At 68.9% G+C, this 174,747-nt stretch carries 160 protein-coding genes and 1 pseudogene (1 of these 161 cut by a window edge); 81 read left to right on the top strand and 80 right to left on the bottom strand.

The genetic code is table 11. The annotated features are described in order from the left end of the window. Positions 1-687 carry the 3' portion of a GDSL-type esterase/lipase family protein gene (locus ACIRG5_RS05275; RefSeq protein ID WP_402900411.1) on the top strand. 318 nt of this gene lie to the left of the window's left edge, so 687 of the gene's 1,005 nt are visible here — the last part of the coding sequence; its start codon lies beyond the left edge, outside the window; it ends in the stop codon at positions 685-687. A 341-nt stretch (positions 688-1,028) separates the two neighbouring features. Here ACIRG5_RS05275 and ACIRG5_RS05280 read toward each other — a convergent pair whose 3' ends face one another. From ACIRG5_RS05280 to ACIRG5_RS05295, 4 genes are all read right to left on the bottom strand, one after another. Beyond that, positions 1,029-1,817, bottom strand: a complete 789-nt coding sequence (locus ACIRG5_RS05280; protein ID WP_402900414.1) for a carboxylesterase family protein — start codon at positions 1,815-1,817, stop codon at positions 1,029-1,031. A gap of 56 nt (positions 1,818-1,873) precedes the next feature. Next, complete coding sequence (locus ACIRG5_RS05285) at positions 1,874-4,156, bottom strand: hypothetical protein (protein ID WP_402900416.1); 2,283 nt, start codon at positions 4,154-4,156, stop codon at positions 1,874-1,876. A gap of 221 nt (positions 4,157-4,377) precedes the next feature. Next, on the bottom strand, positions 4,378-5,055 hold the full coding sequence (locus ACIRG5_RS05290; RefSeq protein ID WP_402900419.1) for a hypothetical protein: 678 nt from the start codon (positions 5,053-5,055) through the stop codon (positions 4,378-4,380). Continuing rightward, positions 5,052-5,420, bottom strand: coding sequence for a YchJ family protein (locus ACIRG5_RS05295; protein ID WP_093606073.1), 369 nt, complete (start codon positions 5,418-5,420; stop codon positions 5,052-5,054). The genes ACIRG5_RS05290 and ACIRG5_RS05295 overlap by 4 nt, the downstream gene beginning before the upstream one ends. Before the next feature lie 96 nt (positions 5,421-5,516). Here ACIRG5_RS05295 and ACIRG5_RS05300 point away from each other — a divergent pair, with 96 nt between their 5' ends. Further along, on the top strand, positions 5,517-6,068 hold the full coding sequence (locus ACIRG5_RS05300) for a DivIVA domain-containing protein (protein ID WP_402900423.1): 552 nt from the start codon (positions 5,517-5,519) through the stop codon (positions 6,066-6,068). Positions 6,069-6,285: 217 nt separating this feature from the next. Then, the gene (locus tag ACIRG5_RS05305) at positions 6,286-7,035 is read left to right on the top strand and encodes an SDR family NAD(P)-dependent oxidoreductase (protein WP_402900425.1); all 750 of its coding nucleotides are present in this window, start codon (positions 6,286-6,288) and stop codon (positions 7,033-7,035) included. A gap of 7 nt (positions 7,036-7,042) precedes the next feature. On the opposite strand, the gene ACIRG5_RS05310 is transcribed toward ACIRG5_RS05305, so the two are convergent. The 4 genes from ACIRG5_RS05310 to ACIRG5_RS05325 are packed head-to-tail and all read right to left on the bottom strand — an operon-like array spanning position 7,043 to position 12,213. Next, entirely contained in the window at positions 7,043-8,032 is a 990-nt protein-coding gene (locus tag ACIRG5_RS05310) for a hypothetical protein (RefSeq protein WP_402900427.1), read from the bottom strand. A gap of 25 nt (positions 8,033-8,057) precedes the next feature. Beyond that, positions 8,058-8,948: a decaprenyl-phosphate phosphoribosyltransferase gene (locus tag ACIRG5_RS05315; protein ID WP_402900430.1), complete on the bottom strand. Its 891-nt coding sequence runs from the start codon at positions 8,946-8,948 to the stop codon at positions 8,058-8,060. Continuing rightward, positions 8,945-9,448 (bottom strand): phosphatase PAP2 family protein, encoded by a 504-nt coding sequence (locus ACIRG5_RS05320; protein ID WP_402900433.1) that lies wholly within the window; start codon positions 9,446-9,448, stop codon positions 8,945-8,947. The genes ACIRG5_RS05315 and ACIRG5_RS05320 overlap by 4 nt, the downstream gene beginning before the upstream one ends. Continuing rightward, on the bottom strand, positions 9,445-12,213 hold the full coding sequence (locus tag ACIRG5_RS05325; protein ID WP_402900436.1) for an arabinosyltransferase domain-containing protein: 2,769 nt from the start codon (positions 12,211-12,213) through the stop codon (positions 9,445-9,447). The genes ACIRG5_RS05320 and ACIRG5_RS05325 overlap by 4 nt, the downstream gene beginning before the upstream one ends. A gap of 169 nt (positions 12,214-12,382) precedes the next feature. Here ACIRG5_RS05325 and ACIRG5_RS05330 point away from each other — a divergent pair, with 169 nt between their 5' ends. The 3 genes from ACIRG5_RS05330 (at position 12,383) to ACIRG5_RS05340 (ending at position 15,019) form a co-directional block, all read left to right on the top strand. Beyond that, positions 12,383-13,540 (top strand): lipopolysaccharide biosynthesis protein, encoded by a 1,158-nt coding sequence (locus ACIRG5_RS05330; RefSeq protein WP_402900438.1) that lies wholly within the window; start codon positions 12,383-12,385, stop codon positions 13,538-13,540. After that, positions 13,513-14,613 (top strand): glycosyltransferase family 4 protein, encoded by a 1,101-nt coding sequence (locus tag ACIRG5_RS05335; RefSeq protein WP_402900441.1) that lies wholly within the window; start codon positions 13,513-13,515, stop codon positions 14,611-14,613. Before ACIRG5_RS05330 ends, ACIRG5_RS05335 begins: the two co-directional genes overlap by 28 nt. A 76-nt stretch (positions 14,614-14,689) precedes the next feature. After that, positions 14,690-15,019 (top strand): hypothetical protein, encoded by a 330-nt coding sequence (locus ACIRG5_RS05340; protein WP_402900444.1) that lies wholly within the window; start codon positions 14,690-14,692, stop codon positions 15,017-15,019. 44 nt (positions 15,020-15,063) lie between these two features. On the opposite strand, the gene ACIRG5_RS05345 is transcribed toward ACIRG5_RS05340, so the two are convergent. Both ACIRG5_RS05345 and ACIRG5_RS05350 read right to left on the bottom strand, forming a co-directional pair. After that, a complete protein-coding gene (locus ACIRG5_RS05345) occupies positions 15,064-18,831 on the bottom strand; it encodes a DNA gyrase subunit A (RefSeq protein WP_402900447.1) in 3,768 nt (1,255 codons plus the stop codon). A gap of 30 nt (positions 18,832-18,861) precedes the next feature. Then, entirely contained in the window at positions 18,862-22,368 is a 3,507-nt protein-coding gene (locus ACIRG5_RS05350) for an ATP-binding protein (RefSeq protein WP_402900450.1), read from the bottom strand. Between the two features lie 455 nt (positions 22,369-22,823). Between ACIRG5_RS05350 and ACIRG5_RS05355 the strand changes: the two genes are divergently transcribed. The 4 genes from ACIRG5_RS05355 to ACIRG5_RS05370 are packed head-to-tail and all read left to right on the top strand — an operon-like array spanning position 22,824 to position 28,339. Next, positions 22,824-23,996 carry a pyridoxal phosphate-dependent aminotransferase gene (locus tag ACIRG5_RS05355; protein ID WP_402900453.1) on the top strand — a complete coding sequence of 391 codons (1,173 nt, stop codon included), beginning with the start codon at positions 22,824-22,826 and terminating at the stop codon, positions 23,994-23,996. A gap of 46 nt (positions 23,997-24,042) precedes the next feature. Next, positions 24,043-25,641 (top strand): DUF4331 domain-containing protein, encoded by a 1,599-nt coding sequence (locus tag ACIRG5_RS05360; RefSeq protein ID WP_402900456.1) that lies wholly within the window; start codon positions 24,043-24,045, stop codon positions 25,639-25,641. Next, positions 25,638-26,939: a tetratricopeptide repeat protein gene (locus ACIRG5_RS05365; protein WP_402900459.1), complete on the top strand. Its 1,302-nt coding sequence runs from the start codon at positions 25,638-25,640 to the stop codon at positions 26,937-26,939. Before ACIRG5_RS05360 ends, ACIRG5_RS05365 begins: the two co-directional genes overlap by 4 nt. Beyond that, positions 26,936-28,339 (top strand): nickel/cobalt transporter, encoded by a 1,404-nt coding sequence (locus ACIRG5_RS05370; RefSeq protein ID WP_402900462.1) that lies wholly within the window; start codon positions 26,936-26,938, stop codon positions 28,337-28,339. The genes ACIRG5_RS05365 and ACIRG5_RS05370 overlap by 4 nt, the downstream gene beginning before the upstream one ends. 66 nt (positions 28,340-28,405) lie before the next feature. On the opposite strand, the gene ACIRG5_RS05375 is transcribed toward ACIRG5_RS05370, so the two are convergent. Both ACIRG5_RS05375 and ACIRG5_RS05380 read right to left on the bottom strand, forming a co-directional pair. Further along, a complete protein-coding gene (locus ACIRG5_RS05375; RefSeq protein ID WP_402900465.1) occupies positions 28,406-29,167 on the bottom strand; it encodes an anti-sigma factor family protein in 762 nt (253 codons plus the stop codon). Between the two features lie 205 nt (positions 29,168-29,372). After that, complete coding sequence (locus ACIRG5_RS05380; RefSeq protein WP_402900467.1) at positions 29,373-30,122, bottom strand: TetR/AcrR family transcriptional regulator; 750 nt, start codon at positions 30,120-30,122, stop codon at positions 29,373-29,375. Positions 30,123-30,251: 129 nt separating this feature from the next. Here ACIRG5_RS05380 and ACIRG5_RS05385 point away from each other — a divergent pair, with 129 nt between their 5' ends. Together ACIRG5_RS05385 and ACIRG5_RS05390 are read left to right on the top strand one after the other, a co-directional pair. Next, positions 30,252-31,160 carry an ATP-binding cassette domain-containing protein gene (locus ACIRG5_RS05385; protein WP_402900909.1) on the top strand — a complete coding sequence of 303 codons (909 nt, stop codon included), beginning with the start codon at positions 30,252-30,254 and terminating at the stop codon, positions 31,158-31,160. Continuing rightward, positions 31,157-31,936, top strand: coding sequence for an ABC transporter permease (locus ACIRG5_RS05390; RefSeq protein WP_402900470.1), 780 nt, complete (start codon positions 31,157-31,159; stop codon positions 31,934-31,936). Before ACIRG5_RS05385 ends, ACIRG5_RS05390 begins: the two co-directional genes overlap by 4 nt. Here ACIRG5_RS05390 and ACIRG5_RS05395 read toward each other — a convergent pair. Further along, positions 31,853-32,593, bottom strand: a complete 741-nt coding sequence (locus ACIRG5_RS05395; RefSeq protein ID WP_402900473.1) for a lipopolysaccharide kinase InaA family protein — start codon at positions 32,591-32,593, stop codon at positions 31,853-31,855. The genes ACIRG5_RS05390 and ACIRG5_RS05395 overlap by 84 nt on opposite strands. A gap of 101 nt (positions 32,594-32,694) precedes the next feature. On the opposite strand from ACIRG5_RS05395, the gene ACIRG5_RS05400 reads away from it, so the two are divergent. Beyond that, complete coding sequence (locus tag ACIRG5_RS05400) at positions 32,695-34,209, top strand: M20/M25/M40 family metallo-hydrolase (RefSeq protein WP_402900475.1); 1,515 nt, start codon at positions 32,695-32,697, stop codon at positions 34,207-34,209. On the opposite strand, the gene ACIRG5_RS05405 is transcribed toward ACIRG5_RS05400, so the two are convergent. Then, positions 34,202-35,608, bottom strand: a complete 1,407-nt coding sequence (locus tag ACIRG5_RS05405; RefSeq protein ID WP_402900478.1) for a carboxylesterase/lipase family protein — start codon at positions 35,606-35,608, stop codon at positions 34,202-34,204. The two genes, ACIRG5_RS05400 and ACIRG5_RS05405, sit on opposite strands and share 8 nt — an antisense overlap. A gap of 33 nt (positions 35,609-35,641) precedes the next feature. After that, entirely contained in the window at positions 35,642-36,496 is an 855-nt protein-coding gene (locus ACIRG5_RS05410) for a bile acid:sodium symporter family protein (protein ID WP_402900481.1), read from the bottom strand. 143 nt (positions 36,497-36,639) lie between these two features. Between ACIRG5_RS05410 and ACIRG5_RS05415 the strand changes: the two genes are divergently transcribed. Genes ACIRG5_RS05415 through ACIRG5_RS05430 form a run of 4 tightly spaced genes read left to right on the top strand, consistent with a single transcriptional unit; the run spans position 36,640 to position 40,116 of the window. After that, a complete protein-coding gene (locus tag ACIRG5_RS05415; protein WP_402900484.1) occupies positions 36,640-37,413 on the top strand; it encodes an NmrA family NAD(P)-binding protein in 774 nt (257 codons plus the stop codon). Between the two features lie 14 nt (positions 37,414-37,427). Beyond that, the gene (locus ACIRG5_RS05420) at positions 37,428-38,528 is read left to right on the top strand and encodes an MFS transporter (protein ID WP_402900486.1); all 1,101 of its coding nucleotides are present in this window, start codon (positions 37,428-37,430) and stop codon (positions 38,526-38,528) included. Positions 38,529-38,533: 5 nt separating this feature from the next. Then, positions 38,534-39,232 (top strand): LLM class flavin-dependent oxidoreductase, encoded by a 699-nt coding sequence (locus ACIRG5_RS05425; protein ID WP_402900489.1) that lies wholly within the window; start codon positions 38,534-38,536, stop codon positions 39,230-39,232. After that, the gene (locus tag ACIRG5_RS05430) at positions 39,172-40,116 is read left to right on the top strand and encodes a DUF1152 domain-containing protein (RefSeq protein ID WP_402900491.1); all 945 of its coding nucleotides are present in this window, start codon (positions 39,172-39,174) and stop codon (positions 40,114-40,116) included. The genes ACIRG5_RS05425 and ACIRG5_RS05430 overlap by 61 nt, the downstream gene beginning before the upstream one ends. Before the next feature lie 3 nt (positions 40,117-40,119). Here the strand turns inward: ACIRG5_RS05430 and ACIRG5_RS05435 are convergent, their stop codons facing one another. The 10 genes from ACIRG5_RS05435 to ACIRG5_RS05480 form a co-directional block, all read right to left on the bottom strand. After that, on the bottom strand, positions 40,120-41,136 hold the full coding sequence (locus ACIRG5_RS05435) for an MFS transporter (RefSeq protein WP_402900494.1): 1,017 nt from the start codon (positions 41,134-41,136) through the stop codon (positions 40,120-40,122). Positions 41,137-41,290: 154 nt separating this feature from the next. Beyond that, positions 41,291-42,625 carry a cellulose binding domain-containing protein gene (locus ACIRG5_RS05440; RefSeq protein WP_402900497.1) on the bottom strand — a complete coding sequence of 445 codons (1,335 nt, stop codon included), beginning with the start codon at positions 42,623-42,625 and terminating at the stop codon, positions 41,291-41,293. A gap of 209 nt (positions 42,626-42,834) precedes the next feature. Further along, complete coding sequence (locus tag ACIRG5_RS05445) at positions 42,835-43,023, bottom strand: hypothetical protein (protein ID WP_402900499.1); 189 nt, start codon at positions 43,021-43,023, stop codon at positions 42,835-42,837. 42 nt (positions 43,024-43,065) lie between these two features. Beyond that, positions 43,066-43,374, bottom strand: a complete 309-nt coding sequence (locus ACIRG5_RS05450) for a hypothetical protein (RefSeq protein ID WP_402900502.1) — start codon at positions 43,372-43,374, stop codon at positions 43,066-43,068. After that, positions 43,371-44,624, bottom strand: a complete 1,254-nt coding sequence (locus tag ACIRG5_RS05455) for a choice-of-anchor P family protein (protein ID WP_402900504.1) — start codon at positions 44,622-44,624, stop codon at positions 43,371-43,373. The genes ACIRG5_RS05450 and ACIRG5_RS05455 overlap by 4 nt, the downstream gene beginning before the upstream one ends. Continuing rightward, entirely contained in the window at positions 44,621-45,274 is a 654-nt protein-coding gene (locus tag ACIRG5_RS05460; protein WP_402900506.1) for an ABC transporter ATP-binding protein, read from the bottom strand. The genes ACIRG5_RS05455 and ACIRG5_RS05460 overlap by 4 nt, the downstream gene beginning before the upstream one ends. Next, positions 45,271-45,963, bottom strand: a complete 693-nt coding sequence (locus ACIRG5_RS05465; RefSeq protein WP_402900509.1) for an ABC transporter ATP-binding protein — start codon at positions 45,961-45,963, stop codon at positions 45,271-45,273. Before ACIRG5_RS05465 ends, ACIRG5_RS05460 begins: the two co-directional genes overlap by 4 nt. After that, a complete protein-coding gene (locus ACIRG5_RS05470; RefSeq protein ID WP_402900512.1) occupies positions 45,960-47,777 on the bottom strand; it encodes an ABC transporter permease in 1,818 nt (605 codons plus the stop codon). The genes ACIRG5_RS05465 and ACIRG5_RS05470 overlap by 4 nt, the downstream gene beginning before the upstream one ends. 49 nt (positions 47,778-47,826) lie before the next feature. Then, the gene (locus ACIRG5_RS05475; RefSeq protein WP_402900515.1) at positions 47,827-49,221 is read right to left on the bottom strand and encodes an ABC transporter substrate-binding protein; all 1,395 of its coding nucleotides are present in this window, start codon (positions 49,219-49,221) and stop codon (positions 47,827-47,829) included. A gap of 142 nt (positions 49,222-49,363) precedes the next feature. After that, positions 49,364-50,122: an SGNH/GDSL hydrolase family protein gene (locus ACIRG5_RS05480; protein WP_402900517.1), complete on the bottom strand. Its 759-nt coding sequence runs from the start codon at positions 50,120-50,122 to the stop codon at positions 49,364-49,366. Between the two features lie 137 nt (positions 50,123-50,259). On the opposite strand from ACIRG5_RS05480, the gene ACIRG5_RS05485 reads away from it, so the two are divergent. The 4 genes from ACIRG5_RS05485 to ilvD all read left to right on the top strand — a co-directional run bounded on the left by ACIRG5_RS05485 (position 50,260) and on the right by ilvD (position 55,760). Next, on the top strand, positions 50,260-51,162 hold the full coding sequence (locus tag ACIRG5_RS05485; RefSeq protein ID WP_402900520.1) for a DUF4142 domain-containing protein: 903 nt from the start codon (positions 50,260-50,262) through the stop codon (positions 51,160-51,162). A gap of 95 nt (positions 51,163-51,257) precedes the next feature. Next, a complete protein-coding gene (locus ACIRG5_RS05490) occupies positions 51,258-52,727 on the top strand; it encodes a DUF1996 domain-containing protein (RefSeq protein ID WP_402900523.1) in 1,470 nt (489 codons plus the stop codon). Between the two features lie 152 nt (positions 52,728-52,879). After that, positions 52,880-54,052 carry an alginate lyase family protein gene (locus ACIRG5_RS05495; RefSeq protein WP_402900525.1) on the top strand — a complete coding sequence of 391 codons (1,173 nt, stop codon included), beginning with the start codon at positions 52,880-52,882 and terminating at the stop codon, positions 54,050-54,052. A 19-nt stretch (positions 54,053-54,071) separates the two neighbouring features. Next, a complete protein-coding gene (gene ilvD / locus ACIRG5_RS05500; protein ID WP_402900528.1) occupies positions 54,072-55,760 on the top strand; it encodes a dihydroxy-acid dehydratase in 1,689 nt (562 codons plus the stop codon). A gap of 159 nt (positions 55,761-55,919) precedes the next feature. On the opposite strand, the gene ACIRG5_RS05505 is transcribed toward ilvD, so the two are convergent. After that, complete coding sequence (locus tag ACIRG5_RS05505; RefSeq protein ID WP_402900531.1) at positions 55,920-56,750, bottom strand: LysR family transcriptional regulator; 831 nt, start codon at positions 56,748-56,750, stop codon at positions 55,920-55,922. Positions 56,751-56,834: 84 nt separating this feature from the next. Here ACIRG5_RS05505 and ACIRG5_RS05510 point away from each other — a divergent pair, with 84 nt between their 5' ends. The 3 genes from ACIRG5_RS05510 (at position 56,835) to ACIRG5_RS05520 (ending at position 58,733) form a co-directional block, all read left to right on the top strand. Continuing rightward, on the top strand, positions 56,835-57,536 hold the full coding sequence (locus ACIRG5_RS05510) for an SDR family oxidoreductase (RefSeq protein WP_402900534.1): 702 nt from the start codon (positions 56,835-56,837) through the stop codon (positions 57,534-57,536). 127 nt (positions 57,537-57,663) lie between these two features. Beyond that, positions 57,664-58,446 carry a DUF2382 domain-containing protein gene (locus ACIRG5_RS05515; protein ID WP_402900536.1) on the top strand — a complete coding sequence of 261 codons (783 nt, stop codon included), beginning with the start codon at positions 57,664-57,666 and terminating at the stop codon, positions 58,444-58,446. Between the two features lie 74 nt (positions 58,447-58,520). Further along, positions 58,521-58,733, top strand: coding sequence for a hypothetical protein (locus ACIRG5_RS05520; protein WP_402900538.1), 213 nt, complete (start codon positions 58,521-58,523; stop codon positions 58,731-58,733). Between the two features lies 1 nt (position 58,734). Here ACIRG5_RS05520 and ACIRG5_RS05525 read toward each other — a convergent pair whose 3' ends face one another. Next, a complete protein-coding gene (locus ACIRG5_RS05525; protein WP_402900539.1) occupies positions 58,735-60,333 on the bottom strand; it encodes an AMP-dependent synthetase/ligase in 1,599 nt (532 codons plus the stop codon). A 49-nt stretch (positions 60,334-60,382) separates the two neighbouring features. On the opposite strand from ACIRG5_RS05525, the gene ACIRG5_RS05530 reads away from it, so the two are divergent. Then, the gene (locus tag ACIRG5_RS05530) at positions 60,383-60,922 is read left to right on the top strand and encodes a TetR/AcrR family transcriptional regulator (protein WP_402900541.1); all 540 of its coding nucleotides are present in this window, start codon (positions 60,383-60,385) and stop codon (positions 60,920-60,922) included. On the opposite strand, the gene ACIRG5_RS05535 is transcribed toward ACIRG5_RS05530, so the two are convergent. Then, on the bottom strand, positions 60,919-61,062 hold the full coding sequence (locus ACIRG5_RS05535; RefSeq protein ID WP_319981196.1) for a hypothetical protein: 144 nt from the start codon (positions 61,060-61,062) through the stop codon (positions 60,919-60,921). The two genes, ACIRG5_RS05530 and ACIRG5_RS05535, sit on opposite strands and share 4 nt — an antisense overlap. Before the next feature lie 67 nt (positions 61,063-61,129). Between ACIRG5_RS05535 and ACIRG5_RS05540 the strand changes: the two genes are divergently transcribed. Next, positions 61,130-61,738 carry an alpha-ketoglutarate-dependent dioxygenase AlkB gene (locus ACIRG5_RS05540; protein ID WP_402900544.1) on the top strand — a complete coding sequence of 203 codons (609 nt, stop codon included), beginning with the start codon at positions 61,130-61,132 and terminating at the stop codon, positions 61,736-61,738. On the opposite strand, the gene ACIRG5_RS05545 is transcribed toward ACIRG5_RS05540, so the two are convergent. Next, positions 61,704-62,648, bottom strand: coding sequence for an SDR family oxidoreductase (locus ACIRG5_RS05545; protein ID WP_402900547.1), 945 nt, complete (start codon positions 62,646-62,648; stop codon positions 61,704-61,706). The genes ACIRG5_RS05540 and ACIRG5_RS05545 overlap by 35 nt on opposite strands. 139 nt (positions 62,649-62,787) lie before the next feature. Between ACIRG5_RS05545 and ACIRG5_RS05550 the strand changes: the two genes are divergently transcribed. After that, on the top strand, positions 62,788-63,627 hold the full coding sequence (locus tag ACIRG5_RS05550; protein ID WP_402900912.1) for a helix-turn-helix transcriptional regulator: 840 nt from the start codon (positions 62,788-62,790) through the stop codon (positions 63,625-63,627). Here the strand turns inward: ACIRG5_RS05550 and ACIRG5_RS05555 are convergent. Then, positions 63,573-64,901: an RNA-guided endonuclease InsQ/TnpB family protein gene (locus ACIRG5_RS05555; protein WP_402900550.1), complete on the bottom strand. Its 1,329-nt coding sequence runs from the start codon at positions 64,899-64,901 to the stop codon at positions 63,573-63,575. The two genes, ACIRG5_RS05550 and ACIRG5_RS05555, sit on opposite strands and share 55 nt — an antisense overlap. A 50-nt stretch (positions 64,902-64,951) precedes the next feature. Here ACIRG5_RS05555 and tnpA point away from each other — a divergent pair. After that, a pseudogene (tnpA, locus tag ACIRG5_RS05560) lies at positions 64,952-65,341 on the top strand (IS200/IS605 family transposase); the annotation flags it as partial. A 41-nt stretch (positions 65,342-65,382) separates the two neighbouring features. Here the strand turns inward: tnpA and ACIRG5_RS05565 are convergent. The 3 genes from ACIRG5_RS05565 to ACIRG5_RS05575 all read right to left on the bottom strand — a co-directional run bounded on the left by ACIRG5_RS05565 (position 65,383) and on the right by ACIRG5_RS05575 (position 68,624). Beyond that, positions 65,383-65,505 (bottom strand): hypothetical protein, encoded by a 123-nt coding sequence (locus ACIRG5_RS05565; RefSeq protein WP_402900553.1) that lies wholly within the window; start codon positions 65,503-65,505, stop codon positions 65,383-65,385. A 33-nt stretch (positions 65,506-65,538) separates the two neighbouring features. After that, a complete protein-coding gene (locus tag ACIRG5_RS05570) occupies positions 65,539-67,167 on the bottom strand; it encodes a PHP domain-containing protein (protein WP_402900556.1) in 1,629 nt (542 codons plus the stop codon). 71 nt (positions 67,168-67,238) lie between these two features. Beyond that, positions 67,239-68,624 carry a PP2C family protein-serine/threonine phosphatase gene (locus ACIRG5_RS05575; RefSeq protein WP_402900559.1) on the bottom strand — a complete coding sequence of 462 codons (1,386 nt, stop codon included), beginning with the start codon at positions 68,622-68,624 and terminating at the stop codon, positions 67,239-67,241. Between the two features lie 137 nt (positions 68,625-68,761). Between ACIRG5_RS05575 and ACIRG5_RS05580 the strand changes: the two genes are divergently transcribed. Then, positions 68,762-72,907 carry a HAMP domain-containing protein gene (locus ACIRG5_RS05580; RefSeq protein ID WP_402900562.1) on the top strand — a complete coding sequence of 1,382 codons (4,146 nt, stop codon included), beginning with the start codon at positions 68,762-68,764 and terminating at the stop codon, positions 72,905-72,907. 219 nt (positions 72,908-73,126) lie between these two features. Here ACIRG5_RS05580 and ACIRG5_RS05585 read toward each other — a convergent pair whose 3' ends face one another. After that, complete coding sequence (locus ACIRG5_RS05585; protein ID WP_319981202.1) at positions 73,127-73,495, bottom strand: STAS domain-containing protein; 369 nt, start codon at positions 73,493-73,495, stop codon at positions 73,127-73,129. A gap of 95 nt (positions 73,496-73,590) precedes the next feature. Here ACIRG5_RS05585 and ACIRG5_RS05590 point away from each other — a divergent pair, with 95 nt between their 5' ends. Continuing rightward, positions 73,591-73,986, top strand: coding sequence for an ATP-binding protein (locus tag ACIRG5_RS05590; RefSeq protein WP_402900565.1), 396 nt, complete (start codon positions 73,591-73,593; stop codon positions 73,984-73,986). Positions 73,987-74,182: 196 nt separating this feature from the next. After that, complete coding sequence (locus ACIRG5_RS05595) at positions 74,183-74,533, top strand: STAS domain-containing protein (RefSeq protein WP_319981204.1); 351 nt, start codon at positions 74,183-74,185, stop codon at positions 74,531-74,533. Here the strand turns inward: ACIRG5_RS05595 and ACIRG5_RS05600 are convergent. Further along, positions 74,530-75,414, bottom strand: coding sequence for a Ppx/GppA phosphatase family protein (locus ACIRG5_RS05600; protein WP_402900568.1), 885 nt, complete (start codon positions 75,412-75,414; stop codon positions 74,530-74,532). The two genes, ACIRG5_RS05595 and ACIRG5_RS05600, sit on opposite strands and share 4 nt — an antisense overlap. Positions 75,415-75,523: 109 nt before the next feature. Between ACIRG5_RS05600 and ACIRG5_RS05605 the strand changes: the two genes are divergently transcribed. The 3 genes from ACIRG5_RS05605 (at position 75,524) to ACIRG5_RS05615 (ending at position 78,917) form a co-directional block, all read left to right on the top strand. Beyond that, the gene (locus tag ACIRG5_RS05605) at positions 75,524-76,507 is read left to right on the top strand and encodes a hypothetical protein (protein ID WP_402900570.1); all 984 of its coding nucleotides are present in this window, start codon (positions 75,524-75,526) and stop codon (positions 76,505-76,507) included. Positions 76,508-76,511: 4 nt separating this feature from the next. Continuing rightward, positions 76,512-77,498, top strand: coding sequence for a GNAT family N-acetyltransferase (locus tag ACIRG5_RS05610; RefSeq protein WP_402900572.1), 987 nt, complete (start codon positions 76,512-76,514; stop codon positions 77,496-77,498). Between the two features lie 213 nt (positions 77,499-77,711). Continuing rightward, positions 77,712-78,917, top strand: a complete 1,206-nt coding sequence (locus ACIRG5_RS05615; protein ID WP_402900575.1) for a glycoside hydrolase family 88 protein — start codon at positions 77,712-77,714, stop codon at positions 78,915-78,917. A gap of 3 nt (positions 78,918-78,920) precedes the next feature. Here the strand turns inward: ACIRG5_RS05615 and ACIRG5_RS05620 are convergent, their stop codons facing one another. Then, complete coding sequence (locus tag ACIRG5_RS05620; RefSeq protein WP_402900578.1) at positions 78,921-79,475, bottom strand: hypothetical protein; 555 nt, start codon at positions 79,473-79,475, stop codon at positions 78,921-78,923. A gap of 25 nt (positions 79,476-79,500) precedes the next feature. Between ACIRG5_RS05620 and ACIRG5_RS05625 the strand changes: the two genes are divergently transcribed. The 5 genes from ACIRG5_RS05625 (at position 79,501) to ACIRG5_RS05645 (ending at position 84,100) form a co-directional block, all read left to right on the top strand. After that, a complete protein-coding gene (locus ACIRG5_RS05625) occupies positions 79,501-80,166 on the top strand; it encodes a response regulator transcription factor (RefSeq protein WP_319981210.1) in 666 nt (221 codons plus the stop codon). Beyond that, positions 80,163-81,443, top strand: coding sequence for an ATP-binding protein (locus tag ACIRG5_RS05630; protein WP_402900581.1), 1,281 nt, complete (start codon positions 80,163-80,165; stop codon positions 81,441-81,443). The genes ACIRG5_RS05625 and ACIRG5_RS05630 overlap by 4 nt, the downstream gene beginning before the upstream one ends. Positions 81,444-81,864: 421 nt before the next feature. Continuing rightward, complete coding sequence (locus ACIRG5_RS05635; RefSeq protein WP_402900584.1) at positions 81,865-82,482, top strand: DUF4360 domain-containing protein; 618 nt, start codon at positions 81,865-81,867, stop codon at positions 82,480-82,482. A gap of 201 nt (positions 82,483-82,683) precedes the next feature. Next, positions 82,684-83,196, top strand: coding sequence for an ATP-binding protein (locus ACIRG5_RS05640; RefSeq protein ID WP_319981213.1), 513 nt, complete (start codon positions 82,684-82,686; stop codon positions 83,194-83,196). A 277-nt stretch (positions 83,197-83,473) separates the two neighbouring features. Then, positions 83,474-84,100 carry a DUF4360 domain-containing protein gene (locus tag ACIRG5_RS05645; RefSeq protein ID WP_402900587.1) on the top strand — a complete coding sequence of 209 codons (627 nt, stop codon included), beginning with the start codon at positions 83,474-83,476 and terminating at the stop codon, positions 84,098-84,100. Between the two features lie 77 nt (positions 84,101-84,177). Here the strand turns inward: ACIRG5_RS05645 and ACIRG5_RS05650 are convergent, their stop codons facing one another. Together ACIRG5_RS05650 and ACIRG5_RS05655 are read right to left on the bottom strand one after the other, a co-directional pair. Then, the gene (locus ACIRG5_RS05650; RefSeq protein WP_402900589.1) at positions 84,178-84,615 is read right to left on the bottom strand and encodes a hypothetical protein; all 438 of its coding nucleotides are present in this window, start codon (positions 84,613-84,615) and stop codon (positions 84,178-84,180) included. 149 nt (positions 84,616-84,764) lie between these two features. Continuing rightward, entirely contained in the window at positions 84,765-85,592 is an 828-nt protein-coding gene (locus ACIRG5_RS05655) for an extensin family protein (protein WP_402900592.1), read from the bottom strand. Between the two features lie 184 nt (positions 85,593-85,776). On the opposite strand from ACIRG5_RS05655, the gene ACIRG5_RS05660 reads away from it, so the two are divergent. Together ACIRG5_RS05660 and ACIRG5_RS05665 are read left to right on the top strand one after the other, a co-directional pair. Then, entirely contained in the window at positions 85,777-86,433 is a 657-nt protein-coding gene (locus ACIRG5_RS05660; protein WP_402900594.1) for a hypothetical protein, read from the top strand. A 3-nt stretch (positions 86,434-86,436) separates the two neighbouring features. Further along, positions 86,437-87,288: a hypothetical protein gene (locus tag ACIRG5_RS05665; RefSeq protein ID WP_402900595.1), complete on the top strand. Its 852-nt coding sequence runs from the start codon at positions 86,437-86,439 to the stop codon at positions 87,286-87,288. Position 87,289: 1 nt separating this feature from the next. On the opposite strand, the gene ACIRG5_RS05670 is transcribed toward ACIRG5_RS05665, so the two are convergent. The 3 genes from ACIRG5_RS05670 to ACIRG5_RS05680 all read right to left on the bottom strand — a co-directional run bounded on the left by ACIRG5_RS05670 (position 87,290) and on the right by ACIRG5_RS05680 (position 90,065). Then, on the bottom strand, positions 87,290-88,192 hold the full coding sequence (locus ACIRG5_RS05670) for an SRPBCC family protein (RefSeq protein ID WP_402900597.1): 903 nt from the start codon (positions 88,190-88,192) through the stop codon (positions 87,290-87,292). 28 nt (positions 88,193-88,220) lie between these two features. After that, entirely contained in the window at positions 88,221-88,727 is a 507-nt protein-coding gene (locus ACIRG5_RS05675) for a helix-turn-helix domain-containing protein (RefSeq protein WP_093604052.1), read from the bottom strand. A 75-nt stretch (positions 88,728-88,802) separates the two neighbouring features. Further along, entirely contained in the window at positions 88,803-90,065 is a 1,263-nt protein-coding gene (locus tag ACIRG5_RS05680; RefSeq protein ID WP_402900599.1) for an NAD(P)/FAD-dependent oxidoreductase, read from the bottom strand. A 78-nt stretch (positions 90,066-90,143) separates the two neighbouring features. On the opposite strand from ACIRG5_RS05680, the gene ACIRG5_RS05685 reads away from it, so the two are divergent. Further along, on the top strand, positions 90,144-91,616 hold the full coding sequence (locus ACIRG5_RS05685) for an FAD-dependent oxidoreductase (RefSeq protein WP_402900602.1): 1,473 nt from the start codon (positions 90,144-90,146) through the stop codon (positions 91,614-91,616). Here ACIRG5_RS05685 and paaZ read toward each other — a convergent pair. Together paaZ and ACIRG5_RS05695 are read right to left on the bottom strand one after the other, a co-directional pair. Then, positions 91,613-93,634, bottom strand: a complete 2,022-nt coding sequence (gene paaZ, locus ACIRG5_RS05690) for a phenylacetic acid degradation bifunctional protein PaaZ (RefSeq protein ID WP_319981220.1) — start codon at positions 93,632-93,634, stop codon at positions 91,613-91,615. The two genes, ACIRG5_RS05685 and paaZ, sit on opposite strands and share 4 nt — an antisense overlap. Positions 93,635-93,731: 97 nt before the next feature. Continuing rightward, entirely contained in the window at positions 93,732-93,947 is a 216-nt protein-coding gene (locus tag ACIRG5_RS05695) for a hypothetical protein (RefSeq protein WP_402900605.1), read from the bottom strand. 162 nt (positions 93,948-94,109) lie between these two features. Here ACIRG5_RS05695 and ACIRG5_RS05700 point away from each other — a divergent pair, with 162 nt between their 5' ends. After that, positions 94,110-95,087, top strand: a complete 978-nt coding sequence (locus ACIRG5_RS05700) for a hypothetical protein (RefSeq protein ID WP_402900608.1) — start codon at positions 94,110-94,112, stop codon at positions 95,085-95,087. Position 95,088: 1 nt separating this feature from the next. On the opposite strand, the gene ACIRG5_RS05705 is transcribed toward ACIRG5_RS05700, so the two are convergent. After that, positions 95,089-95,988, bottom strand: a complete 900-nt coding sequence (locus ACIRG5_RS05705; RefSeq protein WP_402900610.1) for a LysR family transcriptional regulator — start codon at positions 95,986-95,988, stop codon at positions 95,089-95,091. Between the two features lie 71 nt (positions 95,989-96,059). Here ACIRG5_RS05705 and ACIRG5_RS05710 point away from each other — a divergent pair, with 71 nt between their 5' ends. Together ACIRG5_RS05710 and ACIRG5_RS05715 are read left to right on the top strand one after the other, a co-directional pair. Beyond that, on the top strand, positions 96,060-96,728 hold the full coding sequence (locus ACIRG5_RS05710; RefSeq protein ID WP_402900613.1) for a nitroreductase family protein: 669 nt from the start codon (positions 96,060-96,062) through the stop codon (positions 96,726-96,728). Positions 96,729-96,757: 29 nt separating this feature from the next. Further along, a complete protein-coding gene (locus ACIRG5_RS05715) occupies positions 96,758-97,621 on the top strand; it encodes an AraC family transcriptional regulator (RefSeq protein ID WP_319981244.1) in 864 nt (287 codons plus the stop codon). On the opposite strand, the gene ACIRG5_RS05720 is transcribed toward ACIRG5_RS05715, so the two are convergent. From ACIRG5_RS05720 to ACIRG5_RS05730, 3 genes are read right to left on the bottom strand one after another with little or no spacing between them, the layout of a single operon-like run. Then, on the bottom strand, positions 97,599-98,777 hold the full coding sequence (locus ACIRG5_RS05720; RefSeq protein ID WP_402900617.1) for a hypothetical protein: 1,179 nt from the start codon (positions 98,775-98,777) through the stop codon (positions 97,599-97,601). The genes ACIRG5_RS05715 and ACIRG5_RS05720 overlap by 23 nt on opposite strands. 3 nt (positions 98,778-98,780) lie before the next feature. Beyond that, positions 98,781-99,596, bottom strand: a complete 816-nt coding sequence (locus tag ACIRG5_RS05725; RefSeq protein WP_402900620.1) for an SDR family NAD(P)-dependent oxidoreductase — start codon at positions 99,594-99,596, stop codon at positions 98,781-98,783. A gap of 39 nt (positions 99,597-99,635) precedes the next feature. After that, positions 99,636-101,285 carry an AMP-binding protein gene (locus ACIRG5_RS05730; protein ID WP_402900623.1) on the bottom strand — a complete coding sequence of 550 codons (1,650 nt, stop codon included), beginning with the start codon at positions 101,283-101,285 and terminating at the stop codon, positions 99,636-99,638. A gap of 95 nt (positions 101,286-101,380) precedes the next feature. Here ACIRG5_RS05730 and ACIRG5_RS05735 point away from each other — a divergent pair, with 95 nt between their 5' ends. Both ACIRG5_RS05735 and ACIRG5_RS05740 read left to right on the top strand, forming a co-directional pair. Continuing rightward, on the top strand, positions 101,381-102,157 hold the full coding sequence (locus tag ACIRG5_RS05735) for a LuxR C-terminal-related transcriptional regulator (protein ID WP_402900626.1): 777 nt from the start codon (positions 101,381-101,383) through the stop codon (positions 102,155-102,157). Beyond that, positions 102,158-102,580, top strand: coding sequence for a nitroreductase family deazaflavin-dependent oxidoreductase (locus ACIRG5_RS05740; RefSeq protein ID WP_402900629.1), 423 nt, complete (start codon positions 102,158-102,160; stop codon positions 102,578-102,580). Here ACIRG5_RS05740 and ACIRG5_RS05745 read toward each other — a convergent pair. Together ACIRG5_RS05745 and ACIRG5_RS05750 are read right to left on the bottom strand one after the other, a co-directional pair. Continuing rightward, complete coding sequence (locus ACIRG5_RS05745) at positions 102,536-103,099, bottom strand: hypothetical protein (RefSeq protein ID WP_319981250.1); 564 nt, start codon at positions 103,097-103,099, stop codon at positions 102,536-102,538. The two genes, ACIRG5_RS05740 and ACIRG5_RS05745, sit on opposite strands and share 45 nt — an antisense overlap. Beyond that, the gene (locus ACIRG5_RS05750; protein ID WP_402900633.1) at positions 103,096-103,659 is read right to left on the bottom strand and encodes a TetR/AcrR family transcriptional regulator; all 564 of its coding nucleotides are present in this window, start codon (positions 103,657-103,659) and stop codon (positions 103,096-103,098) included. The genes ACIRG5_RS05745 and ACIRG5_RS05750 overlap by 4 nt, the downstream gene beginning before the upstream one ends. A 130-nt stretch (positions 103,660-103,789) precedes the next feature. Between ACIRG5_RS05750 and ACIRG5_RS05755 the strand changes: the two genes are divergently transcribed. Both ACIRG5_RS05755 and ACIRG5_RS05760 read left to right on the top strand, forming a co-directional pair. Continuing rightward, positions 103,790-105,223 carry a trypsin-like serine protease gene (locus tag ACIRG5_RS05755; RefSeq protein ID WP_402900636.1) on the top strand — a complete coding sequence of 478 codons (1,434 nt, stop codon included), beginning with the start codon at positions 103,790-103,792 and terminating at the stop codon, positions 105,221-105,223. A 211-nt stretch (positions 105,224-105,434) separates the two neighbouring features. Next, positions 105,435-106,658 (top strand): family 16 glycosylhydrolase, encoded by a 1,224-nt coding sequence (locus ACIRG5_RS05760; RefSeq protein ID WP_402900639.1) that lies wholly within the window; start codon positions 105,435-105,437, stop codon positions 106,656-106,658. Between the two features lie 102 nt (positions 106,659-106,760). Here ACIRG5_RS05760 and ACIRG5_RS05765 read toward each other — a convergent pair whose 3' ends face one another. From ACIRG5_RS05765 to ACIRG5_RS05775, 3 genes are read right to left on the bottom strand one after another with little or no spacing between them, the layout of a single operon-like run. Then, positions 106,761-107,618 (bottom strand): ornithine cyclodeaminase family protein, encoded by an 858-nt coding sequence (locus tag ACIRG5_RS05765; RefSeq protein WP_402900642.1) that lies wholly within the window; start codon positions 107,616-107,618, stop codon positions 106,761-106,763. Positions 107,619-107,643: 25 nt separating this feature from the next. Next, positions 107,644-107,805, bottom strand: a complete 162-nt coding sequence (locus ACIRG5_RS05770; protein WP_402900645.1) for a DUF397 domain-containing protein — start codon at positions 107,803-107,805, stop codon at positions 107,644-107,646. Between the two features lie 10 nt (positions 107,806-107,815). Beyond that, a complete protein-coding gene (locus tag ACIRG5_RS05775) occupies positions 107,816-108,646 on the bottom strand; it encodes a DUF5753 domain-containing protein (RefSeq protein WP_402900648.1) in 831 nt (276 codons plus the stop codon). Here ACIRG5_RS05775 and ACIRG5_RS05780 point away from each other — a divergent pair. Continuing rightward, positions 108,645-108,962, top strand: coding sequence for a zinc finger protein (locus ACIRG5_RS05780; protein ID WP_402900650.1), 318 nt, complete (start codon positions 108,645-108,647; stop codon positions 108,960-108,962). The genes ACIRG5_RS05775 and ACIRG5_RS05780 overlap by 2 nt on opposite strands. Next, positions 108,944-109,192 carry a hypothetical protein gene (locus tag ACIRG5_RS05785; RefSeq protein WP_402900653.1) on the top strand — a complete coding sequence of 83 codons (249 nt, stop codon included), beginning with the start codon at positions 108,944-108,946 and terminating at the stop codon, positions 109,190-109,192. Before ACIRG5_RS05780 ends, ACIRG5_RS05785 begins: the two co-directional genes overlap by 19 nt. Before the next feature lie 143 nt (positions 109,193-109,335). Here the strand turns inward: ACIRG5_RS05785 and ACIRG5_RS05790 are convergent, their stop codons facing one another. After that, complete coding sequence (locus ACIRG5_RS05790; RefSeq protein ID WP_402900654.1) at positions 109,336-110,187, bottom strand: hypothetical protein; 852 nt, start codon at positions 110,185-110,187, stop codon at positions 109,336-109,338. Between the two features lie 226 nt (positions 110,188-110,413). Between ACIRG5_RS05790 and ACIRG5_RS05795 the strand changes: the two genes are divergently transcribed. After that, positions 110,414-110,578: a hypothetical protein gene (locus tag ACIRG5_RS05795; RefSeq protein WP_402900656.1), complete on the top strand. Its 165-nt coding sequence runs from the start codon at positions 110,414-110,416 to the stop codon at positions 110,576-110,578. Positions 110,579-110,626: 48 nt separating this feature from the next. Further along, a complete protein-coding gene (locus tag ACIRG5_RS05800; protein WP_402900659.1) occupies positions 110,627-112,312 on the top strand; it encodes a DEAD/DEAH box helicase in 1,686 nt (561 codons plus the stop codon). A gap of 51 nt (positions 112,313-112,363) precedes the next feature. Here the strand turns inward: ACIRG5_RS05800 and ACIRG5_RS05805 are convergent, their stop codons facing one another. The 5 genes from ACIRG5_RS05805 to ACIRG5_RS05825 all read right to left on the bottom strand — a co-directional run bounded on the left by ACIRG5_RS05805 (position 112,364) and on the right by ACIRG5_RS05825 (position 119,101). After that, positions 112,364-113,101 carry an SAM-dependent methyltransferase gene (locus ACIRG5_RS05805; RefSeq protein WP_402900662.1) on the bottom strand — a complete coding sequence of 246 codons (738 nt, stop codon included), beginning with the start codon at positions 113,099-113,101 and terminating at the stop codon, positions 112,364-112,366. A gap of 190 nt (positions 113,102-113,291) precedes the next feature. Further along, positions 113,292-116,693 carry a S8 family peptidase gene (locus ACIRG5_RS05810; protein WP_402900665.1) on the bottom strand — a complete coding sequence of 1,134 codons (3,402 nt, stop codon included), beginning with the start codon at positions 116,691-116,693 and terminating at the stop codon, positions 113,292-113,294. Between the two features lie 64 nt (positions 116,694-116,757). Further along, the gene (locus ACIRG5_RS05815; protein WP_402900668.1) at positions 116,758-117,156 is read right to left on the bottom strand and encodes a VOC family protein; all 399 of its coding nucleotides are present in this window, start codon (positions 117,154-117,156) and stop codon (positions 116,758-116,760) included. After that, positions 117,153-117,953, bottom strand: coding sequence for a helix-turn-helix domain-containing protein (locus ACIRG5_RS05820; RefSeq protein WP_402900670.1), 801 nt, complete (start codon positions 117,951-117,953; stop codon positions 117,153-117,155). The genes ACIRG5_RS05815 and ACIRG5_RS05820 overlap by 4 nt, the downstream gene beginning before the upstream one ends. A gap of 173 nt (positions 117,954-118,126) precedes the next feature. Beyond that, a complete protein-coding gene (locus tag ACIRG5_RS05825; RefSeq protein ID WP_402900674.1) occupies positions 118,127-119,101 on the bottom strand; it encodes an ROK family protein in 975 nt (324 codons plus the stop codon). 38 nt (positions 119,102-119,139) lie between these two features. Between ACIRG5_RS05825 and ACIRG5_RS05830 the strand changes: the two genes are divergently transcribed. The 9 genes from ACIRG5_RS05830 (at position 119,140) to ACIRG5_RS05870 (ending at position 129,732) form a co-directional block, all read left to right on the top strand. Continuing rightward, a complete protein-coding gene (locus ACIRG5_RS05830; RefSeq protein WP_402900681.1) occupies positions 119,140-120,147 on the top strand; it encodes a Gfo/Idh/MocA family oxidoreductase in 1,008 nt (335 codons plus the stop codon). Between the two features lie 5 nt (positions 120,148-120,152). Next, positions 120,153-120,614 carry a heme-degrading domain-containing protein gene (locus ACIRG5_RS05835; RefSeq protein ID WP_402900684.1) on the top strand — a complete coding sequence of 154 codons (462 nt, stop codon included), beginning with the start codon at positions 120,153-120,155 and terminating at the stop codon, positions 120,612-120,614. Between the two features lie 405 nt (positions 120,615-121,019). Further along, on the top strand, positions 121,020-122,426 hold the full coding sequence (locus ACIRG5_RS05840) for a family 2B encapsulin nanocompartment shell protein (RefSeq protein WP_402900687.1): 1,407 nt from the start codon (positions 121,020-121,022) through the stop codon (positions 122,424-122,426). Positions 122,427-122,429: 3 nt separating this feature from the next. Next, the gene (locus ACIRG5_RS05845) at positions 122,430-123,509 is read left to right on the top strand and encodes a hypothetical protein (protein ID WP_402900689.1); all 1,080 of its coding nucleotides are present in this window, start codon (positions 122,430-122,432) and stop codon (positions 123,507-123,509) included. Between the two features lie 16 nt (positions 123,510-123,525). After that, complete coding sequence (locus ACIRG5_RS05850; RefSeq protein ID WP_402900692.1) at positions 123,526-124,560, top strand: hypothetical protein; 1,035 nt, start codon at positions 123,526-123,528, stop codon at positions 124,558-124,560. 61 nt (positions 124,561-124,621) lie between these two features. Continuing rightward, complete coding sequence (locus tag ACIRG5_RS05855) at positions 124,622-126,022, top strand: family 2B encapsulin nanocompartment shell protein (RefSeq protein ID WP_402900695.1); 1,401 nt, start codon at positions 124,622-124,624, stop codon at positions 126,020-126,022. Positions 126,023-126,025: 3 nt separating this feature from the next. Continuing rightward, a complete protein-coding gene (locus ACIRG5_RS05860) occupies positions 126,026-127,072 on the top strand; it encodes a family 2 encapsulin nanocompartment cargo protein polyprenyl transferase (RefSeq protein ID WP_402900698.1) in 1,047 nt (348 codons plus the stop codon). A gap of 22 nt (positions 127,073-127,094) precedes the next feature. Continuing rightward, positions 127,095-128,036, top strand: coding sequence for a 4-hydroxy-3-methylbut-2-enyl diphosphate reductase (locus ACIRG5_RS05865; protein WP_402900700.1), 942 nt, complete (start codon positions 127,095-127,097; stop codon positions 128,034-128,036). Next, entirely contained in the window at positions 128,026-129,732 is a 1,707-nt protein-coding gene (locus ACIRG5_RS05870) for a 1-deoxy-D-xylulose-5-phosphate synthase (RefSeq protein WP_402900703.1), read from the top strand. The genes ACIRG5_RS05865 and ACIRG5_RS05870 overlap by 11 nt, the downstream gene beginning before the upstream one ends. On the opposite strand, the gene ACIRG5_RS05875 is transcribed toward ACIRG5_RS05870, so the two are convergent. Continuing rightward, complete coding sequence (locus ACIRG5_RS05875; protein ID WP_402900706.1) at positions 129,695-130,792, bottom strand: acyltransferase; 1,098 nt, start codon at positions 130,790-130,792, stop codon at positions 129,695-129,697. The two genes, ACIRG5_RS05870 and ACIRG5_RS05875, sit on opposite strands and share 38 nt — an antisense overlap. Positions 130,793-130,851: 59 nt before the next feature. Then, positions 130,852-131,451, bottom strand: a complete 600-nt coding sequence (locus ACIRG5_RS05880; RefSeq protein ID WP_402900709.1) for a TetR/AcrR family transcriptional regulator — start codon at positions 131,449-131,451, stop codon at positions 130,852-130,854. 90 nt (positions 131,452-131,541) lie between these two features. On the opposite strand from ACIRG5_RS05880, the gene ACIRG5_RS05885 reads away from it, so the two are divergent. Continuing rightward, positions 131,542-132,402, top strand: a complete 861-nt coding sequence (locus tag ACIRG5_RS05885) for an alpha/beta fold hydrolase (RefSeq protein WP_402900712.1) — start codon at positions 131,542-131,544, stop codon at positions 132,400-132,402. A 51-nt stretch (positions 132,403-132,453) separates the two neighbouring features. On the opposite strand, the gene ACIRG5_RS05890 is transcribed toward ACIRG5_RS05885, so the two are convergent. Next, positions 132,454-133,575 (bottom strand): citrate synthase, encoded by a 1,122-nt coding sequence (locus ACIRG5_RS05890; protein ID WP_402900715.1) that lies wholly within the window; start codon positions 133,573-133,575, stop codon positions 132,454-132,456. A 42-nt stretch (positions 133,576-133,617) separates the two neighbouring features. Between ACIRG5_RS05890 and ACIRG5_RS05895 the strand changes: the two genes are divergently transcribed. Then, entirely contained in the window at positions 133,618-134,727 is a 1,110-nt protein-coding gene (locus tag ACIRG5_RS05895) for a citrate/2-methylcitrate synthase (protein ID WP_402900718.1), read from the top strand. Here ACIRG5_RS05895 and ACIRG5_RS05900 read toward each other — a convergent pair. Then, the gene (locus tag ACIRG5_RS05900; RefSeq protein ID WP_177320805.1) at positions 134,720-134,869 is read right to left on the bottom strand and encodes a hypothetical protein; all 150 of its coding nucleotides are present in this window, start codon (positions 134,867-134,869) and stop codon (positions 134,720-134,722) included. The genes ACIRG5_RS05895 and ACIRG5_RS05900 overlap by 8 nt on opposite strands. 70 nt (positions 134,870-134,939) lie before the next feature. Between ACIRG5_RS05900 and ACIRG5_RS05905 the strand changes: the two genes are divergently transcribed. Further along, positions 134,940-135,884: a helix-turn-helix domain-containing protein gene (locus ACIRG5_RS05905; protein WP_402900720.1), complete on the top strand. Its 945-nt coding sequence runs from the start codon at positions 134,940-134,942 to the stop codon at positions 135,882-135,884. Here ACIRG5_RS05905 and ACIRG5_RS05910 read toward each other — a convergent pair. Beyond that, positions 135,789-136,322 (bottom strand): MarR family winged helix-turn-helix transcriptional regulator, encoded by a 534-nt coding sequence (locus tag ACIRG5_RS05910; RefSeq protein WP_402900723.1) that lies wholly within the window; start codon positions 136,320-136,322, stop codon positions 135,789-135,791. The genes ACIRG5_RS05905 and ACIRG5_RS05910 overlap by 96 nt on opposite strands. Before the next feature lie 94 nt (positions 136,323-136,416). Here ACIRG5_RS05910 and ACIRG5_RS05915 point away from each other — a divergent pair, with 94 nt between their 5' ends. Then, positions 136,417-136,974 carry a YceI family protein gene (locus tag ACIRG5_RS05915; protein WP_093604141.1) on the top strand — a complete coding sequence of 186 codons (558 nt, stop codon included), beginning with the start codon at positions 136,417-136,419 and terminating at the stop codon, positions 136,972-136,974. Here the strand turns inward: ACIRG5_RS05915 and ACIRG5_RS05920 are convergent. Further along, entirely contained in the window at positions 136,961-137,764 is an 804-nt protein-coding gene (locus ACIRG5_RS05920) for a universal stress protein (protein WP_402900725.1), read from the bottom strand. The genes ACIRG5_RS05915 and ACIRG5_RS05920 overlap by 14 nt on opposite strands. A gap of 84 nt (positions 137,765-137,848) precedes the next feature. On the opposite strand from ACIRG5_RS05920, the gene ACIRG5_RS05925 reads away from it, so the two are divergent. After that, complete coding sequence (locus ACIRG5_RS05925; protein WP_402900728.1) at positions 137,849-138,499, top strand: response regulator; 651 nt, start codon at positions 137,849-137,851, stop codon at positions 138,497-138,499. On the opposite strand, the gene ACIRG5_RS05930 is transcribed toward ACIRG5_RS05925, so the two are convergent. After that, positions 138,496-140,121, bottom strand: a complete 1,626-nt coding sequence (locus tag ACIRG5_RS05930) for a GAF domain-containing protein (RefSeq protein ID WP_402900731.1) — start codon at positions 140,119-140,121, stop codon at positions 138,496-138,498. The two genes, ACIRG5_RS05925 and ACIRG5_RS05930, sit on opposite strands and share 4 nt — an antisense overlap. A 97-nt stretch (positions 140,122-140,218) precedes the next feature. Between ACIRG5_RS05930 and ACIRG5_RS05935 the strand changes: the two genes are divergently transcribed. After that, complete coding sequence (locus tag ACIRG5_RS05935; protein ID WP_402900733.1) at positions 140,219-140,869, top strand: hypothetical protein; 651 nt, start codon at positions 140,219-140,221, stop codon at positions 140,867-140,869. A gap of 18 nt (positions 140,870-140,887) precedes the next feature. Here ACIRG5_RS05935 and ACIRG5_RS05940 read toward each other — a convergent pair whose 3' ends face one another. From ACIRG5_RS05940 to ACIRG5_RS05950, 3 genes are all read right to left on the bottom strand, one after another. Beyond that, complete coding sequence (locus tag ACIRG5_RS05940) at positions 140,888-141,577, bottom strand: family 16 glycoside hydrolase (RefSeq protein WP_402900736.1); 690 nt, start codon at positions 141,575-141,577, stop codon at positions 140,888-140,890. 108 nt (positions 141,578-141,685) lie between these two features. After that, positions 141,686-142,843 carry a hypothetical protein gene (locus ACIRG5_RS05945; protein ID WP_402900739.1) on the bottom strand — a complete coding sequence of 386 codons (1,158 nt, stop codon included), beginning with the start codon at positions 142,841-142,843 and terminating at the stop codon, positions 141,686-141,688. An 81-nt stretch (positions 142,844-142,924) separates the two neighbouring features. Then, positions 142,925-143,452: a CGNR zinc finger domain-containing protein gene (locus tag ACIRG5_RS05950; protein WP_402900742.1), complete on the bottom strand. Its 528-nt coding sequence runs from the start codon at positions 143,450-143,452 to the stop codon at positions 142,925-142,927. Positions 143,453-143,569: 117 nt separating this feature from the next. Here ACIRG5_RS05950 and ACIRG5_RS05955 point away from each other — a divergent pair, with 117 nt between their 5' ends. Both ACIRG5_RS05955 and ACIRG5_RS05960 read left to right on the top strand, forming a co-directional pair. Next, a complete protein-coding gene (locus ACIRG5_RS05955) occupies positions 143,570-144,004 on the top strand; it encodes a nuclear transport factor 2 family protein (RefSeq protein ID WP_402900745.1) in 435 nt (144 codons plus the stop codon). 5 nt (positions 144,005-144,009) lie between these two features. Beyond that, a complete protein-coding gene (locus tag ACIRG5_RS05960; RefSeq protein WP_402900748.1) occupies positions 144,010-144,690 on the top strand; it encodes an MOSC domain-containing protein in 681 nt (226 codons plus the stop codon). 9 nt (positions 144,691-144,699) lie between these two features. On the opposite strand, the gene icmF is transcribed toward ACIRG5_RS05960, so the two are convergent. Continuing rightward, positions 144,700-147,906, bottom strand: coding sequence for a fused isobutyryl-CoA mutase/GTPase IcmF (gene icmF, locus ACIRG5_RS05965; protein ID WP_402900751.1), 3,207 nt, complete (start codon positions 147,904-147,906; stop codon positions 144,700-144,702). Between the two features lie 137 nt (positions 147,907-148,043). Here icmF and ACIRG5_RS05970 point away from each other — a divergent pair, with 137 nt between their 5' ends. The 7 genes from ACIRG5_RS05970 (at position 148,044) to ACIRG5_RS06000 (ending at position 158,130) form a co-directional block, all read left to right on the top strand. Next, positions 148,044-148,385, top strand: a complete 342-nt coding sequence (locus ACIRG5_RS05970; RefSeq protein ID WP_319981291.1) for a DUF1801 domain-containing protein — start codon at positions 148,044-148,046, stop codon at positions 148,383-148,385. 1,166 nt (positions 148,386-149,551) lie between these two features. After that, entirely contained in the window at positions 149,552-151,663 is a 2,112-nt protein-coding gene (locus ACIRG5_RS05975; RefSeq protein ID WP_402900755.1) for a hypothetical protein, read from the top strand. Next, positions 151,660-153,756 carry a hypothetical protein gene (locus ACIRG5_RS05980; protein WP_402900758.1) on the top strand — a complete coding sequence of 699 codons (2,097 nt, stop codon included), beginning with the start codon at positions 151,660-151,662 and terminating at the stop codon, positions 153,754-153,756. The genes ACIRG5_RS05975 and ACIRG5_RS05980 overlap by 4 nt, the downstream gene beginning before the upstream one ends. Then, the gene (gene pelF / locus ACIRG5_RS05985) at positions 153,753-155,171 is read left to right on the top strand and encodes a GT4 family glycosyltransferase PelF (RefSeq protein WP_402900761.1); all 1,419 of its coding nucleotides are present in this window, start codon (positions 153,753-153,755) and stop codon (positions 155,169-155,171) included. The genes ACIRG5_RS05980 and pelF overlap by 4 nt, the downstream gene beginning before the upstream one ends. Continuing rightward, entirely contained in the window at positions 155,168-156,481 is a 1,314-nt protein-coding gene (locus tag ACIRG5_RS05990; protein WP_402900764.1) for a hypothetical protein, read from the top strand. Before pelF ends, ACIRG5_RS05990 begins: the two co-directional genes overlap by 4 nt. 15 nt (positions 156,482-156,496) lie before the next feature. Then, on the top strand, positions 156,497-157,234 hold the full coding sequence (locus ACIRG5_RS05995) for an NDP-sugar synthase (RefSeq protein ID WP_402900767.1): 738 nt from the start codon (positions 156,497-156,499) through the stop codon (positions 157,232-157,234). Further along, positions 157,231-158,130, top strand: coding sequence for an NAD-dependent epimerase/dehydratase family protein (locus tag ACIRG5_RS06000; RefSeq protein WP_402900770.1), 900 nt, complete (start codon positions 157,231-157,233; stop codon positions 158,128-158,130). The genes ACIRG5_RS05995 and ACIRG5_RS06000 overlap by 4 nt, the downstream gene beginning before the upstream one ends. Before the next feature lie 62 nt (positions 158,131-158,192). Here the strand turns inward: ACIRG5_RS06000 and ACIRG5_RS06005 are convergent, their stop codons facing one another. From ACIRG5_RS06005 to ACIRG5_RS06020, 4 genes are all read right to left on the bottom strand, one after another. After that, entirely contained in the window at positions 158,193-159,143 is a 951-nt protein-coding gene (locus tag ACIRG5_RS06005) for an NAD-dependent epimerase/dehydratase family protein (protein WP_402900773.1), read from the bottom strand. Then, entirely contained in the window at positions 159,140-160,453 is a 1,314-nt protein-coding gene (locus tag ACIRG5_RS06010) for a nucleotide sugar dehydrogenase (protein ID WP_402900776.1), read from the bottom strand. The genes ACIRG5_RS06005 and ACIRG5_RS06010 overlap by 4 nt, the downstream gene beginning before the upstream one ends. A 22-nt stretch (positions 160,454-160,475) precedes the next feature. Then, positions 160,476-161,270: an endo alpha-1,4 polygalactosaminidase gene (locus ACIRG5_RS06015; RefSeq protein WP_402900779.1), complete on the bottom strand. Its 795-nt coding sequence runs from the start codon at positions 161,268-161,270 to the stop codon at positions 160,476-160,478. A 314-nt stretch (positions 161,271-161,584) separates the two neighbouring features. Beyond that, the gene (locus ACIRG5_RS06020) at positions 161,585-162,595 is read right to left on the bottom strand and encodes a polyprenyl synthetase family protein (RefSeq protein WP_402900782.1); all 1,011 of its coding nucleotides are present in this window, start codon (positions 162,593-162,595) and stop codon (positions 161,585-161,587) included. A gap of 176 nt (positions 162,596-162,771) precedes the next feature. Between ACIRG5_RS06020 and ACIRG5_RS06025 the strand changes: the two genes are divergently transcribed. Together ACIRG5_RS06025 and ACIRG5_RS06030 are read left to right on the top strand one after the other, a co-directional pair. Beyond that, on the top strand, positions 162,772-163,737 hold the full coding sequence (locus ACIRG5_RS06025; RefSeq protein ID WP_402900784.1) for an aldo/keto reductase: 966 nt from the start codon (positions 162,772-162,774) through the stop codon (positions 163,735-163,737). Positions 163,738-163,767: 30 nt separating this feature from the next. Then, positions 163,768-164,166 carry a molybdopterin-binding protein gene (locus ACIRG5_RS06030; protein WP_030479020.1) on the top strand — a complete coding sequence of 133 codons (399 nt, stop codon included), beginning with the start codon at positions 163,768-163,770 and terminating at the stop codon, positions 164,164-164,166. 3 nt (positions 164,167-164,169) lie between these two features. On the opposite strand, the gene ACIRG5_RS06035 is transcribed toward ACIRG5_RS06030, so the two are convergent. The 6 genes from ACIRG5_RS06035 to ACIRG5_RS06060 form a co-directional block, all read right to left on the bottom strand. Further along, complete coding sequence (locus tag ACIRG5_RS06035) at positions 164,170-165,360, bottom strand: acyl-CoA dehydrogenase family protein (protein WP_402900788.1); 1,191 nt, start codon at positions 165,358-165,360, stop codon at positions 164,170-164,172. Then, positions 165,360-166,196 (bottom strand): 3-hydroxyacyl-CoA dehydrogenase NAD-binding domain-containing protein, encoded by an 837-nt coding sequence (locus tag ACIRG5_RS06040; protein WP_402900791.1) that lies wholly within the window; start codon positions 166,194-166,196, stop codon positions 165,360-165,362. The genes ACIRG5_RS06035 and ACIRG5_RS06040 overlap by 1 nt, the downstream gene beginning before the upstream one ends. Next, complete coding sequence (locus tag ACIRG5_RS06045) at positions 166,193-166,912, bottom strand: acetoacetate decarboxylase (protein ID WP_402900794.1); 720 nt, start codon at positions 166,910-166,912, stop codon at positions 166,193-166,195. Before ACIRG5_RS06045 ends, ACIRG5_RS06040 begins: the two co-directional genes overlap by 4 nt. A 1-nt stretch (position 166,913) precedes the next feature. After that, positions 166,914-167,657, bottom strand: coding sequence for a crotonase/enoyl-CoA hydratase family protein (locus ACIRG5_RS06050; protein ID WP_402900796.1), 744 nt, complete (start codon positions 167,655-167,657; stop codon positions 166,914-166,916). After that, positions 167,654-168,817: a CaiB/BaiF CoA transferase family protein gene (locus ACIRG5_RS06055; protein ID WP_402900799.1), complete on the bottom strand. Its 1,164-nt coding sequence runs from the start codon at positions 168,815-168,817 to the stop codon at positions 167,654-167,656. The genes ACIRG5_RS06050 and ACIRG5_RS06055 overlap by 4 nt, the downstream gene beginning before the upstream one ends. Before the next feature lie 114 nt (positions 168,818-168,931). Further along, a complete protein-coding gene (locus ACIRG5_RS06060) occupies positions 168,932-169,840 on the bottom strand; it encodes a LysR family transcriptional regulator (protein ID WP_402900801.1) in 909 nt (302 codons plus the stop codon). Between the two features lie 99 nt (positions 169,841-169,939). Here ACIRG5_RS06060 and ACIRG5_RS06065 point away from each other — a divergent pair, with 99 nt between their 5' ends. Then, positions 169,940-171,208, top strand: a complete 1,269-nt coding sequence (locus ACIRG5_RS06065; protein WP_402900804.1) for an FAD-binding oxidoreductase — start codon at positions 169,940-169,942, stop codon at positions 171,206-171,208. Here the strand turns inward: ACIRG5_RS06065 and ACIRG5_RS06070 are convergent. Further along, positions 171,205-173,748: a BTAD domain-containing putative transcriptional regulator gene (locus ACIRG5_RS06070; RefSeq protein ID WP_402900806.1), complete on the bottom strand. Its 2,544-nt coding sequence runs from the start codon at positions 173,746-173,748 to the stop codon at positions 171,205-171,207. The genes ACIRG5_RS06065 and ACIRG5_RS06070 overlap by 4 nt on opposite strands. Before the next feature lie 63 nt (positions 173,749-173,811). Between ACIRG5_RS06070 and ACIRG5_RS06075 the strand changes: the two genes are divergently transcribed. Then, a complete protein-coding gene (locus tag ACIRG5_RS06075; protein WP_402900809.1) occupies positions 173,812-174,675 on the top strand; it encodes a hypothetical protein in 864 nt (287 codons plus the stop codon). The last annotated feature ends 72 nt before the right edge of the window (positions 174,676-174,747 follow it).

The raw sequence follows: 174,747 nt of genomic DNA on the forward strand, positions 1-174,747 counted from the left end.
CGCCAGATCGCCGGGCAGAACCAGGTCGTCGCGATCGTCGTGGCCATCGGCGCGAACGACGACCCGAGGTTCTCCGAGATCCTCAACAAGTGCTTCGAGGCGTGGGGCAAGCGCAGCGACTGCACGTCGTCCGTGGCGCCGGAGTGGACCAAGCGCGTGCGGCGGATGATCCCCAAGGTCGAGAACACGCTCAACGCCATCCGCCAGACCATGCGCGACTCCGGCTACCTCGACTCCTCCTACCAGCTGGTCGTGCAGTCGTACGCGGCGCCGGTCTCACCGAAGATGCCGCAGTCGCTGCAGAACCTGTCCGGCTGCCCGCTGCGCACCGCCGATCTGGAGTGGGTCGTCGAGGAGGCCGTGCCGGAGCTGTCGAACGGCCTGCGCTCCGCCGCGGCGAAGGTCAACGCCCGTTTCCTCGACCTGGCGCGGGCCGGTGAGGGCCACGAGGCGTGCGTGGGCGGCAGCAAGCCCGAGACGGAGTGGTTCACGCGGTTGACGGTCGACTTCGACGGTTTGAAGGACCAGAAACGCGCATCGCACGCGTTGCAGGAGTCGTTCCACCCCAACGCCCGCGGTCACGAGCAGATCGGCCGGTGTCTCACCGAGTTCCTGGCTTCGGACAAGCGCGACGGGGCGTGCGTGCCGCGGCTGAACGGCACGCTCGGCCTCACGACGGAGAGCTAAGCCAGACGCTTTGTCCGAAACCTCATGTCCCCCTTTGGCGCCAAAGCGTGTGCAAGTACTACCAACTCTTGATCGAATCGCCGTCAACCACACCCAACCTGTTCGTCGTCGAACGAACCGGCGCCGTGTCCTCAGGCCCAAGAGCCTGTTGGCAGCAGGAAAGTGCTTGTTGATGTTGAGTTGGTGGTACCTGCAGGACCCCGTTGCGAGCCTGCCTCGCCCGGGAATTCGGACCGAAGACACCCGGCGCTCCCCCATCAACGTGGCGTCGCCCTTGTGCGGAACAGGGCCAGGCGCAGGTCCGCTTGAGCGAGTAACGGACACAACTTCTGGCAACCTGCTCAGACCCAGCGTTTGAGTTCCGCGGCCGGCCAACCGGGATCGCCGGTGCGGGCGAACCTCGCCCACGCCCGCGCGATGTCGCCGCGGAACATGTCCGGGACGTCCGCGCCGTGGTGTGCCGGTGTGCGGGCGTAGATCGAACGGAACGCGCCGCCGTGCTCGTCCGCCAGCCGCATGGTCGGACGCTGGAACAGTTCGGCGTCCTCGTCGGCGGTGTGGCAGACCAGCAGGTCCACGTCGTACGGGCCTTCCAGCGGACTGCGCGGCAGCGTGTCGCCGTCGACGATCGGCTGGTAAAGCACGACTTCCGGGTCGGCTTGCCGTTGTGTTCTGACCGCTGCCTCCGGCGTGAAGAACCGTCCGGCGAGGCTGTGCGCGATCGCCCGGTGGAACAGGCCCCTGGCGGAGGGCATGACCATCAGGCTCGCGACCGTCTGCGCGCCGGACGACTGGCCGGCGACGGTCACGTTGGCCGGATCTCCGCCGTAGCGGGCGATGTTGCGCTGGATCCAGCGCAGTGCGGAGACAACGTCGAGCAGGCCGCGGTTGTGCGGAAACCCTTCCAGGGCACCGTATCCGTCGACGGCGAGCCGGTAGTCGCAGCTGACGAACACGATCCCGTTCGACGCGTGGAAGTCGCCCGCGTACTCCGGTTGTGCCGAGGTGCCAACGGTGTTCGCGCCGCCGTGGATCCAGAGGAGCACCGGCGCCGGACCGTCCGTAGTGGACCAGACGTTCAGCGTGTGCCGGTCACCGAAAGCGCCCGCCGGCTCGCCGTCGCAGTCCACCGGTGGGTGGAGGCGCAGCGGGCCGACGGGCGGTTCGGCGTAACGGATTCCGAGGTTCAGGCCGTCACCTGGTGCGAGACCGGCAGCACGCGCAGGTTCGCGGCCGCCCGTTCCAGCTGGGAGAGCACGCTCGGCCGCATCCCCGCGATCTCCTGTTCCGCCGCCGGCCCGGAGATCTCCTGCAGCAGCACCTGCTGCGGGTGATCACCCTCGGCCTCGGCGACCGCGAGCACGCGGAACGGCGTGCCGGGAGCGAAGAGCACGCGTTCTTCGGTGGCCACGGCGACGCGGTCGGTCACCTCGACCACGCGGCCGGTGACCGACCAGATCAGGTACTCGGTGACGCCCTCGATGCGCTGGGACGGGTTCGCGACGGCGTCCAGCAGGCCGTGCTCCACCAGGACCTCGCCGTGGCGGTAGCGCCGCGGACCCGTGGGACCGCTCATGCCCCACACCGCCGCGATGCCGTTGTGCACGGGCAGGCGGTTCAGGCCGGAGACGATGCACGCGACGTACGGGCGCAAGCGGCCAAGACGCCCCATGCGGAGCGTTTCGACGACCATCTCCTCGTCCTGCGACACGCACGCCAGCAACGCCGTGAGGTCGGTGACCATGGCCTCGAACGCGGCCGGGTCCTCCTCCGCGTCCGGGCGCTGCGAGAGCAGGCGGACGACCGTCGCCGCGTGCACGCCGTAGCGTTCGCCGAGCGCACGGCGGACCGTGTCGCGTTCGGCGTCCGAACTGTTGTGGTCGACGGAGACCGTCTCGCGCTCGCCGTTGTCCTCCGGCGGCACCTCCCACAGGGCCAGCGGCTGCAACGGCAGCGGGCCGTCCACGCGGAACCTCACCGGGGCGGAGTCCGGGTCGTCCGAGGGGAACGCGGCCTCGTCCGGATCGTCCAGCGCGTGCGACGGCACGGTCGTCATCGCCGGACCGGCGCCGATGCTCGCGTACGCGGGCCGTTCCGGTTCGGGCTCGGCCGGCGTGACGGCGGTGAAGAAGCCGACGCCGTTGTCCGACGAGTCACGCGTCGACAACGCGTGTGCCGGTGTCGCGGAAGGCTGAGCGGGCGGAGGAGGCGGTGGCGCGGTCACCTTGGAGTCGCAGAACACCAGCCGCAGGAGCTTGCGCACCTCGGGCTCCAGGCGTTCGACGAGAGCGGCGCCGTGCACCGCGACCGCGCCAGGCGTCGTGCGCCCTGGCGTGCCCACGGTCAGACGTGCCCACTCCGGGTCCAGGGGCTGAGTGCGCACCTCGGCCGCGTTGTAGGGCTCGTCCTGCTCACGCACCCACAGGCCGGAGGGCACGACTTCGAGCACGACACCGTCGCCGAGGGTGAACACACCGGGTGAGACCTCGGTCAGGCCCTGCACCGGCGTCCGGTAGCCCGACACAACGGGCACGGACTCGTTCGGCACGCACAGCACCTCGGTGACGAACGGCCGCCACGTCTGCTGCCCGCGCGGGTCGACCGCGATGACCGCGGGCCCGCCACTGCGCAGGTTGCCCACCGGCAGGCCGGTGAACATGGCGATCGGCTCGCCGATCTGGTCCGCGACCAGGCTGCCGATGCTCGCGTCGATGCCGTACGGGACGAGCCGCACGCGCGACCGGGCCGCCTGGGGCAGCGCGGTGAGCAGGCGGCACACCTCGTCGATCGGGATCGCCGACTGGCCGGGGCCGCCGACGACGACCGTCAGCACGTTGTCGCGGCACGGCAGCGCCACGATCGGCCGCGAGTCCTGGGCTGCCGGTTCGAACGGCGGCTGCTGCGCGCGCAGCCACAGTCCGCTCGGAATCGGCTCGGAGATGCCGATCTCGCCCGTCGGCCACGGCGAGTTCGGGTCCATCGCCTCCCACTGCGGCACCGGGAAGCGGCGGCCGAACGGCATCGGGGACGCGTTCGGCTGGAACTTCACCCAACTGCCGTAGCCCTGCGTGCCGACGACGAACGCGGCACCGGGCACCGTGGTCAGCACGCCGTCCGGCGCCACGACCTCGGTCTGGAGCTGCTCGGCGAGCCACTGGGCGGGCGCGGTCGGCCGCATCGTCCCGGCGTGCGACACCGCGAGCCGGACAGGCCCACGGCCGTGCAGCGCCGTCACGACGTGCGGCCAGAAAGTGCTTTGGTCTCCGCCTGGGAAGTCGACCACGACCACGGTCCGGCCGGTGTCGGCGGGAAGGGCGCGCGCGAGTCCCGTGGCGCCCTGACTGGGGCCTTCGGGATTGGAGACGACGAGCGTCGACCCCACCAGGTTCGCCGCGAACGGCGTCCTCTGGGGTACCGGCTCCAGCGGCGGCGCTGCTGCCGGGGGCTGCTCGACGGGATACAGATCCATGTCCTGCTCGGTGCTCGTAATCGTCTGAACCCCGAAAACGCTCTGGGCAGAACTCTGGGTCTGTGGTTGCTGGTCGCCATGGGCGGCGGCACGTCGGCCCATCAAGCGCCTGATCACCTCCGTGCCATCCCGGTCACTCGCCCTTTCGGCTTAATCGGGCAACGAGCGTGCACGCTATCAAGACGCACCGCACACTTGTCACCCAGTCGGGTTATTTGGCGTCATCCGATCGAGACCCACACGGCGCGTGCTCGTCCGCACACTCCGTCAGGGCCGATGATCGCGGACGCGGAGTAGGCCTTGCGTCCGTCCCGGCCAAGTTCCCACGCCAGGAGCACGTGGTCCACGCCCAGTTTCACCGGCTGCTCGGTTCGGGCCACGAAGGTGCCGAGCACGAACGCCGGTCCCCCGTCCGGTGCGACGGGCTGCGCGGACGGACAGTCGAGCGCGGCCCAGACGATCTCCGGCAGCACGCTGACCCCGTCGTTCGGCAGCACGTCACTCGGCGTCCAGACCCCGGCCCACTCGGTGCGGCCGTCGAGCGGGCCCAGCAGCGCGGCGATGCCGTCCTGTCTGCCGGGACCGCATCCGAAGCACGTCGGGAACGGGTGCCTGTCGCGCCACGGCACCTTCGCGGAGGCCTTCAGCGCCTCGTCCAGCGTCGGCGCGGCGGGAACCTCCAGGTCGAGCGTGGCGGGCTCGGCCGAGGCGATCACCGTCTCCCCGTCGAACAGCTGCCCGTCGCGGACCTCCATCTCGCGGTCCAGCGGCACCGGTTTGCGCAACCGGACGCTCACCGTTTCCGCGTCGACGTGCGCGGCGAGCAGACCGGCGGAGTACCCGCCGTTGCCCATGCCGGGAGGCCCGTTGAACCTGCTCGCGACCGTCACCGTGCTCATTCCAGGCCCTCCGCGTACACCCACTGGCCGTTCTCCCTGATGAACTTGCTCCGCTCGTGCACCACGCCCCCGACGTAGTGCGCACGGAACTCCACCACACCCTCGCTCTGCAGCAGACCGCCGTTCTCGGTCGCCAGAATTTCGAGCTTGAGCCAGCGGTCGGTCGAGTCGATTCCGGCACTCCTGGGCCGGTTTCGCGCAGCCCAGGTGCGCAGCAGGTAGTCCTCATCGGACACCGCGAAAGCGCTGTAACGCGAACGCATCAGCTGCTCGGCCGTGGCCGCTTTGCGGGCTCCGGAGTGCAGCGCACCGCAACAGTCCACATAGGACTGACCGGTACCGCAGGGGCACAGTTTGTTGTTCACGCCGACATTGTGCCTGGTAAACCCATTAGAACCGATGCCGCACCCCGTACGTACCCCTTGTCAAGACTGACTTCGCGGGAGGCAGAGGAGACGGCAGTGAGTGTCGACAGCAGGACTGAGCTCGTACCGCTGCGAACGTGGTTCGGGCTCCGATGGCGCGGCTACGACCGCGACGAGGTGGACGACTACGTCGCCGAGCTGGAAGCAGAGCTTCGCCTGGTCACAGCCGACCGCGACGCCTCGGAGGCCCGCGCGGAGGCCCTGGCGAGCAGACTGGTCTCGGTCCAGGAGGAGAACGCCGCCCTGCAGGACGGCCTGCACCGCATCTGCCTGACCCCGATCGACCCGAAGGGCCTGCCGGAACGGCTCGCCCGCATGGTCGCCCTGGCCGAGGAAGAACGCCGTGACGTCGTCAGGGACGCGCAGCTCAAGGCGTTGATGATCGTGGGCGAGGCCGAGCAACGAGCCCGCCGCCTGGACGAGGAGGCGGCCGCGAAACGCGACGGGATCCGCGAGGACTTCCGGCTCGCGATGTCGGCCCGCCGTGCCGAGGCGATGCGCGCCCTGGCGGAACTGCGCAACGTGGCCCGTGACGAGGCCGAGCGCATCGTCACGGAGGCGAAGGTGCAGAACCTGCACATCACGTAGGTCGCGAGATCTCGCGCAAGGCCCGGCCTGGGACACCCAGGCCGGGCCTTCCTCCGTCTGAGAGCTTGCGCCGGCTGATCCGGGACCTGTCCCAGAACACCGCCCGCACCGGGAGAATCAGGCAAGAAGACGAGAGCTTCAGTCTCCTGCTCACCCCGCCTTCGCTGGTCTTATTGGTTCATCAGAAACCAGGCAGACCAGAACAGGCGGTAGGAACATGTCAGTCGCAATCGTGACCGGTGGCAGCTCGGGCATCGGCTGGAGCACGGCCGTCGAACTGGCTCGGCGGGGCGCCTCCGTGATCCTCACCTACGGCTCCAACGAGACCGGCGCCAAGCAGGCCGTCTCCGCCATCGAGCAGAACGGCGGCAACGCCGTCGCCCTCCCGCTGGACCTGGGCCGCAGCGACACCTTCCCGGCGTTCCGCGACCAGGTCGCGCAGGTGCTCGGCGGCTGGGGCCGCGACACGTTCGACGTCCTCGTCAACAACGCGGGCTTCGCCCAGACCGCCCTGTTCCCCGACACCACCGAGGAACTGTTCGACAAGTTCTACCGCGTCCTGCTCAAGGGCCCGTTCTTCCTCACCCAGATCCTGCTCCCGCTCCTCGCGGACGGCGGCGCGGTGGTCAACACGACGAGCAGTTCCACCGAGCAGGCCGAGCCCGGCTACTCCGGCTACGCCACCATGAAGGGCGCCCTGGTCGTGCTGACGCGCTACCTGGCCAAGGAACTGAGCCCGCGCCGCATCCGCGTCAACTCCGTCTCCCCCGGCGCCACCCGGACCAGGCTGGGCGACGACGCCTTCGAGAAGTTCCCGGAGTTCATCCCGGCCATGGCCGCGAAGACCGCGCTGGGCCGCGTGGGCGAGCCCGACGACGTGGCGGTGGCGATCGCGGCGCTCGCCGGAGAGGACGGCCGGTGGATCACCGCGCAGAACGTCGAGGTGTCCGGCGGATTCGGGCTCTAGACGGGTGTCACTGCATGTTCGCGACGTGCTGATGTGCGGGAACGTCGACGCACGTGTAGAGCTGCAGGTTGTAGCTCCGGCCGATCATCAGCATCGTCGGCTCGTGCGGGGCCGGGAACGGCGGCTGGTCCGCCTCGGCGTCCTCGACCGGCTGCCAGCTCGTGTTGCCGTCCCACTCGGAGCTGGCGATGGTGAGCAACGGCTGGACGTCCGCGCCGCAGTCCGGGCAGGACATGGGGTACGGGTCGGAGAAACTCCACGGCGCGTGCCCGCCGGTCTTGCAGCCGGAGGCGACGGACAGCTCGTACTGGTACTGCTGCTCTTCCCGCTTCTCCCACTCGTGCACCTGCCCGGCCAGTTCCCCGGACAGGCAGTGCGGAGCCGGGTACTCCACGACCGTCTCCGGGTGCAGCACGCACGGCTGCGGCAGGTAGTTGTCCTCGACCGCGGCCGGTAGCGGTGGGTCGGTCAGCGGTTCCGTCACCTCGGCGGCGACCCGCCACCGCAGCACGGTGCTCGGCACGTAGCCGTCGTCCTCGTGGTCGAACGGGCACCACAGCACCTGGAGCAGGTCCGCCCCGTCCGGACGGGGCAGGCCGGGGACGTCCCGCGCGTACAGCTGGGCCACCGGCACCATCGGCGCCGGCCCGTCCTGCGCGATCTCCTCGCCGTCGTCCACGCGGTCGATGACGGCCTTCTCGTCCTCGGTCAGCAGGTTCGTGCCCCGCTCCCGCGGCCTGGCCCACGCCTGCGTCAGGATCCGCCGCCGCGCCATCACGTCGGGCACGCTCGCACCTTCGAGCAACGGACCGGCGTGCTCGGCGCACGTCGGCCACGGCTCCCGGGCCGGCCACAGCAACGGGCCGCCGATCGAGCTGTCCGCCGCGGCAGGCTCGCCGGGCCGGGGGTGCAGCCGCACCGCGGTGCGGGCCAATGAGGCCATGGCGGGCAGGTGCGCCACGAGATCGACCGGGCGTGGCGGAGTGGTGCGAACCATGGCGGAATCGTAGGGGCAGCGTCGCTCAGAGGTAGATCGCCAGTGCGACGGTCACCACCCAGGCGAGTCCCAGCGACTGCAGGACCCGGTCGGAGCGGGCCAGGTCGTCCGGCGCGCCCGCCTTGCCGCTGTCCACGTCGACGGCGTAGCGGAGAACGGCGATGACGAACGGGACCATGGACAGCGCGGCCCACGGGCTGCCCGTGCGCTGACCGAGCTCGAAGGCCCACAGGCCGTAGGTCATGTTCATGACCGCGGCCGAGGTGGCCCAGACGAACCGGAGATAGGTCTCCGAGTACCTGGTCAGCGAGTGGCGGATCGCGGCGCCGGTCTCGTGGAAGAGCTTGATCTCGGCATACCGCTTGCCCGCCACGATGAACAGCGACCCGAACGCCGTGACGAGCAGGAACCACTGGCTGGGCTCGATGTTCGCGCCCATGCCGCCCGCGATGGCGCGCAGCAGGAACCCGGAGGCGACCACGCACAGTTCGAGGACGGGCTGGTGCTTCAGGCCGAAGCAGTAGCCGAGCTGGACCACCAGGTAGACGGCCATGAGCACGAGCAGTTTCCAGCCCGCCACCGCACCGATCGACAACGACGCGGCCATCAGCACACCGGCGGTGCCGAACGCGAGAGGCACGGGGACGATGCCCGCCGCGATCGGGCGGAGGCGCTTCTTCGGGTGGGCCCGGTCGGCTTCCGCGTCCTTCGCGTCGTTGACCAGGTACACCGCCGAGGCCGCGCAGCAGAACGCCGCGAACGCCAGCGCCGCCGACCGCAGCACGACGGGTTCGGTGATCCTGCTCGACGCGAAGGGTGCGGCCAGCACCAGGACGTTCTTCACCCACTGGTGCGGCCGGGCGGTCTTGATCAGTCCTCGGACGATCGATGGCCGTGTCTCGGTCGCCGCGGTCATCGACGACCCCACACCACGCGCCGCACGCCGCGTGCCACCACGGCGCCCAGCACGGCGCCGGCCAGCACGTCGGTCGGGTAGTGCACGCCCAGCACCAGCCTGCTGACCATCATGGGCGGCACCAGCAGCGGCACCAGCGGCTGGTTCGTCAGCGCGCCGTAGGCCACCGCGGCGGCCGTGGTGGAGGACGCGTGCGACGACGGGAAACTCAGCTTGCTCGGGGTCCCCGCCAGCACCTGCACCTCCGCGTGATGCGGACGCCGCCGCCGCACCACGCGTTTCACCACGATCGACACGGCGTGCGCGGCGACGACCGACGTGGCCGCGACCGTCCACTCAGGACGGCGACGGCGGTCCACCGCGGCGCCGGCGACGCCCAGGAGCAGCCATCCCGCGCTGTGCTCGCCGAACCACGACAGCAGCCGGGCCGCGTGCACCACGGGTGGTCTCGCCAGCGCCGTCTGCACGGCGACCAGCGCCTCCGCTTCACGATCGCTCATCGAACGCCTTCCCAACCCATGCGGGTCTGGGTGTCGCGGGTGGTGGTGTACCGACCGGCCTCGTAGAGCGGGGTGGCCCGGTAGACCTGGATCGGGTACGGGCGGGAGGAGTCCCGCAGCCGTGCCGGCAACGCGGTGACCTCGTGCGTGGTGAGAACGTTCCCGAACAGCGCCCCGCGCACGGGTTGCCAGGTCGCGTCGGACAGGCCGAGCGCCTGCGTGTCGCCCCACTGCACGGCGTAGGAGACCGGTTCGATCACGCCGTCCTGCACGCGCGGCTGACGCTGGCAGGGGAACAGGAACGCGATCTGCCACGCCACCGCGACCGCCGGTTCGCGGGGCAGGAACTCCCGCAAACGCACGTACTTCTGCGCGGCCGGCGGGGTGAACTCGCCCTCGCCGGAGAGCCGCACCTGCGTGGCGCCGGCGGGTGCCGGAGGCAGCACCAGGGTGCGTCGCAGCGTGCTGTCCACGTTGTCGGTGACCTTGCCGGTGCCGAGCACCTTCGCGTCCGAGTTCGCGTACTCGTAGGTGACGGGTGCCGGTCCACCGGTGACGACGGTCGCGATCGGGTCGGTCTGGATCGCGAACCACCTGTCCGGCAACGAGACCAGCGGCTGCGGTGTCGCGACCTCGACCGCGTCCGCCGCGACGCACCGTTCCGCGAGCGGATCCTGGACGTTCGCGGCCCACGGCGACCACGTGTCCAGCGTGCGCGCGGTAGCGATGGTGAAACCGCCCACCAGATAAGCGATGTTGGCGGTGAAGAACAGCACAATCACGACCGGTATCGCGATGACCGGCGCGAGAGAACCCTTGCCCCGCCGGTACAACACGACCGCCACGATCACGATCAGCACGAGCCACCAGTACGGTTTGTCGAACTTGAGGACCGACACGTGCGGCGGAACGCCCGTGGACGGCAGCCCGAGGTGCCACGAGTACGGCCACAGGTTGGCGCCGTGCCCTGCGAGACCCAGCATCGCGACGACGCTGACGATTCCGCCCAGCAGCACCGGAACCGGCATGCGGCGGTCGCTGGTCAGCTCGCGCACCAACGGCACGGAGCCCAGCAGCATCAACGCGATGAACACCGAGCCGATCCCCGCGAGGCTGCCGAAGTGGTGCGTCCACTTGCTGGGTGTCAGCCACAGCAGGAAGAACGCGAACAAGGTCGACCAGCCCGCCAGCGCGAGCCTCGGTGGCACGTCGATCCGGCGTGCCCGTGCGGCCGTGACGAGCACGACGAACCAGACCAGCGCGACGACGCACACCAGCACCGGCGCGCGTTTGGCGTAGTTCGCCATGGCGTCGCCCTGGTTCAGCAGGAACATCCAGCGCGCGAACTCCGTGTACCAGGTGTCCGAGCCGGCCATCTTCTTGAAGATCTCCTGTGCGTACAGGAAATCGCGCAGGGTTCCGTCGCTGAACGCCATGATCATCGCGATCGCACCGGGAGAGAGCACGGCGAGCGTCCTCGCCACGACCGTGCGCCAGCCCGCGTCCTTCGTGAGCAGCTTCCAGGCGAACGGCAGACCGGCCAGCAACGGCGCGAGAGTCGTGAAACCCGTGGGGTGCGCGAAGAAACCGATGCCCGCGACCCCTACGGCCGCGCCCAGCAACGCCAGCCGCCCGCGTTCGACCGCGGCCGTCACCGCCAGCAGCGTGAGCATGCCGCACATGGTCACGACACCCTCCGGCCGCACCCCCATGTCGAGCGGCAGCCACCACGCCAGGAACGCCGCGCCGAGCACGACCCCGCTGAACTTTCCCGACACGTAACGACGTGCGGCGAACCACGTCACCAGACCGAACAGCAGCGCGGGGATGCGCAGAACCACCGGGGCGAAGCCGAAGACCTGCCACTTCGCCAGGAAGTAGTAGAACCAGGAGAACGGCGTGAAGCCCTGGTTGAGGATCTGGTAGTAGTTCCCGACATAGCCCTCGAACGGCACGTTCTTGGCCATCGCGCTGTAGTAGCCGTCGTCGTCGGACATCGGCGCCAGGAACAACCAGAGGATCATGATCGCGGGCACGACCAGGTCGACGAGGCTCAGCCGCCACCGGAACCGGGCCGACTCGCGGGACACGCGCCGATCCAGCAGCACGAGGCAGGCGAACGCGGTCGCCGCACACAGCGCGAGAAGCACCATCAGCACGATCTTGAACGGCGACGGACTGGTGCTGAACTGGTCGTCGACCCTGATCCGCACGGACAGGTCTGCGGTCTCCAGCGTGGTGATCGAGGTCGCCAGCACGTGCACGTCCGGCATGATCGCGGACCGGCCGATCTCCTTGCCGTCACGCAGGATGCTCAGCCCGCCGCGGTCACCGCGGATCTCGTACGAGCAGTCACCCGCGGGCACCGGCTCGTCCAGCGTGGCGACACCGCTCACCAGCAGGCGGCCGTTCTCCGCCTGCACGACGAGACCGCGCGCCGGGGCCGACGGCGTGATGGTCGAGAACACCACGCCCCCACTGGCCTGCGCGGCACGTGCGGTCGCGCAACCGAACCGCGCGTCCATCTCAAATGGACGGTAGGCGCTCAGCGCGAGCATCGTGGACCGCGGCGCCGACGCGTTCTCCGGCCAGGTCACGGTGGGGTCGTTGATCGACACGGGCGCGAGCGGCATCAACGCCGACAGCAGCACCGTGAGCGCGCCGGACACGACGGCGACGGCCAGCAGCCGTCGTCTCCTCCCTGGACCGGGCCGAGCGGTGATGGCAGGCGTTTCAGGAGCGAGCGAAATCGTTTCAGTCGTCACGCGCCGGTGTCCTCAGGGGGTTTCGGAAGGGCGAGGCGTCAGAAGCTAGCGACCGCCCGTTACGCGAAGAGCCCGGCCGAACCGCGCATTGCTACGTCTGCGTTGCCATAACCCGGAATCGTGTTACGGACGCGAAAATCGCCACTCCGCGGCCGATATGGTCCCGCCCATGGTTCGTGCGCTCGGTTTCGTCGGGGTGTGCATCGTCCTGTCCGGACTGCTGGTGAACGCCTACCTCGCGATCGTCGCGCGCAACGTCTCGCCCGCCGAGTACAGCGACTTCGGCGCGTTCTGGTCGATCGCACTGCTGGTCGGGTTCGGTGCTTTCCTGCCAGTGGAACAGGAACTGGCCCGCCTCGGCCCTCGCGCGCTGCGTTCGGCCGCGGTCGTCGCTGCCTGCATGGCGGTCGTCGAGTGCGCGCTGGCCGTGTTCGTCGCCCCCGCCGTCGTGGTGCTGTGCTTCCTGTCCGCGGCGCAGTTCCTGGTGCGGGGCACGCTGATCGGCAGCGGGAAACTGGCGTGGCACGGCGGCCTGCTGGTCGCCGACACCACCCTGCGCGTGGTGTTCGCACTGCTCGCCGGCTGGCTCGGAGCCACGACGAGCGCGCAGTTCGAATGGACGCTCGTGGCGGCGGTCGCGGTGGCGCACCTACCCGTGCTGGCCGCCATCTGGTGGCAGGGAGACGGCGAAGTGCCCGTGCGCGAGTTCGCCCGCGCGGTCTCCCCGTTGCTCGTCGGCTCCCTGTGCGCGCAACTGCTGCTCAACGGCATCCCCGTGCTGGTGACCGCGATCGCGACGCCCGGCGAACGGGCTCAGGCCGGGGTGTTCCTCGCGGCCTTCCTGCTCGCCAGGGTCCCGCTCTTCGTCGCGGTTCCGTTGCAGACAGCGCTGTTGCCCGTGCTCGCAGGCAAGCAGAAGCGCACCGTCGTGACCCGTCTCGCGGCCGTGCTCGCGGTGGCAGCGGTCGCCGGCGTCGCCGTGGCGTTCGCGATCGGACCGTGGCTCGTGCGGCTCGTGTTCGGTCCTCTCTACGTCGTGTCCGCCACGGACCTGACTCTCATCGCGCTCGGCGTCGTCGCCCACCTCGGGTTGATCGTCACCACCCAGGCCCTGGTCGCGGACGCCCTGCACAGCCGTGTCGCGTGGAGCTGGGTCATGGGCGTGCTGACCGCGGCGGCGACCTTCACCCTCATCCCCGATCTGTTGCTGCGCGCCGAGATCGCGTTCCTCACCGGATCCCTCGCCGGACTGCTCGTCGGGCTCCGGCTGCTCACTTCCCCACGACAGGAGAGCGAACTGTGCTCGACGACCTCGTCATCGCCCTGACCTACTACTCGCCTTACGTGTCAGGGCTGACCAACTTCGCGCGGGACGTCGCGGAGGGGCTCGCCGAGCGCGGCAAACGCGTCCGCGTGGTCACCACCCGCCACGACCCCTCGCTACCGCACGAGGAAACGATCAACGGCGTGCGCGTGAGCCGCGCGCCCGTGCTCGCCCGGTTCGGCAAGGGGGTGATCAGCCCGGCGTTCGCCTCCATGGTGCGCGAGGCGTCGGCGAACGCCCGAGCGCTCAACCTCCACCTGCCGATGCTCGAAGCCGGCCCGGTGGCCGCGCTCGCGAAGTGCCCGGTCGTCGTGACCTACCACTGCGACGTCAGCCTGCCACCCGGCCTGGTGAACACGGTGCAGGGCAAGGTCATCGACGCGTCCAGCCGCCTCGCGATGCGCCGCGCCGCGGCCGTCGCGGTGACGAGCGAGGACTACGCACGCGAAAGCAGGCTGTGGCCGTCCATCCAGCCGCACATGGCCGCCGTACCCCCGCCCTGCCGCCCGGTTCCCCCTGGCACGCCGCGGTTCCGCGACGGCGACGGCCCGCACGTCGGGTTCCTCGGCCGCATCGTGGAGGAGAAGGGAGTCGAGCACCTGGTCGACGGATTCCGCGCACTGGAGGACCCTGCGGCACGACTGCTGATCGGCGGCGACTTCGGCAACGTCGCCGGCGGCAGCGTCATCTCCCGCGTGCGCGAACGCATCGCGGACGACCCGCGGATCAAGCTGCTCGGCTTCGTGCCCGACGAGGACCTCGGCGACTTCTACGCGTCTCTGGACGTGTTCGCCCTGCCGTCGGTGAACGCGTTCGAGGCCTTCGGCATCGTGCAGGTCGTCGCGATGCTCGCGGGCGTCCCGGTGCTGGCGAGCGACCTGCCCGGCGTGCGCATCCCGGTGCGGGAGACGGGTTTCGGCGTCATCGTGCCGCCCGGCGACGCGGCGGCCATCACCGCGGGACTGCGGTCCCTGCGCGACGAACCACCGGTCCCGGACGGAACGGCCGCGGCGAAGTTCAGCGTTCCGGCCGTGCTCGACGCCTTCGAAGCGCTCTTCGAGAAGCACGCCCGATAGCGGGGACCGGTACCGAACGGTTCTGGGACTGCTCAGCGGGTGCACCGGCGCCAGAACGCCGGAGCAGGATTCGTCCATGACCGTGACGCCGTCGTCCTCCCCCACCGCGAAGGCCGCACCGAACGTGATCGTGCTGGAGGTGACGGGAACGGCCACCATCTCGTCGCTGACGCTGGTCGTCGACGGCACTTCCAGCGAGGAGACGTCTGCAGCGCTCCCGTGGCACAGGACCTTCGAGTTCCCAGCGGGGAGCGGCAGCCATGAGTGGAAGCTCGTCCTGCGGCACAGCGGCGGGAGCGTGCTCGCGACTTGCACGGCGAACGGAGAGTTGCTGACGCAGACCGCCGGAACCAGCTCGCCTGGCAGCGACAGCTCCGCCCAGCTGTCCGGCAGCATCTCTCCCTGACCCGGTGAGGACGTGGCCCGTGCCCCGTCCTCACCGGCGCTGAACTAGTCCCGTTCGATCAGGTGCCCGATGACGTCCGGACCGGGATGCGCGTGACCGGAGCCGTCCCGGCGCGGGTCCACCTCCGGCAACTCCACCGGTGTGCCCTTGTCGTCCGCACCCGCCGGCCTGCTGCCGATCCACGCGAGCACCAGGTGGTCCTCGCCCTTGAGGAAGCGCTGCGACCGCACGCCGCCCGTCGCGCGCCCCTTGGCCGGGTACTCGCTGAACGGCGTGACCTTGACGCTCTGCCCGGACGAGGTGACGACCATCGGTTCGCCGTGCTCGTCGTCGTCCGTGCGGATCGCACCGAAGAACACCACGTACGCGTCGCCGCTCAGGTTGATGCCCGCCATACCGCCGCCCTTGAGGCCCTGCGGCCGCACCAGCTTCGCGTCATAACGCAGCAGTGACGAGTCGGAACTGACGAACGCGAGCGTCTCACTGCCGTCCGTGAGCCACGTGCAGCCGACGATCTCGTCGCCGTCCTTGAGCGAGATGACCTCGAACTCGTCCGAACGGACCGGCCACTCCGGCACGCACACCTTCACCGTGCCGAGCTTCGTGCCCAGCGCCATGCCGGGTGAGTCCTTCGGGTCGAGCGGCGCGATGCCGACGACCTTCTCGCCCTTCTCCAGCGGCACCAGCTCACTCGCCGCCATACCGCCCCGCAGACTGACCGTGCCGCTCTGTTCCGGCAGCACGGGCAATGGGAGCACGTCCGTCTTGAACGCACGGCCCAAGTTCGTGATCAGGATGACCTGACCTCGCGCCGTGGAGTGCGCCACGGCCAGCACGGCGTCGTGCTTCACCCGGCCCGCCCGCCGCTTGCCCTCGGACGCCTCCTCCGACTCCGCCGCGGTGCGCGCGACGAGACCGGCGGCGCTCAGGATGACCTGGCACGGGTCGTCCGCCACCTCCAGCGGCCCGGCGGGCTTCGACGCCGCCAGCACCTCCTTGAGGTCGCCGTCGATGAGGCTCGTCCTGCGCTCGCCGCCCAGCTCCTTCGCCACGGCCGCGAGCTCGGTCGACACGAGCTTGCGGAGCACGCCCTCGTCGTCCAGGATCGCGCTGAGCTCGGCGATCTCCTGACGGAGCTTGTCCTGCTCGTTCTCGAGCTCGAGCTTGTCGTACCGGGTCAGGCGGCGCAGCGGCGTGTCGAGGATGTAGGTGGCCTGGATCTCCGACAACTTGAACTGCTTCATCAGGCCGTCCTTGGCGGCAGCCGCGTTCTCGCTGCCCCGGATCAGCTTGATGACCTTGTCGATGTCCAGCAGGGCGAGGAGAAGCCCCTCGACCAGGTGCAGCCGTTCCTCCCGCTTGCGGCGGCGGAACTTCGTGCGGCGCGTGACGACCTCGTAGCGGTGCTTGAGGAAGACCTCCAGCAACTGCTTGAGCCCCAGCGTCTGCGGCTGGCCGTCCACCAGCACCAGGTTGTTGATGCCGAACGACTGCTCCATCGGCGTCAGCCGGTACAGGTCCGCGAGCAGGGCCTGAGGGTTCACGCCGACCTTGCACTCGATGACGAGCCGGATGCCGTTCTCACGGTCCGTGAGGTCCTTGACGTCCGCGATGCCGGTGAGCCGCTTCGACTTGTTGACCTCGTCGGTGATCTTCTCGACGATCCGCTCGGAGCCCACGCCGTACGGCAGCTCGGTGACCGTGATGGCCTGCCGGCCCCTGGAACCCTCCAGCGGCCCGATCTCGACCTTGGCACGCATCCTGACGACGCCGCGCCCGGTCTCGTAGGCCTTCCGGACCTCGTCGAGGCCGAGCAGGATGCCACCGGTCGGCAGGTCAGGGCCGGGAATGAACTCCATGAGCTTGTCGAGACTCGCGTCCGGGTGCGAGATCAGCCACCGCGCCGCCCCCACGACCTCGCGGAGGTTGTGCGGGATCATGTTCGTGGCCATGCCGACCGCGATGCCCGACGTGCCGTTGACCAGCAGGTTCGGGAACGCCGCCGGCAGCACCGTCGGCTCTTCCAGCGAGCCGTCGTAGTTCGGCCTGAAGTCGACCGTGTCCTCGTTCAGCTCACCGACCAGCTGCATCGCCGCGTGGGACATGCGTGCTTCGGTGTTGTGGTTCACGAACCCACCCGCGAGGAACGAGTGGTCCTCCGAGACGACCCGGACCGAGTAGACCTCGGCCGGTTCCGCCGCCTCGACGGTGGTCACCGGCTCGAATCGGTAGCCGGAGTCCATGATCGGCAGGATCGTCGCGAGGATCTCCGGATCCTTGATCCGGTCGATGATCCTCAGCCGTTCGGTCTCCCAGCGCTCGACGCGGTCGAAGTTGTGCTGGGTCAGCCACTTCCGGCCGCTTCCACGGCGGTCGAAGTCGAGCGCGCTCCGCACGTAGTCCGCGACGAACGGCACGGAGTCCTGGCTGAGCCGGTGCGATCGCAGCGGCGAATGCCTGAGCAGGTCTTTCAGCTTCGCCTGCTTGGTCTTGAGGAAGCCAACGCGCTCAGCGAATGCCGTGACGTTGCGCAGCCCAGAGACAACCAGTCGATGTTCCACCGCGCCGCTGACACGGGTGTAGCGGCGATGCGCGGCGATGACGCCGAACTCCGCAAGCAGCTCCTGCATCTCAGCGGCAAGTCGCTCGCTGTAAGACGAGTACTGAACCGTGAAGCCGTCCTTCGCGACGCGGCAGCCGCCATCGCCTTCGAACGCTGCCATCAGGAACGCACGCTTAACGCCCCAGCCACCGCGCCAGACACACTCCGGCACGAACTTGTCTCGTGCCTGATGGCCGATGAGTTCTGCCAACGGACTCGCCCGGAAGGCATCCATGCCACCCGAACTCTCCTGAACGTCGAGCTCCCAGATCTTCTTCCGGTCCCGGCACGTCTCCCGCTGATTGAGGTAGCGCTGGCCGCCGACCACCTGGTCATAGGCGTGCAAGACCTCACCGAAGAAGTGCTCGTCGGTGTTGTTGAACCCAGCCCGCGTCTCGGACGCAAAGCCCTCCGACACCCATGCCCCGGCGAGAACTCCGAGGACGTACTCCTGCGCGGTGGGGATGATCTGAGACCAGGCGTTCCGGGCCACAGCCACGACCGCGCCGGGCTTGAGCTCATCCAGGCGCCGCCACTGGAACAATGGCACGCCCATCGGCGCCTCAAGACAGAGGACCAGATGGTTTTCGCTGCCACGAACTGAGAAACCCGACTTCGTGGTCATCCGAAGCGTCGGGTGCACACCGGAGTTGAAGACCTTGTCGACCTGGACAGCCTTGCCGTCCTTGTCGAGCACCTCGAAGTCTGCATCGGCCTCGGAGTCGGCAGGAAGATCAACCAGATCGCCGATACGCGCGCTGGATCCGTCGGCGAGCCGGATTCGGGTATCAGCCACCACGCAGTATCGGCTCGCGGCTGGTCCATCGTCTGGTGACCCGAAGTTTCCATGTCCGTCGATCAACGGCTCGTTGAGGCTGAAGTCCTGGGCGAGGCGGACCAACGCGTCGTAGATCGCCGTGTCGCCGTGAGGATGGTATTTGCCCATGCAGTCGCCTACGACGCGTGACGACTTCACGTACGCGTGGTTCGGCCGGTACCCCTGCTCGTGCATCGAGTAGAGGATGCGGCGGTGCACCGGCTTGAGGCCGTCCCGCGCGTCCGGCAGTGCCCGCGAGTGGATGACCGAGTACGCGTACTCCAGGTACGAGTCCTCGATCTCCGTCTTCAGCGAGTTGTCGAGCACCTTGGCGCCGGCCCGGTCGAACGCGGCTGGGTCGACCTTGGTCGTGGGTCCCTTGCGGCGTGCCATGACTTCGTGACTCCGTCTGTCTGTTGAGGCTTAGAGGTCGATGGCCGACTGGTCGACCCGTGCGGCGGACTCGACGAGCCAGTTGCGGCGTGGCTCGACCTTCTCGCCCATCAGGAGTTCGAGGGCTTCCTCGGCGGCTTCGACGTCGTCCATCGTGATGCGCCGGACGGAGCGGGTGGACGGGTTCATCGTGGTCTCCCACAACTCGTCCGCGTCCATCTCGCCCAGACCCTTGAACCGCGGCACCGGTGTGACCACCTGCTTGCCGGCCTTCTCCAGCCGCGCGACGGTCTGTTCCATCTGGCGCTGGGTGAAGGTGAAGTGCGTTTCGGCGTTGCGGCCGCGCGTCATGACCTTGTGCAACGGGGGCATGGCCGCGTAGAGGCGGCCGTCCTCGATCACCGGGCGCATGTACTTGGCGAACAACGTGATCAGCAACGTGCGGATGTGGCTGCCGTCGACGTCCGCGTCGGCCATCAGGATCACACGGCCGTACCGCATCTGCGGGAGGTCGAACGTGCGGCCGGTGCCGGCGCCCAGGACCTGGACGATGGAGGCGATCTCGGCGTTGCGCAGCGTGTCGGCGAGCGAGGCCTTCTGGACGTTGAGGATCTTGCCGCGCAAGGGAAGCAGCGCCTGGTACTCGGAGACGCGTGCCATGCGTGCGCTGTTGTGGACGAACACGCCGGCTTCGAGCGCGAAGTTGTGGTAGCCGTCGACGGTCAGGTCGTAGACCTCTTCCCGCTCCGGCAACGCCTCGACGGACGCGACGGAGTGGTTCACCATCGACGCCGCCTCGCGCAAACGCGCGAAGTCGTCGTCGTAGTGCGCCAGCACCTTCAGGAACTTCAGTCCGGTCTTGGCGTTCTCCCGGCGGTCGAGCTCGTAGGACAACGCCAGCTCGAAGTTCGACGGCGTGTCCAGCATCGGCGCCATCCGCTTGAGTGCGGCGATCCGGCGGCCTTCGACCTGCTTGGCGACCCGCTCCGCGCGTGGCGTCGACTCCACGTACCGGCGACGACCCTTCTGGATCTTCTCCAGGTGGCCGGTGGAGGTGTCGGCCATCCGCTGCTTCATCCGGGCCGAGTGCTCGCGGCCGAACTCCGGATTGTTCTCGTGCCACGCGATGACGGCGTCGCGCTGGCGCTGACGTTCCGCCGGGTCCGAGAACTGGCCGATCGTGGCGCTGGAACGCCACGCGAGGAGTTCTTCGTCCTGCCACTGCGCCAGGGAGCGCTCGCTCCACTCTTCGCGCTTGCCGGGCTGCGCGAAGAACGCACGCACTCGCTCGGCAGCGGCCTCGCGGTGCTCGGGCTTGGCCCAGTACGCGGCCTGCAGCGCGCGCAGGCGTTCGGCGTAGGCCGCCTTCTCGTCCTCGCTCAGCGCCGAGTACCAGTCCTGGAAGCCCTGCTCGATGCGAGCACGGAATTCCGGGTCCTGGTTGCGTTCGGCGAGCCGGGCGAGGCAGGAGGCGCGGAACTCCGGGTTCTTCCACTGTTCGGACAGCATCGCGGACTTGAACTCGGTACCGCCGGCAGCCAGCCATGCGCGGTAGCCCTCGTGCACGTGCTCGCCCATCATCGCGGCGTGCAGTGCCGAGTGGTCTTCCCACGTCATGCGCTTGAGGTTGCGCGGGTCGTTGTTCCGCTTGTCGACGTCGACGTGGTGCCGGACGTTGCCGTCCTCGGTGCTGTCGAAGCCGTGGCGCAGGTTGTACGCGTCGGCCAGGTAGTGGGTGTAGACCCATTCCTGCCGGTCGTTCATCCAGACCCGCTCGTAGCCGTCGAGCTTGTGACCCTCGGCCTTCGAGGACACCGAGCGGTACAGCGGCATCAGCGAGTCGCCGGTCTGGAGAGCGTCCGCACGCCGGTAGGAGCCGTCACGCAGCCGGAACAGGTGGTCCGGCGTGCAACGCACGGACTCGCCGTTGTCCAGGGTGACGCGGACCAGCGGCGCGTCCTTCTTGGTCAGCCGCGGCTCGACCAGCGGCACGACGACGACGCGGCCTGCTTTGTTGGTGGCGTAACCGAAGTGCGTGACTCCACGGTCCCAGTCGTCCACGAGTTCGCCGAACGACAACGACTTACCAGACGCGAGCGAAACGCGAGTTTCCTTCACAAAGCAACCCAACGCGCTGTCGCCTTCCACGAGGAAAAGCTCGCTACGCGAAACGCCCGTCGTGCGGCAGTCGACCAGCTTCGCGGGCATCGCCGCGCCCTCGAGCGCGGTCTTGCGGCGTGCCGCGTCCTTCTGCTGCTTCTGCGTGAGCCGGACGCGGGAGGCGTCGACGACCTTCTGCAGGACGGTCTTGGCTTCCATCTTGGTCTTGCGGTCTTCTGTCCACGCGCGGATCTGCTGGTCGACGATGCCCTGCAGGACCTTGGTGATGCCGGCGGTGGAGAGTTCGTCCTTGGTCTGCGAGGTGAACTGCGGTTCGGGGATGCGGACGTGGATGACGGCCGTCATGCCTTCGAGCACGTCGTCGAGGGTCGGCATCTCCTCCTTGGGCTTCAGGAGCCCCCGGGTCTTGGAGATGGCGTCCTGGATCGACTTCACGACCGCGCGGTCGAAGCCGCGGCGGTGGGTGCCGCCGTGCACGTTGCGGATGGTGTTGGTGAAGCACTCGACGGTGCGTTCGTAGCCGGTGCCCCAGCGGAGTGCGACCTCGATCTCGGCTTGACGCTCCACTTTGGACCGCATCACGCCGTTCTCGTCGGCGGCGTTCTCGAAGTAGGTGCCGTTGCCGGTGATCACCAACGTGCCGGAGACCGCTCGGTCGCCTGAGGGGGCCAGGAAGTCGACCATGTCCGTCAGGCCGTGCGGGTAGTGGAAGACCTCTTCTGAGATCGTTTCCTCCAGCGCCGACCTCAACACGTAGGTCACGCCGGGGACGAGGAACGCGGTGTTGCGCAGCTTCGTGCGGACGGTGTCGACGTCCAGCGTGGCGCCGTTCTCGAAGTAACGGGCGTCGTACCAGTAACGGGTCGAGGTGCCGGTCGACTCGTTGCGCTTCATCTTGCCGACGACGCTCAACCCGTTCTGGCGGGTGAACTTGGCCTTGGGGCCGGGGCCGTCGAAGACGCCGGGAACGCCGTGGGCGAACGACATCTCGTGGACCTTGCCGCCGCGGCGCACGGTGACGTCGTAGCGGTGGGAGAGGGCGTTGACGGCGGAGGCGCCGACGCCGTGCAGGCCGCCGGAGGTCTTGTAGCCGGAGCCGCCGAACTTGCCGCCGGCGTGCAGCTTGGTGAGCACCAGTTCCACACCGGACAGACCGGACTTCGCGTGCACGTCGGTGGGGATGCCGCGGCCGTCGTCGTCGACCTGGACGCTGCCGTCCGCGTGCAGGGTGACCACGATCTTCGTCGCGTGTCCCGCGACTCCTTCGTCGGTCGAGTTGTCGACGATCTCGCTGAAGAGGTGGTTGATGCCCCGGCTGTCGGTCGACCCGATGTACATGCCTGGCCGTTTGCGGACGGCCTCCAGACCTTCCAGATGGGTGAGGTCGTCGGCCCCGTACAGGGTCTCTGCGGTCACGGGTACTGCTCCCTGATTGTGTGCGGACTGCCAGCAGGGTATCCGTCCCGACCGACAATTTTTCGCAGGACGCCCGTCACGGGAGTGGAAACCGCCCTGAATGGTGCGTCACACCCGCGCGCCGGCCACCCGCACAGCCCTGCTGACCTGCGGAAGCGCCCGCAACTGTCCCAAACGAGATCGGTCACGCCAGCGGTTGGCTCACATCACGCGCGCGAGCGGGACCCGAGGCCGGGTACCCAGGCACGTGCGCGGCCAATCCCAGAGGCCCGATCAGGTCAGTTCTCCTGTCCTAAGTGGACGCGAGGCCGCCGGAGAGGCAGGTCGGCGACGGCACGGACCGAGGTTGCGCGCGAGACCGTTCCGAGACCTTCCCGGAACCGACCCGTGAACCGGGATGAACATCGGCACGTATGCCCCGGTGTCGGAACCGGATCGAAGGACGGAGTGGTCGCGTGCGGCATGGTGTGGACTCGGGTCTCTTCCAGCAGACCGCGCACAGCCCGTCCTACTTCGAGCTGTCGCGGACCGGTGCGGGTGAGCTCGTCGACTTCTGCATCCCGTGCAATCCGTACTTCCCGACGCCGGAGATGTTCGAGGAGCTGTCGAAGAACCTGGAGTCGATCCTCAAGTTCTACCCGAGCGACTCCAGCAAGATCGCGGACCAGCTCTCCAAGGTGCTGGGGCTGAACCCGGCGACGCTCGCGATGTCGAACGGCTCGACCGAGCTGATCACGTGGATGGACCACCTGTGGATCCACGAGAGCGTCGCCATCCCGATCCCCACCTTCGGACGCTGGACCGACCAGCCGATGGAGAGCAACAAGCGCGTCGACATGTTCCTGCTCCAGGAGAGCAACAACTTCGAGCTCGACATCGACGAGTACATCAAGTTCATCCGCACGCGGGGCAGCAGGGTCGCGGTCATCTGCAACCCGAACAATCCGGACGGCGGCTACCTGCCGCGCCGGGAGATCATCCGGTTCATGGACGAGTTGTCCGACCTCGATCTGATCGTGATCGACGAGTCGTTCATCGACTTCGTCGAGGTCGAGCGCAATCCGTCGGTCGCCGCCGAGGCGTCCATCCGGCCCAACGTGGTCGTGCTGAAGAGCCTCGGCAAGAACTTCGGCCTGCACGGCGTCCGGTTCGGCTATCTGGTCGCGAACCCGGGACTGGCCGGGAAGATGCGCAAGACGCTGCCGAAGTGGAACCTCAATTCTCTCGCGGAAACCATCGTGTTCATGCTGGCCGAGCACGAGGCGGAGTACGCCGAGAGCCTGCGGCTGCTGAGCCGCGACCGGTACCGCATGGGCATGGAGCTCTCGCGCATCCCGGACCTGACCGTCTACTCGTCGCAGGCGAACTTCCTGTTCGTGAAGCTCGGCGGAGGCATGGACGGCCGCGAACTGCGCGACCACCTGCTGGCCAAGCACCAGGTCTTCATCCGTGAATGCGGCAACAAGCTCGGCATGACCAGCAAGTTCGCCCGGCTGGTCGTCCGTCCCGAACAGGACGTGGAACGGCTCGTCGAGGGCATCCGCGACTTCACCCAGGCGAGGTGGACGAGCCACGCCGTTCATTCCAGTCATTCCAGCGAACCGTCGCTGCTCATGCACAGCGCCTGAACGAACGCACAGCACCCTGTATTCATCTCCGAAAGGTTGCCCACAGATGTCATCACCGCACGCCCTCAGCGGTCGGCGCGGCCAGGTGGCTGCGGCCGCGCTGGTGGCCGCCACACTGCTGAACGCGGCCATGTTCGGCGGTACGAACGCCACGGCGTCGTCTCACCGCGAGGCTCCGCTCATCGCGGGCGACCCGGCAGTGGACAACACCGACCTGTACGCGTTCGTGAGTCCGGACCACAAGGACACCGTGACGCTGGTCGGCAACTGGTCCGGGTTCCAGGAACCCAACGGTGGCCCCAACTTCTTCCCGTGGGCCGAGGACGCGCAGTACGACTTCAACGTCGACAGCGACGGTGACGCCAAGCCTGACGTCACCCTGCGGTTCACCTTCGAGAACGACGACCGGCGCAAGAACAACACGTTCCTGTACTCCAACGGTGTCGTGGACTCGCTCGACGACGAGAACCTGCTGTTCCGGCAGCGCTACGACCTCGAGGCGATCTACCAGAACGGCCAGAAGGTCAAGCTGGCGGACAACGCCCCGGTGGCGCCGTCGCCGAACGGCCCGGCGTCGATGCCGGACTTCAAGAAGCTGCGCGACCAGGCGATCACGCAGATCGCCGGTGGCGGCAAGGTCTACGTGGGCCCGTCCGAGGACGCGTTCTTCGCCGACCTGCGGGTGTTCGACCTTCTCTACGGCGGCAACCTGAGCGAGGTCGGCCAGGACACGCTGCGCGGCTACAACGTCAACACGATCGCGATCCAGCTGCCCAAGCACGCGCTGGCGTTGCGCAACGACGTGCACCGCAACCCGAACATCGGCATCTGGAGCACCACGCAGAAGCGGAGCCTGAAGCTCTCGCCGGGCAAGGCGGAGCCGCAGGGCGACTTCGTGCAGGTCTCCCGCCTGGGCAACCCGCTGGTGAACGAGGTCGTGGCCCCCGCGGGTCTCAAGGACGCGTTCAACGGCCTGCGCCCCGACCAGGACGCCGGCGTGAAGGAGCTCGTCGACCGGGTGGTGAACCCGGAGCTGCCGAAGCTCATCGAGGCGATCTACAAGATCCCGGCACCGCAGGGTCAGCGCGACGACCTGGCCGAGATCTTCCTGACCGGCATCACGAAGAAGCTCGGCGCGCAGATCAACGCCGACCTGAACTCGCAGGTCAACAACGCGGACGTGGACGCGCGGAAGTTCCGCCCGTCCGAGATGCTGCGGCTGAACATGATGATCGACCCGAACGCCAACCCGAACCGCCTGGGCCTGCTCGCGGGTGACACGCAGGGCTTCCCGAACGGCCGGCGGCTGACCGACGACGTGGTGGACATCGCTGTTCAGGCGATGGAAGGCGCGGCGGCGTCCGGCAAGCTCGTCGACGCGCTCGCCACGGGTGACAAGGTCGACGCGAACGACCAGCCGTTCGAGGCGAACTTCCCGTACGTCGGCCTGCCCCGCAACGGCACCGCCGTCAACGCCTCGGGCACCACGGCCGAGGTCGCGGTCAACCCGGTCGGCAAGATCGGCAACATCGATCCGATGGCGATGACCACCGCGGTGGGCTCGGCGTTCGTGTTCGGCGCCGGTTTCTTCCTGTGGCGCAAGCGCCAGGCATCGATCCGCAAGTACGGGTCGCACTCGAAGTGAAGTACCAGCAACGGCAGGCCGTCGCGGTGGTTCTCCTGGTCACCGCGGCGCTTGCCTACCTCGCCGCCTCCGGTCCTGCCGACAGCAGGGCCGGGGGCGCGCCCCCTGCTCCCCCGGTTCCGGCGGTGGCGCAGCAGAACCAGATGCACCGCGTGGTGCACCAGTTGCAGCAGCGGCTGCACGAGCTTCCGCAGGACAAGGACTCCTGGGCCAGGCTCGGTTCGTCCTATGTGGAACTGGCACGGGTCACGGCCGATCCGGCGTACTACGCGAAGGCCGAAGGCGCTTTGAAGAACGCGGGTGACACGGGCCTGGCCGCGATCGGCATGGGCACGCTGGCCAACTCCCGCCACGACTTCTCCACGGCCCGTGACTGGGCTCAGAAGGCCATCACCGCACTGCCGTCCTCTTCGGAGGCGTACGGCGTGCTGGCGGACGCGTTGACGCAACTGGGCGACGACGCGGGCGCGCAGGACGCGGTGCAGAAGATGCTGGATCTCAAGCCCAACACGGCGTCGTTCGCCCGCGCTTCCTTCCACTTCGAACTCCACGGCGACGTCGACGGCGCCCGCGACGCGATGCAACGCGCGCTGAAGGCCGCCACGACGCCCGAGGAGATCGCGTTCTGCCGTTACCGGCTGGGCGAACTCGCGTTCGACCACAACCGGCTCGACGAAGCCGCTCAGCACTACGCGCAGGGACTGGCGGCGAGAGGAGACGACATGACTCTCACTCAAGGCATGGCCAAGGTCACGGCGGCACGGGGCGAGGTCCCGGTGGCGATCGAGAGCTACCGCAGGCTGGTGGCCCGCGCTCCCCTGCCCCAGTACCTGCAGGAGTACGCGGAACTGCTGGAGGCCAACGGCCGCAGCGACGAGGCCGCGCGGCAGTACGAAGTCCTTTCCGAGCAGCAACGGCTGATGGAGTCTCAGGGTGCTTCCGACGATCTGGCCGCGGCCCTCGTCGCCGCGGACCGCGGTGATGGCATGCAGGCGCTGCGCCGTGCGGAAGCCGAGTGGAGCCGCCGGCAGAGCGTTTTCGTGGCCGACGCGATGGCCTGGGCGTTGCACGTGAACGGCAGGGACGCCGAGGCGCTGGGCTACTCCGACCGCGCGGTGGCGCTGGGCTGGCAGAACGCCACGTTCTCCTACCACCGCGGCATGATCCTGGCCGCGCTCGGCCGCGTCGCCGAGGCCCAGGAGGCACTGGTGCAGGCGCTGCGGCTGAACGCGAACTTCTCCCCGTTGCAGGCGCTCAAGGCCGGCCGCAAGCTCGCGGAGCTTCGAGGCGGCCGGTGAGTCTGTCCAACTGGGTGGTGCGGCCCGTCCTGGTGGCGGCGCTGCTGCTCGCCGGGATCTTCTTCATCAACGGCGAGGCGTCCGCCCACCCGTTGGGCAACTTCAGCGTCAACCACTACCACGGGCTGCACCTGCACCCCGACCGGATCGATCTCAGATCCGTGGTCGACGTGGCGGAGATCCCGACACTGCAGGAGAACCTGAAGACCCGCGACGCGAAGCAGTGGTGCGACGAGGTCTCCAGGACAGATCGCTCCACTGTGGACGGGCGGCAGATCTCCTGGACGCTGGCGAGTTCCACCAAGGAGCACCCGGTCGGCCAGGCCGATCTCAGCACGACCCGGCTGGTCTGCGAGTTCACCGCCAGGGTGGACCTGGACCGGCCGGCCAGGCTCGAGTTCCACGACGAGTCGAACGCCGACCGGGTCGGCTGGCGTGAGATCACCGCCGCCGGCACCGGGATCAGGATCGCGGACTCGCCGGTGCCGACCGAGAGCATCAGCAACGAGCTGCAGACGTACCCGGAGGACCTGCTCAGCAGTCCGATGGACGTCCGCTCCGTCGCGTTCAGCGCCGAACCGGGCACCGGATCCGAGCCGAAGAAGGCCACCGGCTCCCCCATCCAGTCCTTCAGCGTCACGGCGGCCAAGCTCAACGACATCCTGGGCAGCGACGACCTCACGCCGTGGCTCGGGTTTTTGGCGTTGTTGCTGTCGTTGGTGCTCGGCGCGTCGCACGCGGCGTTGCCCGGTCACGGCAAGACGCTCATCGCGGCCTATCTGGCCGGTCGTCAGGGCACGCCGAAGGACGCGTTCATCGTCGGTGCGTCGGTCACGGCCACGCACACCGGTGGCGTGCTGATCCTCGGCTTGATCATCAGTGCCTCCAGCGCGCTCGCCGGTGAACAGGTGCTGCGCTGGCTCGGGCTGGTCAGCGGCCTGCTGATCGCGGTGATCGGCGTGATGCTGCTGCGTTCGGCCCTATCGACGACCCGCGAACCCGCGCTCGCCGGAGCCCTGACCGGACACGGGCACGGCCACGGACATGGGCACGGTCATGGCCACGGACACGGTCATGGGCACGGCCACGGATACAGCCGCGCGAGCCTCATCGGCATGGGCGCGGCCAACGGCCTGGTCCCCTCACCGTCCGCACTGGTGGTCCTGCTGGGCGCGATGGCCCTGGGCCGCACGTGGTTCGGCGTCCTGCTGGTCGTCGGCTACGGAATCGGCATGGCCGGCACGCTCACCGCGGTAGGCCTGCTGCTCGTGAAGGCGCGGGAGCGCGTCGAGAGAATCCTGGACGGCCGTGCCACCCGCATGGTGTCCCATTACGCACCTGTCGGCACAGCCGCGATGGTCATCGTCGTCGGCGCCTGGCTGACATTGCAGGCGGTCTAATTACACCAATGCAAGTCGAAGGCCCCGGATTCGTGAAGAATCCGGGGCCTTCGTCCGTTTCCGTCCTTACAGGTTCGCCACCACGAACTGCTTGCCCTCGGTGTTCTCGACCGCGATCGACTGCACCTGGTCCGGCGGGACGCTCACCACGCCTCGCACGGTGGCACCCTCGGCCTTCGCCTTCTCGGACGAGGTCCAGGCGACCGCCTCCGTCTTGGTGCCGTCCTTGCCGATCACGACCAGCTTGCACTTCTGCAAGGCAGGCAGGCCGTTGACCTCGGCCGTCACCATGTACCGGTCCTGAGACGAAGGCGCGATGTTCGCCTTCAGCTCGATCCCGCCGTTCGCCTTGCCCTCGCCCGTGCGAGGTCCGGCGATCGTCGACTGCGGTGGCTGGTTCTGCATGAACACCGCCGCACCCCCGAACGCGACCACCGCGGCGACAGCCGCGGCGACGAGATAGCCCGGCCAGCGCCGTGGCCTGGCGTGCTGCGGTTCGGGGAGGTCCTCCACCGGTCGTGGAGGACTCGCTCTCGGGCGTGGGTCGGACTCCCGCTGCTGCGGAATGACCGACTCCTGCCTGATCTGCCGCAGCGTGCGCTGCAGCAGCAGGTCCGATGGCATGGGCAGGTCGTCCTCGAGCTCGTGCAGAAATGCCTCACGTGGCACGTCGTCAAGTGCTGTGCGGATCCGATGGAAGTCGGCGACCTGCGCACGGCAGGACGGACAGCCCCGAAGGTGCTGCTCCACGCCAAGACTCTCGTGCGCGTCCAGAACGCCGAGCGCGTAGCAGCCAAGGGTGACCGCGTCGTGCGCGCCAGCTGTCATACGACCTCCTCGTCGTCCCGATTTGCCCCCGCGGCGAAACGGTGTCACGAAGGAAAACGGGCAGATAGGAGTGGTCGGTTCAGCTTGCGAACGAGTTCATTCTGATTGCGCATAACAATGGCATTACGTAACCGCCCAACTACGGTTCCGGCCCCGCCTGAGCTGCGCTTTTCACTCGATCGGACGACTCAAGGTGTCTCGAATGCTACAGGCACGTCTGTGGACGAACCAGCGGCCGGTCCTCCGCCTCAATGAACACCGCGAGGCCGTCCAGGACCCTGGCGAGACCGAACTCGAAGTCGTCGAGCATCCGCTCGAAGCCGCCCGAGTTCCAGATGTGGGTCATCATCGGCAGCCGGTCCGGCGTGAAGTGCTCCCAGAGCGCCTCCCTGCCGTTCCACCAGTCCTCCTCGGACACGCCGGTCTCCCGTTCGGCCTGGACGCGGTCCGCCATCGTCCGGCCGACGCCGACGACGAAGTGGGACACGGCCGTCACCACCGCCACGATCTCCTCGGACGCCAGCCCCAGCTCGGAGACGACCGCGTAGGCGGCGTCCTGGCGGGTCATGGCCTGCGGGCCGGGCATCCGCCGCGACGTCGTCAGCTGGAGCATCCACGGGTGCGCGCGGTACATCGCCCACACCTGCCGCGCGAAGAACTCCAGCCCGGCCCGCCACGGGCCCTTGGGCGTGTGCTCGGTCTCGCCCCACACCGCGTCGACCATCAGGTCCAGCAGCTCGGACTTGCCGGGCACGTGCCGGTAGAGCGACATGGTGGTGAAGCCCAGCGTCTCGGCGACCCGGCGCATGGTGAGCGCCTCGACCCCCTCGGCGTCGGCCACCTCGATGGCCGCCTCGACCACCCGTGACTGACTCAGCGCGGCCTTCGGCCCCCTGGTCGGCTCGGCCGGCGCCTCCCACAGCAGCCGCACGCTCCGGTCCCGATCGCTCTTCACCCAGCCCCCTTCACAACCTGCTTGCTGTGAATCCTAGAACCGTGTACAACGTACACTCGGTGTACAACGTAAGCAGTTAAAGGGGGCGAAGGCGTGGGACACGCGGTGCTCGCGGAAGGCCTGCGGAAGATGTTCGACAGGAAGGCGGCCCTGGACGGGTTCGACCTGGCCGTACCGGCGGGAACGGTCTGCGGGCTGCTCGGGCCGAACGGCGCCGGCAAGACCACGGCGGTGCGCATACTCGCCACGTTGCTGCGCCTGGACGGCGGCCGCGCCGAGGTCGCGGGTCACGACGTGGCGCGGGAGGCGCCGGCGGTGCGCCGCCAGGTGGCGTTGAACGGCCAGCAGTCCACGGTCGACGACGTGCTGACCGGCAGGGAGAACCTGGTCATGTGGGGGCGGCTCTACCACCTGGGCAAGCGCCAGGCCGAGGTGCGGGCGGACGAGTTGCTGGAGCAGTTCGGGCTCACCGACGCGGCCGGCAAACGGGCCAAGCTGTACTCGGGCGGTATGCGGCGGCGCCTGGACCTGGCGTCGAGCTTCATCACGCGCCCGTCGGTGCTGTTCCTGGACGAACCGACGACCGGCCTCGACCCGCGCAACCGCGGCGAGGTGTGGCGAGAGGTGAAGCGGGTCGTCGCCGAGGGGACGACGGTGCTGCTGACCACGCAGTACCTGGACGAGGCCGACCAGCTCGCCGACCAGATCGTCGTGATGGACACCGGCCGCGTGGCGGCGCAGGGCACGCCGGACCAGCTCAAGTCCAAGCTCGGCGGCGACCGGATCGAGGTCGTGGTCCGCAACGCCGACGAGCTCCCGGTCGTGCGGGACGTCCTCGGACCGGACGCCGAGGTGGACGCCGACACGTTCCGGGTCAGCGCGGCGGTGGCCGACCGGGTGGCGGCGCTGACGCGGGTGACGTCGGCGCTGGCCGCGCACGGTGTCGAGGCAGAGGACATCGCGCTGCGGCGACCGACGCTGGACGACGTCTTCCTCGCCATCACCGGCCACAAGGCGGTCGCGGAGGTGCCGGCATGAGGTACGCGGCCATCGACTCGTGGATCGTCGCCAGGCGGGACCTGATCCACTGGGTGCGCGAGCCCGTCAGGGTGTTCGCGAACCTCGCCTACCCGATCATCTCGGTGCTGATCTTCGGGCTGGTGTTCGGCAGCGCGATGAACGTCTTCGGCGGCGGCGACTACATCGAGTTCCTGCTGCCCGGCATGTTCGGCCAGACCATCGCGTTCGGCGTCGCGAGCACGATCATGATGGTGTCGATGGACGCCGACCGCGGCGTCACGGACCGGTTCCGCGCCTCGCCGATGTCGCAGACCGGCGTCGTGGCCGGGCGCAGCATCGCGGACCTGGTGAACTCGTCGCTGGAACTGCTGGTGCTCGCGCTGTGCGGGCTGGTGATCGGCTGGTCGTTCCGCGACGGACTTCTCAACGCCCTGCTGGCGTTCGCGCTGTTCCTGTGGCTGCGGTTCGCGCTGGTCTGGGTCGGCATCTACCTCGGCCTGCTGGTCAAGCCGGAGGCGGCACAGGCGTCGTGGATGTTCCTGTTCCCGCTGACGATGTTCGCGAACACGTTCGTCTCGCCGGAGCTGATGCCGGGCTGGCTGCGGGTCGTCGCGGAGTGGAACCCGCTGTCGTCGACGGTGGCGGCGGCGCGGGAGCTGTTCGGCAACCCCGGTGTCGGCGGCGACTCGTGGGCCGCGCAGAACTCGCTGCTACTCGCGGTGCTGTGGCCCGCGGTGTTCGTGGCGATCTTCTGGCCGCTGTCCGTGCTGAAGTACCGCAACCTCAGCCGCTAGAAGATCGGTCCGGAGCTGGTCGGCGAGCCACTGGGCGAGCAGTCGCCGCCAGTTCCGGACCCTGGCCAGCAACTCGGGCCGGAGCGTCCGGTCGTCCTCCCACTCCTGCCAGTCCTCGCTCGCGAGCCAGCCGATGCAACCCGCGATCCGGTGCACCCGCAGCAGGGCCGGGTCCGGCCGGGTCCCGTAACCGATCCAGAACGCCTGGGGCAGCACGGTTCCGTGCAGGTAGAGGTGCTCCTCGAACGCCGCGAGCTCGTCGAGCGGGTTGCCCTGGCCGGGGTTGTCCCAGTCGATCAGCGTGGCTTCGCCCTCTCCGACGATGATGTTGTGGAGGTTCACGTCGTTGTGCAGCAGGCCGACGTCGTGGATCTTCCGGAACGCCAGGCCGATGCTGCGCCAGACCTCTTCGGAGACCGGCAGCGCGTCCGCGAGCGTCCGGCCCTCGACGTACTCGACCAGCACGTCACCGCGGCCGTTGTGCGCGAGGACCTCCGGCGCGCCGGGCACGACGAACTTCGGCAGGTCGCGCGCCACCTTCGGTTGCCGCAGCACGGCTTTGCGCCCGTCGGCCAGCGTGACGAGGTGCAGGACGTTGGTGAGCCCCTCTCCTCGCAGCGGTTCGACGCGCAGAGCGGTCTCCAGCAAACGGAACAAACACCCACCTCCCGTAGCAACGGTGTAACACAAGACACATCGGACAGATAAGGATCGTCGGGGGACGCATTCGGCGGCGATGTACGCATGGAGGTACACCGATGGTCCAACGTCCTCGGCGCTTGGCGCTGTTGTCAGTCCTGGCACTGGTTCTACCACTGGCTTTGACCGGGCAGGCACTCGCTGATCCCAACAACAACTCCCCTGCGAAACTCACCAAAGCCGTGACGCTGAACGGTGTCCTGCGACATCTCGACGCGTTCCAGTCCATCGCGGACACCCACGGCGACCGCGCGGCCGGACGTCCTGGATACCAGGCGTCGGTGAACTACGTGGTCTCGCAACTGACCGCGGCCGGCTACTCGCCGAGCGTGCAGAGCTTCGACTTCCCGTACGTGGAGGACAACTCCCGGCTCGACCGCGTCTCGCCGGTGCCGCGGACCTTCCAGCGGGACACCGACTTCAACCGCAACGGGTTCGTCCCGACGGCCGAGGGCGACGTCACGGGCGTCATCCAGCCCGTCGACGTGGTCGTCCCGCCGACCCCGGCGCCGAACGGCAACAGCAGCGGCTGCGAGGCCGCCGACTTCGCCGGGTTCGTCCCCGGCCGCATCGCGATGCTGCAGCGCGGCACCTGCGGGTTCAACGTGAAGGCGTTGAACGCCCAGGCCGCGGGCGCGGCGGCGGTGATCCTGTTCAACGAGGGCCAGCCCGGCCGCACCGGCCTGGTCACGCCGATCGGTGACACACCGGGTCTCGCGATCCCGGTGGTGTTCGCGACCTACGCCACCGCCTCGGAGCTCATCGTGCTCACGCCCGGCGCCACGGTCAGGGTGAAGGTCGACTTCACCGAGGAGACCCGGCAGGCGTGGAACGTCTTCGCCGAGACCCGGGACGGCAACCCCGACAACGTCGTGATGTCCGGCGCGCACCTCGACAGCGTGCAGGACGGGCCCGGCATCAACGACAACGGCAGCGGCTCCGCGGCGCTGCTGGAGACGGCGATCCAGATGAGGAAGGTCAAGCCCAACGCGAAGGTCCGCTTCGCCTGGTGGGGCGCCGAGGAGGAGGGCCTGCTCGGGTCCGAGCACTACGTCGCCACGCTGCCGCAGGCCGAGCAGGACAAGATCGCGCTGTACCTGAACTTCGACATGGTCGGTTCGCCGAACCACTTCTACGGCATCTACGACGGTGACGACTCCAGCGGCACCGCACCCGTGCCGATCCCGCCGGGGTCGGCGCAGATCGAGGACGTCTTCGAGAATTTCTACGCCGACCGCGGCCTGCCGTCGGAGGACACGGACTTCTCCGGACGGTCGGACTACGGGCCGTTCATCGCGGTCAACATCCCGGCCGGCGGCCTGTTCACCGGGGCGGAGGACGTGAAGACGGCCGAGCAGGCGGCACGGTACGGCGGCACCGCGGGCGTCGCGTTCGACCCGTGCTACCACCAGCCGTGCGACACCAGGTCGAACCTGAACCTGACCGCCCTGGACGTCAACGCCGACGCGATCGCCACCGCGGTGATCACGTTCGCGTTCGACACCTCGACGGTGAACGGCGTGCGCGCGCCCGGCAAGTCGCACGGACGCGCGCCACGGGGTTCCGCTAGCTAACCCAGAGATCGCACCGGTGATCTGCCGGTGCGACCTGCTCGGTCGCGAAGAGCCGGACGTCCTGGCGTGCCCAGCCGGGATGTCCGGTCCGCGCGAACCGGGTCCACACCCGCACCATCTCCTCGGAGAGCTTCTGCTGCTTCCCAGCGAGCTCGACGCCGGCGTACCGCATCAGGAACGGCAGCTCCGAGCCGTGGTAGGCGCCGTACGGGAACTCCGGCATGCCCGGGAAGATCATCGGCGGCTCGGGTTCGGCGAACTCGTAGCCGAACGCGTGGGTCTGCGCGCGCAGTTCGGCGGTGGGGCAGGCCGAGGTCATCGCCGAGAGCGCCGCGGAGAGCGGCACTCGTTCGTCGCCACCGCGCGGCGGGTAGGCGGCCAGGATCCGGTGCGCCTTGGCCGCGCCGAAGCCGTCGACCAGCGCCTGCTCGTACCCGGCGGCGTCCAGCGGTGGGTAGAACATCGCGGCGAACACCGAGAACTCGTCGCGCGCGGTGCCCGCGAGCACCGGGATCCTGTGGAAGCGGCCTTCGCGGAGCGCCGTGATCGGGTTCTCCGGCAACGCTTTCGTGCCGTAGGCGGGCGACGAGAACTGCGGTGTCAGGGCGTTCACCTGCTCGACCGTGAGCCGGCGCAGGCACGCAACGTCGGCGCAGCCCGTTGCCCGAGCACCGGCCCGTTCGACGTCTTCGCGCTTGGCCCAGGCGTGCTGGACCTGGTTCTCCCCCGCCGGGGTGCCGAACCGGCATGGTCCACTTTGGATGATCGCCCGGTGGAACAGGCCGCGAGCCTTGGGAGAGGTCAGCTGCGCGCACGTCGACAACCCGCCCGCCGACGCCCCGAACAGCGTGACGTTGTGCGGGTCGCCACCGAACTGGCGGATGTTGCGCTGGACCCAGCCGAGCGCGGCCTGCTGGTCGCTCAGCCCGAACGCGCCGGAGCCGGCGAGTCCTGGGAAGCCGAAGTACCCGAACGCGCCGAGGCGGTAGTTGATCGTGACGACGACAGAACCGTTGCGCGCCAACTGGTCTGCGCCGTAGTCGGAGCCAGCGCCGCTGGTGAAGCCGCCGCCGTGGATCCAGACCATGACCGGGCGGTTCGTGGCCTGGACCGGGGTGGTGACGTTGAGGTAGAGGCAGTCTTCGTCGGTCTCGCAACGAGGACCAGGCCTGTCCGCCTTGAGGACGCCCTGCCAGGGCTTCGCGGGCTGCGGATCGCGCCAGCGGTTCTCCCCGGTCGGCGGTGCGGCGAACGGGATGCCCTGGAACGAGCGCAGGGCGGCGGCGGTGGTTCCTGACACAAGTCCGGTGTCAGTGCGGACGATTCCCGCGGCGTGGGCGGGAACAGCGGTTGCGGCAACGAGTACGGCCGCCATCAACGTGGTTGAGGTTGAACGCATGTCACGATCAACCTAACCACCACCGCAACAGCTTTAGACGGCAGCCTTGGTGCGGGACAACAACCGTGCCGCCACCGCCGCCGGCAGGTACATCAGCACCCCGTACACGGCGGGCGGGATCGCCATCGTCTCGTCGTTCAGCACGGTCAGCGCCAGCGTGATCGCGATCGTGGCGTTGTGGATACCGATCTCCATCGCGGACGCGATCGCCTGCTTGCGTTCGACGTTGAACAGCTTGGGCACGTAGTAGCCGATCAGCAGGCTGAAGACGCTCAGCAGCAACGCCACCGGGCCGAGCGTCCCGATGTTGTCGATCAGCTGCTGGTAGGCCTGCGCGATCGCCGCGATGATGACGAGCACCAGCACCACGACGGACGCGATGCGCACCGGGTCGTTCATCTTGAGCGCCCAGGTCTCGAACTTCCGCCGCACCAGCATGCCGATCGCCACCGGCACCAGCACGATCGCGAAGACCTGCACGAACTTCGCCGGCTGCAACCCGACCTCGGCGCTGTCCGCCATGAAGTGCGCCATGCTCAGGCCGACGACCAGCGGCAGCGTGAACACCGCGAGCACCGAGTTGATCGCGGTGAGCGTGATGTTGAGCGCCACGTCCCCACCGGCGAGGTGGCTGAAGAGGTTCGCGGACGTGCCGCCGGGCGACGCGACGAGCAGCATCATGCCGACAGCGAGCACGCCCTTGAGCCCGAACGCGAGCACCAGCCCGAGGCAGATCGCGGGCAGAACGATCACCTGGCAGACCAGCGCGATGACCGCGGCCTTGGGGTACTTGGCGACCCTGGCGAAGTCGTCGGTGGTCAGCGTGAGACCGAGTCCGAACATCACCAGGCCCAGTGCCAGCGGCAGGAAGATCTGTACGACTAGCACGGTGGCCTCCGCGGATGTCCAGCTTGTGCAGTTTGATCTGTTCGGAAGATCCTGGCGTTACGCCCGGCCCGATGGAATCGGCCAGGTGGCGGCACCACCCCCGGATCCGTGATAGTCCTGTAGAAAACCTTCTGGGGGCAGAAATGATCGCGGCGGTGCTCGGGGCGACCGGCAAGCAGGGCGGCGCCGTGGCGCGGCACCTGATCGCGGCGGGCTGGGTCGTCCGTGCGGTGAGCAGGTTCGCGCGGATCCCCGGCGGCACGGTGGCCGACCAGGACTCGCCGGAGTCGCTCGTGCGGGCCTTCGCCGGTGCCGACGCGGTGTTCAGCGTGCAGCCCGCGCCGCACGACCCGCGTTCACCGCAGGGTTACTCCCCCGCCGTGGAGACCCGATGGGGCCGCAACGTCGCCGACGCCGCACTGGCCGCCGGTGTCTCGCACCTCGTGTACGCGTCGCTGGTGGCCGCGGCCACCGAGACGGGCGTCGCGTCGTTCGACAGCAAGTGGGAGGTCGAGCGGCACATCGCGGACATCGGCCTGCCCGCGACGGTGCTGCGGCCGACGACGTTCATGGACGGGCTGTACGCGCCGGACCTGCCGAAGCTGACGCACCTGCTGCATCCGTCGGTCCGCTACCACCTGATCGCCGTGGACGACATCGGCGCGATCGCCGCGAAGGTCTTCGCCGACCCCGCCCGGTTCATCGGCTCGTCGCTGACGCTGGCAGGGGATCTGCTGACACCGGTGGAGATCGCCGGGCTGATGGGCGTCGAGTACGAACAGGTCCAGGTGGACGATCCGGAGTTGCGGAAGGTGTTCAGCGACCGCGCCGAACCGCCCGTCGACATCGAGGCGTTGCGCGCCCTCCAACCCGGTCTGCGTACGTTCGCCGACTTCTTGCCGGACGAGCGCGGCTAGCGCACCCTGGGGCGATGGCGCGTCTGCTCACCGGGCGCTTCGCCCTCCTCACCGCCGCCGACCTGAGCTACTTCACCGCGGCGGGCATCTCGATCTACGCGCTTCCTCTCTACGTCACCGGCCCACTGGGCGAGTCCAAAGCCGCGGCGGGCCTGACGTTCGGCGCGTTCGCGGTCTCGGCCCTGCTGCTGCGCCCGCTCGCGGGTCGCCTCACGGACCGGGTCGGCAGGAGACCTCTGCTCGTCGGGGGCGCTCTGGGGGCGGCGCTCTGCCTCGCGCTCACCGCACTCGCCACCGACCTGCCGGTGATCATCGGGCTGCGGCTGCTGCTCGGCGTCGCCGAGGCCGCGTTCTTCGTGGCCGGGTTCGCTGCCCTGGTCGACATCTCCCCGCCGGACCGCCTCGGCGAAGCCCTGAGCATCAACTCCCTGGGCCTCTACCTCGGGCTCGCGGCGGGTCCGCCGCTGGGCGAGGTCCTCACTCAACGGTCGTTCCCCCTGGCCTGGCTGGCGGCCGCCGGGCTGTGCGTCGTGACCGGCGTCGTCTCGGCGTTCGTCGGCGAGACGGGCACCTCCGGCGGCCAGGAGGGCACCGCGCTGATCCACCGCCCCGCGATCGGGCCGGGGATCGCGCTCTGCACGGCGATCGCGGCCAGCGGCGGTTTCCTCGCGTTCGCCGCACTGCGGGCGCAGGAAACCGGCATGGGCACGACGAGCCTGCCGCTCTTCCTCTACGGCGCCACGGTCGTGGTCGCGAGGGTGGTGTTCGCGAAGGTCCCCGACCGCCTGCCGCCGCTGAAGCTCGGCGCGAGCGCCATGGCGGTGATCGCGACGGGACTGTTCCTCACGCCGTTCAGCCTCGTCGCCGGCAGCGTCGTGCTCGCACTGGGCGTCACGTTCAGCACCCCCGCGTTCTTCGCCGCCATCTTCGCCACCGCGGGACCGCACGAACGCGGTGCGGCTTCGGGGACGGCCAGCGCGTTCCTCGACATCGGGCTCGGCGGCGGGCCGATCCTGCTCGGCCTCGTCGCGAACGTCTCCACGTCCGCCGCACTGGCCACGGCGGGAGCGATCGCGGTCGCCGGCTGTCTGTGGACCGTCCGGCTGCGACACTGACCGTCGTGCAGATCGGCGTCTTCACCGCGGGCGACCTCCAGCCGTCGGAGATCGTCACCCTGGCGATCGCGGCCGAGGACGCGGGTCTCGACGTCTTCGCCGTCGGTGAGCACCACAACCCGCCCTACAACTCGTCCTGTCCCGCCACGCTCCTCGCCCACATCGCGGCACGGACGACTCTGCGACTGTCCACCGCCACCACGCTGATCACCACGAACGACCCGGCCCGGCTCGCCGCCGAGTACGCGACGCTCGCTCTGCTCGCCGCCGGCAGGACCGATCTGGTGCTCGGCCGCGGCAACACCGCGAGGGTGTTCGGCTGGTTCGGCAAGGAGATCGAGTACAGCCTCCCGTTGACGATCGAGCACCACCTGGCGTTGAAAGCGCTGTGGCCCGACCGGCCCTACCTGTGGCACGCCTGCACGAGGTCGCCCGAGATCGCCGATCTGGCCGCGGAGCACGACGACGGCCTGTTCGTGTTCGCCGACCAGACCGAGCACGTCGCCCGGTACCGCGACCAGGCCGCGCATCCCAGAGTCGGCGTGCTGGCGACCGAACTGGACGAGGGTCTGGCGCGGGAACCCGACCGCCTGCTCGTGAAAGTCAGCAGCCCCGCGGATGTCGAAAAGCTAGGGTCGGCGGTGTGTTCAGCCTTGCCACACCGCCGCTCTTCGCTCGCCTCCACGCCGCACAGAACGTCCTGATCGCCGGGGCGGGCGGCGGCTTCGACGTGTTCGCCGGCATCCCGCTCGGCGTCGCGTTGCGCGGCCAGGGCAAGCGCGTGCACTACGCCAGCCTCAGCTTCAGCGACCTCGAACGCCTCGACCTCGACGCGTGGCTGGAGCGCGGGCTTGCCGCCGTCGCACCGGAAACCTCCGGCGAGGACGCGTACTTCCCCGAACGCGAACTCGCGCGGTTCCTCAACGACACCGTCTACGCGTTCCCACGCACGGGCGTGCGGCCGTTGCGCAGCGCCTACCGCACGATCATCAAGAAGCACGCCATCGACGCGGTCGTGCTCGTCGACGGCGGCACGGACATCCTGCTGCGCGGCGACGAGCAGCACCTCGGCACGCCCACCGAGGACATGACGAGCCTCGCCGCCGTGGCAGGCATCGACGGCGTCGTGAAGATCGTGACCAGCCTCGGGTTCGGCATCGACGCGCACCACGGCGTGTGCCACGCGCACGTGCTGGAGAACCTGGCGGCGCTGGACAAGCAGGGCGCCTACCTCGGCGCGTTGTCGATCCCGTCGGACAGCCACGAGGCCCGCGCCTACACGACCGCGGTGCAGCAGGCGCAGGACGCGACACCGTTGTCGCCGAGCATCGTGAACGGGCAGATCGCGGCCTCGTTGCGCGGCGAGTTCGGGAACGTGCAGTTCACCACCCGCACCGAGGGCAGCGAGCTGTTCGTGAACCCGTTGATGGGCGTGTACTTCAGCGTCGATCTGGATGCCCTGGCTCGCGGCGTGCACTACCTGCCGGCGCTGGAGAAGACGCGGACGGCGTTCGACGTGGCGCTCGCGATCGAGGAGTACCGCGAGGGCGTCGATGACCGACGCCCTCGCCGCGCACTCCCCCACTGAGGCTCATCTGCGTCGGATCACCACCGCCACCACCAGGACCAGCACACCGATGGCGATGGCCGAGCCCAGCACCCACAGTCCGTAGACCGCGAACGCCACGAACTCCGAGCCGATCGCGGCCACGGACGTGACCGTCGCACGGGAATCGGACTCGATCCGGTGCTGGAGCTCGGTTTCCACGTGCACCAGCACGAACCGGTACAGGCCGTAGAACAGTCCCAGCAGGACGATCGCCGGCGGCACCGCCAGCCACGCGGCCACGATCAGCAGCGCGCCGGAGGCGAACAGCACCCAGCCGCGGAACGGCAGTCGTCCGGCCAGTGAGGCGCCGGCCGCACCCATCAGCGGTATGCCGATCGTCGCCAGCGGCACCCACACCGTCGGCACGTCCCAGTCCTGGGCCAGCAGCGTGAAGTACTCCTCGAACGCGTCGAGCGCGTACACCAGAGCCACTGCCAGCACGGCACGTCTGATCGGAATGGCTTCGCGCAGACCGGTTCTCAGCGTCGCGAAGTAGCCTGGCTCGTCGTCGTCCCCGGAGTCGCGTTCAGGTTCGGGGAACCTCAAAGCGATCACCGACGACGCGAGGCACATCGCGACGGACGCCCAGCCGGCGAGTGGGTAGCCACCGAAGGAGAACAGCGCGGTGGCCACGACCGCGACCGGCACCTGGGCGATCAGCTCGATGGTGTCGACACGGGCGTTGAGCCGTCCGTACCGGTCTTCGTCGCCGTTGGCCGCCAGCCCGTCGTACAGCAGGGCTTCGAACGCGCCCGAGGTCAGCGTTCCACCGAGACCCCACAGCACGAAACCGGCCGCGAAACCCCAGAACGACGGGAACAGCACCCACGACGCGTATCCGGCAGCCTGCTGCACACCGGCGACCACCAGGGAACCGCGCCGCGAGAACCGGTCGGCGAGAGCGCCGGACGGCACCTCGAAGAACACCGCGGTCAGCGACCAGATGGCGAGCAGCACCGAGATCTGGGCGTCGGACAGCCCGCTGTCGGCGAAGAGCAACGCGTACAGCGCGTAGATGGGGATGAGGTGCGAACACCACGCCCACGCCGTCGCGGTTCGGGTCAGATCAGTTGAAGATCAATGTCGTCGTCGCATGGCACAAGACTAGGCCGCCAGCGCCACCGATTAAATGGCGCTGACGGCCCGTAGTCGCCTAGAAGCCGGCGGTGATCTTCGTGAACGCGAGCTCGGACTGCTGGATGCCCGAGCAGCTCGCGGACACCTGGCCGTCGCAGCCGCCGCGGTCGCGGTTGACCGACCAGAAGGCCAGTCGCCCGAGGCCGTTGGACTTCGACCAGTCGCGGATCGCGGTCCAGTCGTCGACCGTGGTCAGCTCGCGCTGGTCCGACAGGCCGTTCATGCCCGAGATGCCGACGTGCTTGAACGCCTCGGCGTCGCTCCAGCCGAAGGTCGACTTCAGCTTGTTCTTCAGCCCGGTGGCCGCGCCGATGGTGTCCGCGCGGACGTTGGAGCTGCCGAAGTCGAACGGCATGATCGTGAACACGTCGATGTTCGCGTTCAGCGCCTTGGCCTGGTCGATCAGCCGGGCACCGTAGAAGTTCGGGCCGGTGGTGCCGGTGCCGAACGTGACGATCGTCTGGATGCCGGGGTTGTTCTGCTTGACGATCTTCAGGGCCGTGATGATCCGGTCCTGCACCGTCGTGTTCTCGAACTCGTCGGAGTTCTCGATGTCGATGTCGATCGCCTTGAGCCCGTAGGCGTTGATGACCTGCTGGTACGCGCCGGCCAACGCCTCGGGGGTCGAGCAGTTCGGGCCCAGCTTGTTGCCGCTCCAGCCACCGAACGACGGCACGATGTCACCACCGGCCGCGCGGATGGCGTTGATCGTCTGCTGGTCGGCGCCACCGGTCAGCGGACGCTGGCCGTCCCACGCCGGGGTGCATCCGCCGCTCGACAGCACGAACGCGAGCGTGAACCACTTGACGCCGGTCTGGCTCATGACCTGCGTCGCGTTCTGCGGTTCGCCCCAGCCCAGGTACAGGTAGGGCGCGCCACGACCGTTGCCGGGCAACGGCGGGTTCGACGTCGTCGTGGTGGTGGTCGTGGTGGTCGACGTCGGCGGGTTGCCGGTGCCGTCGCACGAACCGCCGTTGACCTTGCAGTTGGACGGGTTCGCGCCGGAACCCTTCACGGTGAAGCCGAAACTGGTGCTGCCACCGACCGGAACGTTGCCGTTCCAGGTGCTGCGGACGGTGATGTTCTGGCCGTTGGCGGCATAGCTGCCGTCCCACAGCGACGCGATCGACTGCCCACTGGGCAGCGTGAACTCGACGGTCCACGACGAGAGCGCGGACCCGCCGCTGTTGGAGATCGTGTACTTGGCCTCGTAGCCGCTGCCCCAGTCCGACGTCTTGGTGAACGCCGCCGTCACGCCCGACGCGCCACTCGCGGGCGCGGCGACAACGCCTCCGACCACGGTGGCTATCGCCAGGCCGAGGGTCAGGATCTGCCAGCGAAACTTCTTCATGGTGCTCCATTCACGTGCAGGGGGTACGTGATGACAGGCACGTTAACTGGTCTAAACCACCTGTTCAAGGGGATGAACCGGACATCGTTCGCCCTCGTCAGCACGGTTCGAGGGAACGCTCTCACGCTCAGTCCACTTGACATGGTTGTCAGTTGACCACTGACGAAAGTCCCTGACGTGGGCGAAACCGGTACCGAGACCGCGACGGGTCAGGTGGCTCGTTCGAGGTGCTCGCGGGCGGTCGTCCAGACGCGTTCGAACTCACCGGCGGAGATCTCCTCGACGCCTGGCCAGGCTCGCACTTCTTCCCCGGACGCGGCGCCCTCGGCCAGGACGCCGAACCCCTTCTCGTAGGCGATCACCGCTTCAAGGCCACCGGTGTCCCGTGCGTGCAGCACCTCGGCCAACGTCGCCGCTGTCAGCGGGCGCAGGTCCGTGCGCTAGACCCGCTCCACCCGTTCCCGATCGCGCTCCTCCAGCAACTGCAGAAGCGCGTAGGTCGCCTGCCGCTGCTCCTCGACGAGCTTCGTGAGCCACGATCCGAAGTAGAGGAACCCGCCGACCCCGATCAGCCCGACCCCGAGGATCCCGCCCGACACGACGTACGGGATCTGCTCGAACGTGTACCCGGTGTGCGCGACGCCCCACCAGGCGAAGAGGATCGCCGCGATGCCCGCCGTCATCAGCATCGTGCCGGCGAGGCCGAGTCCGCTGCGCATCTTCGCGCGGCGCCGGTCCTGGATCGTCATGGGTTCACCCGCAGGTCGGGGACACCGGTGGGGTGCCCGGAGGGACAGGGGGCGCCGCCCAGCAGGAAGGTGCCGAACGACTTCATGCCGAACGCTCCCGCCGCGGCGACCCCGAGGCCGGTGAGCACCAGCAGCGCCGGCACGCCGGGGAAGTCGAGCAGTGAGCGCGGCCTGGTGCGGGCCGAGGCGACCGGGGTGACCGACTTCGACGGCGGGTTCACGCCCGCGACCGGAGGTGTGCCCAGGCCCGGAGGTGGCGGTGCGTCAGCCAAAGGCGGTGGAGGTACGACCGGTGCCGGTGCGTCGGGTGGGGTCAGGGGTGAGGAGGCGGAGGCGTTCGCGACGGCCTCGGTGTCACCGACGATCACCACCATCTTGCGCAGCGGGTTGAGCAGCGGCGCGAGTTCCTTGGGCAGCAACGGGGCCACGACGCCGTCCAGGATGCCGCCGAGGCCCAGTTTGGTGCGCAACGCCAGCACGTCGACGGTCAGGGTCAGGCCGCGGCTGGAGGACGTCGCCGACGTGGCTTCGAGTTTCGTGGCCGCCGAGGGCCAGGCCAGGGTGATTCCCAGTGGTTCCAACGCTTTCAGGAGTCCGTCCGGCGGTGCGCCCGGGGCCTTGACCGGGAACTTCTGGCCCAGCACGGTGAACTCGGCCACCGAGAACGTGCTGGTGCCGCTGCCCTTGCTGCCGTCGCTGACGGCCACGGACTCGAAGCGGATCCCCGACATCACGACCACGCCGGCCAGCAGCGAGATCGTCTGCGCGGACGTGACGGCCGTGGAACGTGCTTCGGACGCGCTGACCGTGCTGACGCTGCTCGACGACAGGCCGTCAGCGGTCAGCAGGAACGGCACCTCCTGCTTGGCGCCCGCGTAGGACTCGGCCTTGGTGGCGCCGGCGGAGGCGCGCATGCCCGGTTGGGCCTGGTCGGCCGGGCCGCCGGGGTGTGCCGCGTTGGCCTGCACCGGGTAGGCGAAGCCGAGCAGTTGCGGCAGGCCGGTGCCCACGGCCGCGCCCGGCCACAGCGAACTGGCCACCGACCGGCCGATCGGGCCCGCGCCCAGTTCGGTCTGGGTGTAGGAGAGGTGCACCTCGCCCTGCGGTTCGGCCGGCACCGGGATGAGATCGGTGTGCAGCAGCACGGAGACCGGTGCGGCGTGCGCGGACAGCGTGAAGCCGCCGATGTCGGAGGCCCGAGCGGGCGCCGGGGACAGCAGGAGGAGCAGCAGGACGAGCGCGTACCTCATGACGTCCCTCCGAAGTAGACGGTGGCGAGGTCGGAATCGGCGGAGATCTCGCCGTGCGTCATGACGACGACCTGGTCGGCGACGGCGGAGGCGGTCTCGGCGAACTGCTCGACGATCAGCATCGTGACACCGGAGCGCGCCAACTCCCCCACCACCTCGTACAGCTCTGCGACGATCACCGGTGCCAGTCCCATCGAGAGTTCGTCGATCACCAGCACGGCCGGGTCGGTGATCAGCGCGCGGGAGAACGCGAGCATCTGCTGCTCGCCGCCGGACATCGAACCCGCGAGCTGCCGATGTCGCGCCTTGAGCTTCGGGAACCGGGCGTAGACCACGTCGGCGTCCCCGCGCATCAGGCGAAGGTTCTCTGCCACCGTCAGGTTCGGGAAGATCGCACGCCCTTCCGGGATCGTGCACAGGCCCACGCGCGCCAGCTCGTCGGGCGCGGCGTCGTTGACGTGCACACCGCCCAGGTGCACGTGGCCGGAGGTGGCCCGCAGCTGTCCACTGAGGACTTTGACCAGCGTCGACTTGCCTGCGCCGTTCGGGCCGAGCAACGCGGTGACGGTCCCGCGCGGCACGTTCAGCGACACCCCGCGCAGCACCTCGATCCGGCCGTAGCCGGCGTGGACGTCCGTCAGGTCGATCATCCGAGATACGCCTCCCGGACACCCTCGTGTGCACGAACGACGTCCGGCGTTCCGGACACCAGCAACCGCCCCAGGTTCAGCACGTGCACGTGGTCGCAGTAACCCATCACGAGGTCCATGTCGTGCTCCACCAGCACGACCGAACGGCCCTCGGCGCTCAACTGTCGCAGCAACTCGCCGAACGCGTCGGTCTCCGCACGGTCGAGCCCGGACGACGGCTCGTCCAGCAGCAGCAACACCGGATCGGTGGCCAGCGCGCGAGCCAGTTCCAGCAGTCGCGCGGCACCGGTCGGGACGGTGTCGGCCTGGTTTCCGGCGAACTCCGCGATCCCGACCCGTTCCAGCAACTCCTGCGCGAGCTTCGCGGGCCGGCGCCGGCTTTCCAGCGCCACCAGGACGTTCTCCGAGACCGTCAGCGACCCGAAGACCTCCAGCCGCTGGAACGTCCGCGCGACACCGAGCCTGGACCGCTGGTGCGGGCCGAGCGACGTGATGTCCGCGTCGTCCAGCGTGACCCGGCCCGACGACGGCTTCCGCAGGCCGCTGATCACGTCGAACAACGTCGTCTTGCCCGCGCCGTTGGGCCCGATCAGGCCGGTGACCCCGGGCTCGACGACCAGCGACACGTCGTCGACCGCGGTCACCTCGCCGAAGCGGACCGTCACGCCCTCCACCCGCAACGTGCTCATGCGCGCCGCCAGGACCAGGCCCGGAAACCCCAGCTGACCAGCCCGTTCGGATCCCGCGCGAGCCCGGCCGCCGCGACGCCGAGCAGCACGACCGCCACCCCCGCGAACGCCGGAAAACCGCTCTGCAGCACGGGAAGCAGCATCAGCAGCACTCCGCCGAGCAACGCGCCGGACACCGACGTCACGCCCGCGATCACCGCGAACAGCAGCAACGGCAGGTTGTTGAACAGCTGGAAGTCGCTCGCGGCAACGGTTTCCCGCAGCTGCGCGAACAACCCGCCCGCCAGCCCCGCGATCGCCGCCGACAGCGAGAACACCCAGACCCGGATCCAGCGCACGTTCAACCCCAGCGTCGCGCACGCCGCCGAACTGTCCTTGACCGCGATCATCCGCCGCCCGAGCCGCCCCCGCCTGACCGCCAGCACACCGATCCCGACCAGCACGAACACACCGGCTGCCAGCAGCAGTTGCCCCGTCGCGGACTCGACCATGCGCGGCACCTGCAGACTCCCCCGCACCCCGAAGGCGATCGGCGACTGCAGCACGAGTTTGTCCATGAGCTGCGCGAATCCCAGTGTCGCCAGCGCCAGGTACAACCCGCTGACCCGCAACGCCGTCAACGCGATCAGCGCTCCGACCGCCGCCGCGACGCCCGCACCGATGAGCAACGAGAGCGGAGAGGCCGATCCGAGCCGCGCCACCGTCACCGCGCCCACGCCGACGAACGTGAACTGCCCCAGCGACACCACCCCGCCGTACCCGGTGAGCAGCACCATCGACAGCAGCACGATCCCGAACACCAGCGCCAGCGCGAGCTGCCCCGCCACCACCGAGTCCACCAGCAACGCGAGCGCGACGACCACACCCGCGAACAATCCAGCGCCCACACCGGTGGTCAGCGCGTTCGGCACCGCCACCCCGCGCGTCCCTCGGACGCCGCCGATGCGCAACGGCGACTGCGGCATCGCGAGCAGCACCACGAACAGCAGCAACGCCGGAATCGCCGCCCGGAACGAGATCCAGAACGGCGACGACGGCAGGTAGGCGACGGCGTAGGACTGCACCAGCCCGAGCCCCAGGGCACCGGCGAACGTCCACGGCAGACTCGTCAACCGCCCGACCAGCGCGGCCGTGTACGCCGTGATCACGAGCAACGTCATCGTCACGTAGTCCAGCTGCACGACCGGCGTCAGCAGAATCCCGCCCAGCGCGGCCAAAGCCGACCCGATCGCCCAGCTCAGCGCCGACAACCGGTGCGGCCGCGTCCCGTAGAGCGCGGCCAGTTCCGGCGCGTCCACGCACGCCCGCATCGCGAGCCCGGTCCGCGTCCGGTTCAGCAGCACGTACAACCCGCCGGCGACGAGCACCGCGCAGGCCAGCGTGACCAGGTCGTGCCCGCTGACGAACGACTGCCCGATGTGGACGCCGAGCTGGTCGAGGAACGGCCGCACCGGCCGCGCCTGCGGTGGCCAGATCACCTGCGCGACCCCGATGAGCCCGACCAGCACGCCGACCCCGGCCACCAGCGTGATCCCGATCGGCGCGCCCGCGAGCCGTCGCATGATGAACCGCTCGATCACCAGCCCGAACAGCGGCGCGCACACCCCCACCACGAGCAGCAACGCGAGCCACTGCGGCAGGCCGCGGTTCTCGGCGAGTTCCCAGTAGAGGAACGCCATGACCATGCCGATCGCGCCGTGGCCGACGTTGAACACCTTGGAGGTGCTGTAGGTCAGCACGAGGCCACCGGCCACGACGGCGTACGCGCCGCCCGTGACCAGGCCGAAGATGGTGTAGGCGAGGAGTGCGGTCATGCGCCGCTCCCCGTGACGAGGCCGAAGGCCGGGCAGGCGCGCTTCCCCGTCATCCGCCCACCCCCGTGTCGATCAACGTCCCGCACGAGTAGCCGGACGCCGGGGCCAGCCGCGACCACGCCCCGCCCTTCAGCCGCACCAGCGTCATGCAGGCCGAAGTCCGTTTGCCACCGACGTCCTGCGGCGCGACCATCCCCTCGGCCGTGAAGTCGTGCACCCCTCGCACCGCCTCCAGCATCGCCTTGCGGGTCAACTGGGGCCCGACCTTCGCCGCGGTGGTGACGAACAACCGCGCCGCCGACCAGGCGAACATCCCGAAGTACGAGGGCGCCGCGCCGGGAGCCACCCGCCCGAGCCACTGCTTGTACAGCGCCACCTGGGCGTTCGACTCCTCGAAGAGCGCGCCGTTCGTGTAGACGACGGTGCCGTCGACCGCCGCACCGCCCTGCTTGATGTACTGCGGGTCGTAGGCGGACGGGTCGGTGATGAACGCTTCCGGCGTGTACCCCTGCTGCCGCATGGCCTGCTGCAACCGCACCGCGTACTGCGCGGACCCGATCCAGTAGACGATCTTGGTGCCGGTCTCCTTCAGCTTCGCCACGTACGGCGCGTAGTTGACGTCGGTGATGTCGATGGCCTGCGAGTAGACGAACTTGATCCCGCGCGCCTCCGCCGCCTTCTGCATGCTCTTGGCGTTCTGCGCGCTCGCGTCGGCGTTGAGATAGAGGTACGCGGCCGCGTTGACGCCGCCGGGGAAGCTCGACTTGACCAGGTCCGGCCCGGCCGATGACACGAGGTTCACGACGTTCGACGCGACACCGAAGCTCACGGCCGTGCGCTGGCGTTGCGCGGTGACGGTCGAGGCCCGCAGGTCCGGGATGCCGCACCCGGCCGCCGCCGGTCCGCCGCCCTGGTCGAACGCCGACATCGAGCCCACCAGCGCGAAGGCCTGTTCACAGGCCTGGGAGGTGGCCTGCTGGTCGCCGCCGCTGTCGGTGCGCGAGTCGAACGAGACGAGCTTGAGCTTGCGGCCGCACACCGAGCCCTGGGTGGCGTTGAAGTACTCGACGAACGCCTTGGTCGCCTGCTGCGCCGACTGGAAGAGGCCGGGCACCGGGCCGCTGATGTCGGAGATGTTGGCGATCGTGATCTCGCCGGCCGTGACGCCCTTGTCCGTGGCGCCGCCGGTGCCCTGACAGCCGCCCGCGATGCTGCCGGGCGGGTTCGGCTGCTTGTTGGGCTCCTGCGGGTTCGCTGCACCCGGTTGCTCCGCGGTGCCCTCGGACACGGCGCCGTCCTCGCCGGTCACCGCGCCGTCCTGAGTGCCCGCCGTTCCTCCTTGAGGCACGACGAGTGCGGCCCGTTGCTCGTCGGTGAGCCTGCTTCCGCATCCGGCGAGCAACGCGCAGATCGTGAGTGCGATCAGTGCGGTCCTGCGACGCATGCGCACTGACGTTAGGGATCTGCATCCATCCAGACCCAAGCAACTTCTAGAACGCGTTCTATCTGCAAAGAATCGCACGGAAAGCCGTCACCAAAACGCGGTCGCCTCGTTAGAAGCGACCGCGCCAAGGAACACGTTCTACTTACGACGGCGGCAGCAGTTCCGGACGGCGCGGCCGGATCACGTCCCCGGAGGACTCCCCGCGCACCCGCCGCATCACCCACGGCACGACGTGCTCGCGCGCCCACTGCCAGTCCTCTGCCCGCCGCACGCGACGGTCGACCAGCGGAGCCACGCCGAGCAGGGTCCGTTCCAGCGCGTGCTCAACCCCCAGGCCCTCCAGAACGGAGATCGCGACCTCGGTGTGCCCGAGCGAGTTGAGGTGCAGCCGGTCCGCGGACCACATGCGGCGGTCGCGCAGCTGCCGCATGTTCCACATGTCGCCCAGCACGCAGTCATGTTCGGCGGCGATCGCGCGCACGTGCTCGTTGTAGATGGCCACGCGACCACGCATCTTGCGGAACACCGGGTCGTCACCACCGTCGACGCCCGTGAACAGGATTACGCGCGCGCCCGCGTTGACCAACCGTGCGACGGCCGCGCGATAGCGGCGCATCAACGCGTCGATGTCCACCTTCGGACGCATGAGGTCGTTTCCACCCGCGTAGAGCGAGACGAGGTCCGGCTTCATCGCGAGAGCGCGTTCGAGCTGCTCGCCCAGCACCTGCGGCAGCAGCCGGCCGCGCACGGCCAGGTTGGCGTAGGTGAACTCGGGGTCCGCCGCGCCCAGCACGTCGGCGACGCGATCGGCCCAGCCCCTCACGCCGTTCGGTCGGCTGGCGTCGTCATCGCCCACACCCTCGGTGAACGAGTCCCCCAACGCCACAAAACGCTTGCTCATGCTCACGACCCTATGCGGGGCATTCAGCGCAGACCTGGCCGGGGTTGCGGCCTCGGCGATAACGTTTCGATAACGGAGACGTCTCGAACTGAGGCGCTCTCCCATTCCTGGCCGTATCCCCGGTCGTGCGACTCTCCATGGATCTGGCTAAGCCGACGCGACTGATGGTCGCGCTGGCCGGCTGTGCGCTGGCGGTGCTCCTGAACACCGGGAGCGCGATCGGTCAGCCCAGCACGACGCCGTCCACCCCCATCTCCACGCCGCCGCCCGGCAGCAGCGGGACGGGCGACGAGGTCGTCCAGACGCAGTGGGGGCCGCTCGGACCGGCTGACCGGGACTTCATGAACCGGGTCAAGCAGGCCGGACTGTGGGAGAAGCCCGCGGGCGAGAAGGGCAAGGCCAAGCGCGCCGACCAGCCCAAGATCCAAGAGGCCTGCAAGCACCTCATCGAGGGGCACACGCTCTTGGACAACGTGGTGAACCGGGCGGGCGTTCTACTCGGCCACACGTTGCCCACCGAAGCCTCGGACGAGCAGAAAGGCTGGCTCGCCGAGATGGACGCGGCGAACGGCGACGAGTTCGACGCCGTGTTCGCCAACCGGCTCCGCGCGGCGCACGGCAAGGTCTACGCCTATGCCGCGCAGATCCGGGCGGGCACCAAGAACGAGCTCGTCCGCATCCTTTCCACGCAAGCGATGATCACCGTCTTCGACCACATGAAGGTGCTCGAGGAGACCGGTCGCGTCGACTTCGCCGGACTGGAGTCACCACAACCACTCGCGCCTCCACCGCCCGCGGACAACACCGGGGCACCGGACGCGTCAGGTGACCAGCCCGCCGACCAGTCAGCGAACCCGACCGACGGCGTGATCCCGACCGTGCCGGAGGGCACGAAGTTCACCCGCACCGCCGAGCAAGGCGTGTTCGGGGACAACAACGGCGTCTTCTTCGCCGCCATCGGGGTGCTCGCGCTCGCGCTGGTGGGGATGCGAATGATATCCCGATCGAAGAAAACACGGCGGAAATCTCGTTCGTTCTAAAAAAACAGCACACCCAGGTTCAATCCCGAAGATAGCGGCCCCATACCGCCGTCAGCTTCACCATGCCGTTTTATCGGACTACCACGAGGTGGCAAATGGCTATTCACCGGAGGAAATCCACGATCTGGCTCACCGCCGCTGCGGCGGCGATGGCCGTGGTCGCGGGCGGTGCCGCGGTGGTGGCCATCAGTTCTTCTGATGGCTCCGCGCTCGCCGACGGTGCGGACAAGAGCTTGTTCGTCGACATCACCAAGGTGAAGCCGAACGTCAAAAAACCAAAGCCGGAGAACGACGCCACCACAGGCACGTTCACCGTCAACTGCGGGCGGAACGAGAACGGGCACTTCAACCCGGACAACTTCATCGCGCAGCCTGGTGTTCGCAACGGTGCCCAGCACCTGCACGACTACGTCGGCAACCTCTCCACGAACGCGGACTCGAACAACAAGTCGCTGCAGGCGGCAGGCACGACCTGCAAGAACGGCGACAAGTCCGCGTACTTCTGGCCCGTCGTGCGCATCATCGACGAGGAAGCGGAAGAGGCCGCACCGGCCGAGGAGCAGGCCCCGCCGAAGAAGGACGACAAGGCCCAGCAGGACAAGGACAAGGCCGACAAGGCCGCGGCCCAGCTCGAGTGCCCCGACGTCGCGTCGCTGCTGCCCGAGGACGTGCCGGACGCCGCCCAGGCGGAGATCGACAAGGAACTCGAGAACATCGAGAAGGTGACCGCCGAGGCCGAGAAGAGGCTCGAGACCACCAAGGCCCAGGACCGCGACAACATCATCGTCGGCCCGACGCGCGAGAAGCGCGCCGCCATCCTGAACCGGATGATGCTGGCGTTCAGCCGCCAGGGCAAGCAGGCTCCCGACCTGAACCCGGCCGCCGCCTGCGCGATCAAGGACAAGGCCGCGGGCGAGAAGGGCCTCGACAACGGCGGCGAGAACGCCGACGCCGCCCAGGCAGAGGGCACCGAGGCCAAGAAGAACCAGAACAACCCGGAGGAGAACGCCGACAACGAGCTCGAGGGCAACGAGGGCGAGATCCAGCGCCCCGCCGTCGTCGACCTCCAGTTCCGCGGCAGCCCGACCGGCAAGGTCGTCGCGATGCCGAAGTTCCTCCGCATTCTCTACGGTGACGCGAAGGCCGGCCAGAACGGCCCGAAGAACGCCAAGGCGTCCTGGACCTGCACCGGGTTCGAGGACAAGGTCCTGATGGACAAGTACCCGATCTGCCCGCAGGGCTCGAACGTCAAGCGGATCCACGACTTCCCGAGCTGCTGGGACGGCAAGAACATCGACTCCGAGAAGCACCGCGAGCACATCGTGTTCCCGGACGCCAACGGCAAGTGCCAGAAGGGCTTCAAGGCCGTTCCCCAGCTGCGCATCTCGCTGACCTACAAGATCCCGCTGGACGTCCAGAAGGACGGTCGCTACCTGGTCGACTCCTTCCCGGAGGAGGAGCACAACCCGCTCACCGACCACGACGACTTCGCCAACGTGATGTCGCAGAAGATCATGAACCGCCTCGTCAACTGCGTCAACACCGGCAAGAAGTGCCGCGAGTGACGCTCTGACCACGTAGTTCAGATAGGCGAAATCCCCCGGTGCCCCTCCCGCGCACCGGGGGATTTCCGTTGTCCCGCTTGAGGTTGTTCACCAGCGTGAATCTTGTTCCGGAATGATTGACCGAAAAGGTATAGACCACTAACACTGACCGCATGGTCACCCGCTCCTGCACGGTGCTGATCGCACTGCTGGCATCCCTTCTGGTCCCGGTCACCGGCCCGAGCGCTTCGGCGGCGCCGGCGACGTTCGTCCACCCGGGAGTCGTGGTCTCCCGGCCACAGCTCGACTTCATGCGCACCAAGGTCCTGGCCGGCGCACAGCCGTGGAAAACGGCCTACGACCGCATGATGGCGTCGAAGTACGCCGACCTGAACCGCACGCCGAAGCCCCGCGCCGTCGTGGAATGCGGTCCCGTCAGCAATCCCAACAACGGCTGCACCGACGAACGCGAGGACGCGCTCGCCGCCTACACGCTCTCCCTGGCCTGGTACGTCACCCGTGACGCCAGGTACGCGACCAAGGCGATCCAGATCATGGACGCCTGGTCCAACACGATCCGCGACCACACCAACTCGAACGCCCCGCTGCAGACGGCGTGGAGCGCCAGCAGCTGGCCCAAGGCCGCCGAGATCATCAAGCACGTCTACGGAACCTGGCCCAACAGCGCCAGGTTCGGCACGATGCTGCGCACCGTCTACCTGCCCGAGATCCAGAACGGCCGCGCGAACACCAACGGCAACTGGGAACTCAGCATGATGGAGGCATCGATCGGCATCGCCGTGTTCCTGGAGGACAAGGCCGCCTACGACAAGGCGATCGGCATCTTCCGGACGCGCATCCAGGCGTTCATCTACCTGACCACCGACGGCGCGCTGCCGAAGACGCCGCCGGGCAGTGGCATCGACACCAGGGCCGAGATCATCTCCTACTGGCACAACCAGTCCACGTTCGTCGACGGCCTCACCCAGGAGACCTGCCGCGACTTCGCGCACACGGCGTACGGGCTGAGCGCGGCCTCGCACCTCGCCGAGACCGCGTGGATCCAGGGCCAGGACATCTGGGGCGAGATCAAGGACCGCATGCGCCACGCGTGGGGTCTGCACAGCAAGTACCAGAACGGCGAGCCGATGCCGTCCTGGCTGTGCGGCGGCACGCTCAGCCGTGAGCTCGGGCCGACGCCGGAGGTCAGCTACAACGCGCTGAACACCCGGCTGGGCATCGCGATGGCGAACACCAAGATCTACACGGAGTCGAATCGTCCACACGGGACCGACAACCTCTTCATCGCCTGGGAGACGCTGACTCACGCAGCCAACCCCTCCTAGGAGCGACTAGCGTGCGCTCATGACCGAGACACCGGACGTGAAGCCACGCAGCCGCGACGTGACCGACGGCCTGGAGCGCACCGCCGCGCGCGGCATGCTCCGGGCCGTCGGCATGGGTGACGAGGACTGGGAGAAGCCGCAGATCGGCGTCGCCTCGTCGTGGAACGAGATCACGCCCTGCAACCTGTCGCTCGACCGTCTCGCGAAGGCGTCGAAGGACGGCGTGCACGCGGCGGGCGGATACCCACTGGAGTTCGGCACGATCTCGGTGTCGGACGGCATCTCGATGGGCCACGAGGGCATGCACTTCTCGCTGGTCTCGCGCGAGGTGATCGCCGACAGCGTCGAGACCGTGATGATGGCCGAGCGGCTGGACGGGTCGGTGCTGCTCGCGGGCTGCGACAAGTCGCTGCCCGGCATGCTGATGGCGGCGGCGCGGCTCGACCTGGCCAGCGTGTTCCTCTACGCCGGGTCGATCCTGCCCGGCCGGGTCACGCTGACCGACGGCACCGAGAAAGAAGTCACGATCATCGACGCGTTCGAGGCCGTCGGGGCCTGCGCGCGCGGACTGATGAGCCGTGAGGACGTCGACCTGATCGAACGCGCGATCTGCCCCGGCGAAGGCGCGTGCGGTGGCATGTACACGGCGAACACGATGGCCAGCGCGGCCGAGGCCCTCGGCATGTCGTTGCCGGGCAGCGCCGCTCCCCCGGCCACCGACCGGCGCCGCGACGGGTTCGCGCGAAGGTCCGGGCAGGCCGTGGTCGAGATGCTGCGCAAGGGCATCACGGCGCGGCAGATCATGACGCGCGAGGCGTTCGAGAACGCCATCGCCGTCGTGATGGCGTTCGGCGGCTCCACCAACGCGGTGCTGCACCTGCTCGCGATCGCGCACGAGGCCGGCGTCGAGCTGGACCTGGACGACTTCAGCCGCATCGGCTCGCGCGTGCCGCACCTGGCCGACGTGAAGCCGTTCGGACGCCACGTGATGACGGACGTCGACCGCATCGGCGGCGTACCCGTGGTGATGAAGGCGCTGCTGGACGCCGGTCTGCTGCACGGCGACTGCCTCACCGTCACCGGTCGCACGGTCGCCGAGAACCTCGCCGACATCGACCCGCCCGACCCGGACGGCCTCGTGCTGCGCGCGCTCGACAAGCCCATCCACCACACCGGCGGCATCACGATCCTCAAGGGCTCGCTCGCCCCGGAAGGTGCCGTGGTCAAGTCGGCGGGCTTCGACTCGGACGTCTTCACCGGCACCGCGCGGGTGTTCGACCGCGAGCGCGCCGCGATGGACGCGCTGGAGGACGGCACCATCACCGCCGGCGACGTCGTGGTCATCCGCTACGAGGGTCCCAAGGGCGGGCCGGGCATGCGTGAGATGCTCGCGATCACCGCGGCGATCAAGGGCGCGGGCCTGGGCAAGGACGTCCTGCTGCTCACCGACGGCCGGTTCTCCGGTGGCACGACGGGACTCTGCGTCGGGCACGTGGCACCGGAGGCGGTCGACGGCGGGCCCATCGCGTTCGTGCGCGACGGCGACCAGATCACGCTGAACGTCGCGAAGGGCACGCTCGACGTCGACGCCGACCTGGACGGCCGCAAGGAAGGCTGGGCGCCGTTGCCCCCGCGCTACGAACGCGGCGTGCTCGCCAAGTACGCCAGGCTGGTCGGCTCGGCCTCACGCGGAGCCGTCTGCGACTAGTGGTGTGGCTCGGAACGGTGCCGGGGGAATTCGCGGTCAGACGGGTGCATCGTGGTGCCGCCCCCACGTCCTCGTACTGGTTGTACGGGGGCGTGGGGGCGGTGCCGCGAGGCGCCCTGCTGAGTGTGGATTACCTCGCCGACGTTCCGAGACGCGCCGCTAGAAGCGAAGCTCGGCCGCCGAGCGGACCAGTGACTCCACTGGCGAGCCCGGCGGCCAGGCGAGCACCGTCGTGACGTCCGGCGCGTCCACGACGGGCACCGCGACGTGTTCCGGCCACTGCCAGGCGCGGCTGGAGGCGGGGATGACGAGCAGGGTCCTGCCGAGCGCCACCAACTGGGCCAGCTGCGACTGGGTGCGCACCTCGGGTCCCGGCCCGTCCGGATAGGTCCCGTCGAGCCGCGGCCAACGGGCGATCGGCAGGTCCGGCACGGCGCTGACCTCGGCCAGCGTGAGGGTGTCGCGGGCCGCGAGCGGATGCGTCGCCGGGACGATCGCCACCTGGCTCTCGGTGTGGAGGTCGGCGGTGTCGAACCCCGCGAGGTCGTCGAACGGGCGGTGCATCAACGCGATGTCGGCCTGCCCGTCGCGCAGCCGGTGTGCCTGCTCCCCCACCTCGCACAGCATGACCTCGACCGGGTCGGCCAGAACGTCGAGCAGTGCTCGCAACAGCTCGTGGGACGCTCCGGCCTTGGTCACGAGCACCAGCGGGCGGTCCGGATCTCCCGCACGACGGGTCCGGCGGGCGGCGGCCGCGACCGCGTCGAGCGCCGTTCTGGCCTCCCGCAACAACACCTGGCCCGCGCCGGTGAGGGCCGCGCCGCGCCGGTCCCGGTCCAGGAGCCGGACGCCGAGTCGTCGTTCCAGCTGGGTGATCGCCCGCGACAGAGGCGGCTGGGCGATCCCGAGCCGGGTGGCGGCGCGTCCGAAGTGGAGCTCCTCCGCGACGGCCACGAAATAGCGAAGCTCGCGGGTCTCCAGGTCGTCCACGGACCAAGCCTATTACCCGTGAGGTATCAGAGCTTACTGAATCGATCTTGGACAGCACGCCCACAGCGAGCAGAGCATGAGGGCGTGAACAAGAAGACCGCGCTGGTCACCGGCGCGAACAAGGGAATCGGCTTCGCCATCGCCCAGGGGCTCGGGGTGCTCGGCTTCAGGGTCGCGGTGGGCGCACGGGACGACGTTCGCCGCAAGGACGCCGTCGAACGCTTGCGTGCCAACGGAATCGACGCGTTCGGCGTCGCGCTGGACGTCACCTCCGACGACAGCGTCGCGGAGGCCGCGGCGACGATCGAGCGGCTCGACGTGCTCGTCAACAACGCCGGCATCGGCGGGCGCACCGACGCGGGAGCGCAGGACCCGGCGACGCTCGACCTCGACGTCGTCCGCACCGTCCTCGACACCAACGTGTTCGGGGTCGTCCGGGTCACGAACGCGATGCTCCCGCTGCTGCGCCAGGCCGCCTCACCGCGGATCGTCAACGTGTCGAGCAACATGGGGTCGCTGGCGTTGCGGACCGGCCCGATCATGGCGGCGTACGCGCCGTCGAAGTCGATGCTCAACAGCATCACCGTCCAGTACGCGCGGGCGTTCGACGGCACGAACGTCATCGTGAACGCCTGCTGCCCCGGCTACGTCGCGACCGACTTCACCGGCTTCGCCTCACCACGAACGCCCGAGCAGGGCGCCGCGATCGCGCTCAGGCTCGCCACCCTGCCCGACGACGGACCGCGCGGTGGTTTCTTCGACGACGAGGGCGTCATCGCGTGGTGAAGGGTCGCCCAGTCGGCTGAATTCGCCACGCGGACACGGTCACCCGGTCGGTGGGCGTCCGCGATTGAGCTCACAGCGGCGGGTACTTCGCGTTCACAGGCAACAGCCAACGCGGAGGGACGACACGATGATCGATCAGACGCACGTTGAGGCTCTGTACGACTGCGACGTGATCGACAACCGGGGTGAGAAGATCGGTTCGGTCAAGCGGGTGTGGCTCGAGGACGGCACCGGCAAGCCGATGTGGGCCGAGGTCCACACCGGACTGTTCGGCATGAAGGAGAGCTTCGTCCCGATCCAGCAGGGACAGGTGGCGGGCGGCGCGATCACCGTCCCCGTCACCAAGGAGCAGGTGAAGGAGTCGCCGAGCATGCACACCTCGGGCGACCACATGTCGGACCAGGAGCAGGAGGCGCTCTACCGGCACTACGGGATGATCCCGCAGGCCAAGACCGGTGAGCACGACCGGCTCGGCGGCAAGGCCGGCAACGGCAGGAAGGCCGCGGGACAGCAGGCCGCCGGGCAGCGCGGTACCGCACGCGGTGACGCGGCCGAGGTCACGCTCTCGGAGGAGAAGCTCGACGTCGGCACCCGCAGCGTCGAGACGGGCCGGGTGCGGCTGGTCAAGCACACGGTCACCGAGCAGCGCAACATTACCGTTCCGGTCACGCACGAGGAGGTCCGGGTCGTCCGCGAGCCCGCGGAAGGCAGCACCGGCAAGGCGTTCGCCGACGAACAGGCGGAGATCACCTTGCACCGCGAGGAACCGGTGGTGCAGAAGCGCACCGAGGCCGTGGAACGGGTGCGGCTGGAGAAGGACGCGGTCACCGAGCAGAAGGACATCAAGGGCGAGGTCCGCAAGGAACGCGTCGAGGTCGAGCGCGACGACGAACCGCGCGGCCGCCGCTGACCGAACGCCGTGCGAACCGCCCACCACTTCCGCCGGTGGGCGGTTCGCGGCGATTCCAGGCGACACCGGGAAAAGTGACGCAGGCACTGCTGGATCGCCAGTGGGACAACGTCTTCGACCACCAGGTGTGGCGCTCGCTCGTCGGCGTGCTCGACACCGATGGCGACGGCCGCGTCTTCCACGGTGAGTTCGCCGCGGGCGGCTACGGCACTGCCCTGCCCTGCCCGCCGAGGAGTCGTTCCGACCCGCGGGCCGCGGGCAACCACCTCTACGGCCCGCCGGTCTGATTCAGTACAGGCTGTCGAGAACGTCGGAGTAGCGCTTCTCGATCTCCCGGCGGCGCGGCTTCAGCGACGCGGTCAGCAACCCGTCCTCGACGCTGAAATCGTGCTCCAGCACGGCGAACCGCTTGATCGTCTCGTGCCGTGCGAGCTGCGCGTTGACGGTCTTGATGGCGTTGTCCACTTCGGACTCGGCGTCCGCGAGCCCCGAGGCGGTGTCCGGGTCGAGCGTCACGAGCGCCACGCAGTACCTGCGCCGGTCGCCGTGCACGATCACGTTGCTGATGTACGGCGACGCCGCGTTGATCATGCTCTCGATCCGGGTCGGCGCCACGTACTTGCCGCCCGAGGTCTTGATCAGTTCCTTCTTGCGGTCGGTGATCTTCAACCGGCCCGCGTCGTCGAGCTCACCGATGTCGCCGGTGTGCAGCCAGCCGTCGACCAGCGACTCGGCGGTGGCGTCCGGCCGGTTGTGGTAGCCGCGCATGACGCCGGGGCCGCGCAGCAGCACCTCGCCGTCGTCGGCGATCTTGACCTCCATGCCGGGGATCGGCGGGCCGACCGTGCCGATCTGGATCATGCCCGGCCGGTTGAAGAACGTCGCCGCGGACGACTCGGTGAGCCCGTAGCCCTCCAGGATCGTGATGCCGGCGCGCTCGAAGAACTCCGCGATCTCGGGGGCGAGCGGCGCGGAACCCGACACGAAGTAGCGGATCCGGCCGCCCACGCGGTCGCGCAACTTGCGGTACACCAGGCGATCCGCGAGCCAGCGCGTCGCCGGGCCGTGCTGGCGGTCGGCCCACCGGAAGATCTTCTCGGTGACGCCGCCCTTCTCCCGCGCTCCCGCGACGATCCGGCCGTGGATCTTCTCGAAGATGCGCGGCGCGGCTGCCACGATGGACGGCCGCAGCTCGCCGAGGTTGTCCACGATCCGCTCGACGCTGCCGTCGACGGCGGTCGGCACGCCCGCGGCGATCATCGCCATCGTCAGCACCTTGCCGAACGCGTGTGACAGCGGCAGCCACAGGAAGTGCAGGTCGGTCGGCCGCAGAATGCCCAGGGACGCAACGGCTTCCGCCGTCGTCAGCCAGTTCTCGTGGGTGAGCTCGACACCCTTGGGCGTGCCGGTCGTACCAGAGGTGTAGATCAACGTCGCCAGGTCGTCCTGCCCGAGCCCGTCGATCAGCGCGTCGTAGTCGCCCGAGGACTGGGGAACCGCGCCGAACCGCAGCACCTCGACGCCGTCCGGCATCGACGCGGCGTGCTCGTCCGTCTCCACGACGACGATCCGGCTGCCGGAGTCGCCGATGATGTGCGCGACCTCCGCGGCCGTGCTGTTCGGGTAGATCGTGGTGGTGGCGCCCCCGGCGGCGAGCACGGCGAGGTCGGTGACGATCCACTCGATGCTCGTGCGGCCCATCAACGCCACGCGGTCACCCTTGCGCAGGCCCTTCTCAGCCAGCCCGAACGCCTCCGCGGCGACCCGTTCCTGCAGCTCGGACCACGTGAGCGAGACCCAGCCACCGTTGTCGCGGTACCGCATCGCCTCAGCGTCGGGCGTGCGGGCGACCCGGTCGCGCAGCAGGCCGGGAATCGACAGCGCCATTGCTCTCCCCTTCTCTGGAGCGTCGCTCCAGAGCGGTACTCTAACCCTCATGTCCGACCGACGACAGTCTCTCCTCGACGCGGCGCTCAAGCTCGTCGAGGAAGGCGGCCTGGACGCCGTCACGATCGCGGCGCTGACCGAGCGGTCCGGCATGTCGAACGGCAGCATCTACCACCACTTCGGCAGCCGCGCGGGCGTGTTCGCGCAGCTCTACGCCGACAGCTACGCCCGGTGCGTCGCCGCGATGCTGCCCGCCCTGAACGCCCCGACCGCGGTCTCGGGGGTGCGCGCACTGACCCTGAGCTACCTCGACTGGGTCATGGCGAACCCCAGCCGGGCGCGCTTCCTCTACGCCGCACCGGACCACGCCGACCCGGCGGCCAAGATGGCGGAGTTCACGCCGGTCCTGGCCTGGTTCCTCGACCGGATGGCGTCCGGCGACCTGCGCACGGTCCCGCCGTGGGCGTTGGAGCCCGTGGTGATGGGCCCGGCACACGAGTCGGTGCGCCGGTTCCTGCTCGGGGTGTTCGACCTGGCCGAGGCGCGCGAGATCGTCGCGGACGCCGTGTGGGCCGTGCTGAAGCCCTAGTCCCAGGCGGCTTTCGGCGCGGGGAAGACCAGGTCGCCGTTGACGCTCTCCAACTGCACCACGGTCCCGAACACCTTCCCGCGCACGACGTTCATGCCGTTCTCGTGAACCTGCACGAACTCTTCCTCATCCCCAGTCATGCGATCATTATCAGCTACGAACGACCTTCGTTGGCCATAGAACACCTGTTCGATTACGCTGCGGTCTATGCGCCAGGGATCACTGTTCGACCTGGACGCGGAGCCGGAACTGGCCCCGCTCGCCCCGCACCGCACCGAGCTCGGCCACGGGGCGTGGATCGACGTCCAGCCGGGCTGGCTCGCGGGCGCCGACGCGTTGTTCGACCAGCTCGTCGACGAGGTGCCGTGGCGCGCCGAACGCCGCCAGATGTACGACGCCGTGGTCGACGTGCCGCGCCTGCTCTGCTTCTACAGCGGCACTTTGCCGTTCGACGTCCTCACCACGGCCCGCGAGGCGTTGTCGAGGCACTACCTGCCCGAGCTGAACGAACCGTTCACGACCGCCGGGCTCTGCTACTACCGCGACGGCCGGGACAGCGTGGCCTGGCACGGCGACACGGTCGGCCGCGGCCAGACCGAGGACACGATGGTCGCGATTCTCTCCGTGGGCACCCCTCGTGCCCTGCTGCTGCGGCCGCGCGGAGGCGGCGAGACGCACAAGTACGCGCTGGGGCACGGCGATCTGCTCGTGATGGGCGGCTCGTGCCAGCGCACCTGGGAGCACGCCATCCCGAAGACCTCGAAGGTCGTCGGGCCGAGGATCAGCGTCCAGTTCCGCCCGCACGGAGTCCGCTAGCGACCAGCTCCTCGGACACCCGCCACACCCGCTGGGCCTCGTCCGTGCCGCGCAGACGGCCGTAGAGGGCCTGCTCGGCGGGCGGCCCGCTCAGGTGTCCGAAACGGGCCGGGCCGTAGAACACCCCGGCTTCCGGTGCCGTCGCGGCGAGCAAGGCCGGGAGCTGGGCGGACTCGACGGTGCCGAGGACGCCCACGCTCGAAAAGACCCGGACCACGCGCACGCCGAGCGTGTCCTTGGCGCGGCCGACCTCGGGACGGGCCGCGAGCAGGTTGGTGGGGGCCACGCCGGGATGGGCGAGGTTGCTCGTGATGCCCCAGCCGCCCGCCTCACTGCGCCGGGCGAGCTCCAGTCCGAAGAGCCCGAAGGCGATCTTCGACTGGCTGTAGGCCTTGCCGCCGTTGTACGAGCGCTCCCAGTTCAGGTCGTCCCAGTTGATGGCATTCTGGTTGGCGGCGATGCTGATCTGCGAGGTCACGCGCGCACGGCCGGCCTTGAGCAACGGCAGCAGCTGGGCGACGAGGGCGAAGTGGCCCAGGTGGTTCGTGCCGAACTGGAGCTCGAACCCGTCCGCGGTGGTCTGCCGCTCGGGCGGGGTCATGACGCCCGCGTTGTTGATCAGGATGTGGACGGGTTCGTCCTCCTCCAGCAACGCCGAGCCCAACGCGGTGACCGAAGCCAGCGAGGAGAGGTCGAGCGAGCGCAACGACACGTCGGCGTCCGGAGTCTGCCGCCGGATCGCGGCGATCGCCGCCTCGCCCTTGCGCTGGTTGCGGACGGGCATGACGACCTCGGCACCGGCCGCCGCGAGCCGTCTCGCGATGCCGAGCCCGACCCCGTCGCTGGCGCCGGTGACGACGGCCCGCTTTCCGGTCAGGTCCGGGACCTCGACGTCGAACTTCCTGCTCATCGCGCACTCCCCTGCTAGTTGTGGTGTCGTCCTCCACAGTGGCCTGACCGGCACGACCTCATCCAGGACCTCTCGCTCCGTGGCTACGGGAGCGCGCGCACGTTAGAAATCAGGGAGACGGAGAGGAGCCGACGTGGCGATCGACCGAGCCGGCCTGGCGGCGTTCCTGCGGCGGCGCAGGGAGGCCTTGCAGCCCGAGGACATCGGACTCCCGCGCGGGCCGCGGCGCAGGACCAGCGGTCTGCGCCGGGAGGAGGTCGCCGCCCGGTGCAACATGTCCACCGACTACTACGCGCGCCTGGAACAGGAACGCGGAACGCACCCGTCCGGGCAGATGATCGCGGCGATCGCCCAGGGCCTGCACCTGTCACTGGACGAGCGCGACCACCTGTTCCGGCTCGCCGGGCACAGCCCACCGCACCGCGGTTCGCTCAGCGAGCACGTCAGTCCCGGCCTCGCGCGGATCTTCGACCGCCTGCAGGACACTCCGGCCGAGATCGTCACCGAGCTCGGCGAGACGCTGCGCCAGACCCCGCTCGGCATCGCGCTCACCGGTGACGCGAGCCGGTACACCGGTCCGGCCAGGAGCCTCGGCTACCGGTGGTTCACCGACCCGGCGGCCCGCGCGTTGTACGACCCCGCCGACCACGAGTTCCTCGGCCGGATGTTCACCTCCGGCCTGCGCGAAGCCCTCACCCGGCACGGCCCCGGCTCCCGCGCCGCGCACTACACCGACCTCCTGCTCGCCCGCAGCGAGGAGTTCCGGACCGTCTGGGATGCCCAGGAGATCGGCCTGCGCCCCAAGGAGTTCAAGCGCTACGTCCACCCGAGCGTCGGCGCGCTGGAACTGCAGTGCCAGACGTTGCTCGACCCCGACCAGAACCACTTCCTGCTGGTCTACACCGCCACGCCCGGCACCGAGAGCTACGAGAAGCTGCAGCTGCTGGCCGTCATCGGATCCGCTGCGCCAGCGGGCTGACCAGCAACAGCAGCAGGCCCCATTGACATCCTCTCCGCCCTAAGGACGGAGATTCCCTCCACGCTGCGCGTGGATCGCGCGGCGTGCGGGTGGGTTACCGTTTCACGGCGCGGTGCCGGCACGGATGCTGGTCTTACCTGCGCTCCGCGGTCGTTTAGGCTCTCCGCCTGTCCGGCGGCGAGCACGTTCTTGGCGGCGTTGATGTCCCGGTCGTGGACGGCACCGCACGGGCATGTCCATATCCGCACAGACAGCGGTTTCGGCCCGTCGATCCGCCCGCACTCCGAGCAGGTCTGCGAGGTCGGCAGCCACCGGTCGATCCGGGCGAACCCACGCCCGTACCGGGCCGCCTTGTACTCCAGCATGCCGGAGAAAGCCGCCCATCCGGCGTCGTGCACGGACTTGGCGAGCCTGGTGCGGCACAGACCGGTCACGCACAGGTCCTCGACGTAGACCGCTTGGTTGTCGCGGATGATCGCCGTGGACAGCTTGTGCTGCCAGTCCCGCCGCGTGTCGGCCACCTTCGCGTGCGCGCGAGCGACCTTCACGACGGCCTTCTTACGGTTGTTCGAGCCCTTGACCTTGCGGCTCAGCGACTTCTGCAACCGCGCCAGCCTGCGCGCCGCCTGGCGCAGGAACCTCGGCGCCGTCACCTTCGTCCCGTCCGAGAGCACCGCGAAATGCGTCAGACCCAGATCGATGCCGACCCCGGACCCGGTCGCCGGCACCGTCTCGTCCAGGTCGGTCGTCACGACGAACGAGGCGAAGTAGCGGCCTGCCGCGTCCTTCACGATCGTCACCGACGACGGTTCGGCGGGCAGCTCACGCGACCAGCGCACGTCAAGGTCACCGATCTTCGGCAGTCGCAGCCGCCCGTTGTCCAGGACCTTGAACCGGGAGTTGCGCGTGAACCGGATCGTCTGCCGGTTGTCCTTGCGGGACCGGAACCGGGGCGCCGCTATCTTGCGGCCCTTGCGTGTGCCCGTGACCGAGGCAAAGAAGTTGCGATACGCGACGTTGAGATCAGCCAGCGCCTGCTGCAACACCACCGCCGACACCTCACCCAGCCACGCCCGCTCCGGCGTCGCCTTGGCCAGGGTGATGACCCGCTTGGACAACTCCCCGTCAGAGGGGTACCGCTCGCCGTTCTCACGGGCGGCCTGGCGTGCGCGCAGTCCGTCGTTGAACACCACCCGCGCACACCCGAACGCCCGCGCCAGCGCGTCCCGCTGACCTGGCGCCGGATAGACACGGAAGTTGTACCGTAACTGCACAGCGTCATTATATTCTTTTGGTTCCATGCAGAATCTGACCGGTTGATCCTGGCCGGCACGGTTTCTTCGCGTCTCACACGCACTTGGTCTTCGTGACGAAGTACCGGCACACGACGTTCGGCCATCGGCACCTGACCCGGCTGGAAGAGATCATGCGGGCGGTCTGCGCCGACTTCGAGACCGAACTGGCCGAGTCCAACGGCGAGACCAGCCACGTCCACCTGCTGGTGAACTTTCCGCCCAAGGTCGCGATCTCCAAGCTGGTCAACTCCCTCAGGGGTGTCTCCTCCCACCGGATGCGGCAGGAATTCCCCGAACTAGCCCACTACTACTGGCAAGCACAACGCCTCTGGCCGGGCTCCTACTTCGCCCGCTCAGTCGGAGATGCGCCGATCAGCGTGCTGCGCCAGTACATCGAGCAGCAGAACCGGCCGGTCTAATTAGGGCACGCTCGGCCGCGACCGGCCTCCCGCGCGAGCCTTCACCACCGGGCTGAATCCCGGCACACTAGCCCGCACTTCGGTAGCACCAGCAGCGTGATCGCGATGGCGACCACGGCGTCGGTGAACAGGACCAGGCGGTCGGGCTCGCGCTTCATGGACACCCGACCACCGTAGTCCTCAATGGATCACCGAACTCAGATCACGTCGACGAACACGGGGTTGGCGTAGAACCAGAGGTCCGCCCACGGGTCCGAGTTCGCGATCTCGTCGACCACCGGATCACCGGACGAGGTGAGCCGCTTGCCGTCACTACCCCGCAGCCGCAGGTAGAACGACCGCTCGACGTTCTTGAAGGTGTGCGTGAACCGGATCTTGCCCGTGCGCGGCACCTCGAACGTCTTCGCGACCGCGGTCTCCGGCGCCAGGAACAGGTCGCGGTCCGCGGACGGCCCGGTCACCGGGCCCGAGATCAGGTCGACCTTGGCCAGCACGGGCCGGGAGCCGGAGAAGTTCGGGCCGGAGGCGCGGTCGATCTCGATGGTGATCTCGACGTCGCCGCCGCGGCGCACGAACGTCCGCCCGCCCAGCGTCACGCCGCGCAGGTCGTCGCGCGACCGCACGCGCAGCTCCAGGCCGTCGATCAGGCGGCCGTGCACGGTCAGCACCTTGCCCGCCTGCAGGCCGCGCATGATGTCCACATAGGACTTCGACCGGGCGCCGACGACGTTCGCGCCGTACTGGCCGGGGAAGAAGTCGCCGTAGCCGGTCTGCTTGACGCCCGAGTCGATCGGCGCGCCTTTGGACCCGGTCGTGGCGTAGTCCTGCTTGCCCGGCGTGAGGGTGTCGTTGAAGACCTGGTGCACGTCCGAGTTCGCGGTGATCCACCACGGGCGTCCCTCGGCGAGCAGGGAGTCCCACAGGCCGCCGACCTTGGCGGTCATCCAGTCGAAACCGCCGTGCGTGCGGTACGACTCCGGCGGATAGCCGGGGAACGACTCCGGTCCGGGGGCGGCCGTGTCGTAGTAGCCGCGCGCACGGCCGGGGCCGCCGGCGGACTTCGGCATGCCGGCCGCCTGGTGACCGGGCGCGCCCTCCATGCCGACCGCGACGCCGGGGGCCGCGTCGCGCCAGCCGCGGATCTCGTGGGGGCTGTCCACACCGCGCCGCGACGGGTGGTTCGCGAACATCAGCGCGATCTCGGTCCGTCCGGAGAGGACCTGCGCCTCCAGGTACCGCAGCGCGGCCAGGGCGAGCGGCTCGGCGTTGCTCGCGACGCGGCCGTCGTAGGACAGCTCGAACGCCTTCAGGATGTCGACGGTGTGTTTGCCGGGCGGCATGAACACGGTGGCGTGCTCCGCGCCGGGGATGTTCCACTCCAGGCCCTGGTAGACCAGCACGTCGCGCTGGGAACGGCGGACGCGCTCGATGTCGGGCGTGACCTGGTCGATCGAGAACTTCTGGTGCGCGGGGCCGCCGTGGTCGGTGATCACGACCCAGTCGAGGCCGAACTCGTGCGCCTTCCCGACCTGCTGCGCGATCGTGTACTGGCCGTCGTCGGAGTACTGGGTGTGGATGTGGTGGTCGCCCGCGTACCAGCGCTCACCGCCGCCCCAGGGGTTGACCGGGACGTGCGCCTCGGCCTTGCCCGTGCCGGCGGCCACGGCTCCGACGGCGCCGGCCGCGATGCCCAGGCCGGCCAGGAACCTGCGGCGCTCCACCGACGACGGTCGGTCGTCGGCGGGGTCGAGCCAGCTGCCCTCGACCGGCTCTACCTCGTGGTGGTGCGTGTGATCACCGTGCGAGTGATCGTGAGAGTGGGACATGCGCCGATCTCAACCGGTCAAGCTTGCGTGGCAAACGAACGGACGATGAACGCTTGTCCCGGGAATTTCACTCACACGGCCTGGACAGCCAGCAACGCCAGGTCGTCGTGGTCGTCGCGGTCCAGCCACTTGAGCACGACCTTCTCGCAGTGGCGCGCGATCTCCTCCGCCGACAGTCCCCTGCATTCCTTCAGCACTGCCTTCAGGCGCTGTTCGCCGAACAGCTCCGTGCGATCGGTGTGCGCACGCGCCTCGGTGAACCCGTCGCTGTAGAGCACCAGCGTGTCCCCCGGCGCCAGCGTGACCTGCTCGCCGGAGAACCGGACGTCCGACAGGATGCCGACGATCGCACCGGTCGCGCTCACCTCGTGCACGCTGCCGTCCGCCCGCAGGACCATCGGCGCGGGATGGCCGCCGGACGCCAGCGACAGCCGCGCGCCGCCGTTGGCCAGCGGCACCAGTTCGCCGACGACGATCGTGGTGAAGAGCTTCGAACCGGTGGCGCGCAACGAGGTGTTCAGCAGGTGCAGCAGCCGCACCGGGTTCGTCTCGACCAGGGACAGCGCCTGCAGGGACTGCCGGACGCGTCCACTGTGGACCGCGGCTTCCAGGCCGTGGCCGCAGACGTCGCCCAGCGCGAACGTCGCCGAGCCGTCCGTGCGCGGGTGCACGTCGTAGAAGTCGCCACCGACCATCGCCCGCTGGTGGGCGGGGATGAACACCGAGGCCATCGTCACACCGCGGACCTCGGGCAGCGGCAACGGCAGCAACGCCGAGCGCAGCACCTCGATCGTCCGCTGCTGCTCGGTCAGCTTCGACGACGACTCCAGCGCCATGGCGGCGTGCTTGCCGAACAGCCGGACGCGTTCGACGTCGTTCGGCGCGAAGTCACTCTTGCGCGCCACGACCAGCGCGCCGCCGACTCCCAGCGGCACGGCCAGCGCGCAGCCGAAGTCCTCCGGCACACCCCAGCTGCCTTCACCCAAAGAGGTGATCCTGGTCAGCGCCGCCGTGCCGGTCAGCACCTCGGCGATCTGGGACGCCCTGCGCGGCGTGCGCACGACCGTCGGTTCGCCGCCGCCGCACCGCCACCACTCGAGCCGATCACGGGTGGCGGGCACCACGGCGACGCAGTGCTCGCCCAGCAACTCCGCCGCGAGCTGCACGATCGTCTTCAGGGTCAGTTCCCGAGATGTGCCGCCGGCGAGTCGCAGATGGGCGTGATCGAGCGCGGAGTCCGTGAAGTACCAGGCACTCCAGCCCTCGCCGAGGTCGTGCTGGCGACCGGCCACGTGCACGTCGAAGTGCCCGCCGAGGCCGAGCCGGGGGAACCGGTCGGCGGCCGCGGCGTTGCGCACGCGCACCACACCTGCCGGGTCCACGACGAAGACGGCCTCGCGCAGCCCGTCCACGAGCCGCTGCCAGCCTTCGAGGTCGATCCCGACGGCGCTGCTCATCGGCAGTCGCCCAGCGCAGCAGGCCGAATCATCACGGCCTCCTGCGGGTAGTTGGCGTGCATAGCGGCATCAAGTTACCTCGCTCCCAACCTAACGTGGCAGGCTTGGCCGCGACCACCGAGGCACGGAGGCTTGGAGTGACCACGGCCAACGAAGAGACGGACGCGACCCTCGATCGGGTTCTCTCCGCCATGAGAGATCTGCGGGACGGCAACTTCCGCCGCAGGCTCGTCGTGCCGGGGAACGGGCCCGTGTCGGCCCTCGCGGACGTGTTCAACGAGATCGCGGAGCGCAACCAGTGGCTCGCCGGTGAGCTGGGCCGGGTCCGCCAGGCGGTGGGCCAGGAGGGCAGGCTCACCGAACGGGTGGCGCCCGCGGGCACCGCCGGTGGCTGGTCGCTGATCGCCGACTCGGTGAACGGCCTGGTCGAGGACCTGATGCGGCCGACGAGCGAGCTGAGCCGCGTGCTCGCCGCAGTCGCCGAGGGCGACCTGACCAAGCGCATGTCGGACCAGACGCTGCGCGGCGAGTTCGCGACGCTCGGCTCGACGGTGAACGGCCTGGTGGACCAGCTGTCGAGCTTTGCCGACGAGGTCACGCGTGTCGCCCGCGAGGTCGGCACGGACGGTCGCCTGGGCGGTCAGGCGAAGGTGCCCGGCGTGGCCGGCACCTGGCGCGACCTGACCGACAACGTGAACTCGATGGCGAACAACCTGACGAACCAGGTCCGCAACATCGCCCAGGTCGCGACGGCGGTGGCGAACGGCGACCTGACGCAGAAGATCACGGTGGACGTCTCCGGCGAGATGCTGGAGCTCAAGAACACGCTGAACACGATGGTCGACCAGCTGTCGTCGTTCGCGGACGAGGTCACCCGCGTCGCCCGCGAGGTCGGCACGGACGGCAAGCTCGGTGGTCAGGCGAAGGTGCCCGGTGTCGCCGGCACCTGGCGCGACCTGACCGACAACGTGAACTACATGGCGGAGAACCTGACCACCCAGGTCCGCAACATCGCCCAGGTCACCACCGCGGTCGCGCTGGGCGACCTGACCCAGAAGGTCACCGTCGACGCCCGCGGCGAGATCCTCGAGCTCAAGTCGACGATCAACACGATGGTCGACCAGCTCTCCTCGTTCGCCGACGAGGTCACCCGCGTCGCCCGCGAGGTCGGCTCGGACGGCCGTCTCGGCGGTCAGGCCCAGGTGCCGGGCGTCGCCGGTACGTGGCGCGACCTGACCGAGTCGGTGAACGTCATGGCGAACAGCCTGACCACCCAGGTCCGCAACATCGCCCAGGTCACCACCGCCATCGCACGGGGCGACCTGACCCAGAAGATCGGCATCGACGCCCGCGGCGAGATCCTCGAACTGAAGACCACGATCAACACGATGGTCGACCAGCTCTCCTCGTTCGCCGAGGAGGTCACCCGCGTCGCCCGCGAGGTCGGCACCGACGGCCGCCTGGGCGGTCAGGCCCAGGTCCCCGGCGTCGCCGGCACCTGGCGCGACCTGACCGACAACGTCAACTTCATGGCGAACAACCTGACCAACCAGGTCCGCAACATCGCGCACGTCGCCACGGCCGTCGCGAACGGCGACCTGTCGCAGAAGATCACCGTCGACGCCCGCGGCGAGATCCTCGAACTGAAGTCGACCCTGAACACGATGGTCGACCAGCTCTCCTCGTTCGCCGAGGAGGTCACCCGCGTCGCCCGCGAGGTCGGCACCGACGGCCGCCTGGGCGGTCAGGCCCGCGTGCAGGGCGTCGCCGGCACGTGGAAGGACCTGACCGACAACGTCAACCTGATGGCGGACAACCTCACCGACCAGGTCCGCAACATCGCCACCGTCGCCACCGCCGTCGCCAACGGCGACCTGTCGAAGAAGATCACCGTCGAGGCCAAGGGCGAGGTCGCGACCCTCGCCGAGACCCTGAACGGCATGGTCGACACGCTGCGCGCGTTCGGTGACGAGGTCACCCGTGTCGCCCGCGAGGTCGGCACCGAGGGCATCCTGGGCGGCCAGGCGCGGGTGTCCGGCGTCGCCGGCACGTGGAAGGACCTCACCGACTCGGTGAACTTCATGGCGGACAACCTGACCAACCAGGTCCGCAACATCGCCCAGGTCACCACCGCCGTCGCGCAGGGCGACCTGACGAAGAAGATCGACGTCTCGGCGCGCGGCGAGATCCTGGAGCTCAAGACCACCATCAACACGATGGTCGACCAGCTCAGCTCGTTCGCCGACGAGGTCACCCGTGTCGCCCGTGAGGTCGGCACCGAGGGCAAGCTCGGCGGCCAGGCAGAGGTCGACGGCGTCGCCGGCACGTGGTCGAAGCTGACCGACAACGTCAACCAGCTCGCCTCGAACCTCACGACCCAGGTCCGCGCGATCGCCGCCGTCGCCACCGCCGTGACCGCGGGCGATCTGACCAGGCAGATCACCGTCGACGCGTCCGGAGAGCTCGCGGAGCTCAAGGACAACGTCAACCAGATGATCGCGAACCTGAAGGAGACCACGCGCGCCAACCGCGAGCAGTACTGGCTCAAGACCAACCTGGCCCGCCTGTCGGGCCTGATGCAGGGCCACCGCGACCTGCGCGCGCTGGCTTCGTTGATCATGAGCGAGCTGACGCCGCTGGTCAGCGCCCACCACGGCGCGTTCTTCCAGATCGAGGAGGACGACTCCAAGCAGTCCCTGGAGCTCACCGCCTCCTACGGCTTCCGCCTGGACTCGGCCCGGATGACCCGCGTGGCCATGGGCGAGTCGCTGGTCGGCCAGTCAGCCCTGGAGAAGAAGACGATCCTGGTCACCCAGGTCCCCGGCGGCTACCTGACCGTCGCCTCCGCGCTGGGCGAGGCGGCCCCGGTGAACCTGGTGATCCTGCCGATCCTGTTCCAGGGCGAGACCCTCGGCGTGATCGAACTGGCGTCGCTGAACGAGTTCTCCGACGTCCACCTCGACCTCCTGGACCAGCTCAAGGAGGCGATCGGCGTCAACGTGAACACGCTGCTCGCCAACTCCCGCACCGACGCCCTGCTGGTCGAGTCGCAGCGCCTGACCACCGAACTGCGCGCCGGTTCCGAGGAGCTCGAGGACCGCGCCCGCCAGCTCCAGACCGCCTCGAAGTACAAGTCCGAGTTCATGGCGAACATGTCCCACGAACTGCGGACGCCGCTGAACTCGTTGCTGATCCTGGCGAAGCTGCTCGCCGACAACCTCGACGGCAACCTCAACGCCAAGCAGGTCGAGTTCGCCCGCACGATCCACTCGTCCGGCTCCGACCTGCTGCAACTCATCAACGACATCCTCGACCTCACCAAGGTCGAGGCGGGCCACATGCAGCTGCACGAGGACCCGGTCCGCCTGGACGAACTCGTCCGCTACGTCGAGACCCTCTGCCTGCCCCTCACGGCCGAGAAGAACCTCGAGTTCTCCGTCCGCGTGGACCCGAACGTGCCGGAAACCCTGCACACCGACGAACACCGGCTCCAGCAGATCCTGCGCAACCTGCTGTCCAACGCCGTGAAGTTCACCCACGACGGTGGCATCCGCCTGCACGTGCGCATGGACGACCCGTCCACTGTGGCCTTCGACGTGCACGACACCGGCATCGGCATCCCAGCCGAGAAACTCGCCGTCATCTTCGAGGCCTTCCAACAGGCAGACGGCACCACGTCCCGCAAGTACGGCGGCACGGGCCTGGGCCTGTCCATCAGCCGTGAACTCGCTCAGCTCCTGAACGGCGCCCTGCGCGTCCGCTCCGAACCGGGCATCGGCTCGACGTTCACCCTCTGCCTGCCACTGGGCAAGATCATCTCGGACAGCTTCGTCCTGCCCGAACCGACCCCCATCGTCATGCCCGCCCCGGTTCTGGCCGCTTCCGGCTCGATGCGCTTCCACGGCGAGAAGGTCCTCGTGGTGGACGACGACCTGCGCAACGTCTTCGCCCTCACGAGCGTGCTCGAACTGCACGGCCTGGAGGCCATCTACGCCGACAACGGCATAACGGGCGTGCGAGCCCTCGAACAGTACGACGACGTGGCCATCGTCCTGATGGACATCATGATGCCGGAGCTGGACGGCAACGCGACGATCTCGGCCATCCGCGCCATGGAGCGCTACGCGGACCTCCCGGTCATCGCCGTCACCGCCAAGGCGATGAAGGGCGACCGCGAGAAGTCCCTGGCCTCAGGAGCCACCGACTACGTCACCAAGCCGGTCGACACCGAACATCTCATCCGCCTGATCGCCTATTACCTGGGCGTTTCAGGGGAGGCATGAACAAAGGCGATGCCGAAGGCGAGCGCCATTCCGCGAACGGCAATGGCGAAGCCGAGGCGTGTCGCCCCGTACCCGCCTGATCAGCGGCGATGACGCGACAGCCCGGCGATTGGCCTTTTGAGGCCGATAACTCATCTCGCAAGAGGCTCGAAGTCAAGCCCCGATCGCAATCGTCGCGAATCGGCGATGAATTGACCCGGACCGGCACTGCCCCAGCGGTCACCGAGTCGAGTCGACGGCTTCCTGAACAGCCAGGTCCACCGACTCGTGCAAGCTCAGCACCTCAGCCACATCGGCCAACTCGAACAACCGCCGGACCGGCCCCTGGGCGGCAGCCACCCGCAACTGCCCACCGCCCTCGGCCAACCGCCGATGCCAGTCCAGCACCAGCGCCAACCCGGTCGAGTCCATGAAGGCCAGTTCGGACAGATCCAGCACGGCATGGACCCCGGTGACATCGGAATCAAGCCGCGCGGACAGCAAGGGGACGGTGTCGATGTCCAGCTCACCGGCGACGGCGAGCACACGCCATCCCCGCTGGACCTCGCTGCCGACGTTGAGCTCCATCGTCGCCGTTCCTTCCGCCACGCCCGACTCGTGCGACCCAAATCGTGCAGCACGAGGCCCGACCATGCGACCACCGGGGGGCTGAAAGATCCGAACGGCGCGCCGGATGTGCGACGATGCGCCTTGTGTTGAACGACCCACTGGCCGAGGTGCGGGTGATCCTGACCGCCGAGGGTGGCTCGTGCGCTCGCGCACGTCAGGTGGTGCGCGAGGCCGCTACCTCGTGGGAGTTGTCCGAGGACCTGACCGACGACGCGCAGCTCGTCGTGACGGAGCTCGTGTCCAACGGCATCGATCACGGTGAGGGACCGATCACACTCACGGTGAGCCGGAAGGCGGGCGGCATGCTCGTCGAGGTGCACGACGAGTCGCCGAAGCTGCCTCAGCTCAGACCCGTGGACCCCACCAGCGCGCGTGGCCGGGGCATGCAGCTCGTGCAGGCGCTGAGTGTCCGGTGGGGCACGACACCGCAGCGCGGCGGCAAAGTGGTCTGGGCGCAACTAGAAGCCTGACAACGCGTACCTGAGCCCGCGTGACGGCCACGCCGCCGGAGTGATCCCCCTCATCCCGCTGATGGCCGTGCTCGTCGCGGCGATGCCCCTCACGAAAGCCTTCCTGCTCGGTCAAGACGTGCTGACCTGCTGTGACCCCGTTCGGCTTGTGACGATCCGGCGGTCACGCGTACGGTCGGTGCGGACGGGAGTCCTTATGAACCAGCTTCGACAGAGAACTACCTACGTCCAGTCCATCCCGATCGTCTCGCTCACGGGTGAGATCGACATGTTGTCGTCGGCCCCGGTGACCAGCAGGCTCGCCGAGTTGCTCGACCGCAAGCCGCCCGCACTGGTCGTGGACCTGCGGGAGGTGCGCTTCTTCGGCTCCGAGGGGATCCGCGCGCTCGTGGAGACCCAGGCCCAGGCCGACGAGCTCGGCATCAGGTTCGGCGTCGTCAGCGACACCAGAATCGTGTTGCGTCCGTTGGAGATGACGGCCGTCGACCAGTTGCTGTTGCTGTTCAACGACGTCGACGACGCCGTCACCGCGCTGAAGAGCTTCTAGGCGGCGGACGAGTTCCTCGCGCGAGAGCGCTCCACCAGCGAGAGCAACAAGCCTTCCTTGGTGGACCACGGCGAGATGTCCACGACGTCGTGGCCGGAGACCTTCATCAACCCCTCCGCGACCACCGCGCCCGCCAGCGACTGCTGGGCCCGGTGGCGCGAGATCCCCGGCAGAGCCGCACGTTCGCGCACCGAGAGCTTCGCCAGGCGCGGAATCCACTTCTCCAGGTCCTTGAGCCGCAACTGGCGCGGCGCGTAGGTGCCGTTGCGCGCACCGGCGAGGCGGGCCAACTGCTCGAACACCTTCGAGCACCCGACCGCGCGAGCGCTCTCACCCCAGGGGAACGCCGACGCGAGCCGCTGCGCCACCTCGGCGCGCATGTCCGTGACGGTCAGACCGGTGCGGGTCAAAGTCCTTGCCCCCAAAGGCAACGACACCGCGCGCTCGGGTTCCGCTCCGGAGCCGGCGGCCAGTTCGACGGTGCCGCCGCCGACGTCCAGCACGACCATGGGGCCCGCGCTCCAGCCGAACCAGTGCCGGGCCGCGGCGTACGAGAGACGTGCTTCTTCCTTGCCGGACAACACCTTCAGGTCGACGCCGGTGCGTCTGGCGACTTTGCGGATGACCTCGGCGGAGTTCGAGCTGTCGCGCACGGACGAGGTGGCGAAGGGCAGGAACGGGACGTCGCCCGCCTGCTTGCGGGCGGCCAGCACGGCGGCGCAGAGCGACTCGACGCCGTCGCGGCTGATGGCCCCGGCGGAGTCCAGTTCCCGGTCCAGCCGCAGCCGGACCTTGTGGGACACCAGCGGACGCATCAGGTCTCGTTCCACGACCACCAGGTGTGCGCTGAAGCACCCGACGTCCAGAACTCCGACCGTCATCCGCCACCTTCCTTCCACCAAGTGTTCTTTACCTCATCGGCGCCCATTGTGCGGAACTGAGCACCCGAACGCGCAATCTTGCCCTGATGAGATGCGTTACAGTCACCGAATGTCACTGGCGGAGATACCTTCCCGGCTCGAACACGCCCTCGGCAAGGCTCGATCCGGCGTAATCGTGCTGGCGGTGCACGGTCTCTCCTCGGACGTGGCCAAACAGTCGTGGTTGTCCGCCTCCGTCTCCACGCTGTCCTCGACGGTGCCGTCGGCGTCCGCGACGGCGCTGCTGACCGCGCTGACCGGCGTCCCCGCGGACGTCCACCGCGTACCGGGAACGGTGTACCGCAACGGATCCGGCCTGGTGCACGCCATCAACGGCATGCCAGCGATCCCGAACCTGACGACCGTGCTGGAACGTCATGGCGCGACCGTGCTGGCCCGCGAACTCGACCTGCTCGAAGGAACCTGGGCGCAGGCCCTGCTGCGAGGGTGCACCCGGATACCCGCGCACGCCCCGCACAAACTCACCGCCCAGGCCGAGGACCCGCCGCTGCTGGTCGCGAACGTCGTCGCCGATCTCGACAAGGCGCTCAAGGACTCCAGGTTCCTCTGGACCTACGTCAACGTGGGCGACCACGTGCGCCGCCACGGTTACGACGAGTCGGTGCACGAGGCCATGCTGCGCCTGGACGCCCACGCTTCCCGTTGGGCCGCACAGGGTTGGACCGTCGTCGCGCATTCGGACCACGGCATGGTCCCCGTCGACCCGGACCCGGAACTCGTCGAGGCCTGGGACGCGATCGTGCGCGAGGAGTGCGTGATCCCCTCCGGCGGCGCGGGACGCACGCGGTGGCTCTACCCGAAGGCGGACCGCCTTGAGGTCGTTTTCGACCGCGTGGCAACGACTCTGGGCGACGCGGCGACCGTGCACCACGCCACCGATCTCGGGCTGCCCCAGCCGGAGGCCGGCCCGGTCGTCGCGGTGGCCGCGTCGCCGAGGTTCCCGCTCCCGGATCCGTCCGCCCGCTACGAGAACGGCGGCCTGAGCCGCGACGAGATCGACGTCCCCTTCGCGGTCTGGCAAGCCGTACAGTGACCGTGTGCACGTCGAATTCTCCAACACCATAAGGGAAATCGATTCTGCCGATTGGGACTCCGTCGTCCGCGACGCGGGCGCGCCGGTGTTCTACCGACACGCCTACGTCAGCGCATACGAGCAGTCGCCGCTGACGACGGTCGACGCCTTCGCGTACTTCGTGGTGCGCGAGGGCGACAAGCCGCTCGCGGTGATGCCCGCCTACCTCCAGACGGCCGCGGATCCGTTGCACCGCCTGCACGAGGCCTATCCGGACGCGGTCGGCCAGCCGGCGCTGCTCAGTCACACCTGGCACTGTTACGACGCGCACGTGCCCGCCACCGCGGAGGTGCTGCCGAGACTGCTGGACGCCATGGTCCGCACGGCGTCGATCCTCGGTGCGCGCTGGTGCGGGTTCATGAACGTCCAGCGCGGCAACGCTTTGTCGCACGCGCTGAGAGCGGCCGGGTTGCCCGCGCGTCACCTGACCGACCGGTGGGCCACCGGCCTCACCACCTACGAGCACTACCTCGCGGGCCTGAGCCCGCGCGCCAGAGCGAACGTGCGGCGCAACGACCGAAGATCGGCCGAGGCCGGCGTGACGATCGAGGCCCTGCCCGTCCACCACGCCTCGCTCGACGAGATCACCCTGCTGTGCGTCAAGACCGCGAGCCGCTTCGAGAACAACGGCCACTACCCAGGAGAGGCCTTCGCCAGGTTCGTGACGGCGCTGGGCGACCTCGCGCACGTGATCGAGGTGCGGCAGCACGGCAAGCTCGTCGCGGCTGGCGTCTGCCTCACCGACTCCACCCGCTTCCACACCTGGACCTGCGGCGTCGACTACGCCGTGGACGGCAACCACAGCCCGTACGGCGTGCTGTTCGCGGAGTCGGTCCGGCTCGCGATCCGCCTCGGCAAGTCCACGCTGGAGGGCGGGCGCGACAACGCCGCCTTCAAGCGGCGGCACGGCCTGAGGCCACGCCATCTGGACGCCGTTCTCCACCGTCTCTGAACGGCGAATCGTTCACAAGGGTGAACAATGGGTTTTACAACGTCGGATTCCAGGAAGTTCATATATCTGATCAACTCGGCCGGGCACCCTTTACGCTGTTCAGCGACCCGGGACAAGACGAAGGAATCAATTTTTAACGCACCTTTACACGCGTTGATCCGATCTGGCAGTGTGGCGCCGGGCGCAAGACAATGAAAGGGACTGGACGGTCTCGTGAATCTGTCTCGACGCACCCTTCTGGCGTCCGCAGCGGCCACTCCCCTGCTCACTGGAGCAGGAGTCGCCATCGGTGCGGGCGAAGCCGCGGCTTCGCCCGCGAAACTCCGTGCGGCCCTCGACTACGGCAACAGCAAGCTGAAGGCGGTCGCACCGGGCATCACCTCGTTCCCGGAGATCACCAGGGCCGAGAAGTGGACCTACGTCGCCGACGGCGGCTGGATCGGCGGCTTCTGGCCGGGCACGCTGTGGCTCGCGCACCTCGACAGCGGCGACGCGCAGTTCCGCGCTCTCGCCGAAGCCGCCAACGACAGGCTGGCGCCCAGAAGGCTTCAGCCTCGCGACCACGACCTGGGGTTCCTCTTCTCCCCCTCCTGGGTCACCGCGTACCGGCTCACCGGCGACACCAGGTGGCGGGACGGCGCCATCGACGCGGCGAACACGCTGATCCAGCGCTGGAATCCGGTCGGCAGATACATCCGCGCGTGGGGCGCGCTGGGCACGCCGGGCAACGCGGGCCGCGTCATCATCGACACGATGATGAACCTGGACCTGCTGGCGTTCGCCACCGAGCAGACCGGCGACCGCAAGTTCCTCGACATCGCGATCGCCCACGCCAGGACGACCCAGACGCACTTCGTCCGCCCGGACGGCTCGACCCCGCACGTGTTCGACTTCAACCCGGACACCGGCGCGGCGATCGGCCCCAACACGGTGCAGGGCTACAGCCCGACGTCGTGCTGGGCGCGCGGTCAGGCGTGGGGCATCTACGGCTTCACGACGATGTACCGGCGCACGGGCCTGCGCGAGTTCCGCGACACCGCCCGCAAGCTGTCCGACTACGCACTGTCAGTGCTGACGCCGGACAGCGTGCCGGTGTGGGACTACCGCACGCCGTTGGGCGTCAACGACATCAAGGACTCGTCGGCGGGCGCGATCATGGCGTGCGGCCTGCTCGACCTGGCCAAGGTCACCGGCACCGACCGCTACCGCGACCGGGCGCTGAAGATCCTCGACGGCCTGGTCGGCACGTGTCTCACGACCAGGTCGACGCGCGCTGAGGCGATCCTGGCGCGCGGCACCCGCAACCGCCCGTCCGAGGACGGCGTGGAGATCTCGCTGCCGTACGGCGACTACTACCTGTACGAGGCGATCCTGCGCGTGCTCAAGCCTGCGCAGATCGCCAAGGCCATCGGGCTGTAGCTCCTACTGCTCGATCACCTTCGCCGTCGGCCCGTTGTTCCAGGTGGCTTCCAGCCTGGACAACCGGCCGGCGGCGTTGCGGAAGTTCACCACCAGCGGCCCGCCGGGCTGTTCCACCGACACCGAGTACCCGTCCGCGGGGGTGGCCGACAGCGCCTGCACCCCCTGCGGCCGGTAGCGCACGACCACGTCACCGCCCTGCAGGTGGAACGCGTGGACGTAGGAACCGTCCGACTGCCATTCCCCCTGCGGAAGTTGAGCCGGGGAGGGACGCGCATCCGTACTACTGGGAGGAGCCGGAACAGCGGACGTGGTGATCTCAGGAGGTCTGGTGGACGACGGCGTGGCAGGCGACGTACCGACGGAGGGACCCGATTCGGGCACCGGGACGGTGATCGAGGTGACGGTCGGCATCGGCAGCACGGCCGATCCCGTCGTGACCTCCACGGCGGCGACCGGGGCGGGTTCCATCGCCCAGCGGATGCCGAACCAGGACAGGCCGATGGCGACCGTGGTCACCAAAGCCCAGGCGACCAGGTATCCGACCGACCGTCTCACTGCGACAATCCTCCTGTAGCGGCTCATGGCATCAGTACTGCTCGTCGAGGACGACCCGGTGGTGCGGGCGGCGATCACGCGCGCCCTCACCGGCCAGGGCCACATCGTGCACGGTGTCGCGCTCGCGATCGAGGCCCTGCGCGAAGTCACCGCCAACTCCTACGACGTCGTGGTGCTCGATCTCGGGCTCCCCGACCTCGACGGCGGTGACGCGCTGCGGATGATCCGAGGCGTCACGAACACCCCGGTGGTCATCGCGACCGCCCGCGACGACGAGGCCGAGATCATCCGGCTGCTCAACGCGGGCGCGGACGACTACCTCGTCAAACCCTTCTCCAGCGAACACCTCGAAGCCCGCCTGCAGGCGGTGCTGCGGCGTGCCCGCGACAGCAAGCAGCTCGTCATCGGCGGCCTGGAGATCGACGTGAACCTCCGCAGGGCCACTGTGGACGGCCAGGAGCTCTCGCTGACGCACAAGGAGTTCGAGTTGCTCTCCTACCTCGCGGCACGGCAGGGGGAGGTGGTGCCGCGGGCGGAGATCCTGGCGAGCCTGTGGCCGTCCAACCGCGACGACCAGACGCTCGACGTGCATCTGTCCTGGTTGCGCCGCAAGCTCGGTGAGCGGGCCGCACAGCCTCGTTATCTGCACACGGTGCGAGGAGTCGGCGTGCGCATGGTCGCTCCGCAATGAGGCGGTCACTGGTGCTGGTCGCTCTCGCGGCGACCAGCATGGTGGCGCTGGCGTTCCTCGTCCCGCTCGCGATCGTCGTGAAGAACGCCGCGTACACCCGCGCCCTCAGCGAGGCCGAGAGGCAGGCCAACGCGCTGACGCCGGCGTTGCTGATCACCCGCAAACCGCAGGAGATCCGCCAGGCGATCAGGAGCACCCGGTACGGCGGTCAGCAGCGCCTGGCCGTGCACCTGAGCGTCCCGTCCGTCACCTACGGGTCCTCGCACATCACGGCGGCGGACCTGCAGGAGGCCCAGAAGCTCGCGACGGCGTCCACGGTCGAACGGCCTGATGGCGTGGCATATCTGCAACCGCTGGCCACCAGCGAGAGCGGCATCGCGATCGTCGAGGCGTTCGTGCCGCACGAACAGCTCACCCACGGCGTCATCGGCACGTGGTGGGTGCTGGCTGGAGTCGCGGTCGGCCTGGTCGCCGGGTCGGTGCTCGTCGCCGACCGACTCGGCGCACGGGCCGTCAAAGCGACACGGGCGTTGGCCGAGGGCGCGCGCGGGATGGGCCAGGGAGACCTCACGGTGCGCGTTCCGGTGAAGGGACCGCCCGAGATCAAGGAGGTCGGCAAGGCCTTCAACGCCATGGCCGAACGCGTCCGGCACCTGCTCGCCGCCGAACGCGAGGTGGTCGCCGATCTCTCGCACCGCCTCAGAACGCCTCTCACGGCCCTTCTCCTGGACGCGGACACCCTCGGCAGTGGTCTGGGGGCGGACCGGGTCCGCGAGGCCGTCCAGGGCCTGGAGAGGGAGGTCGACGAGATCATCAAGGCGGCCCGCTCCGGCCTGCAGCCCGACAACTCCGGCACCGACGCGGCCGGCGTGGTGCGCGACCGGCTGGTGTTCTGGTCCGCGCTGGCCGACGACCAGGAACGGCCGTGGACGGTCCGCGGCGCCGACAAGCCCGCGCCGGTGCCGCTCACCCGCGCCGACCTCGCGGCCGCGCTGGACGCGTTGCTGGGCAACGTCTTCCGCTACACGCCGGAGGGCACGCGGTTCGCCGTGACGCTGGTGCACCAGGCCGACCTGGTGGCGCTGGTGGTCGAGGACGCCGGCCCCGGCATCGCGGACACCGAACGGGCGGTGCGGCGCGGCGCCAGCGGTGGCGGTTCCACGGGGCTGGGGCTCGACATCGCCCGCCGCGCCGCGGAAAGCACGGGTGGCTCTCTCCACGTCGACCGCGGGCCGCTGGGTGGGGCTCGCGTGCAATTGAGGCTCCGGAGGCTCTAGGTCCCCGTTGTGGGAGACCGAAGACGAACACCGCCGGCGGCGCGGACCGTGGGACGGATCCGACGCCGCCGGCGGGCACCGGCCGGCCGCGCTACACCGCTGCCGCACCACCGAGTCCCGAGCAGGAGGGAGGAACCCGATGAGCAGTGCGCGCTTGCCTTCCCACACCGGTGAAACGAGGTGGATCAGCCGGGGCTCTCGGCGCCAGGTGTGGGGTTCCGGTGCATTCAGTGGGGCTGGGTGATCTTTTTGCGATCTGACATGAAGTTAGCCGACCGCTGATCGTCGCCAATCCACCGTTCAGACGATTAATCCGTTTTAAATATATTTAAGTTCGCCCGGTCGGTCGTCCACGACTTAAGTCAATTTAAGATAACGTCACCCGCACGCCGCCATCCCGTTCGAAATTGAAAGGCCACTCATGCTCAGTGCGATGGCTGCTACGGGTTTGGCACTCTCCCTCCTCGTCGCCCCCGAGGCGCGGGCCGACGAGGTTCCGCCCGGCAAAATCACGGTCGACGTCGTCACGGTGAACGGTTCCGGCTGCCCCGCCGGAACGGCCGCGGTAGCGGTTTCGGACGACAACACGTCATTCACGGTGACGTACAGCGACTACACCGCCCTCGCCGGTTCCGGATCGACACCGACGGAGTTCCGCAAGAACTGCCAGCTGAACCTGCGCGTGCACTACCCGCAGGGCTTCACCTTCGGGATCGCGAAGGCCGACTACCGCGGGTTCGCGCACTTACCCAGAGGGGCGCGCGGCATGCAACGCGCCAGCTACTACTTCGCCGGCCAGTCGGCCACGGTGACGAGCACGCACAACATCGCGGTCCCGACGAGCGACAACTGGCAGTTCACCGACTCCACCGACGTCGCGGAGATCGTCTTCGCGCCGTGCGGGGCGGTGCGGCACCTGAACGTGAACACCGAGGTGCGGGCGTTCACGAACGCGTCGAACCAACCGTCATTCGTGTCGATGGACTCCACGGACGGCAGCGTCAAGACCCGGTACCAGTTCGCCTGGAAGCGATGCTGACCCGAAATGATCACGGAGAGGGCCCGGGGCTATACTCACAGTGAGCATCGGGCCCTCTCTTCGTGACCCGCACGTGACTTTTGCCGGGTGAGTCAACCGGGCCATTGCTTCCCGCGTATACCCATGTAGATTCCCGCTCACCGTGACGGCCATTCGGGTGACTGTCGCGGACTCGCGCGCCGCACGCGAAACGGAGGCAGCATGCAGGCGAACGCCCAGACCGCCCAGGTCGACGACCTGACACTCATCGCGCTGCCCACCGCGGTGAACTGCGCGGATCTGTTCGTGCGCTTCACCCTGGGGGAATGGCGTCTTCGGAACATGACCGCGGAGTGCTCGGCCGTCGCCTGCGCACTGGTCGAGGCAGCGATCGAATCGGCAGATCCCAAGACCTCGCGGCTCATCACGCTGCGACTGCGACTGAGCGGCGACTACCTCGTCGTCGAGCTGGAGGCAGCCAGGTTCATCATGCCGCCCACCTCGCCTGACCTGCGCACCGGCGAACTGCAACTCGGTGGCGGCATCAAGCTGATCTGGTGCGAGATGCAGCTGCCGACCGGCGTGAACGCCAACGCGGTGCCGCTGCCCCGGCGCGAGAAGCGCCGCTCCCCCGCGGCCGAGGCGCTGGGCGACGAGCCGGACGTCGATCCCGAGCTCATCCAGCGCATCCTGTTCGGCCTCGGCGGCTCGATGGGCAACGGCCAGCAGCGCTGACCCAGATTTCACCCGCGAGGGCGCGTCCGTCAGTGGACGCGCCCTCGTTGCGTTTTCGTCAGGTTCACCGCGTGGACGCTTCACGAATTGATTTCCGGGTTCCTGAACAGCGTTCCCGCGACCTGGGTGGCAATTAACCGACGAGCACGAAGAAGTATTTGTGAGCACGTTCTCACGGCAATGTTGCTCTGGTTGGCGGACGGTTCGTCAACAACCTTTCCGATACGGTCTCGTACCACGCCGCCCGAACTGTCCTGCACATTCGGAAAGGTGTCCCATGATTAGCACGCTGGCCGCAGCCGGCCTGGCTCTGTCCACCATCGTCATTCCCCCGGTCGCGGACCCGCCCCCGACGGGTCAGATCACCATCGACGTCGTCACGGTCAACGGCTCCGGCTGTCGTGCCGGCACGGCCGCCGTGGCTGTCTCCCCGGACAACAAGGCGTTCACGGTCACCTACAGCGACTACCTGGCGCAGGTGGGCCCGGACTCACGGCCGACCGATTTCCGGAAGAACTGTCAGCTGAACCTCAAGGTCAACGTTCCGGGCGGTTTTACCTTCGGCATCGCACAGGCCGACTACAGAGGTTTCGCACACCTGGAAAAGGGCGCGAAGGGCACCCAGAAAGCGAGCTACTACTTCCAGGGGATGTCGGACACCGACCAGCGTTCGAAGACCTGGAACGGCGCGCTGAGCGACGACTGGCAGGTCACGCACAAGACCGACGTCGCCTCGATCATCTACCACCCGTGCGGCGCCAAGCGGAACTTCAACATCAACACCGAACTGCGGGTGGACAAGGGCACGTCCGATCCGAAGAAGACCAGCTTCATGGCGATGGACTCGACGGACGGCTCGATCGAGACCATCTACCACTTCGCCTGGAAGACCTGCCCCAGATAGTCCGGTAGAGCAGCTACACGGCGCCCTCGCACAGCAAGGCCGGAGCCCAGGAGACATGGGCTCCGGCCTTGCTGCTTCTACCTCTCTTTGTACGGCTTGCCAGCACCGATGTCCGCGCGCGCGGCAGACGTGAAGTCGGCAACCGCGGAGATGAAGGACTTCTGAAACTCCATGAAGTCCTGACTCGGTGACGATTCGGACCACGCGTCGTTGGCCTTGTCGGCAGCCGCATGCGCCTTGCCGAACAGTGCGGCGACTTTGGGACTCGCCACGAGACTCATCTCGATCCAGGCATCCCAGCTTGCCTGGAGTGCACGCTCGAAGTCACGCTGGTCCTCACAGGCCCGGAGCGCCTGCGCCGCGCTCAGCCCTTTGAGGTAGGCCTCGCGACGCTGCTCAAGATTCTTCGCCGCACGCGCGTGTTTTGCCGTGATGGACGGGTTGATCCATGACGCCGCGATGGCGCCGGAGAAGCCGACGAGTGCACCGACGAGTGCGGCCGTGGCAGCGTCCACGTCACTCCCCTAGGGATAGATGAGGCGTGATGGTGGCACAACTGCGGATCGCGGCGCATCGCTCTGACCGGTGAGGGTTGCCTGCAGGCCGACACGCGGCAAGGCCGGAGCCCAGGAGGCATGGGCTCCGGCCTTGCTGCTTCCCCTGATCAGATGTTCTGGTTCGCGAAACCCTTGGTCGCGATCTTCGACAACATGCCCTGCCACACCGAGGTGCTGGTGTGCGGGTCGCCGGTCACGCCGAGCGCGGACTTGAGGCCGTTGAACGCGGTCTGGGTCTTGGTGCCCCAGATGCCGTCGATGTCGAGGCCCGACGCGCGGAAGTTGTTGCAGGTGCCCTGGACGAACTTGGTGTCGGCCTCGGAGTCCTTGAGCACGCGGACCGGCATGCCACCGAAGTCGGAGTGGATGTGGTCGCGGTGGTCGGCGTTGTACCAGCCGTCGAGCACGTAACGGAACCGGCGGCGGCACACGGCTTCCGTCGCGAGGTAGCGCTTGCGCAGCGCCGCGGTGCCCGACGCGTGGTGCTGGTCGAGCGGCGAGGTGACGTTGCCGTTGGACCAGCGCACGTGGTCGAGGTCCATCGCGGTGCCGGCGCCGTGCTGGCCGGGCTTGTCGACGTAGAAGCCCGCCGAGACGATGTAGCTGATCGAGCCGTAGCTCGACGAGAGCGAGCGCAGGTCCCGGATCCAGGCGACGAGCGCGGTGTAGAACGCGTCGGTGGCCTGCCAGTTGCGCGCGGTCGTGTTGCCGCGGTTGGAACGCCAGTAGTAGACGGGAGTGCCGTCGATCTTCTGGAACGTCATCATCGCCAGGGCGCCTACCTCGGCGGCCTGGATCTCGGCGTCGGTGTGCTGGTCCTTGGTCTCGGGGGCGGCGCTGGCCAGGCCCGGAGCGATGGTGGACAGGCCGGCGAGCCCGGCGACCGCCGCCGCGCCCGTGACGAAGCCGCGCCTGGTGACGTTGTTCTCGAACACCCCAGTACTCCCTCTGTGTCCAAGCCGGTGGCGGCAGGACGAAGGGCCTGTCTCACTTACCGGCTCGACGGAGTCTAGGGATCACGTCCGAATGGCGGAATCACGCCTGACCTGCGTTTTTCCCTTACCTTTACCGGCTGCTCCCCCGCCGTGCCAGACTGCCGACCAGGGGAGGTCGATCAAGGTGTCCGCGCGGCGTGGAGGGCTGTCCACGATCTCGGTGGTGCTGCTGGCACCGGCTCTGGCGTTGCTCGGGAACATCGCGACGAACACCGTCGAGGTGTCGTGGCGCTGGTGGCCGCTGACGGTGTGGATCGTCGTGGCGCTGCTGGTCTTCGGCACGGTCTGGGTGGAGGTCCGGCGTTCGAACGCACCCGATCCCGACGACGGCGAACCCGTGGTGGTGACGCCGCAGTTCGTGGACGTCGACTACGTGCGCGAGGACCAGACCGGGAAACTGTTGCCCGCCAGCGGACATCTACTGCGCCTGGTCGTGGAGAGCCGCAGCCGGCGCCGGGTGGTCCTGCGGGCGTTGCGGGCGGAGATCGTGGCCCGCGTGCCCGGCGGCGGTCAGGTGATGCCGAACCACGGCAGGATCGAGACCAGGGCGTTCCGACTGGACCTCGGCGGTGCCACGCCGGTGCTCAAGGCCGCCCGGAAACGCGACGACTTCCCGTTGTGGGTCAACGCGGACGAACCGGAGGTGATCGATCTGAGGGTGTTCAACACGGACGGCCAGGTCAGCTGGCGGTTGTTCCTCGACTGGACGGTGAACGGCCGCAGCGGCAGCGCGACGATCGACATCGGCGGGCAGCCGTTCACCACCGTGCGGCGGGGGTAGGCCGTGTTCCGTCGCAAGGAGAAGCCGTCAGCGGCCGAGCAGATCGCGCGGGAGTTGGGCGCGGCGGTCCACGCGCCGGTCAACAAGATCCACGCCGCGCCGACCCAGCGCCACCTGGTCGAGTCGCTGATCACCAGGCCGAGCGGACTGGTCGCGATCCTCGAGTCGGTCAGCCAGTGCTCGCAGCTCGTTCCGCCGGGAGCGCTGGGCAATCCGGACCCGGTCGAGGTGCCGATCAGCGGCCACAACCTGATGTTGACGCTGATCAACCGCACCGACCGGGCGATCACCGTGTCCGCGGTGCGCGCCGTGTACCGGTCGGTGATCGAGTACGACTTCCCCGCCCAGCTCTGCGCGACCCCGCCGAACCCGACGCTCGTCTACGGCGAGGAACTGGAACAGTCCGCCGCCCACGCCGCCGAGGGCTACCGAAGCCTGGAGAAGCCGCACCTGGAGATCCACCTCGACGGCCACCGCCCGTTGATCGTCGAGGCCCTGCTCCCCGACGGCGAACGAGCCCGCGATCCCGCCCCGCTGACGGTCGGGGCGCACCGGGCGGAGCGAGTCGTGCTGTCTCCGGTGCTCCGCCGGAGGAACTGCGTCGGCTGGCGGCTGGTGATCCGCTGGCACGAGGACGGCGACGACCTCCACTCGGCCTGGGACCTCCTCGCCACCGGCTCCACCGGCTGGTCGGTGACGTCAGCGGACGGCGAGGTGCGGGCGCGCCCGCTCTCCCGGTTCGGCCACTGGGACCCGGTCAGCCTGTGGGAGGACGGCTGCACGTCCTACGACGAGCACCTCGGCATGATCTCGACACCGGATCCGGCCTGGCTCGACGCGGTCCGCGAGGACTGAGTCAGCGCACCGGCCCCAGCACGCGGACCAGGTTCTTCTCGGTGTCGTTGCCCAGCTTCTCCAGCGCGAGCTTCGCGACCGGCGCCCCGAACCGCGCGAGCCCGTTGAACTCGACGTGGGCGTGGTAGGCGATCCTGGCCGTGCCGGGTGCGTCCCCGGCGCTGATCGTGATGTCGTCGGTGGAGGTGGCGGTGTCGTTGCGCCCCACGAACTGCAGGCCGTGCGCGTCGTCCCTGGTCAGCTCGTAGACGAGCTCGGTCTTGCGGCCGAGGAACTGCGACACGTTGCGCCAGCGCGAACCGACCTCGACCGGGCCGTCGTCCAGGCGCGTGCACGACACGGTGCCCGGATCCCACTGCTCGGCGCGGGAGAAGTCGCGCAGGTACTCGACGACGCCCTCGGGTGTGGACGCGACGGTGAAGGTGCGCTCGACGTCCACACCGGACACGTGCGGCGAGTTGAACACCTTCGGCACGAGGTGGAGCCGGTACTGGTCGACGAGTTCTGCCTGGCTCACGGCGCGGCTTTCCAGCCGTTCCAGCCGCGTGTCGTCGAAGCTTCCCAGCTGCCGCAGCGTCCGCCACAGCGAGGTCTTGCCCTCGATGCCGACGCGCAGGGTCTCCAGTTCGAGGACGTCGCTCAGCGGCGAACGGCCGAGCACCCTCCCGTTGAACTTGAGCCTGCCCGCCTTCTCGGTCAGCCAGCCGAGCGCCTCCTTGTGGGGACGCGACTCGACGCCGGTCTCGCGCATGAGGTCGAGCAGTTCCTTGCGGTCCGCCTCGATGTCGTCGGCGAGGACGCGCAGCTCGGGATGGGTGCGGCTGATGCGACGGGCGAGCTCGGTGCCCGCCATCGCCCCGGCCAGGTGGTCGTTGAGGTAGATGCCCAGCAGCTCCGTGTTCACGCTCTCCGGTTACCCCTGGCCAAACCTCTCACGGGCCGGCGGGGCCCAGTTGGTAGCCCTGGTTCCACAGGGTTTTGATCACCAGGCCGAGCGGGGAGATCCGCCGCCGCAACCGCATGATGTGCAGGTGCAGGGCGTTGCTGGTGTCGCCGTCCTTGGTGGGCAGGCAGAGCAGCAGGTCCTCCCGCGTGGTCAGCGAACGGAAGCGGCGCAGGAGCTCGCCGACCAGCGCCCGTTCCGTCGGCGAGAGCACCACGGACCGCGTGCGGAACCGCAGGATGCCGGACATGTCCAGCTCCGGCACGGCGTAGCGGGCCGCGCGGGCTCTGAGCATGGCGATGCGCACGGCCAGGTCCTGATGCGGCACCGGCGCGCGGACCCAGTCCTCCCGCATGTCCGTGAGCACGGGCGCGGGCACGTTCTTCTCTAGCACGAGCAGGCACAACGTCCCACTGCGCTGGCACGCCTCCCGTGCCGCCGCGTCCACCGGCCAGCGCACGACCTCGACGGGCAGTTGGTTCACCAGGTTCGACATACGTCCACTTCCGCTTGTCCACCACGGAGAGCACCGAACCAGCCTTCGGCTTCGGGTGGACGCTAGCGGCGGCCGCTATTTCCGCTCTATCGCCTGCACGGGTTCCAGGATGATCGGCTGCGCGCGGCGGCCGGTGACCAGGTTCCAGCCCCACTGGGTGAGCACCGCGATCCGGTTGCGGAAACCCACCAGGAACGCGATGTGCACGACCGCCCATGCCGCCTTGCCGATCAGGCCCTTGAGCCGCAGCTTCTTGATGTCCGCGACCGCGTCACCAGGCGAGATGGTGGCCATCGTGCCGAGGTCGAGGTACCGGAACGGCTTGGCCCTGTGCCCCTTCAGGCGTGCTTTGATCACGCGGGCGACGTGGTGGCCCTCCTGGAGCGCGGGCTCGGCGATGCCCGGCAGGTCGTTCAGGTTCACCATGTCGCCGATCGCGAAGACGTCGTCGGTGACCGAGCAGTCCGCGGGATTCACGACGATGCGGCCCTTGCGGTCGGTCTCGGTGTTCGTCGCCTCGGCGAGCTTGCGCGCGAGCGGCGAGGCCTGCACACCGGCCGCCCAGATGATCGTCCGCGCCTCGACCCGATCGCCGTCCTTGGTGGTGAGACCGGCGGCGTCGATCGACTCGACCATGGCGCTCGTCATCACCGTGACGCCGAGCCGTTCCAGCTTCACCCGAGCGTGCTCACGCAGTTGCGCAGAGAACGGCGGCAGCACGTGCGGTGCGGCGTCCAGCAGCGTGATCCGGACGTCACGCGGATCGATCTCGCGGAACTGTCCCTTCAACGCCCGGCGCGCCAGGTCGGCGATCTGCCCGGCCAGTTCGACCCCGGTCGGTCCCGCGCCCACGACCGCGAACGACAGCCACTCCTTCGGATCGTCGGCCGCCACCGCCGTCTCGAACGCCCTGAGCAGCCTCGACCGCAGGGCCACCGCCTGTTCGAGGGTCTTCATCGGCGGCGCGGACTCGGCCCACTCGTCGTGACCGAAGAAGCTGTCGCGCGAGCCGGCCGCCACGACCAGGGTGTCGTACTCGACCTGGCGCGACCTCCCGTCCGTCAGGTCGACGTGCACGCGCTTGGCTGCCGTGTCGAACCCGGTGACCTCACCCAGCAGGACGTGCGCGTTGCGTTGGCTCCGCAGGATCGCCCGGAACGCCGGCGCGATGTCACCGGCGGGCAGCAACGCCGTCGCCACCTGGTAGAGCAACGGCTGGAACAGGTGGTGGTTCGCGCGATCGATCAGCGTGACCTCGGCGTCCGCGCGTTTGAGCCCGCGCACGACGCCCAGACCGCCGAACCCACCTCCGACAACGACTACCCGGTGCTTGCTCATGGAGGTCGCATACCCACTGACGGCGGCAGGTATCCGGTGTCGTCGCATACCCGCCACGAAGGCGGGTATCCGGCCGGCATGACCACCACCGCTGACCAGTCGCTCTGGCTCGCCGCGCTCCCGGCCACGGCCCGTCCCCCGCTGACCGGCGCGCACTCGTTCGACGTGGCCGTGGTCGGCGGCGGCATCACGGGCCTCACCACCGCGTTGCTGCTCAAGCGCCGCGGCCTGCGCGTCGTCGTGCTGGAGGCCGACCGGGTCGCGTCGGGTGTGTCCGGCAACAACACCGCCAAGGTCACCGCGCTGCAGTCCACCGTGTACTCGCAGATCCGGAGCGCGCACGGCCTGGCCGCGGCGACCGACTACGCCACGGCGTCCCTCGCGGCCGTGGCCCAGGTCGCCGAACTGGCCAAGGGGATCTCCTGCGACCTGCGCCGCGCACCGGCCGTCACGTACGCCTACACCGAGTCCGAGGTGCGCGACGTCGACCACGAACTCATCGCCGCCCGCCAGGTCGGGCTCCCGGTCAAGGCGATCGGCGACGTCGACCTGCCGTTCGAGGTGCACGCGGCCGTTCGGCTGGACGACCAGATCGCATTGCACCCGGTGAAGTACCTGCGGGGTCTGGCCGAGGCGATCGACGGCGACGGCAGCCTGGTGTGCGAACACAGCCGCGTGCTCGACGTGAGCGGGCACCGCGTGTCCACGGCGGACGGTCACGTCACCGCCGAGAAGATCGTGATCGCCACGCACTACCCGACGCTGGACCGCGGCCTGTACTTCCCCCGCCTGGAACTCACCCGCGCCTACTGCGTCGCGGCCCGCGTCAGCACACCGCCGCAAGCACTCGCGATCAGCACCGGCAGCCCGTCGTGGTCCATCTCGGCACACGAGGACAAGCTGATCCTCGCAGGCCAGAGCCACCCGACCGGCAAACCCGTGGTGGAACCGTTCCGCCGCCTGGAGGACTTCGCCCGCAAGCACTGGCAGGTCGAGGAGATCACCCACCGCTGGTCGGCGCAGGACCCGACGTCCTACGACCACCTGCCGATGATCGGGAGCTACACGCCGGGCAACACCACCCTGTTCACCGCCACCGGCTACATGAAGTGGGGCCTGACCAGCGGCACGTTCGCCGCGGCACTGCTCGCGGACCTGGTCACGGGCAAGCCGAACGACCTGGCCGAGCGGTTCAGCCCGCACCGGGTGTCGCTGAAGTCGTTGCCCACGCTGATGAAGAAGAACGCCGAGGTCGCGCTGGAGATGGTCGGCGACCGCGTGCTGCCGGCCGACGCCACCTCCAGCGAGAACCTGCCGCGCGGCCAGGCCCACGTCGTCCGCGACGGCCTGGGCAAGATGGGCGTCTACCGCGACGACGACGGTGACCTGCACGCGGTGTCGATGCGCTGCACGCACCTCGGGTGCCTGGTGCGGTTCAACGCCGCCGAACGCAGCTGGGACTGCCCGTGCCACGGCTCGCGGTTCGACGTCGACGGCGAGGTGCTGGAGGGACCGGCGACCCGACCCCTCCCCCGCAAGGAACCGCGTTAGCTCTTGGCGACCAGCGTGAGCACGTCGTACTTCGCGACCGACTCGCCCTTCTGGTTCGCGACGTCCGCGTCCCAGCGGACCTCGCCGTACTCCTGGTCCTCGCGCGGCGTGATCTGCTTGACCGTCAAGGTCACCGTCAGCTGGTCACCGGGGAACGTGGGCGTGACGAACCGCAGGTTCTCCAGCCCGTAGTTGGCGAGCACCGGTCCGGGCTCTGGCGAGACGAAGAGTCCCGCCGCGAACGACACCACGAGGTAGCCGTGCGCGACCCGGCCGCCGAAGAACGGGTTGGCCGCGGCGGCTTCCTCGTCCATGTGCGCGTAGAACGTGTCGCCGGTGAACTCCGCGAAGTGCTCGATGTCCTCCAGCGTCACCTCGCGCGGCCCGGCCACGACCGTGTCGCCCAAGCGCAGTTCGGCGAGCGTCTTGCGGAACGGGTGCACCGCGTCCTCACGGCGAGGAGCACCCGTCACCCAGCGGTTCGTGATGGCGCTCAACGCGCGCGGGCTGCCCTGCACGGCCGTGCGCTGCATGTGGTGCAGCACGCCGCGCATGCCACCCATCTCCTCACCGCCGCCGGCCCGGCCAGGGCCGCCGTGCACGAGCATCGGCAGTGGCGAGCCGTGTCCGGTCGACTCGCCGGCGTCCTCGCGGTCCAGCACCAGCAACCGGCCGTGCCACGGCGCCACGCCGATGACGACGTCGCGCACGAAGTCCGTGTCGGCGGAGACGATCGAGCCCACCAGCGAACCGGCACCGCGCGCGGCCAGCGTCACGGCGTCGTCGATCGAGTCGTACGGCATGAGCGTCGACACCGGCCCGAACGCCTCGACCTCGTGCGGCTGCACGGCATCGGCGGCGGCGCGCAGCAGCATCGGCGACATGAACGCGCCACGTTCGGCGTCAGCGTCCACAAGGGACAGAGCACCGTCGCCGTAGACGACCGAGGCGTTCTCCCGCAACGCCTTCAGCGACCGCAGCACCTCCTCGCGCTGCTCCAGCCCGGCCAGCGCGCCCATCTTCACCGACCTGTCGGCAGGGTTTCCGATCACGACCTCGGCCAGCTTCGCCGCCACCGCCTCGCCGACCTCGTCGATCAGCGACGCGGGCACCAGCGCGCGCCGGATCGCCGTGCACTTCTGCCCGGCCTTGGTCGTCATCTCGGCCACCAGCTGACCGACGAACAGGTCGAACTCGGGCGTGCCGGCCACCGCGTCCGGGCCGAGGATCGAGCAGTTCAGCGAGTCGGCCTCGGCGTTGAACCGCACCGACGACCGGATCACGGCCTGGTGCGTGCGCAGGTGCTGGGCCGTGGACGCGGAGCCGGTGAACCCGACCAGGTCCTGCTCGGTCAGGTGGTCCAGCAGGTCGCCCGCCGAGCCGCAGACCAGTTGCAGCGACCCCTCGGGCAGCAGCCCGGAGGCGAGCATCAGCTCGACCATCTTCTCGGTCACGTACGCCGTCTGGGACGCGGGCTTGATCAGCGACGGCACCCCGGCGATGAACGCGGGCGCGAACTTCTCGAGCGGCCCCCACATGGGGAAGTTGAAGGCGTTGATCTGCACCGCGACACCGTGCAGCGGCGTGCAGATGTGCTGGCCGACGAACGTGCCGCCCCGCCCGAGCGGTTCGACGGGCCCGTCGACGTAGACCTTGTCGTTCGGCAGCTCGCGCTTGGCCTTGGACGCGTAGCCGAGCAGCACGCCGAAGCCGCCGTCGATGTCGATCCACGAGTCGGATCTCGTCGCCCCGGACCGCGCGGACAGCGCGTACAGCTCGGCCTTGTGCTCCTTCAGGTACAGCCCGAGAGCCTTCAGCAGCTGCGCGCGCTGGTGGAAGGTGAGCTCGCGCAACGCGGGCCCGCCGACCTCGCGCCCGTACCGCAGCGCCGCCCCCATGTCGACGCCCGCCGACGAGATCCGCGCGATCTCCTCGCCCGTCACGGCGTCGTGCAACGGCGCGCCCTCCACCGAAGGCGTGTGCCACCCACCCGACACGTAGCTGCGCAGCAAGCTCATCGAGCCAACCCTTCTCGCTGGGCGCTGGATCTTCAGCGACCCGACCACCAGGCAACGTATCAGGGGCGGCGGAGGGTGGCGCAGCGCTCAGCGGCGCTCAGCGCGTTCCGAAGTTCTGCGTCCAGTAGTGGCCGTACCGGGTGTTCTGCCGGTGCTGGGCGTCGTCCACAGCGCGGCCGGGGCCGAGGTCGGCCGCACCGCACGGAACAGGGCCGGATCGGATCGCCCGCGCTTCCGGGAGTCCCGGCAGGTACGCGAGGGCGGCAGGGTTCCAACTCCAGCACCGCATCGCGCGCGAGCTGGTCCGCCTCATTCCACCGTCCACTGCGGACCAATCCTCTCCTGGCACAGCGGCTCGCGAAAAGCGTTCAGGCGGGCGACCTGGCATGATAATTCGTATTACAGCCTTGTTTCGTCGCATCTTCGGCTCTACGGTCCGAAATACCCCGGAGTCCTCGACGCGAAGGAGCGCCCCATGCCACCGAACCGCCGTCAACTGTTACTGGGCACGGCGGGAGCGGCCTTGCTGACGGGAGTCGCGCCTGCCGTCGCGGCGCCGGCGGGCTTCCCGGACTACCGGTATCGCAGGCTCGCACTCGTCAAGAGCAAGCTTCGCTACAACCCGACCAACGAATTGATCTTTCCCACCATTCGCGGCACAAAAGATCGGATCTCCGGCGCACTCGCGGCCTACTACCTCTACTACGCGCCCCACGACGCACCGGGCGGAATCTGCCTGGCTTACGCGAACTCACTGGAGGAGGAGTTCACCGAGTACGCCGGCAACCCGATCATTTCGCGGAACTGGCCCGGCGAGTACAGCGTGTCCCACGTGTCCTCGCCGCACGCGATGTGGAACGACGACGTCAAGCGCATGTACCTGTACTTCCACGGCGAGAACACCGTGACCCGGCTCGCCAGCTCCGCCGACGGCATCCACTTCTCCTACGAGAAGGAGGTCCTGTCCACGCGCCTGCAGCCCGCGGGCACCACCGAGACCTCCTACGCGAGGGTGTTCCGGCACGACCTGCCGTCGCGCAACGCCCGGTACGTGATGGTGTTCATGATCAACAACAGCACGAACCGCCGGGACATCGGCTGGGGCTGGTCTCCCAACGCCCGCGACTGGACGTTCGCCCAGACCCCGCTCGTCCGGCACCAGGACGTGGGCGCGGTCAACGTCGGCGGGCCACACCTGTTGTTCCGCAACAACAGCGTCTACGTCGTCTACAACACCGACATCGGCAGCGGCGGCAACATCCTCATCACCGAGGTGGGCGCCGACTTCAGCAAGCGCAACCACCTGGGCGTCTTCCACGACTCGCTGTCCGGATCACCGGACAACGGCAGGGCGGCCGCACCCTCGTTCGGCACCTACCAGGGCCGGGAGTACATGATCTACGAGGCCGGGGACCGGCTGGCGGGCAACATCGCCATCGCGCGGGCGATCTGACCTACCGGAACAGGGCGGCGCAGTGCTCGGCGAACGCTTGCGCGCGGCGCGTCAACGGCCCACTCGCCCAGCCGAGCACCACGGGTGTGGTGGGCACGTTGTCGCGCAACGGCAGTGCCAGCACCTCCAGCCCTTCGTACGACCGGGCCAGCGCCGGTTGCTGCACGGTCATCGAATAACCGATGCCGCGCGCCACCAGCGACCGGGCCAGCTCGAAGCTGCGCGCCCGATGCGTCACGACCATCTCGACGCCCGCGGCAGCGAAGACCGAACGGAAGTAGCGCTCGCTCGGCGGCACGTCGAGCAGCACGAACGGATCACCGGCCAGCTCGCTCAACGCCACCGCACGCCGCCGTCGCAACCGATGATCGGCGGGCAGCAGGACCCTGGGCGGCTGGTCGTACAACGTCCGGGTCTCGATGCCGGGCACCAGGTCCTGGTCGTAGAGGAACGCGATCTCGCACCGCCCGGAGATCAGGTCCTCCCCGATCTCCGGCAGGCTCCCCTCCACGAACCGGACGGACACCTCCGGATGCGCCCGCTCGAACGTCGCGATCGCCGCAGGCAGGTGGAACGGCGCGATCGGCGCGTAACAGCCCACGGTCAGCACACCGCTCACGGTCGAACTGAGTCCGCGCGCCTCGACCCCGAGATCCCCCATCGCCCCGACGACCCGCCGAGCGTCCGCCAGCACCTGCGTACCCGCCGACGTCAACGCGGCACCCCGGCGCGGCGACCGGACGACCAGTCGCAGGTCCAGCACCCGTTCCAACTCGGTCAACGCCAGCGAGATCGCGCCCTGCGAGACGTGGCAACGCGACGCGGCGGACGTCAGCGAGCCCGTCTCGGCCACCGCGATCAGGTATTCGAGCTGCCGCACCGTCACGTTGGGCAGATTCATGAGCTGAGCTTATAACTGACCGAAGAAACGTGAACTGGTCAAAAGAGTCGGTCCCAGGCATCGTCCGAACGGTGACCCGACCGCACCGCCACCCGTTCATCCCGTACACACCGCCCCGGCTGCCGATCGAGGACGGACTCGACCACGGCAGGGCGTTCCACCGCCTGCTCGACGAGCGGAGGTCCGTGCGCTGGTTCTCCCCCGACCCGGTCCCGAAGGAAGCGATCGAACTGGCGGTCCAAGCCGCCAACACCGCCCCGAGCGGCGCGCATCAGCAGCCGTGGCGGTTCGTCGCCACCCAGGACCCGGAGCTCAAGCGCCGCATCCGGGCAGCCGCCGAGGAAGAGGAACGCCGCTTCTACCACGAACGCGAGATCCCGGACTGGCACGCGGCGCTCGCCCGGCTGGAGACCGACGCGGACAAGGAGTTCCTGGAGGTCGCGCCCTGGTTGGTGGTCGCGTTCGCGCAGAAGCAGCAGGACGGCAAGAAGACCTACTACACCAACGAAAGCGTCGGAATCGCCTGCGGGTTCTTCATCGCGGCACTGCACTCGATGGGCCTCGCGACGCTCACGCACACCCCGAACCCGATGACGTTCCTGACCGATCTGCTGGGGCGTGAAGGCGAACGGCCGTACATCCTGTTCCCGATCGGCTATCCGGCCGACGACTGCGAGGTGCCGGACCTCCGCCGCAAACCGCTCACCGAAGCACTCACGTTCGCCGACGGACTTGCCTGATTCCCCCACTGGCGGGGAGCATCAAGCTCGTGGACGAACTACGCGCGTTGCTGGCGAAGCACGCCAGGCCCGACATGAGCACCATCATCGAGGACGTCCTGGTCTCCAGGACCACGCTGGGCGGGCCGCCCACGCCGTCGATGTCCGGCACGATCCTCGCGTTCGTCGCCCAGGGCCGCAAACGGATCGCGTTAGGTGAGCGCGTCTACGACTACCGGGCCGGCCAGTACCTGGTGGCCTCGGTCGACATGCCGATCACCGGCAACTACGTCGACATCAGCCCCTCCGAGCCCGCGCTCGGCATCGGCCTCGTCCTCAAGCCGGACAAGGTCGCCGAACTGCTCCTCACCAACGATCTCCCGAAACCCGCGGGCACCCCGGAGGGCCTGGCCGTCAGCGACGCGAGCCCGGAGCTGATCGACGCCGTCACGAGGCTCGCGCGCCTGCTCGACCAACCACGCGACGCGCGAGCGCTGGCGCCGCTGATCAAGCAGGAGATCCTCTGGCGGGTCATGACCGGCGAGCAGGGCGCGGTGGTCCGTCAGCTCGGCACCCAGGACAGCAGCCTGAGCCACATCGCCAAAGCGGTCAAATGGATCCGCGAGAACTACGCCGAGTCGTTCAAGGTCGAGAACGTCGCGCGGATCGCGGGCATGAGCGAGTCGGCGTTCTACCGCAACTTCCAGGCCGTCACGGCGATGAGCCCGATCCAGTTCCAGAAGCAGATCCGGTTGCAGGAGGCCAGGTTGCTGCTCGCGACGAACAGGGACGTGACGAGCGTCAGCCACCGAGTCGGCTACGACAGCCCGTCGCAGTTCAGCCGCGAGTACCGCCGCCAGTTCGGCGCGCCGCCCAGCCAGGACGCGAAGCTCACGCTCCAGCCCGTTCCCTGACGTTCAGGTACACCGCGCGGACCTCCAGCGTCCGTTCGACCTTCTCGATCACGGGCGCGAAGAACTGGCGCCGGTGCTCGGCGTCGCTCATCGAGATCACCGAGAAGTACATGCTGCCGAACGCCGCGAACAGCGTGGCGTTGCGCAGCATCGCCGACGGCACGCCCAGCCAAGACATGTGCGGCTGTTCCCCGATCCACAGCTCCGCGATCGCGGGCGTCACGACGATCAGGCCCAGCACCACGAAGAACGCGAACAGCGCGAGCCCGATCACCGCGGCCTGCACCAGCTGCCGGATCGCGAGCATCACCAGCAGGTTGCGCGTCTGCCGGCCGTTCAACCGCTTGGGCGGCAACGGTTCGGCGATGTCCACACCGGACAGCGGCGTGCCCTTGCAGGCGACCTGCAACACCTCGGGCCGCAGGTCCTGCTCGACGCGGCCGATCTCGTCGCGCAACCGGGCGGCCGCCGCCAGCACCGTGATCGCGGCGAACATCAGCACCACCAGGCTGACCCGAGGCCAGTGCAGCCGGTTCATCGCCTGCCACAGCTCGCCGGTGAAGAACAGGAACAGCGTCACGAACAGCATCGGCGGCAACGCCCTGCCGATCAGGTGCACGCTGTTGCGCAGGTCCGCGATCACGTGCCGGATGGCGGCCTTGAGCAGTGCGCCCAGCCCATAGGTGGTGGCCAGCATCGTCGCCACGAAGGCCACCCCGAAGAAGGCGACGAACCACAACGCGGTCACCCACCACGCCGTCTCCGGGCCCTCGGCTCCAGGTGTGGTGACCTCCTCGTTGATGGCGAGTTGCAGCGACGGCACGATCACCGGCATCGCCGCGTACGCCACCAGCAGCACCGCGGTCGTGCGCGGGGAGAAGCTCGGCAACCGTCGCGTGAACAGCGAGAGCAGGATCCACGCGGACACCATCACCGCGACGACCACGCCGAGCAGCACCCACTTCGACAGGCCCGCAGACCGCAGCAGCACCAGCCAGGCAAGGCTGCCGACCGCCACGAACGCCAGCGCCGGCAGCATCCTCGGCAGCACGTGCGACCGGAAGCCGTACCCCTCGATCATGGTCGGCGCACCCTGCCGGACGAACCACTGCTCGGTCCGCCGCACGACCGTCTCCGAAGCCACGGCGAGGATCATGCCTCACCGTTCGAACAGGCGCGCCATGATGGAGTAGTAGTGGGTCGGCGTGATGCGGGCGAGCAGGTCGAACGCGTAGGCGTCCGGCCCGACGAGCACCCGCGCCTTCCCGCGTTCGACACCGCGGTGGATGACCTCGGCGGCCTTGTCCGGGGTGGTCAGGGCGATCTTGTCGAAGTCAGCGGCGATCTGCTCCAGCGACCGGCCCTGCTCGTCGAGCTCGGTGTGGAAGCGTCCCTTGCGGACGATGTTGGTCTTGATGCCGCCGGGGTGCACGGCGACGGCGGAGACTCCGGTGCCGCGCAGTTCCTGGCGCAGCGAGTCGGTGAACCCGCGCACGGCGAACTTCGCGGCGCAGTAGGCGCTCTGGTTCGGCATGCCGCACAGCCCGAACACGCTGGAGGTGTTCACGATGACGCCGTAGTTCTGCTTGACCAGCAACGGCAGGAACGCCCGCGTGCCGTTCACGACACCCCAGTAGTTGATGTCGAACAGCCAGGAGTCGTCCTCCGCCACGGAGTTCAGCACGCTCGTGGAGGTGGCGACGCCCGCGTTGTTGAACACCGCCGCGAGCGGAAGGTCCAGCCAGGCCCGCACCTCCTCGGCGAACCGCCGCACGTCGTCGGCGTCGCGCACGTCGAGCACCCGGCTGAGCACGGGCCCGCTGAGCGAGGAGGCCGTCTTCTCCAGCTCGATCTCGTCGACGTCGGCGATGATCACCGGAGAACCGTGCCGCGACAACCTCTGCGCGAGGCTGCGGCCGATTCCCGAGGCCGCCCCGGTGATCACGGCCGGACGTCCTGAGATCCTGCGGACCATGCGCGTGCTCCTGTCGTCGAGGGCGGCGGAGCCCCAACGTTAGCGGCGCAGTTCGGGGAACTGGTCGTCCCGCCACTCCCCTGTTCCGTCGACGCCCTCCTCCTCGCGGGTGCGCAGGTCGACGCGCCGGATCTTGCCCGACACCGTCTTGGGCAGCTCGAAGAACTCCAGCCGCCGGATCCGCTGGAAAGGCGCCAGGTGCTCGCGGGCGTGCCGCAGGATCTCCAGCGCCGTTTCGCGGTTCGGCTCCCAGCCAGCACTCAGTGCCACGTACGCCTTGGGCACGGCGAGCCGCAGCGGGTCCGGAGCAGGCACGACCGCGGCCTCGGTGACCGCGGGGTGCTCGATCAGCACGCTCTCCAGCTCGAACGGCGAGATCTTGTAGTCCGACGCCTTGAACACGTCGTCCGTGCGTCCGATGTAGAACAGGTAGCCGTCGTCGTCGCGGCTCGCGATGTCACCGGTGTGGTAGTAACCGCCGGCCATCGCGTCGGCGTTGCGTTCGTCGTCGCCGTGGTAGCCGACCATCAAAGACATCGGCCGTTGCGCGAGGTCGATGCAGATCTCGCCCTCCTGGGCCAGTTCGCCCGTGATCGGGTCGACCAGCACGACCGGAACGCCCTGCAACGGCCGTCCCATCGAACCGAGCTTCACCGGAGCACCGGGGACGTTGCCGACCGACAGCGTCGTCTCGGTCTGGCCGAACCCGTCTCGGATCGTGAGACCCCACTGCTTCTGGACCTGCTCGATCACCTCGGGGTTGAGCGGCTCACCGGCGGCCACGACCTCGCGCAACCCGCCCGGCCCGCCGCTGAGGTCGGCCTTGATCAGCATCCGCCACACCGTCGGCGGCGCGCAGAACGTGCTGACGTTCTTCGCGCGGATCTGGCCGAGCAACGCGGCCGCGTCGAACCGGGCGTAGTTGTAGACGAAGATCGTCGCTTCGGCGATCCACGGCGCGAAGAAGCAGCTCCAGGCGTGCTTGGCCCAGCCGGGCGAACTGATGTTGAGGTGCACGTCGCCGGGCTTCACGCCGATCCAGTGCATGGTCGTGAGGTGCCCGACCGGGTACGAGGCCTGGGTGTGCTCGACGAGCTTGGGACGGCTGGTCGTGCCGGAGGTGAAGTAGAGCAGCAGCCGGTCGTCCGCCGTGGTCTTCGGGTGTGGCAACGGGATGCCGGGAGCCTCGGCGGTCTCGGCGAAGTCCAGCGGGCCCGTGCCGCCGACCGTGATCACCACAGGTCCGTCGGAGAACTTGGCGGCGTCCTCGGCCCGTGCGATGACGTGCCGCACCGAACCCCGCTGCAACCGGTCCGCGAGATCGGCGGGCCCCAGCGCGGTGGTCGTCGGCATGATCACCGCGCCGAGCTTCATCACCGCGAGCATCGACTCCCACAGCTCGATCTGGTTGCCCAGCATGATCATCACGCTGTCGCCGCGACCGACGCCCTGCCGCGCGAGCCAGTGCGCGACGCTGTTCGACCGGCGGCGCAGCTCGTCGAACGAGTAGGCGCGCTCGGAGCCGTCCTCCTCGACGATGTGCAACGCCGTGGCGGTGTTGCCCTCCGCGATGACGTCGAACCAGTCGTGCGCCCAGTTGAAGCTGCCGTCGAAGCTCGGCCAGGTGAACGCGTCGGGGTCCGTGAGCATCAGGTCGCGGGCCGCGCGGTAGATGTCGTGACTGGACATGACGCAGAGGGTGGGAGGGCCGAGGGCCGCAGGGATACCCCCGAACGGGGGTGTACCCCTTTTCGAGGGTGTCGCCGTCGGCGAAACTGCTCGACGTGCTGCCAGACCGTTTTCAGGCAATGCTGCCGCAGCGCCTGGACATGCTCCGCCGAGCCACCGGACTGCCCGTCGTGTTCGGTGGAGCGTTGACGCCCGGCCACGAGCTGCTGCTGAGCAGTTTCCTCGGCACGCACGGCTCCTCGTTGCACGGACTGCGCGTCGGCACCGGCCGGGGCCTGGGCGGCACCGCGATCGCGATGGGCACCGCGGTCCGCGTCAACGACTACGCCACGACCAGGGCGATCACCCACGAGTTCGATCAGATGGTGGTGGTGAACGAACGCCTGACCTCGGTGTTCGCCTACCCGGTGACCGTGCGGGGCACCGTTCGCGGCGTCCTCTACGGGGCCGTGCGCGGGCAGACGACAGTGGGTGACCGGGCGATCAGGATGGCCGGCGCCATCGCGCAGGGATTCGCACAGGACCTGGACATGCCTTCCCAGCAGAATCAGACACTGCACACGCAGGCCGCACTCCGCGAGCTCGCCGAGGTCGCCAAGCTCGTCGGCGATCCCGTGCTGCGCGAACGACTCCGCAAGGTGCACCAGAACCTCGGCGGCGAACCACCCGTCAGCGTCCCCAGCGGCCTGACCCCGCGCGAACTCGATACGCTTCGGCTGGCCGCGGTCGGTGCGTCCAACCGGGAGATCGCCGCCGAGCTCGGGCTGAGCACCGAAACCGTCAAGGCCTACCTCCGGGGCGCGATGCGCAAACTGGGGGTGCACAACAGAACCGCCGCCGTCCACGCGGCGAGGTCGACGGGAGCACTCTGAATGTCCTGGCAGGAAAAGGCCGTTGTCGGCACCGACCGCCTGCTCTACAAGCTGACCGGTGGCAAGGTCGGTCTCGTCTCGTTCAGCAGGCAGACCGGCCTCACGCTGATCACCGTCGGCGCCAAGTCCGGTGAGCGCCGCGAGAACCAGGTCCAGTACGTGGCCGACGGCGACGCGATGCTGGTCGTCGGGTCGAACTGGGGCAAGCCCCAGCACCCCGCCTGGACCACGAACCTGCTGAAGAACCCGGACATCCAGGTGAACGTGCGCGGCGACGTCCGCGACGTGCGGGGCACGTTGCTGGAAGGCGCCGAGCGAGAGGCCGCCTGGACCAGGATGGTGGCGGCCTATCCCCCGTTCCAGGACTACGTGGAGCGGTCAGGCGGCCGCGAGCTGCGGGTCTTTCGCCTCACTGCGCGCTGAGTCCCACGCCAGCCACACGCAGCCGACGATCATGAGCACGCCGTGGGCGATCCGCACCGCCGGCGGCGTGAAGAACTGCGGCAGGAACAACGCGAACCCGGCCGCGAACACGATCGCCGCCGTGGTGCGGAGCTTCAGCGCGACCATGATCGCCGCGACGCCCATGGTGACGAGCCCGATCGCGAAAGTCGTGACGGCGAACGGGTTGTAGCGCACGGCCTCGGCCAGTTCGAGGACGTTCGGCTGGGCGGCGATCGCGTGCAGGCCGAAGTCCTCGGCGCCGTAGTACGGCAGCGTGAGGCCCGCTCCGACCCAGAACGTGATCGCGGCCGTGCGGTGGATCTCCAGCAACGCGATCGGCACGAGGATGAAGCCGATCATCGCGAACAGGTGCGACAGCACCCACGCGGTCGAGCCCATCGAGGCCGCGGCGCCCGCTGCCGTCGTTTCGTCGTGCCACGGTCTCAACGCCGGGTACAGCAGGAAGAGCAGGCCCGCGGCGGTCAGCGTCCACTTCATGATTGTCCCCTGAGATCGTCGAGATACATCCGGACGAGCTGGTCGTAGGTGTCGTCGAGCCCTTCCGGCAGGCCGAAGCCGCCGCTGGACTCGATCGACGCGAAGCCGTGCACGATCACCCGCAGCCGTCGCGTGGCGTGGATGGCGTCCGAGCCCTCCAGGCCGTAGCTCCGCAACGTCGCGAGGATGAGTTCCATGAACTTGAGACCGGCCTCCCGCTGCAGTTCGTCGTGCAGCGGATCCATCGGCGCGGCCAGATAGCGCTTCGGATGTTCCTGCACGTACGCGCGGTACGCGTGCATGAGCGACCGGACGGCGTCGTCCCCCGCCCTGCCGACAACGGCCTGGGTGAACCGGGCTGTCATCTCCTCCGTCACTCGCACGCCGACGTGGCTCTTGAGCTCGCCGAGGCTTGCGATGTGCTTGTACAGCGAGGGCGTGGCGACACCGGTTCTGGCGGCGACGGCGGCGAGCGTCAGCGCCTCGACGCCGTGCTCGTCGACCAGTTCCAGTGCTGCGTCCACGACCTTGGCGGTGGTGAGACGGTGGCGAACAACCATAGCCCAAAAGCTAACGTCATTAGCCGGTGGAGTCAAGCGAAGGTTTTGTGGAGATCTTGTGGAACCTCGGCGCGAGCGGCCCGTCCCCGGATATGAATGGCAGGTCACTCGCATCGGCAAGGAGAAAGCATTGCGATTAGCCAAGATCCTGGGGGCGGTCACCGCGAGCGCGCTGTTCGCGTCGACCATCGCGGCTGCGCCGGCCACGGCCGGACCGACGACCACGATCGACCCGAGCACCGTCAAGGAGTCGATCGAGTACCTGGTGCAGACCTACCGCATCAGCGAGCGGGAGGCGTTGCGCCGGCTGGAACTCCAGAACAACGCCGCCGAGCTCGAAAAGCGACTGAAGAGCGAGGCCGTCGGTGAGTACGGCGGCATGTGGATCGACCAGGAGGCGGGCGGCAAGCTCGTCGTCGCGATGACGAAGCCCGCTGCCGCGCAACGACACATCGCCTCGTTGCCCGACCGCGCGAACGTCAGCGTCCGCACGGTCAAGAACTCCCTGGCCACGCTTCAGGCCACCTACGACCGGATCAGCGGCCAGGTCGGCGCCAAGGCGGAGTCGGTGTACCTGCCGGCCGTCAGCCAGACCGAGAACAAGGTCGTCGTCTGGGAACGCGCCTGGCTCAAGAAGCCCGGGATCGCCGCGCAGGCGGAGCCGCGCACGTTCGACGCCGACCCGAGCCTGGTCTCGGCCCGCACGCTGCAGAAGCCGACCCCGTACTCGGCCGACCCGATCGACTGGGGTTTCTGCCACCCGCTGTACTGCACGAACTACGGCCCCATGCGCGGCGGTCTGCGCCTGGACATGAGGCGCGACAACGGCACCACCGGTGGCTGCACCAGCGCGTTCAACCTGCGCACGACCGGCGGCGCGTTCCCGGGAGTGCCGTGGGTGCTGACCGCGGGCCACTGCATGGCGACCAAGACGAACAACGTGCCGACCGAGCACAACCGCGAGGTGATCCTCAACCAGCACGGCATCGAGAAGAACTTCTACCCCTACGACTACGCCGCCCTGCGGTACGTCGACACGGCCACCGCGAACAGGTGGCTGGAGAGCCAGACCAACCGCAACATGGTGCTCAAGTACTGCCGCAACGGCGGTCTGGACAGCAACGGCGACACCCCGTGCGGCCCGCAGGCGACCTCCCAGAACCAGGAGATCACCTCGGTCACGCCGCTGGCGCAGGTCCTGACCGGCGCGGTCGTGTGCTCCTCGGGTTCCGGTGCCAGCTCGGTGAACTACCCGGACTCCTACGACAGCGGCCCCGGCGCGGACTACCTCGTCGGCACGCGGTGCGGCCGGGTCCTCTCGACCGACGTCGGCATCAACACCGACCTGTGCTCGCGCAACGGTGACAGCGGCAGCCCGCTGTTCAGCCAGGTGAACAAGGCGGCCCTGGGCATCCTGGAGGGCAGCCAGCAGGCCCGCAGCGGCCCGTGCCAGCTGGGCGAGCTGACCGACTACGTCCCGATCTCGACGATCCTCGAAGACCTCAGCGCCCGCCAGGCGAGCGGCGGTTCGGTCTTCAACGTGATCACGACCCCGCAGGGCTGATGCCCGCAGTCTCCGGAGGGACCGGTTCGGCCCCTCCGGAGACACACCTTCACGTTAAGCAGCCTTAAATCCACTGGTAGCGGGCCAGATCTCCTGAGAGCGCTCTCATCTGACAAATTCGTGAAAACCTTTACACGTTGACCGAGAGTCACAGCGCGACAACACTTCCGAACCACTGGGCGCACAACTAACACCCGGAAAGGTCGGTTCGATGCAGCGACGCATCGGGACGGCCCTTGCCGCTGCCTTGATGGTTGCCGCAGGGATCACCGTCGCCACCACCAGCCAAGCTCCCCCTGCCAACGCGGCGGTGACCTGGGCCGACGAGTTCAACGCACCCGCCGGTTCAGGTGTCGACGGCGGCAAGTGGAACATGGAAGTGGGCAACAACAACGGCAACAACAGGGAAAGCCAGTGGTACCAGTCGGGTACCTCCAACGCCGCGCACGACGGCCAGGGCAACCTGGTCATCACCGCCAAGCGCGAGAACCCCGGCAACTACAACTGCTGGTACGGACGGTGTGAGTACACGTCCGCCCGCATCAACACCGCGAACAAGTTCACCCAGACCTACGGCCGGTTCGAAGCGCGGATGAAGATGCCGCGCGGCAAGGGAATCTGGCCTGCGTTCTGGATGCTGGGTGCCGACATCAACACCGGCAACCCGTGGCCGGGCTCCGGTGAGATCGACGTCATGGAGTTCCTGGGACACCAGACGAACACCGTGTACGGCACGATCCACGGCCCTGGTTACTCCGGCGCGGGCGGCAAGTCGCACGCCTACAACGGCCCGAACTTCTCCGACGGTTTCCACAACTTCGCGGTTGACTGGAAGCCCGGCGAGATCACGTGGTCGGTGGACGGCAACGTCTACGCCCGCAACACGCCGACCGACGTCAACGGCAACCCGTGGGTGTTCAACAAGCCCTTCTTCATCATCATCAACCTCGCGGTCGGTGGTGAGTGGCCGGGCTACCCCGACGGCAGCACGACGTTCCCGCAGCAGCTCGTGATCGACTGGGTCCGCGTCTCCAACGACACCCCGCCTCCCAGCGGCGGTGGCTCGGAGATCCGCGGCATCGGCGGCAAGTGCCTCGACGTGCCCTGGGCGAACACCGCCAACGGCACGCCCATCCAGATCGTCGGCTGCAACGGCAACGCCGCCCAGAAGTGGAGCCGTCCCGGTGACGGCACGATCCGCTCGCTGGGCAAGTGCCTGGACGTCAACGGTGGCGGAACCGCCAACGGCACAGTGGTCCAGCTTTGGGACTGCAACGGCTCGGCTGCCCAGCAATGGGCCGTCAGCGGGGCACAGGACATCGTGAACCCGCAGGCCAACAAGTGCCTGGACACCATCGGTGGTTCCTCGGCCGACGGCACGAAAACCCACATCTGGCAATGCCTCGGCGTTGCCAGCCAGAAGTGGCAGGTCTGAGGTCTCTCCACGTCAGGTCGCGCATGGCCTGACGAGGAGAATCACGGCGCTGGACGTGAACCCCCGCGGCGGATGGGTTCACGTCCAGCGCTTTCTCATGCGTTAAGCCAAAAGCCTTGCGACAGCCCAGTCCTGCACCGCGACGCCGACCGACTTGAACACCGTCCGGCCTTCTCGCAGCGGCGGATTTCCCAGCGCCGCACCGAGTTCGACGAGCGACTCCAGCCTGAGCACGCCGCTCTGGACCGCGCGGATGATCTCGCCGGCCTCGCTGAGCGCCGCCTCGACCTGGTCCACCACCACGACTCCGGCGGTCGCCAGCAGTTCCTCCGGCAGCTCCCGCATCACCGGCCGGTACGAGCCGATGGCGTTGACGTGCACCCGTTCCTTGAGCGAGTCGCACCGGAACAACGGCACGGTCGACGCCGTCGCACAACACACGATGTCCGCGCTCTCGACCGCTTCGTCCGGGTCGTTCGCGACGTCCATGACCGTGTCCGGCAACTCGTCCTTCATGCTCTCCAGCAACGCCTCGGCCTTCTTGGCGTTCCGGTTGAACACGACGAGCTTCTTCAACGGCCGCACCACGTGCACGGCTCTGATCTGATCCGCGGCCTGCGCCCCGGCACCCAGCAACGCCAGGTGCGAGGCGTCCTCGTCGGCCAGCAGATCCGTTGCCACACCGACGACAGCGCCGGTCCTCAACGTCGTGAGCGGCACCGCGTCCGTGACGAACTGACCGTCCGGATGCGAGAACACGACCGTGCCCGTGATCACCGGATCCCGTTCGAGCTCGATGCTGATCACCTTGACCGCCGTGGACCGCGTGGGCCGGTGATGCGCCGCCATCACGAGCGACCGGCTGTCACTGAACGCGTGCCGCGCGGGCAGGTCGAACTCCTCCGCGCTGAGCCCGACGAACGCTTCTCGCACGGCATCGATCGCTGCGGGCATGGTCATGGTTCGGATGGTAACGACCTGCCGGTCAGCGCTCCCGCGTGACGCCCGCCAGGAACGCGGACCAGGCGGCGGCGCCGATCTCGATGTGGGCGGCCGGAGCCTTGCTGTCCCGGATGCCGATGCCGATGGCTACTTCGACGCACTCGCTGGCGTTCGCGCTGTAGGTGCTCTTGCGCCACTCGGCCATCCGTGTCTCCTCAACCGATGATGTCTTTGATCAGACTCCTCGATTGTTCCTCGTCCAACGCCGTCCGGGCGAGTGATTCGACCACCGCGTCGTAGCTCTTGATCGGCAGCGGTGACTCGATGATCAGGCTGGCGTTCTCGCTCTCCACGAAGACGACCGGCTCGATCTTGTGGAACCTCATCAGGTTGAAGCCGCCCGCGTGCCCCGCGTGTGCTCCGATCGACGTGGGTAGCACCCTGATGACGACGTACTGCCGCATCGACACCTTCACCAGGTACTCCAGCTGGGCACGCATCACCTCCTCGCCACCGACGGGCGTCCTGAGCACGGACTCGTGGAGGTAGAACGTCGCCTTCAACCCCGGTCGCAACGCTTCCTGCCGTGCCACTCGTGCGCTGACGCGCTCTTCCACCTCGTCCTCGGGCACGTTCGCGTTCGCCGCGATCACCGCACGCGCGTAGTCCGGAATCTGCAGCATGCCGTGCACCAGCAACGGCAACCAACTCACCAACGTCTTCGCAATGGCCTCGTGCTGGACGAGGGTGCGCGGCAGGATCGGCTCGGCGGCCCCGTGTTCCTGCAGCCATCCCTTGACGTTCGTCGCGCGGAAGAGCTTCTGCAGGTGTTCCCGCTCGTCCGACGGCGTCCGGCACGCGCCCAGCAACAGCGCGAGCTCCAGTTCGGTGGCGCCGCCCTTGCCGTTGATCAGGTCGGAGAGCTTGGCTTCCTGCCAGTCGACGATTTCGGCGATCTTGCGCGAGGTCATGCCCGTGGCGGCGATGGCGGCGCGAAGCCCGTCACCGAACTCCCGACCCCTTGCAGTGGAGAATCTTTTCGGCATGGCGAGGACCGTAGACCCATTCCCGGAGCCCTCAGAACATTTACCACCAACACAACCCAAAAGGGCGTTAGCTTGGAGCTCCTCCAAGTTGCAGAATAATCCTGTGAGATTTCGATGGACGCCCCACGAAGGGCGGCGACACGCCATCTCCGACGAGCCGGCCAGGGAGCGGCTCGTCGAGACTCTATGCGGCGATCCCTTTGTGCCGCAAGAGTTCAACCTGTGGCGAGACAAGATAGTGTGGCCGACGTGCTGGGACTGCGACGGCATCTGGCGCGAGAGCGAGGGGATCCTGCCATGGCCGCGGAAATCCTGACCGAAGACCTACTGCGCATATCTCTTCAGCGCCTCTCGCGTGAGGTGGTGAAGACTTATCCACAGTTCGGCGAGCTACTCGCACAAAACATGTTGCGCACGTGCGGCCTGATTCCCGACTTGGAACGCGCCGAGCACTATCGCGACCTGGGCACGTTGCTCATCGACCTGGGCCGCCTTTACCTGGCCGAGGCCGACGAACTCTCCACCGTCGACCTCCCACCGCCCTGACGACGATCCCCGGCAGGCTCCCCTGCGGCCTGCTCGGAATCCTGGGCTTCCCGAGCCTGCCGTGCTGGATCTTCGACTGCTGGTGCACATCGGGTTCTCGGCGTCCGGCATCTGGATCCTGATCATCACCAAGGCCGCGCAGCTCACGCCGAATCTGTGATCGCGACCGCGCGGCCGCTGGTGTCGAACTCGTGCGCCAGGGTCCGCAGCGGCTGATCACCGGCGGCCCAGGCGGCCGTCCAGGTCAGGCACTCCGCGGCGCCGTTGCCGCCGCGCTCGACCAGGTCGGCGCCGATCTCATCGAGCCATTCCCACGACGTGCCACCGATTCCCGCCAGGAACGCCTCGTCCCAGGTGCGCACGAGCTCGCGGATCGTTCCTTCACGCCGTGCGCGCTCGTTGACGTCCTTGATCCACGTCTGGCGCTCCTCCTCGGTGAGCGCCACGCCGGTCTCGGGTTCGCGGAAGCCCGGCAGGTCGTGCGCCAGCCCGCCAGAGCCGACGTAGAGCACGCGCTTGTCCGCGAAGAACTCGCCGACGCGGCGGCCCAGTGCGGCGGCACGGCGGAAGGTCGCGTGCGGCGGCGAAGCGCAGTTGACGAAGATCGGCAGCACCGGCTTGGCGTCGACCGTGCCCAGCAGGTCGCGGGTCGTGTGGCCGAACGCGTGGTCCAGGGCGGCGCGGTAGGCCGTGGCGATGTCGAACTCGTGCGCGACCAGGTCGGCGACCAGCGCGCGTCCCAGATCGGCGGGCACGTCGTAGGAACCGGTCGGACCGGCGACGTCGCCCTGCGCGGTCGCCTCCAGCACCACGGCGAAGGTCGGGACCACGGAACGGAAAGCGCGGCGGTGGTCGGTGCCGAAGAAGACGACGAGCTCCGGGTCGAACTCCTCGACGGCCTCGCGGGCGGCGCCGATCGCCTCGCGGACCGGGCCGTGAGGCGCGCCCGGCAGAGTGATCAGGTGCGAGGCGCAGACCGTCAGGCGTTTCTTCACCGGCCCAGTCTAGGTACCGGGGCGTGACGAGCCCGCGCGTCCACTGTGGACGGCGATCCGTTCGTGGACGTTCGTCGGCGTCTCCCGCAACGGTGGCAAGGCCGAGATCCGGCCCTATGTGGACGCACTCCAGGTGAGGGCTCCGTCCACCCTGCGCTCCGGCGTCACGGAAACGGTTGCGGCGACGGTGAAACAGGTTTCCCGGTCGGTGCCGGTGCGATGTCCGATGGACGCGGTGTGGGAAGGGTCACGTGGCCTGCACGTCGCCCGGCTCGAACCGGGCACCGGTGTCCTCACCGGAATAAGGCCTGGTCAGGTCAAGATCTCGGTCACGGCGAACGGCGTGACGAGCAGCGCGGACGGGCGCGTGAGCCTGCGGGAGGCGGCTTGACCTGGTCTGAGTGAGTGCGGTGTGAGGCGGTGGGGGAAGATACTCCCCATGACCACCGCCGACAACGGTTCCGCCGACAACGGTTTCGCCGACCTGGGGCTGCGGCCCGACCTCCTCAACGCCCTCAACGCCCTGGGCTACGAGGAGCCGACGCCGATCCAGAGTGAAGCGATCCCGCCGTTGCTCGCGGGCAACGACCTGCTGGGCCAGGCGGCCACGGGCACGGGCAAGACGGCGGCGTTCGCGCTCCCGCTGCTCGAGCGCATCGCCGACAGGATCGGCAAGGGTGAGAAGCCGCTGGCCCTCGTCCTCGCGCCGACCCGTGAGCTGGCCGTGCAGGTGTCGGAGGCGGTCCACCGCTACGGACGCCACATGGGCGCACGCGTCCTCCCCATCTACGGCGGCCAGCCCATCGGCCGTCAGCTGCGCGAGCTGTCCCGCGGCGTCGACGTGGTGGTCGCGACCCCGGGCCGCGCGATCGACCATCTCCAGCGCGGCACGTTGCAGCTGGGCGACCTGCGGGTCGTCGTGCTCGACGAGGCCGACGAGATGCTCGACATGGGCTTCGCGGAGGACATCGACGCGATCCTGAGCGAGACGCCGGCCGAACGGCAGACCGTGCTGTTCTCGGCCACGATGCCGCCGCGCATCGACCGCATGGCCAAGAGCCACCTCCGCTCGCCGGTGCTGATCCAGATCGAGCGCGAGAAGACGGAGCCGGGCGAGGCCCCGCGCGTCCGGCAGACCGCGTATCTGGTGCGCCGCGAGCACAAGCCCGCAGCCCTCGGCCGCGTGCTGGACGTCGAGTCGCCGACCGCCGCCGTCGTCTTCTGCCGCACCCGCGACGAGGTCGACCAGCTCACCGAGACGCTCAACGGCCGCGGCTACCGCGCCGAGTCGCTGCACGGCGGCATCAGCCAGGAGCAGCGCGACCGCGTCATGTCGCGCCTGCGTTCCGGCACCGCCGACCTGCTGGTGGCCACCGACGTCGCCGCCCGCGGCCTCGACATCGAGCAGCTCACGCACGTCGTGAACTACAACGTGCCGTCCGCCCCCGAGGCGTACACGCACCGCATCGGCCGGGTGGGCCGCGCCGGCCGTGAGGGCGTCGCGATCACCCTGGTCGAGCCGCGTGAGAACTCGATGCTCAAGACGATCGAGCGCGTCACCAAGACCAAGATCCCGGTCGAGAAGGTCCCGACGGTCGCCGACCTGCGCGCCCGTCAGCTGGAGCTGACCCGCTCGTCGCTGCACGAGTCGCTGCTGGAGGACGACCTCTCGCGCTTCCGCGTCGTGGTCGAGACGCTGGCGGACGAGTTCGACGTCATGGAGATCGCGCTCGCCGCGGTCAAGCTCGCGCACGAGGCCTCCGGTGCCGCCGCCGACGAGGAGGAGATCCCGGAAGTCCGCCCGCGCGAGGACCGTCCGCGCCGCGACGGCGTCGGTGGTGCACCCGCTGGCCCGCGCCGCGAACGCCGTGGCCCGACCGAGGGCATGACCAGGCTGTTCCTCGGTGCCGGCCGCTCGTCGGGCATCCGGCCGCAGGACATCGTCGGTGCCCTCACCGGCGAGACGAACCTGAAGGGCCGCGACATCGGCGCCATCGAGATCGCCGACCGGTTCTCGCTGGTCGAGGTGCCGGGCCCGGCCGCGAACGACGTGATCGAGCAGCTGCGCGACGCCACGATCAAGGGCAAGCGCGTCACGATCCGCCGCGAGCGCCAGCCCCGCTAGGACTACCGAAGCAGCCCCTCCGGACGAGTTCCGGAGGGGCTGCTTCGCGTTTCACGGCTTGCGCGCCTCGACCAGGAACCGCGTCGAGGTGCACGTGAACTCTCCGTGCTCCTGAATGTGCTCGTGCATCGCCAGGAGCCGATCCCGATACCTCTCGACGGTGAATCCGGGCACGGTCCACAGCACCTTCCGCAGAAAGTGCACCACCGCGCCGACGTCGAAAAAGGCCACCCGCAGCTCCGCCGGTTCCAGCCGAAGCAGTTCCAGTCCCGCAGCCTCGGCGTCAGCGCGTGCCCGTTCGACGCTGCGAGCGTCGCTCACCTGCTGCGGCCCCATCATGAAGTCCGTGAGCCCCGAGTTCGTGCCCGCACCGATCTGCTGCGAGAAGTAGGTCCCACCGGATCGCAGCACCCGCGCGATCTCCGGCCACGGCGTCACCACCGGATGCCGGCTGATCACCAGATCGAACGACGAGGACCGGAACGGCAGCGGCCCGTCGTCGGGCGCCTGCACGACGAGCGGCAGGTTCCGGGACGCCACCACCGCGTTCGGCGGCCACGACTCGGTGGCGGCCAGCAACGGTGGCTTGACCGGCGCCGACGCCGTCACCTCTCCCCCGCCCGTCTGCAGGTCCAGTGCCGACGAGACGGCCGCCAGCCGCGACGCGATCAACCCGGCGTAGCCCCACGGCGGACGCTCCTCGGTGGCCCGGCCCTCGAACCACGAGAAGTCCCAGCCCTCCAGCGGCACGGCCGCGCCCTCGGCCACCAGCTGCTCGAAAGTCCCCATGGGCCGACATGCCACCACAGCGGCACCGAGCCGGCCACCGAGAAACGGCGGCACCTGCCCTGGGCGCAGAGACGCCGCGTCCCTGGATCGTCTCGCGCACGGCGGGGCAGGTGCCGCAGGGGATTACAACGACCGAACGGCCGCGCGGTTACGCCCTTAAGACGCAACGCACACGACCGTTCGGCCTATCTCAGCGCAGGCGGTATGCCCGCAGCACCGTCTGGTCGACGGTGTTGCCGTCCGCGTCGGCGGCCACCACGCGCAACGACACGAACCCGCCCGCCGCTCCACCGGCCGGCACCAGCGACTTCACCGGAACCCAGGTGACCCCGTCGTCGAACGACGCGTACGCCTGCAGCGAGCGCAACGAGGCGTTGCCCGCCCCCGCCTGACGCGACGCGGTGAACTTCGCCGGCATCGGCACACCGGCCTTCCAACTGTTGCGCAGGTCGACCGGAACCGAGTAGTCGACCTCCAGCAACGGCAACCGGCCGTCGGCGGCACCCGAGAACTCCCACGTCGTCTTCACGTTCGTCGACAACGCGAGGGTCTCGCGGGAGGCGTCGAGCAGGAGCTTGTACCGGCCGTCGCGGGCGGGGGCGTGGAACAAGCCCTGCCGGACGTCGGACCAGCCCTGCGCGACGCCGTTGTGCTGCAGTTCGAGCGTTCCCCAGCCGCCGCGGTGCCAGTTCTCCACCCAGGTCGAGCCGCCGAACGGCGAGATCCGGGAGTTGATCAGGTCACCGGACCGCTCGACGCCGCCGCCGTCCGCCCACGTCACGAGCGGCGAACCGCCGAGCCGGGGTGAGGTGACCGCGCGGAGGTTGGTCCGCTCGTACTTCCTGCCCGCCTGGTAGGTCACCGGCGCGAGGTCGGCCCACGAGGTCGTGCTCGGGTCGTCGCCGGCGCCGGAACTGCGTCCGTCGAAGCCCTCCTGGTACCAGGTGCCCGGCGTGAAGTACTCAGTGCGCTGCGCGGGAGCGGAGATCCGTTCGTCCAGCACGTCGCCGAGAGCGCCGTTGACGACCGGGGAGTTCCGTTCCAGGACGGAGCCGTCCGCGCCGGACGTGTGGTAGCGCGCCCTGACCTCGGCGAGGTCCGCGTGCCGGATCTTCTTGGTGCCGACCGGCAACGCGCCCTTGTCCCGCATGAACATCGTGTACGAGACCGGCGAACCCGCGATGGCCCGCAACGTCAGCTTCGCCGGTGTGGTGGTCACGTGGTGTTCCGCCACGGTGATCACCGGAATCGCCGTCTGCTGGTCGTAGCCGAACGGCACCGGCCCGGCCCACAGCACCGCGACCGCTCCGGCGTCCTTCATCTCCTGGGCGACGGCGTAGGGGTCCTCGCCCGCCTGACGGACCAGGGCGAGCTTGCCGCGCACGTCGGCGCCGCGTTCGGCCACGTCGAGCTCGTGCTCACCCGGCGGCAGGTACTTGCTGCCTTCGTAGTACCGCACGGGGAACCCGCCCGGAACCGAGACCAGCGGCTGTCCGCCCTTGAGCCCGGAGTCGTAGGTCAGCTCCGGCAGCGGCGCCCCGAAGGACAAGCCGTACAACGGAACCCGGCCGTCGATGATGCTGGCGACCCCGCTGATCTTGCCGGGCTTGAACGGCACCGCCAGCGTGGCGTCGCGGTACCAGACCACCGAGTCGCGTTCGGGCAGCTCGACGCTGATCTGCTTGCCCTGCCTGGCGTCCAGCGCGACGGACACGTCCGCGTTCAGCGAGACGCGGCCCGCCACCTCGGTCGCGGAGACCGGCGTGAACCAGGCGTAGTTCGGCGTCAGCTCGTCGATGCGGCCGATCACCGCGTAGTCCGCGACCGGCAGCCGGGACGTTCCGACGCCGTCCACGATGGAGAGCACCGACGCTTCCTGCGTGGACATGTTGACCACGACGACGAACTCGTCCGCGACCGGCTTGCCGTCGCGTCCGGTCATCGACACCTTCAGCTCGTGCCGTTCCTCCTGCACGTACGCGCCGACGGCGGTCGTGAGGGAGACACCGTCAGCAGAGGCCTTGAGGTGCCCGAAGAACGTGCCGTTGCCCTTGCGCGGGTCCAGCACGACGTCGACCGCGACGCTGCCCTGAGCAGGCACGGTGACCGACGCCGGGACCGTGAAGTCCGCGCCGAGGTTGTGCTGCAACGCCAGCGTCACCGGCGCGGTGCCCGCGTTCGAGTAGGTGATCGTCTTCGTGAACGTCTTGGTGTGCGGCCATTGCAGCAGTCCGAACGACAGGCTGCCCACCGACGCGCGGACCTGCTGCTTCACCGCGCGTTCGACGTCGAGCAGACCGGTGCCGACGCTCGTGGGAGAGTCCGCGACCGGCTTGACCGTCGCCATCAGCGCGGCCTTGAGCTCGGCGGCCTGCCACGCCGGGTTGCGCTGCGCGAGCACCGCCGCGGCACCGGCCACGTGCGGCGTCGCCATCGACGTGCCGGTCAGCTTTGCGTGCAGGTCGTCGACCGCGTGGTCCCACAACGTGTTCTCGGCGCGTGCGGCCACGATGTCCGTGCCCGGCGCCGCGATGTCCGGCTTGACCGCGTAGTCGTTGATCCTCGGGCCACGCGACGACCACTCCTCCAGCACGCCCTGCTTGGTCATGTTCGCCACGGCCAGCGCCGCGTCGGCCGCCGCCGGTCCGGAGACCTGCCGCCGGGTGCCGGAGTTACCCGCCGCGATCACGAACAGCGCGCCGGTCTCGGCGGTCAGCTCGTTCACCTTGAGCGACAACGGGTCCGTGCCGTCGGACTGGTCGCCGCCCAGCGACATGTTGACGACCTTGGCCTTGACGTCGCGCGCCGCCCACTCCATGCCGGCGATCACCGCGCTGTCGAAGCAGTACTCGGCCTCGCAGACGCGGCCCACCGCGAGGGACGCGCCCTTCGCGACGCCGACGTACTGGCTGCCGCGCCCCGCGACCGTGGCCGCGACGTGCGTGCCGTGCCCGACGTTGTCCTGGATGCCCGCCGGGGTGAAGTCCTTCGACACCGAAACGACGCCCGCGAGTTCCGGGTGCTTCTGGTCGTAACCCGTGTCGAGGACCGCGACCGTGACACCGGTGCCGTCGAACCCGGCCTGCCACGCACCGGGCGCGCCCACCATGGGCACGCTCTCAGTCAGCGAGATCTTCGACTTGCCGTCGAGCCACAGCTTGCCGGCGCTCAACGCGCTGGTGCGCCGCGCCGTCCACTGCTGTGCCGCGTCCTTCTTCTGCACCGCGCCAGCTGCACGGAAACCGTTGTTCAACAACGGAATCCGGTCGATCTTGTCGTCGGTGTACCCGTAGCCGTGCAACGAGGTGACGTCGAAGAACCGCTTGTCGACGCGATCCTGCCCCACCGCGTCGACCGCGTCCGCCGGCACCACGTACTGGTGGTCGTTCTGGACGTACTGGGCGAACTGCATGCCGGGCCGCCCCTCGACCCTGACGAGTTCGCCGCGCTCGTCGACGACGACCTTGTCCCCGCTGATCAGCGTGATGGTCGACGTCTTCGCAGTTCTCAACGGTTCCGCCTGCGCCGTCGCCGCCGGACTGAGCAGTCCGGCGGCGAGGGCGGCGATCACCAAACATCGTGCAAGACGCACGTGTCCTCCCCTAGGTGTGAACCTCTCCACCGGGGAAGACTCCAAACAGCGCGTGCAGGTTGCCTCACGCTCCGCGATAGGTGCCGAAGCTCCAGCGGTTGCCCTCGGGATCGGCCACGGTGAAGCCGCGCGAGCCGTAGTCCTCGTCGCGCAGACCGCGGATCTCAGTAGCTCCGTGCGCCAGCGACTGCGCGTGGAGCTCGTCGGGCCGATCGGTCACCACGTAGATGGATCCGGCGCCGGCCTTGGTCGCCTCGACCTCGCCGACCGACCGCACGGCGGACCCCAGCATGACGCCGCCGCCCTCGGGCCAGACCATCTCGCAGTGCACGACCTCGCCGTCGGCCTCCCCCGGCACGACGAGGTGTTCGGAGAACCCGAACGCCTCCACGAGGAAGCGGATCGCGGTGGGAGCGTCCTGATAGGACAGACAAGGCCAGCAGGTAGGTGGTGGTGTGCTCATGAAGGCAACTCTGCGCCCTGACCGTGCTCGCTGCCTTGTACGAATGGAAGCTCGGCCGCGATCCACTCGGTCGGGGTCGCCCCGCACAGCGCGCGCCAGTCCCGGTTGAAGTGCGCCTGGTCGGTGTAACCGCAGGCAGCGGCCACTTCCGTCAGCGTGGGACGGCGCTCGCCGCGCAACATCCGGTTCGCCCGCTCGAACCGCATCACGCGTCCCATGACCTTGGGCGTGAGCCCGTACTCGGCCGCGAACCGCGCGCTCAGGTGCTGGCGGCTCCACCCGACCTCGGCGGCGATCTCCGCGACCGGTGCCCCCGCCGCGAGCCGTTGCCACGCCCACGCCACCTCGACCTGCTGCCGCACCGGTTTCACCAGGCCGCTCAGCATCTCGTCCAGGCGCGCGAACCGGTCCGTCCACGTCGGCGCGTCCTGCAGCCGTTCGCGCAGCTCGGCGGCCGGAGCGTCGAGGGAGTCGAGCCCGACCGTGACGGCGCTGAGCTCGCCGGCCGGCATGCCGAAGAACGCCCGCATCCCCAGCGGCGTGAGGTCGCACTGGACGCCGTGCTGGAACCCGTCGTGGGTGATGATCACGGCCTCGTCGTGCAGCCCGCCGCACAGCGCGGCGAACCGGCCCTCGGACAGGTCGACCGTGCCGTCCATCGTGACCACGAGCGTGAGCGAGCGCGACGGCAGGCCGCGGTGGATGCCGGGCTCGGTGCGCATCCGATACCCGGAGTACCGCGTGACGAACGGCCGCAGCCGCGGGTGCGGCAGGCCGACGACGTGCTCGACGTCCACGCTGTCGATGCTAGTGGTGTGGCTCGGAACGTTGCCGGGGGAATTCGCGGTCAGACGGGTGCATCGTGGTGCCGCCCCCACGTCCTCGTACTGGTTGTACGGGGGCGTGGGGGCGGCGCCGCGAGGCGCCCTGCTGAGCGTGGATTACCTCGCCGACGTTCCGAGACGCGCCACTAGAACAATTCGCCCAGGACCAGCAGTCCCGCGCCCACCGGCACCAGGTCGGGGCCGTGGGACGTGACGCTCACGTCCACGTCCGGCATCGCCCGCAGGTACAGCTCCGGCGACTCGAGCACCCTCCGTCCACTCAGGACGATCTGGTCGAGGTCCAGCAGCTGCACCAGGTTCGCCACCGCCGCGCCGAGCACCCGTGCCGCCTCCACGCCGGTCGCGGTCGCGTGCACCGCCTCGACGCACCCACGCCGTCCGCACACGCACAACGGCCCGTCGAGCTGGATCGTCGTGTGCCCGAACTCGCCCGCCCCCGACCGTGCACCCCGATGCACCTCTCCTCCGAGGAGCAGCCCCACGCCCAGACCGGTGCCCACGAACACCAGTGCCGCGTCCCGCAACGGTCGTCGCCACGCCTCGGCGAGCACGGCCGCGTTCGTGTCCTTGTCGACGACGACCGGGAGCCCGAGCCGTTCCTCGGCCAGCGCCTTCAACGGGACCGAGGACCAGCCCGGCAGGCCGTTCGGCGACACCACGCCGTCGCGGTGCTCCAGCGGGCCGGCGATGCCGATGCCCAGCCCGAGCACCTTCTCCCCGGCCGAGACCAGCGGCTCCAGCGCGTCCAGCACGTCGTCCGGCGTGAACATCGGAGCCAGCGGCACGACCGCGGCCGACACCACCTCGCCGGTCAGGTCGAGCCGCACCACCCGCAGCTCGTCACGGTCGACATAAGCCCCGTACGCGCAGGCCCCACCGGCGGCGAGCTGCAACGACATCCTGGGCTTGCCTCGGCCCCCGTCGCGCACGGCGCCGGTCTCCTCCAGCAGGCCCGCCGCGATGAGCCTCGCCACGATCTTCGACACCGCCTGCGGGGTCAGTCCGGCCCTTTCAGCGATGGAAGCCCTGCTCAGAGCCCCGGAGCGGACCAGTCTGAGCACTGTCCTGTCGTTGTGCGAACGCAGCGAGGTGAGGTCCACGGTCGCAATTATTCAACAGCGTTGCTTTAATTGGAAGCATGACTCGAGTCGGACTTCTGGGCTACGGCATAGCGGGGCGGGTCTTCCACGCCCCGCTCATCTCCTCGACAGAGGGCATGGACCTCGTCGCGATCGTCACGGCGAATCCGCAGCGGCAGGCGCAGGCCCGTGCCGCGCACCCGGACGCCAAGATCGTCACCGCCGACGAGCTGTTCGAGCTGGACCTCGACCTCATCGTCGTCGCCACGCCGAACAGGACGCACGTCGAGTACGCGAAGCGCGCCATTGGCAAGGGCGTCGCGGTCGTGGTCGACAAGCCGTTCGCGCCGTCGTCGGCCGAAGCCGCGGAGCTCGTGGCCGCCGCTCAGGCCGCACAGGTGCCGCTCACGGTCTTCCAGAACCGCCGCTGGGACAGCGACTTCCTCACCGTCCGCAAGATCATCGGCCGACTGGGAGAAGTTCGGCGGTTCGAGTCCCGCTACGACCGCTGGGTGCCGGAGATCTGGGACAACTGGCGCGAGTTCGGCGCTCCCGAAGAGGCCGGCGGCCTGCTCTACGACCTCGGCGCCCACCTCGTCGACCAGGCGTTGCAGCTGTTCGGACCGGTCAGGACCGTTTACGCCGAACTCGACCGGCGTCGACCCGGCGCGCAGGTGGACGACGACGTGTTCGTGGCGCTGACGCACGAGAACGGCGTCCGCTCCCACCTGTGGGCCAACGCGCACGCGGCGAGCCTCGGGCCGCGCTTCCGGCTGCTCGGCAGCGAGGGCGCGTTCGAGATCAGCGGTCTGGACGAGCAGGAGGACGCGCTCGACGCGGGCCGCCGCCCGACCGAACCGAACTGGGGTCGCGAAGAACGCACCGGACGGCTCGGCATCCTCGACGACACCACCGAGGTCGCCGTCGAACCCGGCGCCTACCAGAACTTCTACGCCGAACTGCAGGCCGGACGCGCCCCCGTCGACGCCGCGAGCGCCGTGGACGCGCTGCGGGTCATCGAGGCCGCGTTCACGTCCGCGCGCGAGAACCGGGTGGTGGAGCTGTGAACCCCATGAGCGAGGAACTCCTGGCCCAGGAACGGAAGCTCCAGTTCACGCGCTTCGGCAACGACGTCGCGATCGAACTCGGCCTGCACCTGCTCGCCGCCGCCAAAGAACAGGGCCTGCCGATCGCGATCTCGGTGCGGCGCAACGGGCACCGGCTCTTCCACGTCGCGCTGCCCGGCACCGCGCCGGACAACGACAGGTGGCTGGAGCGCAAGGCGCGTGTCGTCGACCTGTTCGGCCACAGTTCGTTCTACGTCGGCACGACGTTCCGCGAGAAGGGCTCGACGTTCGAGGTGGAGTCCGGCCTCGATCCGGAGCTGTACGCGGCGCACGGCGGCGTCTTCCCGGTGATCCTGCGCGGCACGGGTCCGGTCGGCACCGTCGGCGTCTCCGGACTGCCCCAGGCACAGGACCACGAGTTCGTCGTCACCGAGCTGGAATCATTCCTGAACGGCAGCGAAGCGTAATAGCACGAATAGCCGTTGGCACAAAATTCGGCTAACGCTTGCCAGTATCACCGAGAGACGCGACGTCGTATTGATACACACCACTTCGAGTGGATTCCGCTCCACTCGAAGTGGCTGTGCATAGCATCCGGACAACGGTCGCTCGCCCGCTCGAAAGAGTGATCCTACTGGGCCAAACGAGTGTCCTATTCCATACTCTAACGAATAGCGCTCGGTCACCCGCCTGCCGATACAAGAGCAGTTGCGTACGACAGCAGTTGTACGCTCCGTAGCATCATCAGGCTTAAACCACCCACCCGAATGTCGCCTTTTTGGCCCCTTCACAGTTCTCATCAGCGCGAACTAACGTCCGTTCCGGCTTATCGGATTGGTCCATTAGCGCATTGAGATAGGTGGGTGCAGGTTGTGACTGTGACGGATTCTGACCTCAATGAGGGCCGTCAGCAGCTGAGTTTGGGCACGGCCGCCGCACGTAATCTGGCCACGACCACCAAGTCCGTCCCGCAGATGCAGGGAATCACTTCCCGCTGGCTGCTCAAGGTGCTCCCCTGGGTGCAGGCGGCAGGTGGTGCCTATCGCGTCAACCGGCGGCTCACCTACACGCTGGGCGATGGTCGCGTCTCGTTCACGAACATCGGCGCGGAGATCCGCGTGGTGCCGATGGAGCTCACCGAACTGGCACTGCTCAAGGGCTTCGACGACGAAGAGGTCCTCGCGGCGCTCGCCGGCCGCTTCACTCAGCAGGAGTTCGGCATCGGCGACGTCATCGTCGAGAAGGGCCGCCCGAAGGACACCGTCGTGCTGATCGCGCACGGCAAGGTCGACAAGGTCGGCACCGGCGAGTACGGCGGCGACACCGTGCTCGGCAACCTCGCGGACGGCGAGCACTTCGGCGAGGACGTGCTGGCGGGCCCGCAGGGCGAGTGGGAGTACTCCGTCAAGGCCGTCACGCCGGTCACCGTGCTCACGCTGTCGTGGCAGGACTTCCAGGCGCTCAACGGGGAAGCGGGCGGCCTGCGCGCACACATCCAGCAGACGTTCAACAGCCGCAACAAGCCCCAGGACGAGTACGGCGAGGCCGAGATCGGCATGGCGTCCGGTCACGACGGCGAGCCCGTGCTGCCCGGCACGTTCGTCGACTACGAGCAGTCGCCGCGCGAGTACGAGCTGAGCGTCGCGCAGACCGTGCTGCAGGTCCACAGCCGGGTCGCTGATCTCTACAACAACCCGATGGACCAGGTCGAGCAGCAGTTGCGGCTCACGATCGAGGCCCTGCGCGAACGCCAGGAGCACGAGATCGTCAACAACAGGTCGTTCGGCCTGCTGCACAACGCGGACCTCAAGCAGCGCATCCACACCCGGTCCGGCCCGCCCACCCCGGACGACTTCGACGAGCTGCTGTCGATCGTGTGGAAGGACCCCGGGTACTTCCTCGCGCACCCGCGCACGATCGCGGCGTTCGGCCGTGAGCTCAACAAGCGCGGTCTCTACCCGCAGCACATCGACTTCAACGGCCAGCAGGTGCCTGCCTGGCGCGGCGTCCCCGTGCTGCCGTGCAACAAGATCCCGGTCTCCGACACCCGCACGTCGTCGGTGATGCTGATCCGCACCGGCGAGCAGAACCAGGGCGTCATCGGCCTGCACCAGACCGGCATCCCGGACGAGTACCAGCCGGGCCTGTCGGTGCGGTTCATGGGCATCAACGACCAGGCGATCATCAACTACCTGGTCAGCGCCTACTACTCGGCCGCCATCATGGTGCCGGACGCGATCGGCGTGCTGGAGCACGTCGAGCTCGGCCGCGAGGGATAGGTCTTGGCCTCCTTCACCATGCCGGAGTTCTACGTGCCGCATCCGGCGCGGATGAACCCCCACCTCGAACGCGCCCGCGCCCACTCGACTCGGTGGGCGCGGGACATGGGGATGCTCGACACCGGGGTGTGGACCGACGAGATCCTCGCGGGCGACGACTACGGGCACATGTGCGCGTGGACCCATCCGGACGCGCCCGCGGAGATCCTCGACCTCATCACGGACTGGTACGTCTGGGTCTTCTACTTCGACGACGAGTTCTTCGCGGAGTTCAAGCAGAGCAAGGACGTGTCGGGAGCGAAGGCGTATCTCGACCGGCTGCCGGCGTTCATGCCGCTCAACGGCACGGACCCGTGGCCGGAGCCGGAGAACCCGACCGAACGCGGGCTCGTCGACCTGTGGCAGCGGACGATTCCGCTGATGTCGCAGGACTGGCGGCGCCGGTTCACCACGAGCACCCACAACCTGCTGCTCGAGTGCATGTGGGAGATCAAGAACATCGAGAGCGGCACGGTCGCCAACCCGATCGAGTACATCGAGATGCGCCGCAAGGTCGGCGGCGCGCCGTGGTCGGCGAACCTGGTGGAGGTCTCCGAAGCGGCCGAGGTGCCCGCGTCCATCGCGGGCACCCGGCCGCTGCGGGTCCTGTCCGACACGTTCTCCGACGCGATCCACCTGCGCAACGACATCTTCTCGTACGAGCGGGAAGTGTTGCGGGAGGGCGAGAACTCCAACGGGGTGCTCGTGTTCGAGAAGTTCTTCGGCCACGACACGCAGACCGCGGTCGAGGCCGTGAACGCGCTGCTGACCTCGCGGCTGCACCAGTTCGAGAACACCGTCTTCACCGAGCTGCCGCAGCTGTTCTCCGAGAACGGCGTCGACCCGCTGGAGCAGGCGCGCGTGCTCAAGTACGTGAAGGGCCTGCAGGACTGGCAGTCCGGCGGCCACGAGTGGCACCTGCACGCGGGCCGTTACACGAAAGTCGAGGGAGGAGCCGGCAACTCGGCGTTCTTCCGCACGATCCTGCGCGGGCCGACCGGCCTGGGCACGTCCGCGGCGTGGCTGGGGGTGGCTCGTGGTTGAGGTTCCCTCGTTCGACATGCCTTTCTCCGCAAGGCTTTCCCCGCACGTCGACCGCGTCCGCCAGCACACGAAGACGTGGGCACGGGACATGGGCATGCTCGACGGTCTGCTGTGGACAGAGGCCTACTACGACCAGTCCGACTTCGGTTCGTTCACGCCGCTGGCCCACCCGGCGCTCGGCCTGGACGCCCTGGTCCAGATCAGCGACATGCACGTGTGGGCCTGGTACGTGGCGGACATCTTCTACGACGGGTACTTCCGCACCCGCGACCTGGCCGGCGCCAAGGCGTTCGTCGCCCGGATGAGGTCCGTCATGGACGACCCGGCGCAGCCGACGTGGACCGTCGCCGAGCGAGCACTCGCGGACCTGCTCACGCGCGCTCCGCTCAGCGCCCGCGACGAGGCGTCACTGGTCGAGTACTTCGACGCCCTGTTGTGGGAGGTGCACTGCAACGCGCAGAACCGGGTGCCCGACCCGGTCGACTTCGTGGAGATGCGGCGCAGGACCATCGCCGCCGACATGTCCGCCAGGCTCGCCGCCGGTCGGCACCTCGACGAGCTGCCGGCGGAGCTGATGGCGAACTCCACGATGCAGGCGATGGTCGACGCGTTCGCCGACATCACGAGTCTCAAGGCGGACGTCGTGGGGTACGACCGGTTCGGCCCCGACACCGGCATCATCACCAACGCCGTCGAGGTCGTCAGGACCTTCTTCGACTGCGAGGTCCAGCAGGCGGTGAACATGGTCGCCGACCTGGTCAACGCCCGCATGCGGCAGTTCGCGACGTCCGCCGCCGAGGACCTGCCGTACCTCGCGGACCAGTACCGGCTCGACGCCGGGCAGCGCGAGGCGCTCAAGGCGTACGTCGAGGCGCTCAAGGCGTGGCTCGCCGGAGAGCTGCTGTGGACGCAACGCACCGGCAGGTACCAGCCCTACCCGACACCTTCCGTGGCGTCGTTCCACCGGCCGTCCGGTCTAGGTACGCGGTCGCTTTCGATTCAACCGCAAGGGCGCGGTCAGGTCACGCCGACGAAAAGCGTGTCGGCGTGACCTGACCGCGGTCCTCGTTCGCTAGTTCCAACCCAGCACCAACAGATTGGCAGGACTTCCAGTGACTGTTACCGATCCGGGCCTTGGGGTCGAGGGCGGGCAGCTGAGCCTTTCCACGAAGGCGGCCCGCAACCTCTCGACGACCACCAAGTCCGCACCGCAGATGCAGGGGATCTCGCCCCGGTGGCTGCTGCGCATGCTGCCCTGGGTCGAGGCGAAGGGTGGTGCGTTCCGGGTCAACCGCCGGCTCACCTTCGCGATCGGCGACGGCCGGGTCACGTTCACCTCGGTGGGTTCCGAGGTGCGGATCGTGCCGCAGGAACTGGCCGAGTTCGTGCTGCTGCGCGGGTTCGAGGACGAGGCGGCGCTGACCGCCGTCGCGAACCGCTTCGAGCAGCGCGAGTACCTGCCGGGTGAGGTGATCGCGCACCGCGGGGAGTCCGTCGACGAGATCATCGTCATCGCGCACGGCAAGGTCACCAAGACCGGGGTCGGCGAGTACGGCGACGACGTGGCGCTGGGCACGATCGCGGACGGCGAGTACATCGGCGACGAGCCGGTCCTGTCCGGTGTGGACAAGGACTGGAGCTTCACCGCGCGCGCGTTGACGCCGACGACAGCCGTCGTGCTGTCGCGAGCGGCGTTCCGCCAGCTCAACGGGCAGATCGAGCCGCTGCGCGAGCACATCGAGCAGCAGCTGGCGAACCCGACGAACGCGTCGAACAAGCACGGCGAGGCCGAGATCGACATCTCGTCCGGCCACGACGGCGAGCCGACGCTGCCCAGCACGTTCGTCGACTACGAACTGCGGCCCCGCGAGTACGAGCTCTCGGTGGCGCAGACGATCGTGCGCGTCCACACGCGTGTGGCCGACCTCTACAGCCAGCCGATGGACCAGGTCGAGCACCAGTTGCGGCTGACCATCGAGGCCCTGCGCGAGCGGCAGGAGTTCGAGCTCATCAACAACAAGGAATTCGGCCTGCTCGCGAACGCCGACCTCAAGCAGCGGGTCAGCACCACCTCCGGCCCGGTGACGCCGGACGACATGGACGAGCTGATCTCGCGGCGCCGCAACACCAAGCTGATCCTGGCCCATCCCAAGGCGATCTCGGCGTTCGGCCGGCAGCTGTCCTCGCGCGGCCTGTACGTGCCGACCGTGGACGTCGAGGGCAAGCAACTGCAGTCGTGGCGCGGCATCCCGATCGCGCCGTGCGACAAGATCCCGGTCAACAAGAACGGCACCACGTCGATCATCGCGATGCGGCTCGGCGAGGAGAAGCAGGGCGTCGTCGGCCTGCGCCAGACCGGCATCCCCGACGAGTACGAGCCCGGCCTCAACGTGCGGTTCATGGGCATCGACGAGCACGCGATGCTCAAGTACCTGGTGTCCACGTACTACTCGGCGGCCGTTCTCGTGCCGGACGCGCTGGGTGTGCTGGAGAACGTGGAGATCGGTCTCTAAGTCATGACAGCCGAGATGACCGAACCGCTGGCGGCCGGCAGGCCCGCCGGTGAGCTGCTCGCGTGGAGCCGGAGCCTCGTGCTTCCGGCTCTGCGCAAGGCCGTCGACCAGTTGCCGCCGTCGATGCGCACGATCGCGGAGTACCACCACGGGTGGCGTGACGAGTACGGCAACCCGGTGCTGGAGAACGGCGGCAAGGCGATCCGTCCCGCGCTGGTGCTGCTGGCGGCCGAGGCCGTCGGTGGCACCGCCGCCTCCGCCGTCCCGGCGGCGGTCGCGGTGGAGCTGATCCACAACTTCTCCCTGCTGCACGACGACGTGATGGACCGCGACACGACCCGGCGCCACCGGGCCACGGCGTGGACCGTCTTCGGCGTCAACGCGGCGATCCTGGCCGGTGACGCGCTCCAGGTGCTGGCCGTCGACGTCCTCGCGGCCTCGGGGCATCCGCGTGCCCTGGAAGCGATCCGGACGCTGGGCGACGCCACGGTGGCGTTGCTCGAGGGGCAGGCGTTCGACCTGGACTTCGAGACGCGGTGCGACGTGCGGGTGCCCGAGGTCGAGCAGATGGCCCGGGGCAAGACCGGTGCTCTGCTGGGCGCCTCGACGGCCTTGGGCGCGCTGTACGGCGACGGCTCCGACGAGCAGGTCGAGGCGATGCGCGGCTACGGCGCCGAGCTGGGTCTGGCGTTCCAGCACGTGGACGACCTGCTCGGCATCTGGGGCGACCCCGCGGTGACCGGCAAGGCCGCGCACTCGGACCTGGTGAACCGCAAGAAGTCCCTGCCCGTCGTCCGTGCGCTGAACGCCGGCGTGCCCGCCTCCGCGGAGCTGGGTTCGTTGTACTCCGGCGAGCAGGAGATGAACGCGGAAACGCTTGCGCGGGCGGCATCCCTGGTCGACATGGCCGGTGGTCGCGCGTGGAGCCAGACGCAGGCCGACGAACTCCACACGCAGGCACTGGTTCATCTCGGCGAGGCCTCACCGACCGCGCGAGCGGCGGTGGAGCTCGGCACGCTCGCCCAGCTGGTCACCCACCGGGACCACTGAATCCCCTTCTGGAAGGCACTAGATGACGGAACATCCGCCGCGTTCGGTGCTGCTCGCCTCACCCCGGTCGTTCTGCGCCGGGGTGGAGCGCGCCATCGAGATCGTGGAACGACTGCTGGACCAACGCGGCGGCCCCATCTACGTGCGCAAGCAGATCGTGCACAACGTCCACGTCGTGCGCTCGCTTGAGGCTCGTGGCGCCGTGTTCGTGGAGGAGCTGTCCGAGGTGCCTGTCGGTGCCACGGCGGTCTTCTCCGCGCACGGTGTCTCCCCCGCCGTGCGCGCTGAAGCTCGGAAACGCTCGCTGGACGTGCTGGACGCCACCTGTCCGTTGGTGACGAAGGTGCACGCCGAGGCGCGGCGCTTCGCCGAACGCGGCGACACCATCGTGCTGATCGGGCACGCCGGGCACGAGGAGGTCGAGGGCACGTTCGGCGAGGCTCCCGACCAGATGGTGCTGGTGGAGACCGTCGCGGACGTGGAGGCGCTGGAGATCACCGGCCCGGTGTCCTACCTGACGCAGACGACGCTGGCCGTGGACGAGACGACCGAGGTGATCGAGGCGCTGGAGCGGAAGTTCCCCCAGGTGCGCGGCCCCGGTTCCGACGACATCTGTTACGCCACCACGAACCGGCAGGTCGCCATCCGCGAGGTCGCCGCGCGGTCGGACCTGGTGCTGGTGGTGGGCTCGAAGAACTCGTCCAACTCGGTGCGGATGGTCGAGCTCGCGGCCCGTGGCGGCACTCCTGCCTACCTGATCGACGACGCCTCCGAGATCGACCCGGCGTGGCTTTCCGGTGTGTCCTCGGTGGGTCTGTCGGCCGGTGCTTCGGCGCCCCCTGAGCTGGTGGACGAGGTCGTGGCAGCGTTGGAAGCCTTGGGTTCCGTCTCCGTGTCGACCCACACGACCGCGACGGAGACGATCGCCTTCACGTTGCCGCTGGCGGTGCGCCGTGCTGGCTGACATCACCTCGCCCGCGGACGTCCGGGCGCTCTCCTCCTCCGAACTTTCTTCGCTGGCAGCGGAGATCCGGTCGTTCCTGATCTCCAAGGTCCACCGGACCGGCGGCCATCTCGGCCCGAACCTGGGTGCCGTCGAGCTGACGATCGGGGTGCACCGGGTCTTCAACTCCCCTGCCGACGTGGTGCTGTTCGACACCGGGCACCAGTCGTACGTGCACAAGATGCTGACCGGCCGGTGCTCCGACTTCGACTCGTTGCGGCAGGCCGGTGGCATGTCCGGCTATCCCTCCGCGGCCGAGTCCGCGCACGACGTCATCGAGAACTCGCACGCCTCCACCGCACTGTCCTATGCGGACGGTCTGGCCAAGGCGTTCGAGCTCGGCGGCACCGACCGCCGGGTCGTCGCCATCGTCGGCGACGGCGCGCTGACCGGCGGGATGTGCTGGGAGGCCCTGAACAACATCGGCGGCTCTTCCCGTCCAGTCGTGGTGCTGCTGAACGACAACGGCCGTTCCTACGACCCGACGACCGGTGGTTTCGCGGCGTCCCTGCTGGCCGGTTCGGCACGGCACCTGTTCGAGGCGCTGGGGCTCGCCTACATCGGTGAGGTCGACGGACACGACGTCCACGCCGTCGAGAACGCCCTGTGGGAGGCCAAATCCCTCGGCCGCCCCGTCGTCGTGCACTGCAAGACGGTGAAGGGCAAGGGGTACGAGGCCGCGGAGTCCGACGAGGCCGACCGCATGCACGCCGTCGGCGCGTCCGGCACCTCCGGCGGGCGAACGTGGACCGACGCGTTCTCGGACGAGATCGTGGCCATCGGTGCTTCGCGTCCGGACGTCGTGTGCCTGACCGCCGCGATGCTGGAACCGGTGGGGCTGCGGCCTTTCTCCGAACGCTTCCCGGCGCGTGTGTTCGACGTGGGGATCGCCGAGCAGCACGCCGTGACGTCCGCCGCCGGCATGGCGATGGGCGGCCTTCACCCGGTCGTCGCCGTCTACGCGACGTTCCTGTCCCGCGCGTTCGACCAGTTGCTGATGGACGTGGCCCTGCACCGGCTCCCGGTGACGTTCGTGCTGGACCGCGCCGGCGTGACCGGCCCGGACGGCGCGTCGCACCACGGCATGTGGGACGCCTCCGTGCTGCCCGTGGTGCCCGGGTTGAGGTTGGCGGCTCCACGCGATCCCGCTTCTCTGGCCGCGCTGCTGCGCGAGGCCGTCGAGGTGTCGGACGGCCCCACGGTCGTGCGTTACCCGAAGGCCGCTGTCGGCCCGGATGTGCCCGCACTACGGCGCGTGAACCACTTCGACGTGCTGCGCGAAGAACCGGATGCGGAGGTGCTGCTGATCGCGGTCGGCCCTCTGGCCGGCCAGTGCCTGGCCGCGGCGGAGGAACTCGCGGGGCACGACGTCCGCGTCTCCGTGGTCGATCCGCGCTGGACCGCTCCCCTGGACCCGCACCTGGTCAAGTACAGCGGCCGGCACCGCCTGGTTCTCGCGGTGGAGGACACGACGTCGACCGGTGCCCTGGGCGCCCGCCTGGGTCAGGCGCTCGCCGGTTCTCCGACCTGCGTGGCGACTTTCGCGCTGCCACCGCGCTTCCTGCCGCACGACTCCCGCGCCCGCATCCTGCGAGCACACGGCCTGGACGCCGCCGGCATCACGACGAGCGTGCTGAAGCGCCTCGGCGTGAAGTGACGACCCAGCCGATGGCGAACGACAACGCGATCGCCCCCGCACCCACCAGCGGCGCCTTCACCTCGGCGGGAAGGTCCAGCGGGCGCAGGGCGGTCGCGAGACTGAGCAGAATCGGCCCCTGCACGACGAACGCGACGTAGGCGGACCGCGCCAGCCCCTCCGCGAAGGGCCCCTGGCGCGTCAGCCGGCGTTGTGCCAGCCCGATCAGCCACAAACTCCCGGCCACCACGAGGATTCCCTCGACGAGGGCGAGGGTCGCGGCCTGCCAGGTGAATCCGCCGAGGAACGGTTCCGCGCTCTCGGCCAGATCCAGCACACCCATCAGCGCGGCCGCGACCGGCAGGACCGCGATCGTCCCGATGACGACGTTGCGGGTCATCCGGTAGATCTCGTCCGGCACCCGTTCCGCGAGCTTGCGCCCGCCGATCGCCCCCAGCAGCAACATCCCCAGGCACTGCGGCCACCACCACAGGTGCAGATCCCCGACCTGCCCGCTGCGCGCCGGAAAGACCAGCCGCGTCAGAAACGTGGTCCCCACAACGATCATCGTCATGCCCACGACGGTCCTCGTCGTGATGGCGCGCTCTTTGATCGGCGGCGCCAATGCGATCGCGATGCTGAAGATCAGCAACACTCCGACGAACCACAACGACCCGCTGTCCAGAAACGGCCGCCGGTCCGTGAACGCCTGCCACCACGAGACGTCCCGCCCAGCCCCGTTGTAGGCGATCCACACGAATGTGGGCCACACGACCAGGGCAGTGACGATCCAGGGCGTGCCAAGCCGTACGAGCCGCTCGGCGATGAACCGCTGCCGCCCTTTGCGTTCGATCGAGCCGGGCGTGAAGATCCCGGCCATGAAGTAGAAGGTGCCCATGAAGAACAGCCCCGACGGCCCGATCAACGCCGCCAGCACCGTCTCGGCACCGGGATGGAACGTGACCTCGTTGACCTCGTCGTACGGCCAGCCACCGATCGCGGCGTAGCCCAGCAGCGCGTGGCCGCCGATGACCCACGCCACCAGGATCACCTTCAGGTTGTCCACAGCGGACAATCTCATGGTTTCGATGGTCCGCTTCTCGTGGCGATCACGCCAGCGGCCAAGCGAGGCAGCGCTCGCTAGTCGGCGAACAGCTGGCCGAGCCGGTAGTCGACGATCTCCTCGGCCTGCTTCGCGTCGTAGGCGTCGACCAGCATCGCGCTGAGGAGGCCGCCCGTCATGGTCGCGAGCGCGTCCGCCTCCAGCTGGAGGTCGAGGTGTGATGGGACCCGGTCGCGTTTCCGGGCCAGTCCGAGCTGGTCAACGAGCAGGCGCACGAGGAAGGGCATCATCGCCTGCTGGTCCGGCGCCTGACCGCCGCGCGTGACGTCCAGCGCGAAGTAGGCGATCTGCACCGCGCAGAGCATGCGGCTGCGCTCGTCCGTCGGCAGGACCGCGAGCAGACATGCCCGCATGACGGCGCGTTCGTCACCCGTCCGCATCGCCTCCGCGATGCGGTGCCCGGCACGTTCGGCGCTCAGCTCGGTGATCCGCTGCCAGGCGTGACGCAGCATCTCTTCCTTGGTCGGGAAGTAGTACTGGATCTGGAACATCGACACGCCCGCCTCCACCGCGACCGCGCGCAACGTCACCGACTGCAGGCCTCGTGTCGAAGCGATCCGGAAGAGCGCCTCCGCGAGGTCACGCCGTTTCTCCTCGTGGTCGACGCGCTTCGGCATGTGATCACTGTGTCACAACGACCGGTGTCGACGAGCACCGTGCGACGCTGTTACATTGCATCTGCATTGGAAAAACTACCTGGGGGTGTGATGGTCGGGAAGTTCGTGGACCCGAAGGCACAGGAGCGGTACTTCGCCACCTACGAGGCGATCCGGCGGAAGTGGCCGGTGCCGTCGGAGGAACTGGACGTGGAGACGCGGTTCGGCTCGACCCGCGTCCGGCGCAGCGGTACCGGTGCGCCGATCGTGCTGCTGGCTGGTGCGATGGGCACGTCGTTGTCCTGGTACCCCTTCGTCGCCGACCTGGCGGCGCGGCACACCGTGTACGCCGTCGACATGATCGGTGAACCGGGGCGCTCGGTTCAGACCCGGCCCATGGAGAGCACCGACGACGAGGCGGACTGGCTCGCCGACGTCCTCGTGGGCCTCGGCCACGAGAAGGTCCACCTGGTCGGGATCTCGCGCGGCGCCTGCCTGGCGCTGAACCTCGCCACTCGGCGTCCTGCGGGGGTCGCCGGCGTCCTCGCCTTCGAACCGGGCGGGTTCGGGATCAACTTCCGGAAGTTCGTCCTCTGGAGCATCGGCGAGCTGTCCCGCTGGTGGCTGCCCGCCGCGATCCTGCGCCGGGTCAGCGGCGGCGATCCCGCCGTGCGTCACACGATGCGCCCGCTGGTGTTCCGCGGCATGAAGTTCAAGATCCAGATGGCTCCGCTGCACGTGTTCACCGACGACGAGCTGCGGTCGATCGACGTGCCCACCTACTTCATCCTGGGCGAGCGCAGCTTGATCAAGGCACCGGAGCTCGCCGCGCGCGTCGAGTCGCTCGTGCCGCGCGTGCGCACCGAGATCGTCCCTGGGGCGACCCATGCGCTGAACCTGGAGGAAGTCGAGCTGACCAACGCGCGGATCCTCGCGTTCGCCGGGGAGGACCACGCCGGCCTGCCGGACTGAACGAGCTCTGAGGTGCCAGGCGTCCTGGGGGTCGCCTGGCTCTTCACGCGGCTACGGCCGGTCGCCCGTGTACACGCCCATCGTGCGGAACCGCAGGCCCGGCTCCTTGTACTCCTCCATCGCGTGCGCGATCCACCCCACGACCCGTGCGATCGCGAAGATCGCCTCGCCGGCGTCCGGCGCCATCTTGAACAGCAGGGCGAACTGGGCGAGCGCGAGGTCGACGTTCGGGAACGTCTGCGGCTGGGTGGCGATCACCTTGTCCGCCACCAGGTCGCCGTGGCTGCGCAGCAGGGCGAAGAGGTGGTCGGCGCGCGGGTCACGGGCGGAGTAGACGCGGTGGCCGAAGCCCGGGATCGGATGGCCGGAACGCAGGTGCTCGGCGACCGTGCCCATCGGATCGGACTGGGCCTGCAACAGGAACCGGTACGCGATCGTGGTGGCGGCGCCGTGCTTCTGGCCCTCCATGGCGCCCATGCCCGCGGACACGACGGCGTACGGGTTGGCGTGGGCGGAGGCGGCGACCCTGGCGGCCATGGTCGAGATGGCCAGGTCGTGGTCGGCCAGCAGGATCAGGGCGGCGTTGAGGAGGTCCGGCTGGGCTGGCTCCGGCGAGAGGCGGGCCCACAGGCGTTCGGCGATGTCGGTGCCCTGAGGCCTGCCCACCAGCGGCAGGGACTCGACGACGTCGGCGATCAGGGACTTGGCCGTGGTGACGGCCCGGTCCAGGTCGTAGCGCAGCGGGTCGCCGACGCTGGCCAACGCGATGGCCACGCGGACCCGGTCGGTGAGGGTGGCGCTGTCGGGCAGGGCCATCCAGATCTCCTGGCCCTCGGGGAACTGCATGCCCGTCGAGTCGATCTCGGTCCACAGCCAGTGCGCGACGTCCTCGAAGCGCTTGGTGCTCGAGAGTTCGGGGACGGACCGGCCGCGGTAGTGCAGGCGGTCGTTCTCCAGCAGTGAGATGCGGGTGCGGATGCGATCCGTCACAGCGGCCACTGCTCCGCGCGCACCAGTGCGCTGCGCCAGGGCTTCTACCTCGGCGACGCCGAACATGCTGTGGCGGTTCACCTTCGTGCTGGTCAGGTGGCCGCGGCTGACGTACGCGTAGACCGTCGCCGGTTTCACGCCCAAACGGCGAGCAGCTTGATTCGTCGTCAACATTGATTCCATCAACGTTGACTGTACAAGACATGTTGACGGAGCCTGGTGTCCATGTTGATTGATGCACCCAAAGGGCTTAAAGACGTCGTCGTCACCACGACCCTGATCGGGGACGTGAACGGTGCCGCGGGCTACTACCACTACCGCGAGCACGACGCGATCGAACTGGCCAGGACGCGGTCGTTCGAGGACGTGTGGTTCCTCTTCGCGGAGGGCAGGCTGCCGGACCCGGACGAGGCCGCGTCGTTCGCCCGCCAGACCGCTGAACTGCGCACGTTGCCCGCGGCGATCCGCGAGGTGCTGCCCGCCGTCGCACGGTCGGGATGCACGGCGCTGGCCGGGCTGCGGACCGCGTTGTCGATGCTGCCGGCGCAGCCGATGTGGGACGCGCCGATGAGCACCAGGAAGGCGGACGCGCTGCGGGTCAGCGCGATGACGCCGACGATCCTGGCCGCACTGCACCGGCTCAAGCTCGGACTTGATCCCGTCAACCCCAGGGTTGATTTGTCAACGTCGGCGAACTGGTTGTACATGTTGACCGGGCATGAGCCGTCAACATGGGCAGCTCGTGCTGTCGAGCAGTACTTGATCGCCACGATCGACCACGGCTTCAACGCGTCGACGTTCACCGCGCGCGTGGTCGCGTCGGCGGGAGCGGACGTCGTCTCGGCGGTGACGGCGGCGATCGGGACGTTCTCCGGGCCGCTGCACGGCGGCGCGCCGGACCGGGCGCTGGAGGCGCTCGACCTCATCGGCACGCCGGACAATATCGACGCCTGGGTGCGGGAACGCATCGAGCAGGGCGACCGGATCATGGGGTTCGGGCACGCCGTCTACAAGACAGAGGACCCGCGGGCCCGCCTGCTCAAGGAGATCGCGCTCGAGCAGCCCACGCGCCTGACGGAGTTCGCGGTCACCGTGGAGCACAGGGTCACGGAGCTGCTGGCCGAGCTCAAGCCCGGCCGGCAGCTGTACGCGAACGTGGAGTTCTACGCCGGCGTGGTGATGGAGCAGTGCGGAATCCCGCGCGAGATGTTCACGCCGACGTTCGCGTGCAGCCGGGTGATCGGGTGGTGTGCCAACGCGCTCGAACAGTCCGAGGACACGAAGATCATCCGCCCGGTCGCCCGCTACACGGGACCGGAACCCCGGATCAGGTGAGGTACCGGAGATCGTTGCGCACTCGCGTGCGGTCGCGGTCGTTGACGTCGGAGGAGCCCGCCAGACCGGCGGTGCGGTCGCGGTGCCTGTCGAGCCAGACGGAGAGTGCTGCTACTGCCAGGACGATCGCTGCAAGAGTCATGTCATAAATGTATGGTCGGCAATATCCCGCCAACAGTGGCAGATCTGACGCTGCGCGCTAATATCCTGCCATGCTGGCTTCGGTGGCGGTTCCCCTCATCGACGGCGTCGCGCCGTTCGAGTTCGGCCTGCTCTGCGAGGTGTTCGGCGTCGACCGGACCGAGGAGGGCGTGCCGCTGATCGACTTCCGGGTCTGCGGCGAACTCCCGAACGAGCCGGTGCCGACGAGCGTCCGGGGCGTGAGCATCACGCCGGAACACGGGTTCGACGCGCTGCAGAGCGTCGACCTCGTCGCACTGCCCGCCGCGCGGGTCCGCGACCACTACCCCGAGAAGCTGGTCAAGGCGCTCCAGGAGACCGGCGCGACGCTGCTCAGCGTGTGCAGCGGGGCCTTCATCCTCGGCGCGGCCGGGCTGCTCGACGACCGGAACTGCACGACGCACTGGCGCGAGGCGAGGCAGTTCCAGGAGCGGTTCCCGAAGGCTCACATGGACCCGGACGTGCTGTTCGTCGACGACGGCGACATCATCACCAGCGCCGGCACGGCGGCGGGGATCGACGCCTGCCTGCACCTCGTCCGGCGGGAGCTGGGCACCAAGGTCGCCAACATCATCGCGCGCCGGATGGTCGTGGCGCCGCAGCGCGACGGCGGTCAGCGGCAGTTCGTGGAGCTTCCGATCCCGGAGTGCAGCTCCGACAGCCTGGAGCCGGTGCTGGAACAGGTGCTCGACACGATCGCCGACAACCACACGGTGGCCACGATGGCGAAGCTCGCCGTCATGTCCGAACGGACTTTCGCGCGCAGGTTCGCCGCGGAGACCGGCACCACCCCGAACAAGTGGCTGTCACTCCAACGGGTGCTTCACGCGCGCAGGCTCCTCGAGGAGACCGACCTGGACGTCGACGCGGTCGCGACCAGGTCAGGCTTCGGGACAGCCGCTCTCCTCCGGCACCACTTCCATCGGGTCGTCGGCATCGCACCGAGCGATTACCGCCGCACATTCTCCTGTCGTTAGGCGCGTGAAGACCTTCTCGGAGATCTCCCGCAGCGCCGTCACCTCGGAGTCGTCGAGCAGGTCGAACACCAGCTTGCGGACCGTCTCGGCGTGCGACGGCGCGGCCGCCTCGATCGCCGACCTGCCCAGGTCCGTCAGCACGACGAACGACCCGCGCCCGTCACTGCGGCAGTTCTCCCTGCGCACCAGGCCGCGTTTCTCCATCCGTGCGACGTGATGTGAGATGCGGCTCTTCTCCCAGTGCAAGGACCGTGCAAGCTCCAACACGCGCACGCGTTCATCAGGCGTGTCGGTGAGCTGCACCAGCACGGCGAAGTCAGCCATCGAGATGTCCGAATCGACTGACATCTGCCTGCTCAGATGCGCGTTCAGCTCCCCCTGCATGCGGACGTAGGCACGCCACGCCTGCTGCTGCTCAGGTTCCAACCATCGTGTCACTGGTTCAGCATACGGGAATAGTTGACACATCATCCACATTCCGGCAGGGTGAGTGACACTTCAACCAAATCGAGCAACCGAAGGACTTGACACCATGACCACCGCCACCAACCTCTCCGAACTGACCGGCGACTACGTCATCGACGCCTCGCACTCCCGCATCGGCTTCGTCGCGCGCCACGCGATGGTCACCAAGGTTCGCGGTGCGTTCAACGAGTTCGACGGCAAGATCTCCATCGACGGTGACAAGCCGGACAACACCACCGCCGAGGTGACCCTGAAGGTCGCCAGCATCGACACCCGCAACGCGCAGCGCGACGGTCACCTGACCACCAACGACTTCCTCGCTGTCGAGGAGTACCCGGAGATCAAGTTCGTCTCGACCTCGGCCAAGCAGGTCGACGACGACAACTTCGAGATCACGGGTGACCTCACCATCAAGGACGTCACCAAGAGCATCACCATCCCGTTCGCCTTCGAGGGCGTGGCCGTCGACCCGTTCGGCAACACCCGCGTGGGCTTCGAGGGCTCGCACACCATCAACCGCAAGGACTACGGCGTGACCTGGAACGCCGCCCTGGAGACCGGTGGCGTGCTGGTGAGCGAGAAGGTCGTCCTCGAGTTCGAGATCTCGGCGATCAAGCAGGCCTGACGACGGCCACCGGGCACGGGGCGTGGTAGATCAGGGCCTGCGAGGTAGATCCGAGCAGCATCCCGGCGAATCCGCCACGCCCCCGAGACCCGACGACGAGCAGCCCGGCCCGTTGCCCGAGTTCCAGAAGCAACGGAATGGGCCGCTCGCCCACCACGAGCTCTTCCACCGCGACGTCCGGGTACTTCTCCAGCCACCCGGACATGCGCGTGTTCAGCAACGACGACTGCTCGTCGACGTGCGCCATCGCCGCCACCAGCGGCACTCCGGACGCCGCCGCCTCCTCGAACCCGAAGCCGATGGCCGGGTCCGACTCGGGCGAGAGGTCGACACCCACCACCACGGGCCCGTCGTGCTGACTGCCTCGCACCACCACCACGGGAGACTCACCGTGAATCGACAGCGCCACGGCCGTTGAGCCGACCAACGCTCCGGTGAACCCGCCCAGTCCGTGCGACCCCACCACCACCTCGCGTGCGCGTGCAGACTCCGCGATCAACACGGGCGTGGGATGTTCCATGCGCAGGTCGTGCTCCACGGAAACGTCAGGTGCTTCCGCCCGTGCGACGGCAACGGCCTGAGAAAGCCACATCCGCCCCTGGTCGTACATGGCCGAGCGCAGGTCACGCGCCGATGAGATGACTTCGGGGTACCCGCGCGTCGGCAACGTGTACGCGTGCACCAACCGCAACGGCGCTCCGTGATGTGCGCAAGACCGAGCGGCCCACGCCACCGCGGCGAGCGCGGACGAGGAACCGTCGACTCCGACGACCACGGGAAGTCTGCTCATGATCCCAAAGTAGGCCCGATCGTCGCAGTGAGCCGCGTGCCGTTGGTCCCCTCATGTCAGGGTCTTTGGGCTACCGTGGCCCTCATGGCGACGCGTGTTTTCCTCGTCGACGACCACGAGATCGTCCGGCGTGGCATAGCGGACCTGCTCGGCGAGGAGTCCGATCTGCTGGTGGTCGGTGACGCCGCGTCGGTCACGGAGGCTCTGGCCAAGGTGCCGGGCGCCCAGGCCGACGTGGCGGTGCTCGACATCAGGCTTCCGGACGGCAACGGCATCGAGCTGTGCCGCGAGCTGCGCAGCCGCATCCCCGGCCTGCAGTGCCTGATGCTGACGAGCTTCGCCGACGACGAGGCCCTCTTCGACGCGATCATGGCCGGCGCCTCCGGCTTCGTGCTGAAGCAGATCCTGGGCGCCGACCTGGTCAACGCGGTCCGCACCGTCGCGGCGGGACAGTCCCTTCTGGACGCTCGCACGACCTCCGCGCTGCTCAACCGAATCCGCCGCGAACGCGAGGAGGGCGACCCGCTGCGCATGCTCAGCGAGCAGGAGCGCACCGTCCTCGACCTCATCGGCGAAGGCCTCACGAACCGGCAGATCGCCGAACGCATGTTCCTGGCCGAGAAGACCGTCAAGAACTACGTCTCACACCTGCTGGCGAAGCTCGGCATGCAGCGCCGCACGCAGGCGGCCGTGTTCGCGTCGCAGTTCCGCAAGGACGTCGACAAGCCCCACTAGTTCAGGGGCACGCGCCACACCAGACAGGCGCCGCCGCCCTCCGTCGCGCGCACCTCCAGCGACCCGCCGAACTTGGACGCGCGATGGGCGAGGTTGCGCAGCCCACTGCGGGCGGCATCGCCCGGAATGCCGACCCCGTTGTCCTGCACGGTGATCACGACGTCCTCACCGGCGTCGATGAGCACCGTCAGTTCGGTCGCGGACGCGTGCCGGACGCAGTTCGTGACGGCCTCGCGCACCACGGCCTCGACGTGTTCGGCGAGTTCGGGCGGCACCGAGTTGTCCACCGTGCCTGCCATGCGGACGGACGGCTTGAGGTGCGTCGCCTCGGTCAGACCGGCGACGAGGTCCAGGAGCCTGCGCCGCAGCGAGGTGTTGTCCGTCGAGTGCAGGTCGAAGATGGACGTGCGGATCTGGCGGACCGTCTCGTCCAGTTGCTCGACGGCGGTCCGCAGGCGGGCCGCCACGTCGGGTTCGGTGACGCGGCGCTGGGTGGCCTGCAGGGTGAGGCCGGTGACGAACAGCCGCTGGATCACGTGGTCGTGCAGGTCGCGGGCGATGCGGTCGCGGTCTTCCAGGACGTCGAGGAGGCGTTGTGAGCGTTGCTGTTCGGCGAACTCCAGGGCGACCGCTGCCTGGTCGGCGAACGAGGCCAGCATCGGCACCTGGTCGGGCAGGAAACGCGTCTCACCGCCGAGGCGCAGCACGACCAGCGCGCCCGTGACGCCCATCTCGGAGCGCAGCGGCACGGCCAGGGCGGGACCGAACGCCGTGCCCAGGTCGTCCACCAGCAGCGGGACGCCGGAGCGGATCACCTCGTCGACGGCGTAGTCGGCGGCGCTGAAGTTCTCGATCTTCACGCCCGCGCTCGCGGCGATGGACAGCGGCGTGTGGTGGCCGTCGCCGAGCACGACGAGGGCCGAGTCGGCGCCGGCGAGCTCGACGATGCGCTGGGTGATCAGGCGCAGCGCGTACTCGCCGGACGCGCCGCCGAGCAGTTCGGAGTTGACCTCGCCGATCGCCTCCAGCCACCGCTCGCGCATGCGGGAGCGTTCGAACAGGCGGGCGTTCTCGATCGCGGTGCCGGCGGCCGCGGCCAGGGCCTGCAGCACGGCCTCGTCGTCAGCGTTGAACTCGGTGCCATCGGCCTTCTCGGTCATGTAGAGGTTGCCGAACACCTCGTCGCGCACGCGAACGGGCACACCCAGGAAGCTGTGCATCGGCGGGTGGTTGGGCGGGAAACCGACGGACATCTCGTGCTGGGCGAGGTCACGCAGGCGCAGTGGCGTCGGATCCTTGATGAGCAGCCCGAGCAGGCCCTTGCCCTCGGGCAGGTGGCCCATCGACGCGCGCGTCACCTCGTCCACGCCGACGTGCAGGAACTCGGACAGGTCGTCCCGGGTCCCGAGCACGCCCAGCGCGCCGTAGCGGGCGCCCACGAGATCGGCGGCGGCCTGGACGATGCGCAGCAACGTCGGCTTGAGCTCCAGACCCGACGCGACGGCGAGCATGGCGCCGAGGAGCTCCTGCATCTGGTCGCGGGTCGTCACGATCTCGTCCATGCGGTCTCGAACCTCGTCGAGCAGCTCGTCGAGGTCGCGGCGACCAGGCACGTCAGGCACGCCGCCTAGATTCGCACATTTTCCGACAACTCACGGCCCTAGCAAGAGGGGACCTTCGGCTGTGGTCGATCTACGTCCCTGGCCGCAGAGTGGGCGCATGACGATCGCTGTGCCCGGCTCACTCGGACTCGCGGGTGAGGACGTGCGTGCCGTCCTGGCGCTGGCGAGGGACTCGGTCTCGGGCGTGCGGTTCGAGGTGTGGCCCGAACAGATCGAGCTGCACACCTCCACTCCGCACGGCCGGGAGACGCGCGTCGCCTGCGGGGTCGCGCTGCTCAACGTCCGGCTGGCGCTGCAAGGGCACGGCATCCGTCCACTGGTGACGTTGCTGCCGGGGCCGAGCGCGCACGACGCGGCCGCGGCCATCAGGCTCGGCGGCTACCAGGAGCCGAGTCCGGACGTGCTGGCGTTGCTGCACTCCATGCGCACGAACCGTCGCGCGTGGACGGCGTTTCCCGAGCTGGCCTCCTGGCGCGGGTTGCTGTCGCGGGCGGCCGAGGTGGAACGGGCGTGGCTGCACGTGCGGAGCGGGACCGAGCTGGTGCTGTGCACGTTCAACCAGGGGGCCGCGGCGGAAATCCGTGCGGGGCAGGCGATGCAGCGCGTCATCCTGACGGCGGGGACGATGGGGTTCGACGTCTCCCCCGCACTCGGCGCGGTGGACCTGGCCGCGTTGCGCGCGGACCTGCGCCAGTGCCTCGGCAGCACGCTGGTGCCGCAGATGGTCCTGCGGCTGGGCGCGCAGTAGACGCGCCCAGCGGCACGGTCAGGTCGTGATGAACTTCGTCGGATCGGCCACGGGCGATTCGACGACGAGGTCCTTGTACTCGTCCTCGATGCCCTTGTTGTGGATCTGGATCGCCAACGGCGCCTCACGGCCCGCGGGTTCCTTCTTGTCCTCGAACTTCAGGACCTCCTGCGCCTTGCACTTCACCGCGCCGTCGGGCAGCGGGCAGCACGCCATGCGCGCGATTCCGGTGTCACCGTCGGCGAGTATCTCGCACTGCGCCCACTTCTTCACGTCCCAGCTCGGGTGCGGGTACTTCGTGAACAGCTTGCCGCCGCCGTTGTTGTGGCCGGGGCGGTAGTCCCACGCGCCACCGTTGGGTGGCTGGAACTGGATGGCGCCCAGGCCGTTCAGGGCAGGGGTCGCGATCTTGCCCCAGATCAGCACGGTCGGCTTGTGGTCGCCGGAGACCTGGCGGAGCTTGAAGATCCAGCGGAAGCTCTTGTACTGCTGCTTGTTGTAGTAGATCCAGCCGCGCGAGGCGTTCTTCTGGCTGTGGATCGCGCCGTTCTTCACGACGAACGCGTCCTTGGCGTGCATGGTCCAGCCGTCGAGGGTCTTCCCGTCGAAAACGGGCACCAGCACGGGATCCGCGGCCTGCGCCGGCGTCGTGCCGGCCACCAGTGCCAGCGCGAAGGCCGCGACTATCCACAATGGATGACGAAACATTTGCCACCGTCCTCGGCTCCGAGGGTTGTCGGCAGCGACGGTGACCTCACCGTAGAACCGAGTCATCGGAGCAGTCAACGGAAACGCGTGTTTCTGAAAACGGACTGACTACCGGACCAGCACCGCCTTCCAGAGCAGCCGAGCAAGTTCCGGGTGACAGATGTCGTTGTGCGCACCGGCGATCCCGTCGATGCGGCGGATCACCGACGTGCAGTCGACGTTGTGCACCTGCCCGCGCTGCAGCTCGCCGGGAGATCCGATGTTGTGGCCGTGGGCGTAGGTGCCCTGCACGCCGTGCGAGCCGAGGCCGCCGTACTTCGGGTACTCGTCCAGGTCGACCTGGCGGCCCGACCGCGCGGCCAGCGGGTAGAACCTGCCGATGGCGTAGTCGTTCGACGACGTGGTGACGATGATCGGGCCGGGCACGCGCCCGAGCACGCCGCGGAAGTAGCCGGAGCCGGGTTCGCCTGGCAGCCGTTCGGCGAACGACCAGAGCGACATCGCGCCCTGCACCAGGGTCAGCGTCGCGGCGGGCACCACGTTCGCCATGGCGGTCGCGGTGATGCAGCCGAAGCTGTGGCCCATCAGGTGGATGCGCGCGTTCGGGGCGGCCTGGGCGACCTCGCGGGCGATCCTGGCGGCACCGCTCTCGCCGAACACCTTGGCGCGGCGCTTCATCTTCCAGAACGTCAGGATCCGCAACGGCGACAGGATCCCGCCCAGCGCCGGATCCTCCAGGCACGCCCGGTAGAGCTGCTCGGCGTCGAACGTCATCCCGTCCTCGCCAGGCAGGTCCGGAACCGAGCCCTCCAGGTAGTCGTAGGCCTGTTTGACCGCACCGGACATCCGGCACGGGTGCTGCCGCGCGGCCTCGACGATCGTGCGCACCGCGGCCGTGCGGCCGGCACCGCCGCCGAGGCGCTGGGCCTGTGCCTTGATGAACTCGTCCGACCGCACGTCCTCGTCGCCCCACGCCTTCGACGGCCAGTGCAGGCCGACGAGCAGGGACTTGAAACCGCCCGGAAGCCCATGCGCCGCTTCACGTTCGGCACGGCAGTCGGCCATCGTCGCGACCCACCGCCCGTACTGTTCGCGGGCGGCCGGCACGTCGCCGTTCCACCCGTGGATGAAGAAGAAGACGTCGGTGACACCGCGGCGGGCGTCGTACAGGACGTCCGCGCTGTCGCGCCCCCGCTCGTTGCCTGTCTCGTCGAAGCAGACGAGGTGATAGCTGATGTCGTGACCTGGCACGGATTCTCGGGACATCGCGGATCACCACCACACAAAACGCGCCCAACTGTTGTCCGTTTAATCGGAACCGGGGCGGCCCATGTTTACCCCCGCTGATCAGGAAAACCCGTTCGGACCAGGGGATTCACCCCGATTGCGCCGGTAGTGGCGGGCCGCGCGGACCCTGTTGCCGCACGACGGCGAGCACCATTCACGGCGCGGATGGTCCTTCACGAAGTACAGCACGCAGCCCGGCGCATAACAGGCGCGCAACAGAACCCTCTCCTCACCGGTGAACAGCTCCACGGCCTCCGCGGCGATCGAAGCACGCTCGCGATCCGCGAGCGAGCCCTGACTTTCGTTGAGCCGCAACAGTTCCCCGTCGCGCACGGCCAGTTGCGGCCACCGCTGCGCACTGCGCGCCGCACGGTTGACCTCACCCACGGCCCGTTCGAGGTCACGATCCTGCGCGACTGGACGCGTGTCCTCGGTGAGCACGCCCGCGAGGTCTCGAAGGGCCTGCCGCAACGCGCGGAACGCCGTCAGGTCGGCCTGATCCGCCGGCACGCCCAGAAAATCGCGAAGCCCACCGACAGTCGTCAGGTCGTCGTGCACCTGCGACCGATTGGCCCAGATGGTGTTCATCAACAGGACCGGACGGGGTTCGTCGGGCGTCAGCACGTCTAACGGTAACACAGACTTGCATCCGTTAGAATCTCGTTCTAACGTTTGCAGCGTCGCCCAACCGTTGGAAGGACCGTCGTGAAACTCGTGCCCCCGTTCGACGCCGAGACCGCCCGGCTCAAGGTGCAGGCGGCCCAGGACGCCTGGAACACGAAGGACCCGCGGCGCGTCGCCGGCGCCTACACACCGGATTCGGTGTGGCGCAACAGGTCGGACTTCGTCCGCGGCACCGACGAGATCGTCGCGTTCCTGACGAAGAAGTGGGAACGCGAGCACGAGTACGTGCTGCGCAAGTCGCTGTGGGCGTTCGGTGACGACCGCATCGCCGTGCGCTTCCAGTACGAGTGGCACGACGACGAGGGCCAGTGGTGGCGCAGCTACGGCAACGAGAACTGGGAGTTCGCCGAGTCCGGCCTGATGAGCAGGCGCGAGGCGAGCATCAACGACGTGAAGATCGCCGAAGCAGACCGGCGCATCGACCCGAGCTCGACCTACGAGATCCCGCAGGAGTGAGAAACGTGCACGTCAAAGCGCTGTGGCGCTTCCCGGTGAAGTCCATGGGCGGCGAAGAACTGGACCAGGCCACGTTCACGGAGGACGGCGTCGAGGGCGACCGGCTGGTCCACGTGCAGGGCCCGCGCGGCGTCCTGACCGGGCGCACGCGGTACGGACTGCTCACCATCCCGGCCTCCACCGGCCCGGACGGCCCGCTGGTCGACGGACATCCGTGGGACAGCTGGCAGGCCCACGAGAAGGTGCTGCCGTTCGGCGGCAGGCTGACCCGCTACACCGGGCCGGAGCGCTTCGACGTGCTCAACGTCCTGGTGGCCACGGACGGGCAGGTCGAGGCGGCGGGCGTCGACGTGCGGCGGCTGCGGCCCAACATCCTCATCGGCGGCGTCGAGGCCGGCGAGGAGGACGGCTGGCCGGGGCACGCGCTGGTGGTCGGTGACGTGGTGATCGGGATGTACCAGAAGCGGGCCCGGTGCGTGGTCACGACGATCGACCCCGACACCGGCGCGCAGGACCTCGACGTGCACCGGCGCATCCGGCACGAGTTCGGTGGCGTGCTGTGCCTGGACAGCTGGGTGATCCAGCCGGGTGTCGTCAACGTCGGTGACGCCGTCGAGCTGGTGCCGACCGACGAACTCCCCGACCGCATAGGCGGGTGGATCGTCGGCCGGCCCTACGCCGTTTAGAAGCCGCGTCTAGATGTTGCGGCGGTACTGCCCGCCCACCTCGAAGAACGCCTCGGTGATCTGGCCGAGCGTGCAGACGCGGGCGGCGTCCATCAGCACGGCGAACACGTTCTCGTTCGTCTGCGCCACCTCGCGCAGGCGAGCCAGCGCCTTCTGGGCCTCGTCGCGGTGCGCCGCCTGGTAGGCGCGGGTGCGGTCGACCTGCGACTCCTTCTCCTCCTCGGTGGCGCGCGCGAGCTCGATCTTCACGACCTCGCGCGTGCCGTCCTCCGGCAGGAAGGTGTTGACGCCGATCAACGGCAGCGAGCCGTCGTGCTTGCGCTGTTCGTAGAGCATCGACTCGTCCTGGATGCGGCCGCGCTGGTAGCCGGTCTCCATCGCGCCGAGCACGCCGCCGCGTTCGGAGATGCGGTCGAACTCCAGCAGCACCGCCTCTTCGACGAGGTCGGTCAGCTCGTCGATGACGAACGAGCCCTGCAGCGGGTTCTCGTTCGCCGAGAGGCCCCACTCCTTGTTGATGATCATCTGGATGGCCATCGCGCGGCGGACGGACGACTCCGTGGGAGTGGTGATCGCCTCGTCGTACGCGTTGGTGTGCAAGGAGTTGCAGTTGTCGTACAGCGCACACAACGCCTGCAGCGTCGTGCGGATGTCGTTGAAGTCCATCTCCTGCGCGTGCAGCGAACGGCCGGACGTCTGCACGTGGTACTTGAACTTCTGCGAACGCTCCGCGGCGCCGTAGCGGTCGCGCATGGCCACGGCCCAGATCCGCCGCGCCACCCGGCCGATGACGCTGTACTCGGCGTCCATGCCGTTGGAGAAGAAGAACGACAGGTTCGGCGCGAAGTCGTCGATGTTCATGCCGCGTGCCAGGTACGACTCGACGTAGGTGAAGCCGTTGGCGAGCGTGAAGGCGAGCTGGCTGATCGGGTTCGCCCCGGCCTCGGCGATGTGGTAGCCGGAGATCGACACCGAGTAGAAGTTGCGGACCTGCTGCTGGATGAACCACTCCTGGATGTCCGCCATCATGCGCAGCGAGAACTCCGTGGAGAAGATGCAGGTGTTCTGGCCCTGGTCCTCCTTGAGGATGTCGGCCTGAACGGTGCCGCGGACGTTGGCAAGCGCGTAGGCCCTGACCTTCTCGTACTCCTCGGCGTTCGGCTCACGGCCTTCCGCGTCCCTGAACTTCCCGACCTCCTGGTCGATCACCGTGTTCAGGAAGTAGGCGAGGATCGTCGGCGCCGGGCCGTTGATCGTCATCGACACGGACGTCGTCGGCGCCACGAGGTCGAAACCGTCGTAGAGCGCCTTCATGTCGTCGAGCGACGCGATCGAGACGCCAGAGGTGCCGATCTTGCCGTAGACGTCCGGCGGGGTGTCGGGGTCGCGGCCGTAGAGCGTCACCGAGTCGAACGCCGTCGACAGGCGCGTGGCCGGGTTGCCCTTCGACAGGTACTTGAAGCGGCGGTTGGTGCGGAACGCGTCGCCCTCGCCCGCGAACATGCGGGCCGGGTCCTCGCCCTCGCGCTTGAACGGGAAGACGCCTGCCGTGTACGGGAAGAAGCCCGGCAGGTTCTCCTTGCGCAGGAACCGCAGCAGCGAGCCCTCGTCGTCGTAGCGCGGCAGGCTGACCCGGCGGACCTGGTTGCCGGACAACGTCTCCCGCGTCAGCCTGGTGTGGATCTCCTTGTCCCGCACCTTGAACACGAGCTCGTCGCCGGAGTACTGCTCCACCGTCGCCGGCCACGTCTGGAGCAGGTCCGCGGTGTCGCGGTCGACCTTGCGCTCGGCGGCGTCGGCGAGTTCGGCGATGTCGGTGACGCCCTTGCCCGCGGCCTCCAGAGCCTTCTGCGCCGCGGAGAGCTGGGTGTGCGTGCGCACCGCACCGACCTGTTCGTCGGTCTTGCGGTGGTAGCCGCGCACGGTGTCCGCGATGTCGGACAGGTAGCGCGCACGAGAGGCGGGCACGACCGTGGACGCCGAAGTCGACGTCTTGCCGTTGACCGTCGCGAGAGAGCCCTCCTCCACCGCGAGACCGTGCTCCACCAGTCCGTCACGCAGGAACTGGTAGAGCGCCGTCACGCCGTCGTCGTTGAACGTCGCGGCGGACGTGCCGTAGACCGGCATCTCCTCCCACTTGACGCCGAACGCCTCGCGGTTGCGCACCATCTGCCGTGCGACGTCACGGCGCGCGTCCTCGGCACCGCGGCGCTCGAACTTGTTGATCGCGACGGCGTCCGCGTAGTCGAGCATGTCGATCTTCTCGAGCTGCGACGCGGCACCGAACTCCGGCGTCATCACGTACAGCGAGAAGTCGACGAACGGCACGATGGCCGCGTCGCCCTGACCGATACCGGGCGTCTCGACGATGACCAGATCGGCACCGGACGCCTTGCACGCCACGATGGCCTGCTCCAGGCCGTCCGGGATCTCGCTGCCCGCACGGCGCGTGGCCAGCGAACGGAAGAACACGCGGTCGCCGTCGAGGCAGTTCATCCGGATGCGGTCGCCGAGCAGCGCGCCACCGCCACGGCGGCGCGTCGGGTCGACGGCGAGCACGGCGATGCGCAACTTGTCCTGCTGGTCGAGCCGGAAGCGGCGCACGAGCTCGTCGGTGAGCGACGACTTGCCGGAGCCACCTGTGCCGGTGATGCCCAGGACGGGGACCTTGCGGGTGGTCTCGATGCCCTCGGCGGTGCCGGCCTCGATGTGCGTGATCGCGCGCGCCAGGGCCTCGTCCGCCCCCGTCAGCAGCGCGTCGTGACTGAACGGCGCCGTGAGCGCGTGGTCGCACTCCTCGATCATCAGGTTGATCATGCGCGCGAGGCCGAGCGTCTGCCCGTCCTGCGGCGAGAAGATCCGCGCGACCCCGCGCGAGTGCAGCAGCTCGATCTCCTCGGGGACGATGACGCCGCCACCGCCGCCGTAGACCCTGATGTGCCCGGCGCCGCGTTCGCGCAGGAGTTCGACCAGGTACGAGAAGTACTCGACGTGCCCGCCCTGGTACGCGCTGATGGCGATGCCCTGCGCGTCCTCCTGGATCGCCGCGTTGACGACCTCCACCACGGACCGGTTGTGCCCGAGGTGGATGACCTCCGCACCCTGCGACTGCAGGATCCTCCGCATGATGTTGATAGCCGCGTCGTGGCCGTCGAAGAGGCTGGACGCGGTCACAAAGCGCACCGGGTTCACCGGCTTGTGCAGAGTGGTCGCCATGAGAATAGTTTGACTTCCTACTATTGGACGTGCAACTGAGCGTGGTCCAGGTCTCTGTATCGAGCAGGAACCGACATGATCCAGGCAATGCCCACAGGTTCGCTCGCGGAGCACTTCGCCCAGGTAGCGTGCGCGGCATGGCCGACGTGGACGACTACTTCGCCTCGCTCGACGCCCCGGCGCGAGCCGCGTTCGAACGGGTCAGGGCGCTCGCGGAGGAGTTGGCGCCGGACGCCGAGCAGGGCCTGAGCTACGGCCTCGCCGCGCTTCGGCACAAGGGCAAGCCGCTGCTCGGGTTCAAGGCGGCGAGGGACCACCTGGCCGTGTTCCCGTTCAGCCCGGCCGCGGTCGACGTGGTGCGCGAGCGGCTGACCGGTTACTCGCTTTCGAAGGGCACGATCCGGTTCACGACGGACATGCCGCTGCCCGACGACGTGGTGCGCGACCTGATCCGCCAGCGTCTGGGCGAGATCGGCTAGTGTTCCGCGCCGGAAATCCGCTGTCGAAGTCTGTTCCTTCTCCACAGCGTGTCGCACCCCAACACGCCGCGCCTGAAGTCACGCGGGGGCCCTGCGTTCCCCTCGAGGGAACGCAGGGCCCCCGCGTGCCGCAGTGACGAGCCGGGAAACAGGCAGGGGATTTCCGGCTCGGGACACTAGCGCGGGGGCCACCAGGTGGCTGGTGTCCTGATGGCCTTCCAGTGCGCGTTCTGAGTCGTAGGTTCGCGGGCAGCCGCCGCCGGCGTCCTGGGCTCCGCGAGGACCCCGTTGGTGAATCCCGCGGCTGCTCCACTCAAGGGTGTCGTCACGTTGATGAGGGGAGCCTTCATCAACCTGGAGTTGTGCCGCGCCCGTAGTCCGAGACCTGGAACAGCACTGCCTCAGGTGCCGAGAGCACGGGGCAAGCACGTCGTCCACGCGCTTGCCCCGCCAAGCCGATGTCGTCGCCGAACTCCCCGAGGTGGCGGCGGCCGGTGCGCCGGGCCCACCGGCCGCCGCGGTGACCCCGATTCGAGGTGAGCGCGCCCGACGACCGACCGGCAATCGCAGCGCGCTGCCGATTCACTCCGGTGCGCCACATCCGCCGCAAAGGCCTGGGGTGAGGATTCCAAATGCCGGGGCAAACGAGACCGCGTCAATCCGGGAATGCGACTCAATTGCCTGTCTGCCGCACAGCATCTGAACCACTGATGTTTCGGTCTCACGTAAGCGGGTAACGCGACGAGCCAGCACCGCAGCGAGCCTTTCAACCAGAGTCCTAAGTCCCGAGAACGCATCCTTCGACATCCCCGAACACCCATCCTCCGCATGCCAGCTCGTATAGCTACACCTGCGGCCAAGTAGTCCGTTCGGTCCCTAACGTTACTCCTTGAAGTTTTCTCTTTTCCCACGATCTGAGGTACCGGACAAGACGTTTTCCACCTAATCTTCTTTCTCACGCCAGCAGCAGGAAGGAAGAACGAACGCGCTCGGACGACCGCCGCCTGGATGACGGCTCTGCCGTCGCGATGGGATTCACCCCACCACATCGGCGAGCTATCCGTGTACGCCACATGACCTTCTCGACGCATTTTTCGCGGAGGCTGGTCGCGCACGGCTGAATTCGTCAGGGCAAACCCCGGAAGACGTCCAGGGAGGGACGTGTCATGGCGACATCGCGCAAGAAGTGGATCTCCGCTGTCGTAGCACCACTGATGGTGACCGCGCTGTTCACCAGCCCGCCCGCAGCGGAAGCATCGGGGCACGAGAACAGACCAGGACACAGACACGGCCTCGTCAGAGGCGACGTGGCAAGACCCGAACCGCCCGCACCGCCGAAGTTGCGGGCGGTGAACGGACCGCTCAGGACGGCGTCGGCACCGGTGTCACAGCTGGCCGTGACCGACCGGGTGGCCCTGCGGCCCCTGGTGATCGCGCTCGACGCGGCGGACTTCGGCCTCTCGACCTGGAAGACCGTGCTCGATCGGATAGGCACACCGTACGACGTGCTCACGGCGCGCTCGGAACAGCTGACCGCCGGACGCCTCCTGCGTCCGGACGGCACCGGCCGCTACAGCGCGGTGCTGCTCACCGACAACGCGCTGCTCCAGCCCGACGGTTCCGGTGGCTACGTCAGCGCCTTCGACGTGACGGAGTGGCAGACGTTGTGGGACTACGAGCGAACCTTCCGGGTGCGCCAGGTGTCGCTCTACACGTCGTGGGGCACGTTCCCCGAGGACTACTGCCTGCGCCCCGGCATCGAGGGCGGGGTCGGCGGAAGCGGCCTGCAGGCGACGCTGACCGCTGCCGGGCGAGGTCTCTTCGACCGCCTGACCCCGAACGCGATCGTGCCCGTCACGTTCTCCTACGTGTACCGGTCCACGATGGCGCCCGGATGCGCGGCGCAGCCGACCCTGATGGCCGGCAACCACGTCCTGGGCGTGGTGAGCACCTCGGCCGACGGGCGCGAGCGGGCCGCGTTGACGTTCTCCTCCAACGAGTTCCTGCCGCAGACCGACATGCTGGGCTACGGCCTCGTGCGCTGGGCGACCCGCGGTGTGTTCGCCGGCGAGTTGCGGCACTGGATCAGCGCCGACGTCGACGACTGGTTCAACCGCACCGACCACCTCTACCCGGACGGTCACCTGGAGACCGATCCGGGATTCCGGCTGACCGGGTCCGACGCCGCCTCGGCCAACGCGCAGCAGAACACGCTGCGCTCCACCTACCCGGTCGCCGCGGGCTTCACCCTGAACGTGCCCTACAACGGTGGCGACCTCACTCCGTCCGCGCCGTCGCGGTGCTCCTCCACGGGTACCCCGGACCCGCTCACCAGCTACTCGAAGTGCCTCGCCTCCAACTTCCGGTGGGTCAACCACACCGTGACGCACCCGGAGATGAACTTCACCGACTACGCGACGAGCCAGCGCGAGATCGGGGACAACCTCGCCCTCGGGCGGCAGGCCGGGCTCACCGTGCCGACCGACGTGCTCAAGACCCCCGCCTACTCGGGGCTCGGCGTGTACAACCCGGATCCGAACGCCCCAGACACCGAACCACCGACAGACTTCGGGCTCGGGGCGTCCAACCCGGCCCTGCTCAACGCCGCCCGTGACGCCGGCGTCCGTTACCTGCAGGGCAACATGTCCTTCCCGAGCCACCGGCCGTCCTGCTTCAACTGCGGTGTCCGTCATCCCCTGCGGCCGGAGCTGCTGGTCGTGCCGGACTGGCCGACCAACATCGGCTACCAGGTGACCACACCGGCCGAGGAGGCGTTGCTCTACAACAGCCTCTACGGACCGAACGGCAGATTCCCCTACCACGACCACGACCTGAGCTATCCCGAACTGCTCGCCTACGAGTCCGAGGTGGGACTGCAGCACGTGATGACCGGCTCGGCCTACAGTCACACCCTGCACCAGGGCAACCTGCGCCAGTTCTCCCCTGGCCGCAGCCTGACGTTCGACTGGCTGCGCGCGATCGTCGACAGGTACAGCGCCCGGTTCGCGGTGCCGCTGCGCAACCCGGACTGGCCGGCCCTGGCGCGCTACGTCGAAGCGCGCACGAGCCACTTCGCGGAGATCCGGGGCAGTACCGACGCGGTGTGGGACCGCGCCACCAACAGCATCACCCGCACCAGTGCCACCACCGGCTCGCTGTTCCTGACCGGCGTCACCCACCCGTCGGGAACTGTCGACCGCTACGGCGCCGACACCATCACCCGTCTCCCGGTCACGGCGGGCACCACCGTCATCGCCACGGCGGTGCCCCGCCCATGAAAACCGCGCCTTCCAGAGCGGTCGGTCCGCTGCTGGCAGCCATCGCGCTGGTGATCACCACGATCACGGTGCTCAGCCCGCCCGGTCCCCAGCCGGTGGGCGGTGCGCCCGCTCAGGCAAGCCCTGTGCCGTATCCGCTGTCCGCCAAGCGGTTCGTGCCCGTGCGCGCGGCACGGCCGCCGGACGGCGCGGGCCGGCGCGGTGACGTGGTGGCGTTGCGGCAGCTTGTGATCGCGACGGGCCCTGACGACTTCGGTTTGGCCACCTGGAAATCGGCGCTGGACTCCATAGGCTCTCCCTACGACGTGCTGTACGCCGGTACCGAACCTCTGACGAGCGAGCGGTTGGTCAGGCAGGACGGCACAGGCCGGTACAACGGCGTTCTGCTCACGAGCAGCGCACTGCTGCGAGCCGGGCCGGGCGGCGGCTACACGAGTGTCTTCGACACAGGACAGTGGGCGGTCCTGTGGGAGTACGAACGCACGTACGGCGTCCGGCAGGTGTCGCTGAACACCCACCCGTCCACCACGCCGGAGGACTTCTGCCTGCGGCCTGGTGGAGAGGAAGCGGTCGGCGACGAGGGGGTCGGGATGGCGCTGTCCTCGGTGGGCAGCGCCGTCTTCGACCACCTCAAGCCGGACGCGCGCGTCCCGCTCGTGCGGTCCTACGTCTACTGGGCGAGGCTCGCGACCGGGTGTGCCGCCGAACCCGTGCTGACCGCGGGAGACGCCGTCGTCGGGGTGCGAAGCCGGTCACCGGACGGCAGGGAACGGCTCGCTCTCACGTTCTCGATGGGTCCCGACGACCTGCCCGCGTTGCTGCTCGGGCCTTCTCTCGTGCGGTGGGCGACGCGGGATGTGCTGCTCGGGGAGCAGCGGCACTGGTTCACCGTGGACGTCGACGACTGGTTCAACTCCACCGCCCGCAAACGCGTCGACGGCACCACCGACATGTTCCGGCTCAGCGGTGGCGACGCGAAGTCGGCGAGCATGCAACAACGCGATCTCCGCGCGCATCACCCGGTCGCCGCGGGGTTCACGCTCACGTTGCCCTTCAACGGAAGCAGACTGACACCGGACGCGCCCGCCTCCTGCACCGACGACTCCTCACCGGACTCGCTCAGCAGTTGCTCGCGTGAGCTGGTGCGGGAGTTCCGCTGGGTGAACCACACGGCGACCCATCCGCAGATGAACGACACCTCCTACGAGACCAGCCGAACCGAGATCGGCGAGAACCTCGGCATCGCGGCGGAGGCAGGGCTGCCCGTGCCCGCGAGCGTGCTCAAGACGCCCGAGTACTCGGGGCTCGGCGTGTACACACCGGATCCGCGGTCACTCGAACCTCCGACGGACTTCGGCCTCACCAGGTCGAACGGGGCGATGCTCGACGCGGCGCACGACCTCGGGGTGAAGTACCTGCAGGGCAACATGTCCTTCGCGGCTCATCGTCCGACGTGCGTCAACTGCGGCATCCTCCACCCGCTGCGACCGGAACTGCTGGTCGTACCGGACTGGCCGACCGCCATCGACTTCGAGGCCACCACGCCCGAGGAGCAGACCGCGCTCTACAACGCGCAGTACGGCCGCGACGGAAAGGCGTCCGACCACCGCGACCACGATCTGACCTACGAGCAGGCCGTCGACGCGGAAGCCGAGGTGGCGGTGCGGCACCTGATGAGCGGATCGGTGTACGCGCACACCCTGCACCAGGGCAATCTGCGCGCGTACACGCCGGGGCGCTCGCTCGCGTTCGACTGGATCACCGCCACCGTGGCGAAGTACGCGGCGCTGTACCAGGTGCCGTTGCTGAGCCCCGACTGGCTGATGCTGGCCCGGTACGTGGAGGCGAGGACAGCACACTTCGCCGCGCTGGGATCGGGACGCGACGCGGTGTGGGACCGGAGTTCCGGTGCGATCACCTATGTACCGGAGGCCGGCGGGACGCTCCTGCTCACCGGGGTGCGGCAACGGGAAGCGACCGAGGCCGACCAGGCGGGCGGCGACGAGAGCGACACGTACGGCGCGAGCACGGTGGCGCGCGTCGACCTGGCCGCCGGCCAGACCGCGGTCCTGATGGCGAGCCCCCGGCCATGACCGCCCAGGACCTGCGCGTCGCACTCGTCTCGGAGGGGTGCTACCCCTTTCACCCCGGCGGCGTGAGCCTGTGGTGCGACCAGCTGATCCGCGGCATGCCCCAGCACGCCTTCACCGCCGTCGCGCTGGCCGTGGACGGTGCCGAACGGCCGTGGTGGCCGTCCCCCGCCAACCTCACCGAGGTGGTGACGATGCCGTTGTGGGGCAGACGACCCCGGCGGGCGCGCCGCAGGCCCGCCGGGTTCGCCGAGGTGCACGAGGCCTTTCTGAGGTCCTTCATCCCTTATGCGGACGACAGTCCGGAGAAGCTGGCGCACGCGCTGCGCCGGATCTTCGGCCTCGCCCAGCACTCGGACGTCGGCGCGGCACTGATGTCCAACGATGCCGTGGCCCGGCTGATCCGCGCCGTGCACGACTGCGGAGAGGGACCGATCTCCCTGCAGGACGCCTTGAACGCGACCGACATGCTCGAACACTCGTTGCGGCCGTTGATGTTCCCGCCCGTCCGCGCCGACGTGTGCCATCTGGCGATGAACGGGCTGAGCGCGCTGGCGGGCATGGCGGCCAAGTGGGCTCACGGAACGCCGCTGCTGATGTCCGAGCACGGGGTCTACCTGCGTGAGCGCTATCTCGGTGCGGTGAGCGAGACCGTCGCGCTGCCCACCAAGGTCGTGCTGCTGAGCTTCCACCGCGCGCTCGCGGGGGCGGCCTACCGAACCTGCGACATGCTCACCCCGCACTCCGACTACAACCGGCGGTGGCAGCTGCACAGCGGAGCCGACCCCAGTCGCATGTGGACGATGTACAACGGCATCGACCCGGCGGACTTCCCGGTGGCTCGGGGAGAACCGGACGTGCCGACCATCGTGTTCGTCGGCAGGATCGACCCGCTCAAGGACCTGCACACGTTGATCAGGGCGTTCGGTGAGGTCCGGAGGGCACTGCCGGAGGCACGGCTGCGCGTGTTCGGCCCGGTGCCCGAGGCCAACAGGGACTACCACACGAGCTGCCTGCGGCTGACGGACCAGCTCGGCCTCACGGGCTCCGCCGTGTTCGAGGGACTGGTGCCCAGACAGGTCGACGCCTACCACGCGGGCCACTTGGTCGCGCTGACCAGCGTGTCGGAGGGGTTTCCGTTCACCGTGGTGGAGGCGATGTCGACCGGCCGTCCACCGGTCTGCACGGATGTCGGCGGTGTCAGCGAAGCCGTCGCCGACGCGGGGCTGGTGGTGCCACCACGTGATCACGAGGCAGTCGCACGGGCGTGCGTGCGGCTGCTCACCGACACCGGTCTTCGCCGGCGGATGGGCTTGCTCGCACGACAGCGGGTGGTCGAGCGCTTCACCGTCCAGCGGTGGAACGACAGCTACCGCACGAGATACGCGGAGCTCACCACGACGGAGACCGGGCGGTGATCCTCGACGAGCTGGTGACGCGGGTCGCCGGGCTGCTGCCGGACCCGGTCGACGGGCTGCAGGTGGCGGCGCTGCTGGAGAGCCAGGGCGTCACCGACCAGGTCGCGGTGGACCGCTACGCGCGGACCGACGTGTTCGCTCTCGCCCAGGAGGTGTTCGAACGACTGCCCCGCGCGGGTGCCACCGCCGGGCAGAACACGCCCGCCGGCACCTGGCTGCACGCCACGCGCGGACCGCTCTACCTGGCGCCGACGACCGTTTTCCCCGCCGTCGCCGCAGTGCTCGGTGGTCCCGCGGCGGTACGGGCGATGGTGGTCGCCACCGCCGTGACCTGGGTGTGGGGCGCGGGTGCGAGCGTCGTGGCGCATCAGCTGGTCGGCAGTGGCGCCGCGGCCACGGCGGTCAGGTCGCTGCGCCTGTTCGGTGTCGCCGGGGTGGTGATCGCGGTGTCCGTCACGAGCGCGGCGCTGGGGTGGTCGTCCGCGGCGTTCGTGCTCGCGCTGGCCGGCCTCCAGCTCGCGATCGGCGTGCTGTTGTTCCACGGCAGGGAGGTTCTGCTCTCGGGGGCGGTGCTGCCCGCCGGCGCGGGCGGGGTGCTGCACCTGGTTTCGGGAGCGACGGTGCCGGCGCTGGCGCTGGGTGGTGTGACGGTGCTGCTCGCCGTCGGGGCCGCTTGGCACTCCGGTCGCGATGCGCGCGACTTCGATGGCGTGCGCCTGCCGCCGGTGAGCACGCTGCTGCGTGCCGCACTGCCCAGCAGCGTGTACGCGGCATTGTGCGCAACCTTGCTGCTGTACGTGGACTCCCGGTACGTGCTCGGCGCACTCGACCTGGCCGTCGCGGCCGCCCCGCTGGTGCTCGGCATGGGCGTGGTCGAGTGGCGCGCTCACCGGTTCTTCGACACGGCGGCGGAAGAGCTGCGCCGGTGCCCGCTGCCGCGGGACTTCGGTGCGGTGATGTGGCGCGCTCTGCTGCGGGAGCTCGGCATCTGCCTGGTGGCACTGGGTTCCGCCGCACTCGTCCTGCTCGTGGCACTGCGCTGGTCGGGGGTGCTCACGTCACCCGGTGCCCTGCTGATCGACGGGCACGTCCTGCTCGGCGGTGCGTTCTTCCTGGGGTTCGTGCTCGTCCGGACCGGTGGCGCGGTGCTGGCGCCGCTGATCGTGTCCGGTGTCCTGGCCTTCACCTGGGTGGCCACCGGGCTCACCACAGATCCAGCGCCGATCTTCCTGCTCGGCTGCTCCGCTTTGTCAGTCTTCTTGCTCATGGCGCTCCGCGAGAGCGTCGGACAAGTTCGCCACTACCGATGAGGAAGTGATCTCCACATGCATGCGGTGATACTCGCCGGCGGCAGAGGAGTGCGACTGCGGCCGTACACCACGGCACTGCCCAAGCCTCTCGTCCCGATCGGCGAGGAGTACGCGATCCTCGACATCATCCTGCAGCAGCTCGGCATGCGGGGCTTCGACCGGGTCACGCTCGCGATCGGGCACCTCGGTTCACTGATCCGCGCCTTCGTCGGCGACGGGTCGCGGTGGAACATAGGGGTGGACTACGCGGAGGAGAAGACTCCGCTGTCCACCATCGGCCCGTTGCTCAACATCGTCGATCTGCTACCGGAGCAGTTCCTCGTGATGAACGGCGACGTGCTCACCGACCTCGACTACACGGCTCTTCTCGATCACCACATCGCGTGTGGTGCGCCGCTCACGGTGGCGACGTACCAGCGCAAGGTGAAGATCGACTTCGGCACTCTGTCCACTGAGGAGGGTTCCATCGTCGACTTCGTCGAGAAGCCAGAGCTCTCCTACGGCGTCAGCATGGGCGTGTACGCGATGGCTCGCAAGACGCTCACCCCCTACCAGCGCAACGTCCCCTTCGGGCTGGACGAGCTGGTGCTCGACCTGCTGTCGCGCGGGGACAAACCGGCGGCCTACGAGTTCGGCGGCTACTGGCTCGACATCGGCAGGCCCGACGACTACGACGACGCCAACCGGAACTTCGAACGGTTGCGGCCGATGTTGTTGCCCGGCAGCGCGCCCACGACGGCGGCGACGTCGTGAAGGTGGTCCTATTCGGCGCGTCGGGCTATCTCGGCCGTGCGGCGGACGAGGTGCTGCGCGCACGCGGGGCGCGGGTCGTCCGGGTCAGCAGGACCGCGCCGCGCGACAACGGCTGGGTACGCCACGACCTGATGCGGGACGGCACCGACGAACTCGTCTCACTGCTGGGATCGATCGTGCCCGACGCCGTGGTCAACTGCACGGGCCTGCTCGACGGGACGACGGCGGAACTCGTCGCCGCGAACGTCACACCCACGGCCGCGTTGCTCGACGCGATCCAGGTGGCCGCTCCGTCCGCGAGGCTCGTCGCGCTCGGGTCGGCGGCGGAGTACGGGCCTGTCCCGCATGGTTCCGCGGTCGCGGAGAACGCGGCCCCGAACCCGACGTCCTGCTATGGGATCACCAAGCTGGCGAGCACTCTGCTGGTGCGGGACGCGGTCGTCGCGGGACGACTGGACGGTGTGGTGCTGAGGGTCTTCAACCCGATCGGCGCGGACCTGCCGTACGGCACCGTGCTGGGTCGTGCGGCGGAGGCGATCCGGACCGCGCTGCGCAAGGGTGGCGACATCACACTCGGCCCGCTCGGCGCCTACCGCGACTTCGTCGACGTCGCGGACGTGGCGGGGGCGATCGCGGACGCCGCGTTCGCCCCCGCGCTGCCGGAGCCGGTGCTCAACGTCGGCAGCGGCCGGGCGGTGGCGGTGCGCGACGTCGTGGCGATGCTCGCGGAGGTGGCGGGTTTCCGGGGCGAGGTGCGGGAATCCGATCCGGTGCACTCCAGGTCGAGCGCGGTCACGTGGATCGCGGCGGACACCACGCGGGTGAGTCGCGCACTCGGCTGGTCGCCGCACCAGGACCTGACCACATCCGTCCAGGCGGTCTGGCAGAACGTCTAGCCTTCGTTGATGAGGGGAGCTTTCACAAGCCTGAGGCTTGTGAAAGCTCCCCTCATCAACTTTCAGGACTGGTGGTCTCGGTACCAGGTGAAGGTGCGGCGGAGGCCGTCGTCCAGGGACACCGAGAGGCTGTGTCCGGTGAGGGCGCGCAGCAACGTCAGGTCGGGGCAGCGGCGCGTGACCGATCCTGGAGGCGCGGCGGCACACTGGATGGTCGGGGAATGGCCTGCGATCTTGAGCACGAGCTCGGCCAGCTCACCGATGTTGGTCTGGGCGGTGTCGTCTCCGATGTGGACGATCCCGCCGATGGCCGCGTCGGTGCCCATCAGTCGCACCACCGCGTCGACCGCGTCGTCCACATGGCAGAACGCGCGGAACTGATCGGTGCCGTACACGAGGAACGGGTCCTCGCGGCGCAACGCCCGCAGACAGAGCTCAGGGATGACGTGGTCGGCGCCCATGCGCGGCCCGTAGACGTTGTGGAAGCGGCCGACGACAACGGGAACGTTCTTCGCCCGGCCGGCGTGCACGACCGCCGCCTCCCCCAGCATCTTGCTGATGCCGTAGGCGAACCGGGGCGCGGCGACGTCCTCCACGACCAGCGGTACGGTCTCCGGGGTCGGCACCGGCACGAGCCCGGCGGACACCCCGCCCGCATACGTCTCGCTGGTGGACGCGAAGAACAGCCGCCGTCCCGGAGTGATCCAGTCCAGTGTGTTCAGCACGACGAGCGTGTTGATCCGGATGACCCGCGACGGATCGCGTTCGACGTTGCGCACCCCCACCACCGCCGCGAGCAGGTACACGTGGTCGCAGTCGCCGGGCAGGGACTCGAACGCCGCCGGGTCGGTGAGATCGGCCGAGATCACCGACACGTCCAGCGCGGTGAGCTCGGGATCATCGCGGCCGCGCGAGAAGTCGTCCACGACGGTCACCTCGTGCCCGTCCTCGAGAAGTCGTCTGCTGAGGTGCAGTCCGATGAATCCGGCACCACCGAGCACGAGGCACTTCACCGCGCCACCTCCGGCTCGTAGCCGAGACCCGCGTAACGGACGCCGTGCCCGGTCACCCTGCTCTCCTCCAGCACGCGCCACGAGTCGTAGACGAGCCGCACGCCCGACCCCGGCAACAGCCGGTCGACGTCGAGCTGCCGGTACTCCGGGTGGTCGGTGATGATCAGCACGGCATCCGCGCTCGCGAACCCGGCCGCGAGGTCGACCGGGGTGCCGCCGTAGCGCCGGATCACCTCACCGTCGACGAGCGGGTCGTGTCCCAGCACCTCGATGCCCGCCCTCGTGAAGCCCGGCATCATCGAGGCGATCGGTGTGCCGCGCATGTCGTCGGTCGGCGGCCAGCCCTTGTACGCCCAGCCGAGCACCAGCAGCCGTCTTCCCCGTGGTTCCCCGATCAGGTCGATCACGCGGTCCGCGACGTGCACGGGCAGGTCCTCGTTGACCTCGCGAGCCGCCTTGATCAGCGGCGGCACGTGGCCGGCCTGTTCGGCAGCTGACAGCAGCAGGTACGGGTCCTTCGACAGGCACCCGCCGCCGACGTATCCCGGCTTGGCGATGTCGGGGCGCGGGTAGTCCACGTTGGTCGCCCTGATCACCTCGAGCGGGTCGAGCCCGAGCCGTTCGGTCAGCCTGGCCACCTCGTTGCCGAACGAGTAGATCACGTCGGTGTGGCAGTTGTTGACCAGCTTGACCAGTTCGGCGGTCTCGAGCCCGGACACCGGCACGAGCTGGGAGGCGAGCCCGCCGAACAGCGCGAGCCCGCGCCGCAGGCTCTCGTCGTCGAGACCACCGACCACCTGCGGCAGCTCGACCAGTTCGCGCAACGCCTGGCCCTGGATCGTGCGCTCCGGTGCCATCGCCAGCCGTGCCGAGCCCCACGCGTCGACCAGCCGGGGCAGCACGACCGCCCGCGTCGCGCCGACAGGAACGGTGCTGCGCACGACGACCAGGGTCTCCGGGGTGCACTTCTTGGCGATGTGCTCGGCCGCGGCGGCCAGGTTGAGCAGGTACGGCTCTCGCCCGGAGATCCCGACCGGGGTGGAGACGCAGATGATCGCCGCGTCCACGCCGGAGTCCGGCAGTTCGTGCGAGAGGAAGATGCGCTTGCCCACCCACTCCTGGAACACGTCCTCGACACCGGGTTCGAAGACGTGCGGCCGTCCCTTCGACAGCGTGTCGAGCAGTGCGGCCTGGGTGTCCACGCCGTGCACCTCGTACCCGCGGCGGGCCATCGCCGCCGCCAGTGTGAGACCCACGTACCCCATTCCGATGATGCCCACCTGACGGAATTGCGGTTCTTCCCCTGTCACGACCGACTCCTCACTCGCGCCGTCACGGACATGGTGCGGCAATGGTGTCGAGCGCCCGCACCGTCACATATCCTTCGAATCCTTCTTCCCGATAACGCCGACACGCCTCCGCCACGTTCTCCGGACGGGTCGCGTAGTCAACCGCCAACACGGTCTTTCCGGCGTCCCTCAGCTTCCTCGTCGCCGCCAGGTTCGCGGCGCAGAAGTCCGCATCGCACCGCTCGTCGGTCGCGCGGAAGAAGAGCTCCTCCATACCGATGCCGTCAATCGCGTCGAGATACCCCGGATACTCGCGCAGCTCAGGCGAGTTCTGCGGATAGACGACGAAAGACGGTTTCGACCGCTTGACGTGCGCACTGATCCGCACGATCAGGTCCGCCATCCGGGCGGCGAGGCCGGTGCGGTCGAAACCGGGCACGAGAGCGAGATCGATCTCCTCGTACGCGAGCGGGGTGTCGAGGTAGACACCGTCGAAGCCCGCCGCGAGCGCCCGGTCCAGCCGAGGCCGCACGGCGAGGTCCCACCAGCGCGGTTCCCAGTAGCGGACGAAGTGTTCGCCGGGCCAACTCGGCCACTCGTTGAGCAGCAGGCGGGCACCGTCCGCGCGCACGGCGTCGAAGTCGGGCCGGAACGACTCGATCGAGCCGATCTCGAAATAGGCGAGCATCCTCTTCCCGGACGCCTTGAGGCGACCGATCTCGTCCGCCCGGAAATAGGACGCCCCCGCGTCACGGGCAAGATCCACGACAGCGGTCCGGAACGGTGTCGCGGCAAGCGCGTCGAGCCGTCCGTCACGATACCCCTGCAACTGGTACACAAACCCGCTCGACGTCACTCTCCGGGATTCACTCGAACAGCCGACCGAAACGAGTGGCACCATCAGGGCCACCACGACGAGTAATGCTCGGAAACTGCGGACCGACACCCGTCGACACTACCGACCGGGATCAAACAATCAATGCGCCGGGCGGACGATCTCCTAGGCCCACAGGAGAGGTGACAACCCGTGAGGAATATTTTCGGGACTTATGACCTAAGCCGATCGGGGTCAGGAGAAAGTCGCACGACTGCTCACACGCGCATTCCTCGGCGCATCGGTTCTCCGGGCCGGGGCGGCGTGGCCGCGGCAGGTCAGGAGGAGGTCCGGTCCGCACGAGACTCCGCGGTCGGCTGGGAGGGCACGGCCGGCACCGGCGTTCGAGCCCGCGCGCACCTGGCTGTCGTGACCTCCCTGGCGAACCCGGACAGCTCGCCCGCCGCCCGCGCCCGCGGTGTCACCTGCCTCAGGTGATCAAGGGCACGGGCGAGCAGCAGTTCCGCCTGCTGTTCACACCACCGCCGCCCGCCGGCCCGCTCGACCAGCGCCGCCAGTTCGCCGGGTTCCGCTTCGACCGCGTAGACGTCGATGCCCGCGTTCATGGCCGCGACGACCGGGAGGGTGCGGCGGCGGTGTGCCATGTCGTCGTAGAGCGGACGGCCGCTGACAGCGGCGCCGCCCCAGATGGCCAGCACGTCGTCGACGTGCTTGCGCGCGAGGCCGACGTCGTCGCCGAATCTTCCGAGGTGGTCCGCCTGGCTCCTGCTCGCCCCCGCGGCCAGGGCGCCCAGTTCGCACGCCGCCGCCGTCAGCGCGCTGTGCTTGGCCGCCGCGACTCCCAGGTGCTCGGCCATGTCCACGTCGTCGCGTTCGTCCATCTCGATCTCCTGGACGTAACCGTCCACAACAGACAGCAAAGCGACGTTGAGGACCGTCACCTCGCGCCGGGTGAGCGCGGCGAAGGCCAGCGACAACAACGCGTCGGCCGCCGAGACAGCCCTGTCGTCGCCGAACTGCACCCAGGCGCTCGGCTGACGACTCCGGCTGACCGCGCGGGTCATGAGGTCGGCGTGCAACTGGTCGTGCAGGTGCGCGAGTTCCAGTGCGGCGGCCACCCTCACGGCCTCGTCCCCGTCACCGATCGTCCTGGCGGAGAGCAGCACGAGCGCGGCCGTCGAGAAGTCCTGCCGGGCGAGGCCGAACCCGACCACCTCGCGCGTTTCGTCCGGAAGTTCCGCCAGCGCGCCCCGCAGCAACGGCCCGATCGCGGCGCGGGTGCGCTCCAGCACGTCCTGCGGTGGCGCGGCCACGTCGATGCTCGTCATGCGCTTTCCTCTCGAACCCCGGGAAAACGACGCTAAACCCGCTGATCGGACAAACGGGCCCGATAGCCACTGACGTGTTGAACAGAGGCACGATCCGGCGAGCCGGACTACGTTGATGTTGACGGGTTGTCGTCACCGTCACCCGACCGTGATCGTCTTTTCCTGAGGGGCTGACCATGCGCTACACCAAGCTCGCCGGCATGGACGTGTCCGAGATCTGTCTCGGCATGATGAGCTACGGAGATCCGAAGCGGGGCAGCCACCCGTGGTCGCTGCCAGAAGAGGACTCCCGGCCGTTCATCAAGGCCGCGCTCGACGCGGGCATCAACTTCTTCGACACCGCGAACGTGTACTCGGCCGGTTCGTCGGAGGAGATCACCGGCGCCGCGCTGCGCGACTTCGCCCGGCGCGAGGAGATCGTGCTCGCCACCAAGGTGCACAACCGGATGCACGAGGGCCCCAACGGTTTCGGCCAGTCGCGGAAGTCGATCCTCGCCGAGATCGACAACTCGTTGCGCAGGCTCGGCACGGACTACGTGGACCTCTACCAGATCCACCGCTTCGACGGCACCGTCCCTCTCGAAGAGACGCTGGAAGCGCTGCACGACGTCGTGAAGTCCGGCAAGGCGCGCTACATCGGTGCGTCGTCCATGTACGCGTGGCAGTTCGCCAAGGCGTTGTTCACGCAACGGCAGAACGGCTGGACGCGGTTCGTGTCGATGCAGAACCACTACAACCTCCTCTACCGCGAGGAGGAGCGCGAGATGCTGCCGTTCTGCGCGGACCAGGGCATCGCCGTGATCCCGTGGAGCCCGCTGGCCCGCGGCCGTCTGGTCCGCGACTGGGACGCGACGACCGCGCGCACCGAGACCGACGAGTTCGGGTCCACCCTGTACCTGGAGTCGGACCGCGCGATCGTCGACCAGGTCGCCGCCATCGCCGCCGCTCGCGGGGTGTCGCGGGCGCAGGTCGCGCTGGCCTGGCTGCGGCGCAATCCCGTTGTCACGGCACCGATCGTCGGCATCACCAAGCTCGCGCAGCTCGACGACGCCGTGGCGGCGCTGGACTTCGAGCTGACCGACGCCGAGGTGGAGCAGTTGGAGTCGGGCTACCAGCCGCACCGCATCGCTGGCCACTCCTGACTCCGCGAACGCGGATATACACTCCCGCTCGTGCCGAACTTGCGGATCAGTGAGGCCGCCGCGCTGCTCGGTGTCAGTGACGACACCCTGCGCCGGTGGATAGATCAGGGACGCCTCGCGTCCGTCGTGCTCGACAACGGGCGCAAGGGCGTCAGCGGCACGGAGCTCGCCGCCTTCGCCCAGAAGATGACCGACGTGGCCGAGCCCGGCGCGACCGTGGCGGCCTCGGCGCGCAACCGCATGAAGGGCATCGTCACGCGGGTCGTCAAGGACGGCGTGATGGCCCAGGTCGACATGCAGGCCGGGCCCTTCCGCGTCACGTCTCTGATGAGCCGTGAGTCAGCGGACGAGCTCGGCCTGGAGGTCGGCAGCGTCGCGGTGGCCTCGATCAAGTCGACGCACGTGGTCGTCGAGATCCCCGAGGCCTGAGTTCTAGACGAAAGCGCTCTGCCCGGTGATCGCCTTGCCGACGATCAGCGTGTTCATCTCGCGGGTGCCCTCGAAGGAGTAGATCGCCTCGGCGTCGGCGAAGAAGCGGGCCACGTCGTAGCCGAGCACGATGCCGTTGCCGCCGAAGATCTCCCGCGACCAGGCGACGACCTCGCGCATCCGGGAGGTGACGAACGCCTTCGCGAGCGACGAGTGCTCGTCCTGGAAGATGCCCGCGTCCTGCAGCTTCGCGAGCTGCACGAGCATGCCCCACGACGCGGTGATGTTGCCGAGCGACTGCACCAGCTTGTCCTGCACCATCTGGAAACGCGCGATCGGGCGGCCGAACTGCTCGCGTTCCAACGAGTAGGCGAGGGCGGCCTCGTAGGCGCCGATCATGACGCCGAGCGCCTGCCAGGCGACGCCGCCGCGGGTGGCGCGCAGGATCTCCGCGACGTCGCGGAACGAGTTGATGTTCTGCAACCTGTTGGATTCCGGCACGCGGACGTCGGTCAGGGTGATCTCGGCGTTCTCGACGATCCGGAACGCGATCTTGCCCTCGATCTTCTCGGCCACGAAGCCGGGCGTGCCCTTCTCCACGACGAACCCCTTGACCTGGTTGTCGTCGAGGTCGCGGGCCCACACGATCACGTAGTCGGCGAACGTGGCGTTGCCGATCCACTTCTTGGCGCCGTTGAGGATCCACGTGTCGCCGTCGCGCTTCGCGGTGGTGCGCATGCCGCCCGCCACGTCGGAGCCGCCGAGCGGTTCCGTCATCGCGAACGCGCCGATCTTGTCCATCGCGGCCATGGCGGGCAGCCAGCGGTCGCACTGCTCCTGCGAACCGCCCGCGTAGATCGAGTACATCGCGAGTCCGTTGTGGACGCCGAAGAACGTGGCGACCGACGCGTCGGTGCGGGTCATCTCCATCGCCAGCATGCCGGTGAGCAGGTTGCTGACGGCGGCGGAGTGCTCGCCGTAGCCCTCGTACGACAACGCGGTGAGGCCGGCGCCGCGGAACTTGCCGATCAGCTCGTGCGGGAACTCGCCCTTGGCCCAGTACTCGTTGACCAGCGGCTTGATCTCGGTGGTCATGAACTCGCGGGCGCCGAGCAGGATCTTGCGCTCCTCGTCGCTCAGCAGCGCCTCGTAGTTGTAGAAGTCGGCGGTCAGCTGGTCTTCCAGGCGGTTCATCAGTTCTCCTCCAATGCCGTGAGCACGGCGAGCTGCTTGCGGTCGCGCGTCTCGGCGAGCGCCGAGTACGTGGAGGAGCCGTAAGCGTCTTCGACGGCCTTGATCAGCCGTTCTGGATCTTGTGACGGGGTGCCCAGCTCCAAACCCTGCATGGACTTCCCGATGTGCGTGGCGAGGTGCCGGTAGCCGCCGGGGCCGCCACCGAGGTGGGCGCCGAGGAACGGGCCGACGGTCGCCCAGCGCAGGCCGAGCGAGTTCGTGACGACGGCGTCCAAATCTTCCGGCGTGACGACGCCCTGTTCGACCAGGTAGGCGGCCTCCCGGGAGAGCGCGGCCTGCAGGCGGTTGCCGACGAAACCGGGGATCTCCTTGCGCTCGACGACCGGGGTGCGGCCGAGCGAGCGGTAGAACTCGACGGCCTTCTCCACGGACTCCTCGCTCGTCTGCTCCCCCGGCACGACCTCGACCAGCGGGATCACGTGCGGCGGGTTGAACGGGTGTCCGATCAGGACGCGCGAGCCGTCGATGCCCTCGGTGAACGCGCTGGACGGGATCGCGGACGACGAGCTGAGCAGCAGCGCGTGCTCCGGGGCCTCCCTGACGAGTTCGGCGAACAGGGTCTTCTTGAACTCGAGGTTCTCCGGCCCGTTCTCCTGCACGAAGTCCGCATCTCGCACGGCTTCCGCGACGGTCGAGGCGATCTGCACGCCGTCCGGGACGACGTCCGCCAGATCCGGGCGCGGGTCCGTGATCCGCACGGTCAGGCCGTGCTCCACGAACAGGCGGGCCCACGAAAGACCGATGACACCGGCCCCGACAACTGCGACGGTGCTCATGACTCCTCCAAGTAGTTGTGAACCGGCTTGGCGGGAGCGAGCGTCAGGTCGGTGATGACGTGGCTGGCGGACACGACCTCCAGCACCGGGAGGTCGGCGAGCGGCGCGAGGACGTGCTGGAACAGCTGCAGGCGCGCCGGGCCGGTGTACGCGGCCTTGACCACGACGTCGGTGATCTCCGTGCGCACGAGCTCCTGGACCCGCGGCGTTCCGTCATAGTCAGGGATGGTCTTCAGCATGAACGTTGGAACCGTGATCTCCGCCTCAGCCGTGCGGCGGTCCAGTTCGAACTGCTTGTAGCCCATGGTCGCGGTCGCCACCCGCAGCGTTCCGTAGTCCAGGGTGCCGACCAGCGCGCCGTTGTCGGCGTAGAGGTTCGGCGACCCCATGACCTTCGGGTAGGCGCTGACCTCGCGGCCGGACGCGGTGGCGGCGAAGCTGTCGAGGTACATGGCGTGCAGGTACTCGCCGCGTTCGCCGTCGAAGACGACCGGGATCGCCTGGCCCGCCTCGGTGTACGGGCCGTAGCCGGTGACGTCGTTCATCTTCATGACCTCGAACCGGACGAGCGGCTCGTCGATCTCCAGCAGCGCGGGGACGACGGCCCGCAGCGCCTCCGGATCGGTGCGGTAGACGATGTTCAGGTACTCGCGGTCGAAGAACCGGGGCTGCACGGCCGGAAAGGCCGGTGCGCTCAACGGTGTGATTCCCAGCATTTCAGCGTCCTGTCCACTGTGGAGTGCGGCGCTCGGCGAACGCGGTCATGCCTTCGCGGACGTCGGCCGTGGTCATCAGCTTCGCGCTCTCGGTGCGTTGTGCGGCCCAGGGGTCCTGGGAGCGCACGACGTTCTTGACGGCGGCGAGCGCCAGCGGGGCGTTCAGGGCGATCTGCTCGGCCAGCTGGAGTGCGATCGCGGCGGCCTCGCCGTTCGGCACGACCCTGTTGGCGATGCCGAGCGTGCCGGCCCGGACGCCGTCGATCGACTCACCGGTCAGCAGGATCTCCATGGCCAGGTGGTGCGGGATTCGTTGCGGCAGGCGGACGACTCCCCCGGCGGCGGCGATCAGACCCCGCTTCACCTCGGGCAGTCCGAACTTCGCGTCCTGCGCGGCGACGATCAGGTCGCACGCGAGTGCCAGCTCGAACCCGCCGCCCAGCGCGAAGCCCTCGACCGCGGCGATCAGCGGCTTGGTGAGCTCGGCCTCGGTGAGACCGCCGAGGCCGCGATCGCCGACCACCGGCGACTCGCCCTTCAGCGCGGCCTTGAGGTCCATGCCCGCGCTGAACGAGCCACCCGCTCCGGTGAGCACGCCCACGCGCAGTTCCGGCGTGGCCTCGAGTTCGTCCAGCGCGGCGGAGAGTTGCGTCGCGACAGCCGCGTTCACGGCGTTGCGGGCCTCCGGCCGGTCGATCGTGATGAGCAGCGCCGAGCCGACGCGTTCGGTGCGAACCTCAGTCATGACAGCACTCCGTTCTCGAGTTCGGCGAGCACTTCCGCGGTGTCCTGCCCCGGCAGCGGGGCGAGCCGGCGAACGGTGGCGGGGGTGGCGGAGAAACGGACGGGGATGCCGATCGACCGGATCTCACCCTCGCTCGGGTGCCGGACGACGTCGAGGAGGTGACCGTCGCGGACGTAGGGGTCCTCGTGCGCCTTGTCGAGCTCCAGCACCGGCCCGAACGGGATGCTGTGCTTCGCGCACACCTCGGCCCAGTCCTCGGTGGACAGTGCGGGCGCGCACTCGTCGACCAGGCCCATCAGGTCGTCGCTGTCGCCGGGATCGATCCGCTCACCGGCGACGCGCGGGTCCTCGACCAGGTCGGGACGTTCCGCCGCGGCGAAGAAGTCGCGGAAGTTCTGCGGGTTGTACGGGACGACGCAGGCGAGGCCGTCCTTGGTGTGCACGGCGTGGTGGCCCTTGGCCATCGACAGGGTGAAGCCCGTCGGCCCCTCCTCCGGCACGAACGCGTGGCCCGCGAGGTGCTCGACCAGGTTGAACGCGATCATCGTGTCCGCCATGGGGATCTCGACCCGCTGGCCCTCCCCGGTCGAGTTCCGGTGCACCAGCGCGGCGAGCACGCTGTAGGCGATGGTCAGCGACGACACCTTGTCGCCGATGATCGTCGGCAGGTAGACGGGCCGCCCGATCGCGCGGTTCGCGATGTCGACCAGGCCGGACGCACCCTGGATCGTCTCGTCGTAGGCCGCGACGCCGGCGCGGTCGGAGTCGCCGCGGAAGCCCTGGGCGTGGGCGTAGATCAGGCCGGGATTGCGCTCGGCGACGTCGGCGTAGTTCAGGCCGAGCCTGCTCAGCGCGCCGGGACGCATGTTGGTGATCAGCACGTCGGCCGTGTCGATCAGGTTGAGGGCGGTCTCGCGGTCGTTCTCGTCCTTGAGGTCGAGGGCGACGCTGCGCTTGTTCCGGTTGACGTTGAGGCTCAACGGGGTCATGCCCGGCGTGGTGCGGTAGCGGCCGTTGCGGACGGTGTCCACAGGCGACTCGATCTTGATCACGTCGGCGCCGAGGTCTCCGAGGATCTGGGCCGCGTACGGGCCCATGACCACGGTCGAGAGGTCGATCACCCGCACGCCGTCCAGCGGACCGGCGGTGATGTCCTTCATCGTTCGTCCTTTCGCACCTGTTCGTTCTTGCACCACCGAAGTTAGTGACGAACCGCGAGAAAGGGAACGATCATGTCGCGAACAATGGTATGACCACAGCGGTCACGCCATTGTTCATTTGATTATCGGCTCCGCGAACACTTCTTTCGCGACCGCGACGAGCTCCTCGATGTCGCCGCCATCGCCTCGGTCGCGCCGCCACAGCAGTCCGGTGTCGAGCTGCGCGCGGAAGTCCTCGAACGGCAGGACAGCCATGTTCTCCAGGCGATATCCCCGCATCGAGCTGTCTTCGTCGAGCATCGAGACCGAGAACCCGAGTCCACCGGACACGATCTCCGAGGTGCCCTGGTAGCCGGTGTTACTCAGCTGGATGCGCTTTTTGATGCCCAGTTCGTGCAGTTGCCGGTCGAGCTGCTCGAAATACGCGGGCATGATTTCCTCCGGCGACTTCGCGTACGCCAGATCGGCGAGATCGGCCAGTTTGACCGATTCACGGCCTTCGAACCGGTCGGCGGGCACCACCGCGCCGAGACGTTCCGACATCACGTGCAGGGTGTCGAGCGAGGCCTCCTGCACAGGTAGCCGTGCCAGCGTGAGCGCGAGTCTGCCGTCCTTCACCGCCGCGACGAGGTCCGTGGTCGTTCCCGGCCACCGCTTGACCTCGAACCGCCCGTCGACCCGCTCCGCGAGGAGCGTCAGCCGTTCCCGCAGCGCCGGGTGGAGCCCGGCGGGCACGCCGACGAACACCGTCGACCTGGTGGGCTGCGTGGCCTGGTCGAGGCGCCATCTGATCGACCCGACGCGGTCGAGCACGTCCCGTGCGATCGGCAGCAGGGCCGCGCCCGCGTCCGTCAGCGCCACGTGGTGGGTGCTGCGGTCGAACAGCTGACGGCCCAGCTCGTGTTCGAGGTCCTTGACGCGCTGGCTCAGCGGCGACGCGGCCATGTGCAGCTTCCGCGCGGCCGCCGAGAAGTTCAGTTCCTCGGCGACCGCCACGAAGTACCTGAGGTGCAGCAGTTCCACGTGATCCAGACTAGGCCGTTCGGGGCATCCTGCCGATCACCGTGACGCGCGGCCTCCGGCTACCGACCTCCGTCGCCGCTGCCCCCTACGGTGCGCGGCGTGTCCATCGAGCAACCCGCCGCCTTCCGCCCGCGCACGATCACCGAGGTCCTCCGTCCCGCGACGGCCGACGAGGTCGTGGAGATCGTCCGTTCCGGCAGGCGAGGACTGCACCCGATCAGCACCGGCTACAACTGGGGCCTGGGTTCGGGTCTGCCGGTGGGCGACGGTGCCACGGTCCTGGACCTGTCGGGACTGGATCGCGTTCGCGCACTCGACCTCGAACGCGGCTACGCCGTGGTGGAGCCGGGCGTGACGCAGGGCGCGCTCGTGGAGTTGTTGCGGGGCACGCCGAGGATCTTCAACCTGACCACGTCCTCGTTGCGCACCAGCATCATCGGCAACTCGCTGGAGCGCGGCGTCGGTGTGCACCGCGCCCGCGCGGAGGACCTGGTCGGGCTCGAAGTGGTGCTCGCCGACGGCCGGCGCGAGCACGTCGGCTGGTGGCCGGGCACGTCAGCCGTGCCGCGGCCGCACGGTCTCGGGCCGACGCTCACCCACCTGTTCACGCAGTCGTCGTTCGCGGTCGTCACGGCCGCCGTCGTCCGCCTGCTGCCGAGGCCGGAGGAGGTGCGGGTGCTGCCCTTCACGTTCGCCGAGGACGACCTCGCCGACGCGGTGGACGCGCTGCGGTCGTGGACGGAGCAGCGGCTGGTCCCGCCGACCACCAAGGTCTACAACCCGGTCGCGGCGCGGATGGACGGCTACCTCGCGCACGTCTGCCTCAGCGGCGCGGGCGAGGTGGTCGAGGCGCTCAGCTCGGTTCTTCTCGGTGTGGCAAGGCATTCGCCCCTGGTCGCGGGGACGTCGGTGGTGGACGAGGTGGTCCGCGCGACGTACGCGGGTGATCCCGATCCGGCCGACACGTGGTTCCAGCGCAGGACGGCGGGCTGTCCGGCCGACCGGATCGACGCCGAGCTCGGGTTGCTGATGTTCCTGCCGATCCTGCCGTTCTCCGGCGAGACCGTGGCCCTCGCCGAGAAACTGATCCGCGACTGCTGCGCGTCGACGCCTGCCGTCACGATGAACGTCCTCGACAGCGACGCCGTCGACCACGTCATCGCCATCGGCTTCCCGGCGGATGATCCTTCGGCCGTCGCCGAGGCACGGGCAACGCTCGACCGGTTGCACCAAACGTTTGCGGCACAGGGTTTTCCGGCGTATCGGCGGGACGTCGACCGGCCGGGGGCGGCGACGGCGTTGCAGGCCAGGATCGGGCAGGCGCTCGATCCGGACGGCGTGTTCGCGCCCAGCAGGTACTCGGCCTAGCTCAGCCCCGCCAGCTTCCGCGTCGCTTCCGTTTCCCCCCAGCGGAATCCGATGCGGCGTGACAGCTCCACGGCCTCGGTGTAGGAAGCGCGCGCCTGCTCGGCCCGTCCCGCCAGCTCGTGCACGGTGCCGCGGTCGAGCAGCACTCCCGCCTCGATCTGCCTGTCCCCCACCGACCGCGCGAGCCGCAACGCCTCGTCCGCCAGTTCCAGCGCCTGGTCCAGGGATCCGAGCTGGCGGTGGGCGTCGGCCATGTTCGCCAGCGCGTGCAGTTCGCCGGGCCTGTCGCCGCAGGCGCGCAGCGTCGTCAGCGTCTCCTCGTAACACACCAGCGCGGCCGGGAGATCGCCCAGCGCCGCGTGCACGAGACCCAGGTTGGTGCGCACGTAGGCCGCGCCCTGCGAGTCGTCCAGCTCCTCGCGCAACGTCAGCGAGGCCTCCAGCGAGGTCAGCGCGGCGGGCAGGTCGCGGCGGCGCCAGTGCGCGATGCCGAGGTTGTTGAGCGTCACGGCTTCGAGCTGGCGGTCGTGCAGGTCGCGGGCCAGTGCCAGCGCCGCCGTCCAGTGCTGCTGGGCCTCGGCGAACTTGAAGCCGCGCTCGCAGGCGGCGCCGAGTTCCTTCAACGCCAGCGCTTCCGCGCGGACGTCGCCCAGTGAGCGGGCCGCCTCCAGGGCGAGCGTGTTCAACGCGGCCCAGTCCGCCACCTCCGAGCGGCGGCGGAAGTACCAGGACAGACCGGCGGCGAACGCGATCGCGTCGGCCGGCGAGGCCTGGTGTGCGGCCGCGATCAGGTTGTCGCGCTCCTCGGCGAGCCAGAGGTCCGTCGGGGTGTCCGCCAGCGCTTCCAGGTAGTGCTTGTGCAGGCGTTCCAGCGCCAGCGACCGTTCCTCGGACGACTCCGAGCCGCGGCAGCGTTCGCGGGCGAAGAGGCGCAGCAGGTCGTGCAGCGCGAACCGGCCGGGCACCGGTTCGTCGACCAGGTGCGCGTCGGCCAGTTCGGCGAGCAGGTCCTCCACGTCCGGCACGTCGGTCAGCGCCCGTGCCGCCGCGACCGCGAAGTCCGGGCCGTCCAGCAGCCCGAGCAGCCGGAAGACCCTGGCCACCGCGGTCGATCCGAGCTCGGCGTAGCTGACCGCGAACGCCGAGCGCACCGCGACGTCGCCGAGCCGGAGCTCGTCGAGGCGGCGCGTCTCGTCCGCGAGCCTGGTGGCGAGCAGCGGTGCGGTCCACTGTGGACGGGCGGCGAGGCGGGCTCCGGCGATGCGCAGCGCCAGCGGCAGTCCGCCGCACCAGCGCACGAGCTCCGTCGCGTCCTCGACCCTGCCGGCGACGCCTTCCAGCAGCCGGAACGCGTCTTCCAGTGGCAGCGCGCCGAGTTTGACGTACGAGGCGCCGGTCAGCGAGGTGAGCGGGCGGCGGGACGTGATCAGCACGGCCGAGCCGGGACCGGTCGGCAGCAGGCGCTTGACCTGGCCCGCGGTGGCGACGTTGTCCAGCACCACGAGCAGCCTGCGCGACGCGGTGAGCGAGCGGTAGCGCAGGGCCTCCTCGTCGCCGGGCCGTTCGCCGAGCGCCCGCAGGAACTGGCTCAGAATCCGGTCGGAGGCGCCGTCGGAGAGATCGGCGTAGAGCTGGCCGTCCGGGAACCTCCCCGCGATCTCGTGGGCCGCGCGCACGGCGAGCGCCGACTTGCCGATGCCCGCCTGCCCGGTGAGCACGCACACCGCGACCCGGTCCTGCCGGAGCTGAGCCTTGATCAGGTTCAGCTCGCGACCGCGGCCGGAGAAGGTGACCACGTCCGGTGGCAGTTGCCGGATCGCCGCCGCGCCAACGGGTTTCGCGCGCAGGATCTCGGCCTGCAGGCGCCGCAGCGACTCCCCCGGCTCGACGCCGAGCTCGTCCATCAGCACCCGGCGGCACTCCTGGTAGGCGGCCAGCGCCTCGGCCGGACGCCCAGCGCGATGCAGCGCGACCATCTGCTGTTCGCGCAGGCGTTCGTTCAACGGGTGCTCGCGCACCCACTCGTTCAGGTCGGCGACGATCTCGACGTGCCGGCCGAGGTCGAGCTCCGCCTCGGCGCACTCGACCCGCGCGGCCAGCCGCAGCTCCTCCAGCTGGGCGACGACCCCGCGCAACAGTCCGGACGCGGCGAGATCCGCGAGGGCGGGCCCGCGCCACAACGCGAGCGCCTCCCGGTAGCTCCGCGGCGTGCGTTCCCGGCGGGCGGCGTCGAGCAGTTCGGTGAACCGGGTGAGGTCGAGCTCGGCGGGGTCGATCGACATCAGGTAGCCGGGCGCCCGCGAGAGCAGCCTCGATCCGACGATCTTGCGCAGCTGGTAGACGTAGACCTGGAGGTTCTTCAACGCCGTCTTGGGCGGCGCGTCGTCCCACAGCACGCTGATCAGCCGGTCGACCGACAGCACCCGGCCGGGCTGGGCGAGGAGCAGCGCGAGCACCGCGCGTTGCTTGGGCGGCCCAAGGCTCACCCGCGCGCCGTCGTCGGCGTAACACTCGACCGGCCCGAGCACCCGGAACTCCACAACTCCCGATCGTAACCACCAACCGCATACCGGACGCATGCCACGAGCCAGGACGTTCGACCCATGACGAAAACCTCACTGGCACTGGTGGTGGCACTGGGCACGCTGGCCGCCGCCGTGTCCCCCGCCCAGGCCGTCGAGCCCTACTCCTCCAGCCCGTCCCAGTCGCACGCCGTCCGCTCGGCCGACGGCTACGACGTGATCGTCGGCGGCGTGAAGAGAGCCGCTGTGGCTGTCAGCGACCCCGCCTACACGGTCCGGTCGACCTCTTCCGCCGACGGCGCTCTGGCCGCCGTGATCTCCGACTTCGACGGCACCAGCGGCAGCGTTCTGAACACGGTCGACCGCTACGGCAAGTCTCGTTTCGTGGCGCGCGGGGCGATCACCTCGGCCGTGTTCCACGGTTCGACGCTGGCCTACGCGAACGGCGAGAACGTCGTGGTCGACGGCGTCTCCGTCGGCAAGCTCAAGGGCCGCGCGCCCCAGTTGCTCGGCTTCACCTCCGACGGCACCGGATTGCTGGCCGTGGAGCACCCGAACGTCGCCGACGACAGCACGTACGTGGGCTCGCTGGTGCGGTTCGACCTGAAGTCGGGCGCCGCGAAGCCGTTGCTCACGTCGGACTCCTCGTCGCTGTACCGCGACTTCAAGCTCGTCGACGTCAAGGGCGAGCGGCACGTCAGCTTCATCAAGCACAACGAGGTCTACCGCTGCGGCGGCGCCGACCCCCAGTGGCTGGGCCTGGCGTCGGAGAACGGCGAGGTCCGATCGCTGGTCGGCGAGACCCGGCATCACTACCGCAGCGCGGTGTGGAGCACCGACGGCGCGCGCGTGGCGTACGAGGTCATGGGTTGCGTGTCCGACAAGACGCGCGGCCCCGACCAGTTCGCCGGGTTCAACGGCGGGGTCTGCTGCACGAGTAGGTGACAGTGGTAGTCACGCAGCCTGACTGGCTGGCGTGGCCATGATTACCTCGTATTCGATAGGGGTCAACCTGCC

It is taken from the genome of Lentzea sp. NPDC102401 (genome assembly GCF_044765805.1).
Classification (GTDB): domain Bacteria; phylum Actinomycetota; class Actinomycetes; order Mycobacteriales; family Pseudonocardiaceae; genus Lentzea; species Lentzea sokolovensis.

What these genes read in the sequence shown, in the direction of transcription:
- ACIRG5_RS05285 (WP_402900416.1), bottom strand. Translation starts at nt 4,156, where the DNA reads ATGGATCTGTATCCCGTCGAGCAGCCCCCGGCAGCAGCGCCGCCGCTG.
- ACIRG5_RS05290 (WP_402900419.1), bottom strand. Translation starts at nt 5,055, where the DNA reads ATGAGCACGGTGACGGTCGCGAGCAGGTTCAACGGGCCTCCCGGCATG.
- ACIRG5_RS05305 (WP_402900425.1), top strand. Translation starts at nt 6,286, where the DNA reads ATGTCAGTCGCAATCGTGACCGGTGGCAGCTCGGGCATCGGCTGGAGC.
- ACIRG5_RS05310 (WP_402900427.1), bottom strand. Translation starts at nt 8,032, where the DNA reads ATGGTTCGCACCACTCCGCCACGCCCGGTCGATCTCGTGGCGCACCTG.
- ACIRG5_RS05315 (WP_402900430.1), bottom strand. Translation starts at nt 8,948, where the DNA reads ATGACCGCGGCGACCGAGACACGGCCATCGATCGTCCGAGGACTGATC.
- ACIRG5_RS05320 (WP_402900433.1), bottom strand. Translation starts at nt 9,448, where the DNA reads ATGAGCGATCGTGAAGCGGAGGCGCTGGTCGCCGTGCAGACGGCGCTG.
- ACIRG5_RS05330 (WP_402900438.1), top strand. Translation starts at nt 12,383, where the DNA reads ATGGTTCGTGCGCTCGGTTTCGTCGGGGTGTGCATCGTCCTGTCCGGA.
- ACIRG5_RS05340 (WP_402900444.1), top strand. Translation starts at nt 14,690, where the DNA reads ATGACCGTGACGCCGTCGTCCTCCCCCACCGCGAAGGCCGCACCGAAC.
- ACIRG5_RS05345 (WP_402900447.1), bottom strand. Translation starts at nt 18,831, where the DNA reads ATGGCACGCCGCAAGGGACCCACGACCAAGGTCGACCCAGCCGCGTTC.
- ACIRG5_RS05360 (WP_402900456.1), top strand. Translation starts at nt 24,043, where the DNA reads ATGTCATCACCGCACGCCCTCAGCGGTCGGCGCGGCCAGGTGGCTGCG.
- ACIRG5_RS05375 (WP_402900465.1), bottom strand. Translation starts at nt 29,167, where the DNA reads ATGACAGCTGGCGCGCACGACGCGGTCACCCTTGGCTGCTACGCGCTC.
- ACIRG5_RS05385 (WP_402900909.1), top strand. Translation starts at nt 30,252, where the DNA reads ATGTTCGACAGGAAGGCGGCCCTGGACGGGTTCGACCTGGCCGTACCG.
- ACIRG5_RS05390 (WP_402900470.1), top strand. Translation starts at nt 31,157, where the DNA reads ATGAGGTACGCGGCCATCGACTCGTGGATCGTCGCCAGGCGGGACCTG.
- ACIRG5_RS05400 (WP_402900475.1), top strand. Translation starts at nt 32,695, where the DNA reads ATGGTCCAACGTCCTCGGCGCTTGGCGCTGTTGTCAGTCCTGGCACTG.
- ACIRG5_RS05405 (WP_402900478.1), bottom strand. Translation starts at nt 35,608, where the DNA reads ATGCGTTCAACCTCAACCACGTTGATGGCGGCCGTACTCGTTGCCGCA.
- ACIRG5_RS05415 (WP_402900484.1), top strand. Translation starts at nt 36,640, where the DNA reads ATGATCGCGGCGGTGCTCGGGGCGACCGGCAAGCAGGGCGGCGCCGTG.
- ACIRG5_RS05420 (WP_402900486.1), top strand. Translation starts at nt 37,428, where the DNA reads ATGGCGCGTCTGCTCACCGGGCGCTTCGCCCTCCTCACCGCCGCCGAC.
- ACIRG5_RS05440 (WP_402900497.1), bottom strand. Translation starts at nt 42,625, where the DNA reads ATGAAGAAGTTTCGCTGGCAGATCCTGACCCTCGGCCTGGCGATAGCC.
- ACIRG5_RS05450 (WP_402900502.1), bottom strand. Translation starts at nt 43,374, where the DNA reads ATGACGATCCAGGACCGGCGCCGCGCGAAGATGCGCAGCGGACTCGGC.
- ACIRG5_RS05455 (WP_402900504.1), bottom strand. Translation starts at nt 44,624, where the DNA reads ATGAGGTACGCGCTCGTCCTGCTGCTCCTCCTGCTGTCCCCGGCGCCC.
- ACIRG5_RS05460 (WP_402900506.1), bottom strand. Translation starts at nt 45,274, where the DNA reads ATGATCGACCTGACGGACGTCCACGCCGGCTACGGCCGGATCGAGGTG.
- ACIRG5_RS05465 (WP_402900509.1), bottom strand. Translation starts at nt 45,963, where the DNA reads ATGAGCACGTTGCGGGTGGAGGGCGTGACGGTCCGCTTCGGCGAGGTG.
- ACIRG5_RS05470 (WP_402900512.1), bottom strand. Translation starts at nt 47,777, where the DNA reads ATGACCGCACTCCTCGCCTACACCATCTTCGGCCTGGTCACGGGCGGC.
- ACIRG5_RS05475 (WP_402900515.1), bottom strand. Translation starts at nt 49,221, where the DNA reads ATGCGTCGCAGGACCGCACTGATCGCACTCACGATCTGCGCGTTGCTC.
- ACIRG5_RS05480 (WP_402900517.1), bottom strand. Translation starts at nt 50,122, where the DNA reads ATGAGCAAGCGTTTTGTGGCGTTGGGGGACTCGTTCACCGAGGGTGTG.
- ACIRG5_RS05485 (WP_402900520.1), top strand. Translation starts at nt 50,260, where the DNA reads ATGGATCTGGCTAAGCCGACGCGACTGATGGTCGCGCTGGCCGGCTGT.
- ACIRG5_RS05490 (WP_402900523.1), top strand. Translation starts at nt 51,258, where the DNA reads ATGGCTATTCACCGGAGGAAATCCACGATCTGGCTCACCGCCGCTGCG.
- ACIRG5_RS05495 (WP_402900525.1), top strand. Translation starts at nt 52,880, where the DNA reads ATGGTCACCCGCTCCTGCACGGTGCTGATCGCACTGCTGGCATCCCTT.
- ilvD (WP_402900528.1), top strand. Translation starts at nt 54,072, where the DNA reads ATGACCGAGACACCGGACGTGAAGCCACGCAGCCGCGACGTGACCGAC.
- ACIRG5_RS05515 (WP_402900536.1), top strand. Translation starts at nt 57,664, where the DNA reads ATGATCGATCAGACGCACGTTGAGGCTCTGTACGACTGCGACGTGATC.
- ACIRG5_RS05525 (WP_402900539.1), bottom strand. Translation starts at nt 60,333, where the DNA reads ATGGCGCTGTCGATTCCCGGCCTGCTGCGCGACCGGGTCGCCCGCACG.
- ACIRG5_RS05530 (WP_402900541.1), top strand. Translation starts at nt 60,383, where the DNA reads ATGTCCGACCGACGACAGTCTCTCCTCGACGCGGCGCTCAAGCTCGTC.
- ACIRG5_RS05535 (WP_319981196.1), bottom strand. Translation starts at nt 61,062, where the DNA reads ATGACTGGGGATGAGGAAGAGTTCGTGCAGGTTCACGAGAACGGCATG.
- ACIRG5_RS05540 (WP_402900544.1), top strand. Translation starts at nt 61,130, where the DNA reads ATGCGCCAGGGATCACTGTTCGACCTGGACGCGGAGCCGGAACTGGCC.
- ACIRG5_RS05545 (WP_402900547.1), bottom strand. Translation starts at nt 62,648, where the DNA reads ATGAGCAGGAAGTTCGACGTCGAGGTCCCGGACCTGACCGGAAAGCGG.
- ACIRG5_RS05570 (WP_402900556.1), bottom strand. Translation starts at nt 67,167, where the DNA reads ATGTCCCACTCTCACGATCACTCGCACGGTGATCACACGCACCACCAC.
- ACIRG5_RS05575 (WP_402900559.1), bottom strand. Translation starts at nt 68,624, where the DNA reads ATGAGCAGCGCCGTCGGGATCGACCTCGAAGGCTGGCAGCGGCTCGTG.
- ACIRG5_RS05590 (WP_402900565.1), top strand. Translation starts at nt 73,591, where the DNA reads ATGCGCCTTGTGTTGAACGACCCACTGGCCGAGGTGCGGGTGATCCTG.
- ACIRG5_RS05595 (WP_319981204.1), top strand. Translation starts at nt 74,183, where the DNA reads ATGAACCAGCTTCGACAGAGAACTACCTACGTCCAGTCCATCCCGATC.
- ACIRG5_RS05600 (WP_402900568.1), bottom strand. Translation starts at nt 75,414, where the DNA reads ATGACGGTCGGAGTTCTGGACGTCGGGTGCTTCAGCGCACACCTGGTG.
- ACIRG5_RS05605 (WP_402900570.1), top strand. Translation starts at nt 75,524, where the DNA reads ATGTCACTGGCGGAGATACCTTCCCGGCTCGAACACGCCCTCGGCAAG.
- ACIRG5_RS05625 (WP_319981210.1), top strand. Translation starts at nt 79,501, where the DNA reads ATGGCATCAGTACTGCTCGTCGAGGACGACCCGGTGGTGCGGGCGGCG.
- ACIRG5_RS05630 (WP_402900581.1), top strand. Translation starts at nt 80,163, where the DNA reads ATGAGGCGGTCACTGGTGCTGGTCGCTCTCGCGGCGACCAGCATGGTG.
- ACIRG5_RS05635 (WP_402900584.1), top strand. Translation starts at nt 81,865, where the DNA reads ATGCTCAGTGCGATGGCTGCTACGGGTTTGGCACTCTCCCTCCTCGTC.
- ACIRG5_RS05640 (WP_319981213.1), top strand. Translation starts at nt 82,684, where the DNA reads ATGCAGGCGAACGCCCAGACCGCCCAGGTCGACGACCTGACACTCATC.
- ACIRG5_RS05645 (WP_402900587.1), top strand. Translation starts at nt 83,474, where the DNA reads ATGATTAGCACGCTGGCCGCAGCCGGCCTGGCTCTGTCCACCATCGTC.
- ACIRG5_RS05675 (WP_093604052.1), bottom strand. Translation starts at nt 88,727, where the DNA reads ATGTCGAACCTGGTGAACCAACTGCCCGTCGAGGTCGTGCGCTGGCCG.
- ACIRG5_RS05680 (WP_402900599.1), bottom strand. Translation starts at nt 90,065, where the DNA reads ATGAGCAAGCACCGGGTAGTCGTTGTCGGAGGTGGGTTCGGCGGTCTG.
- ACIRG5_RS05685 (WP_402900602.1), top strand. Translation starts at nt 90,144, where the DNA reads ATGACCACCACCGCTGACCAGTCGCTCTGGCTCGCCGCGCTCCCGGCC.
- paaZ (WP_319981220.1), bottom strand. Translation starts at nt 93,634, where the DNA reads ATGAGCTTGCTGCGCAGCTACGTGTCGGGTGGGTGGCACACGCCTTCG.
- ACIRG5_RS05695 (WP_402900605.1), bottom strand. Translation starts at nt 93,947, where the DNA reads ATGAGGCGGACCAGCTCGCGCGCGATGCGGTGCTGGAGTTGGAACCCT.
- ACIRG5_RS05700 (WP_402900608.1), top strand. Translation starts at nt 94,110, where the DNA reads ATGCCACCGAACCGCCGTCAACTGTTACTGGGCACGGCGGGAGCGGCC.
- ACIRG5_RS05705 (WP_402900610.1), bottom strand. Translation starts at nt 95,988, where the DNA reads ATGAATCTGCCCAACGTGACGGTGCGGCAGCTCGAATACCTGATCGCG.
- ACIRG5_RS05720 (WP_402900617.1), bottom strand. Translation starts at nt 98,777, where the DNA reads ATGATCCTCGCCGTGGCTTCGGAGACGGTCGTGCGGCGGACCGAGCAG.
- ACIRG5_RS05725 (WP_402900620.1), bottom strand. Translation starts at nt 99,596, where the DNA reads ATGGTCCGCAGGATCTCAGGACGTCCGGCCGTGATCACCGGGGCGGCC.
- ACIRG5_RS05730 (WP_402900623.1), bottom strand. Translation starts at nt 101,285, where the DNA reads ATGTCCAGTCACGACATCTACCGCGCGGCCCGCGACCTGATGCTCACG.
- ACIRG5_RS05740 (WP_402900629.1), top strand. Translation starts at nt 102,158, where the DNA reads ATGTCCTGGCAGGAAAAGGCCGTTGTCGGCACCGACCGCCTGCTCTAC.
- ACIRG5_RS05745 (WP_319981250.1), bottom strand. Translation starts at nt 103,099, where the DNA reads ATGAAGTGGACGCTGACCGCCGCGGGCCTGCTCTTCCTGCTGTACCCG.
- ACIRG5_RS05750 (WP_402900633.1), bottom strand. Translation starts at nt 103,659, where the DNA reads ATGGTTGTTCGCCACCGTCTCACCACCGCCAAGGTCGTGGACGCAGCA.
- ACIRG5_RS05760 (WP_402900639.1), top strand. Translation starts at nt 105,435, where the DNA reads ATGCAGCGACGCATCGGGACGGCCCTTGCCGCTGCCTTGATGGTTGCC.
- ACIRG5_RS05765 (WP_402900642.1), bottom strand. Translation starts at nt 107,618, where the DNA reads ATGACCATGCCCGCAGCGATCGATGCCGTGCGAGAAGCGTTCGTCGGG.
- ACIRG5_RS05770 (WP_402900645.1), bottom strand. Translation starts at nt 107,805, where the DNA reads ATGGCCGAGTGGCGCAAGAGCACCTACAGCGCGAACGCCAGCGAGTGC.
- ACIRG5_RS05780 (WP_402900650.1), top strand. Translation starts at nt 108,645, where the DNA reads ATGGCGAGGACCGTAGACCCATTCCCGGAGCCCTCAGAACATTTACCA.
- ACIRG5_RS05775 (WP_402900648.1), bottom strand. Translation starts at nt 108,646, where the DNA reads ATGCCGAAAAGATTCTCCACTGCAAGGGGTCGGGAGTTCGGTGACGGG.
- ACIRG5_RS05785 (WP_402900653.1), top strand. Translation starts at nt 108,944, where the DNA reads ATGGCCGCGGAAATCCTGACCGAAGACCTACTGCGCATATCTCTTCAG.
- ACIRG5_RS05795 (WP_402900656.1), top strand. Translation starts at nt 110,414, where the DNA reads ATGGACGCGGTGTGGGAAGGGTCACGTGGCCTGCACGTCGCCCGGCTC.
- ACIRG5_RS05800 (WP_402900659.1), top strand. Translation starts at nt 110,627, where the DNA reads ATGACCACCGCCGACAACGGTTCCGCCGACAACGGTTTCGCCGACCTG.
- ACIRG5_RS05805 (WP_402900662.1), bottom strand. Translation starts at nt 113,101, where the DNA reads ATGGGGACTTTCGAGCAGCTGGTGGCCGAGGGCGCGGCCGTGCCGCTG.
- ACIRG5_RS05815 (WP_402900668.1), bottom strand. Translation starts at nt 117,156, where the DNA reads ATGAGCACACCACCACCTACCTGCTGGCCTTGTCTGTCCTATCAGGAC.
- ACIRG5_RS05830 (WP_402900681.1), top strand. Translation starts at nt 119,140, where the DNA reads ATGACTCGAGTCGGACTTCTGGGCTACGGCATAGCGGGGCGGGTCTTC.
- ACIRG5_RS05835 (WP_402900684.1), top strand. Translation starts at nt 120,153, where the DNA reads ATGAGCGAGGAACTCCTGGCCCAGGAACGGAAGCTCCAGTTCACGCGC.
- ACIRG5_RS05850 (WP_402900692.1), top strand. Translation starts at nt 123,526, where the DNA reads ATGCCTTTCTCCGCAAGGCTTTCCCCGCACGTCGACCGCGTCCGCCAG.
- ACIRG5_RS05860 (WP_402900698.1), top strand. Translation starts at nt 126,026, where the DNA reads ATGACAGCCGAGATGACCGAACCGCTGGCGGCCGGCAGGCCCGCCGGT.
- ACIRG5_RS05865 (WP_402900700.1), top strand. Translation starts at nt 127,095, where the DNA reads ATGACGGAACATCCGCCGCGTTCGGTGCTGCTCGCCTCACCCCGGTCG.
- ACIRG5_RS05875 (WP_402900706.1), bottom strand. Translation starts at nt 130,792, where the DNA reads ATGAGATTGTCCGCTGTGGACAACCTGAAGGTGATCCTGGTGGCGTGG.
- ACIRG5_RS05880 (WP_402900709.1), bottom strand. Translation starts at nt 131,451, where the DNA reads ATGCCGAAGCGCGTCGACCACGAGGAGAAACGGCGTGACCTCGCGGAG.
- ACIRG5_RS05885 (WP_402900712.1), top strand. Translation starts at nt 131,542, where the DNA reads ATGGTCGGGAAGTTCGTGGACCCGAAGGCACAGGAGCGGTACTTCGCC.
- ACIRG5_RS05890 (WP_402900715.1), bottom strand. Translation starts at nt 133,575, where the DNA reads ATGGAATCAATGTTGACGACGAATCAAGCTGCTCGCCGTTTGGGCGTG.
- ACIRG5_RS05895 (WP_402900718.1), top strand. Translation starts at nt 133,618, where the DNA reads ATGTTGATTGATGCACCCAAAGGGCTTAAAGACGTCGTCGTCACCACG.
- ACIRG5_RS05900 (WP_177320805.1), bottom strand. Translation starts at nt 134,869, where the DNA reads ATGACTCTTGCAGCGATCGTCCTGGCAGTAGCAGCACTCTCCGTCTGG.
- ACIRG5_RS05905 (WP_402900720.1), top strand. Translation starts at nt 134,940, where the DNA reads ATGCTGGCTTCGGTGGCGGTTCCCCTCATCGACGGCGTCGCGCCGTTC.
- ACIRG5_RS05915 (WP_093604141.1), top strand. Translation starts at nt 136,417, where the DNA reads ATGACCACCGCCACCAACCTCTCCGAACTGACCGGCGACTACGTCATC.
- ACIRG5_RS05920 (WP_402900725.1), bottom strand. Translation starts at nt 137,764, where the DNA reads ATGAGCAGACTTCCCGTGGTCGTCGGAGTCGACGGTTCCTCGTCCGCG.
- ACIRG5_RS05925 (WP_402900728.1), top strand. Translation starts at nt 137,849, where the DNA reads ATGGCGACGCGTGTTTTCCTCGTCGACGACCACGAGATCGTCCGGCGT.
- ACIRG5_RS05935 (WP_402900733.1), top strand. Translation starts at nt 140,219, where the DNA reads ATGACGATCGCTGTGCCCGGCTCACTCGGACTCGCGGGTGAGGACGTG.
- ACIRG5_RS05940 (WP_402900736.1), bottom strand. Translation starts at nt 141,577, where the DNA reads ATGTTTCGTCATCCATTGTGGATAGTCGCGGCCTTCGCGCTGGCACTG.
- ACIRG5_RS05945 (WP_402900739.1), bottom strand. Translation starts at nt 142,843, where the DNA reads ATGTCCCGAGAATCCGTGCCAGGTCACGACATCAGCTATCACCTCGTC.
- ACIRG5_RS05950 (WP_402900742.1), bottom strand. Translation starts at nt 143,452, where the DNA reads ATGAACACCATCTGGGCCAATCGGTCGCAGGTGCACGACGACCTGACG.
- icmF (WP_402900751.1), bottom strand. Translation starts at nt 147,906, where the DNA reads ATGGCGACCACTCTGCACAAGCCGGTGAACCCGGTGCGCTTTGTGACC.
- ACIRG5_RS05970 (WP_319981291.1), top strand. Translation starts at nt 148,044, where the DNA reads ATGGCCGACGTGGACGACTACTTCGCCTCGCTCGACGCCCCGGCGCGA.
- ACIRG5_RS05975 (WP_402900755.1), top strand. Translation starts at nt 149,552, where the DNA reads ATGGCGACATCGCGCAAGAAGTGGATCTCCGCTGTCGTAGCACCACTG.
- ACIRG5_RS05980 (WP_402900758.1), top strand. Translation starts at nt 151,660, where the DNA reads ATGAAAACCGCGCCTTCCAGAGCGGTCGGTCCGCTGCTGGCAGCCATC.
- pelF (WP_402900761.1), top strand. Translation starts at nt 153,753, where the DNA reads ATGACCGCCCAGGACCTGCGCGTCGCACTCGTCTCGGAGGGGTGCTAC.
- ACIRG5_RS05995 (WP_402900767.1), top strand. Translation starts at nt 156,497, where the DNA reads ATGCATGCGGTGATACTCGCCGGCGGCAGAGGAGTGCGACTGCGGCCG.
- ACIRG5_RS06020 (WP_402900782.1), bottom strand. Translation starts at nt 162,595, where the DNA reads ATGACGAGCATCGACGTGGCCGCGCCACCGCAGGACGTGCTGGAGCGC.
- ACIRG5_RS06025 (WP_402900784.1), top strand. Translation starts at nt 162,772, where the DNA reads ATGCGCTACACCAAGCTCGCCGGCATGGACGTGTCCGAGATCTGTCTC.
- ACIRG5_RS06035 (WP_402900788.1), bottom strand. Translation starts at nt 165,360, where the DNA reads ATGAACCGCCTGGAAGACCAGCTGACCGCCGACTTCTACAACTACGAG.
- ACIRG5_RS06040 (WP_402900791.1), bottom strand. Translation starts at nt 166,196, where the DNA reads ATGAGCACCGTCGCAGTTGTCGGGGCCGGTGTCATCGGTCTTTCGTGG.
- ACIRG5_RS06045 (WP_402900794.1), bottom strand. Translation starts at nt 166,912, where the DNA reads ATGCTGGGAATCACACCGTTGAGCGCACCGGCCTTTCCGGCCGTGCAG.
- ACIRG5_RS06050 (WP_402900796.1), bottom strand. Translation starts at nt 167,657, where the DNA reads ATGACTGAGGTTCGCACCGAACGCGTCGGCTCGGCGCTGCTCATCACG.
- ACIRG5_RS06055 (WP_402900799.1), bottom strand. Translation starts at nt 168,817, where the DNA reads ATGAAGGACATCACCGCCGGTCCGCTGGACGGCGTGCGGGTGATCGAC.
- ACIRG5_RS06075 (WP_402900809.1), top strand. Translation starts at nt 173,812, where the DNA reads ATGACGAAAACCTCACTGGCACTGGTGGTGGCACTGGGCACGCTGGCC.